We start from the raw sequence: 224,242 nt of genomic DNA, 5'->3' as shown, positions 1-224,242 counted from the left end.
ATTCCAGCCTTGAGTTGAGAGCCATGACAACGATTCCTGAGCGGGACGTCGAGCGCGTCGACGAGCATGGCCGGGTCGATCTGACCGACCGTTCCGCCGTTTCCGACAGCCGGTTCGCCAACGCCGAGCTGCTGCCGACCAGGCTGGCGGAACGGAAATGGACGACGTACAACTACGCGGCGCTGTGGATGGGAATGGCGCACAACATTCCCAGCTACCTGCTCGCGTCCGGGCTGGTCGCGCTCGGGATGGACTGGCTGCAGGCCTTCCTGACGATCACGCTCGCCAACTTGATAGTGCTGGTCCCGCTGCTGCTCAACAGCCATGCCGGCACCAAGTACGGAATTCCGTTCCCGGTGTTCGCCAGGGCGTACTACGGCCTGCGCGGCGCCAACCTGGCGGCGTTGCTGCGCGCGTTCATCGCCTGCGGCTGGTTCGGCATCCAGACCTGGGTAGGCGGGCAGGCGATCTACGTCATCGTCGGGACGCTGGCCGGCGACGGGTGGCTCAAGGCGGCCCCGATCGGCGGCCACGCGTGGACCATGTGGCTGTCCTTCGCGGTGTTCTGGCTGGCCCAAATGGTGCTGATCTGGCGGGGGATCGAGGGCCTGCGCCGGTTCGAGAACTGGGCGGCCCCGCTGGTCACCGTGGCGTTCCTGGGCCTGATGGTCTGGATCGTGGCCCAGATCGGCGGATTCGGGCCGATCTTCACCCAGCCGTCCAAGCTGGGCTGGGGCGCCGGGTTCTGGGCGGTGTTCGCGCCCTCGCTGATGGGCATGATCGCGTTCTGGGCGACGCTGTCGCTGAACATGCCGGACTTCACCCGGTTCGCCGGCAACCAGCGCCGGCAGCTGCTCGGCCAGGTCTACGGGCTGCCCACCACCATGGCGTTCATCTCGATGATCTCGATCGTCGTCACGTCGGGGACGATCGTGCTCTACGGCGCCGCGATCTGGGACCCGGTCGAGGTGGCCAGCCGGTTCACCAGCCCGGTCGCGGTGGTGATCGGGTTGGTGATGGCCGTGCTCGCCACCATGTCCTGCAACGTGGCGGCGAACGTGGTGAGCCCGTCCTACGACTTCTCCAATGCGCTGCCTCGCTGGCTGAACTTCCGGACCGCCGGGCTGACGACCGGGGTCATCGGCATCCTCATCCAGCCGTGGCGGTTGGTGTCCGACCCGCACACCTACATCTTCACCTGGCTGGGCTTCTACGGTGGCGTCCTCGCCTCGGTCGCCGGCGTGCTGATCGCCGGGTACTGGGTGATCGGGCACCGGCGGATCGATCTGGTCGACCTTTATCGACCGGAAGGCCGGTACTGGTTCACGGCGGGGTGGAACTGGCGTGCGGTCGCCGCGACGGTGGTGGGTGCGCTGGTGGCGGTGGGCGGTGCCTACTCAGCGCCCGGCACCGGCCCGTTCCCTGCCGACGGGCTGATCCCGGTGTTCAAGCCGCTCTACGACTACAGCTGGGTGGTCGGCCTGATCGTCGGGTTCGTGGTGTACCTGGTGCTGTCCCGGGCGCCGGCGAGGACGCACGGGTGAGCTGTTCCTTGGCGGCCGGGAAGAGCATGATTCCGGCGACGACCAGCACGGCGCCGGCCATGTGCCAGGCGGTGAGCGACTCGCCGAGGAAGACGACCGCCGTCAGCACGCCGATCACCGGGACCATGTTGAGGATCACGCCTGCCATTCCGGCCGGGACCGACCTGATCGCCTGGTTGTACAGCAGGAAGCTCAGCGCAAAGCACACCCCGCCGACGAACATCGCGGCCAGCCAGTAGCGGGGCTCGACGCTGGTGGGCAGTGGTTCGCGGCCGGTCAGCCACGGCCACACCGCGAGCGGCAGGGTGAACGCGGTGGCGAAGGTGAACTGGTACGTGGTCATGGTGAGCGCGTCGGCGGTGGAAGCCACCTTCGCCGCGAGCGTCACGTAGACGGCCGCCGCGACGGAACCCGCGACCACGATGAGGTCACCGAGGTTGAACCCGGTCCCGACGTCGCCGCCGCCCAGCGCGAGCACGCCGGCGACCGCCAGCGCGATGCCCAGTACGGACCGGGCACGGATGCGCTCGGACAGGAACGCGGCGGCCAGCATCAGCACGAAGATCGACTCCGTCACGCCGAGCAGCGACGCGTTCGTGGCCGTGGTGTAGGTGAGGCCGACCGTGAGCCCGCCGTAGGCCAGCGCGGGCTCGAACAACCCGAGCAGCGCGAACCGTCCTCTCCCCGGCGCCGGCCGGACGCCGCGCACCAGCGACACCGCCCACAGCACGGCGCTCGCGGCGGCCAGCTTGACCACGAGCATGGTCGCCGGGCCGAACCCGGCCAGGGCGTACTTCGTCGCCGTCGTCGCGCAGCCCCACCCCACGGCGGCCGCGACCAGCATCAGCCGGAACCGCCAGCCCCCGCTCATGAGACGGCCCTCTCGACCGGGCAGCGGTCCTGCGGGCAGGCCACGTAGTCGCACAGCCGGCAGATCCGGTCCGCGCGCTCCCGGTTCACCGCCATGCCCGCGAGCGCCGGCTCGGCCACCGCGGCCAGGGCGTCGCGCTGGGCGTCGGTCAGCGGTTCGAGCGCGCGCCGCAGGACCTCGCGCCGCCGCGCCACGATCTCCTCGGCGACGGCCGCCCCGCGCTCGGTGAGCCACAGCGACACGCTGCGCCTGTCCCGGCCGGGGCGTCGTTCCACCAGTCCGTCGGCGACGAGCCGGTCCACCAGCCGCACGGTCCCGGAGCCGGTGATCCCGAGCACCCGGCTCAGCTCGTCGATGCGTTCGCCGGGCACGAAGTGGATGGTGGCCAGCGCCGAGGCGCCGTTGGCCCCGTGCGCCCCGGCGCGGCCGGTGGTCTCGTCGAGCGCGTCGGCCAGGGCGACCACCAGCGCGGTGACGAGGTTCGCCGACCTGTCGTCCATGTCTCGACATTAACTGACTGAGTCAGTCATTTCAACCGCGACCATCCGGGGGTCGGGCGAGCGCGGTGGCGCGCGGGTGAGGTGTCAGCGCCGGGCCAGTAGGTCGTCGAGCACTGCCCCGAACGCCTGGCGCGCCCACCGATCGAACCGCGACCCGGCCCGCCGATCACGCTCACCCCCGAGGACACCTGGCTGTTCGCCGCGCTGGCCAAGGACGGCAGGATCGAGATCCCCGCGCTGGCCGCCGCCACCGGCTGGTCCGCGTCCACCACCCGACGGCGGTTGGCCGAACTGCGCCGCAACGGGTTCCTGCACTTCGATGTGGACATCGACGCGGCGCTGTTGGGCTACACCGCCGTGGCGATCCTCTGGCTGACCGTCGCTCCCGCCGCGCTCACCACGATCGGGCGGGCGCTGGCCGGCCACCGGGAGGTCGCGTTCGCCTCGGCGACCACCGGTCCGGCGAACCCTGGTGGCGCACCTGGTCTGCCGGGACACCGACGCGCTGTACGACCACCTCGCCGAACGGGTCGGCCCGCTGCCCGGGGTGATGGGCGCGGAGACCGCGCCCATCACCCGGCTCGTCAAACGCGCGGGAACCCTGTTACCGACGTGACCCTTCGCGGGTCAGAACCGGCCGTCGCGCTTGTCGAAACGGCCTCCGGCGCAGTGGTACAGGTGCATGTCACGACGGTCGCGGACCCAGTGACCACCGCCGCGCCGGCAGTCCTCCTTGCGGATCTGCTTCGGTGGCGGGGGCGGCGCGACGCTGGCGGCGGCCGGAACGACCGTCGCGTCGACCGTGGACGCGGCCGCCGATGCCGGCGCGCCGGCCACGCCGACCGCGAATAGCACCGCGGCCAGTGGAAATGTCACCCTGCCCACGGCAGGAAGAATCCGAGCCATCATCAGGTCCTTTCGGGGAGCGCTTGGGGGTGCCCTTCCTAACACCGGCCCGACATTCTGAGCAAAGATTTAGAGAATCCGACGGCGGGTTTTCTCAGTGCTTCTTCAGAATGCGCGCTCGCGAAATCGCGCCGACGACGTCCGCTATACGATCTCGATCCGCTGGCGCAGCGGGGTCGGCGCCTGGTCGCGGTCCGCGCCGGTGGGCGTGCGGATCACGATCCGGGTCCGGTCCGCCCGGAACAGGTCGTGGGAGAACTCGAAGGCGGCGCCGTGCGAGTCGGTGGTGGTCCGGGTGATGGACAGCAGCGGCGCGTCCTCGTTGACGTCCAGGATGGCCGCCTCGTGCGCGGTGGCGTGGACCACCTCGATGCGCTCCAGGGACTGGTCGGGGGACAGGTGGTAGTGCTCGCGGATCAGGTCGTAGATCGACCCGCCGAGCGGGAGGTCCAGCATTCCGGGGAAACGGGCGGCCGGGAACCGCGCGTGCTCCAGTGAGATCGGGCTGCCGTCCGCGAGCCGAATGCGCACCACCTCGTACACCAGCTCGCCGGGCCGCACCTCCAGCGCGGCGGCGGTGGCCTCGTCGGCCCCGGTCATGGCCGTGCTGACGATCCGGGTGCCGGCGGTCATGCCCTGCTTGCGCAGCAGCGCGGGCACGCCCACCACGCTGGACAGGTCGCGCTCGATCTTCGGTTCGCTGACGAACGTGCCGCCGCCCCGGCCCGGCAGCCGGCGCACCACGCCGGCGCGCTCCAGCGCCTCCAGGGCCTGGCGCAGGGTGGCGCGGCTGACGCCGTAGGACTCCGCGAGCTCACGCTCGGCACCGAGCCGCTGGCCGGGCCGGAGCCGGCCGGACGTGATGTAGGTGAACAGCTGCTGGCGGATGTCCTCGGCGGTCGTCGGTACCTCGGGCCCGCCCGTGGCGGCCGTGGGTGACGTGGTCATGCGGTCGTCTCACCTCCTGGTGCGCGCCACGCTATCCCGGCCGGCCGGCTTTGGCCCAACCGATCCCAACCAATTCGTCGTATTGGGTCAGACCGCGTCGAGCGACTCCGGGAGCACCTGCCCGCCGTCGATGACGAGGGTCTGGCCGGTGATGTAGCCGGCCTCCTCGGTGGCCAGGAACAGCGCGGCGTTGCCGATGTCCTCGACGCTGCCGAGGCGTTTCTGCGGGATCGACGCGCTCATCTGCCGCAGGTAGTCCTCGCCCATGTCGCGCAGACCCTCGGTCAGGATGTTGCCGGGCAGCACGGCGTTGACGGTGATGCCCATCGGCGCCAGCTCGATCGCGGCCGTGCGCATGAACCCGAGCTGGCCGGCCTTGCTGGCGCCGTAGTGCGTCCAGCCCGGGAAGCCGGTGATCGGCCCGGTGATCGACGAGGTGATGACCACCCGGCCCCGGCCGGAGCGGCGCAGCGCCGGCAGGCACGCGGTGACCGGGAGCATGGTGCCCTTGAGGTTGATGCCGAGCACCTCGTCGATGTCCTTGGCCGTCATGTCCGCGAGCCGGCGCTCCGGGAACACCCCGGCGTTGGCGCAGAGCACGTCGATGCCGCCGTGGCGTTCCTGCGCGACCGCCGCGATCCGCGCGCAGCTGTCCGGGTCGGTGACGTCGCCACTGAGCGCGGAGACCTCCCCGTCGAGCCGGTTCAGCTCGTCGGCGGCGGCGCGGACGGCGGCCTCGTCGCGGGCCACCACCAGCACCCGCGCGCCGGCGCGGGCGAACACGCCGGCGATGCCCTTGCCGATGCCCTTGCTGGCGCCGGTCACCACGACCGAGCGGCCGGCGAGTGGGGTGAACATGCGGTTCCTCCTCTAGGCGAAACGGGACAGGTAGCGCTCGGCCAGCTCGCAGCCGCCCTGGGTGTAGCCGGCCCCCAGCTCGCGGGCCAGCTCGACACCGGTGTGCGAGCCGATCCAGGCGGTCAGCAGGAGCCGTCGGAACAGGATGAACGTCCGGGCCTCCGCCTCGTCGGCGGCCGGCAGGTCGAGGACCTTGCGGTAGCCGGCCAGCCAGCCGTCCACCAGCTCGGGCACCCGCGGCTCGTGCTCGAAGAAGCTCACGGCGGTGCCGAGGTCGTAGAGGTACCAGCCGCACCCGCAGTCGTCGAAGTCGATCACGCTGACCGCGCCGGTATCGTCCACCAGCAGGTTGGCCAGCCGCAGGTCGGCGTGGATGAGCCCCCACCGGTCCGGGCTCGCGCCGTACGCCGCGAGCCGGCGCCGCAGCACGGCCTCCAGCCGCCCCAGGGTGGCCAGCTCCTCGGTGCCCATCCCGACGCCGTCGCGCCAACGGCCCCACCGGGCCCGCTGGCCGAACGCGGCCTCGGTGTCCCAGCGGAAGCGGGTGAACCCGGCCGGTCGGGGCCACTGCCGGGCGTGGCGGTGCATGCGGGCGGTGATCTCGCCGAGGCTCTCGAAGTCCGTCCGGCGGGCGGGCGGCTCCGTGCCGGGCAGGAACTCGAACATCACGCCGTGCCGGACCGGGCCGTCGTCGCTCGGCTCGATGCGCGCCACTGGCTCGCCGTCGCGGGTGGGGACCACCGACGGGGTGCGCACCCCGGCCTGGTCGCGCAGCGCCGACAGCCAGGCCAGCTCGGAGCGGATGGCCTCGGGGGAGTGGTAGTCCAACCGGTGGATCCGCAGCACGGTCCGTGCGCCGGCGTCGTCCACCTGAAAGGTCGCGTTCTCGGACAGCTCGAGCAGGGTCACGTCGGCGTCCGGGGTGACGTCGTAGCCGGCGAGGGCCTGGCGGGCCACGGCGGTGAGGCGGGCGACCGCGTCTGCCGCCGAGAGGTCGTGGATGGGCATCGTTGCCCCTTCCGTCCGTGCTGGTGGTCGTTACGAGTGTCGGCCCTCGATCGAGGTCAGGGCCCGGGTGATGGCCTCGCGCGCGGCCAACACGTCCTTGGTGGCACCGCTGAGGTAGAGCCGGCCGGCGGCGCCGATCATGGACACGGTGACCAGGGTGGCCGCCGGCGCCGCCTTCTCCGCCTCGTTGGCCGCCACCGAGGCGAACAGCGCGGGCGTCAGCTCGTAGACGAGCAGGCTCTCGCCGGGCAGCACCATGGACGCCTCCCGGTTCCGGTTGATGATCACAGCGTGCTGGTCGGTGATCTCCTCGATGACGTCGGAGTACAGGATGCGCGGTGCGAGCTGGTCGTGCGCGGCGACGCCAAGGCCGTCCAGCACGGCGGTTCCGGCCGCGTCGAGGCGGGTCAGGTCGGAGCCGTGCAGTTCGAGCACGCCGAACTGGCGCTCCACGAACAGCAGCCCGACCTCCACCTCGGGTACGGCCTTGCATGCCAGGTCGGTGGCGCGCTCGATGGCCAGCCCGGGGGCCACCTCGATGATCAGTGAGTGCTGGCCCTCCGTCGGCGGGTAGCCGCGCGCCCTGGTCGGGGTGCCCAGGTAGGCCGCGAACTGCCGCTGGAGGTCCTCCACCCGCAGGTAGACCCGCAGCTCGGTGGGCACCGCACCGGGTGGTGCGGCCACTACTCCTCGCTCACGCCGAAGTGCCGGCCCAGCTCGGCGTGCGGGCGGGGGATGACGTGCACGGACACCAGTTCGCCCACGGTGGATGCGGTGTCCGCGCCTGCCTCGGTGGCCGCCTTGACCGCGCCCACGTCGCCGACCACGGTGACCGCGACCAGGCCGTCGCCGACCTGCTCACGGCTGACGATGAGCACGTTCGCGGCCTTGACCATGGCGTCGGCGGCGGCGAGGGCCGCCACGTAGCCCTTGGTCTCGATGAGACCGATGGCATTACTCGACATTGTTCACATCCCTTTCTGTCATTTCGCCTCACTCGCCGGCGGGGCTGGATGAGCGCTCTTCACCGAGTCGGTTTGATCTCGGTGCGGGTCGCGCTATCGGGCTGGTGGTCGATGGAGCCGATGACCAGGGCGTCCACCGGCGGGGGCGTGCCGGGGAACCAGGCGGCGGCCACCGAGCCCTGGGTGACCAGCACCCGCTCGCCGATGCCGCTGCCCAGCACGTCGAAGGCGATCAGCCGGGCGCCCCCGTCCTCCACCTGGACCTCCAGGAAGGCGCCGCTGGGCAGGCCGTCCACCTTCTTGGTGGCCCAGACGTTGCCGGTCACGATCGCTCGCAGCATCAGGACTCCCTTTCCACGGCCACGCCGAGCGCCTTCGCCTTGTCCCTGGCCAGCGGCGTGAGCACGGCTCGTCGTCCGAGCACGAGGGTTTCGCCGGCGCGGGCGGCCTCGGTGACCAGCCGTTCGGTCACCGCGCCCTTGTCCACCCGCCTGGTGGTTTTCCGCTCGGCGGGCTCCGGGGGTGCACTGGCGCCCAGGGTGAAGCGCAGCCGGCCGGCGCGGACGTCGTCGCGGCGCTCGGGGTTCTCGAGCAGCTCCAGCAGCCGGCGGACGAACCGATCCAGGTCGGCGTCCGTACGCAGCGTCACCACCTCGGCGGCGGCCGGCGCGGGGGCTCGGTCGGCGACGGAGGGGAGTGCCTCGCGCAGCAGCTCACGAACCATCAGGCGCAGCTCGTCGTCGTTCATCGTTGCCCCCCGAGGGCGGCTTCGGCGGCGTCGGCGGCCTGGCGGATGTCGCCCTCGCGGCCGGTCAGGTAGACGCGGCCGGTCGCGCCGATCATCCGGTAGTCGACCAGCTTCACGCTGGCCGCCTTCTCCGCCTCGTTGGCGGCCAGGATCGCGTAGGACGCCGGCTGCATCTCCAGCACGAACAGCGACTCGCCGGGCAGCGCCATCGAGCCGAGCTTGTTGCGGTTGATCAGGAACGCGTGCTGGTTGTCGATCATGCTGACGATGGTGGCGGCCAGGATCTTCGGCCGGGTGGCGTCGCGCTCGTCGGCGCCGAGCCGGTCGAGCACGGCGGTGCCGGCGGCGCGGACCTGCGCGGTCGGGCCGTGCAGCTCCAGGTAGCCGAACTGGCGCTCGACCACCAGGATCCCGGCCTGCACCTCGGCGTGCTTGAGCGCCACGTCGGTCAGCGGCTCGATGTCCAGGCCGGGGGCGACCTCGATGACCTGGGCGGCCATCCCGGTGCGCGGCAGCCGACCCCGGATCCAGCTGCCCAGGTAGCACATCGTCTGCGGTTGCAGCTGGTCGATGAAGATGAACGAGCGTAGCTCCGCCACGGCCCTCAGCCCTTGATCATCTCGGCCAGCTCTTCCCTGATCAGCCGGCGCAGCCGCTCCCGGAGCTCGCCGTTGTCGCCGGCCGGTTCTGGCGCTGGACGATCAACTGACAGGTTGGACGCGTGCGGGTACGCGGGCACCGGGCCGGTCGGGTCGCGCCACGGGTCGAGGCCGGCGAAGTCGCCGAACGGCTCGGCGGGGTCGGCGTTGTAGGCGATGCGCGACCAGTTGACCAGGTGCTCGGGCTCCAGGTTGGCCCCGACCGAGGACCGCCCGAAGTACCCGGTGCCGATGGTCATCGACGGCGCCAGGTTCGTTTCCAGGCCGGCGCTGCCCAGGCTGTTGCCCACGTTGACGCTCACCCGCAGCACCGGCACGTCGGTGCTGTAGGCCAGCACCGTGCGCGGGTCGGTGCTGTGGATGGCGGCGGAGTGCCCGGCGCCGCCGATCCGCAACAGCGCCCTGGCCACGTCGATGCCGCGCCGGGCCGAGGGCACCCTGATGACGCCGAGCACCGGGCAGAGCTTCTCGTGAGCGAGCGGTTCTTCGGGCACGGCGTGGTCGAACGGGGCGAGCAGCACCCGGGTGCCGTGGGGGACCCGTACGCCGGCCCGCTGGGCGATCCAGGTCGCGTCCTTGCCCACGAAGCCCGTGTCGAACCGGCCGTCCGGGAACAGCGCGGCCCGCACGCGGTCGCGGTCCGGTTCGGCGAGCGGGTGCGCGCCGGCGCGCGTGAGCAGGCTCCGCAGCCGGTCGGCGATGGGCTCCTCGGCGATCAGGACGGACTCGTTGGTGCACAGGATGGAGTTGTCGAACCCCTTGCTGTCCACGATCCGGGTGGCCGCCTTGGCCAGGTCCGCGGTGGCGTCCACCAGCACCGGCACGTTCGCCGGGCCGACGCCGAGCGCGGGGTTGCCCGACCGGTAGGCCGAGCGGACCATCGCGGTGCCGCCGGTGGCCAGGATGACGGCGGTGCGCGGGTCGGTCATCAGCGCGTCGATCAGCGGGATGGACGGCTCCTCGACGACCTGGACGACGCCGTCCGGGGCGCCGGCGGCCACGGCGGCCTCGGCGAGCGTGCGGGCGGCGGCGGCGCACACCTGCTTGGCGGCGGGATGCGGGCTGATCACCACGGCGTTGCGGGTCATCAGCGCGAGCAGGATCTTGAAGTAGACGGTGCAGACCGGGTTGGTCGACGGGGTGAGCGCCAGGACCACCCCGGCCGGGCGGGGCACCCGGACGATCTTCGCGTCCGCGTCGACGCGCGGGGTGACGTAGTCGTGGTCCCGGTAGGCGTCCACGATGCCCTGGGAGCAGGCGATGTTCTTGATCACCTTGTGCTCGGCGACGCCGAACCCGGTCTCCTGGACCGCGCGCTCGGCGTACTCCTCGGCGTGCGCGGCCGCAACCTTTCCAACCGCTTGAACGATTTGGTCGACCGATTCTTTGCCGTAGCGGGAGAACGCCCGCGCCGCCCAGGTGGCCCGTTCGAGCATGGCCAGCGCGCGGGGCACCTCGTCGTGTCCCATCAGCTCGCCCTCCGCGCCGGCCGGGCGGCCTCGCGCCACGCCTCGCCGATGGCGACCTCGGTGCGGTCGAGCAGCTCCTCGCACAGCTCGGGGGACATCAACAGCCCCGGCTTGTACTGCAGCACCCTCGGGTCGAGCGTGGAGAAGATCGCCCAGACGCCGTTCTCGTAGAGCCGCCTCATCACGATCTTGGCGCCCTCCGGGTGGGCGAACTCCAGGCCGATCACGACGCCGTTCTGCCGGATGCCGACCAGCCAGTCCGGGTAGTCGTCCTGGATCCGGCGCAGGCCCCGGCCGATGGTGTCGGCGATGTAGTGCACCATCGAGCGGGTCTCCGGCCGGCCGCACACCTCCAGCGTCTTCAGCCCCGCGACGCAGCCCAGCTCGGCGCCGCCGAACGTGGAGATGTGGCCGAAGCCGTCCTCGCTCAGCCACGCGCCGGCCCGCTCGTTGACCAGCACCGCCGAGATCGGGTACAGCCCGCCGGAGATCCCCTTGCCGATCACCATGATGTCCGGCTCGATGCCGTGCTTGGCGATGCCCCACATCTCGCCGGTGCGCATCAGCCCGGTCTGCACCTCGTCGGCGATGTAGAGCGCGTCGTAACGCTCGCACAACGTCTTGACCGCCTCCAGGTAGCCCGGCTCGGGCAGCGGGAACCCGTAGGTGGCCGGGATCGTCTCCATCACCACGGCCGCCACGTCGCGCGCCCGCAGCGCCGCCTCCATCGCGTCCAGGTCGTTGAACGGGACGTGGGTGAACTCCTCGGGCCGGTCGGCGAGGAACAGCGTGGAGAACCTGTCGTCGCCGGTCCCGACGGCCAGGCCGGTGTGCCCGTGGTACGCCTTGACGATCGAGACGATCCGGCGCTTGCGGGTGGCGTGCCGGGCGGACTTGAGCGCGATGTCGACGGCCTCCCCGCCGCCGCTGCCGTAGATCACGTTGGTCAGGCCGGGCGGCGCCGACCGGACCAGGGCCTCGGCCAGCGCGGTGCGGGTGAGCGCGGCGAAGTGGTGGTTGCCGATGTCGAAGCGGTCCATCGCGGCGGTGAGCGCGGCGGCCACCTCGGGGTTGCGGTGGCCGAGGTTGTAGGTGCCGCCGTTGAGGTGCACGTCGATCAGCCGCTTGCCCGACATGTCGTGGATGAAGTAGCCCTCCCGCCGGTCGATGACCAGCGGCACGCCGGCGTCCACCCAGAACCGGGTCTTGCCCGGGTTCCAGAACTCGACGGACTTGGCCAGCATCTCGTCCTTGGACTCGAAGCTGAAGAGGCCGTAGTCGTGCGCCACCGGGCCTCCTTACGGTCTCAAACGGTTGACCAAAGGATGGTTTAGCTCGATCCGGCCGTCAACAGTCGTGCTCCGTCTGGCCGATCCTGAGACCGAATCTCTTGTTTGGTCTCACGGCTGGTGTTACGGTCCGCCCTTGCTGTGACCCGGGTCATGTCTGGGTCATGTCTGGGTCATGTCTGGGTCATACCGGGGTCATAACGGGGTCACAGCACCCGCGACGTGGCGGACCACTCAGCGAGAGGGCCTTGTCGACATGGACAACCTCACCTCCACCGAGGCTTCCTCGACGACCACCGTGCAACGGCTCAAGCCGAACGCGGTCGGGCTGGTCGGCGTGCTGTTCATGGCCGTCGCCACCGCCGCGCCGATCACCGCCATGGTCGGCAACGTGCCGATCGCCATCGGCTTCGGCAACGGCGCGCACGCTCCGGCCGGCTACCTGGTCGCGACCGTGGTGCTCTCGCTGTTCGCGCTCGGCTACTCGGCGATGGCCAAGCACATCACCGCCACCGGCGCCTTCTACGGGTTCATCTCGCACGGCCTCGGCCGGGTGGTGGGCATGGCCGCCGGCGCACTGACCACGATGGCCTACGTCGTCTTCGAGGCCTCGCTGATCGGCATCTTCTCCTTCTTCGCCAGCTCGTTCTTCTCCCAGCACTTCGGCGTCGACGTCCCCTGGCTGGTGTTCGCGCTGCTCATGCTCGTGGTGAACTCCGTGCTCACCTACTTCGACATCAACCTCACCGCGAAGGTGCTCGGCGTCTTCCTGATCACCGAGATCGTGATGCTCGGCCTGATGGCGCTGTCCGTGCTGGTCACCGGCGGCGGGCCGGAGGGGTGGTCGCCGGGCTCGCTGAACCCGGTCGCGGCGTTCCAGAACCTGTCGGCCACGGTGCCCGACCTCGCGCACCCCGGCGCCACCGTCGCGGTCGCCGGCTCGGCGGGCATCGGGCTGTTCTTCGCGTTCTGGTCCTGGGTGGGGTTCGAGTCGACCGCCATGTACGGCGAGGAGTCCAAGAACCCCAAGAAGATCATCCCGAAGGCGACGATGGTCGCCGTGGTGGGCATCGGCCTGTTCTACATCCTGGTGTCCTGGATGGCGGTGGTCGGGACCGGACCGACGCAGGCGATCGCGCTGGCGCAGAACAGCAACACGGCCGGGCAGGTGTTCTTCGGCCCGGTGCAGGCGCACCTCGGCCAGCCCGCCGTGGTGGTGTTCGAGTTTCTGCTGATGACCGGCTCGTACGCGTGCGGCATGGCGTTCCACAACTGCGCCTCGCACTACATCTACGCGATCGGGCGGGAGAACCTGCTGCCCGGGCTCGGCAGGACGCTCGGCGCCACCCACCGCACCCACGGCTCGCCGTACGTCGCGGGCTTCGTCCAGACCGGCATCGCGGCCGTCATCGTGCTGCTGTTCGCGGTCACCGGGCGGGACCCGTACGGCCAGCTCTACGCCCTGATGGCGATCCTGGGCACGGCCGCGATCCTCATCGTGCAGGCGCTGGCGGCGTTCGCCGTGATCGGGTACTTCCACGTGGCGAAGCGGCACCCGGAGACCGCGCACTGGTTCCGCACGTTCACCGCGCCGCTGCTCGGCGGGGTGGGGATGCTGTACGTGATCTTCCTGCTCACCGAGAGCGCGAGCGTCGCGGCGGGGGCGGCGGCCAGCGACGTCATCTTCACGATCACGCCGTGGATTGTGATCGGGGTCGGGGTGGCGGGCGCGGCGTTCGCGCTCGGCGCGAAGTACCTGGCGCCGGAGCGCTACGAGACGATCGGGCGGGTGGTGCTGGAGGACTCGCACGAGCGGGAGTAGGCCGGCGGCTGACAAAATCCCCGACTCACCCTGACAGAATCCCCGACTCGCGGGCGGTTCAGTGCGTTTCGGTGACTTTGTGGAGGTTTCGGGGGTGGTCGGGGTTGGTGCCTCTGAGGCGTGCCAGGTGGAGCGCGAGCTGTTGGAACGGGACGATCTCCAGGATCGGGGAGAGCGCCTCGGGGATGTTGGCGGGGAGGGCTAGGCCCACCGTTGCTTGGGCGGCGGCGGCTCGGGAGCCTACGGTGAGGACATCGGCGCCGGTGCGGGCCAGTTGGGCGTGCACCGGGGCGAGGGCTTGGCCGGCGACGCCTTCGGGGGCCACGGTGAGGACGGGCACCTGGGGGTCGATCATGGCGAACGGGCCGTGTAGGAGGTCGGCGCCGGAGAATGCGTGCGCGGACAGGTAGCAGGTTTCCATGAGCTTGAGCGCGGCCTCGCGGGCGGTGGGGTAGGCGTAGCCGCGGCCGGTGACGACCATTCGCTGTGCGTAGCGGTAGCGGGTGGCGGCGCCGGCCACCGTGGGTTCGAGCGCCAGCACCTCGGCTCCCCAGTCGGGCAGCCGGTGCACCGGCTCGGCCTCTGTCCCACGTAACGCCTCGACCAGCAGGTACAGCGTGAGCAGCTCGGCGGTGTAGCTCTTGGTGGCGGCCACCGAGCGCTCCGGGCCGGCCAGCACCGGGATGCCCAGCTCGGCCACCTCGTCCAGCGGCGAGCCGGGGCTGTTGGTCACCGCCACCGTGAGCGCACCCTGCGCCCGGCCGACCTCCAGGCTGCGCACCAGGTCGGGTGAGCCGCCGGACTGGCTGACCCCGATCAGCAGCACGTCACGCAGGTCCGGGCGGGAACCGTACGCGGTCATGGTGGACGGCGAACCCAGCCCGGCGGGCAGCCCCAGCCGCACCTCGACCAGGTACTTCGCGTACAGCGCGGCATGGTCCGAGGTGCCGCGCGCGACCAGCAGCACGAACCTGGGCGAGCGGCGGCGGACCTGGCGCGCGGCGTCCTCGACGGCGGCCCGGCCGTCGGCGAGCAACCGCGCCCACGCCTCGGGCTGCTCGGCGATCTCGGCGGCCATCAGCGCACCGGGCGACGTCGTCTCGGGCTGTACCACTGGTCTGTCCTCCGAATAGCAGGTCTTGCGTTCAGCGTGCCACGGCTGTACCAATGGTTCACCTTTGAAGGGGAGTTGTATGAAGTATCTTCGTCTGCGCGACGAGCTGCTCGAGCGCGTGGCCGCGATGGTGCCGGGGGAGCCGCTGCCGCCGGAGCGTGAGCTGGCGCGGGAGGTCGGGGTCAGCCGGACCACGCTGCGCCGGGCGCTGGACGACCTGGTCTCGACGGGGCGGGTGCGCCGCCGGCAGGGGGCCGGGATCTTCGCGGTCGGCCCGAAGATCGCGCAGCCGCTCAGCGCGACCTCGTTCACCGAGGACATGCGCGCGCGGGGACTGCGTCCGGGCGCGAGGGTGGTGTCGTTCGACGTGGTCCCGGCCGGGGCGCGGTTGGGTCACCGGCTGCGGGTCTCGCCGGCGGCGGAGGTGGTCCGCGCGCTGCGGCTGCGGCTGGCCGACGACGAGCCGATGGCGCTGGAGATGCTGCACGTGCCGGCCGAGCTGGTGCCGGGGTTGGACGCCGCCACGCTGGCCGGCTCGTCGTTCTACGAGCTGCTGGCCGAGCGCTACGGCCACCCGGTCGCGGGCGGCCGGCAGAGCATCGAGCCGACCGTGACCGACCGCGAGGAGTCCGACCTGCTCGGGGTCCCGCTGCACTCGCCGGCGCTGCTCATCGAGCGCACCTCCCGCGACGCGGACGAGCGGGTGCTGGAGTTCGTGCGCTCCGTCTACCGGGGCGACAGGTACCGCATCGAGACGACCATCGAACCCGTCGCGACCCGGATGGCCGCGCTGTGACCCGGGTGCTCGCCCTCGACGTGGGCAAGACCGGCAGCCGCGCCGCGCTGTTCGTGGACGGCGTCCGTACCGAAGAGGCCACCGGCACAGGCGCGCTCGGGCTCGCCGAGGCGGACGGCGTGGCCCGCGCGATGGCCGCGATCACCGGGGTGACCGAGGGCTGGGGCGGCGTCGACGCCGTCACCGCCGGGCTGGCCGGGCTGGGCCGAGGCCGCGACAAGGCGCCCGCGCTCGCCGCCGCGCTCACCGAGCGGTTCGGCACCGAGAAGATCCTGCTCACCGGCGACATGGCGATCGCGCACGCCGGCGCGCTCGGCGGCGAACCGGGGGCCGTGCTCGCGGCCGGCACCGGCGCGATCGCGATGTCGATCACCCCGGACGGGCGCAGCCACACCGTGGACGGCTGGGGCTACCTGCTCGGCGACAACGGCAGCGCGTACGCGATCGGCAAGGCAGGGCTGGAGGCGGCGCTGCGGGCGCACGACGGCCGCCGGGGCGGTTCGACGCGGCTGCGGCGACTGGCAACGGCCAGGTACGGCCAGTTGGAGGGGATGCCGACGCTGGTCTTCGCCGCCGAGAGCCCGCCGCAGCTGATGGGCGGGTTCGCCCGCGACGTGGCCGAGGCCGCGCGGGCCGGGGACGAGGTCGCCGGCCGGATCTGGGCGGACGCGGCCCGCGCGCTGGCCGAGACGGCCGCCGCCGCGCTGGCCGCGCTGGCCGGATCGCCGGGCGGGAGCGCCACGCTGGCCTGCACCGGCGGGCTGTTCGACGTCGGCACGCTGCTCACCGACCCGTTCGACCGCGAGCTGGCGGCGCTGGCCCCGGGGGTGCCCCGCTCCGAGGTGCGCGGCGACGCGCTGGAGGGCGCCTACCTGCTGCACGCGCGCCCCGACCTGCCGCACCCACGGCTGTTCGACGCGGGTACGAGCTCGTGAGCGAGCTGACCGGCCGGCTCGCGGCGCTGGACACCGAGCGGTCCCGCCCCGAGCTGGCCGATTTGGACGAACGTTCTACCGCCGCGCTGGTCGAGCTGGTGACCGCCGAGGACGCCGAGGTCGTGCGGGTGGTGCGGGCGGCCGCTCCGGCGATCACCAGGGCGGCCGACGTGGTGGTGGACCGGCTGGGTCGGGGCGGGCGGCTGGTGTACGCGGGGGCCGGCACGGCCGGGCGGCTTGCGGTGCTGGACGCCACCGAGCTGGCGCCCACCTACGGCGTCGGCCCCGAGACGGTGCGCGCGCTGCTGGCCGGCGGCGGGGGCGCGATGTCGGCGTCGGTGGAGGGCGCCGAGGACGACGCCGACGCCGGCGCCCGCGACCTCGGCGCGCTGCGGCCGGGCGCCGAGGACGTGGTGGTCGGGATCAGCGCCTCCGGCCGCACGCCCTATGTGCTCGCCGTGATCGAGGCCGCCCGCGCGGCCGGCGCCGCCACCATCGCGATCGCGAACAACCGGGGCAGCGAGCTGGCCGCCGTGGCCGAGCTGGCCATCGAGCTGCCGACCGGCCCGGAGGTGGTGGCCGGCTCCACCCGGATGAAGGCGGGCACCAGCCAGAAGCTGGTGCTCAACGCGCTGTCCACGGTGGCCATGATCCGGCTCGGGAAGGTCTACCGGAACCTCATGGTCGACGTCCGCGCCGGCAACGAGAAGCTGCGGATCAGGGCGGCCCGGATCGTGGTCGAGGCGACCGGCGCGGACGAGCATGCGGCGCGCCAGGCGCTGGACGCCGCCGACGGGCACGCCAAGACCGCGATCGTCATGCTGCTGGCCGGGGTCGGGGCCGCCGAGGCGGGCGAGCGGCTGGCGCGCGCCAGCGGCCGGGTGCGCGAGGCCCTGCGGCAATGATCGTCATGGGGTTGAGCTCGGGGACCTCGGTGGACGGGATCGACGTGGCCGCCGCCGAGTTCGGGCTGGACGGCTCACGAGTGTGGCTGCGCCCGCTCGGGCACCTGGAGGTCGGCTACTCCGAGGGCCTGCGGGCCGCGATCCTCGGCGCGCTGCCGCCGGCGAGCACCACGCTGGAAGTGGTCACCCGCATCGACACCGGGATCGGCCAGGAGTTCGCCGCCGCCGCCCGGCGCGGGATCGCCGAGCTGGCCGGCGGGCGCGCCGACCTGATCGTCAGCCACGGCCAGACCGTGTTCCACTGGATCTCCGACGGTCACGCGCTGGGCACCCTGCAGCTCGGCCAGCCCGCCTGGATCGCCGAGCTGACCGGGGTGCCGGTGCTCTCCGACGTGCGGGCCGGCGACATCGCCGCCGGCGGCCACGGCGCGCCGCTGGCCAGCGTGTTCGACGTGCTCCTGCTGGGTGGCCGCCCCGGCCGCACCCGGGCGGCGCTGAACATCGGCGGCATCGCCAACGTCACCGTTCTGCCGGAGCAGGGCGATCCGGTCGCCTTCGACACCGGCCCCGGCAACGCGCTGATCGACGCGGCGGTCCGACGCACCAGCGAAGAGCACTACGACGCCGACGGCACCCGCGCCCGCCGGGGCACGGTGGACCACGCCCTGCTCGCCGAGCTCCTGGCCGAGCCCTACTACGCCGCCCCGCCCCCGAAAAGCACCGGCAAGGAGCTGTTCCACCCCGGCTACCTGCCCCCGCCCGACCGGCTCGACCCCGACGACCTCGTCGCCACCCTCACCGAGCTGACCGCCCGCACGATCGCCGGCGCCTGCGCCCGCCACGGCGTCACCGAGGTGATCGCCTCCGGCGGCGGCGTACGCAACCCCGCACTGATGGACGCGCTGCGCCGCAACCTCGGACCCGCCGAGCTGACCACCATCGACACCCTCGGCGTGGCACCGGAGGCGAAGGAGGCCTACCTCTTCGCGCTGCTGGGCTTCCTGACCTGGCACGGCGTGGCCGCGACGGTGCCGTCCTGCACCGGCGCCCGGCACCGCACGATCGTGGGCCGGCTGAGCCCCGGCGCCGGCCCGCTCCGGCTCCCGCCGCCCGCCGACACCGCACCGACCCGGCTGTCCCTGCTCGCCCACCCGGAGGAGAACGCCGCATGCTGCGCACACCCGACCTCGTAGTGATCATCGGCTACCTGGTGCTCTCCCTCGGCATCGGGCTGTGGCTGTCCGGGCGCAACCGGACGGTCTCCGACTACTTCCTGGGCGCCCGGCAGCTGCCCTGGTGGGCGGTCTCGCTGTCGGTGGTCGCCACCGAGACCAGCGCGCTGACCGTGATCAGTGTGCCGACCGTGGCCTACCTCGGCTCGCTCACGTTCCTCCAGCTCGCCATCGGCTACCTGGCCGGCCGGGTGGTGGTGGCGTTCGTGCTGCTGCCCCGGTACTACACCGGGAAGCTGAGCACCGCGTACAGCTACCTGGGCACGCGGTTCGGGGCGGGCATGCAGGCGACGGCCTCGGTGGCGTTCCTGCTCACCAGGCTGCTCGCCGACGGGGTGCGGATGTTCGCGGCCGCCATCCCGGTCAAGGTCATCCTGGCCGGGCTCGGCGTCGACGTGTCGTTCTTCTGGATCATCGTGGTGCTGTCCCTGGTCACCGTGGCCTACACCTACGTCGGTGGGATCAAGGCGGTGGTGTGGACCGACGTCATGCAGATGGCGCTCTACATAGCGGGCGGCGCGGTGGCGCTCGCGGTGATCGGTTCCCAGCTGCCGGCCGGGTTCTGGGGTCGGGCGGTCGAGGCCGGCAAGACGCAGCTGTTCGACTTCACCTCGAACCCGATCTCGGCGCCCTACGCGTTCCTGACCGCCATCGTGGGTGGGGCGTTGCTGTCCACGGCCAGCCACGGGGTGGACCAGATCATCGTGCAGCGGCTGTTGTCCTGCCGGAGCAGGGCGGACGCGCAGAAGGCCGTCATCTCCAGCGCCGTGCTGGTCGGAATCCAGTTCGCGCTGTTCACGCTCGTCGGGCTGTTCCTGTGGGGCTACTACCGGGGAGCCAAGCCCGCCGAGCTCGGCCTGCAGACCGGCGACCAGCTATTCCCCAAGTTCATCGTGGAGGGGCTGCCGCCGGGGGTGTCGGGGCTGTTGCTCGCCGGGATCCTGGCCGCCGCCATGTCCACCCTGTCCTCGTCGCTGTCCGCGTTGTCCAACTCCACGATCGTCGACCTCTACCAGCGGCTCTCGCGCCGGACGCTGGCCGACGAGCACGGCATCCGGCTGTCGCGGGCCACCACGCTGGCCTGGGGCGTGGTGTTCATCGTGTTCGCCAACCTGTTCACCAGCACGAACAACCCGGTGGTGGAGCTGGGCCTCTCGGTCGCCGGGATCGTGTACGGCGGCCTGCTCGGCGCGTTCTTCCTGGGCATCTTCGTGCGCAAGGCCCGGCAGCTGGACGCGATCATCGGCTTCTCGGTGGCGGTGGTCGTGATGGCGTACCTGTTCCTGTTCCAGCCGAAGCTGGTCGGGTTCACCTGGTACACCGCGATCGGCCTGGCGATCACCATGGTGCTGGGCTGGGCGCTGTCGCGCCGGCACGCCACCGTGGCGCCGGAACGTGCCGATACCACCGTCGAGACGACCGCCCAGTGATCGGCCTGCTGCTCACCGGAGGCGACGTCGTCACGCCCGGCGGCGTGCTCGACGGAGGCTGGCTGCACGTCGTGGGCGAGCGGATCGACGCGCTCGGCCCGGCCACCGTGCCGGCCCCGGACGCGACCGAGGTGCTCGACTGCACCGGGCGGATCCTGGTGCCCGGCTTCGTCGACGTTCACGAGCACGGCGGTGGCGGGGCCTCCTACGACGGCGGGCCGGAGGACATCGCCACGGCGCTGGCCACCCACCGTTCCCACGGCACCACGTCGTCGGTCGCGTCGCTGGTGAGCCTGCCGCCGGCGACGCTGCGCGGGGTGCTCCCCGGGCTGGCCGAGCTGGTCGAGGCGGGCGAGCTGGCCGGGGTGCACCTTGAGGGGCCGTGGCTGTCGGGTGCGCGGCCGGGGGCGCACGAGCCGTCCCGGCTGCACCCGCCGACCGCCGCCGAGCTGGCCGACGTGCTGCGCTGGGGGAACGGCGCGATCCGGATGATCACCCTGGCGCCGGAGCTGGACGGCGGGCTGGAGACGATCCGGGCGCTGGCCGGCGAGGGCGTCGTGGCGGCGGTCGGTCACACCGACGCGGGCTTCGAGCAGGTCAGGGCGGCGGTCGCGGCCGGGGCCACGGTCGCCACCCACCTGTTCAACGCCATGCCGGCGCCGAGCTCCCGCAACCCCGGCCCGGTGCTCGCGCTGCTCGACGACCCGCGCGTCACCGTCGAGCTCATCGCCGACGGCGTGCACGTGCACGCGGCGTGGGTCCGGCACGTGCTGGCCTACGCCGGCACCCAGCGGGTGGCGCTGGTGACCGACGCGATGGCGGCGGCCGGGATGGCGGACGGCACCTACCGGCTCGGTGGGCGCGAGGTCACCGTCACCGGCGGGGAGGCCCGGCTCGCCGGCGGTGGCGCGATCGCGGGCGGCACCGCCACCGGCGACGTGCTGTTCCGCCGCGCGGTGGTCGAGTACGGGCTGTCGCCGACCGACGCGGCGCGCGTCACCGCGACCACGCCGGCCCGCGCGCTCGGGCTGGGCGACGTCGGCGCGCTGGCCCCCGGCCTGCGCGCCGACGTCGTGCTCCTGGACGGCGGGTACGGCGTGGCGCGGGTGCTGCGCGCCGGCCGCTGGGTGTCGTAGTCGTTCTCGTCAGGCGGCTGCCTTCCCGACCAGCAGGCCGTGCGGGTCGAGCACGTACTTGCGCGCCTGGCCGCTGTCGAACTCCTGGTAGCCGCGCGGCGCGTCGTCCAGCGAGATGACCGTCGCGTTCACCGCCTTCGCGATGTGGCAGCGCTCGGCCAGGATCGCCTTCATCAGGCCGCGGTGGTAGCGCATCACCGGGCACTGGCCGGTGGTGAAGGTGTGCGACTTGGCCCAGCCCAGCCCGATGCGGATGGACAGGCTGCCTTCCTTCGCGGCGTCGTCCACCCCGCCAGGGTCGCCGGTGACGTACAGGCCCGGGATGCCCAGCTTCCCCGCCGCCCTGGTCACCTGCATGATCGAGTTGAGCACGGTGGCCGGCACCTCCTCGCCGGCCTGCTTACCGTGGCCCCTGGCCTCGAACCCGACGGCGTCCACCGCGCAGTCCACCTCCGGCACGCCCAGGACCTGCTCGATCTGGTCCTGCAGGCTCGCGTCGTGGGTGAGGTCGACGGTCTCGCAGCCGAAGCTGCGCGCCTGGGCGAGCCGCTCGGCGTTCATGTCGCCGACGATCACCACCGACGCCCCCAGCAGCTGCGCGGAGTGCGCCGCGGCGAGCCCGACCGGGCCGGCGCCGGCCACGTAGACGGTGGACCCCGTGCCGACCCCGGCCGAGACACAGCCGTGGTAGCCGGTGGGGAAGATGTCCGAGAGCATGGTCAGGTCCAGGATCTTCTCCATCGCCTGGTCCCGGTCGGGGAACTTGAGCAGGTTCCAGTCCGCGTAGGGCACCATCACGTACTCGGCCTGCCCGCCGACCCAGCCGCCCATGTCGACGTACCCGTACGCCGACCCCGGCCGGTCCGGGTTGACGTTCAGGCAGACGTCCGTGCGCCCCTCCTTGCAGTTGCGGCACCGGCCGCAGGCGATGTTGAACGGCACCGAGCACAGGTCGCCCTGCTTGATGAACTCGACGTCGCGCCCGACCTCGACCACCTCGCCGGTGATCTCATGGCCGAGCACCAGGCCTTTCGGAGCGGTGGTGCGCCCCCGCACCATGTGCTGGTCGGAACCGCAGATGTTGGTGGCGACGCAGCGCAGGATGGCCCCGTGGTCGCACTTGCGGCCGACGTTGGCCGGGTTGACCCCGGGGCCGTCGCGCAGCTCGAGCGCCGGATACTCCAGGTCCTGCACCTCGACATGCTTCGGCTCGATGTAGGCGACGCCCTTGTTGCCTGCCATGGTTCTCAGCCTCCTGGTGTCCGTGTCGGAGATCACGTTCACGCCCCCGATCCTGCGTAGCACGCGGGAGCGAGCACCGGGAAGTCCCCATGCGAGTGCGCTGATATGTCGCGGTCACGCACCCGGCCCGCGCTACTCGCCGAAGTCGAAGCTGAGCCAGCGTTCCGGGCGGGCGGTGAAGAGCACGAACGTGCCGCTCGGGCGTGCGGTCTCGGACTCGGCGAAGCCTCGCGCGGCGTCCTCGGGCAGGTAGCGGCCGACGATCGCCTGGACCTGTTCCTGGCGTGGCGCCCGGTCGGCCTTGACCACCGCGCACTCCGCCGTCACGTACTTGTACGGATAGGTGGGCTGCTGCACGCAGAAGCTGAACCTCCCGGCGCGTTCCAGCAGCCGGGTCTTGCGGGCGTTCCGTCCCTGGGTGCCGGTGAAGAACGTGATGTCCCCGCCCGGCTCGTAGGCGTACCAGACCGGGACGGTGAGCGGCGCGCGGTCCCCGTCGACATCGGGATCGCTGGCGACGCTGAGCACGCCGATGTGCGGCTCGGCGAGGAACCGCTCGCGCTCGGTCGCGGTGAGTGTCCTGGGCATGGTCGGCTCCTTCGCTCGGGCGGTTTCAGTCTCTTGAGGGAACTGATGGGATGAACCGTAGCATTGTTAGTTCCCTGAGGGAACTCTTTTGTCTACGCTGGGCTCATGCAACGAACGCGGTTCGGCGACATGGCCTGTTCGATCGCCCGCACCCTGGACGTCATCGGCGAGCCGTGGTCACCGCTGGTCCTGCGCGACGTCTTCGTCGGCATCACCCGTTTCGACCAGATCCAGCGTGACCTCGGCATCTCCCGCAAGGTGCTCACCGAGCGGTTGAAGTGGCTGGTCGAGAACGGGGTGTTGGAGCGGCGCGCCTACTCGGACCGGCCGCCGCGCCACGAGTACGCCCTGACGGCCAGGGGACTCGAGCTGTGCGACCTGCTCATGGCCATGGTGCGCTGGGGCGACCGCCACACGGCGGGCGAGGCCGGCCCGCCGGTGCTCTATCGACACCACGCCTGCGGCCGGATCGGCCACGTCGAGCCGCACTGCTCCGAGTGCGGCCGGCCGATGCACGCGAGCGATGTCGACGTGCTCGCCGGCCCCGGCGCTCGAGGCACCAACGGCGTCGGCTAGCCGATCCGGACCGCGTCGCTGGTGCCGAACCGGTCGGCGACCAGGCGTTTCAACCCGCGCGGCCCGCCCTGGCTGGCGGCCAGGTGCGCGGCGGTGAGCTTGCGTTGCGCGCCGGCGTCGCCCGCGAAGGCGGCCGCGCAGAGCTCGGGCTCGACGTTGGCCAGCGCGAGGATCCCGCCCGCGCAGCCCAGCGCGCCGGCCTGCACCAGGACGGCCGCCGAGCCCACATACAGCGCGCCCGACCAGCTGTCCAGGGTGGCCAGCAGTCGGGTCATGTCGGCGGAGGAGTCCTTGCAGCCGACCACCGGCAGGCTCGGCAACAGGTCCAGCGGGATGCCGGGCGGCGAGACGGCGGGGAAGTGGTACGCGAGCACCGGCAGGTCACCGGCGGCATCGGCGATGCCCCGGTAGTAGCCGGTTGGGTCGGCCACGCCGCGCGGCGATCGGGCCAGCACCGCATCCGCCCCGATACCGGCCCGGACGGCGGCGGTGAGCGCGCTGGCCTGCCGGGTCGACGGCGCTCCGGTGCCGGCCACGATGGCCGCGCCGCCGCCGGCGGGCACCGCCGCGCGCACCGCCTCGAACAGCCGCAGCCGTTCGTCGTCGGTCAGCGCGTCCACCTCGGCGGTGGTACCGCAGACGATCACGGCCCGCACGCCGAGCTCGACCAGCTTGGCGGCGTGGTCGGCGGTGGCCCGGTAGTCGACCTCGCCGTCGGCGTCGAACAGCGTGACGAGCGCGACGCCGACGCCGGTGAACACGTCGGTTCTGGTCATCAGTGCGACTCCCGGGGTACCTCGTGGCCGCTGGCGCCGACCAGGAAGTCCAGGTCGAGGCCGCGATCGGCCTGCAGCACGTGCTCGGTGTAGAGCCGGACCCAGCCGCGGTCGGAGTGCGGCGGCGGGGACTGCCACTCGGCCCGCCGCCGCTCCAGCTCCTCGTCGCTGACGTCCATGGTCAGGGTGCGGGCCGGCACGTCCAGCTCGATCCAGTCGCCGCTGCGCACCAGCGCGAGCGGGCCGCCGGCCGCCGCCTCCGGCGTCACGTGCAGCACCACCGTGCCGTAGGCGGTGCCGGACATCCGGCCGTCGCTGATCCGCACCATGTCCGTGACGCCCCGGCGCAGCAGCTTCGCCGGCAGCACCACGTTGGCCACCTCGGGCATGCCGGGGTAGCCGCGCGGGCCGGAGTTGCGGATGACCAGCACGGTGCTCTCGTCCACCGGCAGGTCGTCGTCGGCGGCCACCGCGTGGTAGTCCTCGACGGAGTCGAACACCAGCGCCCGGCCTCGGTGGCGCAGCAGCCCGGGGGAGGCAGCGGACTGCTTGATCACGGCGCCGTCCGGGGCGAGGTTGCCGCGCAGCACGGCCGTCCCGGTGCCGGCCGGCTGGAACGGTTCGTCCAGTGGCCGGATCACCTCGCGGTTCCAGCACTGCGCGTCCGCCACGTTCTCCGCCACCGTGCGCCCGGTGACCGTGATCGCCTTGGTGTGCAGCAGGCCGCCGAGCTCGCGCATCACCGCCGGAAGCCCGCCCGCGTAGCAGAAGTCCTCCATCAGGAACCGCCCGGAGGGCTGCAGGTCGACCAGGGTGGGCACCTCGCGGGCCAGCGCATCGAAGTCGTCCAGCACCAGCGGCACGCCCAGCCGACCGGCGATGGCCAGCAGGTGGATCACCGCGTTGGTGGAGCCGCCGATCGCGGCGTTGACCCGGATCGCGTTCTCGAACGCCTCCCTGGTCATGACCTTCGACGGCCGCAGGCCCTCCTCGACCATGGTGACGATCCGCTGCCCGGCCCGCTGGGCCGTCTCGTAGCGGCGGGCGTCCGAGGCCGGCCAGGTCGCCGAGTAGGGCAGCTGCATGCCCAGCGCCTCGGCCATCGAGGCCATGGTGGAGGCGGTGCCCATGGTCATGCAGTGGCCGTCGGAGCGGGCCATGCAGCCCTCGGCGAAGAAGCACTCCTCCTGGGTCATCCGCCCGGCGGCCAGCTCCGCCTCGAACCGCCAGATCTGGGTGCCCGAGCCGACGTCCTCGCCCTGGTACTTGCCGTTCAGCATCGGTCCGCCGGTGACCATCAGCGCCGGCAGGTCCACGCTGGAGGCGGCCATCAGCAGCCCGGGGGTGGTCTTGTCGCAGCCGGAGAGCAGCACCACGCCGTCCAGCGGGTTGCCCCGCATCAGCTCCTCGGCCTCCATGGCCAGCAGGTTGCGGTACAGCATCGCGGTCGGGCGCAGCAGCGTCTCGCCCAGCGCCATCGCCGGGAACTCCAGCGGGTACCCGCCGGCCTGCCAGACCCCGCGCTTGACCGACTCGGCCACCCGGTGCAGGTGGCCGTTGCACGGCGCCAGCTCCGACCAGGTCGTGGCGATGCCGATCACCGGGCGGCCGTCGAACACCTCGTTGGTCACGCCCCGGCGCATCCAGGACCGGTAGACCATCCCGGACCTGCCGGTGGCGCCGAACCACTCCGCGCTGCGCCTTTGTTCGGTCATGACCGGGCCTCGGCGTCCGCCATGACGGCGCGTTCGGCCTCGGCGAGCGGGTGCCTGGCGGCCCGGGAGCGCAGCTCGTCCAGCCGCCGCTCCGGGTCGGCGGACACCTCGGACCACTCCTTGGCGAAGGCGCCGGAGAGGATGTCGTCGCGCAGCACCGTGGTGAACCGCCTCGCCAGGTCGCTGGTGTCCACCGAGGCCAGGCCGCGCAGCTGGCCGTACTGGCTGGTGTGCGAGTGCAGCCCGAGCTGGCCGAGCAGGCCCTGCCTGGCGACGTGCGCGAACACCTCGGCGGGCTCGCCGGACAGGTACATCTCGTTGAGCACCGCCTCGTCGGAGAAGCCCGCCGCGTGCAGCACCTCGTACGAGGTCCGCAGCACCGCCATCACGGCCGGCCAGATCGCCTGCTCGGAGAACAGGTCGAGCGCGGCCTCCTCCCGCGCCGAGGAGGCCACCGCGCCGGCCCGGGTGCCGCCGATCGCCGAGGCGACGGCGAGCGCGGTGGCCAGCGCGTTCCCGCCGGCGTCGCGCTCCACCGACACGAAGCACGGGTAGCCGCTGCCGTCCTCGTAGCGGGTGCGCACCGCCGCGCCGATCATCCTGGGCGCCACCATCACGACGTCCACCCCGTCGGGCACGTCGAGCAGCCCGAACGCCACGTTGTAGCCCGACGCGACGACGAGGGTGTTCCCGGCGGTGAGGCCGGGCGCGATCTGCTCGGCGAACACCGCCGGCTGCACCTCGTCCGGGATCAGCAGCAGCGCCACGTCGGCGGCCCGCGCGGCGTCGGCGATCGGGTGGGTGGTGAAGCCCGCGTCGCGGGCGGGCGGCAGGTACTCGTCGTCGCGGTTGCCGACGATCAGCCCGCCGACCCCGCTGTCGCGCATGTTCTTCGCCTGCGCCGCGCCCTGGTTGCCGTAGCCGAGCACGGCGACGGTACGGCCTTCGAGCACGCCCCGGTCGGCGTCGGAGTCGGTGTAGACGGTGGCCGCGCGACCCGCACCGGCCGGAAAGCGACCACCGGCAGAGCGCGCATCCAGCCCCGCCGGCGAGTGAGGCGAAAATTCGGTCATGCTGAACGAACCTCCTGGTAGAGAGCCGTGAGTGGCTAGGGTCGCTATGGCGGCCCTAGCCACTCACGGGTGGGTGACGGGGACGCGGCCGCGTACGGCGAGGACCTGGCCGGCCAGCTCGGCGGCCACCCGGATCGCGGCGACCTGGCCGCCGGCGTCCGCGATGCCCCGGCCGGCGATGTCGAACGCGGTGCCGTGGTCCACCGACGCGCGGATCACCGGCAGGCCGAGCGTGCAGCTCACCGTGCCGAAGAAGTCCACGGTCTTGGCGGCGATGTGGCCCTGGTCGTGGTAGAGCGAGAGCACGCCGTCGTAGCGGCCCTGGCGGGCCTGGTGGAACACGGCGTCGGCGGGTACGGGGCCGGCCACGTCGACGCCGTCGGCGCGGGCGGCGTCCGCGGCGGGACCGAGGATGTCCAGTTCTTCGCGGCCGATCAGGCCGTTCTCCCCGGCGTGCGGGTTCAGCGCGGCCAGCGCGATGTGGCGGCGTTCGAAGCCGAGCTCGCCGAGCAGCTCGTGCACCCGGACCAGGCCGGCGCGGACCTGTTCGGTGTTCAGCCCGGCGATCGCGTCGGCCAGCGGGTGGTGCCGGGTGAGGAAGAAGATCCGCAGCTTGTCCAGGACGAACATGGTGACGACCTGGTTGGCCGGGACGCCGAACAGGTGGGCCAGCATCTCGGTGTGGCCGGGGAAGCCGGAGCCGCCGGCGCGGATGGCCTCCTTGTTGATCGGCGCGGTGACCAGGCCGTCGATCCTGCCCTCGCGCGCGAGCGCGCAGGTCGTCTCGATCGACTCCACGGCGGCCGCGCCGTACTCGCCGGACACCCGGCCGAACTCGACCTCGCCGACGTTGTCCAGGTCGAGCACGTCGACGACCGCCGGGTCGGAGCCGATCTCCTCGGGGCCGCTCACGCGGTTGACGCCTATGTTCAGGCCGGCCGCGTTGATAGATCGTTCTACTACGCGGGCGTCGGCCACCAGCAACGGCCGAACCATCGCCCGCACCGCCGGGTCGGCCAGCGCCGCCACGGTGATCTCCGGTCCGATGCCCGCCGGGTCGCCCATGGTCAACCCGATCACGGGTGTGTTCATGTCATCTCCTTCGTCACGGCCTCGACCAGCCGCGTCAACGTCTCCGGGCCGCCGACCAGGCCGCCCTTGGTGATCACCGGCAGCCCGGTCCAGCGGCCGGCGGCCACCGTGGCGTGCGGGCACAGCGGCGCGACCTCGCCGTCCGCGACCAGCTCGCCGACCTCCAGCGCGTCCATCAGCGCGGACCCGGTGGCGCCGCCGCCGACCACGATCCCGCCGCACACCATGTCGTGGCGCGCACCGTCCTCCACCACCCGCGCCGCCGCCCGCGCCGCCTCGGTGAACAGCCCGGATGCCTCGGCGGCCGGCCGGCTGATCGTCTCGACAACCACCGCCGCCGCGTCCCGCCGCACCGAGTCCCAGTCCACGACCGCCTCGCCGGAGAGCACCGCCCGCGCGTCGAACACCTGGGCGGCACGTGAACCGCGCAGCGCGGCGAGCTGCTCGGCGTTGGTCGCCGTGGCGCTGGACAACACCACCAGCGGGTACGACTCCGGCAGCGGCGGGCGGTGGTAGCGCAGCCAGGCACCGGGGGAGACGGTCAGCAGCCCCCGCTCGCGGTCACCGGGCTGTGCCAGCCGGTCCGCCGCCTCGGCCAGCGTGCGCAGGTGTGCCTCGCCGGTGCCGTCCGCGACGAACCGGGTGGTGCCCGCCCCGGCCATCGCCGCCAGCACCGCGTCCGCGCCGCGCTCGATCGTCTCGATGTCGAGCACCTCGGCGTCGCGGTCGCCGAACAGCAGCGGGCCGATGGGCAGCCCGTTGATCGGGGGAGTGACCCCCGGTGCGCGCAGCTCGCCGCGGACCACCGTGCGCCCCGCCGACGGGAACGCCGGCACCGCCAGTACCCACGGGTCTTTCAGCCCGGCGCCGGCCAGCGCCCCGGCCAGCTCGGCGGCCGGCGCGCCGCGCAGCGTGGAGTCGATGCGCAGCTCGATGCGCCGGCAGCCCAGCCCACGCAGGTGGGCCGCCCAGGCCTCGGCACGTGCCGCCGGGTCGGCTCCGTAGTCACGGGTACGCATGTCGGCGACCAGCGCCGATGCCCGCGCCGGCGGCTCGCCCCGCCGCCACTGCACCACGGCGCGCATGCCGGCCTCGCGCAGCAGCGCCGCGCTGGCCAGCGCCCCGGTGAGGTCGTCGGCGAGCACGCCCACCAGCGGCGTCACGGCGCCGCCACCCTGACCCGGAGGTGCGGGTCGCGCTCCGCGGCGGCGAGCTGCGCGGGCGTCGCCCCGGCGTCGGTGACCAGCGTGGTCGGGCCGGTCAGCGGGGCGAAGAACGGGAACGGCGCGACGCCGAGCTTGGAGTGGTCGGCCAGCACGTACACCTCGCGGGCGCGGGAGGCCATCAGCGCCTTGAGCGACGCCTGCTCCAGCGTGGGGCAGGACAGCCCACGCTCGGGCAGGAACCCGTCCGCGCCGAGGAACACCTTGTCCGCGACGACGTGCCGCAGGGTCTCCTCGGCGAGCGGCCCCACCAGCGCCTGGCTGGGGTGGCGCAGCTGCCCGCCCAGCGTGATCAGGGTGATGTGCTCGGAGTGGCTCAGCGTGACCAGCGTGTTGATGCCGTTGGTCAGCACCGTCAGCCCGGCCCGGTCCCGCAGGTGGTGGGCCAGCCGCCCGGTGGTGGTGCCGGCGTCCAGCACCAGGACGTCACCGTCCGCGACCAGCGACGCCGCGAACCCGGCGATCGCGTCCTTCTGCCGGATCGAGCTGTGCTCCTTCTGCCCCAGCGTCCGCTCGATCGGCCGAGGGCCGCTCACCGCGCCGCCGTAGGTGCGGGTGACCCGGCCCTGGTCGGCGAGCAGCCGGAGGTCGCGGCGCACGGTCGCGGCCGACACCCCGAGGGCCGAGGACAGCTCGGCGACCGTGCCGCGGCCCTCGGCCAGCTCGGTGAGGATCGCCTCGCGCCGTTCGCTCGTTCTGATCAACCGTGACCCCCGATGGTGCGCGATCCGCTCACCTATTGGGCGGGGGCGACCCGCTGACTGTCAAGAGTGCGCACCCGCTCGGCTCAGCCGGCTAGATGAGCCGCGCGCGCAGCTCCTCCGCGCTGGTGCGCAGCAGGTCCGCGATCTCGGTGCGCATCAGCTCGGGGCCGATCCGCTCGGTGCCGCAGCCCACGTTCATCGCGGCCACCAGGGTTCCGTCCCAGCGCCGCAACGGCACCGCCACGGAGTGGAAGCCCACCTCGACGTCGTTGGCCACATAGCAGTAGCCGTCTCTACGAATACCGTCGAACGTGTCCTCGTCCGGCGCGCCGGGGGCGTCTGGGATGTCGACGGCCGCGAGCCGGGCCGCACGCTCCTCCGGGCCGAGGTGCGCGAGCAGCACCTTGCCCAGCGCGGAGGGCACCATCGGCACCCGGTAGCCGATCCCGGCGCCGACCGCGATCAGCCGTTGCGGCACCGCGCGCGCGACCATGACCACCTCGGCGCCGTCCAGCACCGCGACCGTGCAGGACTCCCGCAGCCGCGCGCAGATCCGGTCGCACACCGGCTGGACGACCGCACTCACGGCATTCGAGGTCAGATAGCTCGCCGCCAGCTCCAACACCCGAGGACTGAGCCGGTACAACCGACCGTCCGCGACCAGGTACCCGAGGTGCTCCAGCGTCAGCACCGCACGCCGGACCGTCGCCCTGGACAACCCCAGCTCGCGCGCCAGGTCGGCCTGGGTCAGGCGCTGGTGCTCGGAGTCGAAGGCGGACAGCACCGCGAGCCCCCGGGCCAGCGCCTCGGAGAAGTCGGCGGCGGCCGCCCCGGAGAGCTGCCGACGTTGCCGCACGGCGCTGTCCCCGTCCGCTAGCCGAGCCATTGCAGAACCTCGTTCGTCGGCGGTAGCGTCCCAACCTACCGCAAAACGCGAACTTCTGTGCGGTAATCGAACTCTGAGGGCTTCGGGAGCGACGATGCGAGCCGAGGACAACGTGAAGATGACCCGCACCGGGCCGGACACGCCCGGCGGGAACTGGATGCGCCGGTACTGGCAGCCGGTGGCGCTCACCGAGGAGCTGGACGGCCCCCGCCCGGTGGTCACCACCACCGTCCTGGGCGAGGACCTGGTGCTGTTCCGCAACCCGGACGGCTCGCTGGGCCTGATCGAGCGGCGCTGCCCGCACCGGGGCGCGGACCTCGCCCTGGGCCGCCTCGAGGACGGCGGGCTGCGCTGCTACTTCCACGGCTGGCTGTTCGACCGCGGCGGGGGCTGCCTGGAGACGCCCGCCGAGCCGGACGGGAGCACGCTGCCGTCCAAGGTGCGGCTGCGCGCGTACCCGGCCCGGGAGTGCAACGGGATCGTGTGGGGCTACCTCGGCCCCGGCGAACCGCCGACCCTGCCCTCGCTGGACTGCTTCCTGGCCCCCGAGGAGTACACGTTCGCGTTCAAGGGCTACCTGGACTGCAACTGGCTGCAGGCGCTTGAGGTCGGCATCGACCCGGTGCACGCGTCCTACCTGCACCGCTTCGAGGAGGACGACGACCCGGAGGAGTCCTACGGCAAGCAGTTCCGGGGCGTCTCGCTGGGCACCGAGCTGCCCATGACCAAGATCCTGCGCGAGTACGGGCGGCCGGAGATCCTCAACGCGCGCACCGACTACGGCCAGCGCATCGTCGCGCTGCGCCGCATCGACGGCGAGGGGTACGACGGCAGCCTGACCCACGTGCGGATCACCCACCAGGTGTTCCCGCACGGGATCACGATCCCGCTCAGCTCGACCATGGCGATCACCCAGTGGCACGTGCCGGTGAACGACTACTCCTGCTACTGGTACGCCATGTTCACCAGCCTCGACCAGCCGGTGGACCGGGCCAAGATGCGCGAGCAGCGGCTGGACGGGATCACGCTGCCGGACTACAAGCCGGTGCGGAACCGGGCGAACAACTACCTGTTCGACCCGGAGGAGCAGCGGACCTCCACCTACACCGGCCTCGGGGCGGACATCAACGTGCACGACCAGATGGCCGTCGAGGGTCAGGGTTACATCCACGACCGCACCCGCGAACGGCTCTGCCGCTCGGACCGGGCGATCATCACCTACCGGCGGATGCTGCTGGCCGCGATCGACGCCGTGGCCGACGGACGCAGCCCGGAGCTGCTCCTTTCGGACACCGCCGACGTGGAGAGCCGGGGTCCGATCCCGCTGGACGGCATCGGCCCGACCGGGGAGTGGGAGGCCTACTGGGCCGAGTCGATCGACGCGCTGCGCGTGGCCAGCCCGTGGGCGCAGGATTCCGAGGCGGCCAGGGCGACCGGCCCGGCGGGGGTGCCCGGATCGGTGCCGGAGCCGGACGATGAGCTCTTCGGCGGCGGATCGGGGTGACGGTCATGGGGTTCACCGAGCGGCACGGGCTCTACACCGACGAACAGCTGGTGGCGGCCAAGGACGTGCTGGAGCGGATCGAGCGCGACCGGATCGAGGCGGTCCGGGTGGTGTTCGCCGACCAGCACGGCCTGACCAGGGGCAAGACGGTGTCGGCCGGCGAGCTGGCCTCGGTGTTCCGCGACGGGCTCACCGTGGTGTCCACGCTGCTGTCCAAGGACACCTCGGGGAAGACCGTCTACGCCGCGTTCGCCCCGGACGGCGGGGTGGGCATCGCCGAGATGGCCGGCGCCGGGGACATGGTGATGGTCCCGGACCCGAGCACGTTCCGGGTGCTGGACTGGGCGGGCGGCACCGGCTGGCTGCTCTGCGACCTGCGGTTCGCCAACGGCGCGCCGGTCCCGCTGTGCAGCCGCGGCCTGCTGCGCCGGGCGCTGGAGCGGGCCGCCGCCCGGGGCTACGCCGTACAGACCGGTGTCGAGCTGGAGTTCCACCTGTTCCGTCACGACGGCGAGCTGGTCAACGACGGCTACCAGTTGCTCTCCGAGGACCGGATGGACGAGGTCGAGCCGGTCGTCACGCTGTTCGGCGAGCGGCTGCGCGGGCTGGGCGTGCCGCTGCGCACCATCGAGATCGAGTACGGGCCGAGCCAGCTGGAGGTGACGCTCGGCCCCGAGCTGGGGCTGCGCGCGGCGGACACGGTGCTGGTGCTGCGCGGGGCGCTCAAGCAGGTCGCCCGCCGCCACGGCTACCGGGTGAGCTTCATGTGCCGGCCCAAGATCCCCCAGGTGTTCTCCAGCGGATGGCACCTGCACCAGTCGCTGTTGCGGGCCGACGGGCTGGCCAACGCGTTCGTGCCGGAGCGGGACGGGACGGTGCTCTCCGAGGTGGGCTCGCGGTTCCTGGCCGGTCAGCTTCGGCATGCCCGCGCCGCGTCGGCGTTCGCGGTGCCGACGATCAACGGCTACAAGCGGTTCCAGTCCTACTCGATGGCGCCCGACCGGGTGCTCTGGTCGGCCGGGAACCGGGCCGCGCTGCTGCGGGTCACCGGCTCGGCCGCCGCCGGCTCCACGCACGTGGAGAACCGGGTGGGCGAGCCGAGCGCGAACCCGTACCTCTACATGGGCGCGCAGCTCACGGCCGGGCTGAACGGCATCGAGCACGCCTGGGACCCCGGCCCGGCGGCGGACGAGCCCTACGAGACCGAGGCGCCCCGGCTGCCCGGCACGCTCGACGAGGCGCTCGACGCGCTGGCCGCCGACACCGTGTTCGCCGACGCCTTCGGCGCCCGGTTCGTGGCGCACTACATCGGGATCAAGCGCCACGAGCTCGCCCGGTTCCACGCCGCCGTGACCGACTGGGAGCACCAGGAGTACTTCGGCCTGTTCTGAGAAGATCATTTGCGGTGCCGCAAGAGGTGCCAGCAGTATCTGAGTTCGAGGGCACCCACGAAACCCATCACACCCGCGCCCGTCGGGCCTACCCGATGTGCGGCGAACAGTGCGACGGCCCCGGCGAGCAGGCCGACGCCGGCCACCAGCAGAAGGTAGGCGGGGACGCGATCGCCGGGTGCGGTCGAGATCGAGACGGACCACGCCACGGGGCTCCCGTCCGACATGGTCTCGCCGGGCTCTCCCCGTTTGACCTCGACGTTCTCGCCCCCGGCCATCAAGGAGCTCCACAGCGCGACGGCTATGAAGCTCGCGGCCAGGACGACACCGGCCACCATCCCTCCGAGGGTGTCACTCGGTCCGGTCGCGGTGCGCAGCTCAACGAAGAGGGCATAGCTGAAACCGATGACAAAGACACTCAGAAAACCGAAGAAGGAGATGATCCCGACGACCTTCTTCATGACGGCCCCCCTGGACAGCTAGACGTTCTCACCGTGACATGCGGGTCGACCCGCCGCGGCCCGATCCGGTTGGGTCCGGGTTGGCGCTCTGGCCACCGCCCGAACCGCAAGGTTATAGCCGCCATCGCGAATCTCGTGGTTCCGGCGTGGGCGTCCCGCTGTTAGACATCGTTGCGAGGAACTCCAGAAGGAGCTGACGAATGGCACTCCCTCGCATCGAGGTGAACGGGCGACGCTATGGCGCCACCGAGGACACGGTCGTCGTGGTCTGTGTGGACGGCAGCGAGCCCGCATATCACGAACGCGCGATCCAGGCCGGCCACATGCCGTTCTTCGAGAAGCTGTTGGCCAACGGCACCTCGCTCCCGGCGACCTGCGCGATGCCGTCGTTCACGAACCCGAACAACCTCTCGATCGCGACGGGCGTACCGCCTTCGGTGCACGGCATCTGCGGGAACTACTTCTTCGACCGGGACACCGGCGAGGAGGTCATGATGAACGACCCGAAATGGCTGCGCGTCCCGACGCTGTTCGCCGAGTACGCCAGCCGGGGCGCCACCGTCGCCGTGGTCACCGCGAAGGACAAGCTGCGCCGCCTGCTCGGCTCCGGGCTGGCGGGGGGCATGTGCTTCTCCGCCGAGCACGCCGACAAGGTGAACCGGGCCGAGTACGGGATCGACGACGTGCTCGGGCTGGTCGGCATGCCGCGGCCCTCGGTGTACAGCGCGGAGCTGAGCGAGCTGGTGATGGCGGCGGGCGTGGCCGTGCTGCGCCGCGACCGCCCCGACCTGATGTACCTCTCGCTCACCGACTACGTACAGCACAAGCACGCCCCCGGGTCGGCCGAGGCGAACGCGTTCTACGCCATGCTGGACGGCTACTGCCAGCGGCTGGACGAGCTGGGCTGCGTCCTGGTGGTGACCGCGGACCACGGCATGAACGCGAAGTCGGGCGCGGACGGCGCCCCGGAGGTCGTCTACCTGCAGGAGCTGCTGGACGGCTGGCTGGGCGCCGGCGCGGCCCGGGTCATCCTGCCGATCACCGACCCGTACACGGTGCACCACGGCGCGCTCGGCTCGTTCGCCACCGTGTATCTCTCCGGTGACGCAAAGGATGTCGACGGCGTGGCCCACAGGCTGGCCGAGGTGCCCGGCGTCGAGCTGGCGCTGGGCCGCGACGACGCGGCCGCCCGGTTCGAGCTGCCGGCGGACCGGATGGGCGAGCTGGTGGTCATCGGCGACCGGGGCACCGCGCTGGGCACCACCCCGGACCGGCACGACCTGAGCCAGCTCGGCGAGCCGCTGCGCTCGCACGGCGGGCTGGCCGAGCAGCGGGTGCCGTTCCTGGTCAACAGGGCGGTGCGCGAGCTTCCGCAAGGGCACGAGCTCCACAATTACGACGCCTATTGGGTAGCCACGAACTTCGTCGCATAGAAAATTACATTGCTGTTGGAGGCAATGATGCCTGCATCCATACCGGATATCGACGTGCCCAATCGACGACTACGTCGAATGCAATGGTCGGTCCTGCTGGCGACGATGTTCTGCTATCTGTTCTTCTACACCGGCCGGCAGACATTCGGCTTTGCCATTCCCGGAATTCAGGCCGAGCTGGGGCTGAACAAGGCGACGCTGGGCTGGGCGAGCACGGCGTTGCTCTGGAGCTACGCGGTCGGTCAGGCGATCAACGGCAACCTCGCGGACAAGGTCGGCGGCCGGCGGATCATGACCATCGGCGCGCTGGCGTCCACGGTGGTGAACTGGGTGGTGAGCCTGGGCACGAGCTTTGCCAGCATCGCGGTGCCGTGGGGCGTGAACGGCTACTTCCAGGCGATGGGCTGGGCGGCCGGCGGCCGCGTGCTGTCCAACTGGTGGCCGAAGGGCGAGCGCGGCAAGACCTACGGGTTCTACGTGTTCGCGGCGGGCACCGGGTCGGTGGTGGCGTACGCGACCTCGGTGCTGGTGCTCGACGTCTGGGAGCTGGACTGGCGGTGGATCTTCCGGATCCCGGTGCTGTTGATGCTGGTCGGGGGCATCACGTTCTTCCTGGTGGCGCGCAACCGGCCGGCCGAGCGCGGCCTGCCCTCGCCGGTCGAACCGGAGGCGGCGACCCTGGATACCGAGAAGCCCGAGGGCTCCCGGGCCCGGTACGCGGCGGTGCTGCGGCATCCGAAGATCTGGGTCACCGGCGTCTCGATCGGCTTCCAGAACGCCGCCAGGTACGGGCTGCTGGTCTGGGTGCCGGTGCACTTCCTCGGCGCGAACTGGGAGAAGGGCCAGGCCGCCGGCGGCGTGAGCCCGCTGTGGGTGTCGGTGGCGCTGCCCATCGGGATGGCGATCGGCGCGCTGGTCAACGGCCAGATCTCCGACCGGGTGTTCGGCTCCAGGCGCAGCCAGCCGATCATGGTGTTCATGCTGCTCGGCGCGGTGTGCGCGGGCGGAATGTACCTCATCCCGGTCGACTCGGCCTCGGTGGCGATCGCCGTGCTGTTCCTGACCGGGTTCTTCGTCTACGGCCCGCAGGCCTCGTTCTGGGCGCTGTGCCCGGACCTGGTCGGGACCGCCCGCTCCGGCACCGCCACCGGGGTGGTCAACTTCTTCGCCTACCTGTTCGCCGGCTTCGGCGAGCCGCTGATCGGGCACCTCATCGACGCCTCGGGCCGCACCAGCGACGTGTTCCTCATCGTGGCGGTCTGCTGCCTGGCCAGCGCGGCGTTCGCCGCCGTCATCCGCCGTTAGGAGCGAGTGCATGACAACCACCGCCGTCGCCGCCGCCTGGCACGGCCCCGACCTGGGGTTCCGGCTGACCGAGGTGCCGCTGCCCTCGCTGGCCGCCGGCGAGGTGCTGGTCAGCACCCGCACCGCCACGCTGTGCGGCAGCGACCTGCACACCATCGCGGGCGACCGGGACGTCGAGCTGCCGACCGTGCTCGGCCACGAGATGGTGGGCGACGTGGTCGGGACCGGCGGCGCGGTGACCGCCGAGGGCGGCGAGCGGCTCGAACCGGGCATGCGCGTGACCTGGACGGTCGGGGCGTCGTGCGGCTCGTGCCCGCGCTGCGCCCGGGGCTTCCCGCAGAAGTGCGCGTCGCTGCGCAAGTACGGGCACGCCCGGATGGACCCGCCGTGGCGGCTCAGCGGCGGCCTGGCCAGCCACTGCCACCTGCTGGCCGGCACCGGGGTGGTCGTCGTCCCGGACGGCCTGGCCGACGAGGTGGCCGCGCCGGCGAACTGCGCGACCGCCACCGTGGTGTGCGCGGTGCGGCGACTCGACGTGCGGGCCGGCGAGACGGTCGTGGTGACCGGCTGCGGCATGCTCGGGCTGACCGCCGTGGCCTACCTCCGCTCGCTGGGCGTCACCGACGTGGTGGCCAGCGACGTCGACCCGGCCCGGCGCGCGCTCGCGGCCCGGCTGGGCGCCGACGCGGTGACCCCGGACGCGCTGTCCGAGCGGGTGCTCGACGGCACCGGCGGCGAGGGTGCGGCGGCGGCCGTCGACCTGTCCGGCCACAACTCCGCGATCGCCGCCGCGCTGGAGCTGCTGGCCATCGGCGGGCGGCTGGGCCTGGTCGGGTCGGTCTTCCCGACGCCCGCGCTCGACCTGGTGCCGGAGACAGTGGTCCGCCGGCTGCTGACCATCCTGGGCGTGCACAACTATGCGGCGACCGACCTGGTGGAGGCCGTCCGGTTCCTGGACACCTCCGCCGACCAGGGGATGTTCCGCGAGTTCGTGTCCGGCCCGTTCGGCCTGGACCGGCTGGACGAGGCGGTGCGCCACGCCACCGGGCACCGACCACCGAGGGTGTCCGTCACACCGAACCGAGCAGGAGAGCCAGATGCCATCCGTTGACCGAGCACACCTGGGCAACTACGTCGCCGGCGAGTGGCGCGCCGCCGAGAGCGGCCAGACCAGGACGAACACCAACCCGGCCGACCTGCGCGACCGGATCGGCGAGTTCGCCGAGTCCGGCGGGGTGGACGCCGAGCTCGCCGTGGACGCCGCGACCACCGCCCTGGCCGACTGGCGCGACCGGGGCCCGATCGCCCGCGCCGACACCCTGCGCCGCGCCGGCACGCTGCTGGCCCAGCGCCGCGACCAGGTCGCCGCCGTGATCACCCGCGAGCAGGGCAAGCGGCTGTCCGAGGCGCGCGGCGAGGTGGACCGCGCGCTGGCCATCCTGGACTTCACCGTGGGCGAGGCGCGCCGGCTCAACGGCGTCACCACCCCCGCCGAGGAGCCGCGCACGCTGGCCATGACGTTCCGCCGGGCCATCGGCGTGGTCGGGCTGATCACGCCGTGGAACTTCCCGCTGGCCATCCCGATGTGGAAGGTGGCCCCCGCGCTGGTCGCCGGCTGCACCGCCGTGCTCAAGCCGTCCCCGCTCACCCCGCTGACCAGCGCGCTGCTGGTGCAGGCGTTCGCCGACGCCGGGGTGCCGGCCGGCGCGCTGAACCTCATCCAGGGTGACCGCGCCGCCGGCGAGGCGCTGGTGGCCCACCCCGGCGTGGCCGGCGTGTCGTTCACCGGCTCGCTGCCGGTCGGGCTGGCCATCCAGCAGGCCGGCGCGCCCCGTCTGCTGCGGACCCAACTGGAGCTGGGCGGCAAGAACGCCGTGCTGGTGCTCGCCGACGCGGACCTGGCCAGGGCCACCGACGCGATCGTGCACGGCGCCTTCGGGCAGGCCGGCCAGCGCTGCAGCGCGACCAGCCGGGTGATCGTCGACGCCTCGGTCCGCGACGAGCTGGTCGAGCGACTGGTCGAGCGGGTGGACGCGATGCGGGTCGGGCCTGGTACGGACGCGAGCAGCGACATCGGCCCGGTGGTGAACGAGGAGCGCATGACCGCCTGCCTGGAGGCAGTGGAGCGGGCCACGGCCGACGGGGCGAAGATCGCCTGCGGCGGCGGCCGGGTGGCCGACGGCCTGCCCGAGGGCTACTACGTGCGGCCCACCGTGTTGCGCGACGTCAGGTGGGACAGCGAGCTGGCCACCGAGGAGATCTTCGGCCCGGTGCTGTCCGTGATCGACTGCGACGGGTTCGACGACGCGGTCCGGATCGCCAACTCGGTGCGCTACGGCATGTCGGGCACGGTGTTCACCCAGGACCCGGCCCGGATCTTCGAGGCGCTGGAGCGGCTGGAGGCCGGAATGCTGCACGTCAACAGGCCGGGCGTCGGCGCGTACGCGCACCTGCCGCACATGGGCACCAAGAGCTCCCAGTACGGCCCGCCGGAGTGCTCGCCGCAGGTCTGGGACTTCTACACCGAGTGGCGCTCGGCCTGCATCTCATACTGAGGCGTGGAGCAACTCAACTTCCACCGGCTGTGGATCTTCCTCCAGGTCGTGGAGTGCGGCGGGTTCTCGGCGGCGGCGACCAAGCTGTTCATGAGCCAGCCGTCGGTGTCGACGCAGGTGCGCCGGCTGGAGTCGGCGCTCGGGGCGACGCTGGTGGACAGGTCGGCGGCGCGCGCCCGCCCGACCGCGGAGGGAGAGGTGCTCGCCGAGTACGCCCGGCGGATGTTCCTGCTCGCCGACGAGGCCGTCGCCGCCGTCCGCCAGGTGCAGGGCCTCGGGCGGGGCCGGCTGCACATCGGCGGCACCACCACCGTGGGCACCTACCTGCTGCCCGGGCTGCTGGCCCACTTCCGGGGCGAGCACCCGGACATCGACTGCGACCTGTTCGTGGGCAACGCCGAGCAGGTCGGGCGCAAGCTGCTCGACGGCGAGATCGGGCTCGCGGTGTTCGCCGGCCGGCCGGCGGCCACGCAGCTGCGGCACGAGCAGATCCTCACCGACCGGCCGGTGGTCATCGCGTGCCCTGGCCACCGGCTCGCGGGCCGCCAGGTGCGGCCGGAGGAACTGGCGGGGGAGAGCTTCATCCTGCGCGAGATGGGCTCCTCGACGCGGACCATGCAGACCACCGCGCTGGCCCTGTGGGAGCTGCCGGACGTCGCGTCGATCGAGGTGTGGGGCACCGAGACCGTCAAGCAGTCGGTGCACGCCGGCCTGGGCGTCTCGCTGGTCTCCGAGCACGCGGTCGCGCACGAGGTGGCCGACGGCCGGCTGGCCACGTTGGATGTCGACCCGCCGCCGGCCGGGCGGCCGATCGTCGCGGGCCAGCGCCGCGACCGGCTGCTCTCGCCCTCGGAGCAGGCGTTCCTCCGGCTGCTTCGCCAGCTTCGGGAGTGGCCCCCGTAGCATCGAGGTGATCAGCGGCGAGGGGAGCGTGGAGTGGACCGGTCCGGAGACGTGCGGGCGGTGGCCGACGAGTACTGGGAGGCCCGGCTGGAGGAGAGCCCGCTGCTCGCGTCCTTCCTCGGCGACCATCGCTACGACGACCGGGCCGACGAGGCCTCCGCCGACGCCGACCACCGCCGCCGCCGGAAGTGGGCCGACCTGCGGCAACGGATGGCCGAGATCCCGGCCGACGGGGTCGACGAGACCCGGGAGCTGCTGCTCGGCGACCTGGACGACACGATCCGCCAGATCGACCTGCGGCTGGCCGAGCTGCAGAGCGACCAGATGCAGGGCGCGCACGCGGGCCTGCTGATGATGGCCGGCCAACTGCGCGCCCCCGAGCCCGAGCACGCCGAGATGGCCGTCACCCGGATCGGCGGGCTGGCCCGGCTGCTCGACCAGGCCGCGCAGCGCTACCGCGAGGGCCTGGCCGCCGGCCGCACCCCGGCGAAGATCAACGTGACCCGCTCGCTGAGCCAGGTCGACGGCTACCTCGCCTCGCCGGCCGAGCGGGACCCGTTCGTGCGGCTCGCCGGCCCGCCGGACTGGGACGGCACCGACGCGTGGCGGGCCCGGCTCGCCGACGCGGTCCGCGACGAGCTGCGGCCCGCGTTCGCGCGCTACCGCGAGGTGCTGGCCGGCGAGCTGGCGCCGGCGGCGCGCCCGGACGACCGCCCCGGCCTGTGCCACCTCGCGGACGGCGAGGAGATCTACCGGGCGCTCATCGAGGCGCACACCGGCCTTCCGCTCACCGCCGAGGAGCTGCACGAGTTCGGGCTGGACGAGGTCACCAAGAAGCTGCCCGTCGAGTTCGCCGAGGTCGGCGAGCGCGCCTTCGGCACCACCGCGCTGACCGAGATCTTCGCCCGGCTGCTGGACGACACGGACCTGCGCTACCGGGACGGCGAGGAGATCGTCGCGCACGCCCGGCGCTGCTTCGAGGCGGCGCGCGCCGCGATGGGCGAGTGGTTCGGCGAGCTGCCGCGCGCGGCCTGCGAGCTGACCCCGGTGCCCGACTACCTCGCCCCGGACGTGCCGCCCGCCTACTACATGCCGCCGGCCCCGGACGGCAGCCGGCCCGGCCAGTACATGGTCAACCTGCACGACCCGACGGGCCGGGGCCGCTCCGGCACGGCCACCATGACCTTCCACGAGGCGATCCCCGGCCACCACCTCCAGCTGGCCATCGCGAGCGAGCGCACCGGGCTGCCGGCGTTCCGGCGGCTGGCGCACCGGCACACCGCGTTCGTGGAGGGCTGGGGGCTCTACGCCGAGCGGCTGTCCGACGAGATGGGCCTCTACGAGACGGACCTGGACAGGCTGGGCATGCTGGGCGCCGACGCGTGGCGGGCGTGCCGGCTGGTCGTCGACACCGGCCTGCACGCCATGGGCTGGACCCGCCAGCAGGCGATCGACTTCATGGTCGAGCACGCCCCGATCGACCGGGACACGATCACCGTCGAGGTGGACAGGTACATCGGGATGCCCGGGCAGGCGCTGGCGTACAAGGTCGGGCAGCGGGAGATCCTGCGGCTGCGCGAGGAGGCCCGCGCCGCGCTCGGCGCCGGCTTCGACATCAAGGGCTTCCACGACACCGCGCTCGGCGCCGCCACCGTCAGCCTGCCGGTGCTGCGCAACCGGGTGCGGGCCTGGGCCGGCGCCTGACGCGGCTCAGGCCGGGGAGTTCGTGTTCGCGTTCGCGTTCGCCGTCGCCAGGAAGTCGCGCACCGACGTCCTTGGGTCGCCCGAGCGCACCAGCGCCTCGCCGACCAGCACGACGTCCGCGCCCCAGGCGTGGTACTCCGCGACGTCCCGCGGCCCGGCGACCCCGGACTCGGCGACCTTGACCGCCCCCGCCGGGATGCGCGGAGCCAGCTCGGCGAACACCGAGCGGTCCACCTCCAGGGTGGTCAGGTCGCGGGCGTTGACCCCGATCAGCTCGGCCCCGACCCGGGCGGCGCGCTCCAGCTCCTCGCCGGTGTGCACCTCGACCAGCGCGGTCAGCCCCAGCTCGGTGGCCAGCCCGAGCAGCTCGGCCAGCAACCCGTCGTCCAGCGAGACCACCATCAGCAGCGCCAGGTCGGCACCGTACGCGCGGGCCTCCCAGAGCTGGTACGGGGTGACGATGAAGTCCTTGCGCAGGATCGGCACGTCCACGGCGGCGCGCACGGCGGCCAGGTCCTCCAGCGAACCACCGAACCTGCGGCCCTCGGTGAGCACGCTGATCGCGGACGCACCACCCGCCGCGTACTCGCCAGCCAGCCGTGCCGGCTCCGGGATGTCGGCCAGCGCGCCCTTGCTCGGGCTCCTGCGCTTGACCTCCGCAATGATCGACACCCCCGGTGCCCGGAACGCCGGCATCGGGTCGCGCGGGGGCGCCGCATCCGCCACCCGGGCCCGCAGCTCGGCCAGCGGCACCCGCTCCTGCCGCGCCGCCAGGTCCTCGCGGACGCCTTCCAGGATGCCGTCGAGCACGCTCATCCCGCCGTTCCCCCTCACCATGAGCCCTACCGCCCCAATGTATCGGCTCGTACACCCGCCCGGCCGCGCACCGTGCGGAGACTCGTGAGCGTGGTAGCGCCGGTCGGGTCGGTGCGACAAGGATGCCGACCGTGATCCTGTCGAAGGTGCGCGACCCACGCCTCGTGACGATCCGCCGCGGTGGGACCTTGACGGATTCCGATCACCGCCTGCTCGCGCTCTGGGCGGCCTCGTGCGCCGAGCACGTGCTGCACCTGTTCGAGTCCGCTCACCCTCGGGATCCGCGACCGCGCCAGGCCATCGAGCACATCCGTGCCTGGGTTCGCGGCGAGGCCGGGATGATGGAGTCCCGCGCGGCCGGCGGGCATGCCATGGCGGCGGCGCGCGACAAGCGAGGGGCGGCACGCCACGCCGCGTACGCGGCCGGACAAGCCGGCGCGGTGGCCCACGTCGCCGCCCACGACCTCGGCGCGGCCGCCTATGCGATCAAGGCCGCGCGTGCCGCCGTTCCGGCCGGCGAGTCCGAGGCCGAGGGTCGACGCGAGTGCCGGTGGCAGCGTGACCAACTCCCGGACGCGATCCGCGAGCTCGTGCTCGACGACCAGCGACTGCGCAACGACATCTGCTGGTCGGTCTTCGACTGCTGAGCGGGCACCCGGGCTACTCGGGGCGCTGGCCCCAGCAGCCGAACAGCGGGGGAGTGGTCACGTCCACCCGGCCCCAGGCGACCGAGGCGAGGTGTGCGTCGAGCTCGTCGGCGCGGATCCGGCCCGAGGCGAGCAGGCCCTCGTGCGCGCGGCGCATCTCGGCGATCTCCAGCGCCGCGCCGGCGCGCACCGCGACCGGGAAGAACCCGTCGGCCCCGACCTCGACCAGGCCGGCGTCCCGGAACAGCCGGGGCAGCTTGCGCCCGTACTCCAGATCCGCCCCGCGCCGGGCGAGCAGGTCGAGGAACTCCGCGCGCACCCGGTTGGCCAGCAGCTCCTCCGGCCGTCCGGCCCCCAGGCAGGCCAGCGGCTGCAGGTCGCAGTCGAAGTCCTCGACGAGCAGCCACCCGCCAGGGCGCAGCGCGGCCACCAGCCGGCGCAGCACCTCGTCCCGTTCCGGGAGGTGCATCAGCACCAGCCGGGCGTGCACCAGGTCGAACCCGCCGGCCGGTGGGTCGTCGCGCACCACGTCGTGGCGGCGCGCCTGCACCGAGGCGGGCAGCCCGGCGTCGAGCCAGGTCAGGTCGCGGTCGGTGGTGGCCACGACCCGGCCGAGCGGGCCGACCCGCTCGGCGATCAGGCCCGGCAACCTCGGCCCGCCCGCATCGACCTCCCAGCACCGCCAGCCGGACGCCAGCCCCACGCCGGTCAGCCGGCGGGCGGTGACCTGGTCGAACAGCGCGGACAGCGCGGCGAACCGCGCCTGGGCGTCCAGCTCCCGGACGTCCACCGGGAGGTGGTCCAGGAACATGGTGTCGGCCGGCCTGGCGAAACTCGCCCGGCGGTCGACGTCGGTGATCGGTCGCGGCCTGTGCGTCATGCCCCGGTCGTTCTTCCCCTCGAAGAGGGCACGGCGGCTCCCGCGCCCGTTGACATACACGGACGGAACCAGCCCGGGGTTCGGCGACGGAATACGCAGTTGTGCGTACCCCCAGGCTAACGAGCCAGCGGCTTGGTCAGCTCCTGTACGAACAGGTCGTAGAACTTCGGCACGTCGATGCGCTGCACGATGCGCACCTGCTGGGTGCCGGCCGGGGCGTGGGCCGGGTCGTAGCCGAGGGTGCGGCCGTAGTCCACGCCGTACTGGGTGTCCACCTGGACCCGGCGCATCTCGGCGGCGGTGATCAGTCCGGGCTGCAGGAACACGGCGGCGGTGAGCACGTCCCACAGGTGGTCGCGCGAGTTCGGGTCCTTGGCGAACTTCGGCCCCTGCAGGTCCTTGAACTCCTGCGTGATCGGGGTGTTCTCGCCCGCGGTGACCCTGTCGTACTCGGCCTTGCCGTAGAAGACGGTGTCGGTCACGTCCAGGGGGATCGCGAGCTGGTCGGGGAACGGCGTGGTGAACGCGATCCGCGCGGCCTCCGGGTCGAACCAGACGTTGAACTCGGCGGCCGGCCCCTGGTTGCCCGGCACGTCGAACGCGCCGCCCATGTAGATCACCTGCTTGACCAGCGGCACGATCTCCGGGTTCTTCTTGACCGCGAGCGCGACGTTGGTCGCCGGGCCCAGCACGAACAGGGTGATCTCGTGCGGGTGCTTCTTGATCTGGTCGACGATGAAGTCGACGGCGGAGCCCTCGGCCTTGGGCGCCTTCGCGTACCCGCCGTAGGGCGGCTTCGGGAGCCGCTGGTAGCTGGGCGGCCGTGGGTGGCTCCACGCGCCAAGGTAGGACAGGTCGGTCCCGTAGAGCGCGGACTCCGCGGGGAGCTGGTCCATCCGGCTGCCGAAGAGGGGATCGGAGGCGCCCTCGAAGACCGGGATGTTCGGCCTGCCCTGCAGCTCCAGCTGCCGCAGCGCGTACGCCGCCCCCTCGGACGCCCAGGTGTTGCCGGACACCGTCGTCACGCCCAGGACGTCGACCCCCGCCTGCATCAGCAGGAACAGCGCCTGCGAGTCGTCGTTGAGCTCGTTGAAGTCGGTGTCGAAGATGACCTTGGGAGCGCCGGGCGGCGCCGCGCCGGGCTGGCCGGGGGCCGGGGCGCCCTGGGCCGCCGCCGGGGGTGACGCGGGGGCCTGGGTGCTCGGCTGGGCGGTGGAGCAGGCCGCCAGGACGGCGGTCAGGACGGACGCGAACACAACCTGGGGGATCGATTTCCGAGCGAGACGCATGGGCACCTCTGGGATAGGTGGAGCCGAGGGGACCCGGTGATCCTAAGGCGATTTCCGGTCCGCCGCAGCGAGGTGATCTCCGATGGCGGTGGCCAGGGCGTCGGCGGTGCGCTCGTAGAACTGCCAGGTGCTCCGCTCGGACGGCCACGGGTCGCCGAAGTAGCCGTCGGGGGTGACCCGGCGGGCATGCTCACCGCCCTTGCGCCATTCGGCGAGGTCGGCGGGCGTGCCGGCGGCCGGTTCGAGGTGCTCCAACTGGTCGTGGTCGACCAGGCCGGAGAAGTACCGGGCGATCAGCGCCGTCTCCGAGCCGGTGGCGTGGATGTTCAGCAGCTCTCCGGTGCCGGCGCCGGCCGTGTAGCCCTCGGACTCGGCGGGCGTGACCCAGATCGGCTCGGCCGGGTCCGCGCCGAGGCGGGCGACCGTGCTCGCGTGCTCGGCCCAGTGCACCGAGGTGTGCCCGGCGGCCCGCACCTCGGTCAGCGCCTCGTGGATCATCCGCAGGTGCGCCTGGTCGCCGTGGTGGTTGACCACGTACTGCCGGCCCAGGCCGTCCTCGGCCAGCGACGTGCACAGGTCGACCAGCAGGTTGCGGGCGGTCTCCGGGCGGGTGCGGATGCTGCCGGCGAACGCCGAGCTGACCACGTTGACACCCCAGTAGAACGGCGGCGCGATGAGGATCTCGGTGCCGGTGGCGGCCAGCCGGCGGCGGACCAGCCGGGCCACGGTGTAGGCGCCGTAGGCGTCGGTGCCCAGCGGCAGGTGCGGCCCGTGCTGCTCGATCACGCCCACCGGGACGATGATCGGGGTGCCGCGCTCGGCGGCCCGCTCCACCTCGCGGTAGGTCATGTCGGCGATGGTCTGGTCGAAGATCGAGTAGGACATCAGTCGCCTCTCGTGTCGGGACGGCGGACTCCCATGATCAGCGCGGCGGCCAGGGCGGCCGCGATGCCGATGCCCCAGAACACCATGAACCCGCCGGTGGCCGGCACACCGGACGCCGACTCGTGGGCCGAGAGCACCGCGCCGAGGATCGCGCCGGAGAACGCCCCGCCGACCAGGGAGATGATGAAGTTGAAGCCGAGCGCCGGGCCGGTCTGGGCGGGCGGCACCTCCTCGGTGAACAGGATGCCGATCGAGGCGAAGGTCAGCGCGGTGCCCAGCCCGACGCAGGCCATCAGGACCGTGATCGAGAGCAGCGTGGTGTGCACGCCCTCCAGCACGCCGAACGCGGCGGCCATCACCACCGGCCCGATGACCAGCATGCGCCGGGGCGAGGTGTACCGCGCGAGGTAGCCGACCAGCGGCGCGCCGATCAGCATCATCAGGTCCAGCGGGAGCACCACCAGGGCCGAGCCGAGGACGCCCAGCTCCAGCCCGCTGGCCGGGTGGGGGAGCTGGACGAAGGTGGACACCCCGGCCGCCGCGCCGAACAGGGCGATGCCCGCGACGAACCCGCCGGTGTTGCCCCGCCAGACGATCGGGATCCGCAGCATGGCCAGGTCGACCACCGGGTTCGCCGCCCGCCGCTCCACCGCCACCCACCAGAGCACCAGCGCCGCCGTCGCCGCGACCAGGCCCAGCGTGCCCGCCGACGTCCAGCCCCAGTCGTGGCCGTAGGTGAGGAAGAACTGGGCGCAGACCAGCGCCCCGCCCAGGGTGAGCGTGCCGAGCACGTCCGGGACGTAGCGCGCCCGGGCGCGGGCCGCCGGCACCGCGAGCCGCACCACCACCAGCGCGGCCAGCGCCGCGGCGAGGGAGAACCAGAACACCACCCGGAACCCGGCAGCCTGCAGCAGCAACAGCCCGGCGATCACCCCGCCGAGCCCCTGACCGAGGAAGTTGCACCCGCTGATCGTTCCCACCCCGACCCGGCGGTGCACGTCGTCGCACTCGTGGCGCAGCGCGCTGAGCACGTTCGGGAACGCGCCGGCGCCGATGCCCCGGATCGCCTGCCCGACCAGCAGCACCGGCACGTTCGGCGCGAGCGCCGCGACCAGCGACCCGGCGCCCAGCGCGGCGAACGCGACCAGCAGCACCCGTCGCCGGTCACCCGCCTCGCCCCACGCGGCCATCACCGGCACCGCGACGACGGCGGACAGCAGCGGCATGGTCACGATCAGGGTGGCGGTGGCCACCGAGACCCCGAGCTGCCGCTCCAGCGTCGGGATCAGCGGCACGAGCATGGTCAGGCTCACCGAGAACGCCGCCATCGCGAAGCCAAGGGCGACGATCAGCCCGGACTGCCGCCCCGGCGACAACCGGATCTGGGCGGTCCCGCTCGTGGCCGCGTCCATCGCTCCTCCTCGAGCTTGCCGGACCGCTCACACCTAATCAATATAATGATTATGGAGAACACGCCAAGCCCGGTCAAGAGGCGGAGGAGTGTCAGGCGGGCGGGGTCTGGGTGAGGCGGGCGTGTGCCTCCAGCGCGGACTTGACGGCGTCCTGGTCCCGCCGGGCGATCGCCTCCACCAGGTCGTGGTGGATCGCCGTCCCGCTCGGGTCCAGCAGCCGGTCGGGGCTGATGCGCCGGATCCGTTCCTCGGCGTAGTCCAGCAGGCCGCAGTAGATGTGGGCGAGCATCCGGTTCGGGCTGATCTCCGCGATCCGGCGGTGCAGCGCCCAGTTCGCGCGCAGGTAGTCGATCGCGGTCTCGCCGGCCCGCATCCGCTCGACCAGCTCGCGCAGCGCGGTGATGTCGTCATCGGAGCGGTGCCGGAGCGCGTCGGCGGCGATCAGCGGCTCCAGCGCCTCGCGGACGATGAGGCTGTCCGCGACGGTGGCCGCCTCGCCGTCCAGGGTCAACAGCTTGCGGCCGAACCTGACCAGCGCGGGCGGCTGGCCGACGAAAACCCCGCCGCCGGGCCCGGGGCGCAGCTCGACGACGCCGCGCGTCTCCAGCATGCGCAACGCCTCGTTCAGGGTGGCGACCGCTACCTTGAACCGGGCCCGCAGCTCGTCCTTGGTGCCGAGCCGGGCGCCCGGTTCCAGGTCGCGTTCCCCGATCCACGACTCCAGGGCGTCACCGACCGACTCGGAACGGCTCTGCCGAGGCAGCGGCGCAGGCGAGTTCATAACAATCAATATAGGTTGTCGATCGCGCGGTCCAGCGAGACCACCTCGGCGAACACGGTTCCCTGCGCGCGCAGGCTGTTCTCGTGCAGGTCGGGGAAGTAGCCGGCCACCGCGTCGCGGACCAGCACCACCTCGAAGTCGCGCATGAACGCGTCGCGGACGGTGGACTCCACGCAGAAGTCCGTGCGTACGCCGCCGACCACGAGCCGTGTGATCTCCCGGTCGGCCAGGCGCCGCTGCAGGTCGGTGCCGAGGAACGCGCTGAACCTGTCCTTCTCCACCCACAGGTCGTCCTCGCGGGCGTCCAGGCCGTCGAGCAGCCGCGCGCCCCAGGTGCCCCGGTGCACGGCGGCGCCGGCGATGCCAGGACCGCGGGTCGCGATCAGCCCGGCGTCCTCGGCGCAGTCGTAGAGCATCCGCACCCAGGCCACCGGGACCGAGCCGGACCGCGCCGCGCCCACCAGCCGGTTCACCCGGTCCACCAGGCCGTCCGGGTCGTCGAGCACCAGGCCGCCGCGCGCGAACACGCCGTCCGGGTGGCAGAAGTCGTTCTGCAGGTCGATCAGCAGCAGGCAGGTGCTCGGGCTCATGTCGTCGGCTCCAGGAGGCGGCCGCCGAGCAGCCGCGCGGCGTTGCCGCCGGCGATGCGGCGCTCGTCCTCGTCGTTCAGGCCGAGCGCGGCCACGGTGGCCCTCGGCCGCTGGTCGGCCAGGTCGAACGGCGAGTCGGTGCCCAGCAGCACCCGGTCGGCGCCCATCCGGTCGACCAGCAGGCGCAGGGTGGGGATGTCGAACACGGCGGTGTCGTAGCAGAACCGCGACAGGTACGCGCTCGGCGGCTGGCGGCTGGTCCCGGCCACCGCCTTGCGCCGCCAGCCCAGGTCCCAGCGCGGGGCCAGCGCGGGCGCGCAGCCGCCGCCGTGGCACAGGCAGATCAGCGGGTCGTACCTGTCCAGCACCGTCCCGAAGATCAACCGAGCGACCGCCGTGGCGGTGTCCACCGGGAAGCCGAGCAGCTGGGTCAGGTGGTAGTCGCCGAGCCGCGCGTCGGCGGCCGACGCGCCGGGATGCAGCAGCACGAAGACCTCGTGGGCGGCCAGGTAGTCCCACAGCTCGTCGTTGTCCGGGTGGTCGAGCTCCTTGCCGGCGCCGTGGGTGCCCAGCGCGATCCCGGCGCAGCCCAGCTCCTCCATGCAATGACGGGCCTCGGCCGCAGCGCCCCGGTGCCCGACCGCGACAGTCCCCAGCGGCACCAGCCGGCCCGGCGCGGCGGCGGCGAACTCGACTATCGCCTCGTTCAACGCCCTGAGCAGCCCGAACACCCGCCGCTGGTCGTCCTGCCGGGCGGCGAACAGGAACGGCGGCGCCGAGACCACGTGCACGTCGACGCCGGCGGAGTCGAGCGTGGACAGCCGGGCGTCCAGGTCGTACTGCGCGGGCGGGCAGGGGATGGGCGCGGTCATCGGCAGCCCGGAGACCTCCGGCGCGATGCGCACCACGTGCTCGCCCAGCCCGTCCAGGTCGGCGAGGCCGTCGGCGGCCAGGGCGCGCAGGAACGGCAGCGGCATGACGTGGGTGTGCACATCGATGAACGGCTGGGCCGTCACGTGGGATCGTCCTCGGCCGAGTCATCGTTAGTGCCCAGCAGCGACTCGGTGAGCGCCAGCGCGGCGGCGGAGGTGCCGGCCCGCTCGGCGGTGCCGTAGATCAGCCGGGCCAGCTGGGACAGCAGGTAGGGGTGCAGCCCGAGGTGGTAGAGCCGCTTGAAGTCCCGGTCCGCGATGGCCCGGCGCTCCGGTTCGGGCAGCCGGTACTGGTCGAGCACGCCCGCCTCGTCCTCGGTGAACCGGCGCAGCAGCTCCGGATCCCACTTGACGTCCTGGACCAGGTCGTTGCTGCGCAGCTCCGGCCTGAAGTAGCGAAGCGACATCTCAGCCTCCGACCGGTGTCGAGTCGAGCTCCCAGCGCACCGCGCCGACCCCGCACCGCCACTGCGGCACGCACACGTAGCACAGCGGGGTGCACGGGCGTTCCCCGATCGCGCCCATCACGACCTGCCAGGACAGCAGCTCCGCGGTGCCGCCCGCGCCGGCGGCCTCCATGCGCTCGAAGGTGGCCTCGCTGAGCACGCGCTCATGGTCACCGTCCGCGAGCAGGTCCAGCCACCACCTGTCGAACTTCTCGTCGATCTCCAGGTACCGGGGCCCGCCGGGTTCGTGGCTCAGCCCGCCCGAGCCCAGCAGCCCCACCCGCAGCCCCGCCGGCAGGCGATCCCTGACCAGCTCCCCGAGCCGGCGGCCGAAGCCGTAGCAGGCGCGCTCCTTGGGCAGCGGCGGGACCGTGCAGTTCTGCAGGATCGGCACCAGCCGGACCCCGGTCTCGGCCAGCCGCAGCATGCTGACCGGCACCGAGACGTTGTCGTCGAAGCGCAGGTTGGACGCGGCCGCCCGCACGGTCAGGCCGGTGTCGGCCAGCCCGTCGGCGAGCGCGCCGGCCACCTCCGGGTCGCCCGGCATGCGGTACTCGTCCAGCCGCAGCCAGGGCTGGAACCACTGGTCGGGCCCGACGTGCTCGGCGGCCAGCCCGACCGTGAAGTCCGGGTAGTCGTACACCCGCGCGTTCGCGACATGGTCGTTGCCGATGATCACGAGCACCTCGGTCCGCGACTCCACCAGCTCGTCGTGCAGCCGCTGGTATGCCGCGCTCACCTGGCGGCGGTCGTCCTCCGGGGCCTTGTCGAACCACCCCGCGAGCCCCGGAGCGTGGCTGGCGCAGGCGGCGAAGCTGATCTCGGCCATCAAGCCTCCAGTAGATTCATTATTATGAATTATGGAGGCCGGGCCGAGACCGGCGCAAGCTATCGCCCGGGCGCCTCCGCCCGGAGCAGGTCGATGGCCCGCTGGTGGATCCCGGTCTTGATGGCCCCCACCGAGGCCGACGGCTTGCCGGCCGCGGCGGCCGCGCGCTTCACCGCGACGTTGACCACGTCGTCGGCGGGCGCGACCTCGCCGACGATCCCCGCCGCGACGGCCGCCGGCCCCGGGTAGCGGCGGCCGGTGACCATGGCCTCGTGGGCGGTGGACGGCGAGAGCTTCGCGGTGATCAGCGCCGTCATGCCGGTGCTGAAGAACAGGCCGAGGTCCACCTCGGGCAGGCAGAAGAAGCCCCTGTCCTCGCGCATCACCCGCTGGTCGCAGGCGAGCGCGAGCATGGCCCCGGCGGCGAACGTGTGCCCGTTGAGCGCGGCGACGACGTAGCCGGGGAAGGCCAGCAACCGCGCCGCCAGCTCGCAGAACCGGGGCACCACCGTGGCCGCCTGGCCGTCCGGCGCGGTGGACATCCACTCCAGGTCGAAGCCGTTGGAGAAGAACTTGCCCTCGCCGGCGAGCACGAGCGGCCCGTTCTCGGCGGCGTCCAGGGCGGCCTCCAGGGCGCCGAGCAGGTCCGGGTTGATCCGGTTCTCGCCGGCGTTCATCCGCAGCACCGTGACGCCGTCCACCAGCTCCGAGGTGACCAACTCGCTCATCGGGCCACCGCCTCGGGGGTCAGGCGCGCGGCGAGCGTGTCGGCCACGTCGTGCAGCGGCTGGACGTTGCGGGTCGCGCGGGCCATCAGCAGCGCCCCCTCGAACGCGGACAGCACCAGGGTGGCCGCCTTGGCCGCCTCGCCGGCCGCGAAGCCGCGCCGGGACAGCTCGGCGGCGATGGTGTCGCGCCAGTCGGTGAAGCCGGCCGCGCAGGACTCGCCGATGAGCGCGGAGTCCGAGGCCGCGTCGAGCGTGATCGTGGCGACCGGGCAGCCGTCCCGGAAGCCCGACCGGGCCAAGTTCGCGGCGAGCGCATCGGCGAACGTGCGCAGCACGCCGGCCAGGTCGGGATTGGCGGCGAAGGTGGCGGTGATCAGCGCGGTCACCACCTTGGCGCCGCCCGCCACGACCTCGCTGGCCAGTTGCTCCTTGCCGCCGGGGAAGTAGTGGTAGAGCGAGCCCCTGGGGGCACCGCTGCGCGCCACCACCTCGGCCAGCCCGGTCGCGTGGTAGCCCTGGCGACGCATCAGCTCGGCCGCCGTGCCGGTGATCCGCGACCTGGTGTCCAGGCCGGCTCGCACCCTCGGTGGCCGTCCCCTGGTGGGGCGCTCGGCATTCATCGGTTCCTCGTTCGCACTGGGAGTATGTTGACCGGTCCAAAAATACTCGACCGGTCAGCCCTACGCCGCGTGGAAGTCGATCACCATCTCGGCGAACGTCGCCGGCACGCCGTCCATGGCGGTGTGGGCCTGGCCGGCGATCTCCACCAGGTCGCTGTGCGGGATCGCCGCGTGCGCGGCGGCGGTGGCGGCGCGGAGGTACGGCGGGCTCTCGGCGCCCAGCAGGAACCGCACCGGCACCGACAGCTCCGCCAGGCGCGGGCTCAGCGAGTAGCCGGACGCCACCCGCCCCTCACGGACGTAGGTGTGTGCGGACGCCAGCCGCGCCTGCCACACCGGCAGGGCACGCAGCTGCGCGATCGCGTCCTCGTCCAGGCCGAGGGCCTCGCGGAAGAACGTGGTCAGCGCGGCCTCCCGGTCGTCGCGCGCGACCTCGGCCTCGATCCGGTCGAGCACGCCGGGCGGGAACACGGACAGCCCCGGCGTCGGGAAAGGCGGCTCGTAGAGCAGCACCCGGTTGAACACCGGGGCCGTCGCGGCCGCCTCGAGCGTGACCAGCGCGCCGTACGAGTGGCCGAGCACCGCGACCGGCCCGTCGGCGGCCTGGGCCACCGCGATGAGATCCTCGGCCTCGCGCTCGATGGCGTACTCGCCCCGCGGCCCGTCGCCGCTGAGGCCCCGCCCGCGCCGGTCCACCAGGTACAGGGTGAACCGCTCGGCGAGCAGGCCCGCCACCGACGCCCACCGGGTGTGGTCGGCGGACAGCCCGTGCACCACGACCAGCGCCGGCCCCCGGCCACGCCGCTCGAACCCGATGGCCGTGCCGTCCTTGGACACCACGCTGTCCACTGTCATGTCGTACCGCCCGCCTAGGAGTCGCCCCGGGCATCGTGGCCATGGCCGCCCCCGCCTGTCGAGGGGGTTGGCCCCACCTTCGGCGCTGCGTCGCCGAGGCCGCGGTCTCCGAGGCCGCGGTCGCCAAGGCCGCGGTCTCCGAGGCTGCGCTGCATCAGCAGGGTGTCCAGCCAACGATCGTGCTTGAAGCCCACCCGCCGCAGCCGCCCGGCCACGACGAACCCGTGCCGGTCGTGCAGCTTGACCGAGGCCGGGTCGTCGGTGTCGACGATCACCGCGATCACCTCCCGGACGCCGCGCGCCGCGCACTCCGCGAGCAGTGCGGACAGCAGCCTCGCCCCGATGCCACGCCCGGTCGCCGAGGGGGCGACGTAGATCGAGTCCTCGACCGTCCGGTGGTACGCCTCGCGCGGCTTCCACGGCGCGCAGTACGCGTACCCGACGAGCTGGCCGTCCATCTCGGCCGCCAGGAACGGCAACCCGATCCGGCCGACGGCGTGCAACCGCTGCGCCCATTCGCGCGCGTCCGGCGCCCGCACCTCGAAGGTCACGGTGGAGTACGCGACGTAGTGCGAGTAGATCGAGGCGATGGCCGCCAGGTCGGAGGTCCGGGCCGGCCGAACCGAGGGCTGGTCCACTGATCACCTCAGCTTCCGCGATAGTTCACAATCCTGGCTATCATCGCCGCCGGCATCGGCGTCCGGATCACCGGGCTGCTCCTCTCGGCGGACCGTCGGCCGGCCGTGCGCGGCGTAGCATGCGGCCGTGCCCGTGAACCGTCCGGCGGCTCGCGTGGTGTGCCTGGACCGGCGCGACCGCGTACTGCTGCTCAACTGGCTCGACCCGGTGGACGCGCGCCGGATCTGGGAACCGCCCGGTGGCGGGCTGGAGCCAGGGGAGTCCCCGGCGCGGGCGGCCGCCCGCGAGCTCTGGGAGGAGACGGGGGCGCGGCCAGCGACGAACCTCACACTGTCGACCCCGGTGCCTCGCCGGTTCCGCTGGGCCGGCCAGGACTACGCCGTGGTCGAGAACTTCTTCCTGGCCCGGACCCCCGCGTTCGAGGTCGCGGCGGGCGCCCCGACGGACGGGGAGCGCGCGACCTACCTGGGGTACCGCTGGTTCGCCCTCGACGAGCTCGACTCGCTGGACGGCCTGGAACCGCCGAACCTGCGGGAGGTCGTCGAGACCCTGCTCACCCCGATGGACCCGGACACGTTGCTGACGACCACCAGGTCGGTGCGCCGCAAGCTGGACCTCGACCGCCCGGTCGAGCCGGAGGTGCTGCGCGAGTGCCTGCGCATCGCGCAGCAGGCCCCGATCGCCGGTGCGCTGATCGACGGGTTCCGGTGGCTGGTGATCAGCGATGACGGCCTGAAGGCCCGGATGGCGGCGCCGATCCGGGCCGCCGGGCACGAGTCGCAGGAACGGTACGGGCACCTGGTGGCACCGGGCACGCTGGCGTCCGGACGCCACCTGCTCGACGTGCTGGAACGAGTTCCGGTGTTCGTCGCGGCCTGCATGGCGGGGCGCCCCGAGGGCGGCAACGGGCAGCTCTCGGCGTTCTACGGCTCGGTGTATCCGGCGGTGTGGAGCCTGCAACTGGCGCTGCGCGCCCGCGGCCTGGGCAGCTCGATCGTGAACTACCACCTGGGCGAGCACGAACGCGAGGTCGGCGAGCTGCTGGGGATCCCGCCGGAGGTCACCCAGGTCTGCCTGCTGGCCGTCGGCTACACGACGGGCGACGGCTTCCGGCCCGCGCCGAGGCCGCCGGTCGAGGAGATCACCTACTACGACGGATGGGGCTCCGGGTGATCATGGCCTGACGGCCGGGCGGCCAGCCGGCCGGCGCGGGCGGTGACCTCGTCGGACGCGACGGCGCCGTCCGAGGAGAGGACGTCCTCCAGGGCGGCGAGCCAGTGCTCGTAGTAGCTCCAGGTCTGGCCCGCATGCCAGGTCCCGATGCGGGCGATCAGCGCGGCCTGGAACGTCGGCCAGGCGAACCTGCCCGCCTCGTGCAGCGCGACGGCCATCGCGAAGGCCCGGCTCTCCCACGGCTCGGCGAAGACCAGCTCGCCGTTCGACCGGGGCGGCGCGGTCGGCCCGTCCAGGTCCAGCGGCGCGGTCACGGCGCGCTCACCTTGGCCACGCCGACCATCGAGTCGCGGGTGACCAGCGGCACCAGCTCGGGCTCGGAGAGGTGCTCGGTGCCGGCCGGGCGCTCGGGCAGCACCAGCCAGCGGACCTCGCTGCTGGAGTCGCGCACCACGATCCGCACGTCCTCGTCCAGCCGCAGGCCCATCTCGGCGAGCACCGCCCGGGGCTCCCTGACCACCCGCGCGCGGTAGGCCGGGTCCTTGTACCAGGACGGCGGCAGGCCGAGCACCGACCACGGGTAGCACGAGCACAGCGTGCAGACCACGACGTTGTGCACGCTCGCGGTGTTCTCCGCCACCACGATGTGCTCGGCCCTCGGCCCCTCGAACTCCATCTCCGCGATCGCGGCGGCGCCGTCGGCGAGCAGCCGGCGCTTGTAGTCCGGGTCGGTCCAGGCCCTGGCCACCACCTTGGCGCCGTTGAGCGGGCCGATGTCCGACTCGTAGGCGGCGATCAGCCGGTCCAGGCCGGCCGGGTCGACCAGCCCGCGCTCCACCAGCAGCTGTTCGAGCGCCTCGGCGCGCAGCGCGGGGGACAAGGGCTCCGGGGCACTCATGAGGCGTCCTCCAGGTACGGCTCGTACAGCTCGATGGTGACCGCGAACGGCTCGGCGTCGGCGCCCCACAGCTCGCGGGACTCGAACCGCACCGTGTACACGTGCTGCGGGTCCTCGCCCCGGAAGTGGGCGTTCGTGTCCGGGAACACCGCGGCGGGCTGGATCGCCTCGACCACGCCGGTGTGGCCGCGCACGTAGCGGGCCAGCCGGGTGTGCCCGTCCGGGGAGATGTCCTTGGCCCGTACCCGCTGGTCCACCGCGAACGCCGGCGGGCGGTCCAGCTCGCGGCGCCAGCCCGGCGCGGTCGGGGTGTAGTCCGGCTTGTTCGGCTCGGGGATCGGCGGTTCCGTGACGTCCTCGCCGCGTGCCTTGCGGGCGCGGGCATCGACGGCGCCGGGGGCCAGGATCGCGCTGTCGGTGAGCATCAGCTCCGCGCCGGCCAGCCACCGCCCGTAGTAGCCGTGCTCCAGGTAGGTGTCCCGGTCCAGCCGCTCCAGCGAGTGCCGGAAGGCGTCCAGGTTCCGCCCGGAGATCTGGCTCATGACCAGCCGGGTCATCCCGAACACCCTGGCCTGCCACCGCTGGGGGAACAGCGGCTCGTCCGGGCGCGGCACCGGCACCGGACCCCAGCCGTCGGTGCCGCCCATGTCGGCGATCGTGTCCATCGCACCTCCTTGTGCCCTCGCACACGACACTAGTGTCATCCGCCGTCGCCGCTTACCCTGAATGTCGTGCTGATCGACGCCTGCCTTGCGCTGTTTGCCGCGAGCCTGACCAGCGTCGACGACGGGCTGTGTCGCGCCCGCTGAAGAGAACGTTCAGCGTCCGCGCCTCACCCCGGAGAACCCATGACCACGACCACCTCGGTGGCCAGCAAGCCCGCGCGCTTCCGCCCCACGTTCACCGTCTCCGCGCCGCCGCCCACGCCGTCGCCGGCCCCGACCGTCCGCCGGCTGCCACTGCTCGCCGCCGCCCTCGGGCTGGCCGCGCTGACCTGGTTCGTCGCCGCGCAACATGGGGCGAAGCCGGCGGTGCTGCTGGCGCTCGGCGGCGGGCTGGGGTTCGTGCTGTTCCACTCCCGGTTCGGGTTCACCTCGGCGTGGCGCCAGCTGGTGGCCGTCGGCAACGGCACCGGGCTGCGCGCGCACGCGCTGCTGCTGGGCACCACCGCGACGCTGTTCGCGCTGGTCATCGGCACCGGGTCGGGGCTGTTCGGATCCCGGCCCGAGCCGAGCGCCGGCCCGCTCGGGGTGGGGCTGCTCCTCGGCGCGTTCCTGTTCGGGCTGGGCATGCAGCTCGGCGGGGCGTGCGCGTCCGGCACGCTGTTCGCGGTGGGCGCCGGCCAGTCCGCGATCGTGCTCACGCTCGGCGGCTTCATCGTCGGCTCGGTGCTCTACACCTGGGGGTATCCGCTGGTGGCCGGGTTGCCGGCGCTGCGGCCGTTCGTGCTCGCCGACCACGTCGGGTGGTTCTGGTCCTGGGCCATCACCATCGGCGTGCTGGTGGCCGTCGTCTGGGTGACCAAGCTGGTCCAGGCCCGGCGCCGGCCGCCGCCGGTGGACGCGGTGCCCAGCGCGCGGGGCGTGGCCCGGGTGGTGCGCGGCTCGTGGCCGCTGTGGGTGGGGGCGCTCGCGCTGGCCGGGCTCGGCGGGGCGGTGCTGCTGGTCTCCGGCGGGGCGTGGGGGATCACCAGCGCGTTCGGGCTGTGGGGCGCGAAGTTCCTGCAGCTGCTCGGCGCGCACCCGGAGAGCTGGACGTTCTGGCGCCAGCCCGCGCAGGCCAAGATGCTGGCCGGGCCGGTGCTCGCCGACAAGACCAGCCTCACCGACATCGGGATCATGTTCGGCGCCGCCGTGGCCGCCTCCGCCGGCGGGGTGTGGACGCTGCACCGGCGGATCCCGTGGCGCACCGCGCTGGCGGCGGTGCTGGGCGGGATCGTGATGGGGATCGGCGCCCGGTTGGCCAACGGCTGCAACATCGGCGCGTACCTCGCGGGCATCGCGTCCGGCAGCGCCTCCGGCTGGCTGTGGGGGCTGGCCGCGCTCGGCGGCACCTGGGCGGGGTTGGCGCTGCGACCGCTGTTCGGGCTGGCCAACCCGAAGCCCGGCGACGGCGTCTGCTGACCTTGGCCCACCGTGCGCGCGGCAGCCAGCCCAAGCAGGCCGCGCTCGGTCACTGGAACCGCGCTCCACGCCCAACCCCGTGAGTGGTTAGCGTTGTCATAGCAACGCTAACCACTCACGGGTCCTGACCTGCGGTAACGGGCGGCGGGGTCGGTCGGTTCGACGTAGTGGGTCAGCCGAGGCGCGCGGGCTGCTCCGAGAGGTCGATGGGTAGCTCGCGCAGCGCGTGGAAGGTGGTCGAGGCGCGCCGGGTCGGTGGCAGGTCGGGCCGTAGCCGCAGGTCGGGGAACCGGGCGAACAGCCGGGTCAACGCCTCCTCGGCCTCGATGCGCGACAACGCGGCGCCGAGGCAGAAGTGCGCGCCCGCGCCGAACGCCAGGTGTCCTTCGGTGCGGCCCGGGTCGAACCGGTCGGGCGCGGCGAACCGGGCCGGGTCACGGTTGGCGTCCGCGATCGAGACGATCACCTGCTGGCCGGCGCGGATCCGCTGGCCCGCCAGCTCGTGGTCCCGGGTGGCGGTACGGCCGGCCAGTTTGACGGGGCCGTCCAGCCGGAGGATCTCCTCCACGACGGCGGCGGGCCGGCGGCTCAACGTGTCCAGCTCGCGCGGGTGGTCCAGCAGGGCGAGCACGCCGTTCGCGATCAGGTTCGCGGTGGTCTCGTGGCCGGCGACGAGCAGCAGCAGGCAGGTGGCGAGCACGTCCTCCAGCTCGGGCCGCTCGCCGTCGACCTCGGCGGTGAGCAGGGCGGACAGGAAGTCCGGGCCCGGGTCGACCCGCCGTTCGGCGAGCAGCGGCAGCAGGAACACGGTGAAGTTGACGGCGGCCTCGGCGGCGTCGAACAGGCTGGCCGGGTCCGGGTCCAGCTCGAGCACGGCGGTCAGCTTGGGCGTCTCGGAGCGCACCAGCTCGGCGCCCTCGGCCCCGACGTCGAGCAGCTCGGCGATCACCGCGATCGGGATCGGGTAGGCCAGGTCGGCCAGCAGCTCGACGTCGCTCACCCCGGACAGGCCGGTGAGCGCGGCGTCGACGATGGCGGCGACCCTCGGGCGCAGCGCCTCGACCGCGCGGGCGGTGAAGCTGGGCGCCACCATCCGGCGCAGCCGGGTGTGCTCGGGGGGATCGGTGAACAGCATCATCCGGGTGAACACCGGCATGGCCTCGTCCGGGCCACCGAGCCGCGCGAGGCGGGCGGTGTTGGCCCGCAGGTCGCTGCTCCAGCCGTCGCCGCGCAGCACGGCGAGCGCCTCGGCGTAGCCAGTCACCACGAAGGCGTCCAGCTCCGGGCGGAACGACACAGTCATGGCCGTGCCCCCGCCGTCCAGAACTCGGCGTCCAGGACCCCGAGCGGGGTGGCCGGCGCACCGCCCTCGTCCCACTCCTTGCGGATCGCCTCCCAGTGCCCGGTGGCCCGCAGCTCGCCGAGCACGGCGATGATGCCCAGGTCGATCCGGGTCAGGAACACGTACTCGGGCGGCAGCTGAAGGCGCCTGGCCACCCGGCTCCACTCGCCGACGGGGGAGTAGCGCTGCGCGAGCGTGTCGGCGGCGAACTCCGGGGTGTGGGTGAACGGCTGCTCGGCGGTCAGGTTGGCCAGCCCGTGGCCGTACCAGCCGAGCATCTCCGCCGGCGTGGGCGCGTCCGCCGCGTCCAGCACGCCCATCTCGGCGAACGCCTGCCACAGCTCGTCGGCGTCACCGGCCACCGTCGCGGTGACCACCCGCTGGATGACGGCGATCTGCGCGGCGGTGAACCGGGACACGCTGCCGAAGTCGACGAAGCTCACCGCGCCGTCGGGATGGAACAGGTAGTTGCCCGGGTGCGGGTCGGCGTTGAACAGCCGCAGCCGCCGCAGGCTCCCGAAGGCGAACCGGAAGATCGCCTCCCCCCACCTGTCACGCAGCTCCCGGTCCGCCTCGATCGCCTCCGCCCACCGGAGCCCGTCGACGAACTCGCTGGTCAGCACGCGGTCCGCGGACAGCTCCGGGATGACGTCCGGAACACGGATAAACGGGTGGCCCCGATAGGCGCGCGCGAACTCGGCCTGGTGGGCGGCCTCGCGCCGGTAGTCCAGCTCCTCGGTGATCCGTTCGGCGACCTCGGCCGCGATGGTGCGGATGTCCAGCCTGGTCATGCTCGGCAGCGTGGTGCGAGCCAGCCGCAGGAACGTGGTCAGCAGCTCGACGTTGGCCAGGTCGGCCCGGATCGCCCGCTCCACCCCCGGGTACTGCACCTTGACCGCGACCTCCCGGCCGTCGTGCAGCCGCGCCCGGTGCACCTGCCCGATCGAGGCGGCCGCGATCGGCTCCGGCGCGAACTCGGCGAACGACGCCTCCACCGGGGCACCCAGCTCGGCCTCGACGACCGAGGCGGCCAGCTCCGGCTCCATCGGCGGCGCGTCCGCCTGCAGCCGCTGGAACGCCGACTGGTAGATCGAGCGCTGGGCAGCCGACTCGACCGAGGACGGCGCCCCGGGAGCCACGAACGACATGATCTGGCCGGCCTTCATCAGCACGCCCCGGGACCGGCCGAGCAGCTCGACGTACCGGTCGGCGGCGCGCGCCTGGCGGGCCGCCGCGTCCGGCTCGGCGCCGCGCAGCCGACGCTGCAACGCCGCCGCCACCGCCTCACCCGCCGTCCGACCGGTCGCGCCGACCAACGGGATCATCCGCCGCACCCGACCGGTGGTGATCGGACGGGCGTCCCGCTCTCGGTCCGATGAGCCCAGATCAGCCATAACTGACACTCTCTCACTTGATGCTGGTGACACCTCAGTGTTTACTTAGGCCGTGGCGAACGTGTCAACCCCCACCCGCGAGCGCATCGTGGACGCGGCCGTGCGGCTGTTCGGCGAGCGCGGCTATCGCGGCACCAGCGTGGCCGCGATCGAGGAGGCGTCCGGGCTCACCCCCGGCGCCGGCGGGCTCTACCACCACTTCCCGTCCAAGCAGGCCGTGCTGGAGGCCGGGATCGAGCGCCACCTGGCCCGCCTGGACGCGCTGCGCGACATCCGGCGGCTGTTCGGCGGCCTCGGCGACCTGCGCGCCGAGCTGACCATGGCCGCCCGCTATGTGCTGGCCGAGCTGGACGGGGAGGCGGTGCTGTTGCGGATCCTGGTCGCGGAGGCCCGCCAGCGCCCCGAGCTGCTCACCACCGCCGTGGACAAGATGATCAGCAGCAGCTACGCGGAGTTCGCCGAGTGGCTGCGCGAACGCGGCGCGCCGAACCTGTCCGAGCACCAGGCGAACGCGATCGCCACCCTGGGCCTCGGCGCGCTGCTGTCCTCCCGGCTGACCGGCACGGTGCTGGGCGTCACCACGTTCGCCGTCGACGACGACGCCCTGGTCGCCACCTGGGTGCACGCCATCGCCGGCCTGCTCGCCGACCCCCCGCCGCTGCCGTCCGCCTGACCCTCACCGGTTGGTCTCGGCGGTGATGTGTTCGAACAGCCCCGGACGGATACGGGTGCGGACGCCCTTGGCCCACGGTTCGTCCAGCTCGCCGACGTCGAGCGCGGCCACGTTGTTGAGCAGCATGCCGAACGCGAGGAACGACTTCACCGTCACCGGGTCCAGCCCCGCGGTGTCGGCGACCGTGTCCCACATGCGGCCGACCCGCGTCCGCACCAGGTCACGAACCTCGCTGTCACCGCACGCGGCGAACCCCTGCAACTGCAACAACAGCGTGGTGCGGTCGGCCAGCATCTCGTAGTACTGCGCGCCCATGAGCGTCAGCGCGCTCAGGCCTTTCTCACCTCGGGCCGCCCGCGACATGCCGTCGCTGAAACGGTCGAAGGCCGCGCCGACCAGCTCCAGGAACAGCGCCTTCTTGGTCCCGAACATCCGGAACACGTAGGCCTGCGTGATGCCCGCCTCGCGCGCGATCGCCTCGGTCGACGCGCCGTGGAGTCCATGGTTCGCGAACTCTCCGGCGGCGATCCCCAGCACCTGGGATCGCCGTTCATGTCCGCTCATGCGCGCAGTCATGACGGCTAAGTTACTTGTTACTAACTACTTACTGTTAACGTGGCACGGTGAGCGAGGACGCCTGGGCCGCGCTGGCCGACCAGTTCGCCGACGAGGCCTACGCCTCGGTGAAGGGACACGTGCGGACCTACGTGATGCACCGGCACCTGCTGGAGCACCTGCCGGTGCAGCCCGCGTCCGTGCTCGACGTCGGCGGCGGCGCGGGTCATCAGTCGTTTCCGCTGGCCAGGGCCGGCTACGACGTGACATTGCTGGACTCCTCGCCGGCGATGTTGGACAAGGCGAGCCAGCGCCTGGCGCGGCTGCCCGAGCAGGCCCGGCGGCGGGTGACGCTGGTGGAGGCCGACGGCGAGAGGGCCGACGAGGCGGTGGACGGCCGGCGCTTCGCCGCCGTGTTGTGCCACGGCGTGCTCGGGTACCTCGAGCGGCCGGAGCCGATGGTGGACCAGCTGTGCCGGTGCGCCGCCGCCGGCGGCATCGTCTCGATCATGACGGGCAACGCCGACGCGTCGGCGGTGCGCCCGGCGCTGGAGCGGCGCTGGGACGACGCGCTGGCCTCGTTCGACGCCAGGACCGAGATCGGGGTGCTCGGCGTGCCGGGCCGGGCCGACACCGTCGACGAGGTCAGCGAACTGATACGCGACCGGGGCGTGGAGCCGGTGCGCTGGTACGGGGTGTGGCTGTTCGTCGACTGGCTGGAGTTCAGCGGCGCCGAGCTGGACGCGAGCGACTCACGGCAGGTGGCGGCGACGGCCGAGGTCGAGCTGGAGGCCAGCCGACGAGACCCCTACCGCCAGCTCAGCCGCGTCTTCCACCTGGTGGGGCGCAAGGGTCAGGTGTGAGCGCGGACGCAGTAGGCGAGCGAGGGCAACGGCAGTGACCCGTCGGGGTCCAGGTGCGCGGCGGCGGCGCGTTCGAACAGCTCCCGCAGCGCGTCTTCGGAGCCGAGCCGCTGGACCGCCAGCCTGTGCAGCCCGCGCGGCATGACCACCTGGGTCAACCCCGCGTAACGCGCGGCGTCGGCGAACCGGAAGGGCACCACCAGCTCCTCGACGTCCACCTCGGCGAAACCGGCCGCCCGCAGCTCCTCGACGATCAGCTCGGACGACGACAGGGCGAACGCCCCGGGCCGGTCGGGCGGCGGGCTCGGCAGCCCCAGCTCGCGGGTGAGGGCGACCAGCCCGGTCACGAACAGGTTCGCCGTCGGCGGACCCCACACCGCCGCGGCGAGCACCCCACCGGGGACGAGCATCCGGGCGCAGCCCTCGAACAGCCGGGTCCGGTCGGTGGCCAGCATCAGGGCGAACCGGGAGAGCACCGCGTCGACCGAACCGTCCGCGCGCGCCACCGCCCCGAAGTCCGCCGCCTCGAACTCGACGTTGCCCAGCCCGGCCGCCCGGCGACGGGCAACCTCGATCATGACCGGCGAGAGGTCCACCCCGATGACCCGCCCGCTCGGCCCCACCGCCCGCGCCGCGCCCAGTGCCGGCTCGCCGTAGCCGGTCCCCAGGTCGAGCACCGTCTGCCCGGGCCGAAGCCCCGCGAGCTCGATCAACCGCCGGCTGACGAGGCCGAGGCCGCTCTCCAGATCGTCGACGTACTCCACGATCTCGGCACCCGCCGCGTCCCAGTCCGCCCGCATCTCCGCCCGGTAGCCCGCCTCGTCGAAAGTCGCGGTTCCGCTCATCGTCGCTCCTGACCAACCGAGGTTGCATGAAAGGACCACCATTCTGGCGAACCGTGGTCCTGTGATGCAACCAGTAAGCTGACGGCATGCTCGGACGGACGTACGAGGGGCAGAACTGCTCGGCCGCCCGCGCGCTGGAGGTCGTCGGCGAGCGCTGGACCCTGCTCCTGCTCCGGGACTCGCTGCTGCGCGGCCTGACCCGCTTCGGCGAGTTCCAGGCCAGCCTCGGCGTGGCCAAGAACGTCCTGTCCGCCCGGCTCGACCTGCTGGTCCGCGAGGGCCTGCTGACCAGACGCCGATACTCCGAGCACCCCGACCACCACGAGTACCTGCCCACCGAGAAGGGCTACGACCTGCTCCCGGCGATCGTGGCGCTGACCAGATGGGGCGACAGATGGGCGGCGCCTAATGGCCCGCCGGCGGTGTTCACCCACGCCGCCTGCGACAACGAGATCACCCAGGCGCTGTACTGCCCGAGCTGCGGCAGGCCGCTCGCCGCACACGAGGTACGCCCCAAGCCCGGCCCCGGTTTCGCCCGAGCAGACCCGTGAGTGGCTAGGGCCGCTAAGGCGGCCCTAGCCACTCACGGGTTGGTAGATGCTGGTCAGCCAGACGTGGAGCAGGGTGTCGACCACGTGGGGTTCGGGTACGGACGGTTCTTCGGCGGCGAACGTCGCGTACATGACCCGCTCGTTCATCAGGTTCAGCGAGATGGCCAGCTCGCGCGCGGGGATGCCGGCGGGCGCGGCGCCCCGGTCGCGTTCGGCCTGGATGGCCTCCTCGGTGCGCTGCACCCAGTGCTCCATGACCTTGGTCCACAGCTGGCGGACCTCCACGTTCGTGGCCCGCGCCTGAGCGCTGGCCACCGCCACGGCGCGATGCGCCCGGAACGTCGTGAAGAAGACGTTGATCGCGTCACGCCAGGCGGCCGCCCGGTCGTCGGCGCGCTGCGGGGGGACGTCGAACGCGGCCCGGTCCGCCTCGGCGACCACCCGTTCCAGCAGCGTGAGCAGCACCGCGTCCTTGGACTCGAAGTAGAAGTAGAACGTCGGACGGGAGATCCCGGCGCCGCGCGCCAGCTCGTCGATGGAGATCTCGCCGAGCGGACGGTCGGCGAGCAGGCGCTCGGCGGTGGCCAGGATCGCCTGCTCGCGTTCGTCCCCGGACGGGCGGGACGCGCGCCTGGCCCGCGAATGCCGCGTCCTGTCGGCGACGGATGGCTGGGCGGATGGCTGCGTCACGGTCCGTACCCTATCCGCCCGGCGGCCGTCACTCAACACGGCGTTGACTCAGTCGACACCGTGTTGATAGCTTGGCGGAGAGCCAGTCACCCGCCGAGATGGGACACCAGATGGCCGAGGAACACGTGGACGTGTTGATCGTCGGGGCCGGGCTGTCCGGCATCGGCGCCGCCTGCCACCTGCGGCGCGCATGCCCCGGCAAGACCTTCACGATCCTGGAGGCGCGGGACGCGATCGGCGGCACCTGGGACCTGTTCCGGTACCCGGGCGTCCGCTCGGACTCGGACATGTTCACCCTCGGCTACTCGTTCAAGCCGTGGACCCAGGCCAAGGCGATCGCGGACGGCGACTCGATCCGCGACTACGTGCGCGAGACCGCCGGCCAGTACGGGATCGACCGCGAGGTCCGGTTCGGCCACCGGGTGGTGCGCGCGGAGTGGTCGTCGAAGCACGCCCGCTGGACGGTGGAGGCGCTGCGCGCGGACACCGGCGAGACGGTGCGGTTCACCTGCTCGCTGCTGTTCGCCTGCTCCGGCTACTACCGCTACGACCAGGGCTACACCCCGGACTTCGAGGGCATCGAGGACTTCGCCGGCCAGGTGGTGCACCCGCAGCACTGGCCGGAGGACCTGGACTACAGCGGCAAGCGCGTGCTGGTGATCGGCAGCGGCGCGACGGCGGTCACCCTGGTGCCCTCGATGGCCGACACCGCCGGCCACGTGACCATGCTGCAGCGCTCGCCCAGCTACGTGCTGTCGCTGCCGTCGGTCGACCCGGCCGCCGAACGGCTGCGCCGGCTGCTGCCGACCAAGACCGCGTACGCGGCCGTGCGGTGGATGAACATGTTCCGCATGATGCTGCTGTTCCAGCTCAGCCGCCGCAAGCCCGACCTGGTCAAACGGCTGCTGCGCAAGGGCCTGCGGGCGCAGCTGCCGGCCGGCTACGACGTCGACACCCACTTCACGCCCACGTACAACCCGTGGGACCAGCGGATGTGCTTCGTGCCCGACGGCGACCTGCTCAAGGCGATCAAGCGCGGCCGGGCCTCGGTGGTGACCGACCGGATCGAGCGGTTCACCGAGCGCGGCGTGCGGCTGACCTCGGGCACCGAGCTGGAGGCGGACGTCATCGTCACCGCGACCGGGCTGAACCTGGTCGCGATGGGCGGCGTGACGCTGACCGTGGACGGCGCCGACGTGGAGCTGCCGAAGACAGTGGCATACAAGGGCATGATGCTCTCCGGTGTGCCGAACTTCGTGTACACGCTGGGCTACACCAACGCGTCCTGGACGCTCAAGGCCGACCTGGTCGCCGAGTACGTGTGCCGGCTGCTCAAGCACATGGACGCGCACGGCTACCGGTCCGTCACCCCGCTGGAGCCGACCTCGCCGGCCCGCGAGCCGCTGATCGACCTGAAGTCCGGCTACGTGCGGCGTGGCCTGGACAAGATGCCCAAGCAGGGCGCCTCGGCGCCCTGGCGGCTGCACCAGAACTACCCGCGCGACGTGCTGTTGCTGCGGCACGGGTCGGTGGAGGACGAGGGCGTCGAGTTCGCCCGCGCGCCGGTGGGGCAGGGCGCCTCGGTCGCGTAAACAGCGGCGCGCCGGCCCCCGCACCACGTACAAACGGAGCATGCAGATCGAACGGCGGGTGCCGCTGCGGTTCCACCCTGACGCGGTGGCCGCCCAGACGCACGTGAACCTCTCGGCGGTCCGATCGGACGGCCGCTGCCTGTGGCTCGCCGGCGACGAGACGGCCACCGTGGAGCGGCTGAGCCCGGTCGGGTCCGGCTACGGAGACCAGCGCGAGTTCCGGCTGGCCGACCTGGTCGAGCTGCCCGGCCCGCCCGACGAGGAGGCGGACATCGAGGGGCTGGCCCGCGTCGGCGGGTACCTCTGGGCGACCGGCTCGCACAGCCTGGTGCGCAAGCGGGTCAAGGACGCCCACGACGACGCCAAGGCGATCCGCCGGCTGGGCAAGGTGCGCTTCGAACGCAACCGGTTCGTGATCGCCCGCCTGGCCGTCCAGGACGGGGCCGGCGGGCTGCCGGAGCTGGTCCGGCGGACCGAGGACGGCCGCACCTCGGCGTTGCTCGGCGGGCCGGGGGAGCGGCACCTGGCCGAGGAGCTGGCCGACGACGAGCACCTGGCACCGTTCCTGGCCATCCCGGCGAAGGACAACGGGCTCGACGTCGAGGGCCTGGCGGTGCACGGCGAGTCGCTCTACATCGGGCTGCGCGGGCCGGTGCTGCGCGGGTTCGCGGTGGTGCTGGAGCTGGACCCGGTCGAGGACGGGCCGGGCCGGCTGCGGCTGGGCCGCGTCGACGGCGCAAACCGCTACCGCAAGCACTTCCTGGACCTCGGTGGCCTCGGCGTGCGCGACCTGTGCCCGCACGGCTCCGACTTGCTGGTGCTGGCCGGCCCCTCGATGGACCTGGACGGCCCGGTCCGGGTCTACCGCTGGCACGACGCCGCAGTGGCCGACGCCCCCGAGGTGGCCAGGGGCGACGAGCTGACCGTCGAGCTGGAGCTGCCGTACGGGGACGGCGACGACCACGCCGAGGGCATCGCGCTGCTGCCCGGAGACGGCGATCCCCGGCTGCTGGTGGTGTACGACAGCCCGGCCGGGGACCGGCTCCCGGAGCCCGAGGTCGTGCTCGCCGACGTGGTGCGGCTCGGGTAGTCACCCACCGCCCATTGGAGGGTTAACCGGATACCAAGACTGGTCAGAATGTGATCACAGCCGCTACTGTGCGCTTACGTGATAAAAGATCACATAACCGACGAGAGTGGGTGTCACCATGGCCTCCGCCACGTTCGAGGTGTACAAGGATCGCTCCGGTGAGTTCCGGTGGCGCCTGCGGCACAGCAACGGCAACGTCATCGCCACCGGCGGCGAGGGTTACAAGTCCAAGAGATCCGCCATCAACGGCATCGAGTCGGTGAAGAAGAACGCGCCCGAGGCGGCCACCGACGACCAGACCGCCGGGTAGCCCGGCCTCGACGCCACCTTCGGGTGGTGTCGCATTTTCGCCAGCCACGGCGGCGGTCAGCGGTGATGCTGGGAACATGCACGAGGACCGAGAGCGCTGTGTGCGGGCCGTCCAGTCCAAGGACGCCCGGTTCGACGGGTGGTTCTACACGGCCGTCCTGACGACCCGCATCTACTGTCGGCCGAGCTGCCCGGTGGTGCCGCCCAAGCCGGAGAACATGCGCTTCTACCCGAGCGCGGCCGCCGCGCAACAGGCCGGGTTCCGGGCCTGCAAGCGGTGCCGCCCGGACGCAAGCCCCGGTTCGCCGCTGTGGAACGAGCGGGCCGACGTGGTGGCCAGGGCGATGCGGCTGATCGCCGACGGCGTGGTGGACCGCGACGGCGTCGCCGGGCTGGCCGCGCGGCTGGGCTACAGCGTCCGGCAGATCCAGCGCCAACTGCTCGCCGAGCTCGGCGCCGGGCCGCTCGCGCTGGCTCGGGCGCAGCGCGGCCAGACCGCGCGGCTGCTGATCGAGACCACCACCGTGCCGATGGGCGACATCGCGTTCGCCTCCGGCTTCGCGAGCGTGCGGACGTTCAACGACACCGTCCGCGAGATCTTCCACCTCACGCCGAGCGAGCTGCGGGCGCGCGCGGCCCGGGGCACCCCGGCGGCCACGTCCGGCTCGCTGTCCCTGCGCCTGCCGTTCCGCCAGCCGATGTGCCCGGACAACCTGTTCGGCCACCTGATCGCGACGTCCGTGCCCGGCGTGGAGGAGTGGCGCGACAAGGCCTACCGGCGCACCCTGCGCCTGCCGCACGGGCACGGCATCGCCACCCTGCGCCCGCTGCCGGAGTACATCGACTGCCGGCTGACCCTGACCGACCTGCGCGACCTGTCCACCGCGATCAACCGCTGCCGCTGGATGCTGGACCTGGACGCCGACCCGGTCGCCGTCGACGACCTGCTCCGCGAGGACGCCGTGCTCGCGCCGGTGGTGAACAAGAACCCCGGCCGGCGGGTGCCCCGCACGGTGGACCCCGCCGAGTTCGCGGTGCGCGCCGTGCTCGGCCAGCAGGTGTCCACGGCGGCCGCCCGTACGCTGGCCGGACGTCTGGTCGTCGAGCACGGCGAACCGGTGGCCGACCCTGGCGGCGGGCTGACCCATCTGTTCCCGGACATGGCGACGCTGGCGGCGCTGGACCCGGAGCGGCTGGCCATGCCGAAGACCCGCCGCAGGACGCTCACCACGCTGATCGGCGCGCTGGCCGGCGGCGAGATCGACCTGAGCGTGGGCAGCGACTGGGAGCGTGCCCGCGCCCAGCTCGGCGAGCTGCCCGGGTTCGGGCCGTGGACGATCGAGACGATCGGGATGCGCGCGCTGGGCGACCCGGACGCGTTCACGCCGACCGACCTCGGCATCCGGCGCGCCGCCGAGGGCCTGGGGCTGCCCGCGTCGGCCGCCGAGCTCACCGCATACTCCCGTGCGTGGCGCCCGTGGCGGGCCTACGCCGTCCAGTACCTGTGGTCGACCGGCGACCACGCCATCAACCGGCTCCCCGCTTGAGAAGGGACAGACTCGTGACGCACCGGGTACACACCGTGGTGGACAGCCCGATCGGGCCGCTCACCCTGGTCGCCACCGACGGCGGCCTCGCCGGCCTCTATATGGACAAGCAGCGGCACCTGCCGGCGGAGGAGACCTTCGGCGAGCCGGACCCGACGCCGTTCACCAAGGTCATCGATCAGTTGGAGGAGTACTTCGCGGGGCGGTTGACCGAGTTCGACCTGCCGTTGGCGATGGAGGGCACGCCGTTCCAGCGGATGGTCTGGGCCGGGCTGTTGGAGATCGGGTACGGCGAGACGGTGTCCTACGCCGAGCTGGCCGAGCGGATCGGGCGGCCGACGGCGGCGCGGGCGGTCGGCCTGGCCAACGGCAAGAACCCGATCAGCATCATCGTGCCCTGTCACCGGGTGGTCGGGGCGAACGGCGACCTCACCGGGTACGGGGGCGGGCTGGACCGCAAGCGGCACCTGCTCGACTTCGAGCGCGGCGGGGTCGGGCTGTTTCAGGAGCCGGCGTGCGCGCGGGCGATGGCGAGGCTGTCCTCGTAGACGTGGTACCTCGTGACCTGGCCGTCGCGGACGGTCAGGCGCAGCGCGAACATCGAGGTGAACGAGCGTCCGGTGGCCCTGGAGGTCTGCTCGAACTCGGCCAGGACGACGGCGTCCGGGCCGTCCACCAGGATCGTTGGCGTGGACACTCGGTAGCGCTCGGGGACGTGGTACTCGCGCAGCTCGCGGAACAGGTCGGCCATCTCGGTTGGGGTGCGGTGGGGCCGGATCCACGGCACCGTCGGGTGGTCCCCGGGCGGCCAGGACACCGCCCAGTCGACGCTGTCGGCGAACATCGCGGCGGTGTGGTCGGGGTCGCCGCCGGCCATCCGGTTCAGGAGTTCGTGCACCACGGCGCGGGTGTCGTTCGTAGGCATGCGCGGACGTTAAGCGGGATCCGCTGACACCTCCTGTCAGCGGACTCGACGACGCCGCTCCGCCACCAGTGCGCGCTGGATGATCCGCTCGTACCGCCAGGTCAGCCAGGTAGAAGTCCGGGCAGATGACGTCGGGTGAGTACACCTTGTACCGTCACCCGGTCGGGCTACGCGTTCAAGCCGACTCTCTCGCAGAGGTCGCGCACGTCGTCGCGAAGCCCTGAGGGCGGCCGGTCTCGCAGGTCGAGCAGCATCTCGCGTGCGTAGCCGTTGTACTTGATGGTTTCCGGCGCGGTGCGTTCCGAGCGGTTCAGCATGGCCCACGTCGCCGCTCGTTCGTCGCGCTGGTGATGGGCGCGTGCCACCTCGATGAGGTGTCGGCTTCGGCGCGCGAGCGAAGGGATCGTGTCCGGGTCGAGCGAGTCGGCCGCCCGTAGCGCTTCCCCGGGGCGCCGCAGCTCGACGCCCAGGGTGACGGCGTGCGCGGCCATCACCGGTTGGGAGAACGATGACTGCACATGCCGATACCCCGGTCCGAGGCGACGCGCGAAGCCATCGGCCCACTCCCACCATGCCCAGGCGTCACCGTGCCGACCCCGGCGGGCGTACACGTACGCGATCTCGGAGTCCAGGGCGCCGACCATGCCACGCCAGTCGTCGGGGGCGCCGTTGCTCAGGTACGGGGTGAGCTGCCCGGCGGCGTCGGTGGCCAGCGCGATCGCTTCTTCCCAGCGGCCGGCATCACGGAGTGCCTGGACCATCGCCCAGGCACCGCCGGCCGCGACATAAGGATCGTCGGCCTCCTGGCCCTCGGTGAGCGCCCGGTCCGCGACCATCCACACCAACTCCGGCGCGGGTTGGTACGCCACATAGAAGTCAGCGAGTTGGTATACGCCTGACAAGGTTCGGCGGGCCTCTCGTCGTTCGTCCCCACGCAGGCCGCGCGCCGCCCGCTGAGCGTCGCGGATCAGGTCGGGGAGAAGCAGGCCAAGCTGGGTGCGATGGTCTGGGCTGGAGTGGCGGACCCGCCAGGCATCGCGCAGCCGGATGGCGAGATGCGTCAGGCTGGGGAGACGAGTGTCGCTGGTGATCCGATAGTCGGTAAGAGCGGCCTGGACCTCCGAGAGCGCCGCGTGGCGGGGACCGGCAAACGCCTCGGACGGGACACCACCCGAATCCTCGACGAGCTGGGCGACATCGCGGACGCCGAGCACGGCCGCGATCTGGACCAGCATCGGCAGTCGCGGCGCAAGGATGCGGCCACCCTCGACGGCCCTGACCCACTCAGCCGAGCGGCCCACCCGGTCTCCCAGGACCCGCTGTGACATGCCGGCCTGGTTGCGGAAGTAGCGGATGCGTTGCCCCAAGGGCTTCCCGGCGAGGTCATCCACACGGGCGGAATCAGCCATGTCCGAGGTCCGATCAAGGGCCGCCAACAGCGCAGACTGTACGCCACACAGCGGACCACGTGTGACGCACGCCGCGCTCGGCGTTCATAAGGTTGTCAAAATCCATCAACTTGGCCAAGAATCGGGCGGAACCCAGGCCGGTCGGAGGGAGGCGAACGTGGTGGCATCGCCCGAGCGTCGCCGTGCCCGGCTGGTCCGGCGGCATCATGTGGACTTCTGCCTGACCTGCACCGCGGTCTGTCGGGGCTGACGCAAACCCAGCCCCCGTCCCATCCACCGGCCACGGCCGGTCAGGAGACCGCATGCCTTCCCTGTCCCGCCGTTCGCTGCTCCACGCCGGCCTCGGCGCCGGCGCCTTCGCCGCGCTGGCCGCGTGCGCCGGCTCCGGATCGGGCACCGCGCTCGCCGCCGGCCCGCCCGCCGACCTGCGCGGCGCCACCATCCGCGCGATGGTCAACCAGCCGCACGTGCAGGCGTTCACCCAGTTGCTCGCGCCCGCGTTCGCCCGCGAGTTCGGCGGGCAGCTCACCGTCACCGCCGTGCCGTACGACCAGCTGACCAGCCAGCAGATCCTGGACGTGCAGGGCGGGGCCGGGCAGTTCGACGTGTTCGACTACTTCTACTTCGGGCTCGGGCTGCTGGTGGATGCGGGCGCGCTGGTCGACCTCACCGACTACCTCGCCGCGGTCGACACCACAGACTTCCTGCCCTCGGTGTACGACGCGTGCACGCTGCTGGGCGGGCGGCGCTACGGCGTCCCGTTCGACGGGGACGTGCACGTGCTGTACTACAACCGCGCGGTGTTCGAGCGGTACGGGGTGGCGCCGCCGAACACCTGGGACGAGTACGACGCGGCCACCCGGACGATCACCGAGCGCAGCGGCCGGAGCGTGTACGGCGCCGTGGTCGAGGGCCAGCAGGTGCCGATGATCCTGGGCTGCTCATTCATCAACCGGCTGGCCGGGTACGGCGGCAGCCTGGTCGGGCCGGACGGCGCGCCGAGGCTGAACTCCGAGGAGGCCCGAGCGGCGCTGCGGCACCTGGTGGACGTGGCCCCGTACGCGCTGCCGACGCCGCTGCAGATCGGGTTCGACCAGGCCAACTCGGCGTTCCTGTCCGGGCAGGCCGCGATGCTGGACACCTGGACCGACCTCGGGCTCAAGGCCCAGGACCCGTCGTCCTCGAAGATCGTCGACCAGTGGGGGGTGCTGCCGCTGCCCGTCGGCGGCGCCAACACCGAGCACCGCACGGCGCTCAACGCCGGGTTCGGGCTCGGCGTCTCGACGGCCGCGCGGGACAAGGCCAAGGCCGCCGCGTTCGTCGCCTGGGCCACCGACCCGGCGCGCAACCTCCTGCTGGCCAGCACCGCGGGCTCCGGGATCGACCCGGCCAGGCGCAGCACCCTGGGCTCCGCCGAGTACGAGCGCGCCGCCGGACGCGCCACCGGGGTGATCAGGGACGCGCTGGCCGGCCACCCACTGGCCTGGCCGAAGGACAAGCGCGCCCCGAAGCTCCTGCAGGACCTGGTCGACCAGCTCGCGCTCGCCATCCAGGGCACCCAGAGCGTCGAGCGGTCGCTGGCCACCGCGCAGCAGAACTGGGAACGGGCGCTGGGATGAGCCGGTCCCGGGTGCCGCTCTGGATGGCCGCGCCGGCGGTGACATCACTGCTGGTCACGGCCGGCTATCCGGCGGTGGTGGGGGTCGCGCTGGCGTTCACCGAGTCGTCGCTGGCCCGGCCGCTGCGCGGGTTCGCGGCGTTCGACAACTTCGTGGCGGCGGCCGAGTCGGTCGCGTTCGCCGGCTCGCTGCCCCGGTCGGTGGTGTTCGCGGTGCTGGCCACCGTGCTGAGCGTGGGCTGCGGGGCGGCGTGCGCGTTGGCGCTGGACGCGCGCGGCGGGCGGTTCGGTTTGGTGGGCGCCGTGCTGTTGTTGCCGATGGTGACGCCGCCGGTCTCCGTCGGGGTGGCGTGGAAGCTGATGCTGGCGCCGGTCGGCGGGGCGTTCGCGCCGCTGTGGGCCGCGCTCGGGTTCGCGGGCTTCAACCCGTTGGGCAGCGGCGCCGGGGCGTTCGCCACACTGGTGCTGATCCACGTCTGGCAGTGGACGCCGCTGGTGACGCTGCTGGTGTACGCGGCGCTACTGGGCGTTCCCGTTGAGCTGAGGGAGGCGGCGGCGCTGGACGGGGCCGGTCGGTGGCGCTCGCTGGTCTCGGTGGTCGGCCCGGTGGTAGCGCCGTCCGTGCTGGCCGCCGCGATCCTGGAGCTGGTCATCGCGTTCAAGGTGTTCGACCTGGTGGCGGTGGTGACGGCGGGCGGGCCCGGAATGTCGACCACGGTGGCCGGGTTCGAGGTGTTCCGCACCGCGTTCCGGGGCAGCTTCGAGGTGGGCACGGCGGCCGCCGAGACGCTGCTGCTCGGCGTCGTGGTGGGGGTTGCGCTGGCGGTGGCCGGGATGGTCACCAGGCGGGTCCGGGGAGCGGACGGGTGAGCCGCGCGCTGCTCGGCGTGGCGGCGGTGCTCGCGGTGACGCCGGTGCTGTTCCTGGCGTCGCTGTCGCTGCGCGGCACCGAGGACGTGCAGAACGGCGGCTGGCTGCCGTCGCGGGTGCGGTGGGACAACTGGCCGGCCGCGTTCGACACCGTCCCGCTGGCCGGCATGCTGGCCAACTCCTGGCTGGTCGCGCTCGGCGCCACGCTGCTCACCGCGCTGGTCGCGGCGCCCACGGCGTACGTCACGGCGCGGGGTGGCGGAGAAGGGCGGCGGCTCTACTCGCTGCTGCTCGCCGCCTACTGCGCGCCGCCGGTGGTCGCGGTGCTGCCGCTGTACTTCCTGCTCAAGGGCGTCGGGCTGACCAACTCGGCGCTCGGGCTGGCGCTGGTCAACGGGCTGGCGAACGTGCCGGTGGCGGTGTGGCTGCTGGACGGGTTCGTGCGGCGGGTGCCGGTGGAGATCGAGGAGGCGGCCTGGGTGGACGGGCTGTCCGTCGCGGCCGGCGCCCGCCGGGTGGTGCTCCCGCTCATCGCGCCCGGGCTGGTCGCGGCCTGCCTGGTGTGCTTCTTCCTGGCCTACAACGAGTTCCTGTTCGCCGTCTCGTTCGCCCAGTCGCCGTCGTCGCAGACGCTGACCGTGGGCCTGTCGCTGTTCCAGGGCGACCGGACCGTCCAGTTCGGACAGCAGGCCGCCGCGTCCCTGGTGGCCATCGTGCCCGTGTACCTGCTCGCCGTCGCCGCCCAGCGCCACCTGGTCGGCGGCCTGTCCCAAGGAGCCGTGCGGTGAGTCCCCGACGCATCCACCTCAACGCGTTCGACATGACCTGCGCCGGGCACCAGGCACCGGGCCTGTGGCGCCACCCGGAGGACCGGTCGCACCGGTACCGGGACCTGCGGTACTGGACGGACCTGGCCCGACTGCTCGAACGCGGCGGGTTCACCAGCCTGTTCATCGCCGACGTGCTCGGGCTCTACGACGTCTACCGGGGCGGGCCGGAGCCGGCGCTGCGGGACGGCATCCAGGTCCCGGTGGGGGAGCCGACGCTGGCCGTGCCCGCGATGGCCGCCGTGACCGAGCACCTGGGCTTCGGCGTGACGGTCTCGCTGACCTACGAGAAGCCGTACGCGTTCGCCCGCCGGTTCGCCACCCTGGACCACTACACCGGCGGGCGGATCGCCTGGAACGTGGTGACCTCGTACCTGGAGTCGGCCGCGCGCAACCTCGGCCTGGAGCACCAGGTGCCGCACGACCGGCGCTACGACGTGGCCGACGAGTTCATGGAGGTGGTGTACAAGCTCTGGGAGGGCTCCTGGGAGGACGACGCGGTCCGGCTCGACCGCGCCGCCGGCGTCTACACCGACCCGGCGAAGGTGCATTCGATCGGGCATCGCGGCCGGTACTTCGACGTGCCGGGCATCGCGCTCACCGAGCCCTCGCCGCAGCGCACCCCGGTGATCTTCCAGGCCGGCGCGTCGCCCCGGGGCCGGCGGTTCGCCGCCGCGCACGCCGAGGGCATCTTCGTCACCGCGACCCGCCCGGAGATCCTGGCCCGCTCGATCGCGGCCACCCGCGCCACCGCCGAGGAGCTGGGCCGCGACCCGCGCTCGATCAAGTTCTTCACGCTGATGACGGTGATCACCGCGCCCACCGACGCCGAGGCCCAGGCCAAGTACCGCGACTACGCCCGGTACGTGAGCCTGGAGGGGGCGCTCACCCTGTACGGCGGCTGGAGCGGGCTGGACCTGTCCCGGATGGACCCGGACCGGCCGCTGCGCTACGCCGAGACGGACGCGGTGCGCAGCGCGGTGGAGGCGTTCACCACCGTGGACCCGGAGCGGGACTGGACGCCGAGGGACATCGCGGAGTGGATCGGCATCGGCGGCATGGGCGTCGTGGTGGTGGGCAGCCCGGCCACGGTGGCCGACGAGATGCAGCGCTGGGTGGACGTGGCCGACGTGGACGGGTTCAACCTGGCCTACGCGATCACCCCGGGCACGTTCGAGGACCTGGTCGAGCTGGTGGTGCCCGAGCTGCGCCGGCGCGGCCTGCTGCCCGCCGGGTACGCCGGCGACACGCTGCGCGAGGAGCTATACGGGCCTGGGCAGGTCCGGCTGCGTCTCGACCATCCGGGCGCCCGGTTCGCGCACCGCGAGGCGGTGGCTCCGTGATCACCGACGCGGCGCAGGCACTGAAGGTGGCGGGGGAGTTCGCCGCGCGGCTGGCCGCCGGGGACTCCGAGCGGGACGCGAACCGGACGCTGCCCCGGGAGCAGGTCGCCGAGCTGGCCGCGTCCGGGCTGCTCGGGGTCACCGTGCCGGCCCGGTTCGGCGGCGCCGACCTGGACGCGCGCACCATGGGCGAGCTGATGGCCGTGCTGTCCGCCGGGGACGCCAGCGTCGGTCAGATCCCGCAGAACCACTACTTCTTCGTGCAGGTGCTCACCGAGGCGGGCAGCGAGGAGCAGCAGAAGTTCTTCGCCGCCGAGGTGCTCGCCGGGCGGCACTTCGGCAACGCGCTGTCCGAGCGGGGCACCCGCACCGCCCGCGACTTCGCCATCGGGTTCTCGCCCCGACCCAATGGCGACGTGGAGATCGACGGCACCAAGCACTACGCGACGGGGGCGCTGTTCGCCCCGTGGATCCCGATCTACGCCAACGACCCGGACGGGCGGCTGGTGGCCGCGTGGGTGCCGGCCGACGCGCGTGGCGTGACGGTGGTGGACGACTGGGCCGGGATGGGGCAGCGCACCACGGCCAGCGGGACCGTCCGGTTCGACCGGGTGGTGATCCCGTCGCGGTGGGTGGTGCCGATCGGGGAGGTGTTCGAGCGGCCGGAGGTGTTCGGCGCATTCGGCAACTACCTGCACGCCGGGATCGACCTGGGCATCGCGGACCGGGCGCTGCGCGACGGCCGGGAGCTGATCCGCACGCTGGCCCGGCCCAGGGCGGAGTTCGACCCGCCGTCGGCGCACGAGGACCCGCTGGTCGTCCACGGTTTCGGGGAGCTGGCGCTGCGGGTGCGGGCGGCCAGGGCGCTGCTGCACGACGCCGGCGACGCGATCGACGCGGCCCGCCGTTCGCTGACGGCGACCAGCGCGGCCGAGGCGTCGGTGGCGGTCGCGGCGGCGCGCGCGGCGGCGGACACCGCGGCGGTGAGCGTGGCCAGCGACGTGTTCGCGCTGGTCGGAACCAGGGGCGCGGCGGACGCGCTGAACCTGCACCGGCACTGGCGCAACGCCCGCACCCACACGCTGCACGACCCGCGCCGGCTCAAGATCCAGTACATCGGCGACCACGCGCTCAACGACCGGCCGCCGCCCAGCACCGGCCTGGTCTGACCGATCAGCCTGAGGGGGAGAGATGACCGAAGTCCGTACGTCACAGCACGCCGCCGACGCCGCCCGCGAGGTGGCCACCGTGCTCGCCAAGGACGCCCTGGAGCGGGACCGGGCGAACGCCGAACCGACCGCCGAGGCCCAGCTGCTGCGCGACGCGGGGCTGCCGGCGCTGCTGCTGCCGCGCGAGGTGGGCGGCGCGGGGCTGGACTGGTCGGTCGGGCTGCGGGTGGTCAGGACGATCGCGGAGGCGGACGGGTCGATCGCCCAGCTGCTCGGCTACAGCTACGTCAACGCGGCGAACCTGGTGTGGGTCGCGGGTCCGGACGGGCTGCGGCGCTGGGGTCCGCCGTCGGCGGCCGGGCAGTGGCTGTGGGGTGACGCGGTGAACCCCGTCGACCCGGATCTCGAACTGGTCCCGGACGGCGAGGGCTACCTGCTGCGCGGGCGGAAGAACTTCTCCACCGGGGTATCGGTGGGGGATGCCTCGGTGGCCGCCGGGGCGGTCCGGCATGCAGACGGCTCGGCGGGGGAGCACCTGCTGGTGGCGTTCCGGGGAGACGACCCGGGGTTGGTTCGGGGCGGCGACTGGGACAACCTCGGCCAGCGGCTCTCCGCCAGCGGCAGCGTCACCTTCCACGACCTGGTGATCGGGCCGGACCAGGTGCTCGGGCCGATCTCCTCGGCGCGCGCCACCCCGCGCTCGTCGCTGGTCACGCCGGCGATCCAGGCCGTGTTCGGGAACCTCTACCTCGGCATCGCGCGGGGGGCGCTGGCCACCGCCAGGGAGTACACGCTGTCCACGTCGCGGCCGTGGCTGTTCTCCGGGGTGGAGCGGGCGGGCGCCGACCCGTACGTGCTGGCCAGCTACGGGCGGCTGGTGTCCTCGGTGCGCGCGGTCGGCGCGCTGGCCGACCAGGTCGGCGAGCACCTGGCCCGCGCGGATGCGGCCGGGGCGGCGCTGACCTGGGAGGAGCGCGGTGAGCTGGCCGAGCACGTGGCCGCGCTCAAGGTGGAGTCCACGGAGGTGGCGCTGCGGGTCACCTCGACGGTCTTCGAGGTGACCGGCGCCAGGGCGACCGGCAACGCCGTCGGGTTGGACAGGTTCTGGCGCAACGTCCGCACCCACACGCTGCACGACCCGGTGGCCTACAAGCAGCGGGAGGTCGGCGACCACTTCCTGAACGGGACCCATCCGCCGTTTACGCTGTACACATAGGTCGGGACGTACGGCGGCCGGCCTCGGGGCAGGATTCACCGCATGCTGGTCGACGACTTTGCCGCCATCGAGGACGACTTCGTACGGATGACGACGCAGACGGTGTTCTGCACGGCCACCACGGTGGACCCGCTGGGCCGGCCGAGGAACCGGATGTTGCACCCGATCTTCGTGGTCCGCGACGGGCGGCCGGTGGGGTGGGCGGTGACCGGCCGGACCCCGGTCAAGACCCGCCACCTGGCGGCGAACCCGCACCTGGCCTGCGCGTTCTGGAACCCGACCCAGGACACCGTGTTCGTCGACTGCGTGGCCGCCTGGGTCACCGACGACGACGAGAAGCGGCGGGTGTTCGACCTGTTTCTGGAGACGCCCACGCCGTTGGGCTGGGGCGCGGACGGGATGGCCGGGTTCGGGCCGGAGAGGTGGCGGCACTCGCTGTTCACCCCGCTGCGCCTGGACCCGTGGCGGGTGCAGGTGATGGCCGGCGCCGAGTATCCCTCGGGCGAGCTGGCCGGTCGGGTCTGGCGCCGGCCACCCTCGCGGTGATCCGGGGAGTTCCCCGATTCGCCTGCCTTCCGGCCGGCGGCGCGCGGCGTCAGCGGCCTGACCAGAGGCGACGGATGCCGCTGATGGGCCACCACCGGTCTCGGCGCGCACGCTGCTCGTGTCCGACGTCCGCGCCCGGTGTCCCGGGCGGGGTCAGGGTCGCGACGGCGTGCGCCACCCAGGCATCGGCGAAGCGGTCCGCGTCGACATCGCCGGGGGCGTGGCCGATCAGCGTGTTCAGGATCGGGTAGTAGGTCAGCGAGGCGAGCAGCACCGCCCCGGTCGCTTCGGGGTCGGCGACCCGGACGGTGCCCCGGTCCCGCTGCGCGTCCAGCCACCGGGTGAACCCGTCGTAGACGTTGGCGCGCACCTCGGCCCAGATCTCGGCGAGCAGGTCGGGGGCGTCGTCGAGGTCGCGCAGCATCACCCGGAGCACCTGGCGGTCGCGCTCCATGCCGGCCCAGACCACGCGCACCACGTACCGCAGCGCCTCGACCAGGTCGTCGGGCAGCTCGCCGCCCGAGGACCGGCTGCCCTCGCGCATGGTGACCACGTGCGTGTTGATCACCTCCGCGAGCAGGGCGCGCTTGGACGGGAAGTGCTTGTACAAGGCCCCGGATCCGCCGGTGAGGCCGCAGGCGAGCTGGATGTCCGCGACCGAGGTGGCGGCGTAGCCCTTGCTGGCGAACAGCCGGGTGGCCTCGGCGATGAAACGTTCCCTCGGTGTGGTTCGGGCTGGTTCTGACACGAGGTGAGAGAGTACTCTCTCACCATGATTAGAGTTCAGGTGAGGGAGACGATCGGGTGCACTCCCGACGAGATCCTCGAGTTCGTGATGGACATCGAGCGCTACGCCGCCGAGGTCGACGACAAGATCCGCCCGGTGACCTGGGCGCGACGGGACGGCAACCTCGTGGAGTTCGAGTGCCGGCCGAAGCTCGCCGGCGTTCGGCAGCCGAAGGTGGTGCAGCAGGTTCGGCTGATCCCGGGCAGGCGGATCGACATCTCGATGTCCCCGCCGCCGAGGAACCGGCTGCAGCACGCGATCGCGCGGTTCGACGCCAGCTTCGAGTGCGCCGAGGCCGACGGCGGCGCCACCCTGGTCACCCGGACCCTGACGTTCCGGGTCACGCCGGCGATGCGCTGGCTGGTCGAGCCGCTGCTGCGCCGGCGCCTCCCGGCCGAGGTGCGCGAGGAGGTCCGGCTCGCCAAGCAACACCTGGAACGGCGCAGCGCTGATCCCGCCTGACCCGCATCGGGCATCCGGCTGGGCGGCGCGCGGAGCCGTTGCGTATCGGCACGCAGGGCACAGCACCCGCACCGGCGAGCAGCGCGCGCCGACCTGACCATGCGGGGAAATCCCCGTTTCGGCGTGAGATACGGTAACGGGGGAATCCCCGTTTTGATTGGTCAGGCTCCCCGAATGCCCCAGCACGTCGCCGCCTCGGTGCCGGCCGTATCCCTGGTCACCGGCGTCGGCCCGCCCAGGCGGACCGACGCGCGGCGCAACTACAAACGGCTGCTGGCCGCCGCCAGCGACCTGTTCGTCGAGCGCGGCCCCGACGCCCCGCTGGACGAGATAGCCAAGCGCGCCGGGGTCGGCAACGCCACCCTCTACCGCCACTTCCCGACCCGGCGCGACCTGCTGGTCGCGGTGTGCGTCGGCGACGTGGAGGCGCTCTGCCGCCACGGCAACGACCTGCGCGCCACCCACCCGCCGGCCGAGGCGCTCGCCGAGTGGCTGTGGGCGTTCATCGAGCACGTGACGGCGAAGCAGGGCCTGGCCGCCGCGCTGCTGACCGGCCGCGACGAGGACTCGGCCGTGATCACCGCGTGCCAGCGCGCCATCGACGCCACCGGCGCCGCGCTGCTGGAACGCGCCCAGACGGCCGGCGCGGTGCGCCCGGACCTGGGCCTCGGCGAACTGCTCCGCCTGGTCAACGCGATCGCGATCGCGGCGGAGCCGGACGGCGCGCACGGCGCGGAGAGGCTGCTCTCGCTGGTGCTCGACGGCGTCCGCCGCCGAACCGCCGTCGACCCTGCGCCTCCACCCGGTGCTCGTCCCGGGCGCGCCGCCCCGAACCCGTGACGACCAGCGGCGGCCAGCCCGGCCGACATCCGCCCTACCGTCACCATCCGTGACCCCCACCACGAGCGCCAACCGGGCCGCGCCGCCGACCACATGCAGGCGCTTCGCACGTTCCCGGACCCGACAGGGCGGGCAAACCCGCGCGCCGCGTGCGAGGGTGTCGATCTCGCGATGGGAGGGACGGTGGGAGCGATGAGTGATCCAGGCGTCGCGGTGGTGACCGGCGCCGGCTCGGGCCTGGGCAGGGAGATCTCCAGGGCGCTGCTGGGCGCCGGCTGGCGGGTCGCGCTGGCCGGGCGGCGGGCCGAGCGACTGGAGGAGACCGCGAACCCGGATGTGCCCGAACGCGCGACTCAGGGTGCTGAGACATTGGCTCGCTCGCGAGCTCGCTCGCCCGAGGTCGGTCGCTGCGCTCCCTCTCTGACGCCCGACTCGCGGTGGGGTGGGCGGGTGGTCACCTTGAGTACGGACGTGGGGGATCCGGAGTCGGTGGCCGGCCTGTTCGACGCGGTGCTCGGGGAGTGGGGGCGGGTGGATCTGTTGGTGAACAACGCGGGGACGTTCGGGCGGGCGGGGGCGGTGGACGAGCTGTCGTACGCGGACTGGCAGGCGGCGGTGCAGGTCAACCTCACGGGCGCGTTCCTGTGTGCGCACCATGCGTTCCGGATCATGCGCGACCAGCGGCCCCAGGGCGGCCGGATCATCAACAACGGCTCGATCTCCGCGCACAGCCCGCGCCCGCGCAGCGTCGCCTACACCGCGACCAAGCACGCCATCACCGGCCTGACCAAGTCGATCTCGCTGGACGGGCGGGCGCACCGGGTCGCCTGCGGGCAGATCGACATCGGCAACGCGAGCACCGAGATGACCAAGGGGATCGCCACCGGAGCGCCCCAGGCCGACGGCAGCGTCCGCGCCGAGCCCACCTTCGAGGCCCGCCACGTCGCCGACGCCGTGCTCTACATGGCGGCGCTGCCGCTGGACGCGAACGTGCAGTTCCTGACGATCACCGCCACCAGCATGCCGTTCATCGGCAGGGGCTAGCTTGATGCCATGTCCGTACCCGACGACGTTCACGCCTTCAACCGCGCGATCATCGACGAGTTCCGGGCCAACAACGGCCGGGTCTCGCACGAGATGCTCAGGAACGCGCGCCTGGTCCTGCTCACCACCACCGGTGCCAGGACCGGCCAACCGCGCACCACGCCGGTGGCCTACTTCGACGACGGCCCCGGCCGCATCGTGCTCTGGGCCTCGGCGCGCGCGGCTCCCACCCACCCGGCCTGGTACCGCAACCTCGTCGCCAACCCGCGGGTGACCCTCGAGTTCGGCACCGAGACCGCCGCGGGCACCGCCAGCACCGCGCACGGCGCCGAACGTGACAGGCTGCTCGACGCCCTGCGCAGCGCCAACCCGGCCATGGCCGCCCACCAGGACCAGACCGAGCGCGAGATCCCGCTGGTCGTGATCACCCAGGAAGGTCCGGCCTGACCCGGGATATCATTCCCGTCGGAATGTATGTCCCGCCAGCCGTGGGAGGACGGTCGTGCCTCGCAAGCCGCCGGAGCGCAGCTACGACCCGGACCAGACGCGGCGCGCGCTGCTGGACGCGGCGCTGGACCTGTTCGCCGAGCGCGGCTTCCGCACCACCTCGACGCAGGACGTGGCCGACCGCGCCGGCGTGACCAAGGGCGCGTTCTACCACCACTTCGAGACCAAGGACCGCGCGCTGCACATCCTGCACGACCAGTTCCTCGACAAGATCGTGGAGCAGCAGCGGCACGCCCTGCGGCGCTACACCTCGCCGATCGACCAGCTCGCCCGGATGGCGTTCGACGTGGTCATGGTCTGCATCGACTACCAGAAGCACGTCCGGGTCTTCTTCCGCGAACAGCACCTGCTGACCGGCGAGACGCGGGACGCGATCCTGGCCAGGCGGCGCGACTTCACCCGGCTGTTCCAGGACACCGTGCGGCGCGGGATCGCCGTGGGGGAGTTCTCCGCCGGGCAGGACGCGGACGTCGCCGCGCTCGGGGTGCTCGGCCTGTGCATCTGGTCCTACCAGTGGTACCACGAGGACGGCGCGCTGCGGCCGGGCCAGGTCGCGGCGCAGTTCGCGGCGATGGCGCTGCGCGGGCTCGGCGCGACCAGGCCGGCGGAGATCGACACCTCGCCGGACGCGGCCGTCCCGGTCCCGTCCTGATCGTTCCTGACCGCCTTGCACCCCCGTATCGCCGTAGGTACATTCCGACTAGCTGGAATGAATTGTCGACGGGGGAGCGACAGCCCGGGATGACGCCGACTCCGGACCGACCGCTCGACCATGACCGGCTGCGCGCCGCCGTCGCGGCGGCGAACCTGCCCACCCTGGTCATGGTGCTCTTCCACCTCACCGGCGACCGGCGCTGGCTGCGCGACCCGTACCGCCCGAGCCGCACCCGTGGGCTGGGCCCGAACGACGCCGGCGGCTTCGACGAGCCCACCGCCGCCCACATCCGCGCCGAGGCCGTCACCGCCATCGCCGCCTGGTCGCGCGGCGCCCCGGTGGCGGTGCCCGACCCGGGCGTCGAGCTGCTGCGCGAGATGCTCAGCACCTGTGTCGCCGAGGCGGTGCCGGACGAGTACGAGCGGCTGATGCGCGAGGAGATGGGCTTCGAGCCGGCGCCCGAACCCGAACCGGTGCCGCCGGAGCGGATCGCCGCGCGCGACTTCCGCGTGGTGGTGATCGGCGCGGGCGCCTCCGGGCTGATCGCCGGCGTACGCCTGCGAGCCGCCGGGATCCCGTTCGTCATCCTGGAGCGCAACGCCGACGTCGGCGGCGTCTGGCTGACCAACGCCTATCCCGGCGCCGGGGTGGACACGCCGAGCTACCTGTACTCGTTCTCGTTCTACCGCCGCAACTGGTCCACGCACTTCGGCAAGCGCGACGAGGTGGCCGGCTACCTCTCGGACATGGCCGACCACTTCGGGCTGCGCGAGCACATCAGGTTCGGCGTGACCGTGGACGAGCTGCGCTACGACGAGCCGGCGCGGCGGTGGACGGTGAGCGCGCACGGCCCGGACGGCGGCGGCCACGAGTACGAGGCCACGGCGGTGGTCAGCGCGGTCGGCCTGTTCCACACCCCGAAGGTGCCGGAGCTGCCCGGGCTGGGCTCGTTCCGCGGCCCGATCTTCCACAGCGCGCGCTGGCCGTCCGACCTCGACCTGACCGGCAAGCGGGTGGCGGTGGTCGGCACCGGCGCGAGCGCGATGCAGGTGGTGCCCGCGATCGCCGACCGGGTCGAGCGGCTGACGGTGCTGCAGCGCTCCGCGCAGTGGATCGCACCCGACGAGGAGTACTACCGCCCGATCGGCCCGGACGTGCACTGGCTCATGGACCGGGTGCCGTACTACCACGCCTGGTACCGGTTCCGGCTGGCGTGGGTGTTCAACGACAGGGTGCACCCGTCGCTGCGCATCGACCCGGACTGGCCGCACCCGCAGCGCTCGCTCAACGCCGTCAACGACGGCCACCGCCGCTACTTCGCCCGCCACCTGCGCGACCAGCTCGCCGACCGGCCGGACCTGGTCGAGAAGTGCCTGCCGGACTACCCGCCGTTCGGCAAGCGCATGCTGCTCGACACCGGCTGGTACGCCGCGCTGAAGCGGGACAACGTCGAGCTGGTCGCCGAGGGCGTCCGAGAGGTCACCGAGACCGGCGTGGTCAGCACCGGCGGACAAGCCGTCGACGCGGACGTGGTGGTGCTCGCCACCGGCTTCGACGCCCAGCGCTACCCCGGCACGCTCCGGGTGACCGGACGGGGCGGCCGGACGCTGCGCGAGCAGTGGGGCGAGGACGACGCGTCGGCCTACCTCGGCATCTGCGCGCCGGGCTTCCCGAACCTGTTCTTCATGTACGGGCCGAACACCAACGCGGGTGCCGGCGGCAGCTTCATCTTCATCGCCGAGGCCCAGGGCCACTACATCGTCGACCTGGTCACCCGGATGGCCCGCGACGGCGTCGGCGCGCTGGAGTGCCGCCCCGAGGCGCACCGCCGCTGGGTCGCCGACGTCGACGCCGAGCACGCCCGGATGGTGTGGAGCCACCCCGGCATGACCACGTACTACCGCAACTCCCGTGGCCGGGTCGTGACGAACTCGCCCTACCGGGTCGTGGACTACTGGGCGATGACCCGCGACCCGGACCCTGCCGACTTCGTCGAGACACCGGCCGATCACCAAGTGTGATCTCGCTTCACTCGGGTAGCGCTCAGCTCCACCGATAGTGTTTGGTTAGCCTACCCTCAGACTCACGGACCAAGGCACACGCTCGCCTCGCCGCCTGCCCGTCGAAAGGATGTCGATGTCACCATCCGCCTCCGCCCCGCTCGAACCAAGCGTCGAGGTCCTGGACGTGATCGGGGTCGGATTCGGGCCGTCCAACCTCGCGCTTGCGATCGCGCTCGCGGAGCACAACCTCGGCGGCCGGAAGCTGACGGCGCGTTTCATCGAGCGCCAGGAGCGCTTCGGCTGGCATCGCGGCATGCTGATCGAGGACGCAACGATGCAGGTCTCGTTCCTGAAGGACCTGGTCACCCCGCGCAACCCGGAGAGCCCGTTCACCTTCCTGAGCTACCTGCACAGCCGAGACCGGCTGTCGGACTTCATCAACTACGGCAGCGTGTACCCGAGCCGGCTGGAGTTCCACGACTACCTGGAGTGGGCCGCGGCGAAGTTCGCCGACCAGGTCGACTACGGCAGCGAGGTGGTCGCCATCCGGCCGGTGCGGCGCGCGGACGGTCTGGTCGAGCACGTCGAGATCCAGGCTCGCGACGCGCTCGGCGACGTCACCACTCACCGCGCCCGCAACGTCGTGCTCGCCACCGGCCTGACCCCGCACCTGCCGGCCGGGGTCACCCCCGGCGAGCGGATCTGGCACAGCCACGACCTGCTGCGGCTCGCGCCGAAGCTGATCGGCACCGGCCCCGAGCGGGCGGTCGTGGTGGGCGCCGGGCAGAGCGCCGCGGAGGTGCTCGGCTACCTGCACACCGCGCTGCCCGACACCGAGGTGTGCGCGGTCTTCGCCCGGTACGGCTACAGCCCCGCCGACGACAGCTCGTTCGCCAACCGGATCTTCGACCCGGTCGCGGTGGACGAGTTCTACACCGCGCCGGACGCGGTGAAGGCCCGGCTGCTGGACTACCACGCCAACACCAACTACTCGGTGGTCGACCCGGAGCTGATCGACGCGCTCTACCGCCGGCACTACCACGAGCGGGTCGCCGGCCGGGAGCGGCTGCGGTTCCTCAACATGACCCGGGTGACCGAGGTCGCGCAGGTCGGCGACCGGGTGGAGCTGGCCGTCGAGTCGCTGGTGGACGGCAGCGTCGAGGTGATCAACACCGACCTGGTCGTCTACGCCACCGGCTACCGCTCCAGCGACCCGGACGCGCTGCTCGGCGACTTCGGGGTGTCCTGGGATCGGGACGCGGCCGGCCGGCTGCGGATCCGCCGCGACTACCGGGTGGCCACCGCGCCCGAGGTGCTCGCCGGGGTCTACCTGCAGGGCCCCACCGAGCACACCCACGGGATCTCCTCGTCCCTGCTGTCCAACGTCGCCGTGCGAACCGGCGAGATCGTGGCCTCGATCTCGGCGGCGGCCGTCGACCAGGACCGCCAACCGGTGGGCCGCCCGACCGCGCCCGCCGCCCGCTGACCACCCCGTCCCGCGAAGGAGTCGCCCATGTCCAGCAACCCGTTCGACGACGAGAACGGCACCTTCTACGCGCTGCGCAACGACGAGGGCCAGTACTCGCTGTGGCCCACGTTCGTCGACGTCCCGGACGGCTGGGAGGTGGCGCACGGCCCGGACACCCGGCAGGCCTGCCTCGACCACGTCGAACGGCACTGGACGGACATGCGCCCGCGCAGCCTGGTCGAGCACATGGCGGCGGCCAAGGACAACCCGTGAGTGGCTAGGGTCGCCATGGCGACCCTAGCCACTCACGGGTGGCGGCTACTGTTGCGCTCGTGCGGGTGAGGGACCGGATCGCCACCGACGCGAGCTTCACCGTCGCGGACCTGCGTATCGTCGAGCCCCGGACGGCCTGGTCGGCGCCCGAGGCCGGGGCCGGGTACCGGATGGTGTTCATCCGGCGCGGCGCGTTCCGGCTGCGGATCCCCGGCTGGGAGGGCCTTGCCGACCCGGCCACCGCCTACCTGGGCCGCCCCGGCGACGAGCAGAGCATCGCGCACCGTCCGGGCCGCGAGGACGTGTGTACGGAGGTCGGGCTCGACGCGGCGTTCGCCCGCGAGCTGCGGCTGGACCAGACGCCGACCCACCCGGTGCTGACCAGCGGCCGGCTGGACCTCGCGCACCGCGCGCTGGTGGCGCGGGCCCGCCGGGGCGCCGACGGGTTCGAGCTGGCCGAACGCATCGTCTGGCTGGCCGCCGAGCTGCCGCGCCGGGCCGACCGCCGCGCCGGGCCGGCGGAAATGGCGCCGTTTCGCCGGCGGGTGGTGGAGTCCGCCCGTGAGCTGCTCACCGCCGACCCCGCGTGGACCGGACTGGACACGCTCGCGCGGCGAGTGGGCGTCTCCCGCTCGTACCTCAGCCGGACCTTCCGCTCGCACACCGGCGAGACCCTCACCCGCTTCCGCAACGGGCTGCGGCTGCGCGCGGCGCTGGACCGGATCGAGGCGGGGGAGACCGACCTGGCCGGGCTGGCCGCCGACCTCGGCTTCGCCGACCACGCCCACCTGAGCCGGGCCATGCGCGCCGAGGTGGGCCACCCGCCGAGCCGGGTGCGGGCGCTGCTCAGCCGCTGACGCCTCGTCCGGCCGGCTGCGCCCGAGCGGGGGTGCAGCAGGCGGTGGCGCCCTCGGGGGTGAGCGCGGCGAGGCTGGCCAGGAGCTGCACGGGCGCGGCCAGGGCCTGGCAGCACAGGTCGTAGATGTTGCTGCGCCCCCTCGGGGTGACGCTGACCAGCCCTTGCTGGCGCAGCGGGGCGAGGTGGTGGCTGACCAGAGTCTGGCTCATCCCGGTCGCCTCGGTCAGCTCGCGCACCGAGCGCGGGCGTTCGGCCAGTAGGACCAGCAGGAGCAGCCGGTTCTCGTCGCCGAGCGCCTTCAGGCAGGCCGCGAGCTGGCGCGCCTGGTCGAGCACCGAGGCATCGCTGGTCACGTCGAGCAGGGCGACGTCGAGTTCCCGCGTCACGTATATCAGTAAAGCACAGTGGCATTAACAGTAGATGCTGTTTATAGTCGCGATGGTTGTTGATGCTGGCGAGTGAGGAGGTCGTGGTGAGCGAGCGAGAGATCAGCGCGGGGGACGGGCCGGTGGTCGTGATCGGGGCCGGGCCCGTCGGGTTGGCGGCGGCCGCGCACCTGGTGGAGCGCGAGCTGCCGTTCCTGGTGGTGGACGCCGGCGCGGGGCCGGGGGCGTCGGTGCGGCGGTGGGGCCACGTGCGGCTGTTCAGCCCGTGGCGCTACAACATCGACCCGGCGGCGCGCCGGCTGCTGACCGAGGCCGGGATCACGCTGCCCGCCGACGAGGACCTGCCGACCGGGGCCGATCTGGTGGCCCGCTACCTCGAGCCGCTGGCCGCTCTGCCGCGGATCGCGCCCCGACTGCGTTACGGCGCCGAGGTGGTGGCGATCGGCCGGGTCGGCGCGGATCGGGTGCGCACCGCCGGACGGGAGGACACGCCGTTCGTGGTGCGCCTGGCCGACGGGTCGGAGATCACCGCCCGCGCGGTGCTGGACGCCTCGGGCACCTGGCGGACCCCGAACGTGCTCGGCGGCAACGGGCTGGCCGCGCACGGCGAGCGCGAGGCGGCCGGGTGGATCGACCACGCCCTGCCCGACGTGCTCGGCGCCGACCGGGACCGCCACGCCGGCCGGCACACGGTGGTGGTGGGGGCCGGCCACTCCGCGGCGACCACCCTGCTCGCGCTCGCCGACCTCGCGGCGTCCGCCCCGGGCACCCGCATCACCTGGGCGATCCGCGCGGACGCACCCGACCGGACCTACGGCGGCGGCGAGGACGACCAGCTGCCGGCCCGAGGCGCGCTGGGCGCGGGCCTGCACCACCTGGTCGCCGCCGGCCGGGTCGAGCTGGCCACCGGGTTCCGGGTGCACACCGTGCGGGCCGGCGCGGACGGCGGGGCCGGCGGGGTGCGGCTGCTCGACGCGGCCGGCCGGTCGATCGACGCCGACCGGGTGGTCGCCGCCACCGGCTACCGGCCGGACTGGCGGCTGGCCGGCGAGCTGCGCCTGGAGCTGGACCCGATCCTGGAGGCCGCCCGCGAGCTGGCCCCGTTGATCGACCCGAACGTGCACTCCTGCGGCACCGTCTACCCGCACGGCGTCGCCGAGCTGTCCCACCCCGAGCCCGGCTACTTCGCGCTCGGCTCGAAGAGCTACGGCCGGGCGCCCACGTTCCTGATGGCCACCGGCTACGAGCAGGCCCGCTCGGTGGTGGCCGCCCTGGCCGGCGACTGGGCGGCGGCACGGGACGTCCGGCTCGCGCTACCCGAGACCGGCGTGTGCTCGGTGAGCACCGGGCTGCAGGGCATCGCCGCCGACCTGGGCCTGCCCGCCGACGTCCCGGACCAGCTCATGACCGCCACCGCCCGGCACCTGGGCTCCGCCGCCACCCCGGTGGACGCCGTGCTCACCGCGGCGGCCGAGCTCGGCCTCGACCCGACCGCCACCCGCCGGTTCGCCGCCTTCGCCGCCGCGCAGGCCGGCGACCACACCGGTTGAGCCCGGCGGCGCTGCGCCGCGTGCTGGTGGTGCTGTGCGGCACGCAGATCACCAGCTGGGGCGTGCTCTACTACGCGTTCCCGGTGCTCGCGCCGTCGATCGCCGCCGACACCGGCTGGCCGGTGGCCACCGTGACCGCCGCGTTCTCCGTCGGCCTGGTGGTCGCCGCGCTGGCCGGTGTCCCGGTGGGGCGGTGGCTGGACCGCCACGGCCCCCGCCCGCTCATGACCGCCGGGTCGGTGCTGGCGGTGCCGGCCGTGGTGGGCATCGCGCTGGCCGGGCCGCTGCCGGTGTTCTTCGCCGCGTGGGTGCTGGCCGGCGTGGCGATGTCCGCGACGCTGTACCCGCCGGCGTTCGCCGCGCTGACCCGCTGGTGGGGTCCGCGCAGGGTGACCGCGCTGACCGCGCTGACCCTGTTGGCCGGGCTGGCCAGCACGATCTTCGCCCCGCTCACCGCCGCCCTGCTCGACCACCTCGGGTGGCGGCACGCCTACCTCGCGCTCGCGGCGGTCCTGGCGGTGGTGACGATCCCGGCGCACTGGCTCGGGCTGCGCGGGCCCTGGCCAGCACAGCCCGAGCCCGACCCCGCCGACCACCCCGACCGGGCGCCCGGAACGATCGCACGCAGCCGTCCGTTCCTGCTGCTGGTCGCGGCCGTCGCGCTGGCCACGTTCACCGCGTTCGCGGTGGTGGTCAACCAGATCCCGCTGCTGCTCGAACGCGGGCTGTCCACCGGCCTGGCCGCCTGGGCGCTCGGGCTGGGCGGGCTCGGGCAGGTGCTGGGCCGCCTCGGCTACCGCCGGCTGGCCGCCGCGACCACCGTCCGTACCCGGGGCGTGCTCATCCTGGGGTTGTCCGCCGCCGCGACGGCCCTGCTCGCGGCGGTTCCCGGGCCGGCGCCGCTGCTCATCGCCGCCGCCATGCTCGCCGGCGCCGCCCGGGGCGTGTTCACCCTGCTCCAGGCCACCGCCGTCAGCGACCGCTGGGGCGCCGCCCACTACGGCCGGCTGAACGGGCTACTCTCCGCCCCCGCCATGTTCGCCACCGCGCTGGCCCCCTGGGCCGGCGCCGCGCTGGCCGCGACGCTCGGCGGCTACCCAACCCTGTTCGCCACGCTTGCCGCCACCGCCGTGCTGGCCGCCGCCCTGATCGCCGGCGCCACCCCACGACCCCGGGGCGGCTGACCGGCGGCGGGCCCACAGCGACACGTACACCAGCCCGACCAGGACCGGGACCTCGATGAGCGGGCCGACCACGCCCGCCAGCGCCTGGCCGGAGGCCACCCCGAAGGTGGCGACGGCCACCGCGATGGCCAGCTCGAAGTTGTTGCCGGCGGCGGTGAACGCCAGCGTGGTGGTGCGCTCGTAGCTCAGGCCGATGCCCCTGCCGAGGGCGTAGGAGCCGGCCCACATCAGCGCGAAGTAGGCCAGCAACGGCAGCGCGATCCGCGCCACGTCCACGGGTTGGCTCAGGATCGCCTCGCCCTGCAGCGCGAACAGGATCACGATGGTGAACAGCAGCCCGTAGAGGGCGAACGGGCCGACCCGGGGCAGGAACCGGGTCTCGTACCAGGCCCGGCCGAGGGCGCGTTCGCCGAGGCGGCGGGACAGGTAGCCGGCCAGCAGCGGGATGCCCAGAAAGATCAGCACGGCGCGGGCGATCTGCCAGGCCGACACGGTCAGCTCGGCCCGGGGCAGGCCCAGCCAGCCGGGCAGCACGGCAAGGTAGAACCAGCCCAGCCCGGCGAACGCGACCACCTGGAACACCGAGTTCAGCGCGACCAGCACGGCGGCGGCCTCCCGGTCCCCGCACGCCAGGTCGTTCCAGATGATGACCATGGCGATGCAGCGGGCCAACCCGACAATGATCAGCCCGGTGCGGTACTCGGGCAGATCGGGCAGCAGCAGCCAGGCCAGCGCGAACATCAACGCCGGCCCGAACACCCAGTTCAGCAGCAGCGAGCTGACGAGCAGGCGGCGGTCGCGGGTGACGGTGTCGAGCCGGTCGTAGCGGACCTTGGCCAACACCGGATACATCATCACCAGCAGCCCGAGCGCGATCGGCAGCGAGACCCCGCCGACCGAGACCGCGTCGAGCGCCTCACCCAGACCGGGAACCAGCCGCCCGCCCGCCAGGCCCACGGCCATCGCCGCGAGGATCCACACCGGCAGGAACCGGTCCAACGTCGACAGCTTCGCGACCACGCCCGCCGTGGGGTTCGCCCCACTCACGCCCCGACCACCAGGACCGTCGAGAGCCGAGCAAGGGTCTCGGGATGCACCCGGTAGTAGACCCAGGTGCCGCGCCGCTCGCCGGAGATCAACCCGGCCTCGCGCAGCACCTTCAGGTGGTGGCTGATCGTCGGCCCGGTCAGGTCGAACACGCCGCTCAGGTCGCACACGCACGCCTCCCCACCCTCGTGGGAGGCGATCAGCGACAGCAGCCGCAACCGCACCGGATCGCCCATCGCCTTGAACAGCCGGGACAGCTCGACCGCCTGCTCGGCGCTCAGCGGCTCGCACACCAGCGGCGAGCAGCAGCCCACCGCCTCGTCCAACACCGCCAACATTCGATCCTGATTTGACACTTGTCTACCTTGACAGCCTTCGAATCAAGGCGCAAGGTTCTGTCTCGACGCCTGTCGAAACAGAAGGAGTGGATCACCGATGTCTCGTGTCCAGCTCGCGCTGCGCGTCTCCGACCTGGAAGGGTCGATCGAGTTCTACCGGTCGCTGTTCGGGGTCGAGCCGGCCAAGCGCCGCCCCGGCTACGCCAACTTCGCCCTCGCCGAGCCCCCGCTGAAGCTGGTCCTCATCGAGGGCAGGCCCGACCAGCCCACCGTGATGGACCATCTCGGGGTCGAGGTCGAGACCACCGACGAGGTGCGCGCCGCCACCGACCGGCTCGCCGGGCTCGGCCTGACCACCGCCGTGGAGAGCGACACCACCTGCTGTTACGCCCTGCAGGACAAGGTCTGGGTGCGCGGACCCGGCGCCGAGCCGTGGGAGGTCTACACCGTCAAGGCCGACGCCCCGGAGGCCCTCAGCATCCACGGCCTCGGCCAACCCGACACCGGCGAGTGCGTCTGCGGTGCACCCGAGTCATGACCGGCACCTCGCACCGCGAGACCGCCAGGCCGGTGGTGCTGTTCCTGTGCACGCACAACGCCGGCCGCTCCCAGATGGCCCTCGGGTTCTTCACCCACCTCGCCGACGGCCGGGCGGTGGCCTGGTCCGGCGGCTCGACCCCGGCCGGTGACATCAACCCCGCCGCGGTCGCCGCCATGGCCGAGCGCGGCATCGACATCTCCGGCGAGCACCCGAAACGCTGGACCGACGAGACCGTCCGGGCGGCCGACGTCGTGATCACCATGGGATGCGGGGACGCCTGCCCCGTCTTCCCAGGCCGCCGCTACGAGGACTGGTCGCTCGACGACCCCGCCGGGCTGGAGCTCGACCGGGTACGGCCGATCCGCGACCAGATCGAACACCGGGTGCGTGACCTGCTCGCCCGGCTCGGCGTCACCGTGGCGTGACGCTACTTGGCTCCGGACGGCGTGACGGACGTGGGCCCGGTGGGCACCCGTTGGCCGCCGCCACCGCCGCCTCCGTCGCCGTCCGAGCCGGTCTTGACCCAGATCCGCACCTGGCTGCCGGGGGTGAGGTAGGTCCCAGGGGTCGGGAGCTGAGCGGCCACCACACCCGCCACCGCCGGCGTGTGGCAGGGATCCTGATCCACGGCCAGGAGGTGTGCGTCCAACGCGACGTCATGGGCGGTGATCGCCGCCAGCCCCACGAGCCGGGGGACCACGGTGAGTGACTCTCGTCGTCCCATACCCCAGGGTAAACCCATCTGTCCAGCGCCCGCGACGGTTTGTCACCCCGTGGCGGAGCCGCAACCCCTGACGTCCGTTCGGCCGACCGTGCCCAGTCCGAACGGATCAAGGTCACGTGGGTCCGGGGTGGGCGCCCAACGCCCGTTGACCGGACCGTAGGTCCAGCTCGCACCGGTCGTGACCAGCGCGCGCAGCGCGTCCACCAGCCGGTCGACGTCCTCGGCCGTGCTGCCGAGGCCGAGGCTGGCCCGCAGCGCCTCGCCGTCCGGGCACAGCCGCTCCAGCAGCGGGTGCGCGCAGAACTTGCCGTCCCGCAGCCCGATGCCGTGCTCGGCGGACAGGTACGCGGCCACGTAGCCGGCGGGGCGGTCCGCCACCACGAAGCTGACCACCGCGATCCGATCCGGCGAGTCCGGCCAGATCCGCAACGTGTGGACGCCCGGGACGTCGGCCAGCCCGGAGTCCAGCCGCTCCAGCAGCGCGCGCTCGTGCTCCGGCCCGGCCGCGTCGAGGACGGGCGCGAGCACCCGGCAGGCCCGCGCGAGCGCCACCGTGCCGAGCAGGTTCGGGGTGCCGCCCTCGTGCCGGTGCGGCGCCGCCGACCAGTCAGCCCCGGTGGTCGTCACGGCGCTGACCGCGCCGCCGCCGGCCAGGTACGGGGTGGCCCGGTCCAGCCAGTCGCGCCGGCCCACCAGCACGCCGGCGCCGTAGGGCGCGTAGAGCTTGTGGCCGGACAACGCCAGGTAGTCGACGCCGGTGACGGCCAGGTCGACGCGGCGGTGCGGCGCGAGCTGCGCCGCGTCCAGCACCACCCGGGTGCCCCGGGCGTGCGCGATCTCCACCACCGTGCGCAGCGGCAGCAGCTCGCCCGTCACGTTGGACGCGCCGGTGATCGCGAGCAGCGAGGTGGGGGTCGCGTCGAGCGCGGCGGCGAGGTCGTCAAGGGTCTGCTCGACGGTGGTTGCGGCGCGCAGCGTGCGGTGCGGGCCGTTCCGCCAGGGGAGCAGGTTGGCGTGGTGCTCGATGTCGAGGGTGAGCACCGCGCCGGGCACGGCTCGGGCGAGCAGGTTGAGCGCGTCGGTGGTGTTGCGGGTGAACACCGTGACGTCTCCGGGGCGGGCGCCGACGAACTCGGCCACGGTGGCGCGGGCGTGCTCCAGCAGGTCGGTGCACACCCGGGAGGCGTAGCCGGCGCCCCGGTGCACGCTGGAGTAGTAGGGCAGCACCCGGGCGACGTGGTCGGCGACGTCGGCCAGTGCCGGCGCGCTCGCCGCGTAGTCGAGGTTGACCGCGCGGGTGGTGCCGCCGGTGACCAGCGGCACCCGCAGGTCGGCGCCGGTCACGGCGGGCAGCTGGGTGGGCAGGTGGACAGGGTCGAGCGCGACCGTCATGGTGGCCTCCGTGGTCTCTTCGGACCCGGGGCGTCGTCGGCGGGTCCGCGCTTGCCGACGTGCTCGTCACGCCGGCCTGGTCGTCACCCGGAGCACCCCACCGCGGTTGGAGGGTTGCCGGCCAGCAAGCCGGGGCTTGACGCTGGCGCTCTTGACCTCGCGGCGAGGTTACGTAAGCCCGCCGCCGGGCGTCAACCCGGAACGCCTATCGAGTGGCGGCGACGGACGGGTCGGTAGACCGGTGCCGGCGCCCGACCGGCACGACCATCGGGGTGCCCGCGACCGGATCGGTCACCACCCGGGCGTCCAGGTCGAACACCGAGCGCAGCAGCCCTTCGGTCAACACCTCGTCCGGGCGGCCGTCGGCCACGATCCGGCCCGACCTCATCGCGATCAGGCGCCCGGCGTAGCGGGCCGCCAGGTTCAGGTCGTGCAGCACCACGACGACGGTGCGGCCGCGTTCGGTGTGCAGCCGCTCGATCAGGTCCAGCACGTCCACCTGGTGGGCCAGGTCCAGGAACGTGGTGGGCTCGTCCAGCAGCAGCACCTCGGTGCCCTGCGCGAGCGCCATGGAGATCCAGGCGCGCTGCCGCTGGCCGCCGGAGAGCGTGTCCAGCCGCCGCTCGGCGATCTCGGCCACCCCGGTCCACTCCAGCGCCTCGGCGACGGCGGCCTCGTCGTCGCGCGACCACTGCCGGTACCACGACTGGTGCGGGTGGCGGCCGCGCGCGACCAGGTCGGCGACGGTCAGCCCGTCCGGCGCGACCGGCGCCTGCGGCAACATGCCGAGCACGGTGGCGACCTCCCGGGTGGGGTAGGAGTCGATGCGCCTGCCGTCCAGCAGCACCTGCCCCTTCCTGGGTGAGAGCAGCCGGGCCAGGGTCCGCAGCAGCGTCGACTTGCCGCAGCCGTTCGGGCCGATCAGCGCGGTCACCGTGCCGTCGAGCACGTCCAGGTCCAGGCCATCGATCACCACCGTGTCGCCGTAGCCCACCGACACGCCGCGCGCCTGCAGCCGGGCCTTCTCGCTCATATGTTCACTCCCCGGTTGCGACGGACCAGCAGGTACAGCAGGTAGGGGGCGCCGAGGACGGCGGTCACGATGCCGACCGGGAGCGACGCCGACAGCACGGTGCGGGCGATCAGGTCGGCGCCGACGGTGAGCAGCGCACCGTAGACGGCCGCGCACAGCAGCGGTGGCCCTGACGAGCCGACCAGCCGCTGGCAGACCTGCGGCACGACCAGGGCGACGAACGCGATCGGCCCCGCGCACGCGGTGGCCACCGCCGCCAGGACCAGCGCGACCAGCACCAGCCCGGCGCGGAACCGGTCCACCCGCATGCCCAGCGCCCGCGCGGTGTCGTCGCCCAGCTCCATGGCGCCGAGCCCGAACGTCAGCAGCAGCGCGACCGGGACCATCACGACCAGCGTCAGCCCGATCGGGGCCACATGCTCCCAGCCCCGGGCGTTCAGCGAGCCGGTCAGCCAGACGGTGGCCTGGGCCGCCTCGGTGACGTTCACGATCACCAGCAGCCAGGACGTGATCGCGGTGGCCACCGCGTTGACCCCGACCCCGACCAGCACCAGCCGGCTGCCCTCGACACCGCCCGCGCCGCCGCGATAGGCCAGGCCGTACACCACGCTGGCCGCGACCACCCCGCCGAGCAGCGCCGCGCCGGGCAGTCCCAGCGAGGCCAGCACCCCGACCACCGCGCCGGTCCCGCCGCCGAGCGCGATCAGGGTGACCGCCGCCGCGCTCGCTCCCGCCGTCACGCCCAGCAGGTCCGGGCTGGCCAGCGGGTTGCGCGCGACGCGTTGGGTGATCGCGCCGGCCAGCCCGAGCGCCGCGCCCACCCCGACCCCGGTCAGGGTCCGGGGCAGCCGCAGCTCGAGCACGATGAACCGCTGCGCGGTGTCGCCGCCGCCGAACAGCGCCGCGAGCACGTCCCCGACGGAGATCGGGAACTCGCCCCGGCCGATGTTCGCCGCCGAGACCAGCACCACCAGCCCGACGCCGACCAGGGTCACGGCGACCAGCCGCGCCCGCCACACCCCGGAGAACCGCCCCAGCCGGATCGGCGGCCGGCCGGGGACGGTGCCCGGCGGCCGGGTCAGCAGGCCGGTCACAACCGCACCAGGTTGCGCCGGCGGACCAGCGCCACGAAGAACGGCGCCCCGACGAACGCGAGCACGATGCCCACCTGCAGCTCACCGGGGCGGACCACGACCCGGCCGATCACGTCGGCGGTCAGCAGCAGCACCGCGCCGGCCAGCCCGGCGGTCGGCAGCAGCCAGCGGTAGTCCGGGCCGGCGAAGAACCTCGCCGCGTGCGCCACCACCAGCCCGACGAACGCGATCGGGCCGCAGGCGGCCACCGCCGCGCCGGTCAACAGGGTGATCGCGGCCAGGCCCGTCCAGCGGGCCACCCGCAGGTTCTGCCCCAGCCCGGCCGCCACGTCCGCGCCCAGCGCCAGCAGGTTCAGCGCGGGCGCGTTGGCGAGCGCGAGCGCGAGCCCGACCGCGACGAACGGGACGATCTGCAGCGCGAGCGCGCCGTCCCGCCCGGCGAGCGCGCCCACGTCCCAAAACCGGAACGCGTCCAGCGCGGCGTTGTCGGAGAGCACGATCGCCGAGGTCAGCGCCTTGAGCAGGTAGGTGACGGCGACACCGGCCACGGCCAGCGCGACGGGGGTGGGGCCGCCTCGGCCGAGCGAGCCGAGCAGGAACACCAGGACGGTGGCGGCCAGCGCCCCGGCGAACCCGAACCAGACATAGCCGTAGAGGCTGGTGACCCCGAACGCGAAGATCCCCAGCACCACGAAGAACCCGGCGCCGGCGCTGACCCCGAAGACGCCAGGCTCGGCGAGCGGGTTGCGGGTGTGCCCCTGCATGAGCCCGCCGACCACGCCCAGCGCGATCCCGACCTCGACCCCGAGCAGGGTGCGCGGCAGCCGCAGGCTCCAGATCACCAGGTCGTCCTGCGAGCCGGACGGCGACCAGAGCGCCGTCCACACCGAGCCGATCGGGATCGGTTTCGCGCCCACCGCGAGGCTGGCCAGCACCGCCAGCACCAGCAGTCCGGCCAGCACGCCGAGCAGGACCAATCGCCGTGCGCGCCGGCCACCGACCCCGGGCCGAGGGACCTGGCCGCCGTGCGGCCCGGCGATCGCCGTGGTCACCGTCCGTTGCCCCCTTCGTTGAATGTTGAGGCTAGGCTAACAACACTCCCGAGGCGGGGATGCACGATCATCAGCGACGACCGGGGCCAGGCCTGGCTGGGTCGCCGGTAACCGGCCGACTACTCTCAGTGCCGTGAAGACCTGGCGGTCATGGTCGACGCTGCTCCTGGGGCTCGCCGCCGTGGTGGCCCTGAGCCTGGCCACCACCGTGATCCTGACCGTCCGGGACAAGCCGAGTTCGCCCAGGTCGCGCCCGGACACCGCGCCGAGCCCGCCGGTGGCGATGGCGCCCGCGCCGGCGCCGGCGCCGAGCGGCGGTCCCGGCCAGGCCCAGCCCGAGGCGCTGACCGGCTGCACCGCGCAGGTCACCGACGGCGCCGCCATGACCCAGGCGCTCAGCTCCGCCGCGCCCGGAGCCCGGATCTGCCTGGCCGGCGTCCTGAGCCCGGCCCGGCTGACCGTGCAACACTCCGGCACGGCGGACCGTCCGATCACGATCCTCGGCGGCGGCAAGGCCGTGACCAGCGGGATCACCGTCGAGGCCGACCATGTCGTGATCGACGGCGTGATCGCCCAGCAGCCCAAGGCACCCGGCATCTCGCTCAAGGGCTCCAACATCACCGTCAAGAACAGCGCCTCGCTGTCGCCCCAGGGCGGGGACGGGGACGGCATCCGGTTCTGGGGCAGCGACATCAAGATCCTGCACAACACCGTCCGCGACACCCGGGGCACCGAGAGGCGCCACGCGGACTGCATGCAGACCTTCGCCACCGACGAGAGCCACCCGGCCAGCCAGAACGTCCTCATCGACAGCAACCGGTGCGAGAAGATCGACAACATCTGCCTCATCGCCGAAGGCCCGAACAGCGAGGCCGGCGACGGGAGCGGCGAGGGCCGGTCGACCAACTTCGTGTTCAGCAACAACTACTGCGACAACGGCGCCGGCCAGGCCCTGTTCATCGACGATGTCAGCAACGTCCAAGTGATCAACAACGACGTCGTCGGCAAGGTCAACAAGGCGTTCGCCTTCCAGAACGACTCCACCGACGCCACCGTCGCCCGCAACCGGATCGCCCCCGGCATCCGCTACGAGGTGGGCATCGACGACTCGTCCGAACGCGGCTACAAGGGCCCGGAGCCCGGCGGCGGACCATGAGAGTCCATAGCCACGGGGGCCTGTGCGGTGGCAGTATCACAGGTGACGGTTCGTGGCCGGGAACTGGCCTACAAACCAGCCGGCCACGCTCGCCCTGAGATACCAAAGGGGGCCGAGGAAATGGGCGCTGTGCTGGCCATCATCGGCGTAATCGCGTTTCTGACACTCGTACTGACCAGCTCCGGCATCCGCCAGGTGCAGCAGTACCAACGCGGCGTGGTGCTGCGCTTCGGGCGCCTGCTGCCGAAGGTCCGGGAACCGGGGATGCGCGTCATGATCCCGTTCGTGGACCGGATGACCAAGGTGTCGCTGCAGACGGTGGTGCTGGACATCCCGTCGCAGAGCGCGATCACCAGGGACAACGTCAGCATCGGGGTGGACGCGGTGGTCTACTTCCGCGTCGAGGACCCGGTCAAGGCGGTCATCAACGTGCAGAACTACCTGCAGGCCACCTCCCAGGTCGCGCGCACCTCGCTGCGCTCGGTCATCGGCCGCGCCGACCTGGACACGCTGCTCTCCGACCGCGAGCAGATCAACGGCGAGCTGAAGGCCGTGCTCGACGCCCCCACCGACGACTGGGGCATCACCATCGACCGGGTCGAGGTGAAGGACATCTCGCTGCCGGAGGGGATGCGGCGCTCGATGTCCCGGCAGGCCGAGGCGGAGCGGGAACGCCGTGCCAGGGTCATCGTCGCCGACGCCGAGCTGCAGGCCTCCGCGAAGCTGGCCCAGGCCGCCGGCGCGATGGCGGCCACCCCCGGCGCCCTGCAGCTGCGGTTGCTGCAGACCGTGGTCGACGTGGCCGCCGAGAAGACCAGCACCCTGGTCATGCCGTTCCCGGTCGAGCTGTTGCGGTTCTTCGAGCGCGCCGCCGGGCACACCGAGGACGCCGGGAAGGCCGAGGCGGACCAGAAGGAACAGAAGGAGCCGGCCGCGATCCCGCCGCCCCGCGACGGTGCCGGCGATGGTGCCGGCGATGGTGCGACCGCCTCGCCGGACGACCCCGCCGCCGACCCGTCCCTGACGCCGCCGATCAACACCAAGCTGGTCGGCACGGGCACCGACAACGGGGCAGAGGCCGCCACCGACAGGTGACCTACCAGAGGCTGCCGGGAAGATCACGGGTGAGCTCGCTGAGCTCGCCCCTGGTCTTCGCCTCGTAGGCGGCGGCGGTCCGAGTGTCGAACTCGTGCACCGTCAACCGCCCCTGGCTCAACGCCCGCCGAAGCCGCTCCACCACGGCGTCCCGCTCGGCATCTGACGCACGCACATCCTGATGCATCCCCCGTCTTCACCTCCGCACCGCCCAGGGTAGGACACCAGAACCCCCTCGCGGCACCGTCACCACGCGTTGGCGTCAGCGCCCGTCGAGCAGGCCGAGGGAGAGCAGCAGCCGGTCCCGGTGGTCGGTCAGCCGGCGACCGGTGACCTTCTCGATGCGGGCCATCCGGTACATCACCGTGTTGCGGTGGCAGAACAGCGCCTGCGCGGCCCTGGTCGGGGAGCCGTCGGCCTCCAGCACGGCGCGCAGCGTGTCGAGCAGGGTGCGCCGCTCCGCGTCCGGCAGGTCGAGCAGGTCGCCGAACGCCGCGCGCAGCAGCCGGGGGGTCAGCTCGGGGCTGTCCGCGAGCAGGGCCTCGGGCAGCCGGTCCTCCAGCTCGGCGACCCCGCCGCTCCCGGCCGGCATGGTCCGCGCCGCGAGCTTCGCCAGCCGGTAGCCGATGGTGGCCTCGGCCAGGCCGCCGACCACCGGCGACACCCCGACCCGGCCGTGGGCACAGCGCCGCAGCGCCTCCACCACCGGGCCCGCGGAACCCGACGGCACGGCCGGCAGTGCCACCAACCCGACCAGGTCGGAGCGGTGCAGGTGCCACAGCGAGGTGGCGCCGACCGCGCGCAACGCCTCCTGCGGGGAGTGCAGCGGCTCGTCGGAGGGGGAGTCCACGGGGGCGACGACGCACAGCAGCGCGGCGTCCTCCGGCAGCCCCAGCACCCGCGCGGCGTCCCTGACGAACGCGGGGTCCTCGGCCCGCCCGGCCAGCAGCGCGTCCAGCACCGCGTAGCGCCGCCCGAGGTCGTGGCTGAGCAGCCTGGCCTCCTCGGAGCGGTAGGCGTCCACCAGGTGCGAGGAGCTGTTGTCGATCAGCCGCCAGACGTGCCCCGCCGCGTCCAGCAGCGCGGCGTCGTAGGCGCCCTGGAACCGCTCCCTGGACACGGTGAGCAGCCTGTCCCACAGCACCCGACCGCCGAGGCGGTAGGCGCGCAGCACAGTCTCCAGCGGCACGCCCTGCCGGGCTCGCTTGCGCCCGGTCTCCTTGGTGCGCTCCGCGCCGTCCACCCCGTCCGGCAGGTCGCCGGCCAGCTGGGTCAGCGCGCGCTCCAGGTTTCCCCTGCAGGTCGCGCGCAGGTCGTCGTGGATCGGGACGCCCAGCTCGGTGTAGATGCCGTCGCGGCGCAGGATCAGCAGGGTCAGCCGGTCGGTGATCGGGTCGAGCTCGTCGAGCAGCTCGCGGCACAGGACGGTCAGCGCGGCGCTGGCGTGCGCCGGGAGCGGCGCCGAGGCGGCGGTGGCGTCGGGCGTCGCCGGTGGAGTTGCCACCAGCGGAGCATGCCCCCGCGAGGGGCGGTGGTCCACCTCACCGGGCGCGCAGCTCAGTGCGCGAGGTCACATTTTGTGCTCGCCGCCCATTTCACGAATGGGTGATGGCACCAATGCTTATGGGCGCCCAGCCTTGACCGAGCCAGCCCGGGGACGACGCCGTCTCCGGGGGCGACACCGACGTTGCCGGAGGCCGCCCGTGACCGCACCCTCGCTCGCACCGGCCGGGTTCGCCGCGTCCGAGGTGAGCGTGCGGTTCGGCGGGTTGGTCGCGCTGGACCGGGTGTCGCTGGAAGTCCGGCCGGGCGAGGTGCACGGCGTGATCGGCCCGAACGGCGCCGGCAAGACCACCCTGCTCAACGTCTGCTGCGGCTTCCAGCGCCCGGACGCCGGCGAGCTGAGCTGGCGCGGGGCCCCGCTGCGCCGGCTGCGGCCGCACCATCTGGCCGGGGTGGGCATCGCCAGGACCCTGCAGGGCGTCGGTCTGTTCGCCGGGCTGACCGTGGCGGAGAACGTCATGGTCGGCGCCGATCGGCACCGCCGCACCGGGTTCGTGTCGGCGCTGTTCGGGCTGCCGCGCGCGGACGCCGACCAGCGGGCGCTGGCCGAGCGGGCGCGGGCGGCGCTGGCCGAGCTGGGCGTCGACGAGGTGGCCGACCGGCCGCCCGCGAGCCTGCCCTACCCGGTGCGCAAGCGGGTGGCGCTGGCCAGGGCGCTGGCGGCCGAGCCGGAGCTGCTGCTGCTCGACGAGCCGGCCAGCGGGCTGGGCGCCGACGAGATGACCGAGCTGGGCGAGCTGATCCGCCGGCTCACCGGGCGGATGTCGATCGTGCTGGTCGAGCACCACATGGACCTGGTCATGGACGTCTGCGACCGGATCACCGTGCTGGACTTCGGGCGGGTGGTGGCCAGCGGCGAGCCGGCCGACATCCGCGACAACCCGGCGGTCGCGGACGCCTACCTCGGCGAGGAGGCCGAGCATGGCTAGCGCCGGGCACCTCGCGATCGACGGGCTGACCGCCGGCTACGGCCCGGTGACCGCGCTGCACGAGGTGTCGGTGCCCGCCCGCGCCGGCCGGATCACCGCCGTGCTCGGCGCCAACGGGGCCGGCAAGACCACGCTGCTGCGCGCGGTGTCCGGGCTGGTCCGCCCGCGCGCCGGGACGGTCAGCCTGGACGGGACCGACCTCACCGGGGCGGGCGCGGAGCGGATCGCGCGGGCCGGCATCTCGCACGTGCCCGAGGGCCGGGGAGTGATCACCGAGCTGACCGTGGCGGAGAACCTGCGCCTCGGCGCCATGCTGGGCGCGCGCCGGGGCGCCGGCCAGTCTCTCGAACGGATCTACACGCTGTTCCCGCCGTTGGCGCAGCGGCGCGGCAAGGAGGCGCACACCCTGTCCGGCGGGGAACGCCAGATGCTGGTGATCGGCCGCGCCCTGCTCACCCGGCCGGCGGTGCTGCTGCTCGACGAGCCCTCGCTGGGGCTGGCGCCCCGGGTGGTCGCCCAGATCTTCGGCCTGCTGCGCGACCTGGTCGAGTCCGAGGCGCTCACCGTGCTGCTGGTCGAGCAGAACGCGCGCGGCGCGCTGTCCGTGGCCGACCTGGGGGTGGTGCTGAACCTGGGCCGGGTGGTCGCGGTGGACGACGCGCGCGCCCTGGCCGGCGATGCCGCGCTGCGCCACGCGTACCTGGGTTTCTGATGCCGCGACCGGAGGTGCAGACGTGCAGCAGTTCCTCAACCTGACCCTGAGCGGCATCAGCCAGGGCGCGGTGTACGCGGCGTTCGCGCTGGCCCTGGTGCTGATCTTCCGCTCGACGCGGGTGGTCAACTTCGCGCAGGGCTCGATGGCCATGTTCACCACGTACCTGGCGTTGACGGTGGTGGACGCCGGCCATTCGTACTGGCTGGGCCTGGCGGTGGCGCTGGGCGCCGGCATGGTCCTCGGCGCGGTGCTGGAGCGGGTGTTGGTCCGGCCGGTGGAGGGCGGGCCGGAGCTGACAGCGGTGATCGTCACGCTGGGCATCTTCATCTCGCTGCAGGCGCTGGCCGCGATCCTGTTCGGCGCGGAGTTCCGCTCGTTCCCGGCGCCGTTCGGGCTGGCCGGCTTCACCGCGGGCGGACTGAACCTGGCGATCACGCCGAACAGCCTGTTCGTGATCGGCGCGGTGCTGCTGGTGCTGGCCGGTCTGGTGGCGCTGTTCCGGTTCACCGACGTCGGGCTGCGGATGCGGGCGTCGGCGTTCAACGCGGAGGTCTCCCGGCTGCTGGGGATCCCGGTGGGCCGGATGCTCACCCTCGGCTGGGCGCTGGCGGCGCTGGTCGGCTCGCTGTCCGGGCTGCTCATCGCGGGCGGCAACCTGGTCTATCCGGCGTTTCTGGACAGCCTGATCGTCTACGGCTTCGTCGCGGCGGTGCTCGGCGGGCTGGACAGCCCGGCCGGCGCGGTGGTGGGCGGGATGGCCATCGGGCTGGCGCTGTCCTACGTCAGCGGCTACCTCGGCGCCGAGCTGGTGGCGCTGGCCGCGCTGGGCATCCTGGTCGCGGTGCTGCTGGTCAGGCCGCGCGGGCTGTTCGGGACGGCCGAGGCGAGGAGGGTCTGATGACGGCCACCGGCACCGCGCGGGCCGCCCCTGAGGAGGCGGGTGTGTCGTCGTCCGGCCGTCGCCGCCGGCGGCCCCGGCTGCCGGCGGGCACCCTGGCCAGGCACCTGATGCTCGCGCTGGCCGGCCTCATCGCGACGGTGCTGGTGCTGGAGCTGACCGGCCCGTACCAGAACTCGCAGTTCGCCACCCTGGCCTACTACGCGATCGCCGCCGCCGGGCTCACCGTGCTGACCGGCCTGAACGGCCAGATCTCGCTGGGCCACGGCGCGCTGATGGCCGTCGGCGGCTACACGACCGGCCTGCTGCTGGCCGTCGGGGCGCCGTTTCCGCTGGCCATGCTGGCCTCGGCGGCGTCGGCCGGGGTGGTCGGGCTGGTGGTGGGCGCGGCGGCGGCCCGGTTGCACGGGCCGTACCTGGCGGGCGCGACCCTGGCGCTGGCCGTCGCGCTGCCCGGGCTGGCGATCTACTTCGACGGTGTGCTCGGCGGCGAGCAGGGCATGCGGATCGACGCGCCTCGGGCTCCGGAGTGGTTCTCCGACGCGATCTACTTCCTGTCCGCGAACGACACGTCCTCGGCGAAGTGGCTGGCCTACGTCGGCGCGCTCACCCTGATCGTGGTGCTGGTGCTGCTGGCCAACCTGGCCGCCGGGCGGTTCGGCCGGGTGTGGCGCGCGGCCCGCGACCACGAGGCGGCGGCCGAGCTGGCCGGCATCCGGCTCGGGCCGGTGCGGGTGCTCGCGTTCGTGATCAGCGCGGTGTGCGCGGGCCTGGCCGGTGCGGTGCTGGCCATGGTGGTGCGGCTGGCAGCGCCCAGCGGTTTCACCATCGTGCTGTCGCTGTCCCTGCTCACCGCCGTGGTGGTCGGCGGGCTGGGCAGCCTGACCGGGGCGGTGCTCGGCAGCGCGCTGCTGGTGTTCCTGCCGCCGCTGGTCACCAACCTGGGCACCGGCGCCGGCCTGTCCGACGTGCAGGCCGCGCAGCTCGCCCCGTTCGCGTACGGCGCTGTGTTGATCACCGTGATGCTGCTGGCCCCGCGGGGAGCCATGGGATACGTCCGCCGCTTCACAGGCAGGAGGAAGACGCGATGACCAGACGTCTCGTGGTCGCCGTGGTGGCGGCCCTGCTGCTGGCCGGCTGCGGCGCGGGCGGCCGGCCCTCCGGCGGCGGCGGTGCATCCTCGGACGTCGGCGTGACCCCCACCGCCGTCAAGATCGGCGCGCACTACCCGCTGACCGGGGTGGCCGCGCCCGGCTACAGCGAGATCCCGGTCGGGGCCAAGGCCTACTTCGACTTCGTCAACGCCGCCGGCGGGGTGAACGGACGCAAGATCGACTACATCTACAAGGACGACGGCTACATCCCGACGAACACCACCCAGGTGGTCAACGAGCTGGTGCTCAAGGACCAGGTGTTCGCGATGCTCGGAGGCCTCGGGACGCCGACCCACGGCGCGGTGCTCGACTTCCTCAACGGCGAGGGCGTCCCCGACGTGTTCGTCTCGTCCGGTTCGCTGCTGTGGAACCAGCCCAAGCGCAACCCGATGACCTTCGGCTGGCAGCCCGACTACGAGGTCGAGGCGAAGATCCTCTCCCAGTACGTGGCGCAGACCTTCCCGACCGCGAAGGTCGGCCTGTTCCTGCAGAACGACGACCTCGGCCGCGACGCCGAGGCCGGCGCCCGCCGCTACCTGGACCGCCAGATCGTCTCCGCCGTGCGCTACACCCCCGGCAACACCGACATCGCCCCGCAGGTCGCCGAGCTGCAGGCCGCCGGCGCGGACTTCGTGATCGGTTTCAACGTGCCGTCCTACACCGCGCTGAGCCAGCTCGCGGCGCTGCGGCTGAACTACAAGCCGAAGTGGGCGTACAGCAGCATCGGCTCGGACCCGCCGCTGGTCGGAGGGCTGCTGGCGCGGTTGTCGCAGGGCCAGGTGAGCGGTTCGACCATGCTCGACGGCGTGCTGACGACGCAGTACCTGCACGCCCCGTACGACGCGAACAGCCCGTGGGTCCAGCTCTGGCGCAAGGTCTGGGCGGCGCACGGCAGCGGCGGCGAGCTGAGCTCGTTCAAGATCTACGGCATGGCGCAGGCCTACTCGTTCGTGCAGGTGCTGCTCGCGGCCGGGCCGAACCCGACCCGGAAAGGCCTGGTCGCCGCGCTGGAGAAGATCGGAACCGGGCTGCGCGGCCCGGCGTTGGCGCCGTACCGGTTCACCCCGGACTCCCACGCCGGCATGAGCGGGACGATGGTGACCAGGATCCGAGGCACCGCCGCCGACCCGATCACCCCGGTCAGGGTGACCGACAACGGCGCCGCACCCATCACCGACCTCGCCCAACAACCCACCGCCCCACCCCCCAACGGCGTCCCGGACCAGAAACCGGCTGAGTAGCGAGTCTGGGCGTGGTTAGGGGAGCCCCCGCCTAGTCTTCGCGTATGGCTGACTTCCTGCTGGTGTCCACAGTCGCGCCTGATCGTGAGACCGCGTCCCGGCTGGCCGGCTCGGCGGTCAAGCTTCGCCTGGCCGCGTCGGCCCAGGTCTTCGGTCCGGTGACGTCATTCTTCTGGCACCTCGGCGAGCAGGGCGAGGGCGAGGAATGGCAGGTACTGCTCAAGACGTCAACTGCTCGGTACGAGGAGTTGGAGAGGCACCTGATAGCCGAACACGTGTGGGACAACCCCGAAGTGAGCGCGACAGCTCTGGTCGCCGGAGCGGCACCCTACCTGCGGTGGCTCGATGCAAGCACTCAACCTGCTACGAGCTAGGATTGGGATGAGATCCTTTCCCGGAGATCAGCCACCTCCGGGACGCTGGCCGCGTCCGCACCCATCCGCGTGTTCGCCGGCATCTGGTAGGAAAGAGACGAGAGCGCGTTCCCGGCCAGGACCGGGTCGTGCGCTTCTTCGGCTGCCGTCAGGCTTTCCAGGTAGTGAGGATCTCCGTCGTCCGTGACATCTCTTCGCGGTAGAGCTGATACCTGTCGGAGCCGCCATATAGTTGTCCAGCCTGCGAAGGCGGCCGTCCTTCGCGATAGCTGAGCCACGTCATCATGGCCAATCTTGAGGCCGCGATCGTTCGCAAACTCGACCAGGCTCGTAAACGGCCAAGCCGTAATGCTGGCAATCGTAAGGAAGTCACGCCTCCGCACTGATTCGTCCTCCACCTCCTCCTTGACACGTATCCGACGGCGCTGCGCCCGCGCCGATGACACCGCGTTCCGCAACCGGGCGATAGCGACACCGAAAGCGGCAGCCGTGTGCCGCTGCCAATAGGGAGTCAGCAGCCAAGCCTCGTACGCGACCGCACCTCAGCCTGCTGGGCCTGAGAGCGACCGGTTGGCGCCCTGAGCATCCGCGGGACTGGTCCGATAGTGGGTTCGCCCGTCATTCTGGCCACCCCTAGACTGCCCGCCACGGCGTTCCGTCACCGTGCGTAGTGGTGTCTGCCGCCTAGGATGCGGCCGACTCGTGATCATCAGGCCGTCACGGTTGATTTTCTACTGCTATAACAACCCTGGTGACCTGATGATCTTGTTTAGATACCACCCGAACCCCCCGACCGCCCAAGGACGGCTACCCAACGTCACGAAACCGCACGGTCGCCACGAAACGAGCGCCGCGCTCCCAACTTTCGCCGCGACCAGACCGGTGCCATCCTTGCCGAACGATCGTTTAGGGGAGGCACCGTGGACTTCGAGCTGCCCGAAGAGCTTCGCCGCCGTCTCGCCGGCCTCGACGAGTTCATCGAGCGCGAGATCGTCCCGCTCCAGCGCCAGGATGACAACGAACGGTTCTTCGACCACCGGCGGGAATGGGCGCGCACCGACTTCGAGGCCGGCGGCACGCCACGGCGGGAGTGGGAGGAGCTGCTCGGCGAGATGTTCCGCCGCGCCGACCGGGCCGGCTGGCTGCGCTACGGACTGCCCAAGGAGGTCGGCGGCGCGGGCGGCTCGAACGTCGACATGGCGGTGATCCGCGAGCACCTGGCGCATCGCGGGCTCGGACTCCACAACGACCTGCAGAACGAGTCCTCGGTGGTGGGCAACTTCCCGTTCGTGCACATGCTCCTGGAGTTCGGCAGCCCGGCACAACGCGCCGAGCTGATGGAACCGATGATCACCCGCAGGGCGCGCATCGGGTTCGGCCTCACCGAGCCCGACCACGGCAGCGACGCCACCTGGATGGAGACCACCGCGACCCCCGACGGCGGCGACTGGCTCCTCACCGGCATGAAACGTTTCAACTCGGGGATGCACTCCGCCACCCACGACGTGATCTTCGCCCGCACCTCCGGCGACCCAGGCGACGCGCGCGGCATCACCGCGTTCATCGTCCCCACCAACACCCCGGGGTTCTCCGTCGACTTCCACTGGTGGACGCTCAACATGCCGACCGACCACGCCGAGGTCACCCTGCGCGAGGTGCGGGTGCCGGGGGAGTCGGTGTTCGGCGAGGTGGGCGGGGGGCTGGCGGTGGCCCAGACGTTCGTCCACGAGAACCGGATCAGGCAGGCCGCTTCCGGGGTGGGGGCGGCACAGTACTGTATCGACCGCAGCGTCGCCTATGCCCGCGAGCGCGTCACGTTCGGGCAGCCGCTGGCCACCCGCCAGGCCATCCAGTGGCCGCTGGTCGAGCTGCACACGGAGGCGGAGCTGGTGCGCGGGTTGGTGCGCAAGACGGCATGGGAGCTGGACCGGGTGCCACACATGCGGATCAGCGACAAGGTCTCGATGTGCAACTACCGGGCGAACCGGCTGGTGTGCGACGCGGCCGACCGGGCGATGCAGGTGCACGGCGGCCTGGGCTACACCCGGCACACGCCGTTCGAGCACATCTACCGCCACCACCGCCGATACCGGATCACCGAAGGTTCCGAGGAGGTCCAGATGCGCAGGGTGGCCGGATACCTGTTCGGGTTCGCCGGACCCGCGAAGACGAAGACCGGGAGCCCATCGTGATCAACGTGACCGACCCCGAGCGGGCTCGCCCGCGCGGCCGCGCGGCGGACGGCCCGCCCGGCGACGCCGTCATCATCGAAGCGACCATCGCGGTGATGGCCGAGCACGGCTACCACGGCACCTCGGTGCGCGACATCGCGGTCAGGGCCGGCCTCAGCCCCGCCGCCCTGTACCACCACTTCGCCTCCAAGCAGGAGGTGCTCGCAACGATCATGGAACGGGGCATCGAGGCCCTGCTCGCGCGCACCCAGGCCGCGCTGGCCGCCGCCGGCGACGACCCGTGTGACCGGCTGCGCGCGCTCGTCGAGGTGCACATCCTGTTCCACCTGGAGGACCAGCGCGGGACCCTGCTGGGCACCAGCGAGCTGCGCGCCCTCGAGGAGCCGGTGCGCACCCGGCACGTCGCCAAGCGGGTGGCCCAGCAGCGGCTGTTCGACCACGTGGTGGTGGACGGGGTGGAGCGCGGGGCGTTCCACACCGCGCTCCCGCTGGAGGCGGCGCGGGCGATCGTGGTGATGTGCACGGGCGTGGCCAGCTGGTTCTCCCCGTCCGGGCCGGCGAGCCCGGAGGAGATGGTGCGCCGCTACCAACACCTGGCCCTGGACATGGTGGCCGCATCCACCGACTGAGAGTCGACGAAAGGCCGAACTCATGATCAACGCCGATCTGACCCCGTCGACCACCGCGCCGCTGCGCGAGATCGCGCGCGGGCTGAACTTCCCGGAGGGGCCGATCGCGATGCGCGACGGCACCGTGCTGCTGGTGGAGATCGGCCGGGGCACGCTGTCGCGGGTGTGGCCGGACGGGCGGGTGGACGTGGTCGCGGACCTGGGCGGCGGTCCGAACGGGGCGGCGATCGGGCCGGACGGCGCGGCCTACGTGTGCAACAGCGGCGGCTTCGAGTTCACCGACGTGAACGGCATCAACACCCCGCACTACCAGCCGGCCGACTACCGGGGCGGCTCCATCCAGCGGGTCGTGCTGGACGGCCCGGACGCCGGCGCCGCCACCGAGCTGTACACGCACTGCGACGGGCGCCGGCTGCGCGGCCCGAACGACATCGTGTTCGACGCCGACGGCGGATTCTGGTTCACCGACCTCGGCAAGACCCGCCGCCGCGACGTCGACACCGGCGCGCTCTACTACGCCACCCCGGACGGCGGCTCGATCACCGAGGTGGTGCACCCGCTCACCCAGCCCAACGGCGTCGGGCTCTCCCCGGACGGAACCAGGCTCTATGTCGCGGAGACCGGGCCGGGGCGGGTCTGGTACTGGGACGTGACAGGCCCGGGGCGGCTGGAACCGCCGGAGCGGCCGATCGGCCCGGGCGGCGCCGGGCTGCTGCACGGGTTCGCCGGCTACCAGCCGCTCGACTCGCTCGCGGTGGACGGCGCCGGCAACGTCTGCGTGGCGACGCTGGTCACCGGGGCGGTGAGCGTGCTCGCCCCGGACGGCACCCTGGAGCGGCAGGTCCCGGTGCCCGAGCCGGACCCGTTCGTGACGAACATCTGCTTCGCCGGCGCCGACTCGAACACCGCGTACATCACCTCGTCCGGGCTCGGGCGGCTCTACGTCACCGAGTGGGACGGCCCGGGCATCGACCTGGCGTTCCGGGCGTGAGCGCGGCCGGGTCAAGGGCCGAGCTGACCGCCCGGCTCACCGCGCCCGGCCAGGAGTTCGAGGTGGCCGAGCGCGAGGTCGGCGGCGTGCCCATGCGCGTCTACACCCGGGGGCCGCAGACGCTGCGCGAGCTGGTGCTGAACACGACCGCGTTCGGCGACCACGACTTCCTGATCTACCAGGACGAACGCCGGAGCTTCGCCGAGCACCTGCGGCTGGCGTCCGAGCTGGCCCGCTGCCTGCTCGACGAGTACGGACTGAGCCACGGCGACCGGGTGGCGGTGAGCATGCGCAACTACCCGGAGTGGGCGCCGGTGTTCTGGGCCGCCCAGCTCGCCGGGCTGGTGGTGGTGCCGCTGAACGCCTGGTGGAGCGCCCCGGAGCTGTGCTATGCCCTCACCGACTCCGGGGCGCGGCTGCTGGTCGCGGACGCCGAGCGCACCGCCCTGCTCGCCCCGCGCCGCGACGAGCTGGGACGGATCCCGCTGGTCGAGGTCAGGGGCGCCGGGCGGCCGGCGCCCGGGGTGCGCGGCTGGGACGAGCTGGTCGACTCGCTCGCCACGCATGCGGACGCGGGTGAACCGGACGTCACGGTGGCGCCCGACGACGACGCGACGATCCTCTACACCTCGGGCACCACCGGCCGCCCCAAGGGCGCGATCGGCACCCACCGCAACCACTGCACCAACACACGCAACATGGTGCTCGGCGCGACGGTCAGCGCGATCTTCGCAAACGGCGGCACGCCGCCACCGCCGCCCGACCCGGACGCGCCGAGGCCCGGCACCCTGTGCACGTTCCCGTTCTTCCACATCGCCGGGATCAACGCCCTGTGCGTGACCACCGCGCTCGGCGCCAGGCTGGCCACGCTCTACAAATGGGACCTCGAACAGGCCCGCGAGCTGATCCGCCGCGAACGGCTGACCACCGCCTCCGGCGTGCCCACGCTCATGCGCCAGCTCGTGGCGGACGGCGGCGGGCTGGACAGCCTGGCCACCATCGGCATGGGCGGCACCTCGATCCCGCCGGACCTGATCGGACGCATCGACGCCGAGTTCGGCTCGCTGGTCGCGCCGGGCAACGGGTACGGGCTCACCGAGACCACCTCGGCCGTCGCGACCAACACCGGCGCGGACTACGTCGCGAGGCCGGACAGCGTCGGGCGCTGCGTGCCGGGCGCGGACGTGCGGGTGGTCGACCCGGCGACCGGCGCGGACCTGCCCGACGGCGAGGTCGGCGAGCTGTGGTTCCGGGGGCCGAACGTGGTGCGCGGCTACTGGAACAACCCGGCGGCCACCGAGGAGGCGTTCACCGACGGCTGGTTCCACAGCGGCGACCTGGGCCGGGTCCAGGACGGCTGGCTCTACGTGGTGGACCGGCTCAAGGACGTGGTGATCCGGGGCGGCGAGAACATCTACTGCACCGAGGTGGAGGCCGCGCTGTTCGAACACCCGGCGGTCGCCGACGTGGCGGTGCTCGGCGTGCCCGACGCGGACTACGGCGAGCGCGCGGTCGCGGTGGTGGTAGCCGAGAACCACGCCACCGCCGACGAACTGCGCCGCCACGTCGCCGAACGACTGGCCGCCTTCAAGGTGCCCGACCACGTAATCTTTCGAACCGAGCCGCTTCCCCGCACCCAGTCCGGCAAGGTACTCAAAAAGGACCTGCGCACCGAGCTCACCGAGGGGAGACCCGATGGCGCGTGACGTCACCTACCAGCCCCGGGGCCATGTCGGGATCGTGACGCTGAACCGGCCGGAGGTGCACAACGCGCTGCGCGCCCAGACCTACCGCGAGCTGACCGACCTGGTCAGGGCCACCGCCGCCCGGGTCCTGGTGATCACCGGGGCCGGCCGCTCGTTCTGCTCCGGCGACGACGTGCGCGAGATGGCATCCCCGGAAGAGCCCCGGCTCACCCCGGCCGCCGCCGCACTGCTGGAGACCGACGTCCCGGTGATCGCCGCGGTGAACGGGCCCGCGGTGGGCTGGGGGATGGAGCTCGCGCTCATGGCCGACCTCCGCGTGGCCGCCCGCTCGGCGCGCTTCGGCGAGCTGTTCGTCAAGCGCGGGTTGTGCAGCGACGTGGCCGGCCTCGCGCGCCTGGCCCAGCTCGTCGGGCGGGAGCGGGCCGCCGAGCTGCTGTTCACCGGGGAGGTGATCGGCGCCGAGCGGGCCGAGCGGATCGGCCTGGTCGGGCGGGTGGTGGACGACGACCGGCTGCTCCCGACCGCGCTGGAGCTGGCGGAGCGGATCGCGTCCAACCCGCCGCTCGCGGTGGCCGCGCTCAAGGCCGGCCTGCGCCGCGCCCTGGACCCCGACTGGTCCGACCTGGGGACCTGGGTGAGCGCCCGGCTCGGCGAGCTGTTCGCGACCGAGGACCACCGCGAGGGCGTCCGGTCCTTCCTGGAGAAACGGGCACCGCACTATGTCGGGCGCTGAAGCCGGCATCGAGCGCGCGCCGGTCACCGACTGGCTGGCCGCCAACGTCCCCGGGCTGGTCGCGCCCGTCACGTTCACGCTGGTCGCCGGCGGCCGCTCCAACCTGACCTACCGGGTCGAGGACGCCGCCGGCGCCGCCTTCGCGCTGCGCCGCCCGCCCACCGGCGGGGTGCTGTCCACCGCCCACGACATGGGCCGCGAGTGGCGGTTCCTGTCCGCGCTGGCCCCGACCGCGGTGCCGGTGCCCCAACCGCTGGCGTACTGCGCCGACCCGGCGGTGACCGGCGCGGAGTTCTACGTCATGGAGTTCGTCGACGGGCTCGTGCTCGCGGACCTGGACGCCGGCCTGCGCCTGGCCCCGAGCGCGCGCCCGTGCGCCGGCCGCGACGTGGTGGACGTGCTGATCAGGCTGCACGAGGTGGACCCGGTCGAGGTCGGGCTGGGCGACCTGGTGCGCTCGCGCGGCTATGTGGAACGCCAGCTCTACCGCTGGCATCGGCAGGTGCACCGCTCCGGGGCCGCCAACCTCGACCTGCTCGACGAGGTGCACGACCTGCTCGCCGCCAGGGTGCCCGCGCAGGGCGACGGCATCGTGCACGGCGACTTCCGCCCGGGGAACATGGCCTTCGGCCCGGACGGGCGGGTGCGCGCGGTGTTCGACTGGGAGCTGGCCACCACCGGCGACCCGCTGGCCGACCTGGGCTGGCTGGTCGCCACCTGGCAGCTCCCCGACGCCGGCCCCGGCCCGACCACACCGGGTCCGAGCGCCGCGCCCGGCTTCCCGAGCCAGGACGAGCTGGTCGCCCGCTACGCCAAGACGTCCGGCCGGGACGTGTCCAACCTGCCGTACTTCGTCGCGTTCGCCCGCTGGCGCTCGGCCTGCATCATGGCCGGCGTGCACGCCCGCTACCTGGCCGGCGTGATGGGCGACGACGGCTATCTCGACCAGGCGCGCCAGCGCGGCGAGCAGGCCGAAGCGCTGGTGCACGCGGCCCGGGACGCACTGCGTGACCTCGGTATCGGCGGTATCGGCTGACCACAAAGGGAGACAGGCATGAGGCTGGGCTCGATGGTGCACTACGCGGGCAACGTGCTGGAGAGCGTCGAGCGGATCAGGTCCTGGGAACGGGCCGGGCTGGACGTGGTGTGGGTCGCCGAGGCCTACGGCTACGACGCCCCGACCCTGATGGGCTACCTGGCCGCGCGCACCGAGCGGGTGCTCATCGGCTCGGCGATCCTGCCGCTGTACTCGCGCACCCCCGCGCTGATCGCCCAGACCGCCGCCGGGCTGGACCACCTCTCCGGCGGCCGGGCGATCCTCGGCCTCGGCGCCTCCGGGCCGCAGGTCATCGAGGGCTGGCACGCGGTGCCCTACGACCGGCCGGTGGCGCGCACCCGCGAGATCATCGACATCTGTCGCCGGGTGTGGCGCCGCGAGCGGCTGGTCAACGACGGGCTGTACCCGATCCCGCTGCCCGAGGACAAAGGCACCGGCCTCGGCAAGCCGCTCAAGCTGATCAACCACCCGCCCCGCCCGGACATCCCGATCTTCGTCGCGGCGCTGGGGGACGCCAACGTGGCGCTCACCGCCGAGGTGGCGAACGGCTGGATCCCGACCATCTTCGTCCCGGACAAGGCGGCCGAGGTCTGGGGCGAGTCGCTGGCCAGGGGAAAGGCGAAGCGCTCCGAGGACCTCGGCCCGCTGGAGGTGACCGCCGGCGCCTCGCTGGCCATCGGCGAGGACGTCACAGCGCTGCGCGAGCTGGCCCGCCCGAGCCTGGCCCTCTACATCGGCGGCATGGGCGCGCGGAACCGCAACTTCTACAACAACCTGGTCTGCCGCTACGGCTACGCCGACCAGGCCCGCCACATCCAGGACCTCTACCTGTCCGGCCGCAAGGAGGAGGCCGCCGCGGCGGTGCCGGCCGAGCTGGTCGAGCGCACCTCCCTGATCGGGCCGGCGGGCTACGTCAAGGAGCGGATCGCCGCCTACAAGGAGGCCGGCGTCACCATCCTGAACGTCAGGCCGATCGGGGAGAACCCGCTGGCCGACCTGGAGCAGGTGCGCGACTGGGCGTAGCGGGGCACTCCACGATCCGCATCGCAATGCCCGTGTAGCGCCGCACCAGCTCCGGCAGGTCCACCTCACCCGCAGGGTCGTACCACTGCGCGATCGCGTTGCACGCCGCCTGGATCGCGCGGCGGGCGTCGGCGGGGTGCGGGCAGCCGAACGCGCCGCGCGCCACCCCGTCGTCGATCACCTCGGCCCACAGCCGGGTCGCCGAGCGGCGCAGCCCGTCCAGCCGCTCCTGGTGGGCCGGCTCCAGGTTGCGCCACTCCCTGGCGGCGATGTTGCTCTCCACCCGCCGCCGCACCCGGTACTCCACGGCCGCCCTGACCATGGCGCCCAACCGCTCGGCCGGGTCGTCCCCGGCCTCGCCGAGCTCGCGCTCGCAGGCCCGGAAGTAGTCGTTGGTGCTCTCCTGGATCAGCTCCGCCAGCAGGTCCTGCTTGCTGGAGTGCCAGTGGTAGAGCGCGGACAGGCTCAGCCCGGCGACCTTGGCGATGTCCCGGATCGACGCGCCGTGGTAGCCGCGCTCGGCGAAGACCTCCCTGGCCGCCGCCGTGATCGCCGCCCGGCCGGCGCCACGCGGAACGTGCGCCGAGCCGTTCGCGCGGTCCGCTCGCGCCGTGCTCACCGGGCCAGCATATGACCGGGCGCCGACGGCCCGACCCCGCATTGTGAACTTAACGATTGATCGGTAAGTTCGCCCCATGACCGGACAGGAGTACCGCGACGCCGCTCGGACCTGGCTGCGGGCGAACGCGCCGGCACCGGCCGCCGGGCTGGAACCCGCCGAGCAGCTGCGGGTGGCCCACGAGTTCCAGGCCGCGCTCTACGAGGCCGGCTACGCGGGCATCACCTGGCCGAAGGAGGTCGGCGGCCAGGGCCTCGGCACGGCCGAGCAGCAGATCTTCGGCGAGGAGGCCGCCGAGTTCGAGCTGCCCAGCTACCCGTTCATGATCGGCCTGGGCATGTGCGGCCCCACCCTGATCGACCTGGGCACACCCGCGCAGAAGCAGCGCTACCTGCGCCCGATGCTCAGCGGCGAGGAGATCTGGTGCCAGCTGTTCTCCGAGCCCGGCGCCGGCTCGGACGTGGCCAGCCTGCAGACCCGCGCGGTGCGCGACGGCGACGCCTGGGTGGTCAACGGGCAGAAGGTGTGGACCACGAACGCCCAGTGGGCCGACTTCGGCGCGCTGCTCGCCCGCACCGACCCGGACCGCCCGAAGCACGCCGGGATCACCATGCTCATCGTGGACATGCACGCGCCGGGCGTGACGGTCCGGCCGCTGCGCGACATGTCCGGGCGGGCGCCGTTCAACGAGGTGTACTTCGACGACGTGCGCATCCCGGCCGACGGGGTGATCGGCGAGGTGAACCGGGGCTGGCAGGCGGCGGTCACCATGCTCAGCCACGAGCGGGTGTCCATCGGCGGCTCCCGGGGACCGCGCAGCGGCCCGCTGGAGTTCGCCGCGCTGGTCAAGCTGGCCCGCCGCACCGGCGCCGACCGCGACCCGCTGGCCCGCGACCGGCTCGCCGACCTGTACGCGCACGAGCGCGCGCTGGAGCTGCTCAACGCGCGGATGCGCCAGGAGGCCGCCGCCGGCCACCCGCCGGGCGCGCGCGGCTCGGTGGCCAAGCTGGCCGGCGCGCTGCTGCTGCGCCGGGCCACCGAGACGGCCGGGCTGCTGGCCGGCGCCGGCGCGGTGGCCTGGGACCCCGACGACAAGCAGGCCGCCGAGCTGGCGTACGGGATCAAGTCCGCGCCCGCCTCCGGCATCGCCGGCGGCACCAACGAGATCCAGCGCGGCATCATCGGCGAGCGGATCCTGGGCCTGCCGAAGGAGCCGCAGGTCGACAGGGACGTCCCGTTCCGCGAGCTCAAGGTCGGCACCCAGCGGGTCTGACAGTACCGAGGAGAATCCCCATGCGGCTCGTCCTGAGCTCGGAGCAGCAGGAGCTGCGCTCCGCCACCCGTAAGTTCCTCGCCGACCAGTCACCGCCGGAGAAGGTCCGCGCCGCGATGGCCTCGGGGGAGGGGTACGACCGCGCGCTGTGGTCACGGCTGGCGGGGGAGCTGGGCGTGCTCGGGCTGGTGGTGCCCGAGGAGCTCGGCGGCTCCGGCGCCGGCCACGTGGAGCGGGCCGTGGTGGCCGAGGAGCTGGGCCGGGCGCTGGTGCCCTCGCCGTTCCTCGGCTCCGCCGTGCTCGCGGTCGACGCCCTGCTCGCGCTGGACGACGACGCCGCGCGGGCCGAGCTGCTGCCGGGCCTGGCGTCCGGGGAGACGATCGGCGCGCTCGCCGTGGCCGAGGCGCCCGGCCCGTGGGACGCCACCGGCGGAGCCACCACCGCGACCCGCCGCGACGCGCACTGGGAGCTGACCGGCACCAAGACGTTCGTGTTGGCCGGCGACGTGGCCGACCTGCTGCTCGTCTACGCGCGCACCGAGGACGGACCGGGCTGGTTCGCCGTGCGCGAGCCCACCGGCCTGACCCGCACCACGCTGGACGGCCTGGACCCCACCCGCCGGCTGGCCAAGCTCACGTTCGCCGCGACCCCCGCCCGGCCGCTGGCCAGCGCCGACCCGGCCGCCGCGCTGGAGCTGGTGCGCGACCTGGCCGCCGTGGCGCTGGCCGCCGAGCAGGTGGGCGGCCTGGAGCGGGCCATGGAGCTGACCGCCGACTACGCCAAGGTCCGCGTGCAGTTCGGCCGCCCGATCGGCTCGTACCAGGCGGTGAAGCACGGCATCGCGGACATGTACAGCGCGTGGGAGCACGCCGTCTCGGTGCTGCGCTACGCCGCGTGGGCCGCCGACCACGACCGGGCCGAGCTGCCGCTGGCCGCCGCGCTGGCCCAGAGCTACATCGGCCCGGCGTACTTCGAGGTGGCCACCGGGATGGTGCAGTACCACGGCGGCATCGGCTATACCTGGGAGCACGACGCGCACCTGTACTACAAGCGCGCCAAGGGCTCGGAGCTGCTGCTGGGCGCCCCGGCGCAACACCGCGCCCGGCTCGCCGACCTGCTGGGCCTATAGGAGGGTCATGACCGACTCCGTGCTGCTCTCGGACCACGACAAGGCCGCCGGGGTGCTGACCCTGACGATCAACCGGCCGCACCGCAAGAACGCCATCGACCCCGAGACCTGGGACGCGCTGCGCACCGCGCTCGCCGAGGCGGGCAGGGACCCGGAGGTCCGGGCGCTGGTGGTCACGGGCGCGGGCGGTGACTTCAGCGCCGGCGCCGACCTGTCCAGCGGCCGCGACGGCCACCCGCTGCCGAGGATGCACGGCATCAACGAGGTGGCGCTGCTGCTGCACGAGCTGCCCAAGCCGTCGGTGGCCAAGGTGTCCGGCGTCGCGGTCGGGGCCGGCTGGAACCTCGCGCTCGGCTGCGACCTGGTGGTGGCCACCCCGGATGCGCGGTTCTCCCAGATCTTCGCCAAGCGCGGGCTGTCGCTGGACTTCGGCGGGTCCTGGCTGCTGCCCAGGCTGGTCGGGATGCAGCAGGCCAAGCGGCTGGCGCTGCTCGCGGAGATGATCGGCGCCGAGGAGGCGCGCTCGCTGGGCCTGGTGACCTGGGTGGTCGAGCCGGGCGAGATCGACCCGTTCGTCACCGACCTGGCCACCCGGCTGGCCGCCGCGCCGCCGATCGCGGTGGCGCAGAGCAAGGCCCTGCTGCAGGAGAACGTGGACCGGACGATGCGCGACGCGCTGGCCTCCGAGGCCCGCGCCCAGTCGATCAACTTCGCCACCGAGGACGCGCCCGCCGCGTTCCGGGCCTTCCTGGACAAGACCGAGCCGAACTTCACCGGCCGCTGGGCGGTCGGCCGCTAAACCTCAGCCGAGGTGCTCGGCGCGGCGTTGCCCGTAGGCCTCCACGAGCTGACGCTCGGCGTGGTCGAGGTACGCGTACAACAGCTTCTCCGCCTGCGCCCCGTCACCTTTCTCGAGGACGGCGGCGATCTCCCGGTTGCGGTTCAGATAGGGCTCGTGGAACCAGCGCGGGTTCTCCATCACGTGGAAGACCAGCCGCAGCTCAGCCTGTACGGCACGCATCAGCTCGTCGATCCGGGCACTGCCGGCCAGCGCCACGACCGCCTCGTGGAACAGAATGTTCGCGGTGCCCAGTCCGCGCCAGTCCTTCTGGTCGAGCGCAAGCTGACCCTGCTCCACCGCGTCGACGATCCTGGCCAGCCCGGGCGGGCGGGCGGTGATGCCGCGCACCACCGAGCACTCGACGAGCTTGCGCACCCGGTACACGTCGATCACGTCATCCATGTCGAGCACCCGGACGAACATGCCCCGGTTCAGCTCGTGCACCAGCAACCGCTCGTGCGTGAGCAGCCGGAACGCCTCGCGCAGCGTATTGCGGGAGACACCTAGCGCCTCGGTGATCTCCTCCTCGGCGAGCCGTACGCCCGGACGGAAGTAGCCGGCGCTGATCCGGGCGCGCAGGATGCCGGCCACCCGCTCGGCGGTGCTCGTGCGGCCGAGAAGCGCACGGTCGGCCATCAGCCCGTCCGACGTCATGACCGCTTCCTCCGGCGCTTGCCCCCGATGTGAGGGGATGAGTCTAGCAATCCCTCAAAGAATGAGCCGTCAGGAGTCTTGGAGGATCGTTCAACAATAGGCTACGCTGGCCCGCACGCAGTGACGCCGACCACAACCGAGGTTCGAGAGATGGACGTTCTCCGGTGCGGTATCGAGGCCGCCCTGGTCGAGGTGGACGACCGCGACCAGGTCCTCGCGCTGCACGCGTCGCTGCGGGCCGCCCCGCCGGAGGGGACGCTCGAACTGGTGCCCGCCGCCCGCACCCTGCTGGTCCGCTTCGACCGGCGGCGCACCAGCTTCGCCCGGGTCCGCGACACCCTCGCCGCGCTGCCGATGGCCGCCGTCGACGACCGGGCGCCGACCGAGGTCGTGATACCCGTCCGGTACGACGGCGCCGACCTCACCGAGGTCGCCTCGGCCACTGGGCTGACCCGCGCCGAGGTCATCCGCCGGCACACGGCGGCCCGCTACACGGTCGCGTTCTGCGGTTTCGCCCCCGGCTTCGCCTACATCACCGGGTTGGACCCGGCCCTGCACCTGCCCAGGCGGGCCACCCCGCGCACGGCGGTGCCGCCCGGCTCGGTGGCGCTGGCCGATGAGTACACGGGCATCTATCCCCGGTCGTCCCCTGGCGGCTGGCGATTGATCGGCACCAGCGAGCTGACCGTATGGGACCTGGAGCGCTACCCACCCACCACGCTGGTGCCGGGCAGCGCCGTGCGGTTCGAGGTGGCCGACCCGTGAGCGCGCCGTGCATCGAGGTGCTGGCCACCGGGCCGGCCGCCACCATCCAGGACCTCGGCCGCCCCGGGCTCGCCGAGCTCGGGGTGGGGGAGTCCGGGGCCGCCGACCGCCCGGCCCTGCGGCTGGCGAACCGCCTGGTGGGCAACCCCGAGCGGCACGCCGCCGTCGAGATCACCTTCGGCGGGCTGGCGGTGCGGTTCGGCCGAGCGGCGTTGGTCGCCGTCGCCGGGGCGCCCTGCCCGCTGCGGGTGCGGCGCGCCGGCACCGAGCGGGCGGCCGGAATGTACGCCCCGATCTACGTCCACGCCGGCGACGAGGTGCACGTCGGGCCGGCCGGCCTCGGCATGCGCAGCTACCTCGCGGTGCGCGGCGGGATCGACGTGCCGCCGGTGCTGGGCTCCCGGGCCACCGACACGCTCGCCGGCCTCGGCCCCGCACCGCTGGAGGTGGGGTCGCTGCTGCCCATCGGCGATCGGGCGCTGGACTATCCGCGCGTCGACGTGGCCCCGCAGCCGGCCTACCCGGATCGCCCCGTGCTCCGCGTGGTCCCGGGCCCCCGAGAACACTGGTTCGCCCGCGGCGCGCTGGCCGCCCTCTACGACTCCGGGGGCTACGAGGTCACCGCCGAGAGCAACCGCATCGGCATGCGCCTTTCCGGGCCGCGACTGTGCCGCCGCGACTCCCGCGAGCTGCCACCGGAGGCTACGGTCACAGGGGCGCTGCAGGTGCCGCCGGCCGGCCAGCCGATCCTGTTCCTCGCCGACCACCCGGTCACCGGTGGCTACCCCGTGATCGCCGTGGTCCATCCGGACGACCTACCCATGGCCGCGCAGGCCCGCCCCGGCCGGCGCGTCCGGTTCATCCCGCACCGTGCCCAGATCATGAACCGCCAGCCCTTCAACGCCGAAGAACCAGAGAGGCAGCCATGACGGACAACCAGCAGGTACCCCCCGAGCGGTCCGGGAGCCCGACCAAGGTCATCGTCGCCAGCCTGATCGGGACGTCGCTGGAGTGGTACGACTTCTTCCTCTACGCGACCGCGGCCGCGCTGGTGTTCAACAAGCTGTTCTTCCCCCAGTTCGACCCCGCGATCGGCATCCTGCTGGGGTTCGTCACGGCGGCCGTCGGGTTCGTCGCGCGGCCGCTGGGCGGGATCATCTTCGGTCACTTCGGCGACCGGGTGGGCCGCAAGCAGGTGCTGGTCGTGACGCTGATCCTGATGGGCGGGGCGACGTTCCTGATCGGCCTGCTGCCCGGCTACGCCAGCATCGGGATCTGGGCGCCGATCCTGCTGACGGCGCTGCGGTTCCTGCAGGGCATCGGCCTGGGTGGGGAGTGGGGCGGCGCGGTGCTGATGACCATGGAGCACGGCGACCCCAACCGTCGCGGTCTCAATGCCAGTTGGCCGCAGATCGGGGTGCCGATGGGCAACCTGCTCTCCGCCGGCGTGCTCGGGCTGCTCAACGCGGTGTTGTCGGAGCAGGCGTTCCTGTCCTGGGGGTGGCGCATCGGGTTCCTGATCTCCGGCGCGCTGGTGCTGGTCGGGCTGTGGATCCGGATGACGATCGCGGAGAGCCCGCTGTTCGCCGAGATCGAGCACAAGGGTGAGAAGGCCCAGATGCCGCTGCTCGAGGTCATCAAGAAGCACCCCAGGGGCCTGCTCGTGGCGATGGCGGCCCGCGTCGGCACCGACGTGGCGTTCTACACCTTCACCGCGTACATCATCGTCTACGTCACCTCCAACCTGGGCCTGCCGCGAGGCGTCGGGCTCAACGCGGTGTTGATCGGCTCGGCCTGCCAGCTCGCGCTCATCCCGCTTTTCGGCGCCATGTCCGACCGCTACGGCCGCCGCCCGGTGTACGCGGCCGGGGCGATCTCCGCGGGCATCTGGGCGTTCGCGTTCTTCCCGCTGCTGGCCACCAAGTCCACAGCCATCATCGTGCTCGCCACGATCGTCGCGCTGGTCACGCACGCGGCCATGTACGGGCCGCAGGCCGCGTTCATCTCCGAGCTGTTCTCCACCAAGCTGCGCTACAGCGGTGCGTCCATGGGCTACCAGGTCGCCGGCATCGTGGGCGGCGGCATCGCCCCGATCATCTCCATCGCGCTGGTCCAGAAGTTCCACACCGCGTTCGCCGTGTCCGGATACGTGCTGGCCATGGTCGTACTCACGCTGATCGCCCTCAAGTTCGCCCCCGAGACCAGCGGGCGCGACCTGACCGGCGACAACCCGATCCCGGCACGGTCCTAGGAGCCCTCGGCGCCGGACCCCGACCGGTGAGGCACCACCGGATGTGGGGGGACGGGGTACGGCGCCGAGCCCGGCCGTCCCGATGCGCCGCCCGTCCCGTTCACGGACACTGAGATAACAAGGCTCAGTGCCCGGGGACGGAACGGAAGGCGGACGCGGATGACGGAGGACGAGGCACCGGCGGGCAGCCAACGGCCGCTGGAGGGCCTGCTGGTGGCCGACTTCTCCCGGGTGCTGGCCGGGCCGTACGCGACCATGCTGCTGGCCGACCTGGGCGCCGACGTGGTGAAGGTGGAGGGGCCGCACGGCGACGAGACCCGGACCTGGACGCCCCCGGACCGCGACGGCGTGGCGACCTACTACCTGAGCATCAACCGGGGGAAGCGCTCGATCGCGCTCGACCTGCGCGACGAGGGCGACGCCGAGCTGGCCAGGGAGCTGGCCCGCCGCGCCGACATCATGATCCAGAACTTCAAGCCGGGCGGCCTGGCCAAGTACCGGCTGGACTACCTGAGCGTGCGTGCCGCCAACCCCACTGTGGTGTACGCGTCCATCAGCGGGTTCGGCGCCGGGCCCGGCGCGCGGGTGCCCGGCTACGACCTGATGGTCCAGGCGCTGTCCGGCCTGATGAGCCTGACCGGGGAGCCGGACGGCCCGCCGTACCGGGCCGGCGTCTCGGTGATCGACGTGATCACGGGCAACCACGCCGCGATCGGCATCCTGGCCGCCCTGCGGCACCGCGACCTGACCGGCGAGGGCCAGCACGTCGAGGTCAACCTGCTGTCCTCGGCGCTGAGCGGGCTGGTGAACCAGAGTTCGGCCTACGTCGCCGGCGGGGTGGTGCCCTACCGGATGGGCAACGAGCACCCCAGCGTGTACCCCTACGAGCCGCTGCCCACCGCCGACCGCGACATCATCATCGCGGCCGCCAACGACGGCCAGTTCCGCGCGCTGTGCGGGGTCCTCGGGGCGCCCGAGCTGGCCGACGACCCCCGGTTCCTGCACAACGCCGACCGCACCGCGAACCGCGCCGAGCTTCGCCCGTTGCTGGCCGAGCGGCTGGCCACCAGGGGCGCCGCCGAGTGGTTCGACGCGCTGGTCGGCGTCGGGGTGCCGTGCGGGCCGATCAACACGGTGGACGGCGGCTTCGCGCTCGCCGAGCGGTTCGGCCTGGAACCGGTGGTCTCCGTGGGTGAGGCCGGGCGCGCGGTCCCCACCACCCGGCATCCGATCCGGTTCTCCGAGACGCCGGCGCGCTACCGGCTGCCACCGCCCGAGCTCGACGAGCACGGCGCCGAGCTGCGCAAGTGGCTGTCCACGCCGAACGGCTAGCCGACGCGTTTCGGTGCCGGCGCCGGCCGGTCGCACAGAGTGTTATAACGATCTGGTGCTGATCGGGCTTCGTTTAGCGCGGGCGCGGCAGGATACCCACGGCGGGCCGGGATGACCGCCATCCCGGTGTCGGGAACCGGAAGGAGCGCACGCCATGGCACAGCCGATCACGAGTCCCGTGGAGGAGGCGGCGACCAACACGGCGGGAACACTCCTGCAGGACACCCTGGTCGACCTGGTGGACCTGTCGCTGGTGGCCAAGCAGGCGCACTGGAACCTGGTGGGCAGGCAGTTCCACGACGTCCACCTGCACCTGGACGAGCTGGTGCAGACGGCCAGGTCGTACATGGACGCGGTGGCCGAGCGGTCGGCGGCGATCGGGGTCTCGCCGGACGGCAGGGCGCCGACGGTCGCCAAGTCGTCGGGCCTGGCGGAGTTCCCCAGCGGATGGGTGAGCGACCGGGACGCCGTCAAGAAGATCTTCGAGGCGACGGACACGGTGGTACGCCGGCTGCGCCCGCGCATCGAGCAGGCCGGCGCGGTCGACTCCCTCACCGAGGACCTGCTGATCGGGCTGGGCCGCGACATGGAGAAGGCCCGGTGGATGTGGCAGGCGCAGAACGTCGGCTTCGAGTAGCCGAGCGTCAACCCGGCGGATAGTCCTCGTCGTCACCGGCGGTGCCGGCGGGGCGGCGCTGCTCCGCGGCATCGGCCGGATCCGCCTCGGTGTCGGTTTCAGGGTTGGCTTCGGTGTCGGACGTGGCGATTGTCTCGTCCGCCTCGTCGATCGGCAGCTGTTGCTCGAGAAGATCGGCCTCCGGCCGTTCCGCACTGGTCATGGCGCCTCCAACCGCTCGGTGATCCTGTCTCGCCGAGCAGGCGTACCCGGATGACACTCGGTCTAACGCCCCTCGGACGAGTGTCACTCGACTACCGATGGTTGCGGCGCCCCTGACGTGGTACTCGTGGAGTAGGAGGGGTCACGCGCTCGGAGGAGGCCGTGGTGTTGAGCGAGCGGGAACAGCAGGCTCTTGATGAGATCGAACGTGGAATCTCGTCGGACGACCCGAGGCTCGCGGCCGCGCTGAGACGCTCCCGGGTAAGCCGACAGGCATGGTGGACACGGCTGGTTCACGACATGGTCATCGTGTTCTCGGCGATGCTGGCCATCCTGTGCGTGGTGCTCGGCCAGGTCGGCGCGGGGTTCGTCGCCGGCCTGTTCGCGGCCGTCGTGGTGGTGGTGCGGCGCAGGCGCTTCCCGGCGCGCGCCGGCTCCCCCCGCCGCCGTCCGTCGTGGCTGCGGCGCCTGAGCTGACGGCCGTCAGGGCGCGATGGTCGGCCGCGCCGGGTTCGCCGCCAGGTGCGCCCGCCCGGACCGCACCGCCAGCGCGAACACCCCCGCGCCGAGCACGGCCACGATCAGCGAGTCGTACGGCGCGGGCAGGTAACCGGCGCCCTTGAAGGTGCCCAGCCAGGACAGCAGGATCAACGCCAGCAGGTACCCGACCACCCAGGCACCGCGGCGCAGCTCGGTCAGCAGCGGCTCGCTGCTCTCCAGCCGCCGCATCGCCAGGAACAGCGGCACCCCGATCAGCGCCAGCGGCAGCGCCAGCCGCAGGTCGTGCCACCCCGACCAGTACACGAACTCGGTGGCCACCACGAAGCTCAGCGGCGCGATCCAGCGCAGCCCGGGCACCCAGCCGGACAGCCGCTCCGGCTCGGCCGAGGCGAACACGGCGGCCGCCACCGCCGAGGACGAGTACAGCAGCAGGTACATGGTGCCCATCACGCTGACGATGTCCTGCCACCCGCCGAACGGCAGCAGGAACAGCACGATCACCACCAGGTTCAGCGCCAGCGACCGGCGGGGGATGCCGGAGCCCTCGTGCACGCGCATGAAGTACTCGGGCAGCAGCCGGTTCTTGGCCAGCGCGTAGGTGTGCCGGGCGTTGATTGCGACGCCCACGAACGCCGAGCCGCCGGGGGAGACCACCGCGTCGGCGTAGAGCGTGACGGACAGCCACCAGAGGTTCAGGATCAGCGCGAGCTGGCCGAACGGCGAGTCGAAGTTGACCCCCTGCCAGCCGTTCACGAGCATGCTGTCCGGCACCGTGAACAGGAACGCGGCCTGCAGCCCCAGGTACATCAGCACGGCCAGGCCGATGCTGGCCAGCACCGCCAGCGGCACCGTGCGCTTCGGGTTGCGCGCCTCGCCGGAGAAGTCCACCGCCGCCTGGAACCCGCTGACCGAGTAGATGATCCCGCCGGCGGCCAGCGCGGTGAGCACCGCCGGGTAGCCGTACGGGGCGAAGCCGCCGTGGTCGCCGAGCCGGCCCGGTTGGAAGCCGGACGCCAGCAACGCCACCACGGTGATCACCGGAACCGCGATCTTGAACACGGTGATCAGGTTGTTCACCCTGCCGAACAGCCGCACCCCGTACCAGTTCAACACCGTCAGCAGCAGGCCCAGCGCCACCCCGACCAGCAGGCCGTACGCGGTCAACGTCTTGCCCTGGTAGAGCCATGGCAGGTAGTGCCCCGCGTACTGGATGATCGCGGTGACCTCGGCCGCGTTCGCGCCCACCGACAGCAGCGTGGCGAACCCGATCACCGAGCCGACCAGCCGCCCGTTGGCGTACAGCGGCCAGCGCACCGTCCCGCCGCCCTCCGGCCGGGTCGCGCCCAGCTCCACCAGGACCAGCGCGATCAACGCGCACAGCACGCCCGCACCGATCCAGGCCAGCAGCGACGCCGGGCCGGCGATCTGCGAGGCGTAGAGCGCCGCGAACAGCCACCCGGACCCGACGATGTTGGAGAACCCGATGGCCGTCAGGCTGCCGACGCCCAGATTCCGGCGCAGCCGTCGTTCTTCGGCAAGAATGCGATCATGGGTCGAGCCGGTGACGACCATGTCACACGTCCAGACTTTAGGGCCGGGGGATAGAGCGCAGGTTGCTGCGCGCCAACTGGATCATAGAACCGACACCGCCGCTGAGCACAGTGCGAGTGGCCGCGAGCGCAAATCCCCGCACCTGGGAGGCGGTGATGTGCGGCGGGATGGACAGCGCGTTCGGGTCGGTGCGCACGTCCAGCAGGTAGGGGCCGGGAACGGACAGCGCGGTGCGCATCGCGCTGTGCAGCTCGGCGGGGTCCTCCACGGTGAGCGACGGGATGTCGCACGCCGACGCGACGCCGGCCAGGTTCGCCGGCCCGTGGTCGGTCTGGAAGGACGGGTAGCCGGCGACCATCATCTCCAGCCGGATCATGCCCAGCGAGCCGTTGTTGAACACGATCGTCTTGACCGGCAAGTTGTGCTCGCGCACGGTGAGCAGCTCGCCGAGCAGCATCGCCAGGCCGCCGTCGCCGGACATCGACACGACCTGGCGGTCGGGGTAGGCGAACGAGGCGCCGATCGCGTGCGGCAGCGCGTTGGCCATGGTGCCGTGCCGGAACGAGCCGATCACCCGCCGGCGCCCGTTCGGGCTCAGGTACCGGGCCGCCCAGACGTTGCACATGCCGGTGTCCACGGTGACGATCGCGTCGTCGGACATCAGCTCGTCGAGCACGGTGGCCACGTACTCGGGGTGGATCGGGCGCAGCTTCTCCACGCCCTTGCTGTACGCCGAGACGACCTTCTCCAGCGCGTCCGCGTGCTTGCGCAGCATGCGGTCCAGGAACGACCTGTCGTCCCTGGACTTGAGCAGCGGCAGCACCGCGCGCAGCGTTGCCCCGACGTCCCCCTCGACGCCCAGGTCGAGCCTGGTCCGCCGGCCCAGGTGCGAGGCGTCCCGGTCCACCTGGACGGTGTGCGCCTGGGGCAGGAACGTGTCGTACGGGAAGTCGGTGCCGAGCAGCACCAGCAGGTCCGACTCGTGCATCGCCTCGTAGCAGGCGCCGTAGCCGAGCAGCCCGGACATGCCCACGTCGTACGGGTTGTCGAACTGGATCCACTCCTTGCCGCCCAGCGAGTGCCCGATCGGCGCGTGCACCCGCCCGGCCAGCTCCAGCACCTCGTCCCTGGCGTCGCGGATCCCGGCGCCCACGAACAGCGTCACGGTCTCCGCCGCGTTGATCCGGTCCGCGAGGGCCTGCACCTGGTCGGGGGCCGGAACGCCGACCGCCCTGGTGGTGACCAGGTGGCTCTCCCCGGTGCCGTTGGCCGCCGGCTGGGAGCTGACGTCACCGGGCAGCACCAGCACGCCCACGCCGGGGTGGGTCACCGCGGACTGCATGGCGATGCGCAGCAGCCGGGGCATCTGCTCTGGGCGGCTGACCAGCTCGCAGTAGGCGCTGCACTCGGCCAGCAGCTGCTGCGGGTGGGTCTCCTGGAAGTAGTTGGTGCCGATCTGGGTGGACGGGATGTGCGAGGCGATCGCCAGCACCGGCGCGCCGCTGCGGTGCGCGTCGTAGAGCCCCTGCACCAGGTGGGTGTTGCCCGGGCCGCAGCTACCGGCGCACACCGCCAGCCGGCCGGTGACCTGCGCCTCGGCGGCGGCCGCGAGCGCGGCGGCCTCCTCGTTGTGCACGTGCACCCAGTCCAGGTCGGGCACCCGCCTGATCGCGTCGACCAGCGGGTTCAGGCTGTCCCCGACCAGGCCGTAGATCCTGCGTACCCCTGCCTGGCGGAGCACCTCGACGATCTGCTCCGCGACGGTCTGCGCCATCCGTCCCTCCACACCCGTTCGTCTGTCCGCCTTCGATACTTCCAGACGACGTCCTCACTTGAGGACGCTCACCGCCCTGGCGACGATCAGCGCAACCGTGACGAGTGAGACCAGCGCCTGGGCCATCGCGGTGAGCTTGGCCCACCGCGACAGCGGCACGTCGGAGGGTCCGAACGCGGTGGCGTTGGAGAACGACAGGTACAGGTAGTCGACGAGCCGGGGCTCCCAGTCCGCGGCCGCCATGGTCGGCGCCTGCATCTGCACGAACAGGAAGTCGGGGGTGCGGCGGCGGGCGTGCGCGCGAGCGGCCGGGCCGCCCCTGTCGAACTGCCAGTACCACAGCGCGAACGCGATGATGTTGGTCAGCCAGATGGCCGCGCCGGCGGCGAGCAGCGGCCCGGCGTCGGAACCGCCCTGGCCGGTGATCAGGATGGTGGCCAACGTCACCGCCGAGAACACGTTCGCCGCGCTGAGCAGGGTGAGCAGCGCGAGGCTCCAGAACCGCAGCGTCGCGGACTCGCGGTCCAGCCGGCGCGGGCTGGCCATCGTGAGCGCGGCGAGCAGCACCAGCTCGATGCCGGGCATGACCCACCTGTGCACGAACGTGAGCCGGTCGGGCAGGGCGAGCTGCAGCCCGGCGGCCACCACGATCAGGACCACCACCGGCCAGCGGCTCTCGCCCTCGGTCACCCGCAGCCAGGCCGGGATGCGCCGCGCGGCGTCCTCGATCTCCTCGGTCAGCGTGTGGCGCTGGATGTCGCTCATCGGGGCATCGGCGGCCGGCGGGTGTTGAACATCTCGTCGAGTGTCACTGGCGTGAGGTCACGTTGTCTGATCAGGTCCAGGATCTGGTCGAACAGGGCGAGCACGGTCGGATGGTTGGCGTGCCCGAGCATAATCGTGCCGGGTTGGAAGTACCTCGCGGCCTGCCCGAGCAGGAACGCCGGCGTGATCAGCGACGAGTCGGAGTACGAGCCGTTCCACATCGCCACCCGGTCGAAGCCGACGCCGGCCGCGACCCGGTCGACCGCGGGGTTGTGCCGGCCGTAGGGCGGCCGGTAGTACGGCAGGGCGCTGGTGCCGAACGTGCGGTTGATCCACGCCTCGTTGCGTTCCAGTTCGTCCCGGACCTTCCCGGCCGTCAGCCTGGTCAGGTCGGGGTGGCCGAACGTGTGGTTGATGACCTGCACCTGACCGGCCTCGACCAGCGGGCGCAGCACCCTGGCCTGTGGGCGCCAGGAGCGGTCGTACCTGCCGTTCGGGCTGAACGTCAGGTGCACGCCGGTGCGCTGGGCGAACGCCGCGTACCCGGCGACGCAGTCCGCGCACGACCCGTCGTCCACGGTGATCGCCACCTGCCGGGAGGACACGCTGGCGTCCGGGCCTCGGCGCAGCACGGTCGGCTTCCCCGGCGGGTCTGGCGCGTGAGGTTCCGAGGCCTCCGCGCGGCCCGTCGACGCGAACGCCAGCCCGACACCGAGCAGACCGAGGAAGGTCCGGCGGCTACGGCGCTGGTGCGGGCATCGCATGCGAGTCACGCTAACCGTGCGGCCCGAACCGCCTCAGCGCATTGTCAGCGACGCCTGGCTAGCCTCCGCGTTGGGTGGGAAGGAGTGTCGCGATGCGGCTGGTCCTCCTCGACGTGTGCTGGGGGGCGTTCGCGCTGGTCTGGCTGGTGGGCGCGGTGGTGAACGCGCGCCTGGCGCCCCCGGTGGTCCGGCGGCGGTGGGTTTTCTGCCCGACGCTCGTGGTCGCCGGGCTGTTGCTGCTGTTGCGGTTCACGGTGCCGCTCGCGGTGTGGCGGCCGTTGCAGTACCGGGCGCCCTGGCTGGACGTCGTCGGGGCGGTCCTGCTGGTGGCCGCCACCGGCTTCACGCTGTGGGCGCGCTGGCGGCTGGGCACGATGTGGACCTCGACCGCCGTGGTCAAGGCCGACCACCGCCTCCGCACCGACGGCCCGTACGCGATCACCCGCCACCCGATCTACACCGGCCTGCTCGGCATGCTCACCGGCACCGTGCTGCTCAGCGGCCTCGGCCTGTGGCTGGTGGTGCTCGTCGTCGGCTACGTGTTCGTCGAGTTCAAGATCAGGGCCGAGGAACAGCTCCTGACCAGCGAGTTCCCCGACGACTACGCCGCCTTCCGCCGCCGCGTCCCCCGCCTCCTGCCCCGCCCGCGATCCAGGCGCACACACCCGTGAGTGGCTAGGGCCGCTATGACGGCCCTAGCCACTCACGGGTTCTGACCTGGTCAGTTGCGTAGGCGGGTCATCTTCGGGTCGAACAGGGGCTCGTCGGCGACGGTGGCGGGCAGGCGGCGGTCGAAGTAGCCGATGTGCAGACCGGTGCCGGTCACGGTTAGGTCGGACGGGAGCCAGGCGTAGGCGATGCCGGCGCCGATGGTGTAGCCGTAGGCGGCGCTGGTCACGTAGCCGACGCAGTCATTGCCCGCGTAGACCGGCTCGCTGCCCATGACGGTGGCGCCGGGGTCGTCGAGGGTCAGGCAGGCCAGGCGGCGGCGTGGCTGGTCACGGCGGCGCAGGGCGGCGTCGCGGCCGAGGAAGTCGGGCTTGTCGGCCTTGACCGCGAACCCGACGCCGGCCTCCCACGGGTCGTGCTCGAACGTCATGTCCGCGCCGAACGAGCGGTAGCCCTTCTCCAGCCGCAGGCTGTTGAACGCGCCCCGGCCGGCCGCGATGACGCCGTGCTCGGCACCGGCCGCCCACAGCGTGTCCCACAGCTTGGCGCCCATGTCGGCGGTGGTGTACAGCTCCCAGCCCAGCTCGCCGACGTAGGACAGCCGCAGCGCGGTGACCGGCACGGTGCCCAGGTAGGTCCGCCGCCCCCGGAAGTAGCGCAGGCCGTCGTTGGAGAAGTCGTCGCCGGTCAGCGGCTGGAGCACGGCCCTGGCCCGTGGCCCCCACAGCCCGATGCAGCAGGTGCCGGCGGTGACGTCACGCACCGAGACATCACCGGAGGCAGGCAGGTGGCGGCGCAGCCAGTCCAGGTCGAGGTTGCCGTTCACCCCGATCTGGAACAGCTCACGCCCCAGCCTGGCCACCGTGATGTCGCTACGGATGCCGCCGTCGGTGTCCAGCAGCAGCGTGTACGTCACCGAGCCGACCGACTTGTCGATCTTGCTGGTGCACATCCGCTCCAGGAACGCCGCCGCGCCCGGCCCCGCCACCTCCAGCCGCTTGAGCGCCGTCATGTCGTACATCGCCACGGCCTCGCGGGTGTAGCGGGCCTCGGCGCCCACGATCGGCGACCAGTAGCGGGCCGCCCAGTCGTCCAGGTCGTTGTTCGGCGCCGGGATGTCGTACCCGGAGACCAGTCCGGCGTTGGACTCGTACCACTGCGGACGCTCCCAGCCGTTGGCCTCCAGGAAGAACCCGCCGAGCTCGCGCTGGCGCTGGTGGAACGGGCTGGTGCGCAGCGGCCGGGGCGACTCCATCGGCTGCAGCGGGTGCTTGATGTCGTACACCTCGACGAAGTTCTGGCAGCCCCGTTCGAGCACGTACGCCGGCGCGAGCTGGTGCCGCTCGAACCTGTTCAGGTCGCAGCCGTGCAGGTCGAACGACGAGCAGTGCCCGTCGACCAGCCATTCGGCCATGGCCCTGCCCACCCCGGCGGAGTGCGTGACCCAGACCGCCTCGGCCACCCAGAAGCCGGCCACCTCCGGCGACTCACCGAGCAGCGGCATGTCGTCGGTGGTGAACGAGAACAGGCCGTTGAAGCCCTCCTCGATCTTCGCCTGCGCGGTGGAGGGCAGCAGCGAGTTCGTGACCCGCCAGGCCTCCTCGAAGTCCGGCTCGGTGAACGGCAGCACGGACGGCATGCCGGTCGCTTCCCTGGCGTCGGCCACGCTCAGGATCTCCGTCGCGGCCACCGGCATCGGGCGGTGCCCGTAGTAGCCGACCGCGAGCGTGTCGTAGCGCTCCCGGTAGTACAGGTCGGCGCCCTGGTGGCGCAGGATCGGGTGCACGGCCTCCTCGGCCTGACCGGCCAACCCGGGCACCTGGCCGGTCCAGGCCAGCTGGTGCGCCAGCGGGACCAGCGGCAGCGACAACCCCACCATGCCGGCCACCTTCGGACCCCAGATGCCGGCGCAGCACACCACCACGTCCGCCGGCAGCTCACCGGCATCGGTGCGCACCCCGGTCACCCGCCCACCGGAGACGTCGACGCCGGTCACCTCGGTGCCGTCCAGCACCCGCACGCCCCTGGCGGCCGCGCGCCGCACCTGCGCCTGCACCGCCCGCACCGACTTGGCCAGCCCGTCGGTCGGCACGTGCAGGCCGCCGAGCACCTGGTCGCGGTCCAGCAGCGGGGCCAGCCGCAGGCACTCGTCGGGGGAGACCACCTCGGCGGACACACCCCAGGCGCGGGTCCATCCGGCCCGGCGGTGCAGCTCGGCCAGCCGCTCCTCGCTCAGCGCCACCTCCAGGCCGCCGACCTGCAGGAAGCACGGCTCGCCATCCAGGTCCAGCCCGCACAGCTTCTCGACGGTGTAGCGGGCCAGCTCGGTCATCGTCTTCGAGCCGTTCGCCTGGAACACCAGGCCCGGCGCGTGCGAGGACGAACCGCCCGGCTCGGGCAGCGGCCCCTGGTCGACGATCGTGATCCGGTCCCAGCCTCGGGCGGAGAGCTCGTCGGCCAAGGCCGCGCCCACCACACCCGCGCCGATGATGACCACCCGGGGTCCAACCATGACCGCCTCCGGTGCGCAGTTCGCAACAGCACTCACGTGACGCAACGAGAGTTCCGCGTCCGGAACGGTCGTGTCAAGAGGTAGCTACAGGGTGGCCCGTACCGACCGTTCGAAGTCCTCCACGTGGCGCACCGCCAGCTCGCGGGCGCGCTCCCCGTCGCCGGCCAGGATCGCCTCCAGCATCGGCACCAGGTCGGCGGCGTGGTCGACCTCGGGCAGCCGGTCCAGGAACAGGTACCAGATCCGCAGCGACAGGTTGTAGTAGTGGTCGAGCGTCGACTCCAGGTACCTGTTGTGCGCGCAGCCGTAGATCGCCCGGTGGATCTCGGTGTCCAACCGCATGCTGCCGGCGCGGTCGACACCTCCCTGCCGGGCCGCCGCCGCGACCAGCTCGCGCAGCCGGTCGCGGTCGGCCGCCGTGGCCCGCTCCGCCGCCCGCTGCGCGGCGTGGCCCTCCAGCTGGCGGCGCACGTCGGCGATCAGGCCGTGGTCGGTGATGTTCACCTCGGTGACGAAGGTGCCCCGCCGGGGGTAGATCGCCACCAGGCTCTCCGCCTCCAGCCGCTTGAGCGCATCCCGCAGCGGGGTCCGACCGACGCCCAGCTCGGCGGACAGCCGCTCCTCGTTGATCGGCGAGCCCGGCGGCAGCCGCAACGTGACGATCATGTCGCGGACCGCCGTGTAGGCCCGGTCGGCGAGCAGCGGCACCCGGCCCGGAAATGAATGGTTGACGCCACCGGTCATGCTTCCTAGCCTAGCGTACAACTGATATTTCAGAACGCCTGCCACAGGTACTTCAACTGAGGAGCGGCATGAACCAGGATCTGGGCAGCTTCGACCCCGAGGTCGCGGCCGCGCTGGACGCCGAGCTGGGCCGGCAGCGCGACACCCTGGAAATGATCGCCTCGGAGAACTTCGCGCCGCTGGCGGTGCTCCAGGCGCAGGGCTCGGTGCTGACCAACAAGTACGCCGAGGGGTATCCGGGCCGCCGCTACTACGGCGGGTGCGAGCACGTGGACGTGGTGGAGCGGCTGGCCATCGAGCGGCTCACGGCCCTGTTCGGCGCCGAGCACGCCAACGTGCAGCCGCACTCCGGCGCGCAGGCCAACGCGGCGGCGATGCACGCGCTGCTGCGGCCCGGCGACACCATCCTGGGGCTGGACCTGGCGCACGGTGGTCACCTCACGCACGGCATGCGGCTGAACTTCTCCGGCCGGCTCTACGACGTGGCGGCCTACCACGTGCGGGAGTCCGACGGGCTGATCGACGCCGAGGAGGTGGAGCGGCTGGCCCGCGAGCACCGGCCGAAGCTGATACTGGCCGGCTGGTCGGCGTATCCGCGCCAGTTGGACTTCGCGCACTTCAGGCGGGTGGCGGACGAGGTGGGCGCCTACCTGATGGTGGACATGGCGCACTTCGCGGGCCTGGTCGCGGCGGGGTTGCACGACAACCCGGTGCGTTGGGCGGACGTGGTCACCACGACCACGCACAAGACGCTGGGCGGGCCGCGCGGCGGCGCCATCCTGTGCCGGGCGGAGCTGGCGAAGAAGATCAACTCGGCGGTGTTCCCCGGCCAGCAGGGCGGGCCGTTGGAGCACGTGATCGCGGCCAAGGCGGTGGCGTTCAAGGCGGCCGGCACGCCGGAGTTCGCCGAGCGGCAGCGGCGCACGGTGGCCGGTGCCCGGATCCTTGCCGACCGGTTGCTGGAGCCGGACGTGGGCGGGTACGGGGTCACGGTGGCCACCGGGGGTACGGACGTGCACCTGGTGCTGGTCGACCTGCGCGCCGCCGACCTGGACGGCCGCCAGGGCGAGGACCGGCTGCACCGGGTCGGCATCACGGTCAACCGCAACGCGGTGCCGTTCGACCCGCGCCCGCCGATGGTCAGCTCGGGGCTGCGGATCGGCACCCCGGCGCTGGCCACCAGGGGCTTCGACACCGAGGACTTCGTCGAGGTCGCCGATGTGCTCGCCGAGGCGCTCAAGCCGGACTTCGCGGAGGACAAGCTGCGCGCCCGGGTGGCGGCGCTGGCCGAGCGGCATCCGCTGTACCCGACCCTGCGGCCGTTCCGGGTCCAGTCGTGAGCCAGGCCCTGCCCGAGCAGCCGGAGTGGCTGTGGCGCAACCCCGACCCGAAGCCGAGCTACGACGTGGTGATCGTCGGGGCGGGCGGGCACGGCCTGGCCACCGCCTACTACCTGGCCGGCCGGCACGGCGTGCGCAACGTGGCGGTGTTGGAGAAGGGCTGGCTGGCCGGCGGGAACATGGCCCGCAACACCACGATCATCCGGTCCAACTACCTGTGGGACGAGAGCGCGGCGATCTACGAGCACGCGCTGAAGCTGTGGGAGGGGCTGCCGGCGGAGCTGGACTACGACTTCCTGTTCAGCCAGCGCGGCGTGCTGAACCTCGCGCACACCCTCCAGGACGTGCGGGACAGCATGCGGCGGGTGTACGCGAACCGGCTGAACGGGATCGACAGCGAGTGGCTGGACCCTGGCGAGGCGCAGAAGGTGTGCCCGATCCTGAACGTCTCGCCGGACGCCCGCTACCCGGTGCTCGGCGGCACCTGGCAGCCCAGGGCGGGCATCGCCAAGCACGACCACGTGGCCTGGGCGTTCGCCCGGAAGGCGGACGAGCTGGGGGTGGACCTGATCCAGGGCTGCGAGGTCACCGGGTTCCTCCGGGACGGCGCCGGCCGGGTCACCGGTGTGGACACCAGCCGGGGGACGATCCGGGCCGGCCGGGTCGGGCTGGCGGCGGCCGGGCACTCCAGCGTGCTCGCCGGCGCGGCGGGGCTGCGGCTGCCGGTGCAGAGCCATCCGCTGCAGGCGCTGGTCTCGGAGCTGCTGGAGCCCGTGCACCCCACCGTGGTGATGTCCAACCACGTGCACGTCTACGTCAGCCAGGCGCACAAGGGCGAGCTGGTGATGGGCGCGGGCATCGACTCGTACAACTCCTACGGCCAGCGCGGCTCCGGGCACGTCATCGAGGAGCAGATGGCCGCCGCCGTGGAGCTGTTTCCGATCTTCAGTCGGGCGCACATGATCCGTTCCTGGGCCGGGGTAGTGGACGTCACCCCGGACGCCTCACCGATCATCGGCCCGACCCCGGTGGAGAACCTGTTCATCAACTGCGGCTGGGGGACCGGCGGCTTCAAGGCCACCCCGGCGGCCGGCTGGGTGTTCGCGCACCTTCTCGCGCACGGCGAGCCGGACCCGCTGGCCGCGCCGTTCGGCCTGGACCGGTTCACCACCGGCGCCCTCATCGACGAGCACGGCGCCGCCGCCGTCGCCCACTAGGAGACCGCGATGTTGCAGATCGGCTGCCCGTGGTGCGGGCCGCGCGAGGAGACCGAGTTCCACTACGGCGGGCAGGCGCACGTGGCCTACCCGGAGCGGCCGCTGGAGCTGGACGACGCCGCGTGGGGGGAGTACCTGTTCGTCAGGGACAACCCGAAGGGCACGTTCGCCGAGCGGTGGGTGCACTCCGCCGGCTGCCGGCGCTGGTTCAACGTCGTCCGGGACACCGTCAGCAACCGGATCGACGCCGTCTACCGGATGGGGGAGCGGGCGTGACCGGCCGGCTGCCCTCCGGCGGGCGGATCGACCGGGACGCGCCGTTGCGGTTCAGCGTGGACGGCAGGGAGCTGACCGGCTACCGGGGTGACACGGTGGCGTCCGCGATGCTCGCGAATGGGATCATCGAGGTCGGCCCTTCGATCTACCGGCGGCGCCCGCGCGGGATCTTCACCGCCGATGTGACCGAGCCGAACGCGCTGCTGCAGGCGGACGAGCCGATGCTGCCGGCCACCACCGTCGAGCTGTTCGACGGGCTGGCGGCGCGGACCCTGTCCGGGGTGGGGCGGCTGGATCCGACGCCGGATCAGGCCGTGTACGACAAGAAGTACGTGCACACCGACGTGCTGGTGGTCGGGGCCGGCCCGGCGGGGCTGGCCGCCGCGCTGGCCGCGTCCGCCGGCGGCGCCCGGGTCATGCTGGTGGACGACCAGCCCGAGCCGGGCGGCCGGCTGCTCTCCGACGGTGCCGCGCTGGACTGGGTGGCGTCGGCGTTCGCGGAGCTGGCCGGGCGTCCGGAGGTGCGGGTGCTGCCGCGCGCCACCGCGCTGCGCCGTGACGGCACGTACCTGGTGGTCGCCGAGCGGCGGGCCGACCACCTCGGGCCGGCAGCGCCGGAGCACGTGTCCCGGCAGCGGCTGTGGCACGTGCGGGCGCGGCGGGTGGTGCTGGCCACCGGGGCGCACGAGCGGCCGCTGGTGTTCGCGGACAACGACCGGCCCGGGGTGATGCTGGCCGGCGCGGTGCGGACCTACCTGAACCGGTACGCGGTGCTGCCCGGCCGCCGGGCCGTGGTGCTCACCACGAACGACAGCGCATACGACACGGCGCTGGACCTGGCGGCGGCGGGCGCCGAGGTGGCCGCGCTGGTCGACACCCGCGCCGATCCTCCGCGCGCGCTCGTGTCCGCCGCCGAGAACGCCGGCATCCCGGTGTTGGCCGGTTCGATGGTCACGGGTACAGCAGGGGAGCGGCGGATCACCGGCGTACGGGTCGGCGAGTCACAGTGGCTGGACGCCGACCTTCTCGCGGTCTCCGGCGGCTGGAACCCGGCGGTGCATTTGTACGCCCAGTCCCCGGGCGACCTGCGCTGGGACGACGGGCTGGCCGGGTTCGTGCCGGTGCCCGGTGACGAGGCCATCGGCGTGGCCGGGGCGGTGGCCGGCACGCTCGACCTGGCCGGCTGCCTCGCGGACGGGGCCCGGGTCGGTGCGTCCGCTGCCGCCGCGGTGGGCTACCCGGGGCCGGCCCCTGAGCTGCCCGAAGCGTCGACCCGCCCGGTGGCCCCGGCCGGCCCGGTGTGGCTGGCGCCTGGCGACTCGACGGACTGGCGCGACCACTTCGTCGACCTGCAGCGCGACGCCACGGTGGCCGACGTCCACCGGGCCACCGGGGCGGGGATGCGCTCCGCCGAGCACGTCAAGCGCTACACCACCATCGGCACCGGCCACGACCAGGGCCGCACCTCCGGCGTGCTGGCCAGCGGCGTGATCGCCGAAGCGCTCGGCCTCGGCTCGCCGGGCGAGCTGGGCACCACCACGTTCCGCCCGCCGTACACGCCGGTGTCGTTCGCCCTGATGGCCGGCCGCGACCGGGGCGAGCTGCTGGACCCGGTGCGGGTCACCTCGATCCAGCCCTGGCACGTCGCGGCCGGCGCGGAGTTCGAGAACGTCGGCCAGTGGAAGCGGCCGTGGTACTTCCCCCGGCCCGGCGAGGACATGCACGCCGCCGTGCTGCGCGAGTGCCGGGCCGCGCGCACCGGGGTGGGCATGCAGGACGCCTCCACCCTCGGCAAGATCGACGTGATCGGTCGGGACGCGGGGCAGTTCCTGAACCGGATCTACACCAACGCGTTCGCCAAGCTGAAGGTCGGCTCGGCCCGCTACGGCGTCATGTGCACCGCCGACGGCATGGTGTTCGACGACGGCGTGGTGATCCGGCTCGCCGAGGACCACTACTACCTGACCACCACCACCGGCAACGCGGCCGCCGTGCTGGACTGGCTGGAGGAGTGGTCGCAGACCGAGTGGCCGGAGCTGGACGTCACGTTCACCTCGGTCACCGAGCAGTGGGCCACGGTCGCGGTGGTCGGCCCGAGGTCCCGGTCGGTGGTCGCGCGGCTGGCCCCGGCGCTGGACTGCGCGAACGAGGCGTTTCCCTTCATGACCGTGCGGGACACCACGCTCGCGAACGGCATCCCGGCGCGGATCGCCAGGGTGTCGTTCTCCGGCGAGCTTGCCTTCGAGGTCAACGTGGCGAGCTGGCACGGGCTCGCCGCCTGGGAGGCGATCCTGGCCGCCGGCGAGGAGTACGGCATCATTCCGTACGGCACCGAGACCATGCACGTACTGCGTGCGGAGAAGGGGTTCCCGATCGTCGGGCAGGACACCGACGGCACCGTCACCCCGGAGGACCTGGGCATGAGCTGGATCGTGTCCACCCGCAAGGACTTCGTGGGCCGCCGCTCGCTGTCCCGCCCGGACACCGCCCGCACCGACCGCAAGCACCTGGTCGGGCTGCTCCCGGTGGACCGCCGCGAGCTGCTCCCCGAGGGCGCGCAACTGGTCGCCCAGGGCACTCCGGAGCGCGCGCCCGTACCCATGCTTGGCCACGTCACGTCGAGCTACCACAGCGCCGCGCTGGAGCGCACGTTCGCGCTCGCCCTGGTCCGCGACGGCCGCAACCGCATCGGCCAGACCCTGCTGGCCCCGCTGGGCGACCGGACGATCGCCGCGACCGTCACCGAACCGATCTTCTACGACCGGGAAGGAGCCCGCCGTGACGGCTGACCAGCTCCGCCGAAGCCCACTGGACGGGCTCGTCCTCGAAGCCCCCGCCGTACGAATCGCCGAACTGCCGTTCTCCGCCGAGGTGAACCTCCGAGCCGACCCGTCCGACACCGCGGTCGCCGAGGTCCTGGGCGGCTTACTGCCCAGCGAACCGAACACCGTGGCCGCCCTGCGCGGACGCCACGCGCTGTGGCTCGGCCCGGACGAATGGCTGGTGGTCGGCCCGGACGGCGACGCCCCCGAGCTGGTCGGCCGGCTCCATGCCGCGCTCGCTGGATCCCGAGGTTCGGCCGTCGACGTCTCGGCCAACCGCACCACCATCGAGGTGTCCGGCGAGCGCGCCACCGACCTGCTGGAGAAGGGCTGCCAGCTCGACCTGCACCCGCGCGCCTTCGCCGCCGGCCACTGCGCACAGACGATGGTGGCCAAGGCGCAGGTGATCCTCTGGCAGACCGACCAGACACCGACCTACCGCCTGCTGGTGCGCGGCTCGTTCGCCGGCTACCTGGCCGCCTGGCTCACCGACGCCGCTCGGGAGTACCTCCCTTGATCAGCGTATTCGAGCTGTTCAGCATCGGCATCGGACCGTCCTCGTCGCACACCGTCGGCCCGATGCGGGCCGCCCTGCGGTTCGTCACCGCCCTGGCCGAGGACGGCACCCTGCCCGAGGTTGCCCAGGTCCGCTGCGAGCTGTTCGGCTCGCTCGGCGCCACCGGCCACGGGCACGGCTCACCGGCCGCGGTCCTCCTCGGCCTCACCGGCGAGCGCCCCGAAACAGTCGACACCGACGCTGCCCCGGCACGGATCCGCGAGATCCGGGAGTCCGGCCGCCTGTGGCTGCTTGGCAAGCACGAGGTCGGCTTCCGCGAGCCCGACCATCTCGTGCTCCACCGCCGCCGCACCCTGCCGCTGCACCCCAACGGCATGCTGTTCACCGCCCGCGCCGCCGACGGCGCCGTGCTGGCCGAACGCACCTACTACTCCGTGGGCGGCGGGTTCGTACTGGACGGCTCGCACTCGCGCCTCATCCCCGACGACACTCCCGTCGCCCACCCGTTCCACAGCGCCGCCGAGCTGCTCGCGCACTGCGCCGACACCGGCCTGCCGATCAGCGGCGTGATGCTGGCCAACGAACTGTCCCGCCGCACTCATAACGACGTGCGAGACGGCCTGCTGCGCATCTGGCGGGTGATGCGCGAGTGCGTCGAGCGCGGCTGCGCCACCGACGGTGTGATGCCCGGCGGGCTGCGGGTACGGCGACGGGCCGCCGAGCTGCACCGCCGGCTGCGCGCGGAGGCCGGCAACCCGGACCCACTGCAGGTGATGGACTGGGTCTCGCTGTTCGCGCTGGCCGTGAACGAGGAGAATGCCTCCGGCGGGCGGGTGGTCACCGCGCCCACGAACGGCGCGGCCGGGATCGTGCCCGCCGTGCTGCACTACTACACCCGGTTCGTGCCCGGCGCCGACGACGACGGCGTGGTCCGCTTCCTGCTCACCGCCGGCGCGATCGGCGCGATCTACAAGGAGAACGCGTCCATATCCGGCGCCGAGGTCGGCTGCCAGGGCGAGGTCGGCTCGGCCTGCTCGATGGCCGCCGGCGCGCTGTGCGAGGTGCTCGGCGGCACCCCGCGCCAGGTGGAGAACGCCGCCGAGATCGGCATGGAGCACAACCTCGGGCTGACCTGCGACCCGGTCGGCGGCCTGGTCCAGATACCCTGCATCGAACGCAATGCCATGGCGTCGGTGAAGGCCATCAACGCCGCCCGTATCGCCCTGCGCGGCGACGGCACCCACGTGGTCAGCCTGGACAAGGTGATCAAGACGATGCGCGAGACCGGCGCCGACATGAAGGTCAAGTACAAGGAGACCGCACGAGGCGGCCTCGCCGTCAACGTCATCGAGTGCTGACCGGCCGGCCGCCGTGGTATCTCGAAGCACCGCTGCTTGTCGGCGGCTACCTCGCCTTCGGCCTGGCCCGGGCCGAAATCGACCGCGGCGAACCCACGGCGACAAGCAATGCCGTGCTCGTCCAAAGCCTGGAGCAGACCCTTCGGATCGCCGTTGAACACCCGCTGAACCATGCGATGCTCGCGCATCCGGCCGCGATCCACCTCACCGGATACTTCTACCGGCTCTGCGTCATCGCGGTACCCGCCACCCTGATCTGGCTCTATTTCCGTTGGCCGGCGCGCTACGGCCACCTGCGCACCGTTCTCGTGATGACGATGCTCCTCGACCTCCCGCTCGTGTGGCTCTTTCCGGAGTCTCCGCCCCGCTTTGCCCAGGACGGCATCGTCGACTACATGGCAACGCACGACATCCTCTACGGAGCCGCGTCTCGCGCTCCCCGCCCCGGGGTGAACCTGCTGGCCGCCATGCCGAGCATGCACATCGCCTGGACGACCTGGTGCGCGTACGCCGCGTGGTCGGTGCTGCGTCGGTCCGCTCCGCGAGCCGCGTGGCTGGCCTGGTTGTTCCCTTTTCTCGCCGCTTTTGTCGTCCTAGCGACCGGTCACCACTACGTCCTGGACATCCTGGCCGGGATGGCACTCGTCGCGCTCACGATCCGGTTATCCCCAAGGCACAACTTGGAATCGTGACAGAACATCCGAGGATTGACCCGAGAGGCCACCGAATTCGACGATGGGCGCATGACCGAGGTCTATCTGTCACCGGGCGAATACGTGGACAGCGACCATCCCACGGTCCGCGCGACGGCCGCCGCCATGACAGCGCCAACGCCCCGGCAGAAAGCCCGCGCGATCTACTACCACGTCCGTGACGACATCACGTACGGCTTCCCCGACGATCACCCCGTGGCCACCGGGCGGGGTTCGCTGCTCGACTACTTCCGCGACCCGCACACCTATCGCGCCAGCAGCGTGATCACCGCCGGATACGGATACTGCGTGAGCAAGGCCTCGGTGTTCACGGCCCTGTGCCGGGCGTCCGGGATCCCGGCGCGCGCCGCCTTCGCCGACGTCACGAACCATTTCGGCACCGGCCGGCTGCGCGCCGCCATGGGCACCGACGTGTTCGCCTGGCACGGCTACGCCGAGATACGCCTCGACGACCGCTGGGTCAAGGTCACTCCCACCTTCAACGCCGCCCTGTGCGCCCGGCTCGGCGTCCGACCCGTCGAGTTCGACGGCGTCCACGACGCGCTGCTCCAACCCTTCGACACCGAGGGCCGCACCTTCCTGACCTACCAGACCGAGCACGGCACCTTCCACGACATCCCCGCGAAGTTCCTCGCCGGCGAGCTGCCACGCCGCTATCCCGGCCTCGAACGACCACAGCCGTGGGCCGGATAGCTCCAGCGCGTGCGACAGTGGATGTCGTGCCCGGAGCGCTGGTCCGCTGAACTCCCTGTCGATGGAGGTGCTGTCCGCCGGCCTGCTCCTGCTGGTGCTGGGGTGGGCGGTGGCCCGCCCGTACCGATGGCCGGAGGCGGCGGTCGCGGTGCCGGCCGCCGCCGTGCTGGTGGCCGCCGGGGCGATCTCGCCGGAGCGTGCCGTCGCCGAGGTGCAACGGCTGGGGCCGGTGGTCGGGTTCCTGGCGGCGGTGCTGGTGATGGCCCGGCTGTGCGCCGACGAGGGGGTGTTCCGGGCCTGCGGGGCGTGGCTGGCCCGGGCGGCGGCGGGGCGGCCGGGGCGGCTGCTGGCGGCGGTGTTCGCGCTGGCCTCGGTGACCACGGCGGTGCTCAGCCTGGACGCGACCGTCGTGCTGCTGACCCCGGTGGTGTTCGCCACCGCCGCACGACTGCGCGCCCGGCCGAAGCCCCATGTGTACGCCTGCGCCCACCTGTCCAACAGCGCCTCGCTGCTGCTGCCGGTGTCCAACCTGACCAACCTGCTGGCGTTCGCCGCCAGCGGGGTGAGCTTCGTCCGGTTCGCCGGGCTGATGGTCGGCCCCTGGCTGGTCGCGATCGGGTGCGAGTACCTGGTGTTGCGTCGCTTCTTCCGTGCCGACCTGAACGACGACCTGAACGCGCCGGCCGCCGTGTCGGGCGAGAGCACCGAGGTCCCGGTCTTCGCGCTGGTCACCGTCGGTGCCACGCTGGCCGGCTTCGTGCTCGCGTCGGCGGCCGGGCTCGACCCGGCGTGGGCCGCGGCCGCCGGCGCGCTGGTGTTGGCCGTACGCGCGATCGCCCGCCGCCGCACCCGCCCGCTCGACATCCCGAAGGCGGCCGCGCCCGGGTTCCTCGCGTTCGTGCTCGCCCTCGCCGTCGTGGTCCGGGCCGTGGTCGACAACGGGCTCGCCGAAGGACTGGGCCACCTCGTACCGGCCGGCTCCACGCTGCCCGCCCTGCTCGGCGTCGCCGCGCTCGCCGCCGCGCTGGCCAACCTGATCAACAACCTGCCCGCCGTGCTGGTGCTGCTGCCGCTGGTCGCGCCGTCCGGGCCGGGGCCGGTGCTCGCCGTGCTGCTCGGGGTGAACATCGGCCCCAACCTGACCTACGCCGGCTCGCTGGCCACCCTGCTCTGGCGCCGCGTCGCCCACCAGCACCGACACCGCGTGAACCTGGCCGAGTTCACCCGCCTGGGCCTGCTCACGGTGCCCTCGGCGCTGGTGCTGTCGGTGCTGGCGCTCTGGGCCGCCCTGCACGTCCTCGGTAGCTGAGAGCCCGGTCACACCCATGCATTGACGACGACGCGGCCGCGCGCCACACTTGTTGCGATCTGCACTTGGTGTTGCTCAATACGCAACTTCAACATCATGTTTCCGAGCCAAAGAAGGCCGTTCCATGACCGAAGTGCTGCACCCGGACAACCCGCTGAGCACGAACAACGCGCCGGGAATCGTCGAACCGCCGAAGATCCTGCTGTACAGCAGGCTGCGGACCTCGCCGTACTTCTGGAAGTCCCGGGAGCACGGCCCGGTGATGTACAGCGTGTACAACCACACCTACCACCCGCGCCACTACGGCGACCCGGTCTCCGAGTACTGGTCGCTGCTCAACGGGGTGACGCTGTGGGACGTCGGCGTGGAGCGCCAGATCGAGATCTCCGGGCCGGACGCGTTCGACTTCACCAACCTGCTGGTACCCCGTGACCTCACCAAATGCGCCGTCGACCAGTGCAAGTACGTGTTCATCACCGCGCCGGACGGCGGCATCATCAACGACCCGGTGCTGCTGCGCGTGGAGGAGAACAGGTTCTGGCTGTCGCTGGCGGACAGCGACGTCGGGCTCTGGGCGATGGGGGTGGCGCACGCCGGCGGCTGGAACGTGACGGTCCGCGAGATCGACGTCGCGCCGGTGCAGGTGCAGGGGCCGAAGGCCAAGGAGGTGATGGCCGACCTGTTCGGGCCGTCGATCCTGCAGATGCCCTACTACCACCTGCGGCACGAGACCCTCGACGGGCTGGACGTGGTGGTCAGCCGCACCGGCTACACGGGGGAGATCGGCTACGAGATCTACCTGTACTCCGCGACCCAGAACGCCGGGCGGCTGTGGGACCGGGTGTGGCAGGCCGGTGAGCCGCACGGCATGCGCACGATCGGCCCGTCGCACATCCGGCGCATCGAGGGCGGCATCCTCGCCTACGGCTGCGACATCACGCTGGACACCAACCCGCTGGAGGTCGGCTACGACTACCGCTGGATGGTGGACCTGGAGCAGGAGGCGGACTTCATCGGCAAGCAGGCCCTGATCCGGGCCAAGCAGCAGGGTGTCTCGCGCCAGCTGGTCGGCGTGGAGATCGACGGCATGCCGCTCGGCTCGTACAACGACGGCTCGATGCTGGAGCCGTTCCCGGTGCGGTCGGCGGGCGGCGAGCTGGTCGGCAAGGTCACCAGCGCCTGCCACTCGCCCCGGTTGGAGCGCAACATCGGGCTGGCCATGGTGCCGATCGGCCTCAGCGCGCTGGGCACCCGGCTGACCGTGGAGACCCCGACCGGCGCCAGGGACGCCACGGTGGTCGAGAAGCCGTTCGTCGACCCGCGCAAGCTGACCCCCAAGGGCTGAGGCCATGCTGACGCACCCGCCGGCGGCCACCGGTGGCGTGGCCGGTGGCGGCCGGGAACTCCCGATCGTGGCGCGGCTGCTCGCCGGGGCGCGGTTCGAGCTCACCCCGCTGTCCGGGGCGTTGGAGCAGGCCGAGGCGCTGCCGGCGGGTGCGACGGTGACCGTGACGACCTCGCCGAGCCGGGGCGTCGGGCCGACCGTCGCGCTGGCCGAGCGGCTGGCCGAGCGCGGGTTCCACGCCGTCCCGCACCTCCCGGCCCGCCAGATCCTGGACACCGCCGAGCTGTCCGAGCTGCTCGGGCGGCTCGACCGGGCCGGTGTCCGGGAGGTGTTCGTGGTGGGCGGCGACGCCGATCCGCCCCGGGGTGAGTTCGCGGACGGGCTGTCCCTGTTGCGGGCGATGCGCCGGATCGGGCACCGGCCGGCCCGGATCGGCGTGCCCTGCTACCCGGAGGGCCACCCGCTCATCGACGACGGGACGCTGTGGTCCGCGCTGCTCGCCAAGCAGGAGCTGGCCGACTACGCCACGACACAGATGTGCTTCGACCCGGCCGCGGTGTGCCGGTTCGCCCGGGCCGCCCGCGAGCGCGGTGTCACGCTGCCCATCCTGGTCGGCGTCCCTGGCGTGGTGAACCTGCGCAGGCTGCTCCGGATCAGCATGCGGATCGGGGTCGGCGACTCGGTCCGGTTCGTCCGGGGCCAGCGGACCGCCGCCAGGGAGCTGCTGCGTCCGGGCAGCTACCGCCCCGACGCCCTGGTCCACGCGCTCGCCGCCGAGGAGGCGTGCGCGTTCGCCGGCCTGCACTTCTACATGTTCAACGACGTCGAGGCGACGATGCGGTGGCTGCGGGAGGTCAGCCCGCGAGCTTCTCGGTGACCCAGTGGTGGAACGCGGCGATGTGGTGCTCGCTGGGGACCAGGACGCCGCCGGCGTCGTAGACCCGTGAGGTCATGTTCGGCTGGCAGCGCTCGCAGGCCTCGAAGTCCTGCTGGTTGACGCGGTGGAACAGCTCCACCGACCGGGACAGGTCGGCGCCGCCGGCCACCACCTCGGGCGCGAACAGCCAGTCGCATTCGACCACCGTGCGGTCCACGGCCAGCGGGTACATCCGGTGGAAGATCACGTGGTCGGGCACCAGGTTGATGAACACCTGGGGGTTCACCGTGATCGCGTAGTAGCGGCGGTCGTGGGCGTCGTCCACGGCGGAGAGCGTCGGGAAGCTGGCCCCGCCGTCGATGGTGAAGCCGTGCGCGTCCTCGGCGAACGCGGCGCCGTGGCCGACGTAGTACTGCGCGGCGAAGCCGTCGGCGAACTCGGGCAGCACCTCGGTCAGCTCGGGGTGGATGGTCGCGCAGTGGTAGCACTCCATGAAGTTCTCGACGATGAGCTTCCAGTTCGCGGCCACGTCGTAGACGATCCGCCGGCCCAGCTCCAGCCGGTCGATGCCCCAGGCCTCGACGGTGTCGGCGTCGCCGAGCCGCGCGGTGACCGCCCCCATGACGGTGTCCTCGAACGACGGCGGCCGCTGGGCCAGGCACACCCACACCGCGCCCAGCCACTCGCGCAGGTGCACCGGCCGCAGCCCGTACTCGGCGCGGTCCACGTCGGCCATCTCGGCCAGGTTGGGCGCGGCGATGAGCGAGCCGTCCAGGCCGTAGGTCCAGGCGTGGTACGGGCAGCGCACCGCGTTGCGGACCTCGCCGGCGGGCTCGGTGCACAGCCGCGCGCCCCGGTGGCGGCACACGTTCAGGTGCGCGCGCAGGACGCCCCGGCGGTCGCGCACCAGCAGCACGCTCTCCCGTCCGACCTGGACGGTGCGGAACTTGCCGGGCGTGGGCATGTCGGCGGCCCTGGCCACGGCGAACCAGCTCGACTCGAAGATCCGCTCCTGTTCGAGCGCGAAGACCTCGGGGTCGGCGTACGAGCTGCCGGGCAGGGTGTTGATCAGGCTGGGCGGAGCAATGGTCATGTGAGTGCCCTTCGGCCGAACACGGTCACACGGTGGCGGTGGTGGTGGCGCGCGCGGCGAGCCGGCGGCGCCACCGGGTGAACTGGCGCGGTTGGTTCATCCCGAGCACGGCGACCGGCTGGTCACCGCGCCGGTAGACGGCCAGGAACTCGCGCGCGTCGACGTCGCCCTCGACGACCTCGACCAGGTCGCCGTCGCGGCGGTGGCCGGCGAACTGCAGCCGGTGGCCGTACTGGTCGGACCAGAAGTACGGCGCCTCGTGGTCGGGCGGCAGCGGGTCGTCCCGGCCGAGCAGCGTGGCGGCGGCGGTGTTCGGCTGGGTGAGCGCGTTGGTCCAGTGCTCCAGCCGCAGCGGTCCGCCGGCCCAGTCCCGGTGCGCGGCGGCGCAGTCGCCCACCGCCAGCACGCCGGGCACCGCGGTGGCGCACCGGGCGTCGGTGGCCACGCCGCCGTCCGGGGCGAGCGCGAGCCCGGAGCCGGCCAGCCAGTCCACGCACGGCCGCGCCCCGATGCCGACCACCACCACGTCCGCCGGCAGCTCCCGCCCGTCGGCCAGCCGCACCGCGCTGACCCGCCGCTCACCGACCAGCTCGGCCACCCCGACGCCGGCCACCAGCCGCACCCCGTGATCGCCGTGCAGCCCCGCGCACACCCGCCCCAACTCGACGCCCAGCGGCCCGGCCAGCGGCGTGGCCAGCGCCTCGGTCACCGTGACCTCGACCCCGAGCCCGGCGGCGGTGGACGCGATCTCCGCGCCGATGAACCCCGCGCCGACCAGCACCAGCCGCGCCCCGGGCACCAGCTCCGCGCGCAGCGCGGTGGCATCGTCCACGGTGCGTAGGGTGTGCACCCCGGCCAGCGGCGGGCCGGGCAACCGGCGGGCGCGGGAACCCGTCGCGATCACCACGGCGTCCGACGCGATCGGCTCGCCGTCGTCCAGCCACACCGAGCGCCCGCCCGGATCCAGCCGCACCGCCGTGCGCGCCAGCCGCCAGTCCACGCCCAGCGGCTCGTCCTCGGGCGAAAGCAGGTCCAGCTCGTCGCGGGCCATGGTGCCCGCCAGGAACTCCTTGGACAGCGGCGGGCGGTCGTAGGGCCGGTGGACTTCAGAACCGACCACGGTGACCCGCCCGTCGAAGCCCTGGTCACGCAGGGCCCGCGCGGTGCCCAGCCCGGCGAGCGAGGCGCCCACCACGGTGACCGAGGCGATCACGCGACCTCGGTCTCCTCCGCGCGGACCTGGCCCGCGCCGGTCGAGACCCGCAGGTAGACCATGCCGTCGACCACGACGACCTGATGGGTGCGGACGGGGGTCCTGGCCGGCGGGCCGTCCGGCACCCCGGTGCGCAGGTCGAAGCAGCTCGCGTGCAGCGGGCACTCCACCGCGCAGCCCTCGACCCATCCGTCGGACAGCGACGCCTTCTGGTGCGTACAGGTGTCGTCGATCGCGTACACGGTGTCGTCGGAGACCCTGAACACCGCGATCGGCACATCGGCCAACACTCGGACCGCCTCGCCAACGGGAATCTCGGCGAGCGCACCCACAGGGATCATCGCAACCTCGCTGTTCCTTAATATGCAACAAGGAGTCGTATGTGAAACAAGGATGCCCGCATGGGGTGACGCCCGTCAACGGGCAGACGGGTATCGATGCGTCTGATGTTTAGAGTTGCGTCATGAATAACGGGCGGGCGGGCAGAAACCGCGATTCGGAAGGCCCCACGACCCACGTGCAATCGGTGGACCGGGCACTGACCATCCTGGAGTACCTCGCGCAGAACGGCAGCTCCGGTGTCACCGAGATCGCCAAGAACCTACAGGTGCACAAGTCGACGGCCTTCCGGCTCGTGGTCGCGCTGGAGAACCGCCAGCTGGTCGAGCAGGAGGAGGAGCGCGGGAAGTACCGGCTCGGCTTCGGGCTCATCCGGCTGGCCGGGGCCACCAGCGCGCAGCTCGACCTGACCAAGGAGGGCCGGCCGGTGTGCGTGCGGCTGGCCGGCGAGTTCGAGGAGACGGTCAACATCGCGCTGCTGGACTCCAACGCCGCCGTCAACATCACCCAGGAGCACGGCAACAACGTGGTCGCCTCCCGCAACTGGGTGGGCAAGCGGACCCCGCTGCACGCCACCTCCAGCGGCAAGGTGCTGCTGGCCTGGGCCGACGAGGGCACCATAGCCTCGGTGCTCGACGAGCCACTGGAGGCGTTCACCGAGCAGACGATCACCACCCCCGCCGCCATCCGCGCCGAGCTGGAGCGGGTACGAGCCCGTGGGTGGGCGAGCTGCAGCGAGGAGCTGGAGGTCGGGCTGAACTCGGTGGCCGCGCCGATCTTCGAGGCGGACGGCGCGGTGGTCGCGGCGGTCAGCGTGTCCGGGCCGTCCTACCGCGTCATCACCGACGACTTCGAGCGCATCGCGGACCGGATACTCGCCGGCGCCGGCGAGATCAGCTCCCGGATCGGCTACTTCCCCGGCGGCTGAGCACGCCCAATACTTGACGGATCGGGCACGATCGGAGAACAGTGCCCGATGTGTTGCGCATTTCACATCGAGTTGTGCGACATGCAACGAGATCCGTCGTCGTGGAGGGATCCGCCGTGCCGAGCCTGTTCATCGACGGGGTGTGGACCGAGGCGCACGGCACCGCGCGCGACGAGGTCATCAACCCTTACGACCAGAGCGTGGTGCGGACCGTCGAGCGCGCCGGCGCCGAGGACGTCACCGCGGCCGTGGCCGCCGCGAAGGCCGCGTTCGCCGGCGGCGACTGGCCGTCGACCCCCGCCTCGGCCCGGGCCGAGCTGCTGCACGCCGTGGCCGGGCTGCTGGTCAGGGACAAAGACGAGATCGCGCACATCGAGACCACCGACACCGGCAAGACGCTGGCCGAGAGCCAGATCGACGTGGACGACGTGGCCGCCGTGTTCCGCTACTACGCCGCACTCGCCGACAAGGACCCCGGACGGCTGGTGGATACCGGCAACCCCGCCGTGCTCAGCCGGGTGGTCTACGAGCCGGTCGGCGTCTGCGCGCTCATCACGCCGTGGAACTACCCGCTGCTGCAGCTGTCCTGGAAGGTCGCGCCCGCGCTGGCCGCCGGCAACACCGTGGTGATCAAGCCCAGCGAGGTCACCCCGCTCAGCTCGATCAAGCTCGTCGAGCTGCTCGCCGAGGCCGGCGTCCCGCGCGGGGTGGTCAACCTGGTGCTCGGCGACGGCCCGTCGGTGGGCGCGCCGCTGGTGTCGCACCCCGATGTGGACCTCGTGTCGTTCACCGGCGGGCTGGCCACCGGCCGGTCGATCATCCGGGCCAGTGCGGAGACGGTGAAGAAGGTCGCCGTCGAGCTGGGCGGGAAGAACCCCAACATCGTGTTCGCGGACACCGACTTCGACACCGCCGCGGACTACGCGCTGACCGCCGCCTTCCTGCACTCCGGGCAGGTCTGCTCGGCCGGCGCCCGGCTGATCGTGCAGGACTCGCTGCACGACGAGTTCGTCGCCGAGCTGGGCCGCCGCGCCGAGCTGATCCGGCTGGGCAACGGGCTGGATCCGGCCTCCGAGGTCGGCCCGCTGGTCTCCGCCGCGCAGCTGGCCAAGGTCGAGGACTACGTGGCCTCCGCGCTCGCGCAGGGCGCCAGGCTGGTCGCCGGCGGGCGCCGCCCGGACGAACCCGAGCTGGCCAAGGGGTTCTTCTACCGCCCGACGGTGTTCGCCGGCTGCCACCGGGACATGCGGGTGATCCGGGAGGAGACGTTCGGGCCGATCCTCACCGTGGAGCCGTTCGCCGACGAGGCGCAGGCGATCGCGCTGGGCAACGACACCGAGTACGGGCTGGCCGGTGCGGTGTGGACCAACGACATCGGGCGGGCGCACCGGGTCGCGGGCGCGCTGCGGCACGGCACGGTCTGGATCAACGACTTCCACCCGTACGTGCCCGGCGCCGAGTGGGGAGGGTTCAAGCGATCCGGGAACGGCCGCGAGCTGGGCCCGACCGGGCTGGCCGAGTACCGCGAGGCCAAGCACATCTGGCACAACACCGCTCCGGCGCCGCTGAGGTGGTTCAAGGGCTAAGCGCGACCCGCACCGGGCGAGAAGCAACCAACTGCAGAGCGCTCATCGAGCCTCGCCGGCGTGTGAGGCGAGAACACGGCAAGAACAGGGGTGACGCAATGACGCGTGCACAGGACGAGTCCGAGCACGGGCTCGCGGAGTTCGGGTACAGCCAGTCGCTGGAGCGCAGCATCGGCAAGTTCGCCAGCTTCGCCGCCGGCGTCAGCTACATCTCCATCCTCACCGGCACCTTCCAGCTGTTCTACTTCGGCTTCAGCTTCGGCGGCCCGGCCTACTGGTGGTCGTGGCCTATGGTGTTCGTCGGGCAGGTCATGGTGGCGCTGTGCTTCGCCGAGCTGGCCGGGCGCTACCCGGTGGCCGGCTCGGTCTACAACTGGTCCAAGCGGCTGGCCGGGCCGACCACCTCCTGGCTGGCCGGCTGGGTGATGTTCACCGCCTCGGTGGTCACCATCGCCGCGGTGGTGCTGGCCTACCAGGTCACGCTGCCGCAGATCTGGTCGGGCTTCCAGCTGGTCGGGGACGGCACCGGACCCACCGACTTCGCGGTCAGCGCGGTGATCTGGGGCGCGGTGCTGATCCTGTTCACCACGGTGGTGAACGCGTTCGGCGTCAAGCTGATGTCGCGGATCAACAGCACCGGCGTGTTCGTCGAGCTGATCGCCGCCGTGCTGCTGGTCGTGCTGCTGGGCATCAACATCGTCAACCCGCCGTCGGTGGTGTTCGACACGCAGAACCTCGGCGCCTCGCACTCGGGCGGCTACGCCGGGGCGTTTCTGGTCGCCGCGCTGGCCTCGGCGTACGTCATGTACGGCTTCGACACCGCCAGCTCGCTGGGGGAGGAGACGCTCGACCCGAGGCGGACCGCGCCGTCGGCGATCCTGCGCGCGGTGATCGCCTCGTTCGTGATCGGCGGGCTGATCCTGCTGTTCGGCATCCTGGCCGCGCCGAACCTGGCGGACCCCCGGCTGGGCAGCGGCGACGGCGGCCTGCAGCTGATCGTGTTGACCGCGCTCGGCGGCGGCCTCGGCAAGGTCTTCCTGATCGCCATCATCGTGGCCATCACCGTGTGCGCGCTGGCCGTGCACACCGCCGCGATCCGGCTGATGTTCGCGATGGCCAGGGACAACGCGCTGCCCGGCGGCGCGCGGCTGGCCAAGATCGATCCCAAGCGCAAGACGCCGGTCGTCCCGGCAGTCCTCATCGGCGTCGCGGCCGTGCTGATCCTGGTGGTGAACATCGGCAGCCGGTCCATCTTCACGGCGGTCACCAGCGTCGCGATCATCATGATCTACATCGCCTACCTGCTGGTCACCGGGCCGATGCTGGTCAAGAGGCTGCGCGGGCAGTGGCAGGGGTCGGGCGGAGAGTACTTCTCGCTCGGCCGGTTCGGGCTGCCCGTCAACATCATCGCCGTGGTGTGGGGCGCGGGCATGGCCGTCAACCTGGCCTGGCCGCGCCCGGAGGTGTACGGGGAGGGCGCGCTGAGCTGGATCGCGTTCATCTTCATCGGCGCCGTGGTGCTGGTCGGCCTCGCCTGGTACCGGGTCAAGGGCCGTCATCAGCTCGGCTGCCTGCCCGAGCACCGGGCGAAGGACCTGGAGAAGGCGCCGTGACCGACTTCGACTACGTGGTCGTCGGCGGCGGGTCGTCCGGGTGCGCGCTGGCCGCCCGGCTGTCCGAGGACCCGTCGGCCACCGTGTGCCTGCTCGAGGCCGGCCCCTCCGACGTCGACGACCCGGCGATCCTGCGGCTCGAGGACTGGATGGCGCTGCTGGACTCCGGCTACGACTGGGACTACCCGGTGGAGCCGCAGCGGCGCGGCAACTCGTTCCTACGCCACGCCAGGGGCAAGGTGCTCGGCGGCTGCTCGTCGCACAACTCGTGCATCGCGTTCTGGACCCCGCGCGAGGACCTCGACGAGTGGGCGGCGATGGGCTGCACGGGCTGGAGCGCGGAGGAGTGCTGGCCGCTGATCCGCAGGCTGGAGACCAACGACGGGCCGTGGGAGGGGCACGGCCGCTCCGGCCCGGTGAACCTGCGCCAGGTCCCGCCGGACGACCCGTGCGGGGTCGCGCTGCTGGAGGCCGCCGCCGCGGTCGGGCTGCCCACCGTGCGGTTCAACGAGGGCTCGACCGTGTGTGAGGGCGCCGGGTTCTTCCAGATCAACGCCGCGGCGGACAACACCCGGATGTCCTCCTCGCACGCCTACCTGCACCCCGTCCTGGGCCACCGGCCGAACCTGGAGGTCCGCACCGAGGCGTGGGCGGCGCGGCTGCTGTTCTCCGACCGTCAGGCCACCGGCGTGGAGTACCGGGCCGGCATCGGGCCGGGGGTGGTCACGGTGGGCGCGCGCCGCGAGGTGATCGTCTGCGCCGGCGCGATCGACACCCCGAAGCTGCTCATGCTCTCCGGCATCGGCCCGGCCGGGCACCTGCGGGAGTTCGGCATCGACGTGCTGGTCGACGCGCCCGGCGTCGGGGCGAACCTGGACGACCACGTCGAGGGCCTGGTCATGTGGGAGGCGGCGCGGCCGATGGTCACGCGCTCCACGCAGTGGTGGGAGATCGGCCTGTTCACCAGGACCGAGCCCGGGCTGGACCGGCCGGACCTGATGATGCACTACGGCAGCATGCCGTGTGACTGGAACACCGTCCGGCACGGCTACCCGACCACCGACAACGGCTTCTCCCTGACGCCCAACGTGTGCCGGGGCCGCTCCCGGGGCACGGTACGGCTGCGCAGCCGCGACTTCCGGGACCGGCCCAGGGTGGACCCGCGCTACTTCACCGACCCCGACGACCACGACATGACTGTCATGCTCACCGGGGTCCGCCTGGCGAGGAGGATCGCCGAGCAGCGCCCGCTCAAGGAGTGGGTGGGCCGCGAGCTGGCGCCCGGTCCCGACGCCGTCACCGAGGACGAGCTGGTCGACTACGTCATCAAGACCCACAACACCGTCTACCACCCGGCCTGCACGGCCAAGATGGGGCCGGCGGACGATCCGCTCGCGGTGGTCGATCCGGAGCTGCGGGTGCGCGGGGTGTCCGGGCTGCGGGTGGCCGACGCGTCGATCATGCCGTTCCTGCCGGCGGTCAACCCGAACATCACGTGCATGATGATCGGCGAGAAGTGTGCCGACCTGGTTCGGGGCGCGGCCTGAGTGTGCCGGAATCCGCGACTCAGTGTGCTGAGAGCCCCGACTCGCGGGCGGGTTTCAACGCGCGCTGCGGTCCTTGAGCATGGACGGGATGGTGCGGACCAGGATGGAGAGGTCGCCTACCAGGCTGCGGGAGCGGACGTAGGCCACGTCCAGGTGCAGCATCTCCAGGGTGCCCATGGTGGAGCGGCCGGAGACCTGCCAGAGGCCGGTCAGGCCGGGGCGGACCGAGAACCGGGCCTGGAACTCGGCCGGGAACATCAGCGCCTCCCACTCCAGGCACGGGCGCGGGCCGACCAGGGACATGTCGCCGAGCAGCACGTTGATCAGCTGTGGCAGCTCGTCCAGGCTGGTCTTGCGCAGGAACGTGCCGATCTTCGTCACCCGGGGGTCGCTGTCGAGCTTGTAGCTGCCGTTCGACGAGGTGTCCTCGCCGCGCAGCTCGGCGGCGATCATCTCGCGCAGCAGCTCGTCGCTCGCGCCCTCGCGCATGGTGCGGAACTTGTACATGGTGAACGCGCGGCCGCCCAGGCCCACCCGCCGCTGCCGGAACAGCGCCGGGCCACCGCTGGAGAACCGCACCAGCAGCCCCACCACGACCAAGGGCACCGCCAGTACGAGCAGCGCCAGTGTGGCAACCGTCATATCGAGAACACGCCGTGCAACCGCCGCCCACGACACGGCTGGCAGCACACCCCGGAGCCCGGCATCGCGGGCATCGCCGCCAAGGGTGACCATCGCACTCTCCCGCTGTTTGGGAACGCGCTGTTCGACCGGCCGGCCAGCCAGCTCACCCATTCGGTGGGCCGCTCGCCGTGAGTCTGCTGTCGTCACCACGTTAGGGTGACATAGAGAACTGCAAGTACTCAAGTGAGATACGAGACATTCCCCGATTTGGTCACTGTGCGTAAGAGCAGCGAAAACCGCGCGACGTCTCTCACCCTCAGACGTCACGACCGCTCTCGTTATACGAAACGAGGCACGGGCGCGAGGTGTTCCTGATCCGGGTACGTTCGTGCGCGATGGAGCGGCGGCTGGACGGGCGGGTGGCGGTGGTCACCGGGGCGGCGCGGGGCATCGGCGCGGCCACCGCCCGGCGACTGGCCGCGGACGGCGCCGCCGTGGCGCTGTTGGACGTGACCGATGCCACAGAGGTGGCCGGTGCGATCACGGCGGCCGGCGGGCGCGCGGCGGCGATCCACTGCGATGTGAGCTCCGAGTCGGGCTGGGCGGCGGCGGTGGGCAGGTGCCGGTCCGAGCTCGGTCCGGTCGACATCCTGGTGGGCAACGCCTACGCGGTGGACGTGCGGCCCGCGCACGAGACGTCGCTGGCGTCCTGGGAGCGCCAGCTCGCGGTCAACCTGACCGGCGCCTTCCTCGGGGTGCGGACCTGCCTGGACGACCTGCGCCGGCGCCGGTCCGGGGCGGTGGTGCTGACCTCCTCGGTGCACGCGATGTTCGGGCTGCCCGGCCGCGCCGCCTACGCCTCGACCAAGGCCGGCCTGACCGGGCTGGCCCGCCAGCTCGCCACCGAGTACGGCCCCGACCTGCGGGTCAACTCGGTGCTGCCCGGTCCGGTGCTCACGCCGGCGTGGGACGGGATCGGCCCGGAGGACCGCGACCGCACCGCCGAGCAGACGGTGCTCGGCCGGCTCGGGCGGCCCGACGAGGTGGCGGCCGCGATCGCGTTCCTGGTCGGCGACGACGCCTCCTTCGTGACCGGCGCGTCGCTGGTCGTGGACGGCGGCTGGAGCATCTACAAGACGTCGTCCTGAGGGAGGGGCCGCGATGAAGATCACCGAGGTCGAGACGTTCCTGGTGCCGCCTCGGTGGCTGTTCTGCCGGGTCGGCACCGACGCCGGGCTCGTCGGGTGGGGCGAGCCGGTGGTGGAGGGCCGCGCCGGGTCGGTCCGGGCCGCCGTGGACGAGCTCACCGACCTGCTGATCGGCAGCGACCCCCGGCGCATCGAGGACCTCTGGCAGGCCATGACCAAGGCCGCCTTCTACCGGGGCGGCCCGGTGCTGTCCAGCGCGGTCGCCGGCATCGACCAGGCGCTGTGGGACATCCTCGGCCAGTCCCTGGGCGTGCCGGTGCACCAACTGCTCGGCGGGGCGGTGCGCGAGCGGGTGCGGGTGTACGGCTGGATCGGCGGCGACGAGCCGTCACAGGTGGCCGACGCGGCCGCCGAGCGGGTCGCGGCCGGGCTGACCGCGGTGAAGATGAACGCCAGCGGGCGCATCGGGCGGATGCCGACCGCCGCCGAGACCGCCGGCGTGGTGAACCGGCTGGCCGCCGTGCGCGAGGTGATGGGGGAGGACCGGGACGTGGCCGTCGACTTCCACGGCCGCTTCACCGTGGCCGCCGCCCGGCGGGTGATCCCCGAGCTCGCGCCGCTGCACCCGCTGTTCGTGGAGGAGCCGGTGCTGCCCGAGTACACCCACCGGCTCGCGGATGTGGTCGCCGCGTCGCCGGTGCCGGTGGCCACCGGGGAGCGGCTGTTCTCCCGCACGGACTTCCTGCCGGCGCTGCGCGCGGGCGTGGCAGTGGTTCAGCCCGATCTCTCGCACGCGGGCGGCGTCTCCGAGGTGCGCCGGATCGCGGCGCTGGCCGAGGCCCACGACGCGCTGCTCGCGCCGCACTGCCCGCTCGGGCCGATCGCGCTGGCCGCCAGCCTGCAGGTCGCGTTCGCCGCGCCGAACTTCCTGATCCAGGAGCAGAGCATCGGCATCCACTACAACGCCGACGCCGAGCTGCTCGACTACGTGCTGGACCGGGAGTCGTTCGCGTTCCCGGACGGCTTCATCGCCCGGACCGACGCGCCCGGGCTGGGGGTTCGGATCGACGAGGCGGCGGTGCGGCGCGCGGACCGGGCCGGGCACCGCTGGCGCCCGCCGGTGTGGCGGCACCCCGACGGCTCGCTCGCGGAGTGGTGAGGTGGATATGTCCTGGACTGCGCTCCCGGGGGAGCGGTTCGCGCTCGGCGAGGGCCTGCGGCTGGTCGGGGGCCGGGTGGTGATGGTGGACATCCTGTCCGGCCGGCTGCTGGAGCTGCCCTCCGGCCTGGACGGTGAGCCGCGCACCCTGGTCAGGCTGGACGAGCCGTTGGGGGCGGTCGCGCCCAGGGCCGGCGGAGGGTGGATCGCGGCGGCCGGGACCGGGATCGCGGTGCTCGCGCCGGGGGCGGGCCTGGAGTGGCTGGCGCGGCCGGAGGACGGGGCCGCCCAGCGGATGCGGATGAACGACGCGGTGGCCGACCCGCACGGGCGGTTCTGGGCCGGGTCGATGGCCTACGACGAGGTGCGCGGCGCCGGCTCGCTGTACCGGGTGGACCGCGACGGCGCGGTCACCAGGGTGCTGGGCGGGATCACCGTGCCGAACGGGCCGGCGTTCTCCGCCGACGGGCGGCTGATGTACCTGGCCGACAGCGCCGAGGGCGTCATCTACCGGTTCCCGCTCGACCCGGACACCGGTGAGCTCGGCGAGCGGGGTGAGTTCGCCCGGCTGGCCAACGGCAGCCCGGACGGAATGCTGGTGGACGCGGACGGGTTTGTCTGGTCGGCGGTCTGGGGCGCCGGCGAGGTGCGGCGGTTCGCCCCGGACGGCATCGTGGACCGTGTGCTGCCGGTGCCGGCGACCCAGCCGACCAGCGTCTGCCTGGCCGGCGGCACGCTGCTGGTGACCTCGGCGACGGTCGGCCTGGCCGCGCCGGGGGAGTACGACGGGGCCGTGCTGCACACGCCGGTCCCGTTCGCTGACGTCGTGAGCGGCGTGTACGGCTAGCGCCTGCTCACGGACCTACGGAAGGGGAGACGTGCGGATCCTGGTGGTGGGGGCCGGCGCGACCGGCGGCTTCTTCGGCGGACGGCTGGCGCAGGCGGGCCGGGACGTCACGTTCCTGGTGCGGCCGGGGCGGGCGGCCGTGCTGCGTGAGCGCGGGCTGCGCATCGTGGGCCTCGGCGAGAACACGGTGCTCGAGCCGCGCCTGCTGCTGGCCGACCAGATCGACGGTCCGTACGACGTGATCCTGCTCGGGGTCAAGGCGGCCGGGCTGGAGAACGCGATCGCCGACCTGGCGCCGGCGGTCGGCCCGGACAGCCGGATCGTGCCGATGCTCAACGGGATGCGGCACGTCGACGTGCTCTCCGAGCGGTTCGGGGCGAGCGCACTGGGCGCGGTGGCCAAGGTGATGTCCACCGTGGACTCCAACGGCGACATCGCCAGGCTCGGCGAGCTGCGCAGCCTGTCCTACGGCAGCCTGGACGGGCGCCCCGACCCCCGGCTGGACGAAGTCCACGACGCCCTGACCGGCGCCGGGTTCGACACCGCGGTCTCGTCGGACATCGTCGGCGACATGTGGTCGAAGTGGGCGTTCATCGCCAGCGTCGGGGCGGTGACCTGCCTGATGCGCGGCACCGTCGGCGAGGTCAACGCCGCCCCGGGCGGCACCGAGTTCGCCGAGGCGGTGGTCGCCGAGTGCGCGGCGGTGACCGCCGCGGCCGGCCACCCCGTCCCGGACGCCGACCTCAAGGCGATCTCCGCGACAGTCACCGCCGAGGGTTCGCCGCACACCTCGTCGGCCTATCGCGACCTGGCCGGCGGCCACCCCGTCGAGGTCGAGCAGATCTTCGGTGACCTGGTCGCCCGGGCCCGCCGGCTCGGCGTGCCCACGCCGCTGCTGGACCTGACCACCCTGCACCTGCGCGTCCACCAGGGCCGGGTGGAGGGCCGGTGACCACCCCCAAGATCGCCGTGGTGTTCTACAGCGCCACCGGGAACGTGGCGGCGCTGGCCGAGGCCGTCGCGGACGGGGCGCGCAAGGAGGGCGCCGAGGTCAGGGTCCGCCCGGTGCGCGAGCTCGCGCCGCCCGCCGCGGTGGCCAGCAACCCGCGCTGGCAGGCCTGGGTGGACGACAACCACTACGACGAGCACGCCACCCTGGACGACCTGGAGTGGGCGGACGGCATCGCGCTGGGCAGCCCCACCCGGTTCGGCGGCCCGGCCGGCCAGCTCAAGGAGTTCCTGGACTCCACAGGCGGCCTGTGGGCGAAGGGCAAGCTCCTGGACAAGGTCGGCACCGCGTTCACCAGCTCGTCGACCAAGCACGGCGGCCTGGAGTCCACGATCCTGGCGATGAACAACGTGCTCTACCACTGGGGCGCGATCGTGCTGCCGCTCGGCTACTCCGACCCGCACATCATGGAGTCCGGCAACCCGTACGGCGGCTCGTTCGTGTCCCGCAGGTCGGCGGCCCCGGACGAGGAGGCGCTCGCCGCGTGCCGGGTGCAGGGCGCCAGGCTGGCCCGCATCACCCGCTACGTGGCCGCCGGCCTGGCCGGCTGACAGCCGCTCGGGTGTCATGGGGCACCTTATGGCCGGGGGCCATAAGGTGAGCGCATGCGGTTCGGCATCTCCATCCCCCAGTTCATCGCGGACGGCGAGTTCGACCCGGCCGCTCAGCGCGAGTACATGCAGCGGGCCGAGGAGCTCGGCTTCGACAGCGCGTGGACCCAGGAACAGATCCTGGGTGCGACGCCGCAGCTGAGCCCCATCGAGTCGATGACCTACGCGGCTGCCTGCACCGAGCGGATCCGGCTGGGCTGCGTGGTGTTCGTGACGCCGCTGCACAGCCCGGTCCACCTGGCCAAGAGCCTCAGCTCGCTGGACCAGATCAGCCGGGGCCGGCTCGACGTGGGGATCGGCACCGGCGGCCAGGGGCGGATGTTCTCCGCGTTCGAGGTCGACCCGACCTCGCTGGTCTCCCGGTTCACCGAGGGACTGCGGCTGATGAAGGAGCTGTGGACCGAGCCAACGGTGAATTTCGACGGCCGGTTCTGGCAGCTCGAGAACGCGGCCATGGAGCCCAAGCCGTTCCAGAAGCCGCACCCGCCGGTCTGGTTCGGCGCGAACCACCCGAACGCGGTGCGGCGCGCGGTCCGGCTCGGCGACGGGTTCTTCGGCGCGGGCTCGTCGACCACGGCGGAGTTCGTCGACCGGGTCAAGCTCGTGCGCGAGACGCTCGCGGAGTCCGGCCGGGAGCCGGGCGAGTACCCGATCGCCAAGCGTGTCTACATCGCACTGGACGACGACGCCGAACGCGGCCGCCGCCGGATGGCCGAGGGCCTGGTCCGGATCTACGGCGACTTCGGGCGCAAGCTGGAGCCCGTCGGCGTCACCGGGCCTCCGGAGGCGTGCATCCAGGGCCTCCGCGAGGTCGCCGACGCCGGCGCCGAGCTGATCCTGCTCACCACCATCGACGACCCGCGCGACCAGATGGAACGCCTGGCCGCCGAGGTCATCCCGCACGTCAACTGACCCCGTGAGTGGCTAGGGCCGCCATGGCGGCCTTAGCCACTCACGGGTGCGCGCGTCAGTCGGCGTGGCAGGCGGCCCCGTTCGCGGCGGTGGGGGGTACGTCGAGGGCCGGGTTGCCGTCGAAGAAGCCGGTCGGGCGGAGCATGAAGCCGATGCTGGTCACCGGCATGACCGGCCAGTCCTCCGGGCGGACCACGTGGTGCGCGCCCATCGTGTACCAGACCACCAGGTCGGTGCCGTCCAGCGGCCGGTCGCCCTCGACGAACTTCGGCAGGCCGTCACCGCCGGGGTTCTGGTTGGGGTAGTCGCCGGCCGGGAACCGCTGGTCCTCGTCGTAGGCGGTGACCCAGAGCTGGTGCGCGGCGAACCCGGCGCGCGGGGCGAACACCGCGTCCGGGGAGTACATCCGGGGCGCGCTGGCCCCGGGCATCAGCGAGTACGCGGTGGCCTCGCCGAGCGCCGAACGCGCCGACGGGTTCTCGATGCGCCAGTACCGGGCCCGGTTCGCGTCGGCGTCCCGCTGCGCCACCGCCTCGCTGGCCAGCACCGTCCGGACCGTCTCCCAGGCGTTGCCGTGCGGGTTGTCCGGCCCGGGCGGGCTGGGCTGGGAGTCGACCTCGACGACCCGGTTCACCGGCCCGTCCACCGCCATGTCCAGCCGCACGCAGAAGAAGTGCTGGTGGTTCGGCCCGTACAGGCCGGGGGCGACCAGCTCGCCGTGCTTGGGCCGCTCGCCCGGCGGCAGCGCGCCGGTGGAGATGACGCCGGTCAGCTTGACCTCGTACTCGATGGTGGCGTCGTTGTACAGGTACCAGAAGTAGCCGTACTCGTAGTTGCCGACCGTGACGACCGTGGAGATCACCAGCCGGCGCCGCCGCCGCACCTCGACCGCGCCGGAGCGGAAGTCGGTGTGCTTCCAGCCGATCCCGACGTCCTCCTCGTGGATGCAGATGGCGTTCGGGATGGTCACCGGCTCGCAGTCCTGGTTGTTGACCACGCCGTCCAGGTACTGGATGTGGCCGACGCAGTCGCAGCCGAGGGTCAGCGAGTTGGCCAGCCAGCCGATGCCGTACTCGCCTTGGTCGAACACGTTCTTGAACCGGTGGGTGGGCGCCGGGTCGCCGTAGGGCACGTACATCTCGGCCAGCGACGCGCGGTAGACCACCGGGCGCAGGGTGCCCCTGTCGTCGTAGCCGACCTGGTGCAGCACCAGGCCCTCGCGCGGGGTGTAGCCGATCCGCAGGCGCCACTTCTGCCAGCTCAGCGCGTGCCCGTCGACGGTGAAGCTGGGGCCTTCGGGCTGGGTGATCTCGATCGGCTTGACGTCGTCGCGGTCGCGCTCGAAGGCCGGCACGTTGTCCGGGTCGTGCTTCCACTTCGCCTCGTAGTTGCCCGGCTTGGGCGGGAACGGCACCACCCCGTGGTCCTGCACGTCGACGACCTCGCCGGCGTCCAGGTCGACGATCACGATCAGGCCCTCCACCGGGCGGGCGTAGCCGTGCTCGCCCGGCGCGGCGCGCAGCCAGGTCAGCGGGCGCAGGATCCGCCTGGCGGACGGGTGGTCCTCCGGGCCGGTGTAGCTGGACGCCCACGGGTCGATCATGGTCAGCGAGAAGTCCTCCACGCCGCGCCGGCGCATCGCCTCCTGCCAGCGCGGGTCGGACCGGACGATGTCCTCGCAGGCCTCGAACTCCTCGGCCATGATCGACGGCTGCACGCCCTCCACCGCCCGCCAGGACACCAGCTCGCCGGCGCTGAGCGAGACCACCGCCTCGTAGGTCCGCTTCTCGCCGCGCTCGTACAGCGTGACCGCCGCCTCCCGGGGCAGCGGGTCGTCGCCGGGCGACCAGGCCAGCACGTCGGCCTTCGGCGGCTCGTGCAGGGTGACGAACACGAACCTGGCGGTCTTGCCGAGGCCCTTGAGCTCACGCAGCAGCGCGCCCGCGGCGGCGATCTCCTCGGCGCGCAGCGGCTCGAGCGGGTGTGCGGCGGCGGTGGTGGTCGGACGTTCGGAGACAGCGGTCATCGTTAGCGCTCCTCAGTAAGTGGCCACACTCAGTGCAACCTGGAGTCGGGCGTGGCGTCAAGCTCCGGATCGGCGAGGCTGAAGTGGCCGAGATCGGCGTAGCGGTCCGGGCGCCGGGTCCGCATCACCGCGGCGATCACGACGCCGACCACGAAGATCGTCACAATCACCCAGGGCAGGAACGTGATGAACGGGACGCCCTCGGCGCCGGCGAGGGTGTCCCGGTTGGCCACCAAGAGCCAGCAGGCCCCGACCATGGCCGCACCGCCCAGGATCGGCGCGACCAGGGTGCCGAACCAGCGGAAGCCGTCCCTGGCGGTGGTCAGGAAGTAGCGGACGATCGCCACACAGACCAGCGCCTGCACCGCGAGGATGCCCAGCACGCCCAGCAGCGGCGACCAGGTGCCGAGCTTGAGCAGCGCGCCCTCGGTGCTCGGGTCGTAGAGCACGAAGCCGAGCCCGTACAGCGCGGCGATGCCGGTGACCGTCATGGACGCCACGGCCGGGCTGTGCCGGCGCGAGGTGCGGGCCAGCACCGGCGGCAGCACGTGCTCGCGGCCGAGCGCGAACAGGTAGCGGGACGCGGTGTTGTAGAACGCCATCGCGCAGGCGAACGAGCTGGTCACGGCGAGCAGCTGGATCACGGCGGTGAGCGGGGAGCCCACGTACCTGTCCGAGAGCGGGTAGAACGCCGACGCGTACACCCCGTGGAACTGGTCGTACACCGCCTTGACCGAGCTCTCCAGGCCCCAGCCGGTGACGTAGGCGTAGGAGACGAACATGTAGAACACGCCCAGCCCGATCACCGAGGCGTAGGTGGCGATCCTGGCGATGCGGTGCGGGTCGCGGGACTCCTCGGCGTAGTTCGGGGCCATCTCGAACCCCACCCAGGACCAGAACGCCGCGAACAGCGCGATGCCCGAGCCGGCCACCCCGAACACCTTGATCGCGCCGGCGTTGCCGAACACCTCGGCGGGGTTCAGCGGCGCGGGGGAGAGCCCCTCGGCGCCGCCGTGGGCGAACACCGCCACGCTCAGCACCACCATCGCGAGCACCTCGGCCACCAGCGCAACGCCGAGCACCTTCGCGGTGAGCTCGATGTGCAGCCAGGCCAGCAGGCTCATGGCGGCGAGCGCGACCACCATGTAGAGCCAGGCCGGCAGCGCGATGCCGGTCCACGCCTCCACGGTGGTCGCGGCGAAGTAGCCGGTCACGCCGGTGGTGGCGCAGACGAAGAAGACGTAGCAGAGCCCGATGAGCAGCCCCGAGCCCACGCCGGCGATGCGGCCGAGGCCGCGGCTGATGAACGTGTAGAAGCCGCCGGCGGAGGTCACCCGGCGGGCCATCGCGATGTAGCCCACCGAGAAGATCGTCAGTGCCACCGTGGCGATGAAGAACGCCGAGGGCACCGAGTACCCGCCGCCCTGCACGGCGACCGGCACGTTGAACAGCATCGCCGCCATCGGCGCGGCGCCGGTCACGATGCAGAACAGCACCGAGGGCAGGCCCAGCGCCCGTTGGGCCAGCCGGCCGTGGCGGGGCGCGGCGGGTTCCACGACGGCCGTGCCACCAGCGGGGAAGGGTGTATCGGTCATGTCGACTCCACGGTGCTCGGTGAGCGACCGCGGTCGCTCCGCGCCGGCCCGCTCTTCGTTGAGCGGTGAACCAGTGAAGCACGAATGAGTGACCTTCTAAACCTTTCGTGTTTCCCGAAGGTTGCTGAATGTTACGAAGTGAGGCGCGTGGGGCTAGATGCGCCGCACCCGGGCCAGCCAGGCGACCAGGTCGGCGGGCCCGGCCGGCAGGCCGAGCTCGGCGGCCTCCCGCGCGTCGAGCATGACCCGGTACCGGCTGGGGTGCAGGCTCTCCAGGTCCCAGCCGTCGGTGGCGAAGGCGTCCCGGATCACCGAGTCGCCGATGCGCGGGCCGAAGCCGGGCTCGACGTCGGAGAGCGCGAGCACGTGCACCAGCGCGCCCGGCCGGCAGACCGACCACAGGCTACGGACGTAGGCGGCGCGGTCGGCGTCGTCGAACACGTGGAACAGTGCGCTGTCCACCACCGTGTCGAACCTGCGCGCGCCCGCCCACTCGTCCAGGCGCAGCGCGTCGGCGACCTCGAACCGGGCGGCGACACCGCGAGCGGCCGCGTTGGACTTGGCGCGGCGCACAGCGGTCGGCGAGAAGTCGATCCCGACCACGTCGTAGCCGTGCTCTGTCAGGTAGATGGTGTGTTCGCCGGTGCCGCAGCCCGGGTCGAGCACGGCGCCCTTGACCAGGCCGGTGCCGCGCAGCGCGACGACGGCGGGCTGCGGCGCGCCGATCACCCACGGCGGTCCGGCGTCGGTCTGGTACGCCTGGTCGAACAGGTTCAGGGGCGGGGTTGTCTCCACCAACGCAGGCTCCTCGCCGTAGTCACCGATCGGGTCGACGTCGACCGTAGGACCTCAACAGATGTTGAGGTCAAGTCGCGAAGAACCGGCGGGAGGTGGACCGCACCCCGCCGCCGGTTCGTCCGCTGTCGTCCTACAGCGTGACCGTGATCTTGTCCTTGTCGTCCAGCGGGACCACCCCGAGCGGGGCGTCCGGGTCGATCTTGTAGGACAGCACGCGCTTGTAGCCCTGCTTCTTCTGCATGCCGCTCTTGCGCCACGCGGCGGTCAGGCCGGCCTTGGCCCAGAACGCGGGGCCGTCCAGCGACCTGGACCGGGGCGTCCAGTGCGCCACGTTCCGCAGGATGCCGTTGCCGTAGTGCATGGCGTAGGAGCGCCGGATCTCGCTGCTCCAGTGCTCGGTGGTCAGCGAGATGCTGAAGTCGTCCAGGTTCTGCACCCGGTGCGGGCCGTTCAGCCCCCAGTGCAGCATCTGGCCCGGCTCCAGGTCGTAGACCTCGGCGTACTCGTCGTACCACGGCTCGTAGGGCAGGTCCTCCATGGCGAGGCTGCGCACCACGTTCTCCACCTGGGTGGGCGGCAGGAACGGCTCGGTGTTCGGGTAGATCCAGATGCGCTTGCGGCCCCGGATCTGCCACAGCGACTGCCCGGGCACGTCGAAATGGTAGAACACCCGCGCGGTCGGCGAGGAGATCAGCATGCACATCTTGCGCTTGAAGGTCTTGAAGCCCGGCATCGTGGCCTCGAGCTCGGCGTACATCTGCTCGAGCAGCGCGGCGAACCGGGGGTCGGCCTTCTCCACGGCGATCAGGTTGATCCAGACCCGCCCGCCGCGCACCGCGTCGAGCACCTTGGAACCCGGCTGGCCGGCCCGGTCGACGTGGCCCCAGGTCGACACGTCGTCGCCCATGGTGGTGATGTCGAGGTCCCTCGGGTCGATCGACTCAATGATCTTGGCGAGCGACTCGTCGGAGAACAGGTCCTCGCGCTTGGGCAGCTCGTGGCCCAGCTTCACCGTGTGGTTGCCCCAGAGCTTGATATCACGAGGCGTGATGTTGTCGAAGACGCGTGGCACGACGAATTTCTCCTTGTGAGACTGTTACTAGTTTGCGAAGGCCAGGCTCTCCATGTCCAACGCAAATTGCTCGAAAGTGGTACCTCCTGGCGGGTGCGGCCGGGGGCGTCGAGGCGGCCCAGCGACCCGAATTCCGACAGTACTCCCGGCGCGCCGGACACCGCCGGGGGAAGACGCGTTCGCTCGCTCACGCCGGCGCGCACGAACCCCGGCCCGCCTCGGGGCCTTGCGGCGGCATCCGGCCCTGCCGTTTCGGCTGATCAAATACGGTGCGACGACGTCGCTCGGGATGCCCGGCGCGCCCCCACGGTGAGGCTCGGCGGCGCGGCGGGCGGCGGCTGTGACCCGCCGAACGGTGCCGTCGGGCGGACCGATGGTGATGGACTTGTTATTGAGGCCGATCTCAGAATTGCGTCAGCCTTGTGGTGAGCGCGACACCGTTCCGCCGCCCGTGCCCGAAACGTGGTGGACCGGTCAGATCAGGTCGTCGAACTCGCCGTCCCGACAACCCTTGATCCACGCGGCCAGCTCGGCGCGCGCGAACAGCACGGCCCCGGCGTCGGGGTCATTGCTGTTGCGCACCGCGATCGTGCCGCCGGGCAGCGCCGCCAGCTCGACGCAGTCGCCGTCGCGGCCGCTGAAGCTGCTCTTGCGCCACCGCACGTCGGTGGCCTCCAGCATCACGGCAGACCTCCTGAGTAGGTACGAAGACCACTCCGATCCTAGCCGTGGACACTGTCCACTATTTCAGCTTTCGCATATATAGAGGGCCGTCTGCGGGCGGGGGGAGTCGAGCACGCGCACGTCCCGGAAGCCGGCGTCGGCGAGCATCCGGTGCGCCAGCTCGCGGCCCCACAGCAGGCCCAGCCCGCCCTCGCCGTCCGCGCGCGAGGTGGGCAGGCAGAACAGCAGGCTGATCCCGTAGCCCATCGGCGCGTACGGGTTGTCGACGTTGTTCTCCAGGTGGCTGGAGTAGTTCCCGTCGACCATGACGAACACGCCGCCCGGGGCCAGCGCGGCGTGGACGGCCCGCAGCACGACCTCGGGCGCCCGCTGGTCGTGCACCGCGTCGAAGGCGGTGATCAGGTCGAACGGGGGATCGGCCGGCAGGTCGGCGGCGTCGGCGACCACGAACTCGGCGTTGTCCAGGCCGAGCGCGGCCCGCTCCGCCTCGGCCTGTGCGATGGCGGCCGGGGACAGGTCCAGCCCGACGAACCGGGAGGCCGGGAACTCGCGGGCCATCACGGTGACCGCGCGCCCGGTGCCGCAGCCCAGGTCGAGCACCCGGGCGCCGGCGCGCAGCCGCTCCAGCAGGCCGGGCACCGCGCCGAGGAACCCGTCGACCAGGTGCTCGTCGTAGATGTTGCGCCAGTTCTCGCCCAGCGAGTCGCCGGCCGCCACCGCGAACTCCGCGAACGGCACCCCGCCGCCCTCGGTGAAGCAGCGCCGCACGCTGGGCAGCACGGCACCCAGGTTGGTCAGCATGCCGGCCACCGGGCCGACGTTGGCCGACCGGGCGCCGGTGAGCAGCGCGGCGTGCTCGGCCGGCAGCGTGTAGCGCGCGGTGCCCGGTTCGTACTCGAAGATCCGCCCGGTGACCATCGCGCCCAGCCACTCGCGCACGTACCGCTCGTCCAGCCCGGCCCGCCCCGCCAGCTCGGCGCAGGTGGCCGGTCCGCCGGCCGCCGCCTCGAACAGCCCGGTCTGATGCCCGATGCCGATCAGCATGGTCAGGACGTTGCCGGTGAGCAGGTCGAGCAGGCGCTCGCCGAAGGCGCGGGTTCGTTGGGGGTCCACGGGTGGTCAGTCTCCCTCGGCCCCGGCGGCCATACTGGGTCGGGTGACCCGCGACGTGCTGGGCGTGCGCGCCCTCAACCGTGCGCTGCTGGCCCGGCAGCTGCTGCTGGAGCGGGTGCGCCGGCCCGTCCTCGACGTGCTGACCCATCTGGTCGGCCTGCAGGCCCAGGCGCCGGACGCCCCCTACTACGGGCTGTGGTCACGGATCGACGGGTTCGCGCCCGACCGGCTGGCCGGCCTGCTCACCGACCGGAGCGCGGTGCGGGCCACCATGATGCGGGGCACCCTGCACGCGGTGACCGCCGAGGACTGCCTGGCGTTTCGCATGCTGGCGCAGCCCACGCTGGAGCGCGAGGTGCGGACCAACACCGACTTCGACGGGCACCTGGTGGACGGGATGGCGGTGGCCGACGTGCTCGCCGCCGGGGCCGACCTGCTCGCCGAGAAGCCCAGGACCGTCGGCGAGCTCCGTACCGAGTTCGCGGCCCGCTGGCCCGACCGCGACCCGAAGGCGCTGAGCATCGCCGCCCGCGCGCTGGTCCCGCTGGTCCAGGTGCCGCCGAGGGGGATCTGGGGCGTGGGCGGGCTGCCCCGGCTGGCCCCGGTGGCGTCCTGGCTCGGGCGGCCGGTGCGCGCCGACCCCGACCCCGGCGAGCTGGTGCTGCGCTACCTCGCGGCGTTCGGGCCGGCCACCGTGCCGGACATCGCGACCTGGTCGGGGCTGACCGGGGTGCGCGAGGTCGTGGCCGGGCTGCGCGAGCGGCTGTGGGTGGCGCGCGACGAGCGCGGGCGCGAGCTGTTCGACCTGCCGGACGCGCCCCGGCCGGACCCGGGCACCCCGGCGCCGGTGCGGCTGGTCGCGCCGTTCGACAACGTCGTGCTCGCCCACGCCGACCGGAGCCGGATCGTCCCCGAGCGGCACCGCCACGAGCTGGCCAGCAAGAACGGCATCGTGCCGGGGACGGTGCTGGTGGGCGGGTTCGTGGCGGGCGTGTGGGACATGACCCGGCGGCGCGGCGAGGCGCCCCGGGTGGGCCTGCGGCTGTTCGAGCCGCTCGACGACCGGGCCGCCGAGCGTCAGCTGCGGGACGAGACCGACCGGCTGGCGGCGTTCGCGGGGGCTTCCGAGGGGGCTACTGCCACCACTCGGTGAGCAGCTCCAGGTGCCGGCGCATCCGGTGCCGCGCCAGGCCGCCGTCGCCGGCCAGCAGCGCCTCCACGATGCCCTGGTGGGCCGCCACGATGTTGCCGTCGGCGGCCGGGGCCGGGCGGGGCGCCGTCTCCTCGCCGACGATCTCGTGCTGCCTGGCCCACAGCCTGATCAGGATCCGGACGAACAGCGCCAGCACCGGGTTGCCGGACAGCTCGGCGAGCTCGATGTGCAGCTGGTGGGAGGCCTCCATGCGCGCCCCGATCCCGCCGCCCGCGCCGAACGCGGCGCCGTTCGGGCCGCCGTGCAGCATGGCGCGCAGCCGGCGGGCGACCTCGGGCTGGGAGGCACGGGTGGCCACCCGGTCCACGCAGGCCAGCTCCACGGCCTCGCGGATGACCCGCAGGTGCTCGATCTCGATGCCCTGGAAGCCGAGGTAGAGCGCCATCGCCTCGATGCTCGCGCTCGGGTCCGGCTCCGCCACGACAAGGCCGCCGCCCGGCCCGCGCCGCATCCGGGCCACCGAGTGGTACTCCAGCAGCCGCACCGCCTCGCGCAGCACCGCCCGGCTCACCTCGAACTTGTCCAGCAGCGCCGCCTCGGAGCCGATCACCGAGCCGACCTCCCAGCCGCCGCCGGTGATCTCGCCCAGGATCCGTTGCGCCACCACCTCGGCGAGCTTCTGGTCCTGGGTGTGCGAGGGCGTCGGGGTGGCCCAGATCGAGCTGGCGGTCTCGGCGGTGCTGGGCCGCCAGTACCGCAGGAACTCCGCCACCGCCTCCAGGTGCTGCAGCGCGCGGAACTCGGCCCTGGCGCCCTCGCCGGCCACCACCGCGTTCACGATCGCCTGGTGCGCCTCGTGCGCCTCGGCCAGCGCCGGGTGGGACGGATCGGGCAGGTAGGCCATGGACCCACGGGAGTAGCGCCAGGTCAGCCGCAGCAGGACGTCCACGAACAGCTGCAGCGCCGGGTTGCCGGACAGCTCGGCCAGCACCAGGTGCAGTTGCTCACGGGCGTGCGCGTCGCGGCGCGGGCTGGCGGCTGCCTCGGCGTCCAGCACCGCGCGCAGCCGCCCGATGCCGGCCTCGGTGATCTGCTCGGCGGCCAGCGCCACCGCCAGCGGCTCGATCATCAGCCGGGCCGCGAGCAGGTGTTCCAGGGTGGTGCCGACGAACTCCAGGTAGACCACCACCGCGCTGGTGGCCGCGCCCGCGTCGGGCTCGCGCACCACCAGCCCGCCGGCCGGACCCCGGCGCATCGCGGCGACCTGGTGGTGCTCGACCAGCCGGATCGCCTCGCGCAGCACCGCCCGGCTGACCTGGTACCGCTCCCTCAATTCGGTCTCGGAGCCGAGCATGGTGCCGACCTGCCAGCCGGAGCGCACGATGTCCCGCTCGATCTGCCTGGCCACCCGCGCGGCGAGCTTCCCGGTGCCGACGAGGTCGGCGGTCTCGGTCTCGACGGACCCGGGCACGGCCGGGACTCGGTGCGCGGTCGGCTGAGCTGTCAGACGAGCGTCGAAGTCGGCGATCAACTGTGGCTCCTCGGGCTCACGGGCGGGCCATTCTATGCGGCGCGCGCCGGTGGATCGTCGCCGTTCACGCCGATATATCGCCCAATCGGATGCTGCCCCGCTGGGCACGAAACGTACTCTGACGGACCTGTCTATCTCCCCGGAAGATCAGGGCACTGATTGAGGTCAAAAAGGCATACTGATTGAGAGCAAAACGAAACGAAGAAAGTGCATCTGCACGCGGCGGCCGCAAGCTCACCCGGGACGTCTGGTCGGTGAGCGCGGTCACGCCGATGCCGCTACGGTCATCGCGAGCCCGGCCGCGCGCAAGGAGGCCACCGAATGCCGATGCACCCCGAAGCCGAGCGTCTGCTCGCCCTGCTCGCCGAGGCGGGAGCGCCGCCGTTCGAGGAGCTGACCGTGCCGGTCGCCCGGACCGCGACGCAGGGCTTCCTGGAGCTGCAGGGCGAACCGCCCGGGGTGGCCTCCGTCGTGGCCCGGACGATACCCGGGCCGGTGGGGGAGGTCCCGGTCCGGGTGTACACGCCGCTGCCCGGATCGGCTCCGGGACCGGTGCCGGTGGTGGTGTACTTCCACGGCGGCGGCTGGGTGATCGGCAACCTGGACGTGGTGGACAACCCCTGCCGCCGGCTTGCCGCCGCGACCGGGGCGGTCGTCGTCTCGGTGGACTACCGGCTGGCCCCCGAGCACCGCTACCCGGCCGCGTTCGACGACTGTTACGCCGCCACCGTGTGGGCCGCCCAGCACGCCGCCGAGCTGGGCGGTGACCCGACCCGCGTGGCGGTGGCCGGGGACAGCGCGGGCGGCAACCTGGCCGCGGCGGTGGCCCTGGCGGCCCGCGACCGCGGCGGGCCGGTGCTGGTGGCGCAGCTGTTGATCTACCCGGTCACCGACTTCGACTTCGGCACCGAGTCGTACCGGGACAACGGCGACGGGTACCTGCTGAACAAGGCGACCATGCAGTGGTTCTGGGCGCACTACCTGGGTGCGCTGGACCTCGGCGACGACCCGTACGCCTGCCCGGCGCGGTCGAACGACCTGGCGGGGCTGCCGGCGGCGTACGTCGCCACCAGCGAGTTCGACCCGCTGCGCGACGAGGGCGAGGCGTACGCGCGGCGGCTGGCGGAGGCGGGCGTCAAGGTCACCGCGAAGCGGTTCGACGGGATGCTGCACGGGTTCGTGTGGACGGCGGGCGCGGTTCCCAGCGGGCTGGCGATCTTCGACGACATGGCGGCGGTGCTGCGCCAGGCCACGGCGGGCTGAGCGCCGGTGAGCGTCTCCCCGGCACGGCCGGAGCTCACCGCGTCGGCCGTCGCGAAGGCGACCCGGCGCCTGGTGTGGGTCCTGGTGCTGCTCTACGTGGTCAACTACCTGGACCGGGTCAACGTCGGTTTCGCGGCGTTGACGATGAACGCGGACATCGGGCTGAGCACGGCGGCCTACGGGCTGGGCGCCGGGCTGTTCTTCATCGGCTACTTCCTGTTCGAGGTGCCCAGCAACCTGATCCTGCACCGGGTGGGCGCGCAGGTCTGGATGGCCCGCATCATGATCTCCTGGGGCGTGCTGGCCAGCGCCAGCGCGTTCATCCAGGGGCCCGTCTCGTTCTACCTGGTGCGGTTCCTGCTGGGCATCGCGGAGGCCGGGTTCTTCCCGGGGATCGTGCTGTACCTGACCTACTGGTTCCCCCGGGCGCGGCGGGCCAACATCATGTCGTTGTTCATGCTCGGCGTGCCGCTGGCCTCGGTGTTCGGGGCGCCGATCTCGACGCTGCTGATCGCGCACGGGACCGGGTTCCTCGGCTTCGGCGCGGGCTGGCGGACCATGTACTTCGTCGAGGGCCTGCCCGCCATCGCGCTGGGGCTCGCGGCGGTGTTCCTGCTGCCCAGCCGGCCGGCCAAGGCGCGCTGGCTGCGCCCGGAGGAGGCGGAGGCGCTCACCGAGGCGCTGGACGCCGAGGACGCGGCCCAGGTGCCACACCAGCCGGGGGTGCTGCGCAGCCTGCTGCACCCCAGGGTGGCCGCGCTGGCGGCCGTCTACTTCGGGGTGGTGTTCGGGCTCTACGGGCTGGGGTTCTTCCTGCCGCAGATCATCTCCGGGCTGCAGTCGCAGTTCGGCGTGAAGTTCTCGCTGGTCGAGATCGGGCTGGTGACGGCGATCCCGTACGCGGTGGGCGCGGTGGTGATGGTGCTCAACGCCCGGCACTCCGACCGGACCGGCGAACGGGTGTGGCACGCCGCTGTCCCGTCGTTCGCGGGGGCCGCCGGGGTGGCGGTCGCGCTGTACCTGAACTCGGCGACGCTGGCGGTGGCCGCGCTGACGGTGTGCACGGCGGGGGTGCTGGCCGCGATCCCGGTCGTCTGGCAGTTCCCGACCGCGTTCCTGGGCGGCTACGGCGCGGCGGCGGGCATCGCGCTGATCAACTCCTTCGGCAACCTGGCCGGGTTCGTCGGGCCGTTCCTGACCGGCGCGCTGAACACCGCCACGGGGAGCTTCCGGCCCGGGATGTGGGTGATCGCCGGGTTCATGGCGGCGGCCGGGGTGCTCGTGCTGTTGCTCGGGCGGCGGGCTCGGGCTCCCGAATAGTGTCGGTGGGCCGTGGTGGCATGGCGGCATGTTCGAGACCGAGGCCGAGCTGGCCGAGACCCAGGCACTGCTCGACGCGTCCCTCGCCGGCGCCAGCGGGCATCTCCAGTCGATCATTCGCGCGGGTGAGCGGACGCTGACCGCGCGCCAGCTGGTCAACGAGTGCCAGGGGATGTGCACGCTCGCGCTGGCCACCGTCACGGCGCGCGGCGAGCCGAGGATCAGCGGCGGGGATGGTCACCTTCTGCACGGGCGGTGGGTGATCGGCACCAGCCGGTCGGCGGCCAAGGCCAGGCACCTGGCGGCGCGGCCGGCCATCAGCGCGGCTTACATGATCGGGGAGGAGCTGGGGGTGTTCACCCACGGCCGGGCGGTGACGCTGAACCCCCCGGACGGACCCGAGGACCCGGCCTGGCCCGAGGTGTCCGGCTACCTGCGGACCTTCTACGGCGACGACGCCGGCTTCGACTGGGGAGAGGTGGTGTTCTACCGGATCGATCCGCACTGGATGGTCGCGTGGTCATCGGACCCGAGCAAGGTGGCCGGATGACGGTCACCGACCGGTGGCGTCCAGCCGCTCGTCCGTCCCGCCCGGCTCCATCGCGGCCACCAGGTCGGCCCGGCCGCGGGCCACCCGGGACCGGATGGTGCCGACCGGGCACCCGCACACGGCGGCCGCCTCCGCGTAGCTCAGGTCCAGCATCTGGGTGAGCACGAACGCCTCCCTGCGGTCCGGCTCGAGGCCGAGCACGAGCTCGCGCAGCAGCACCCGCTCGTCCACCCCGGGCAGCGTGGCCGCCCGGTCGGCGACCAGCTCCCAGTCGGGCTCGACGCCGGCCTTGGGCCTGCGGACGGCCGCGCGCACGTGGTCGGCGGCGACCCGGCGGGCTATGGAGAGCAGCCAGGTCCGGGCCGACGAGCGGCCGGCGAACCGGGGCAGCGAGTGCAGCGCGCGCAGGTAGGTCTCCTGGGCGAGGTCGTCGGCCTCCCTGGGGCTGGTCAGGTTGGCCAGGAACCGGTGCACGTCCCGCTGGGTGGCCCTGACGAACGCCACCGTGGCGGCGGTGTCGCCGCGCGAGCCGGCCAGCGCGTACTCGGTGATCTCGTCGTGCTGTGCGCCGCCGGTCACGGACGCGAGCCTACCGACGGCTCCGCGGGAACCCGTCGAGTGTGATGTACGACTATCACGGACATGACCTGCGTGGAGTGTCGTGAGGTGCTGTCGGCCCGCCTCGACGGCGAGGAGCGCCCGGAGGAACGGGACGGGGTGGACGCCCACCTGGTCGGGTGCGCGGCCTGCCGGTCCTTCGTCGAACGCGCCGCGCACGTCACCCGGCTGGCCAGGACCGAGCTGGTCGAGCCCATCCCGGACCTGGTGGACACGGTGCTCGCGGCCGCGCCCCGGCCCGGCCGGCTGCGGCTGGGCGCCGCGCTGCGGCTGGTGCTCGCGGGCATCGGCGTCGGCCAGCTCGGGCTGGCCACCGGCGACGTGCTGGCGGTCGCCGACCACGAGCACGGCTCCGGGAACGTCGACGGCGCCACGCTGACCCACTTCGTGCACGAGAGCTCGGCGTGGAACCTGGCGCTCGCGGTGGGCTTCCTCGGCGTCGCCGCCCGGCCCAGCCGGATGCGCGGGGTGTTGCCGCTGGTCGGGGCGTTCGTCGGCGTCCTGGTCGCGCTCAGCGCGCTGGATCTGGCAGGTGGCCGGGTGAGCGGGTCGCGGCTGCTGGCCCACGGCCTGGTGGTGGCCGGGCTGGTGGTGCTCGCCTGCCTGGCGCGCACCGGGGTGCGCCCGCCCGGACTCACGCCCGACGCGCCGGGCGCCGGCCCGCGACCCGACGAGCCCGGGTGTCATCGACACGCGGCGTGACACCATCGTCGGCATGACGGTGACGGTGGTCGGCATCGGCGCGGACGGCTGGACCGGGCTCTCCCCGGCCGCCCGCGACGCCGTGGCGGCCGCCGAGGTGGTGCTGGGCAGCCGCCGGCAGCTGGAGCTGGTCGGTGACCAGCCGGGCGAGCTGCTGCAGTGGCCCTCGCCGATGCTGCCCGCGCTGCCGGCGCTGTTCGAGGGCATGGCCGGGTTGCGGGTATGCGCGCTGGCCAGCGGCGACCCGATGTTCTTCGGGCTGGGCGCCACGCTGTGCCGGGTGCTCGGGCCGGACCGGATCGAGGTGCTGCCGCACGCGTCCTCGGTCTCGCTGGCCTGCGCGCGGCTGCGCTGGCCGGTGCAGGACGTCACGGTGGTCAGCGCGGTGGGCCGCTCGCTGGACAGGGTGCGCGCCCACACCGCGCCCGGGCGGCGGCTGCTGGTGCTCGCGCCCGACGCCCAGGGGCCCGCCGAGGTCGCCCGGGTGCTCACCGAGCAGGGCTACCGGGGCAGCGAGCTGACAGTGCTCGAACAGCTCGGCGGACCGGCCGAGCGGGTCCGGACCGGCCGGGCCGGCAACTGGGACGAGCCGCCGGGGGATCCGCTCGCGGTGGTGGCCGCGCGCTGCGTGGCCGACCCGGGCACGGTCGGCCTGCCGCTGGTGCCCGGGCTGCCCGACGATGCCTTCGAGCACGACGGTCAGCTGACCAAGCGGGAGGTCCGGGCCGTCACGCTGGCCAGGCTCGGCCCGCTACCCGGACAGCTGCTGTGGGACGTCGGAGCAGGCGCCGGCAGCATCGCCATCGAGTGGCTGCGCGCCGAGGAGTCCGGCCAGGCCATCGCCGTGGAGCAGGACGCCACCCGGGCCGCCCGGATCGGCCGCAACGCCGCCGCGCTCGGGGTGCCGTCGCTGCGGGTGGTGGTCGGGCGGGCGCCGGCCGCGCTGGAGGACCTGGAGCCACCGTCGGCCGTCTTCGTGGGCGGCGGGGTCACGGCGGACGGCGTGCTGCCGGCCTGCTGGGAAGCCCTGGGCGGCGGCGGGCGGCTGGTGGCCAACGCGGTGACCGTACAGGCGGAGGCGCTGCTGGCGTCCTGGTACGAGCGCCACGGCGGGTCGCTGACCAGGCTCGAGGTCCAGCGCGCCGCGCCGGTGGGCCGGTTCACCGGCTGGCGGCCCTCGCTGCCGGTGACGCAGTGGGTGGTGGACAAGCCCTGACCTACCAGGGCACCGGCCCGTTGCGGTCGAAGTAGCCGCCGGTGGGGCCGTCCGGGCCGATGCCGGCCAGCTCGACCACCGCGTCGCTGCCCTCCTCCAGGGTCTGCACGCCGTGGTGGTCGTTGAGGTCGGTCGCGGTGTAGCCGGGGTCGACGGCGTTGATCCGAAACTCCGGCAGCGCCTTCGCGTACTGGCTGGTGATCATGTTGAGGGCCGCCTTCGAGGACGGGTAGGCCAGCGAGGCCAGCGTGGACTCCAGCCGGTTCGGGTCGGTGGTGACGGCCAGCGACCCCATGCCGCTGGACACCATGACCACCCTCGGGTTCGCCGACCTGCGCAGCAGCGGCAGGAACGCCCTGGTCACCCGGACCGGGCCGTACACGTTCGTCTCGTAGCACAGCCGCAGCTCCTCGGGCCCGGTCTCCAGCGCGCCGACCCTGGCGCCGACGATCCCGGCGTTGTTGACCAGCACGTCGAGCCGCCCGTGCGCCCGCTCGACCTGTTTCACCGCGGCGGCCACCGACTCGTCCGAGGTGACGTCCAGCTCCACCACCTCGGCACTGTGGCCGTCGGCCGCCAGGCCCTCCGCCGCCTCGGCACCGCGCGTCGAATCACGTGACCCCAGCAGCACCGTCCAGCCTGGCCGGGCGGCCAGCCGGCGCGCGGCGGCCAGGCCGATGCCCTTGTTCGCGCCGGTGACCAGCGCGATCGTCGTCTCCGTCATGTCATCGATGCTGCGCGGACCCCGCCACCCTGACCAGGCCCGGCCCAGCCAGGGACCGGCTGTACCAGGCTGAAGCCGAACCACCGAGGCATCCTGGGATACGTGGACCGGGGTGAGCTGGGGGCCGCGCTGCGCGGCTGGCGGGAGCGCATCGCGCCCGCCGACGTGGGCCTGCCGGCCGGGACGCGGCGCCGCACGCCCGGGTTGCGCCGCGAGGAGGTGGCGCGGCTGGCCGGCGTCTCGGTCGACTACCTGACCCGGATGGAGCAGGCCAGGGGCGCGCACCCGTCGGGCGCGGTGCTGTCCGCGCTGGCCAGGGCGCTGCGGCTGGACCCGGCCGAGCGGGACCACCTGTTCCACCTGGCCGGCGCCAGCCCGCCGATGCCCGGCCGGATCAGCGAGGCAGTGCGCCCCAGCGTGCTGCGGCTGATGGACCGGTTCACCGACCTGCCGGCCATGCTGGTCAGCGCCAAGCTGGACCTGCTCGCCTGGAACCCGCTGGCCGTGGCGCTGCTCGGCGACGTCTCCGAGGTACCGCCCGAGCAGCGCAACGTGGCCTGGCTGCGGTTCATGGTCGGCGGCGGGCGGCTGGTCACCACCGACGAGGAACGAGCACGGCTCGACCTCGCGCTGGTGTCCGACCTGCGCGGCGCCGCCGCCCGCTACCCGGACGACCCCGGCCTGCACAGGCTCATCGAACGGCTGCGCGCCGGCTCACCGGAGTTCGCGGCGCTGTGGGCCCGCCGGCCGGTGGAGCGGCGCCACGGCGACCGCAAGCGGTTCCTGCACCCGGAGCTGGGCGTGCTGGAGCTGGACTGCGACGTGCTGCGGGTGCCCGGCGAGGACCAGACGCTGGTGGTCTACTCCGCGGCCGAGGGCAGCCGGGAGGCCGAGGCGCTGGCGCTGCTGCGGGTGCTCGGCACCCAACGCCTCGGCGCTCCGGACTAAATCAGCCCGAGCTGGCGAACGGCGTCGCGTTCCTCGGCGAGCTCGGCGACCGAGGCGTCGATGCGCGCCCGGGAGAACTCGTCGATCTCCAGGCCCTGGACGATCTCGTACCGGCCGTCCCGGCAGACCACCGGGTAGGACGAGATCAAACCCTCCGGCACGCCGTACGAACCGTCGGACGGGATGCCCATCGAGGTCCAGTCGCCGTCCGCGGTGCCGTTGACCCAGTCGTGGATGTGGTCGATGGCGGCGTTGGCGGCGGACGCGGCGGAGGACGCGCCACGGGCCTCGATGATCGCGGCGCCGCGCTTGGCCACGGTGGGGATGAAGGTGTCGCGCAGCCAGTCCTGGTCGTTGACCGCGTCCACGGCGCGCCGGCCGCCCACCTCGGCGTGGAACAGGTCCGGGTACTGGGTGGCCGAGTGGTTGCCCCAGATGGTCATCTTGCGGATCTCGGTGATCGACACGCCCAGCTTGGCGGCCAGCTGGGACAGCGCCCGGTTGTGGTCCAGCCTGGTCATCGCGGTGAACCGCTCGGCCGGCACGTCCGGGGCGTGCGACTGGGCGATCAGCGCGTTGGTGTTCGCCGGGTTGCCCACCACCAGCACGCGCACGTCGTCGGCGGCGCCGGCGTTGATCGCCTCGCCCTGCGGCTTGAAGATGCCGCCGTTGGCCTCCAGCAGGTCGCCGCGCTCCATGCCCTTGGTGCGCGGGCGGGCGCCGACCAGCAGCGCGATGTTCACCCCGTCGAACGCGGTCTTGGCGTCGTCGGTGATGTCGATCTTGTCCAGCAGCGGGAACGCGCAGTCGTTGAGCTCCATCGCGGTACCCTCGGCCGCCTTGACCGCCTGCGGGATCTCCAGCAGGCGCAGGCTGACCCGGGTGTCCGGCCCCAGCAACTGGCCGGAGGCGACCCGGAACAGCAGCGCGTAGCCGATCTGACCCGCCGCGCCGGTGACGGTGACTTGGACGGAGCGTGGCACAGGAGATTCCTTCCCAATCCGCGAGAGCTGGTGCCCACGGCGGCCAGGCGTGCCGCCCCGCAACGCCGAGGTGACCGCGAGACTACTCAGCCTTCGTTGATCGTCGAAGTGGTGGTGACAGGTATCTCCGCGGGCGGCTGTCACGATGGGTGGGTGCGCGCGCTAGCCGGCCCTGCCGACGATCCGTCCGGCGCGGTCGATGACCACCACGTCGGTGCGCACCGGCGCGGGCTCGAGCACCCGCCGCGCGGTCGCCAGCGCGCGGGCGGCGACCAGCCCACCGAGGTCGAACCCGCGCGCTTCGCCGAGGCGCAGCGCGTCGAGCGCGGTGTTCGCGCCGCGCAGGTCGGCCACCAGCTCGGGCCCGGCGCCGGCGTCGCGGGCGGCGGTGGCCAGCGCGTTCAGGTCCACCTGGGAGCGGCCGGAGTGCAGGTCCAGGTGGCCGTCGCCGAGCTTGCTGAGCTTGCCGACGCCGCCGGCGATGGTCAGCCGGGGGATCGGGTGGCGGCGCAGGTACTTGAGCACGGCGCCGGCGAAGTCGCCCATGTCCAGCAGCGCGTCGTCGGGCAGGCCGTAGAGCGCGCGGGCGGTGGCCTCCGAGGTGCTGCCGGTGCAGGCCGCGACGTGCCGGTGGCCGACCGCGCGGGCCACGTCCACGCCCCGGCGGATGCTGTCGATCCAGGCCGAGCAGGAGTACGGCACCACCACGCCGGTGGTGCCCAGGATGGACAGCCCGCCGAGGATGCCCAGCCGGGGGTTCCAGGTGTGCCGGGCCAGCTCCTCGCCGTCCGCCACGGACAGCTCCACGAGCACGTCTCCGTCACCGCCGTGCGCGCCCGCCACCTCGGCCACCGCCGCGCGCATCAGCCGCCGGGGCACCGGGTTGATCGCCGGCTCGCCGACGTCCAGGGGCAGCCCGGGCTTGGTGACGGTGCCGACGCCCGGACCGGCCAGGAACGTCACGCCGGCGCCGGGCGGCCCGGGGCGGACGGTGGCCAGGATGAGCGCGCCGTGCGTGACGTCCGGGTCGTCGCCGGCGTCCTTGACCACGCCAGCGGTGGCCTCGGCCCCGGGGGTCAGCTCGGTGCGGTCCAGGGCGAACGCCGGCCGGTGTCCCTTCGGCAGCTCGATCTCGACCGGGTCGGGGAAGGTGCCGGTCAGCAGCGCGGTGTACGCGGCGGTGGTGGCGGCGGTGGCGCAGGCCCCTGTCGTCCAGCCGTAGCGCAGGCCGCCCTCGGGGCGCCGTCCGCTCATCCGTCCGGGATCCCGACGTGAAGGTGCTGATCCTGGGCGGCACCGGGGAGGCGCGGCGGCTGGCGGCGGTACTGGCCGGCCGGCCCGGGCTGGAGGTGGTGTCCTCGCTGGCCGGGCGGGTGCGGGCGCCTGCGCTGCCGGAAGGGCAGGTGCGCATCGGCGGGTTCGGCGGGGTGGACGGGCTGGAGGACTACCTGCGGCGCTCCGGCATCGCGGCGGTGGTGGATGCCACCCACCCGTTCGCGGCGGTGATCACCGAGTCGGCCGTGGCCGCCGCCGAGCGGGTCGGGGTGCCGCTGCTGCTGCTCCGGCGCCCGGGCTGGGTGGAAGGGGCGGACGATGACTGGCACTGGGTCCGCTCGCTGGACGAGGCGGCGTCGGCGCTGCACGAGATCGGCGGCGAGCGGGTGTTCCTGACCACCGGTCGGCTGGGGCTGGCCGCGTTCGCCGGGCTGGACGAGCACTGGTTCCTGGTGCGCTCGGTGGACCCGCCGGAGCCGCCCACGCCGAAACGCATGGGGCTGCTGCTCGCCCGGGGGCCGTTCACCCTGCCAGGGGAGCGCGCCCTGCTCACCGAGCACGGCATCGACGTCCTGGTCACCAAGGACAGCGGCGGCGAGGCGACCGCCGCGAAGCTCCAGGCCGCCCGCGAGCTGCGCATCCCCGTGCTCATCCAGGCCCGCCCAGCGGCACCGCCCGTACCCACGGTGACCACCGTCGACGCCGCTGTAGCCGCGCTTACCACTCACGGGGTGTAGCCAGTGCGTTCAGGGCGGCGGCGGCGAGCGCGCTGCCTCCTCGGCGGCCGTGCACGACCAGGTGCTCCAGGCCGGCCGGGTGGTCGGCGAGCGCGCGCTTGGACTCGGCGGCGCCGATGAACCCGACAGGCACGCCGATCACGGCGGCCGGCGCCGGCGCGCCCGCGTCGACCAGCTCCAGCAGCCGGAACAGGGCGGTCGGCGCGTTGCCGACGGCCACCACCGCGCCGGCCAGCCGGTCCGCCCACAGGTCGACGGCGGCGGCGCTGCGGGTGGTGCCCAGCCGCGCGGCGAGCGCCGGCACGGACGGGTCGTTGAGCAGGCAGAGCACCTCGTTGTCCGCCGGCAGCCGGCGGCGGGTGACACCGGCCGCGACCATGGTGGCGTCGCACAGCACCGGGGCGCCGGCGGCCAGCGCGGCGCGGCCCTTGGCCACCACGTCCGGCGAGAACCCCACGTGGGCGGGCAGGTCGGTCATGCCGCAGGTGTGGATCATGCGCACCACCACGGTGGCCACGTCGGCCGGCAGGCCGGACAGGTCCGCCTCGGCCCGGATGGTGGCGAACGAGCGCCGGTAGATCTCGCCGGGGTCCCGCTCGTATGAGTATTCGGCCATCTGTCCACCGTATGGCACCTACACTTCGCCCTGGGCGCCGCGACGTGGCGCGGGCGGGGGAGGAACACGATGCCGACGACCTTCCCGGCGCTGCTGCGGGCCGCGGCCGCCGAGAACCCCGACCGGGTGTTCCTGCACTGCGCGTCCGAGCGCGCCGCCGAGGAGGCGGTGACCTTCGCCGAGCTGGAGCGGCGCGCCCGGCGGGTGGCGGCCGGGTTGCTGGCTCGCGGACTACGGCCGGGGGACCGGATCGCGGTGGCGGCGCCGAACAGCGCGGAGTGGCTGGAGCTGTTCTTCGGCGCGGTGAGCATCGGGGTCGTGGTGGTCACGCTGAACGTGCGCTACCGCGAGTCCGAGCTGGAGTACATGCTCAACCAGGCCGGGGCGCGGCTGCTGGTGACGGCGGCGGCCGCCGGGGACGTCGACCTGGAGGCGTTCTACCGGGCGTTCCGGCCGCGCATCCCGACGGTCGAGCACGTGCTGTTCACCGGCGGCACCGGCGCGGGGGAGCGCTACCGCGACCTGCCGGTGGATCCGCCCGACCCCGCCGACCTGGACCGGCGGGCCGAGGCGGTGCGGGCCAGCGACCCGGCGGTGATCCTCTACACCTCGGGCACCACCGGCACGCCCAAGGGCGCCGTGCTCACCCACGCCAGCATGATCGGCTCGGGCACGGCCCAGGCGCGCCGGATCGGCACCGGCCCGGACGACGTGTACTTCTCGGCGATGCCGCTGAACCACGTCGGCGGCCTGACCTGCGGTGTCACCAGCGCGCTGGTCGGGCGCTCCACGCTGGTGCTGGCGCCGGCGTTCTCCCCGGCCGGGGCGCTGGACGCCATGGAACGCCACCGGGTGACGATGTTCGGCGGGGTGCCGACGATGCTCACGCTGGTCCTCGGGCACGAGTCGTTCCCGGACCGGGACACGCGGTCGGTGCGGCTGGCCATGGTCGGCGGCGCGAACGCCGACCCGACGCTGTGCGCCGCGATCGCGAAGGGCTTCCCGAACGCCCGGCTGTTCAACCTCTACGGCCTCTCCGAGGTGTCCGGCGCGTGCGTGATGTCCGCGCCCGACGACGACCTGACCACCGTGTCCCGGACCCTGGGCACCCCGCTGGACGGCGTGCGCGCCCGCGTCGTCGACCCCGACGGCCACGACGTCACCGAGGGAGAGCTGCTGGTCCAGGGGCCGGGCACCGCCGCCGGCTACTGGGAACTGCCCGACGCCAGCGCCGAGGTGTTCCTCCCGGACGGCTGGGTCGCCACCGGCGACATCGTCAGCGCCGACCCCGACGGCCACCTCAGCATCCGAGGCCGCCGCAAGGAGATGTTCATCCAGGGCGGCTACAACGTCTATCCCGTCGAGGTGGAGAACGTCCTCACCGCCCACCCCGCGGTGGCCATGGCCGCCGGCATCGGCGTCCCGGACCCCGTGCTCGGCGAGATCGGCCGCTACTACCTGCAGCTCCGGCCCGGCCAGAGCGTCGGCCCCGACGAGCTGATCGCGTTCTGTGCCGCCCGGCTGGCCGACTACAAGGTGCCCCGGCAGATCGAGCTGGTCGACGAGCTACCGACCACGCCGTCCGGCAAGGTCGCCAAGGCGGCGCTGCGCGACCGGCTGGCGACCGGCTGACCGCCGCGACGACCCGACGCCGACCAGGCACACCACCCCGCCCACCACCGCCAGCACCGGCGGCAGCTCGCCGAGCAGCAGCGCGGACATTCCGATGGTCAGCGGCGGCGCCAGGTACGTGCTCACCCCCAGCCGGCCGGCGTTCATCCGGGCCAGCGCGTAGGCCCAGGTGCTGAACGCCAGCGCGGTCGGCACCAGCCCCAGGTACACCAGCCCCCAGGTGGCCGGTCCCGGCGCGGCGACCAGCTGCCCGGCCAGCGCCGGCCCGAACGGCAGGCACGCCACCGCGCCGATCGCGCACGCCAGCCAGGTCACCTGCAACGCGGGCAGCCGGCGCAGCACCGGCTTCTGGGCCAGCACCCCCGTCGCATAGGTCACCGCCGCGACCAGGCACAACAGCACGCCGACCAGGTCCGCGCCGGCCACCGGCCCGCTGGCGGTGGAGAACCCGATCAGCACCGCGCCCGCGAAGGCGACCGCCGCGCCGATCAGCAGCCAGCGCGGGAACCCCTCGCCGAGCAGCACCCCGGCCATCAGCGCGATCAGGATCGGGCCGACGTTGACCAGCATCGCCGTTGTCCCGGCGTCCACCCGCTGCTCGGCGGCGTTGAGCGCCACGTTGTACACCGCGAACCAGGCCAGCCCGCACAGCGCCACCAGCAGCCACTCCCGCCGGGTCGGACGCACCCACGCCCGGCGGGCCAGCATCAGCGCGCCCAGCCCGACGGTCCCGACCAGCAGCCGGCCCAGCGCCAGCGGCCCCGGGTCGTAGCTGTGCCCCACCCACCGAATGGCCACGAACGCCGAGGCCCACGCCAGCACGGTGAACCCGACCGCGAGCAGGGGAGCGAGGGCAACGCGCGGGGCGTCAGTCATGTGCCGCACGCTAAGCGGGCAATCGTTCGGCCGGTACCGAATTGCCGTGAAGCACCGGCGGGGAGAAGCACGTCAGGCGCCTGGCCTACCATGGAATGAACGTCCGCGCCCGGCGTCGGCGCACCATGACAGCTTTTTGGGAGATCGCGCACATGCCGCAAATCAGCACGGCCGACTTCAAGGGTGGCATCAGCCTGGACCTGCCCGACGGCCTGTTCAACGTCGTGCAGTTCCAGCACGTGAAGCCGGGCAAGGGCGGGGCGTTCGTGCGCACCAAGCTCAAGAACGTGCGCAGCGGCGCCGTGCTCGACCGCACCTTCCGGGCCGGCGAGCGCGTCGAGCAGGCCATCATCGAGACCCGCGAGCTGCAGTTCCTCTACAACGACGGCGACTCGTTCGTGTTCATGGACCAGGAGACGTTCGAGCAGCTGGAGGTCCCCCGCGAGGTGCTCGGGGACGTCCCGGACTACCTGCTCCCGGAGATGACCCCGGCGCTGCGGTTCTACGGCACGGAGATCGTCGGCGTGGAGCTGCCGGCGTCCGTCGAGCTCACCGTGTCCGAGGTCGAGCCGGCGGTCCAGGGCAACCGGGTGTCCAACGCGACCAAGCCGGCCACCATGGAGACCGGCAAGGTCGTGAAGGTGCCGCTGTTCGTCAACGCCGGCGACAAGATCAAGGTCGACACCCGCAGCGGGGACTACATCACCCGGGTCTGAGCGTCAGGGCGCGCCGCCGACCTGCGGGCCTTCGTATCCGGTCTTCGACGAGGTGTCCATGCCCACCTCGAACCCGATCCCCTGGGCGATCCGGTTGCCGTTCACCTTCGCGCCGGTCGACTTGTTGTCGAAGGCGAACGCCTTCTTGTTGCCCCCGGTGATCTCGTTCAACGTGACGGTCACGTTCTTCACGTCGTCGATCATGACCGCCTGGGAGGCGTGCGAGTCGCAGAAGTTGTTGGTGAAGATGATGTCCGAGCTCTCGCCCTTGCCGCTGCCGTCCCCGGCGCTGCTGTTCGGACCCTCGGCGATCAGGCACTGATTGTCGATCTTCTCGCAGCGGTTGCTGTGGATCAGTACCCCCTTGCTGGCCGGCGTGCTGGTGGCGAAGGTCTGCATGCAGTCGGCGTGCGCGCCGCCCAGGTTGCGGACGTCGCTGACGGTGTTGTGCAGGATCTTCAGGTTGGTGCCGAAGAACCGGATGCCGTCCCCGTCGGCGCCCCTCGGCGCGGTGACCGTGTTGTTCAACAGCGTGATCCCGTTGCCGGTCATCTCGATGCCGGGCGCGCTGGGGTCGGTGACGTTGAAGCCGCGCACGATCACGTGGTCGGCCTTGATGTTGATGCCCTTGATGGTGCCCTGGCCGTCACCGACGACCTGGATCGGGGCGGCCTCGGTGCCCGACTTGGTCACCTTGAGCCGCTCGCCGGATGAACCCTGCAGGCAGATCCGGTCTCCCGGGACGGCCGCGTCGACGGCGGCCTGCAGGCCCGCGCCGTCCACCACCTTGCCGCACTCGACCTGCGCGGGCGCCGGCCGTACCGCCCCCGCCCCGCACAGCTCCACGCCCGCCGCCGCCTCCGGCAGGCCCAGCGCGCCCAGCACCCCGCCGACGGCCCCGCCCAGGCCCCAGGACTCCGCGCAGTAGGCCGAGGTCGCCGGCGTGGCGGGCGCTGTCGGCGCGGTGGGCACGGTGGGCGCGGCGGGTGGCGGGACGGACGGCACACCCGGCACGGCGGCCGGCGGGTTCGGGACCACCGAGGGCACCGGGGCAGGGACCGCCGCCGGCGGCACGGCCGGAACGGCGGAGGGGGCCACCGGCGGAGCCGGGATCGCGGACGGCGCCTCCGGGGCGACGGACGGGGCCGCCGGAACCGGCGAAGGAACGGCCGGGACCGCGGACGGAGCCGCCGGCACCACCGACGGCGCCGCCGGAACAGCCGGAACCGCCGAGGGCGCGGCCGGGGCCGGCGAGGGGACGGCCGGGACAACGGGGGCGCTGGGCACCGTCGAGTAGGGCGGCACGGCCGGCACCTGGCTCGGGGGCGTGTCGATCACGCCCAGCCCGGGCACCGCGGATGGACGGGGTGGCGGCGTGGGTCGGGTCGGCGGCGCGGGGTCGGACGGCTGGCCGGGCGCCGGTTCCGCCGGCACCGTGGCCGCCGAGGCCAGTCGAACACCGGCGGCGGTTGGCGAGACGGCGGCGGCGACCGTGACCCCGACCGCCAGGAGGACGCCCAACAGGGACGGGCGCAGCCTCCGGACGGGGTGGCCCTCACCGGGTGAGGACGTCCGCGCGCCCCGCCGTAACGCCATGCCGCTCTCCTTCCGCTCCGTAACCGCCGGCGGGCACCCCGACACCCGACAACGGTCACGCGCTCATCTCCAGTCACGGCGCCGGCCTACGCGGAGAGTCACCCTCCATTCCCCCTGACGTCACACTGGCTACCCAGTGTGGTTGTTGATCACGCAGGTCGACGACGCGCGGTGAGCGTATGTCCCTCCTGTCACAAGACTCGGGACATTCACCACACAGAGTGGTGTCGGCTGGCGAGATCATCCCCGCCATGTCACGCTCCGGGGTTCCAGCTCGCGACTCCAGAGCGTGACGAGCCTTACGGTGGGTAGCGACGTCCGAGCGTGATCAGCTCGGGGACGGCCGGCCGGCGGACTCCTTCTGCTCGGCGTAGTACTTGTCCGACCACGCCTGGATGGCCGCGCCGTTCTTGGCGTCCAGCTCCCCGTGCCGCCCGCGCGCCCACCGCTCCGCCCCGAGCAGCCGCCGCTGCGACGGCTGGAACGCCGGCATCACGTGCCGGGCGAACAGCTCGTAGTGCCGCTGGGTGGCCTCCCAGTTGGCCCAGTCGTGCTGCATCATCATGTAGCAGCCGAACCCGCCGTTGGACTGCTCGACCAGCCGCTGGATCTGGGCGATCGCCTCGTCCGGGGTGCCGATGACCCCCAGCCCGGTCTCGTTGATCCAGGCCACCCGTTCCTCGAAGGTCTCGCCCTCGGCGCGGAACGTCGGCAGCGCCAGGGTGCGCTGGGTGTAGTCGCAGAACTGGTCGAAGCCGTAGCGCACGTCCTCGACGGCCTGCTTCTTGGTCTCCGCGATGTGCATCGGGCCGACCAGCCGCCAGCTCGACCGGTCGGGGGTCCGTCCGTGCTTGGCGGCCTCGGCCTCCACCACGTTCCAGTGGTGGGCCAGCACGTCGAAGCCCTCCCGGGTGGTGGCGCCCAGCGACAGCAGGCCCAGCCCGTGGGTGCCGGCCAGGATCGGGCCGGCGGGGGAGATGGTGGCGGCCACCGCGACCTCGAAGCACGGGTCGGTGTGCGGCGCGAGCTGGGTCCGCGCGTCCACCAGGCGGTACCTGTCGCTCTGGTGGCTGACCCGCTCGTCGGACCCGAGCAGCCGCAGCAGCACCTCCAGGTCCTCGGCGAGGGCCGGGCGCAGCTGGGCCGGCTCCAGGCCGATCATCTCCGCGTCGGTCGGCAGCGATCCCGGGCCGACCCCGAGCATGAACCGCCCGCGCAACAGGTGGTCCACCAGGATCGCCTGGTCCGCGACCCACAGCGGGTTGTGGTACGGCAGCGAGACCACACCGGTGCCCAGCTTGATGTGCCGGGTGAGGGCGCCGGCGTGCGCGATGAACGTCATCGGATCCGCGATGATCTCGGTGCCGGCCGAGTGATGCTCGCCGATCCAGGCCTCGTCGTAGCCCAGCCTGTCCATCAGCTGCAGCGTCTCGAGATCGCGCTGCAACGACGTGGTGGCGTTCTGGGTGGGCGGGCTGTTGAACGGTGGCATGAAAATCCCGAACCGGAGCTTGTTCACGTGCTCTCCTCAGTCATCCTCGACGTGGGTCGCGGGCCCAAGGTACGGCCGGCCGGGGGCACCTGCTTGACAGGAATTTGCGGTGCGTTCACTCTCTGTCCCGGTAGTGATCGCGCGGGTGGGCGCGCGGTCGGGGCTACCAGGACAAACGACGGAGGTCGTCATGTCGGCAGATGCCACTGACCCAGGTTCCGCGATCCGAAGCCTCATCCCCGCTCGAATAGACAGGTTGCCCTGGTCCTCGTTCCACACCCGGCTGGTCGCGGCGCTCGGGGTCGCCTGGGTGTTGGACGGCTTGGAGATCACGGTGGCCAGCGCGGTGGCGGGCCTGCTGACAAAGCCGGAGACCCTCAACCTCTCTCCGGTCGCGGTCGGGGCGACAGCCTCGGTATACCTTCTCGGCGAGGTCGTCGGCGCACTGTTCTTCGGTCATATGTCAGACCGGCTGGGCCGACGGAACCTGTTCATCATCACGCTTGCGGTCTACCTGGTCGGCAGCGGCCTGACGGCACTCACCCTCAGCAACGGCCCGATCTCGATCACCTGGCTGTTCCTCACCAGATTTATCGCGGGCATGGGCATCGGCGGAGAGTATGCCGCCATCAACTCGGCGGTCGACGAGCTCATCCCGGCTCGATACCGCGGCCGGGTTGACCTGCTCGTCAACGGGACCTACTGGCTGGGCGCCCTGTTCGGGACCCTGGGCTCCTTCGTACTGCTGAACGAGATCGAGCCGAGCCTGGCGTGGCGCCTGGCCTTCCTCCTCGGCCCCGTGATCGGAATCGTGATCATCTTCGTTCGCCGGAACCTTCCGGAGAGCCCGAGATGGCAGATCATGAACGGCAAGGAACACGAAGCCGAAGCGTCCATCGCCCTCATCGAGCGAGAGGTGGAACGCACCGGGAAAACATTGCCACAGGTTGACGAAAGCAAGACACTCGAACTCAAGCCGGCAGAGAAGATCGGCTATCTGGAGTTGACCAAGGTCCTCTTCAAAGAGTATCCGACGCGCTCCGTCCTCGGCGCTTCACTTATGATCACCCAGTCGTTTCTGTACAATGCGATCTTCTTCACATACACGATCGTACTGGGCAAGTTCTACGGCGTGGACGAACGCGACGCCGGGATCTACCTCATCGCCTTCTGTATTGGAAACTTCCTCGGCCCGCTCGTGCTCGGCCCGCTGTTCGACACGGTCGGCAGAAAGAAGATGATCTCGGGTACCTACATTCTCTCCGGCGTACTCCTGGCGATCAGCGCCGTCCTGTTCAACGCGGGCGCGCTCACCGCCATGACTCAGACATTGGCCTGGTGCGTCATCTTCTTCTTCGCCTCGGCCGGCGCCAGCGCTGGATACCTCACCGTGAGCGAGCTGTTCCCGCTGGAGGTCCGGGCGAAGGCAATCGCGGTGTTCTTCTGCATCGCACAATGCTTCGGCGCGCTGGGTCCGGTGATCTATGGTGCGATGATCGGTGACGGCTCGAACCCGTTCAACATGTTCATCGGTTTCCTTCTCGCCTCGGTCGTCATGATTATTGGTGGCGTTGTGGCGATCCTGTTCGGAGTGAACGCCGAGGGCAAGTCGCTCGAAGACCTCGCTCCACCATTTGCCGTCATCGGGCGTCCAGGTTCCGCACGAGCTGAGGGAACCGCCAGTCCGACGACCTGATTCCTAGACGAGGGTCCGGCCTTCGGCGTGCATCAAACCTTCCGACATGCGCGCCGGAGGCTCGTCTAGGTCTAGAATGCCCCGCCGCACGGCCTCCGCGATTGCTTCGCTTCGGTTTCTCGCGCCGAGCTTCAGGTAGGTCTTCGTGAGCTGGCGGTGAAGGCTACGCTCAGAGAACCCCATTCTCCGGGCGATCATCGAAATGGTGCGCCCTTGAGCCAGGCTTCGAACCAGCCGAACTTCCTCGTCGCTCAAACCGTACGCGGTGGACCCGCCTCCGGAAAGAACGGACATCACTTCTCGAGGAACCGTCGAATCACCATGCAGCACGGCGGCGATCGCCGTGATCAGACGATCGCCCGACACGTCCGCCGGAAGCACCGCCGTTGCCCCGAGACGGAGCATGGCCACGCACTTCGAACATGAGGGCGACTCAACCAAGGTCAAAATTCTCGCTTCGGCGCTGGACTCTCTTATGCGAGCGACCGTCTCGGTGTCTTGCTGCGAATGCATCGATATCACGGTCAGGCACGGCTTGCGTTCGACGACCCACCCCGATACGTCACCGGCTGGCGTGGCGGCGCGGTACCCGGCCGCTGTGATCAGTTGGATCAACCCGGCACGGAAGATATGAACCGAGTCCACGACGCCGACCAGCGGGTTGACAGGGGGCTGCGGGCCGTTCGTCGGCTGGTCCCGCAGTATCGGAGCCACCCTGCTGAGCCTAGCCACCCGCCGCCCGCCAGGTGGCGGATTCGCGAAACCACCTTGGCGAAGATCTGCCAGCGAACGGCGGTGCTCCGCCGGCCGCCACGGCACACACTACCCGGCCGATGGCATGAACCCACGCCGCCGAGTCCCAGAGTATGGGTACCAAACACGGCAGGCATGACGACGAGACGGAGCGATCAGCATGAACAGTTGGCTGCGTGGGGTCACGGGGGCGGTACTGACATTTACGCTACTCTTCTTCGGAGCCGTCTACGCCGGCCCCGCATTTGCATCAAGACTTCCAGACGAAACCCTTCCAGCGGGATCTCACTGTGACCGAGAAGCCTTCAAAGGCCCGAACATGTTCGTCACATACTCCTACGTCCGTGAATACCAGAACGGCGGTCGGTCCTATCAGGAATACCAGGGGAAGTCCGTCTTCCCCAATCCGCAGTTCGGTGGCGAGCCGAACGTGGACACGTGGCGGGCTACCGTCAGGTGTGACTGACCGACCGGGCCGCGGCCTCAGCGATCCCGGCATCCGAGCGGTCAGCCCAGGCGCAGGGTGGGGCGGTAGATATCGAGCCAGGTGTGCAGGTCGAGCGCGCGCTCCAGGCCGTTGCGGACCTCGGTCGGCATCCGGGCCGGGTCGCGTTCGGCCGCCTCGTCCAGCCAGCGGCGGTTGACCAGCTCGAACATCGGCGAGTCGGTGGGGAGCAGCTCCTTGGCGAGCTGTTGCAGCGCGGCGGCGTAGTGCGGGTCCTGGGTGGAGGGGTACGGGCTCTTCACCCGCTCGACCACCGACCGGGGCAGCACGTCGCCGGCGGCCGCGCGCAGCAGGCTCTTCTCCCTGCCGTCGAAGGTCTTGAGCGCCCACGGGGTGTTGTAGACGTACTCCACCAGGCGGTGGTCGCAGAACGGCACCCGGACCTCCAGGCCGACGGCCATGCTCATCCGGTCCTTGCGGTCCAGCAGCATGCGCACGAACCGGGTCAGGTGCAGGTGGCAGACCACCCGCATGCGGCGCTCGTGCTCGCTCTCCGCGCCGGTCGGCTCCACCTCGGCGACGGCCTCGGCGTACCGGGCGCGCAGGTAGCCGGGCAGGTCGAGGGCGGCGGTCAGCTCGGGGGTGAGCAGGTCGGCGGCCTGGCTGTGCGGGCCGGTCATCCGGGAGGCGATCCAGGGGAACATGTCGGCGCGCTGCACCTCGGGCTGGTGGAACCACCGGTAGCCGCCGAACACCTCGTCGGCGGACTCGCCGGACAGTGCCACCGTGGAGTGGCCACGGATCGCGGCGAACAGCAGGTACAGCGACGCGTCCATGTCGCCGAGGCCGGCGGGCAGGTCGCGCGCGGTGATCACCTTGCGGCGGACGTCCGGGTCGGCGAGCGCGGCGTGGTCGAGCACGATGTCCCGGTGGACCGAGCCGACGTGCTCGGCCACGTCGTGCACGTACGGCGCGTCCGGGGTGGGGCGCATGTCGTCGGGGCGGAAGTTCTCGGTCTGGCCCACGAAGTCCACCGCGAAGCTGCGCACCCGCTCGTCCACCTCGCCGAGCTGGCGGGCGGCCAGCGCGGTGATCGCGCTGGAGTCCAGGCCGCCGGAGAGCAGCACGCAGCGTGGCACGTCCGCGACCAGCTGGCGGCGCACGATGTCGTCGAGCAGCTCGCGCACCCGCGCGACGGTGGTGCGCTCGTCGTCGGTGTGCTCGGCGGCGCGCAGTGACCAGTAGGTCCGCTCCCGCCAGCCGCCGCGGTCCAGACTGACCACCGTGCCCGGGACTACCTCGCGCATCCCCGCCCAGACCGCCGCGCCCGGGGTCTTGACGAACCCGAACAGCTCGCGCAGCCCGTCCAGGTCCACCGCGGCGGTGGCCAGCGGGTTGGCCAGGATCGCCTTGGGCTCGGAGCCGAACAGCACGCCGTCGGCGGTGGGGTAGTAGTAGAAGGGCTTGATGCCCATCCGGTCGCGGATCATCACCAGCCGCTCGGTGCGGGCGTCCCAGACCGCGAACGCGTACATGCCGTTGAGCCGCTCGGCGACCGCGTCGCCCCACTCCAGGTAGCCGTGCAGGACCACCTCGGTGTCGCTGTCGGTGTCGAACCGATGGCCCCGGCGGCGCAGCTCGTCGCGCAGCTCCAGGTAGTTGTAGGCCTCGCCGCTGTACACGATGGCCACCGGGCCGTCGTCGGTGCGCACCGACATCGGCTGCGCACCGCCCTCGATGTCGATCACCGCGAGCCGGCGGTGGCCCAATGCCACGTGCCGGTCCAGCCAGCGGCCGCCGGCGTCCGGGCCTCGGCAGGCCATGGTCTCGACCATCGCGTCGACCACCGGCACCTGCTCACGCGGGTCGCCGTCGAACGAAACCCAACCGGTAATGCCGCACATGCTCGAACCTCCCCGACGTGGCGTGATCGACCTACTTACATTCTTAGCCTATGCAACTAACACATGCGTCTCAAACTTCTCAGCTCGGGCTCAGCGAGGGTTTGTCGTTCATCTGGCATCGGGACGGATTTCTCCCGCTTGCGCAGCGCGGGGGATAGTCTCTGCGCCCATGGCGACCCGCATCCGGTCGCCGCGCACCCGCGGCGCCGACCTCGGTTGGGGTGCCGGCTTCCTGTTGCCCGCGCTCGCGGGCGTGGCGTTGTTCGTGATCTTCCCGCTGTTCCAGGCGATGTTCCTGGCCACCAGGGGGACGGACGTGCGGGGCAACCCGACCCGGGACGTCGGGCTGGAGAACTTCCGCCAGCTGCTCACCCCGGAGTTCGGGCAGGTGCTGCTGAACACGCTGGTCTTCACGCTGATCGTGGTGGTCGGCGGGCTGGTGGTGCCGATGGCGCTGGCCGTCCCGCTGGCCCAGCGGCTGCCGGGGATGAAGGCGTTCCGGACGCTGTTCTCGCTGCCGTTCGCCTACTCCGCGTCCACCGCCAGCGTGATCTGGCTGCTCATGGTCAGCCCCGCGCTGTCGCCGATCAACTGGCTGCTCGGGCTGGTGGGCGTGGTCGCGCCGGACTGGACCACCAGCTCGGGCTGGGCGATGCTCACCGTCGCCTGGATCACGCTGTGGATGGTGTCCGGGTTCAACCTGCTGGTGCTCGCCGCCGCGCTGGCCGGGGTGGACGAGGAGGTGCTGGAGGCGTCCAAGCTGGACGGCGCCACCGGCTGGCGAGGACTGCTGAACGTGGTGCTGCCGATGATCTCGCCCAGCGTCTTCTTCGTGGTCGTGACCACCACGCTGTCCGCGCTGCAGGCGCTGGGCCAGGTGCAGGTCACCACCAACGGCGGCCCGAACGGCGCGACCAGCACGCTGGTGTTCTCCATCTACGAGCGCGCGTTCGCGAACGCCAACAGCCTCTACGGGCCGGCCTGCGCGCGAGGGCTGGTGCTGCTGCTGGTCGGGGTGCTGCTCGCGGTGCTGCAGTTCGGCGTGCTGGAGCGAAGGGTGCACTACCGGTGAGCCGGGTGACGCGGCCGAGCGCGGCGCGGGCGAGCCTGACCTACCTGTGGCTGGTGCTGGCGGCGGTGGTGTTGCTGTTCCCGGTGCTGCTCACGGTGGTCGGGGGGTTCGTGGAGCCGGCCGCGCTGATCCGCCAGCCGCCCGGCCTGTTCGGCGGGGACTACACGCTGGCCTCGCACCTGCACGCCTGGCAACAGCGGGTGGTGCCGCTGCTGCCGGCGTTCTTCAACTCGCTGTTCGTCGCGGTCGTGATCATGCTCGCGCACCTGGTCACGTCGTGCCTGGCGGCGTACGCGCTGGTGTTCCTGCGCACCCCGCTGCGCACGCCGGTCTTCTGGCTGTTCCTGGCCACGATCATGATCCCGTACGAGGCGATCGTGGTGCCCAACGCGCTGTTCGTGCGCGCGCTCGGGCTCGGGGACAGCCGGGTCGCGCTGGTGCTTCCGTTCCTGGCCAACGGCTTCGGGGTGTTCCTGATGCGCCAGGCGTTCCGGCAGTTCCCCGTCGAGCTGCACCAGGCCGCCCAGCTGGACGGCTGCGGGCACGGGCGGTTCCTGGCCCGGATCGTGCTGCCCACGGTGCGCCCCTCGGTGACCGCGCTGGCGGTCTGGTCGTTCCTGCAGGGCTGGAACATGTACTTCTGGCCGCTGATCATCTCGTCCACGGACAACTCGCTGAACACGCTGCAGACGGCGGTGTTCGCGCTGAAGAACAGTGAGCAGTCCGCCCCTGACCTGCAGCTGGCCGGCATCACGATCACGTTGCTGCCGACGCTGCTGCTCGTCGTGTTCGGCCAGCGCTGGCTGGTCAGAGGGTTCACGGCCGGTGCCGTGAAATAGCGCGGTGAGATAGGAGAGGGGAACGGCATGCGGAGGACTCGGGTCGGCCGCTGGTGCGCGGCGGTGCTGATGACGGTCACCCTGGCCGGGTGCGCGGCGGCCACCGGCGGTGGGTCCGGCGGCTCGGCCGCGGCACCGGTGGAGGCGCCGGGCGCGGACGCGCTGGCGAACGCGGGCCCGGTGGAGCTGACGCTGTGGCACGCCATGTCCGGGGCCAACGGCGACGTGCTGCTCAAGCTGGTCAACGAGTTCAACGCCCAGCACCAGGGCAAGATCAAGGCGAACCTGGCCTTCAAGGGGCAGTACGACGACGCGATGTCGGCGTACAAGACGGCGCTCAAGGGCGGCGGGCTGCCGGACGTGGTGCAGATCTACGACATCGGCACCCGATTCATGATCGACTCCGGGTCGGTCGTGCCGATCCAGTCGTTCGTGGACAAGGACCGGCACGACGTGTCCGACCTGCAGCCGAACATCACCGGCTACTACACGGTGGACAAGAAGCTCTACTCCATGCCGTTCAACACCTCGATGCCGCTGCTCTACATCAACAAGGACGCGTTCGCCCGCGCCGGGCTGGACCCGAACGCCCCGCCGAAGACCCTCGCCGAGATCCGCGCGGCGGCGGAGAAGATCAAGAACACCCCGGGCTCCGGCGTCCAGTACGGCTTCGGGGCCAGCGTGTACGGCTGGTTCTTCGAGCAGTGGATGGCGAGCTCCGGGCAGCACCTGTGCGACGCCGACAACGGCCGCTCCGGCCGGGCCAACGCGGTCAACCTGGCCACCGAGGAGAACGTCGAGCTGCTCACCTGGTGGCAGAAGATGGTCAACGACGGGCTCGCGCTCAAGCTGGACAGCAACACCGACAACGGCGACAACGCGTTCAGCTCGGCCACCGTGGCCATCTCGCTGGAGTCCACCGGCCAGCTCGGCAGCTTCGTCAGGTCCGCCAAGTTCCCCATCGGCACCGGGTTCTTCCCGAAGGTGCGCGCCGGCGACACCGGCGGGCCGATCATCGGCGGCGCCTCGCTGTGGGTGGTCGGCCAGGGCAAGGACGCCGCGCACCTGCGGGCCTCCTGGGAGCTGGTGAAGTTCCTGGCCAGCAAGCCCACGCAGGTCACCTGGCACACCGGCACCGGCTACTTCCCGATCAGCAGGGGCGCGCTGGACGACCCGGCCGACCAGCAGTGGGTCACCCAGCGCCCGCAGTTCACCACCGCGATCAACCAGCTGCGCGCCACCGCGCTGACCCCGGCCACCCAGGGCTGCTCGGTGGGCGTCATGCCGCAGGTCCGCAAGGACGTGGAGAACGCGCTGCAGGCGGCCGTGCTGCAGAACCAGGACCCGAAGGCCGCGCTCACCGACGCGCAGAACGCGGCGAACGGGCAGATCGCCGAGTACAACAAGTCGCTCGGCGGGTGACGTGCCCGGGGGCCACGAGCGGCGGGGCCGTGCTCGCGGCAATATAGAGGGATGGGTCTCGGGATTCAGTTCGCCATCTACTACGTGTTGTTCTTCTTCTGGCTGGCGTTGGTGACGCGGCTGGTTGTGGAGGTGCTCAAGAGCTTCGCCCGCTCCTGGCGCGGGCCGAACTCGGCCATCGGCGCCGGCACGCTGGAGATCGCGTTCGTGGTCACCGACCCGCCGATCAAGCTGCTGCGCCGGCTGATCCCGCCGGTGCGGATGGGCGCGGTGAGCCTGGACCTGTCCATCACCGTGCTGTTCTTCGTGGTGTTCATCGCGATGGTGAGCGTCAAGCCCTGACCGGGCCGGCTCACTCGGCGCGGTGGCGCCCCACGTAGTCGTCCATCCCCGAGTACCCACCGGCGGCGTAGCTGTCGAAGGCCTGCCGCGCCATCGGGCCGCCGAACTGACCGGCGAACCGCCGGGCCATGTCGGTGCCGAACTTGTTGCCGATGCTCTTCGCGACCCGGGTCCGAGCCCGGGAGTTGTCGAGGACGTCGTCGGCGTCCCTCACCACCCGCTTGACCGGCTTCTTCGTGGTCACGCGCTTGACCACCCGCTGCACCGGCTCGGCCACCGGGACCTTCACGGTGCCCTTCTTCAGCGGCGAGGTCGCCAGGCCGACCAGGTCGCGGGCGCTCAGCACCGCGCCCGGACCGGGGCGGGCGGCCGGGGACGGCGCCACGGGGTTGGCTGGGACCACGTCGACGGAGGGCGGGGCGGCGGGTGCGGCGGCCTCGGGGAGCCGAGGCGCGGGCGTGCTCGGGTGCGGGGACAGCGCCTGGGGCGCGCCGGACGTCCGCGGCATTGGGGCCTGCGCGACCTGCAGGCTCACGGCACTGACGGTGCCCACTGAGCCCAGGACCAGAACAGAACTGGCGAGCGCGATCCTGGTGGGAATCGGGTGCATCACGGTTCCTCCGTCAGGGCGTGGTCAGATCCTGCTGTCTGGATCATCGCGCTCCGTGGCCGATCCGTTATCGGAATAACCCGATCGTGGTAACGAGACCGTCACGCCCGGCTACCGACCGGCCCGGGCCGCGCCGGCCGGGGCTCCTTGGACTCCTCGGGTTGCGCGGCCGGGGACTGCGCCCGGCCGGCCAGCGCCTTGGCCAGCTCCGAGCGCAGGAACAGCGCCCCGATCACGCCGAGCGCGCTGATCGCGGCCGTGATCAGGAACAGGTCGTCCATCGCGGCCACGAACACCCGCAGCCGGGTCTGCTGGAACATCGCGTACAGCCCGGCCGTGGGCGGGGCACCGGGGGCGCCGACGGTCGGTGGGGTCACGGTGGTGGGGACCAGCGCGGACCGGTCGGCCAGCTGCTGGGCCTGCTGCCGGGTGAGGACCGCGGTCAGGACGGCCAGCCCGAGCGCCGCGACGCAGCGCTGCACCACGTTGTTGAACGCGCTCGCCCGGCTGACCAGCCGCTGCGGGACGGCGGCCATGCCGCCCGTCATGATCGGCATCATGGCCAGCCCCATCCCCACCGCGCGGAACGCCAGCAGCCACATGATGTGCTCGCGCGACGCGTCCAGGGTCAGGTCGTGCAGCAGGTAGGTGCCCACCGCCACGATGCCCAGCCCGATCATGGCCGGCCAGCGCGGCCCGATCAGGTCGTAGAGCCGGCCGGCGATCGGCATCATCACGCCCATCACCAGCGCCTGGGGGAGCAGCAGCAGCCCGGTCTCGAACGCGCCCAGGTTTTGACCCTGCTGCAGCAGCAGCGGGATGTAGAACAGCACGGCGAACAGCGCGACCGACATCAGGCCGATCAGCACCAGCGAGTTGGTGAACTGCCAGTAGCGGAACATCCGGACGTCGAGCAGCGGCTGGTCGACCTCCAGCTCGATCACCACGAACAGCGCGAGGCTGAGCGCGCTGTAGGTGAGCAGCATCAGCACCCGGTAGGAGTTCCACCCCCAGTCCTGGCCCTCGGACAGCGCCAGCAGCAGCGCGAACAGCCCGCTGGAGATGGTGACGAAGCCCCAGACGTCCAGGCGCCCGCCTCGGCCGTCCCCGATCTTGGGGAGTACCAGGGCGGCGGCGATCGCCCCGAGGACCCCGATCGGGACGTTGATGAAGAAGATCAGCCGCCAGTCCACGTACTCGACCAGGTAGCCGCCCAGGGTCGGGCCGACCGCCGGGGCGAACACCACGCCCAGCCCATACATCCCCATCGCGGTGCCGATCTTCTCCCTCGGCACGATCAGGTACACCATCGACATGGTGACCACCGGCACGATGCCGCCGGGGATGGCCTGGACGATCCGGAACGCGACCAGGCTGTCCAGGCTCCACGCCACACCGCACAGCGCGGAGCCGGCGGCGAAGCCGAGCACGGACAGCGTGTAGACCCTGCGCATCCCGAACCGGTCGCCGAGCCAGCCGCTGAGCGGGACCACCACGCCCAGCGCCAGGGTGTACGCGGTGGCCACCCACTGCACGTCGTCGGTGGTGGTGCCGAAGTCCTTCTGGATGGTCGGGATCGCCACGTTGACGATGCTCACGTCCAGGATGGACATGAACATGCCCGCGATGAGCACCGCCAGGGGCAGCCCCCAGCGGACCGGCTGCGCCTCGGTGCCGCCGGCGTCGGGGCCCGGCCGGACGCCCGCCATGGCGGGAGTGTAATTCAGCTCACAGGCGCGAACCGAGGCTCGCGACGGTATTGGTGTCGTCGTTGCGCCGTTCGGCCCAGCGGCGTTAGTCCTCTTTGCGCAGCCGCAGCGCGAGCGTCGGGCAGGCCGCCGCCGCCCGGCGGGCGTGGGCCATCAGGTCGCGGGGGATCGCCTTCTCCGCGAGCAGCGGATAGCCCCACTCGTCCAGGCTGACCAGCTCGGGGAGCAGCTCCTGGCACAGGCCGTGGGCTCGGCAGCCGATCGGGTCCACCCGCAGGTGGGTCGGCTTGCGGGTCGCCTTCATCGCCAGCCTCCCGCCGGGCTGGCCAGCGCGCGCAGCACCGGGAACGCCGTCAGGTCGGGGCGGCCGCAGGGCCGGCGGTGCAGGTGCTCGGCGATGTCGTCGGTGAAGACCCGCAGCGTGCTGGCGGCGAGGCGGACCGCGCCGTCCGGATGCGCGCACGCGCCTCGCCCCGGGATGATCCCGAGCCGGCGGCGCAGCCGGTCCGGGATGTCCGCGTCGGCGGTGCCGGCGGCGAGCGCCTCCAGGTCCTCGGCCAGCGCCGGGAGGCCGAACATGCAGGGGCCGCACTGGCCGGCCGACTCCTCCGCGAGGTAGCGCAGGATCGTCGCGGTGACCGTGAGCCCGCAGGCGTCCAGCGGCAGGGCCAGCAGGGAGGCCACGCCGAGCCCGGCCCCGGCGGCGGCGTAGTCGAAGTGCGCCAGCGACATGTTCCCGGCCGCCGGCAGCCAGTTGCCGCCAAGGCCGCCGAGCAGCAACGCCTGGATCGGGCCGGTGGTGCCGCCGGCCAGCCGCAGCAGGTGGCCGGCGCTGACGCCCATGTCGACCTCGTAAACCCCGGGGCGGACGACCGCGCCGTCCAGCGTCACCAGCGTGGTGCCGGGGGAGTCCTCGGTGCCTCGGGCGCGGAACCAGTCGGCGCCGTTGCGGGCGAGCAGCGCCAGGTGCGCCAGCGTCTCCACGTTGTCCACCAGCGTCGGGCGGCCCTGCACGCCGCGCTCGGCGGGCAGCGGCGGCACGCTGGTCGGGCGGGCGTCGCCGGTGGTCAGGAAGTTGACCACCGCGGAGGCCTCGCTGGCGACGTAGCGGCGCGGCACGGTCACCAGGTGCACGTCGGCCGGGTCGTCGGGCCGCGCCGCGATGGCCGCCTCCAGGGACTCGACCAGCGGGCTGTCCCGGTGCACGCACAGGATGGCCTGGTCGGCGCCCACGGCGTGCGCTGCCAGCGCGAGCCCGTCGAGCACCAGGTGCGGGGCGCAGTGCAGCAGCAGCCGGTCCTTGCCGCTGGTCGGATCGCCCTCGCAGCCGTTGGCGACCACCACGGGGCGCCGGCGGGGCGTGGTGGCGGACACGACGGTGGCCATCTTGCGCGCGGTGGGGAACCCGGCGCCGCCCCGGCCGCGCAGCCCGGCCTCACCGACCAGCTCGACCAGCCGCCGCGCGCCGCGCCGACCGGCGAACTCCGCGCGCGGTGGCTCGCCGTACCGGCGCCGGTGCTCGTCCAGGTCGGCGGGGCGGCCGGTCTCCAACCAGCCGGCCAGCAGCCTCGGCTGGTCGGGCTCCGCCGCCCACGGCACCGCCTCGACGGGCTGCTCGGGCGGGCGCACCACCGGCAGCGGCCCCGAGGAGGCCAGCGGCTGGCGCGGGATCGGAATCGGCCCGGTCACGCCCTGGTCGGGCACGCTCTCGGGCGCCTCGGGAAAAGTGGCGGTGGGAACCGCCGAGTGACGGCCCATCGGTCATCGCCCTCCTACGGTAGCCGCTCGCCGGGCCTCGCTGTCCGGATGGCTGGCCGACCGCAGCCGCCACACCACCGCGACGAGCACCACCAGCGCGCAGGTCACGTTCAGGCTGATCACCCAGCTCAGCTTGCTGTCCTTGCCGCCGATGACCAGCCCGTGCACGACCGCGAGCGGCCAGACGAGGTAGCCGGCCCAGTGCACGGTGCGCCAGAGCCGGTGGCTGAGCCGGGTGCGCAGCAGGCTGGTGCCGATCAGCGCGAGCATCAGGTCCAGCGCGACGGCGCCGAGGCCCAGCCAGAACGGGTGGTACGACGAGACGAACGGCACCACGGCGTCCACCCAGCGGATCCCGGCGTACGGATCGATGATCGCGCTGGACGCGTGCACGGCCAGGAACAGCACGGTCATCAGGGAGATGTTGCGGTGCAGCCCGGACAGCGCGAACCGGGGCCACCGCACGCTGGCCACCCGGTTCGAGCCCACGATCCCGAGCACCAGGCTCATGGTCAGCAGCACCAGCGCGACCAGGCCCGTCGCCCGGCTGGCGAACCACAGGGTCTGCCCCATCGGTCAGTCCCCCCACTCGCTGGCCGGCCAGCCCGGCGTGCACACCACCCGCCCGTCCGGGCCGACCAACCGGGCGGGCAGGCCGCGCTCAGTCAGCCATCCGGGCGCGTCGGCGCCGAGCACTATCGCGGCGGTGCTCGCGACGTTGGCGTCCACGCAGCTGGCGGCGGCCACCGTGACGGTGCGCCAGGTCGGGGGCGGGTTCTGCCCGGTGCGCGGGTCCACGATGTGGTGGCGCAGCCGGCCGGCCCGGCGCCAGGCGCGGGCCACCGTGCTCGAGGTGGCCATCCCGCCGCCGTGCACGGCGACCACCTGCTCGGGGCTGTCCATCGCGTCGCGGTGGTCGTCGGCCACCGCGATCCGCCAGCCGTCCTCCGGGGACACACCGGCGGTGCCGAGGTCGCCGCCGAGATCCACGAGCACCCCGCAACCGGTCACCTCGGCGGCCCGTGCGGCCGCCCGGTCGGCGGCCAGCGCCTTGGCGGTGGCGCCCAGGTCCAGCGCGACACCGCGGGGCAGCAGCACCTCGCGGCGCGCCGGGTCCCAGTGCAGCCGCCACCATCCGGGCGCCGGTCTCGCCGGTCCGTCCGGCGACGGGGAGTCGAGCGTGCCGGGCCCGCGGAAGTCGGCGTCGTACCCGAGCTCGCGCACCGCCGCGCCGACCGTCGGGTCCACCAGGCCGTCGGTGAGCTCGGCGGCGCGCAGCGCGACGTCCAGCGCCTGCCCCAACAGCGGGCCGACGGTCGCCGCCGCGCCGGCGCCCCGGTGCAGCTCACTGATCTCCGAGTCGGCCCGGAACCTGCTGCACGCCCGGTCGATCTCGGCGATCTCCGCGCGCAGCACCTCGGCCGCGGTGGACAGCCGGTCGGGGTCGGTCACCAGCAACAGCGCCGAGGTGCCCAGCGCCGCCATCTCGTGCCGCCCGACGGGTGCGAGCCCGACGCTCATGAGGCTCCCGTTGGTGCCTGCCCGGTGCTCTTCCCGGCGTTGCGCGGGGCGCGCTCCGCCGGCTTGAGCTGTTGTGACTGCTGGGGCTGTTGCTTCTGTTGGGTCGCGGCGGGGGCCTTGGCGGCGGGCGGGGGCGCGGCGGGCGCCTCGGCACGGGGGCGGGGCACGACGGGGGTCGGAGTCGGTTGGGGCGCGGGCGGCTGCTTCGGGAGCGCGGCCTGGTCCACCACGCGGTCGACGGGGGTCACGGTGGCGTTGACCGGCTCGCTGGGCGCCGCATCGGCGGCGGGTACCTGCCCCGCGGCCAGGATCGCGCCGAACGTGGCGGCCAGCGCGGTCGCCCCGGCGGCACTGCCGGCCGTCACGAGGGCGACGCGCTGCCGCCCCCGCTCGCGCCGGCGTCGCAGGCTGCGAAGGGGTTGTCTCATCTCGAGTTCGGCTCCTCGGTTCGGGGGATCGCCGGTTCGTTTCGGGTGTGCCGGTCCGGCGCGTCGTTGCCCGGCCGGTTGGGCTCGCGCTGTCCGCTGGGGATCGGACAGGGGGGAGCACGAGCCGTGCGGGTGGAGCGGAACCGAATGTAGGCAGCGGCGCGGGCCCGTGCGGCGAACATGAGAGGCCAGGTTGCGGACGATCGGCGACAGGTGCTCAAGTCGCGTCGACGAACGCGGCGTTGCTCCTGACGCCACGCGGACTACGCCATTCGGCGCCCTTGCGGACTCAGGTTCGGTTGCTGGAGCATGGGTGGCACGCTCAGCGGACGGTTTGCCGCGCCGATCAGGCAGGCGCAGGCGCACATGAGTACCGTCCCGTACGGGTGACTTATTAGTCTGGGCGGGTCGGCACGAGGTTCGTGAGTGTCGAGCATGGATCGTGGGAGTTGGATATGGGGGAGATGGCTGTGCGTCAGTGCGCCTTGCCGGGGTGCGAGGTGATGATCGAGCAGGTGCCGGGGAAGCCGGCCCGCAAGTACTGCAGCGCGGCGCACCGCGCGGCGGGACGGCGACTGCGCAGCAGCCAGGACGAGGGTCAGGACGACGGCCTCGGGTACAACTCCGAGCCCCGCCGGGGTGAGGGGCAGGCGTCCCGGGTGAGCGTCGGCGCCTCGGCGCGCCAGGTGGCCGACGGTGGCACGGCGCAACGACACGCGGAGCCCGAGTCCCGGCCACAGTCCCGCCCGCAGCCTCGTCCGCAGCCACAGCCCCGTCCGCAGCCACAGCCCCGTCCGCAGCCGCAGCCCAGGCCACAGCCGAGGCCCGGTCCGCCGCCGGAACGGCCGGCCCCGCCGCCGCCCGCCCGTCCGCAACCGCCGCGTGCGCAGCCCCAGCCGCCGCGCGAGCAGCCTCGCCAGCCCGAGTACGACGGCCCCGAGTACGGCGGCCCCGAGTACGGCGGCCCCGAGTACGGCGGCTACGCCCAACCGCCCGAGCCGGCGCCGACCGCCTGGGCCGCCCCGGCGATGCCCATGCGGGCGGCCAGCGCCGCCGACCTCACCGAGGACTCGATCGTCCGGCCGCGCGCCGAACGGCCCACGATGGGCTGGCGGCACGCCGTGTACACGGTCTCCGGCGGCAAGGTCAACCCCGGCGTGAGCGAGTCGGAGGCGGCGCGCAACGTGCTGCTGCGCCGCATCCGCCGGCACCTGCCGGGTGCGCACCAGATCGCGGTCAGCTCGCTCAAGGGCGGCGTCGGCAAGACCACCGTCTCGGCGGTGCTCGGGCTGACCCTGGCCGAGCACCGGGGCGACCGTGTCGTCGCCGTGGACGCGAACCCGGACGCCGGCACGCTGGCCGACCGGTTGACCGGTGAGATCGGTGTGACCGTCCGGCAGATGCTGGACAACATCGACACGATCGACTCGCTGACGTCGGTGTCGCACTACACCAGCCTGGCCGGGCGGCTGCAGGTGCTCGCGTCGGAGCAGGACCCGGCGATGAGCGAGGCGTTCAACCGCGACGAGTACGAGCAGATCTGCGCGGTGCTGGCCCGGTTCTACAACATCATCATCACCGACTCGGGCACCGGCCTGGTCCACTCGGCCATGGAGGGCACCCTGGCGCTGGCCGACTCGCTGGTCGTGGTGGGCGCGCCGACGGTGGACGGCGCGTCACGGGCGTCGAAGACGCTGGACTGGCTGGTCGCGCACGGCTACGCCGAGCAGGTCGCCGACGCCGTGGTCGTCCTGTGCTGTGACCGGGTCAGCCCGGAGATCGACCGCGAGCGGGTACGCGCCCACTTCCTGGGCCGTTCCCGCGCGGTGGTGGAGATCCCCTACGACCCGCACCTGGCCACCGGCGGCCGCCTCGACCTCGGCGCCATGCGCGAGCCCACCAGGTACGCCTTCCTGGAGCTGGGCGCGCTGATCGCCGACGAGTTCTCGGCCTGACCCTCAGCGGCCGGCCCGCGCCGGCTCGGCCTGGTTGGCCACCGCGTGCAACCGGCCGTCCTTGCCGGCCAGGCAGCGCGCCTTGGTCGCGGTGCCCCTGACGAACTCGGCCAGGCAGCCGGCCACCTGGCCGTGCCCGGCCGCATTCAGGTGGAACGACTCCTGGGCGAGGTGGGACAGGCCGCCCGCCCCACCCTGCACCAGCGCCTCCGGGTTGACGGCCAGCCGGCGCTGCCACTCCGGGCCGGCGCTGGTGCACGCCTCGCGCCCCTCGGCGGCCCGGGACAGGTCTAGGAACCGGGCGCCGGACTGCTCGGCGGCGCCGGCTAGCGCCGCCGAGAGCTGGGGGACCGCGACGGTACGCCCCCAGCGGGCGTCCTCGACGCGGATCGGGCAGCTCAGCCCGTGCGCCGGCACCATCGACTCGGTGACCGGCGACGGGTAGGACGCCAGCACCAGCGTGTAGTCCTGGTCGCGGTACCCGGCCTGGCGCATCGCGGCGCGCACGTCGCCGAGCGCCTTCTCCACCTTGGGCGCCATCGCCGCCAGCCGACCGCGCCACTGGTCGCCCAGCTCGCCGGAGCACCCGGGCAGCGCCCGGTTCAGGTACGCCGCCACGCACCGCACCACCGCCGGGCCGAACCCGGGGTCGTCGTTCACCCCGAGCTGGGCGACCACCGCGGTGACCCGGTGCGCGCGCGCCACCTCGACCAGGCGCTGCGCCTGGGAGCGCTCGGTGTAGCGGCGCGCGGAGCCGAACCCGACGTGCGCCGACGCCGCGCCGGAACAGGCCAGGTTGACCGAGGTGCTGGCCAGGCCGGTGCGCCGGACGTAGGCCTGCGAGGAGCGGTGACACCAGTCGCCCCGCTCGCCCCGGGTGCCCGGCTCGTAGTCGCCGGCGCCCTCACCGGACGCTGAGCTGTCGCCGAGCGCCACGATCGCCGTCTGCTTCCCGGCCGGCACGATGGCGCCCGCCGTGCCCGGCACCGCCACCCCGAGCAGAACCGCCGACACGATGACCAGGAACCTGCCGACGCCTCGGGCCACGAGATCACCGTAACCAGTGATCGGCAGGGGGAGAACTGGCTGATCGTGTGGGCACGCGCCACGCACGGCCGTACCCGCCCGCACCGATCGTGATCTCGTTGCGCCGAAGGGGTGGGGTCGGGGTGACCCCGAGCCGGAAAATCGGGGACGTCACGGAGTTCAACCATGCCCGAGGGTGGGCATCCTGGAGGCACGACGGCGCCCGAGACGCCGTGCGCGAAGGAGGATCCGGTGAGCTCGACGCTGACCCGCCCCCGGGAGGGGGCCATCATCGCTGGTGTGTGCGCCGGCCTGGCCGAACGGTTCGGCATGAGCCCGTTCGTGGTCCGGGTGCTGTTCCTGCTGTCCTGCCTGCTGCCGGGGCCGCAGTTCGTGATCTACCTGGTGCTCTGGGTGATCATGCCCAAGCGCGCCTACTGAGCCGTCCAGCCTGGCCCGGGCCGGTGAACCGGGTGAGCCGACACTAAGCTGACCCGGTGACGTCGACCCCGGCCACGGCGCAGGCTCCGGCGCGCTCGGAGCCGCCCGGTCGCCGGCCGAGATGGCCGCGCCCGGCCTCGGTGGCCCGGCTGCTCGCCGCCCCGGCCGGCGGCGTACTGCTCTACCTCGCCTGTGCCCCCCGGACCCTGTGGTGGCTGGCGCCGATCGGGTTCGCCCTGCTCGCGGCCGCGCTGCGGGGCCGGCGGGGGCGCGCCGGCTTCGGGCTCGGGCTGTTGTTCGGGCTCGGCTACTTCGTACCGCTGCTGCCCTGGATCGGCATCTACGTGGGCCCGGTCCCGTGGCTGGCGCTGGCCGCCCTGGAGGCGCTGTTCCTCGCGGTGGGGGCCACGGCGATCGCCATCGCCTCCCGGCTGGCCTGGGCTCCGGTGTGGTCGGCCGCGCTCTGGGTGGCCACCGAGGCGGCCAGCTCGCGGTTCCCGTTCGGCGGCTTCCCGTGGGGGAAGGTGGCGTACTCCCAGGCCGACGGCCCGTTCGCCCGGCTGGCCGCCGTCGGCGGCACCCCGCTGGTGTCCTTCGCGGTGGTGCTCACCGGCTTCGGGCTGGCCGCGCTGGCGCGGGCGGTGCTCACCTCGCGGTGGCGGGTGCCGGCGGCCGCGTGCGCGGTGCTGCCGGTGGTGGTCGCGATGGCCGTCCCGGCCGCGCTGACCGGGGCCTTTGCGTCGGGCGCGCCGTCGCCGGAGCGGACGGTCACGGCGGCCGCGATCCAGGGCAGCGTGCCCCGGCTCGGGCTCGACTTCAACGCCCAGCGCCGCGCCGTGCTGGACAACCACGTGCGCCGCACCATGCAGCTCGCCGACGACGTCGCGGCCGGCCGCGCACCCCGCCCCGAGGTGGTGATCTGGCCGGAGAACTCCTCGGACATCGACCCGCTGCGCAACGCCGACGCGTTCGCTCGGATCAGCGCCGCCTCGGCCAGGATGGGCGTGCCGATCCTGGTGGGAGCCGTGCTGGTGCTCCCGGACGGTCGGCACACCGCGAACTCGGCGCTGGTCTGGGAGCCCGGGGTGGGGCCTACCCAGCGCAACGACAAGCGCCGGGTCCAGCCGTTCGGCGAGTACCTGCCGTGGCGTGGCTTCTTCCGGCTGTTCTCCTCCTACGCCGACCGGGCCGGCTTCTTCGTGCCGGGCGAGGGACCGGGCGTGGTCCAGCTCGCCGGCATCCCGGTCGGGGTGGCCATCTGCTGGGAGGTCGCCTTCGACGACCTGGTGAACGACAGCGTCCGCAACGGGGCGCAGCTGCTCACCGTGCCCACGAACAACGCCACGTTCGGCCGCTCGGAGATGACCTACCAGCAGCTCGCGATGTCCCGGCTGCGGGCCGTCGAGCACGACAGGGCGGTACTGGTCGCGGCCACCAGCGGGGTGAGTGCGATCATTGCTCCGGACGGCGCAGTGCTCTCCCGCTCCGAGCTGTTCAGCCCGGCGGCGCTGGTCGAGCGCGTCCCGCTGCGTACGACGGTCACCGTGGCCACCCGCCTCGGCGCCGTCCCGGAGTGGGTGCTCGCGGCGGCGGGAGTTGTCGCGTTCGGTGTCGCGCTGCGTCGCCGGCGCGCCGGTTCGACCCAGACGGCACGAGACGAGACCCGAGAGGACCAGGATGGCTGACCGGCAGGCTGAGAGCGACGGCGGTTCGTTGCTGGTGGTCATCCCCACCTACAACGAGCGGGACAACCTGCCGCCGATCGTCCGCCGGGTGCACGCCGCGACGCCGGACGCGCACGTGCTGGTGGTCGACGACGCCAGCCCGGACGGCACCGGCGAGCTGGCCGACGAGATGGCCGGCGCCGACCCCCGGGTCCAGGTGCTCCACCGGGAGGGCAAGGGCGGCCTCGGCGCGGCCTACCTGGCGGGCTTCGGGTGGGCGCTGCGCAACGGCTACCGCACGATCGTCCAGATGGACGCGGACGGCTCGCACCCGCCGGAGAGCCTGCCGGCCATGGTGGACGAGCTCACCGACGCCGACCTGGTGATCGGGTCGCGCTACGTCCCCGGCGGCACCGTGGTGAACTGGCCCAAGCGCCGGGAGCTGCTGTCCCGGGGCGGCAACCTCTACTCCCGGCTGGCGCTGCGGGTCCCGATCCGGGACATCACCGCCGGATACCGGGTGTTCCGCTACGACGTGCTCTCCGAGCTGGACCTCGACGACGTCGACTCGCAGGGCTACTGCTTCCAGATCGACATGGCCTGGCGCACGGTGCAGGCCGGCTTCCGGGTCAGCGAGGTGCCGATCACCTTCACCGAGCGCGAGCACGGCTACTCCAAGATGAGCGGCTTCATCGTCCGCGAGGCGCTGTGGCGGGTCACCCGCTGGGGCCTGCGCAGCCGCCTCGGCTCCGGCGACGAAGGCCGCCCCCGGGACGCCGTCTCCGCCTGAAACCCCGCCGAAAACGCAGTGTCGGCCTGACCCCATCGGGGATCAGGCCGACACCACGGCCGCTGTGCGGCCCAGCTAACGCAGCTTACGCAGTCTTCGAGCGACGCCCACGCAGCTCCTCGAGCCGCTCGGAGAGCAGCTCGTCCAGCTCGGCCACCGACCGCCGCTCCAGCAGCATGTCCCAGTGCGTACGCGGTGGCTTGACCTTCTTGGCCTCCGGCTCGATGCCGTCGATCATCTTGGAGACGCTGCCGTGCAGCCGACACTCCCAGGTCATCGGTGGCTCGGCGTCATCGGAGAAGGGAACGTCGAAGTCGTGGCCCTTGGGGCAGGCGTACTGGACCGACCGGCGCGGCGCGAGGTCGTGATTGCGGTCGGTCTCGTAGCTGACAGCCCCGAGCCGGCTGCCTCGCAGCACACGGTCCGCCATGATGTCTTCCTTTCACTTCGTGGGCCCGGAGGAGGGGATCCCAGGCTCCTAACTCCTCGTGTAACGTCACCCCTAGCGCGTACGTTCCCCTCTGCGGCACGTCGGTCGACGTGTCGTGAGTGACACTTGTCGAAACATGCCGCCTCCGTGCCGCCCCACAGTGTCCCCTAAAACCTCGTCACGTAATCATCTTTGTGACCGGGTAGCCACGTGTGACTTGCGTCACAATTTCAGACCAGGTCTGGCTCCGGGTTCCCGGCGGCCCGGATGCCCCGGCGCACCGGAACCGCCGCCACCAGCGCAAACCCCACGGCCAGGAAGGTGATCAGGGACAGGATCGCGGGCCGGAACGATCCGGTCGCGTTCGCCACCAAGGAGAACACCAGCGGCCCCAGCCAGGACGTCCCCCGCTCGCCGAGGGTGTAGAGCGCGAAGTACTGCGCCTCCTGGCCGACCGGCACCAGCTGGCTGTACAGCGAGCGGGACATCGCGGCGGTCCCGCCCAGCACCAGTCCGATGCCGAGCGCCAGCCCGTAAAACTGCAGCCGCTCGCCGGCCTGCACGAAGTAGGCGGCCGAGATGACCGCCACCCACACCGTCAGGCTGACCAGGATCGTCCGCTTCGCGCCGATCCGGGCGGCCAGCCGGCCGTGCGCCAGCCCGCCGCCGAAGGCGACGAACTGCACGATCAGGATCGTGATGGTGAGTACCTCGATGGGAAGTTTCAGCTCCTGGGAGCCGTAGAGGCCGGCGGTCTCGGCGACCGTGTTGATGCCGTCGATGAAGACCAGGAAGGCGGCCAGGAAGGCGAGCGTGATCGGGAACCGCCGCGCCGCCGCCAGGGTCCGGCCGAGCTGGCGGAACCCGGCGGTCAGCAGCGCCCCGCCGCGCTCGGGCCCGAGCGGGGCCCGGTGCTCGGTGAGCCGGCGCAGCGGGATCACGGTGAACACCGCCCACCACACGCCGCACACCACGAAGGCCACCCGGATCGCGTCGGCCTCGGACAGCCCGAGCGGCTCGCGGGCCTGGATGATCACGATGTTGAGCGCGAGGCAGAGCCCGCCGCCCAGGTAGCCGAAGGCCCAGCCCTTCGCCGAGACGTTGTCCCGCTGGTCCGGCTCCGCGATCTCGGGCAGGAACGCGTAGTAGACGACTATCGAGGCGTAATAACACAGGTTGGCCAGGGCGAACAGGGCGGCGCCGAGCTCCCACGAGGTGCCGTGGATCTGGGCCAGGCCGCAGGTGGCGGCGGCGCCGGTGAAGGCGAACCCGCCCAGCAGCGCGCGCTTGTTGCGTGCCCGGTCGGCGATCGCGCCGGTGATCGGCAGCACCAGCAGCTGCAGGATCGTCGACGCGGCCAGCAGGAACCCGAGCACCGAACCGGCCTGGACCCGCGCGCCGAGAAAGGACACCTCGCACTCCCGCAGCGCGGTGACGCACGCCTGGCCGGAGGCGCGGGCGTCGGCGGTGACCACCTCGGTCAGGTGCAGGGACAGGAAAATGGTGAGCACGGACGTCTGGAACACCGAGTTGGCCCAGTCGTACACGCACCAACCGCGCTGCTCACGGGTGAGCCGGCGGTTCGTCACCCGCGCCACTGGCCGCGCTCGGCCAGCACCTCGCGCAGCCGGTCCGGACGGTCGGTGACTAGCCCGTCCACCCCCATGTCCAGCAGCTCGCGCATCTCGGCGGGGTCGTTCACCGTCCAGACGTGGACCTCCATGCCCCGGCGGTGGGCGGCCTCGATGAGCGCGGGCTCCACCACCGTCAGCGGCCCCTGCCGGCGGGGGAGCTGCGCCAGCTGGGCCGGCACCGGGAGCAGCCCGCCGACCCGGCCCACCCGCGCCTGCCGCAGCCAGCCGTCGATCCGCAGCGCCAGCGCGTCGGCGGGCGAGCACGACGTGAGCACCCGCGCCCGGGCGCCTCGGCGCAGCCTGGCCAGCCGCACGGCGGAGAAGGACGCCAGGCAGACCCGCCGCCAGGCATCGGTCTCGGCCAGCAGCTCCAGGGTCGGGCGGACGGCGGGGCCGGCCTTGACGTCGATGTTGAGCAACGCGTTCGGCAGCTCCTCGATCACCGCGCGCAGGCTGGTCACCGGTTCCCGGCCGCCGACCCGGGCGCGCCGGACCCGTTCCCAGGGCTGCTCGGCGATCGGGCCGACGGCGTCGGTGGTGCGGTCCAGGGTGGCGTCGTGCGCGACCACCACCACGCCGTCCGAGGTCGCGTGGACGTCGATCTCCAGGTACCGGAAGCCCTCGGCCAGCGCCCGCCGGAACGAGGCCATCGAGTTCTCCATGCCGGCCAGCTCGCCGAGCTGCCAGCCTCGATGCACCAGCGCGCGGGGATAGGGGCCTGCCCGGTACGGGTGTGGGATGTCGGCGTCAACCTCGGCGGGCTCGTCGGGCCTCACAATGCACGCAGTCTGCCAGGGTCAGTAGGCGACGAGCGTGCGGGTCTCGGCGACGATGCGCTCGACGCCGGGCAGCCAGGCCTCCTCCAGCTCGCGGGCGTACGGAACCGGGGTGTCGTCGGCGGCCACCAGCAGCGGCGGCGCGTCGAACAGCTCGAAGTGCCGGCAGGTCATGCGGGCGATCAGGGACGCGCCCCAGCTCCCGGCCGCCGGCGCCTCCTGCACCACCACCAGCCGGGACGTCTCGCGCAGGCTGGCCACCACCGTGTCGTCGTCGAACGGGACGAGGGTGCGCGGGTCGATCACCGTGGCCTCGACGCCGTCGGCCGCGAGCCGGTCGGCGGCGCGCTCGGCGCGGTGGCGCATCTGCTGGGTGGCGACGATCGTGACGTCCCGGCCGTTGCGGACCACGTCGGCGAGCCCGAGCGGGATGGGACGCGGGTCGTCGGCCAGCTCGCCCTTCACCGCGAACAGGTTCTTGTGCTCGAAGAACAGCACCGGGTCGTCGTCGGCGATGGCGGTGCGCAGCAGGCCGTAGAGGTCGGGCACGGTGGCCGGGACCACGATCTTGAGGCCGGGGATGTTCAGGAACCAGTTCTCCGCCGGCTGGGAGTGCTGGGCGGCGAACCCGGCGCCGGCGCCGTTGGCCATCCGGATGGTGACCGGCAGGCTGACCTGCCCGTCGGTCATGTAGCGGTGCTTGGCGAGCTGGTTGGCGATCTGGTCGAAGCACACCCCGGCGAAGTCCGCGAACATGATCTCCGCGACCGGTCGCAGCCCGTTCATCGCGGCGCCGATCGCGGCACCCACGATGGCCTGCTCGGAGATCGGGGTGTCCCGGACCCGGTCCGGCCCGAACCGCTGGTGGAGCCCGACGGTGGACTTGAACGCCCCGCCGGCGGCGCCGACGTCCTCGCCGATGAAGATCACCCGGGGGTCCGAGGCGAGGCCGTCTGCCAGCGCGCGGGAGATCACCTGCCGGTAGTTGATCGTCTCCGCCATGCGTCAGCGCCCTTCCTGGCCGGTGTAGACGTTGTCGAACCGCGCCGAGGGGTCTGGCGGGGGCCAGGACATCGCCCTGGCCAGGGCTTCCCCGACAGCGTCGGTGACCTCGGCGCGGATGGTCTCGATGGTTGCGGCGTCGCACCGGCCGCCGGTGAGCATGGCGTCGGTCAATCGGTCGATCGGGTCGCGGGCCAGCCAGTGCTCCAGCTCGCCCTCCGGGCGGTACGCGCCGGGGTCGGACCGGGAGTGGCCCTGCTGGCGGTAGGTGTCCGCCTCGACCAGGGTCGGCCCGTCGCCGGCTCGGGCGTGGCGCACCGCGTCCCGGGCCACCGCCCGCACGGCCAGCACGTCGTTGCCGTCGACGTACTCGCCGGGCATGCCGTAGCCGGCGGCGCGGTCGGCCAGCCTGGTGATCGGCGTGGTGGCCTCCAGCGGGCTGTACTCGCCGTAGTGGTTGTTCTCGATGACGAAGACGGCGGGCAGCTTCCAGACGGCGGCCAGGTTGAGGCTCTCGTGGAACGCGCCGATGTTCGTCGCGCCGTCGCCGAGGAAGGCCACCGAGACCGCGCCGGTGCCCAGGTGTCGGGCGGCCAGCGCGGCGCCGACGGTGATGGGCAGGTGGCCGCCGACTATCGCGTTCGAGCCCAGCGCGCCGACCGAGACGTCCGCGAAGTGCATGGACCCGCCCTTGCCCCCGCACAGCCCGCCCGCCCTGCCGAGCAGCTCTCCGAAGCACCTGTCGACCGGCGCGCCCATCGCCAGCACCGCGCCGTGGCCGCGATAGGTGCAGGTCATGGTGTCGCCGGGGCGCAGCGCGGCGCAGACCCCGACCGGGACTGCCTCCTGGCCCTGGCACAGGTGCGTGCTGCCCCTGACAAGGTTGCGGGTGAACAGGTCCAGGACCTCGTCCTCGAACCGCCGGATGGTCAGCATCGCGCGCAGCAGCCCGGTCAGGTCGTCGCTCATGGGGCCACCCGGTGCCGCTCGACGTAGTCCCAGTCCAGCTCCCAGCCCAGGCCGGGGCGGTCGGACAGGGTGACCCGGCCGTCCACGGCGGGCGGGCGGTTCGCGATCAGGTGCCACCAGAACGGGTCGCGGTCGGGATGGAAGCACTCCGCGTAGGTGCCGTGCGGCTGGCTGGCGAGCAGGTGCACGGACACCTGCGGCTCCTCGTGGTGGCCCATCTGGACGTCGTAGGCGGACGCGATCGCGGCCGTGCGCCGCCAGGCCGTCGGCCCGCCCGACCAGGACGCGTCGAAGTTGCACACGTCGATCGCGCCGGCCTCCATCAGGTCGCGGCAGCCGGACGGGGACAGCTCGCTCTGGCCGGCGCAGACCGGGAGGGTGGTCCGGGTGCGCACGTCGCGCAGCGAGCGCCGGTCGTTGTGCCAGCGCACCGGCTCCTCGAACCACCGCACGCCCAGGTCGGCGACGCGGCGGCCGAACTCGACGGCGTCGGCCACCGAGTAGCCCTGGTTCGCGTCGACCAGGAGCACGAAGTCGTCGCCGCCGGCCTCCCTGGCGGCGTGCACGCGCTGCGCGTCGACCGCCGGCGGGGCGCCGCCGACCTTGAGCTTCATCCCGGCCAGGCCCAGCTCCCGGTATCCCGCCACCTCCTCGGCGATCGGGCCGAGCGGCTCGCCGTAGTAGCCGCCGATGGCCACCAGCGGCAGGTCGCGGCGGTAGCCGCCCCACAGCCGCCACAGCGGCACCCCGAGCGCCTTGCCGACCGCGTCCCACACAGCGGTGTCGACACAGGCCAGCGCGACCAGGCCGAGGCGGCGGTCGCGCAGGATGTCGAAGGTCGCCGGGTAGCCGGCCTGCCAGACCCGCTCGGTGGCCATCGCGTCGAGGCCGATCACGTTCGGCGCGATCTCGGTCCGGACGATGCCCTCGATGTCGGACAGCGTCTTGTCCTCGTCGCCCGCGTACGCCTCGCCCACGATCCCGTCGGCGGTGCGCACCCGGACGATCAGGGTGGCCCGGTGCGTCATCCGGTAGTAGCTGCCCCGGAACGTGCGGGCCAGCGGGGCGATGACCGGGATGGTCTCGATCGCGGTGATGGTCAGGCCACCGGCGTCAGGGTCGGGCATGCAGTCTCCTGGTAACGTTTCCAGCGAACGGCGACCACGATATCCACGAGTGGGCGGATCGCTCAAGGGAGACGGGGTGTGAGCGCGATGGCCTGGGATCTCGGGGCCGGGCTGGAGGACCGGGTCGTGCTGTGCACCGGTGCGGCCGGCGGCATCGGGCGGGCGGCGGTGCGCGCGTTCGCGGCGGCGGGGGCCCGGGTGGCGGTCAGCGACCTGCGGCCGGGGCCGTTGGACGAGCTGGTCGCCGAGCTGCCCGGCGCGGGCCACCACCCGTTCCCGGTCGACCTGGCCGATCGGGACGCCCCGGAACGGCTGGTGGCGCGGGTGCGGGAGCGGTGCGGCCGGCTCGACGTGCTGGCGCACTACGCGGCGGTGCTGCGCCGGCGCCCCGAGCTGGAGGACGTCACCGACGAGGACTGGGACGCCCAGCAGGAGGTGAACCTGCGCGCCACCTTCTTCCTGTGCCGGGCGGCGGCGCGCGCCATGAAGGAGCTCGGCGGTGGCCGGATCATCACGGTGGCCTCCCAGGGCTGGTGGTCCGGCGGGTTCGGCGGCTCGGTGGTGTACGCCGCGACCAAGGGCGGCGTGGTCTCGATGACCAGGGGGCTGGCGCGGACGCTGGCCCCGCACGGCATCACCGTCAACTGCATAGCGCCGGGCAACGTGGACACCCCGATGCTGACCACCGACCTGGACCCGGCCGTGCTCGACGGGTTGCTCGCGGACACCCCGCTCGGGCGGCTGGCCCGGCCGGAGGACCTGGCCGGCGCCGCGGTCTTCCTGGCCTCCCGGCACGCCGCCTACATCACGGGGGCCACCCTGAACATCAGCGGCGGACTGTTGATGTACTGACCACCGCCGTCACATATCGTTTCCAGCCGTTCAGTACGGAGAGGAACCGTGAGCCCGAACCCTGACGCCGGTGCCCGCCGCGCCGGCATGCGCGAGGTCGCCGAGCGAGCCGGCGTCGCGCTGTCCTCGGTGTCGCGGGTGCTGTCCGGGCACCCGGACGTCAGCGAGGTCATGCGCAACCGGGTCCGGGACGCGGTGGCCGCGCTGGGCTACGAGCCGGACATGCTCGCGCAGAGCATGCGCACCGGCGCGACCATGACCGTGGGCTTCGTGGTCAGCGACATCTCCAACCCGCTGTTCGCGCAGATCGGCCTGGGCGCGGAGGTGCGGCTGCGGGAGTCGGGGTACGCGCTGCAGCTGGCCAACTCGATGAGCCGGCCGGGGCTCGACGCGCGGCACGTGCGGCTGTTCCGGTCGCGGCGGGTGGACGGCCTGCTGCTCTCGCTGGCCGACGAGGACGACGGCGAGTCGGTGCGGGCGGTCGCCGCGTCGGACATCCCGTGCGTGCTCGTCGACCGGGAGGCCCCCGAGCTGGCCGGGATGAGCGCGGTGCTCAGCGACCACGCCGCCGGCATGACCGACGCGGTGGAGCACCTGCTCGGGCTCGAGCACCAGCGGATCGCGTTGGTCAACGGCAACCCGAGGGTGCGGCCGGCCAAGGAGCGCGCCAAGGTGCTGCGCCGGTTGACCAGGGGCCGTCCGGACGTCACCGCGCAGCTGCGGCAGGGCTCGTTCACCGCCGAGCACGGCGCGGCGGCCTGCGCCGAGCTGCTCGCCCAACCGCACCGCCCGACCGCCGTCATCGTGGGCGGCAACCAGATCCTGACCGGCGTGCTGCGCGCCATCCGGGCCGCCGGCCTGCGCGTCCCCACCGACCTGTCGCTGATCACCTGCGACGACGTGCCGCTGGCCGAGTTCCTGGAGCCGCCGATCGCCACGGTGTCCCGGCAGCCCGGCGAGATCGGCAGGGTGGCCGCCGAGCTGCTGCTGGACCGCATCGCGGGCGCCGAGCCGAGGCGGGTCACCCTGCCGACCGGCTTCCGCCCCACCGACAGCTGCGCGCGGCCTCTTTAGTCGCGCAACAAGGGTTGCCGCGAGTACCGCACCGGGACGGACGTGATCGGTTCGTCGAGCACGACGTCCTCGCGGCGCCGGCCCACCACTCGGACATGGCCCAGGTAGTCGCCCTGGTCGGCGGTGAGCGCGTCGATCTCCACCCGGTTGTCCGGCGCCACCGCGCGCTGCCAGTCCAGCCAGTACCGCCAGCCGTCGGCCAGGGTGTCCGCCCGCTCGACCCGCACCACGCCGCCGCGCTCCCAGTGCCGGCGCCACCACTGCGCGGAGTGCAGGCACGACAGGCTCGGCTCCCACCAGTCGCGCAGGTGCTCGGGAACCTGGCCGTCGATATCCCTGGTCAGCGCGCTGCCGGCGATCCCGATCGCGCCGCCGGGCCGGACGAACCGCGCGAGGTAGCCCAGGTACAGGTCGTCGGTGCCGTAGTAGGGGAACGAGTCGATGCTGACCACCGCGTCGAAGAACTCGTCGGCGAACGGGAGCGAGCGGGCGTCGGCGTGGATCGGGAACACGCCGTCCCCGGCGCCGGCGTCCCGGATGCGCCGCAGCCGCTCGGTCGGGCTGAACCACAGGTCGGTCGCCCACACCCGCGCGCCGAACTCGCGGTGCAAGAAGATCGACGAGGCGCCGCGCCCGCAGCCGAGGTCCAGCACCCGCATGCCGGGACGCAGGTCCATGGCCTCGGCCAGCCATTCGGTCAGCCACAGCGAGTTCGCCGCGCCGCTCACCCCGGCCGTGACCCACTCCGGGTGGTAGGCGGACGAGCGGGGGAAGCGCTCGGAGACCAACCGGTCGTCGGACGTCATGGGGCCTCCTCGGGTCCGGACGAGCATAGTGATCGCCCTAGCCGTCGAGGCGGTAGTGGTCCAGGGCGTGCTCGTCGACCTCGACGCCGAGGCCGGGGCCGGGCGGGGGAGCGATCCGGCCGCCTTCCGGGCGAGGGGAACTGGCGAGGTCGGTGTGCAGGGGGTTCGGCAGGGGCTGGACCTCGAACTGGTGGCAGGCGGGCGAGGCGGCGGACACCGCGAGCGCGGCGGCGAACGCGATCGGGCCGGCCCAGGCGTGCGCGTTGGCCTGCCGGCCGGCGGCCTCGGCCAGGGCGCACGCGCGGGCGAACCCGGTGACGCCCTCGGTGCGGCCGGGGTCCACGCCGAGGACGTCGACTGTGCCGGTGCGCAGGATGCGGTCCACCCCGCGCACCGTCCACTCCCGCTCGCCGTAGGCGATCAGCGTGCTCGTCTTCGCCCGCAGCGTGGCGTAGCCCTCAGGGTCGTCGGCGCCGAGCGGTTCTTCGATCCAGTGCAGGTCGTGTTCCTCGAAGGCGCGGACCCGGCGCACCGCGGTGGCCACGTCCCAGCGGATCCGGGCGCCGATATCGATCATGATTCGGGGATCGGGGCCGAGCGCCGCCCGCAGCTCGCGGACGAACGCGACGTCCCGGGCGTGGTCGACGCCGAGCGCCGCCTCGCCGCGCTTGCCGAAGCCGACCTTCACCCCCGACGCGCCGGTGCCGGCCACCCAGTCGGCGATCTCGGCCGCGCCCTCGGCGAGGTCCGCCCGCCCGGCGTGGCAGGACACCACGCACGGCTGGCCGTCGCGCACCGGGCCGCCGAGCAGGTCCGCGACCCGCTGCCCGGTCGCGCGCCCGCGCAGGTCCCACAGCGCCATGTCCACGGCGGCGTGCGCGAACGTGGCGATGCCGCCGATCCCGTACCACCAGGTGTGCTCGCGGACCGCGGTCCACAGCCGGGTGGTGGCCAGCGCGTCGCGGCCGGCCAGCAGCTCCGCGAGGCCATCCACGACGGCCACCACCGCCCTGGTCGCCTCCGGCCAGATGGTGACCGCCTCGCCCCAGCCGACCTGGCCGTCCTCGGCGCGCACCCGCACCAGGCACACGTGCCGGCGCCCGCCCGCGTCGTTCGGCTCGTCGTAGGCCAGCGGGAACGCCTGCACCGCCGCGATCCTCACGCGCGTTCCTCCATCCGGCCGCTGGCCGCGCCGCGGTAGAGCAGCTCCAGCGCCTCGACGGTACGGGCGCCGACCTCGCCGGGCGCCCGGTTGGCCTTGGTGCGGCCGAGCGCGGCGTCCACCAGCGCGTTGGCCGGCCCCTCCGGGCGGTAGGCCCCGTCGCCGGGGCGCACCGGGACCCGCTCGTCCACCCCGTCCGGGCGGTACAGCCAGGCGAAGCCGGCCGATGCCGTGGCGTTCCACCATCCGTTTGGCGGCGACGATCATCGGTTGGTAGTTCCAGCCGAAGCTGACCAGCAGCTGCCGGTCGGCCCGGGCGGCCAGCTCCACCAGGTGCCAGGCGTGCGCCGCGGCTAGCGTCATCGGCTTCTCGCACAGCACGTGGGCGCCGGCCTCGAGCGCGGCGGCGGCGTGCTCGTGGTGCACGGCCGGCGGGCTGGCCACCACGCAGATGTCCACGCCGGCGGCGAGCACCTCGCGGTAGTCGGTGGCGGCCACGGCGAAGTCGTAGCGTTGGGCGACCCGGTGCAGCGCCGGTTCGTCGGGGCGGCACACGGCGACGAACTCGACCTCCTCGCGCCGGCGGGCCAGCGCCGGCAGGTGCGCGGCCATCGCCCAGGAGCCCGCGCCGATCACCCCGAGCCGCAGCCGGCTCATCTCGCCCCCGGCCGGAAGTTCGCCGACCAGCGGAACCTGATGCGCTCCAGCGCGCGGCCCTGCGTGGACGGGCCGAACAGGCCGCCGAACACCGCGCCGAACAGGTACATCGCGGCGAGGATGACGGCGACCTCGGTGAAGCCGGCGTTGTCCAGCACCAGCGGCAGGGCCAGGCTCCAGGCCCCGATCACGAACCGGGACACCGCGACCGTCCAGCCCTGGGCGCTGGCCCGCACCTCGGTGGGGAACAGCTCGGTCGACCACACGCTCCACACGTGGAACGTCGCGGAGAACCCGCCGACGCCCATCAGCAGGAGGTTGGCCAGCACGCCGGCGATGTTGCTGACCGGGACGACCAGGAAAACCAGGAAGCCCACGGCGGCCACCAGGGAGAACACCGAGTACATCAGCCTGCGATTGACCCGGTCGCCGATGAGGACGAAGACGGTCAGGGTGAGGATGCCGATCACGAACAGCAGCATGTTGAGGAAGTCCGAGGCCAGCGAGCTGTGCGCGCCGGCGGTGCCCAGCAGGTAAGGGAAGAAGAAGCCGTAGGTCCCGGCCGGGATGTTCCACACGCTGACCAGCGGCACCAGGAACAGCAGCGCCGGCAGCGCGGTGCGCCATGCGCTCGACTCGCCGCGGCCGGCCGTCGCCGTTCTCAGCGCGGTCCATCTCGGCGACTCCACCATGCTCCGGCGCAGCACCCAGACCACCAGGGCCACCGCGGCTAGGTGGGCGAAGATGATCCGCGCGCCGAGTAGGCCGAGGGAGTGCATCGCCACGCTGAGCACCGTCACCACCAGCGGACCGAGGTACCACAGCACGGGGGCCAGGCCGACGATCTTGCTCCGGGCCCGGCGCGGGGCGATCTCGGCCAGCAGGGACATCGAGTTCGGGATGTCCGCGCCGGCCGCGAGACCGGTCAGCACGTAGCCGAGCACGACGATCCCGACGCTCGGCGCGAACGCGATGACCAGCACGCCCAGCGCGTAGAGCAGCAGGTCCCAGGTGTAGATGACGCGACGGCCGTAGCGGTCGCCCAGCCAGCCGCCGACCACCGCGCCGACCCCGGTGGAGAAACCGTTGGCGCCGAACGCGCCGATCAGCCCGACGGCGGTGGCGGTCAGGCCGAACTCGTTCGCCCACAGCGGCAGCGCGACGGCGCCGGCCACGATCGCGCCGGCGTCGAAGTAGCTCGCGGTGGCGGCCAGCACGGCGGCCTTCCAGTGCCCGCCGGACAGCGGGGCGTCGTCGTTCGAGTCGTCCATCCCGGTCGGGGCCGGGGACTCGGCGGGGTGAGGCATCAGCGGACTCCTCAATCCTGGAAACCTTTCCAGCAATCGCGCACAGGGTGTCTAGTACGGCGCCGGACCCGGTGTCAAGCGACCGCCGGCCGGCGCCAGCGAGGACGTCATTACGGCAGGTGCCAGACCTCGGCACAGGCGGCCGGGCCGCCCGTCCCGTCCGCCAGCTCGACCAGCACGTCGCCGAACCACTCGGCCCACCGGCGGTTGACCTCCGTGTCTCCCACCGCGCCGAACGCCGTCGGACCGTCGGGCTCGCACTCCGCATAGCCGATGACCAGCCGGTCCCGCCGGAAGATGGAGTAGTTCGAGACCCCGTTGGCGCGCAGCGCGGCGACGAGCTCCGGCCAGACCTCGCGGTGCCGGCGGTCGTACTCGGCCTCCCGGCCCGGAATGATCGTGAAGGTGAAGCAGTACCGGCGCACCAGGTGCCTCCTTGTCGACGCGGTCATGACCGACGGCTAAGCTTGACTGGAAAGGTTTCCAGCCCGCAAGCACACGCCGAGGGAGTCACGGTGACGATGACGCTGTCCTGCGCGGACTACACGTGGCCGGCGGTCCCGCACCGGCTGGCGCTGGACATCGTCGCCGGGCTGGGGTTCGACGCGGTGGACATCGGCTACATGTGGGGCCGCTCGCGGCTGCGCCCGGAGGAGGTGGGCGCCGACGTCGACCTGTGGGCGGGGCGCGTCTCGGAGCGCTGCGAGGCGCGCGGGCTGGCGGTGGCCGACGTCTTCTACCAGGCGCCCGACTTCGTCACCATGTCGGTCAACCACCCCGACCCCGCCGAGGTGGACCGCGGCCGCCCGTACTTCACCCGGGCGCTCCAGCTCGCCGCCCGACTCGGCAGCCCCGGCGTGACGATCCTGCCCGGCACCGTGCACGACGGCGACTCGCCGGAACGAGCCCTGGAGCGCTCCGCCGCCGAGCTGCGCCGCCGGGTCCGCCTCGCCGAGGACGCCGGGCTGCAACTGTCCGTCGAGCCGCACCACGGCTCGGTGACCGACACCCCCGCGCGCACCCTGGACCTGCTGGAACGGGTGCCCGGCCTGCGCCTGACCCTGGACTACGGGCACTTCACGGTGGCCGGCTTCCCCGACGAGGAGATCGAACCGCTGGTCCGGCACGCCCGCCACGTCCAGTGCCGGGGCGCGGCGCCCGGCGTCCTGCAGGCCGGCATGCGGGACAACACCATCGACTTCGCCCGCCAGGTCGCCGCGCTGCGGTCGTCCGCGTACACGGGGTACCTGGCCTGCGAGTACGTCTGGGCGGAGTGGATGGGCTGCGACCGGGTGGACAACCTGTCCGAGACGGTCGCCCTGCGCGACGTGCTCCGCGCGGCGACAGCCTGATCGATTGTGATCGAACCTGATCGAACCCGTCAGGACCGGCGCGACGGCAGCCGGTGGCCCTCGGCGAGCAGCGGTTCGAGCAGGTCGCCGTGTTCGGCCAGCCGGTCCGGCAGCTCGCCGGCGGTGAACGCCAGGTCCTCGGGCCGCCGGCAGGCACGGACCTCGTCCCAGGTCAGCGGGGTGGCCACGGTCGGACGGTGGCGCCCGCGCAGCGAGTAGCTGGCGACGGTGGTCTTGGCCGGGTTGTTCTGGCTCCAGTCGATGAACACCTTGCCCCGGCGGCGCTGGCGGGCCATCACGGCGATCACCCGGCCGGGGTCCTCGGCGGCCAGCCGCTCGGCGACGGCCCGCGCGTACTCCCCGGTCCGCTCGGGGCTGGTGACCCGGACCGGGCTGTAGAGCTGCATGCCCTTCCCACCGCTGGTGCGCGGGTAGGCAGGCAGGCCGTCCTCGCCGAGCACGGCCGCCACCCGCTCGGCCACCCGCGCGCAGTCCACGATGGTCGCGCCCTCGCCCGGGTCGAGGT

The 224,242-nt window shown here is 72.6% G+C and carries 225 protein-coding genes, 2 pseudogenes and 1 riboswitch (2 of these 228 only partly in view); of the genes and pseudogenes, 119 read left to right on the top strand and 108 right to left on the bottom strand.

The features are described from left to right. Together N912_RS0103110 and N912_RS0103105 are read left to right on the top strand one after the other, a co-directional pair. Positions 1-18, top strand: partial view of a TIGR03842 family LLM class F420-dependent oxidoreductase gene (locus tag N912_RS0103110; protein ID WP_028921274.1) — the final stretch only. It extends 981 nt beyond the left edge of the window; 18 of the gene's 999 nt are visible here — the last part of the coding sequence; its start codon lies off the left edge, out of view; it ends in the stop codon at positions 16-18. Between the two features lie 5 nt (positions 19-23). Next, positions 24-1,544, top strand: coding sequence for an NCS1 family nucleobase:cation symporter-1 (locus N912_RS0103105; RefSeq protein WP_028921273.1), 1,521 nt, complete (start codon positions 24-26; stop codon positions 1,542-1,544). Here the strand turns inward: N912_RS0103105 and N912_RS0103100 are convergent. Next, the gene (locus N912_RS0103100; protein ID WP_028921272.1) at positions 1,447-2,415 is read right to left on the bottom strand and encodes a DMT family transporter; all 969 of its coding nucleotides are present in this window, start codon (positions 2,413-2,415) and stop codon (positions 1,447-1,449) included. The genes N912_RS0103105 and N912_RS0103100 overlap by 98 nt on opposite strands. Then, positions 2,412-2,915, bottom strand: coding sequence for a MarR family winged helix-turn-helix transcriptional regulator (locus tag N912_RS49155; RefSeq protein ID WP_037062714.1), 504 nt, complete (start codon positions 2,913-2,915; stop codon positions 2,412-2,414). The genes N912_RS0103100 and N912_RS49155 overlap by 4 nt, the downstream gene beginning before the upstream one ends. A 126-nt stretch (positions 2,916-3,041) precedes the next feature. Here N912_RS49155 and N912_RS66735 point away from each other — a divergent pair. Both N912_RS66735 and N912_RS65510 read left to right on the top strand, forming a co-directional pair. Then, positions 3,042-3,179: pseudogene (locus tag N912_RS66735) on the top strand (AsnC family protein); the annotation flags it as partial. A 208-nt stretch (positions 3,180-3,387) separates the two neighbouring features. Continuing rightward, positions 3,388-3,531 carry a hypothetical protein gene (locus N912_RS65510; protein ID WP_245645165.1) on the top strand — a complete coding sequence of 48 codons (144 nt, stop codon included), beginning with the start codon at positions 3,388-3,390 and terminating at the stop codon, positions 3,529-3,531. A gap of 11 nt (positions 3,532-3,542) precedes the next feature. On the opposite strand, the gene N912_RS0103085 is transcribed toward N912_RS65510, so the two are convergent. The 11 genes from N912_RS0103085 to N912_RS0103035 form a co-directional block, all read right to left on the bottom strand. Then, on the bottom strand, positions 3,543-3,770 hold the full coding sequence (locus N912_RS0103085) for a hypothetical protein (RefSeq protein WP_028921271.1): 228 nt from the start codon (positions 3,768-3,770) through the stop codon (positions 3,543-3,545). Between the two features lie 195 nt (positions 3,771-3,965). Further along, positions 3,966-4,769 (bottom strand): GntR family transcriptional regulator, encoded by an 804-nt coding sequence (locus N912_RS49145; protein WP_051579511.1) that lies wholly within the window; start codon positions 4,767-4,769, stop codon positions 3,966-3,968. A gap of 87 nt (positions 4,770-4,856) precedes the next feature. Then, the gene (gene fabG / locus N912_RS0103075) at positions 4,857-5,627 is read right to left on the bottom strand and encodes a 3-oxoacyl-ACP reductase FabG (RefSeq protein WP_028921270.1); all 771 of its coding nucleotides are present in this window, start codon (positions 5,625-5,627) and stop codon (positions 4,857-4,859) included. A gap of 12 nt (positions 5,628-5,639) precedes the next feature. Beyond that, positions 5,640-6,635 (bottom strand): phosphotransferase enzyme family protein, encoded by a 996-nt coding sequence (locus N912_RS0103070; RefSeq protein WP_051579509.1) that lies wholly within the window; start codon positions 6,633-6,635, stop codon positions 5,640-5,642. 30 nt (positions 6,636-6,665) lie between these two features. Then, a complete protein-coding gene (locus N912_RS0103065) occupies positions 6,666-7,319 on the bottom strand; it encodes a microcompartment protein (protein ID WP_028921268.1) in 654 nt (217 codons plus the stop codon). Beyond that, a complete protein-coding gene (locus tag N912_RS0103060; RefSeq protein ID WP_028921267.1) occupies positions 7,319-7,600 on the bottom strand; it encodes a BMC domain-containing protein in 282 nt (93 codons plus the stop codon). Before N912_RS0103060 ends, N912_RS0103065 begins: the two co-directional genes overlap by 1 nt. A 59-nt stretch (positions 7,601-7,659) precedes the next feature. Then, a complete protein-coding gene (locus N912_RS0103055) occupies positions 7,660-7,941 on the bottom strand; it encodes a EutN/CcmL family microcompartment protein (RefSeq protein ID WP_028921266.1) in 282 nt (93 codons plus the stop codon). Continuing rightward, complete coding sequence (locus N912_RS0103050) at positions 7,941-8,348, bottom strand: hypothetical protein (protein ID WP_028921265.1); 408 nt, start codon at positions 8,346-8,348, stop codon at positions 7,941-7,943. The genes N912_RS0103055 and N912_RS0103050 overlap by 1 nt, the downstream gene beginning before the upstream one ends. Next, the gene (locus N912_RS0103045; protein ID WP_028921264.1) at positions 8,345-8,947 is read right to left on the bottom strand and encodes a BMC domain-containing protein; all 603 of its coding nucleotides are present in this window, start codon (positions 8,945-8,947) and stop codon (positions 8,345-8,347) included. Before N912_RS0103045 ends, N912_RS0103050 begins: the two co-directional genes overlap by 4 nt. 5 nt (positions 8,948-8,952) lie before the next feature. Next, on the bottom strand, positions 8,953-10,515 hold the full coding sequence (locus N912_RS0103040) for an aldehyde dehydrogenase family protein (protein ID WP_245645164.1): 1,563 nt from the start codon (positions 10,513-10,515) through the stop codon (positions 8,953-8,955). Beyond that, positions 10,476-11,765 (bottom strand): class-III pyridoxal-phosphate-dependent aminotransferase, encoded by a 1,290-nt coding sequence (locus N912_RS0103035; protein ID WP_028921262.1) that lies wholly within the window; start codon positions 11,763-11,765, stop codon positions 10,476-10,478. Before N912_RS0103035 ends, N912_RS0103040 begins: the two co-directional genes overlap by 40 nt. Positions 11,766-12,021: 256 nt before the next feature. Between N912_RS0103035 and N912_RS0103030 the strand changes: the two genes are divergently transcribed. Then, on the top strand, positions 12,022-13,587 hold the full coding sequence (locus N912_RS0103030) for an APC family permease (RefSeq protein ID WP_028921261.1): 1,566 nt from the start codon (positions 12,022-12,024) through the stop codon (positions 13,585-13,587). A gap of 58 nt (positions 13,588-13,645) precedes the next feature. On the opposite strand, the gene N912_RS0103025 is transcribed toward N912_RS0103030, so the two are convergent. Continuing rightward, positions 13,646-14,665, bottom strand: coding sequence for an SIS domain-containing protein (locus N912_RS0103025; protein WP_051579507.1), 1,020 nt, complete (start codon positions 14,663-14,665; stop codon positions 13,646-13,648). Positions 14,666-14,780: 115 nt separating this feature from the next. Between N912_RS0103025 and N912_RS0103020 the strand changes: the two genes are divergently transcribed. Genes N912_RS0103020 through nagA form a run of 6 tightly spaced genes read left to right on the top strand, consistent with a single transcriptional unit; the run spans position 14,781 to position 21,135 of the window. Further along, positions 14,781-15,497 carry a GntR family transcriptional regulator gene (locus tag N912_RS0103020; protein ID WP_028921259.1) on the top strand — a complete coding sequence of 239 codons (717 nt, stop codon included), beginning with the start codon at positions 14,781-14,783 and terminating at the stop codon, positions 15,495-15,497. Beyond that, positions 15,494-16,432 (top strand): N-acetylglucosamine kinase, encoded by a 939-nt coding sequence (locus N912_RS49140; protein ID WP_051579504.1) that lies wholly within the window; start codon positions 15,494-15,496, stop codon positions 16,430-16,432. The genes N912_RS0103020 and N912_RS49140 overlap by 4 nt, the downstream gene beginning before the upstream one ends. After that, complete coding sequence (gene murQ, locus N912_RS0103010; RefSeq protein ID WP_037062708.1) at positions 16,429-17,337, top strand: N-acetylmuramic acid 6-phosphate etherase; 909 nt, start codon at positions 16,429-16,431, stop codon at positions 17,335-17,337. The genes N912_RS49140 and murQ overlap by 4 nt, the downstream gene beginning before the upstream one ends. 5 nt (positions 17,338-17,342) lie before the next feature. Then, positions 17,343-18,530 (top strand): anhydro-N-acetylmuramic acid kinase, encoded by a 1,188-nt coding sequence (locus N912_RS49135; RefSeq protein ID WP_245645163.1) that lies wholly within the window; start codon positions 17,343-17,345, stop codon positions 18,528-18,530. Then, positions 18,506-19,999: a sodium:solute symporter gene (locus tag N912_RS0103000; protein WP_028921257.1), complete on the top strand. Its 1,494-nt coding sequence runs from the start codon at positions 18,506-18,508 to the stop codon at positions 19,997-19,999. The genes N912_RS49135 and N912_RS0103000 overlap by 25 nt, the downstream gene beginning before the upstream one ends. Further along, the gene (gene nagA / locus N912_RS0102995; protein ID WP_156993122.1) at positions 19,996-21,135 is read left to right on the top strand and encodes an N-acetylglucosamine-6-phosphate deacetylase; all 1,140 of its coding nucleotides are present in this window, start codon (positions 19,996-19,998) and stop codon (positions 21,133-21,135) included. The genes N912_RS0103000 and nagA overlap by 4 nt, the downstream gene beginning before the upstream one ends. A gap of 9 nt (positions 21,136-21,144) precedes the next feature. Here the strand turns inward: nagA and fdhA are convergent, their stop codons facing one another. Both fdhA and N912_RS0102985 read right to left on the bottom strand, forming a co-directional pair. Next, entirely contained in the window at positions 21,145-22,377 is a 1,233-nt protein-coding gene (fdhA, locus tag N912_RS0102990; protein ID WP_028921255.1) for a formaldehyde dehydrogenase, glutathione-independent, read from the bottom strand. Positions 22,378-22,509: 132 nt separating this feature from the next. Next, positions 22,510-22,965, bottom strand: coding sequence for a pyridoxamine 5'-phosphate oxidase family protein (locus N912_RS0102985; RefSeq protein WP_028921254.1), 456 nt, complete (start codon positions 22,963-22,965; stop codon positions 22,510-22,512). A 105-nt stretch (positions 22,966-23,070) separates the two neighbouring features. On the opposite strand from N912_RS0102985, the gene N912_RS0102980 reads away from it, so the two are divergent. Continuing rightward, positions 23,071-23,541, top strand: coding sequence for a winged helix-turn-helix transcriptional regulator (locus N912_RS0102980; RefSeq protein WP_028921253.1), 471 nt, complete (start codon positions 23,071-23,073; stop codon positions 23,539-23,541). Here N912_RS0102980 and N912_RS49130 read toward each other — a convergent pair. From N912_RS49130 to N912_RS0102945, 7 genes are all read right to left on the bottom strand, one after another. Continuing rightward, a complete protein-coding gene (locus N912_RS49130) occupies positions 23,538-24,317 on the bottom strand; it encodes a dihydrodipicolinate synthase family protein (RefSeq protein WP_051579500.1) in 780 nt (259 codons plus the stop codon). The two genes, N912_RS0102980 and N912_RS49130, sit on opposite strands and share 4 nt — an antisense overlap. Then, positions 24,317-26,032, bottom strand: a complete 1,716-nt coding sequence (locus N912_RS0102970; protein WP_028921252.1) for an IlvD/Edd family dehydratase — start codon at positions 26,030-26,032, stop codon at positions 24,317-24,319. The genes N912_RS49130 and N912_RS0102970 overlap by 1 nt, the downstream gene beginning before the upstream one ends. Continuing rightward, positions 26,029-27,105 (bottom strand): NAD(P)-binding domain-containing protein, encoded by a 1,077-nt coding sequence (locus N912_RS49125; protein ID WP_084210543.1) that lies wholly within the window; start codon positions 27,103-27,105, stop codon positions 26,029-26,031. Before N912_RS49125 ends, N912_RS0102970 begins: the two co-directional genes overlap by 4 nt. 63 nt (positions 27,106-27,168) lie before the next feature. Continuing rightward, positions 27,169-28,197 (bottom strand): 4-hydroxythreonine-4-phosphate dehydrogenase PdxA, encoded by a 1,029-nt coding sequence (pdxA, locus tag N912_RS49120; protein WP_051579498.1) that lies wholly within the window; start codon positions 28,195-28,197, stop codon positions 27,169-27,171. After that, positions 28,194-29,360, bottom strand: coding sequence for a four-carbon acid sugar kinase family protein (locus N912_RS0102955; RefSeq protein ID WP_028921251.1), 1,167 nt, complete (start codon positions 29,358-29,360; stop codon positions 28,194-28,196). The genes pdxA and N912_RS0102955 overlap by 4 nt, the downstream gene beginning before the upstream one ends. After that, positions 29,357-30,124: a DeoR/GlpR family DNA-binding transcription regulator gene (locus tag N912_RS49115; protein WP_037062696.1), complete on the bottom strand. Its 768-nt coding sequence runs from the start codon at positions 30,122-30,124 to the stop codon at positions 29,357-29,359. The genes N912_RS0102955 and N912_RS49115 overlap by 4 nt, the downstream gene beginning before the upstream one ends. A 91-nt stretch (positions 30,125-30,215) precedes the next feature. Continuing rightward, complete coding sequence (locus N912_RS0102945; protein ID WP_028921250.1) at positions 30,216-31,010, bottom strand: IclR family transcriptional regulator domain-containing protein; 795 nt, start codon at positions 31,008-31,010, stop codon at positions 30,216-30,218. 94 nt (positions 31,011-31,104) lie between these two features. On the opposite strand from N912_RS0102945, the gene N912_RS49110 reads away from it, so the two are divergent. Continuing rightward, a complete protein-coding gene (locus N912_RS49110; RefSeq protein ID WP_064745139.1) occupies positions 31,105-32,514 on the top strand; it encodes an aromatic ring-hydroxylating dioxygenase subunit alpha in 1,410 nt (469 codons plus the stop codon). Positions 32,515-32,519: 5 nt separating this feature from the next. Continuing rightward, the gene (locus N912_RS0102935) at positions 32,520-33,905 is read left to right on the top strand and encodes a glutamine synthetase family protein (protein ID WP_028921249.1); all 1,386 of its coding nucleotides are present in this window, start codon (positions 32,520-32,522) and stop codon (positions 33,903-33,905) included. A gap of 5 nt (positions 33,906-33,910) precedes the next feature. On the opposite strand, the gene N912_RS0102930 is transcribed toward N912_RS0102935, so the two are convergent. After that, the gene (locus N912_RS0102930; protein ID WP_028921248.1) at positions 33,911-34,366 is read right to left on the bottom strand and encodes a hypothetical protein; all 456 of its coding nucleotides are present in this window, start codon (positions 34,364-34,366) and stop codon (positions 33,911-33,913) included. 200 nt (positions 34,367-34,566) lie between these two features. On the opposite strand from N912_RS0102930, the gene phnA reads away from it, so the two are divergent. The 6 genes from phnA (at position 34,567) to N912_RS0102900 (ending at position 42,266) form a co-directional block, all read left to right on the top strand. Then, positions 34,567-35,799, top strand: coding sequence for a phosphonoacetate hydrolase (phnA, locus tag N912_RS0102925; RefSeq protein ID WP_028921247.1), 1,233 nt, complete (start codon positions 34,567-34,569; stop codon positions 35,797-35,799). Positions 35,800-35,877: 78 nt separating this feature from the next. Then, positions 35,878-37,104, top strand: a complete 1,227-nt coding sequence (locus tag N912_RS0102920; protein WP_211261113.1) for an MFS transporter — start codon at positions 35,878-35,880, stop codon at positions 37,102-37,104. A gap of 10 nt (positions 37,105-37,114) precedes the next feature. After that, the gene (locus N912_RS0102915; RefSeq protein WP_037062691.1) at positions 37,115-38,215 is read left to right on the top strand and encodes a zinc-binding dehydrogenase; all 1,101 of its coding nucleotides are present in this window, start codon (positions 37,115-37,117) and stop codon (positions 38,213-38,215) included. Next, entirely contained in the window at positions 38,202-39,659 is a 1,458-nt protein-coding gene (locus N912_RS0102910; protein WP_028921244.1) for an aldehyde dehydrogenase family protein, read from the top strand. The genes N912_RS0102915 and N912_RS0102910 overlap by 14 nt, the downstream gene beginning before the upstream one ends. A gap of 3 nt (positions 39,660-39,662) precedes the next feature. Further along, positions 39,663-40,562, top strand: coding sequence for a LysR family transcriptional regulator (locus N912_RS0102905; protein WP_028921243.1), 900 nt, complete (start codon positions 39,663-39,665; stop codon positions 40,560-40,562). A 33-nt stretch (positions 40,563-40,595) separates the two neighbouring features. Then, a complete protein-coding gene (locus N912_RS0102900) occupies positions 40,596-42,266 on the top strand; it encodes a DUF885 domain-containing protein (RefSeq protein ID WP_028921242.1) in 1,671 nt (556 codons plus the stop codon). Between the two features lie 6 nt (positions 42,267-42,272). Here the strand turns inward: N912_RS0102900 and trpC are convergent, their stop codons facing one another. Continuing rightward, complete coding sequence (gene trpC / locus N912_RS49105) at positions 42,273-43,082, bottom strand: indole-3-glycerol phosphate synthase TrpC (protein ID WP_037062689.1); 810 nt, start codon at positions 43,080-43,082, stop codon at positions 42,273-42,275. A gap of 188 nt (positions 43,083-43,270) precedes the next feature. Here trpC and N912_RS0102890 point away from each other — a divergent pair, with 188 nt between their 5' ends. Next, positions 43,271-43,729 carry a putative immunity protein gene (locus N912_RS0102890; protein ID WP_245645162.1) on the top strand — a complete coding sequence of 153 codons (459 nt, stop codon included), beginning with the start codon at positions 43,271-43,273 and terminating at the stop codon, positions 43,727-43,729. Between the two features lie 13 nt (positions 43,730-43,742). On the opposite strand, the gene N912_RS0102885 is transcribed toward N912_RS0102890, so the two are convergent. From N912_RS0102885 to N912_RS49080, 13 genes are all read right to left on the bottom strand, one after another. After that, positions 43,743-44,609, bottom strand: a complete 867-nt coding sequence (locus N912_RS0102885; protein ID WP_084210542.1) for a methyltransferase domain-containing protein — start codon at positions 44,607-44,609, stop codon at positions 43,743-43,745. 116 nt (positions 44,610-44,725) lie between these two features. Beyond that, positions 44,726-45,865 (bottom strand): nucleoside hydrolase, encoded by a 1,140-nt coding sequence (locus tag N912_RS0102880; RefSeq protein WP_051579495.1) that lies wholly within the window; start codon positions 45,863-45,865, stop codon positions 44,726-44,728. A gap of 75 nt (positions 45,866-45,940) precedes the next feature. Beyond that, the gene (locus N912_RS49100) at positions 45,941-46,783 is read right to left on the bottom strand and encodes a creatininase family protein (protein ID WP_051579493.1); all 843 of its coding nucleotides are present in this window, start codon (positions 46,781-46,783) and stop codon (positions 45,941-45,943) included. Then, the gene (locus tag N912_RS0102870) at positions 46,783-48,195 is read right to left on the bottom strand and encodes an MFS transporter (protein WP_028921238.1); all 1,413 of its coding nucleotides are present in this window, start codon (positions 48,193-48,195) and stop codon (positions 46,783-46,785) included. Before N912_RS0102870 ends, N912_RS49100 begins: the two co-directional genes overlap by 1 nt. A 91-nt stretch (positions 48,196-48,286) precedes the next feature. Then, positions 48,287-48,976, bottom strand: coding sequence for a FadR/GntR family transcriptional regulator (locus N912_RS0102865; protein WP_028921237.1), 690 nt, complete (start codon positions 48,974-48,976; stop codon positions 48,287-48,289). A 5-nt stretch (positions 48,977-48,981) separates the two neighbouring features. Continuing rightward, complete coding sequence (locus N912_RS49095; protein ID WP_037062687.1) at positions 48,982-49,566, bottom strand: cysteine hydrolase family protein; 585 nt, start codon at positions 49,564-49,566, stop codon at positions 48,982-48,984. Next, positions 49,563-50,582, bottom strand: coding sequence for an amidohydrolase family protein (locus N912_RS49090; protein ID WP_156993120.1), 1,020 nt, complete (start codon positions 50,580-50,582; stop codon positions 49,563-49,565). Before N912_RS49090 ends, N912_RS49095 begins: the two co-directional genes overlap by 4 nt. After that, positions 50,579-50,905, bottom strand: a complete 327-nt coding sequence (locus N912_RS0102850; RefSeq protein ID WP_028921236.1) for an extradiol ring-cleavage dioxygenase — start codon at positions 50,903-50,905, stop codon at positions 50,579-50,581. Before N912_RS0102850 ends, N912_RS49090 begins: the two co-directional genes overlap by 4 nt. 1 nt (position 50,906) lies before the next feature. Then, positions 50,907-51,773 carry a DODA-type extradiol aromatic ring-opening family dioxygenase gene (locus N912_RS0102845; protein ID WP_028921235.1) on the bottom strand — a complete coding sequence of 289 codons (867 nt, stop codon included), beginning with the start codon at positions 51,771-51,773 and terminating at the stop codon, positions 50,907-50,909. A gap of 59 nt (positions 51,774-51,832) precedes the next feature. Next, the gene (locus N912_RS0102840; RefSeq protein WP_028921234.1) at positions 51,833-52,501 is read right to left on the bottom strand and encodes an enoyl-CoA hydratase/isomerase family protein; all 669 of its coding nucleotides are present in this window, start codon (positions 52,499-52,501) and stop codon (positions 51,833-51,835) included. After that, a complete protein-coding gene (locus N912_RS0102835) occupies positions 52,498-53,121 on the bottom strand; it encodes a TetR/AcrR family transcriptional regulator (RefSeq protein WP_064745138.1) in 624 nt (207 codons plus the stop codon). Before N912_RS0102835 ends, N912_RS0102840 begins: the two co-directional genes overlap by 4 nt. A 60-nt stretch (positions 53,122-53,181) precedes the next feature. Beyond that, positions 53,182-53,976 (bottom strand): alpha/beta fold hydrolase, encoded by a 795-nt coding sequence (locus tag N912_RS49085; protein ID WP_064745137.1) that lies wholly within the window; start codon positions 53,974-53,976, stop codon positions 53,182-53,184. A gap of 14 nt (positions 53,977-53,990) precedes the next feature. Then, positions 53,991-54,614 (bottom strand): GNAT family N-acetyltransferase, encoded by a 624-nt coding sequence (locus tag N912_RS49080; RefSeq protein WP_064745136.1) that lies wholly within the window; start codon positions 54,612-54,614, stop codon positions 53,991-53,993. A 127-nt stretch (positions 54,615-54,741) separates the two neighbouring features. On the opposite strand from N912_RS49080, the gene N912_RS66730 reads away from it, so the two are divergent. Beyond that, entirely contained in the window at positions 54,742-55,788 is a 1,047-nt protein-coding gene (locus N912_RS66730; protein ID WP_084210540.1) for a nitroreductase family protein, read from the top strand. On the opposite strand, the gene N912_RS0102815 is transcribed toward N912_RS66730, so the two are convergent. From N912_RS0102815 to nthB, 3 genes are read right to left on the bottom strand one after another with little or no spacing between them, the layout of a single operon-like run. Continuing rightward, the gene (locus N912_RS0102815) at positions 55,764-56,102 is read right to left on the bottom strand and encodes a nitrile hydratase accessory protein (protein WP_028921231.1); all 339 of its coding nucleotides are present in this window, start codon (positions 56,100-56,102) and stop codon (positions 55,764-55,766) included. The two genes, N912_RS66730 and N912_RS0102815, sit on opposite strands and share 25 nt — an antisense overlap. Beyond that, positions 56,099-56,686, bottom strand: a complete 588-nt coding sequence (gene nthA / locus N912_RS0102810) for a nitrile hydratase subunit alpha (RefSeq protein ID WP_028921230.1) — start codon at positions 56,684-56,686, stop codon at positions 56,099-56,101. Before nthA ends, N912_RS0102815 begins: the two co-directional genes overlap by 4 nt. Continuing rightward, entirely contained in the window at positions 56,683-57,351 is a 669-nt protein-coding gene (nthB, locus tag N912_RS0102805; RefSeq protein WP_028921229.1) for a nitrile hydratase subunit beta, read from the bottom strand. Before nthB ends, nthA begins: the two co-directional genes overlap by 4 nt. A gap of 183 nt (positions 57,352-57,534) precedes the next feature. Here nthB and N912_RS0102800 point away from each other — a divergent pair, with 183 nt between their 5' ends. Continuing rightward, positions 57,535-58,809 carry a YeeE/YedE family protein gene (locus tag N912_RS0102800; RefSeq protein WP_028921228.1) on the top strand — a complete coding sequence of 425 codons (1,275 nt, stop codon included), beginning with the start codon at positions 57,535-57,537 and terminating at the stop codon, positions 58,807-58,809. A 172-nt stretch (positions 58,810-58,981) separates the two neighbouring features. Here N912_RS0102800 and N912_RS49075 read toward each other — a convergent pair whose 3' ends face one another. Continuing rightward, on the bottom strand, positions 58,982-60,112 hold the full coding sequence (locus N912_RS49075) for a cytochrome P450 (protein ID WP_156993118.1): 1,131 nt from the start codon (positions 60,110-60,112) through the stop codon (positions 58,982-58,984). Continuing rightward, entirely contained in the window at positions 60,109-61,476 is a 1,368-nt protein-coding gene (locus N912_RS49070; RefSeq protein ID WP_051579489.1) for an ABC1 kinase family protein, read from the bottom strand. The genes N912_RS49075 and N912_RS49070 overlap by 4 nt, the downstream gene beginning before the upstream one ends. A 121-nt stretch (positions 61,477-61,597) precedes the next feature. Here N912_RS49070 and N912_RS0102785 point away from each other — a divergent pair, with 121 nt between their 5' ends. Next, on the top strand, positions 61,598-62,218 hold the full coding sequence (locus N912_RS0102785) for a TetR/AcrR family transcriptional regulator (protein ID WP_211261111.1): 621 nt from the start codon (positions 61,598-61,600) through the stop codon (positions 62,216-62,218). A 3-nt stretch (positions 62,219-62,221) separates the two neighbouring features. On the opposite strand, the gene N912_RS0102780 is transcribed toward N912_RS0102785, so the two are convergent. Further along, on the bottom strand, positions 62,222-62,794 hold the full coding sequence (locus N912_RS0102780; RefSeq protein WP_245645161.1) for a TetR/AcrR family transcriptional regulator: 573 nt from the start codon (positions 62,792-62,794) through the stop codon (positions 62,222-62,224). 47 nt (positions 62,795-62,841) lie between these two features. On the opposite strand from N912_RS0102780, the gene N912_RS0102775 reads away from it, so the two are divergent. Further along, on the top strand, positions 62,842-63,636 hold the full coding sequence (locus tag N912_RS0102775; protein WP_028921225.1) for a methyltransferase: 795 nt from the start codon (positions 62,842-62,844) through the stop codon (positions 63,634-63,636). Here N912_RS0102775 and N912_RS0102770 read toward each other — a convergent pair. Then, complete coding sequence (locus N912_RS0102770; protein ID WP_028921224.1) at positions 63,627-64,481, bottom strand: class I SAM-dependent methyltransferase; 855 nt, start codon at positions 64,479-64,481, stop codon at positions 63,627-63,629. The genes N912_RS0102775 and N912_RS0102770 overlap by 10 nt on opposite strands. Before the next feature lie 86 nt (positions 64,482-64,567). Between N912_RS0102770 and N912_RS0102765 the strand changes: the two genes are divergently transcribed. Then, positions 64,568-65,032, top strand: coding sequence for a winged helix-turn-helix transcriptional regulator (locus tag N912_RS0102765; RefSeq protein WP_028921223.1), 465 nt, complete (start codon positions 64,568-64,570; stop codon positions 65,030-65,032). Between the two features lie 24 nt (positions 65,033-65,056). Here N912_RS0102765 and N912_RS0102760 read toward each other — a convergent pair whose 3' ends face one another. Continuing rightward, positions 65,057-65,722: a TetR/AcrR family transcriptional regulator gene (locus N912_RS0102760; protein WP_028921222.1), complete on the bottom strand. Its 666-nt coding sequence runs from the start codon at positions 65,720-65,722 to the stop codon at positions 65,057-65,059. A gap of 110 nt (positions 65,723-65,832) precedes the next feature. Between N912_RS0102760 and N912_RS0102755 the strand changes: the two genes are divergently transcribed. The 5 genes from N912_RS0102755 to N912_RS0102735 all read left to right on the top strand — a co-directional run bounded on the left by N912_RS0102755 (position 65,833) and on the right by N912_RS0102735 (position 70,808). Then, positions 65,833-67,314 carry a flavin-containing monooxygenase gene (locus tag N912_RS0102755; RefSeq protein ID WP_028921221.1) on the top strand — a complete coding sequence of 494 codons (1,482 nt, stop codon included), beginning with the start codon at positions 65,833-65,835 and terminating at the stop codon, positions 67,312-67,314. 40 nt (positions 67,315-67,354) lie between these two features. Beyond that, positions 67,355-68,404 (top strand): DUF3616 domain-containing protein, encoded by a 1,050-nt coding sequence (locus N912_RS0102750; RefSeq protein WP_028921220.1) that lies wholly within the window; start codon positions 67,355-67,357, stop codon positions 68,402-68,404. Positions 68,405-68,522: 118 nt separating this feature from the next. Further along, positions 68,523-68,714: an HVO_2922 family protein gene (locus tag N912_RS0102745; protein WP_028921219.1), complete on the top strand. Its 192-nt coding sequence runs from the start codon at positions 68,523-68,525 to the stop codon at positions 68,712-68,714. 76 nt (positions 68,715-68,790) lie between these two features. Further along, the gene (locus N912_RS0102740; protein WP_028921218.1) at positions 68,791-70,260 is read left to right on the top strand and encodes an AlkA N-terminal domain-containing protein; all 1,470 of its coding nucleotides are present in this window, start codon (positions 68,791-68,793) and stop codon (positions 70,258-70,260) included. Between the two features lie 14 nt (positions 70,261-70,274). Beyond that, positions 70,275-70,808 (top strand): methylated-DNA--[protein]-cysteine S-methyltransferase, encoded by a 534-nt coding sequence (locus tag N912_RS0102735; protein ID WP_028921217.1) that lies wholly within the window; start codon positions 70,275-70,277, stop codon positions 70,806-70,808. Here N912_RS0102735 and N912_RS0102730 read toward each other — a convergent pair. Both N912_RS0102730 and N912_RS0102725 read right to left on the bottom strand, forming a co-directional pair. Continuing rightward, a complete protein-coding gene (locus tag N912_RS0102730; protein ID WP_028921216.1) occupies positions 70,763-71,185 on the bottom strand; it encodes a nuclear transport factor 2 family protein in 423 nt (140 codons plus the stop codon). The two genes, N912_RS0102735 and N912_RS0102730, sit on opposite strands and share 46 nt — an antisense overlap. A gap of 167 nt (positions 71,186-71,352) precedes the next feature. After that, positions 71,353-72,594 carry a helix-turn-helix domain-containing protein gene (locus N912_RS0102725; protein WP_051579488.1) on the bottom strand — a complete coding sequence of 414 codons (1,242 nt, stop codon included), beginning with the start codon at positions 72,592-72,594 and terminating at the stop codon, positions 71,353-71,355. A gap of 302 nt (positions 72,595-72,896) precedes the next feature. Between N912_RS0102725 and N912_RS0102720 the strand changes: the two genes are divergently transcribed. The 7 genes from N912_RS0102720 to N912_RS0102690 are packed head-to-tail and all read left to right on the top strand — an operon-like array spanning position 72,897 to position 80,183. Beyond that, entirely contained in the window at positions 72,897-74,213 is a 1,317-nt protein-coding gene (locus N912_RS0102720) for an ABC transporter substrate-binding protein (protein ID WP_028921214.1), read from the top strand. Further along, positions 74,210-75,082 (top strand): carbohydrate ABC transporter permease, encoded by an 873-nt coding sequence (locus tag N912_RS0102715; RefSeq protein WP_028921213.1) that lies wholly within the window; start codon positions 74,210-74,212, stop codon positions 75,080-75,082. Before N912_RS0102720 ends, N912_RS0102715 begins: the two co-directional genes overlap by 4 nt. After that, complete coding sequence (locus N912_RS0102710) at positions 75,079-75,870, top strand: carbohydrate ABC transporter permease (protein ID WP_028921212.1); 792 nt, start codon at positions 75,079-75,081, stop codon at positions 75,868-75,870. Before N912_RS0102715 ends, N912_RS0102710 begins: the two co-directional genes overlap by 4 nt. Next, positions 75,867-77,252, top strand: coding sequence for an LLM class flavin-dependent oxidoreductase (locus tag N912_RS0102705; RefSeq protein ID WP_028921211.1), 1,386 nt, complete (start codon positions 75,867-75,869; stop codon positions 77,250-77,252). The genes N912_RS0102710 and N912_RS0102705 overlap by 4 nt, the downstream gene beginning before the upstream one ends. Then, positions 77,249-78,421, top strand: a complete 1,173-nt coding sequence (locus N912_RS0102700; RefSeq protein ID WP_028921210.1) for an SfnB family sulfur acquisition oxidoreductase — start codon at positions 77,249-77,251, stop codon at positions 78,419-78,421. The genes N912_RS0102705 and N912_RS0102700 overlap by 4 nt, the downstream gene beginning before the upstream one ends. Before the next feature lie 22 nt (positions 78,422-78,443). After that, the gene (locus N912_RS0102695; protein WP_028921209.1) at positions 78,444-79,637 is read left to right on the top strand and encodes an acyl-CoA dehydrogenase family protein; all 1,194 of its coding nucleotides are present in this window, start codon (positions 78,444-78,446) and stop codon (positions 79,635-79,637) included. A gap of 42 nt (positions 79,638-79,679) precedes the next feature. Next, a complete protein-coding gene (locus tag N912_RS0102690) occupies positions 79,680-80,183 on the top strand; it encodes a pyridoxamine 5'-phosphate oxidase family protein (RefSeq protein WP_037062679.1) in 504 nt (167 codons plus the stop codon). A gap of 49 nt (positions 80,184-80,232) precedes the next feature. Here the strand turns inward: N912_RS0102690 and N912_RS49065 are convergent, their stop codons facing one another. Continuing rightward, a complete protein-coding gene (locus N912_RS49065; RefSeq protein WP_064745135.1) occupies positions 80,233-80,931 on the bottom strand; it encodes a TetR/AcrR family transcriptional regulator in 699 nt (232 codons plus the stop codon). A 24-nt stretch (positions 80,932-80,955) separates the two neighbouring features. On the opposite strand from N912_RS49065, the gene N912_RS0102680 reads away from it, so the two are divergent. From N912_RS0102680 to N912_RS49055, 9 genes are all read left to right on the top strand, one after another. Further along, the gene (locus N912_RS0102680) at positions 80,956-81,432 is read left to right on the top strand and encodes an SRPBCC family protein (RefSeq protein ID WP_028921207.1); all 477 of its coding nucleotides are present in this window, start codon (positions 80,956-80,958) and stop codon (positions 81,430-81,432) included. 174 nt (positions 81,433-81,606) lie between these two features. Beyond that, positions 81,607-82,272, top strand: coding sequence for a TetR/AcrR family transcriptional regulator (locus tag N912_RS49060; RefSeq protein WP_051579483.1), 666 nt, complete (start codon positions 81,607-81,609; stop codon positions 82,270-82,272). Between the two features lie 192 nt (positions 82,273-82,464). Beyond that, on the top strand, positions 82,465-83,316 hold the full coding sequence (locus N912_RS0102670) for an SDR family oxidoreductase (protein WP_028921206.1): 852 nt from the start codon (positions 82,465-82,467) through the stop codon (positions 83,314-83,316). A gap of 9 nt (positions 83,317-83,325) precedes the next feature. Then, complete coding sequence (locus N912_RS0102665; protein WP_028921205.1) at positions 83,326-83,763, top strand: nitroreductase/quinone reductase family protein; 438 nt, start codon at positions 83,326-83,328, stop codon at positions 83,761-83,763. 55 nt (positions 83,764-83,818) lie between these two features. Beyond that, positions 83,819-84,475, top strand: coding sequence for a TetR/AcrR family transcriptional regulator (locus N912_RS0102660; protein WP_028921204.1), 657 nt, complete (start codon positions 83,819-83,821; stop codon positions 84,473-84,475). Positions 84,476-84,564: 89 nt separating this feature from the next. Then, positions 84,565-86,499 carry a flavin-containing monooxygenase gene (locus tag N912_RS0102655; protein ID WP_028921203.1) on the top strand — a complete coding sequence of 645 codons (1,935 nt, stop codon included), beginning with the start codon at positions 84,565-84,567 and terminating at the stop codon, positions 86,497-86,499. A 115-nt stretch (positions 86,500-86,614) separates the two neighbouring features. Further along, positions 86,615-87,967, top strand: a complete 1,353-nt coding sequence (locus tag N912_RS0102650; RefSeq protein ID WP_156993116.1) for a lysine N(6)-hydroxylase/L-ornithine N(5)-oxygenase family protein — start codon at positions 86,615-86,617, stop codon at positions 87,965-87,967. Positions 87,968-87,994: 27 nt separating this feature from the next. Beyond that, a complete protein-coding gene (locus tag N912_RS0102645; RefSeq protein ID WP_028921201.1) occupies positions 87,995-88,222 on the top strand; it encodes an MbtH family protein in 228 nt (75 codons plus the stop codon). A 59-nt stretch (positions 88,223-88,281) separates the two neighbouring features. Then, positions 88,282-89,079 (top strand): helix-turn-helix domain-containing protein, encoded by a 798-nt coding sequence (locus N912_RS49055; RefSeq protein WP_051579481.1) that lies wholly within the window; start codon positions 88,282-88,284, stop codon positions 89,077-89,079. On the opposite strand, the gene N912_RS0102635 is transcribed toward N912_RS49055, so the two are convergent. After that, a complete protein-coding gene (locus N912_RS0102635; RefSeq protein ID WP_051579478.1) occupies positions 89,069-89,467 on the bottom strand; it encodes an ArsR/SmtB family transcription factor in 399 nt (132 codons plus the stop codon). The genes N912_RS49055 and N912_RS0102635 overlap by 11 nt on opposite strands. An 86-nt stretch (positions 89,468-89,553) precedes the next feature. Between N912_RS0102635 and N912_RS0102630 the strand changes: the two genes are divergently transcribed. Further along, a complete protein-coding gene (locus N912_RS0102630; RefSeq protein ID WP_037063323.1) occupies positions 89,554-91,017 on the top strand; it encodes an FAD-dependent oxidoreductase in 1,464 nt (487 codons plus the stop codon). Positions 91,018-91,037: 20 nt separating this feature from the next. Continuing rightward, positions 91,038-91,808, top strand: a pseudogene (locus N912_RS61755) (MFS transporter); the annotation flags it as partial. 225 nt (positions 91,809-92,033) lie between these two features. Here N912_RS61755 and arsB read toward each other — a convergent pair. Both arsB and N912_RS0102610 read right to left on the bottom strand, forming a co-directional pair. Beyond that, complete coding sequence (gene arsB, locus N912_RS49050) at positions 92,034-93,248, bottom strand: ACR3 family arsenite efflux transporter (protein ID WP_084210537.1); 1,215 nt, start codon at positions 93,246-93,248, stop codon at positions 92,034-92,036. Beyond that, positions 93,245-93,586, bottom strand: coding sequence for an ArsR/SmtB family transcription factor (locus N912_RS0102610; protein ID WP_028921197.1), 342 nt, complete (start codon positions 93,584-93,586; stop codon positions 93,245-93,247). Before N912_RS0102610 ends, arsB begins: the two co-directional genes overlap by 4 nt. Positions 93,587-93,683: 97 nt before the next feature. Here N912_RS0102610 and N912_RS49045 point away from each other — a divergent pair, with 97 nt between their 5' ends. Continuing rightward, entirely contained in the window at positions 93,684-94,124 is a 441-nt protein-coding gene (locus N912_RS49045) for an ArsI/CadI family heavy metal resistance metalloenzyme (protein WP_051579475.1), read from the top strand. Further along, positions 94,121-94,552, top strand: a complete 432-nt coding sequence (locus tag N912_RS0102600; RefSeq protein WP_028921196.1) for an arsenate reductase ArsC — start codon at positions 94,121-94,123, stop codon at positions 94,550-94,552. Before N912_RS49045 ends, N912_RS0102600 begins: the two co-directional genes overlap by 4 nt. Before the next feature lie 2 nt (positions 94,553-94,554). Here the strand turns inward: N912_RS0102600 and N912_RS49040 are convergent, their stop codons facing one another. The 5 genes from N912_RS49040 to N912_RS0102575 form a co-directional block, all read right to left on the bottom strand. Then, positions 94,555-94,827, bottom strand: coding sequence for a PASTA domain-containing protein (locus N912_RS49040; protein WP_156993114.1), 273 nt, complete (start codon positions 94,825-94,827; stop codon positions 94,555-94,557). Positions 94,828-94,893: 66 nt separating this feature from the next. Continuing rightward, the gene (locus tag N912_RS0102590) at positions 94,894-96,243 is read right to left on the bottom strand and encodes an aminotransferase class V-fold PLP-dependent enzyme (protein WP_028921195.1); all 1,350 of its coding nucleotides are present in this window, start codon (positions 96,241-96,243) and stop codon (positions 94,894-94,896) included. 42 nt (positions 96,244-96,285) lie between these two features. After that, a riboswitch (SAM riboswitch) is annotated at positions 96,286-96,400 on the bottom strand. 48 nt (positions 96,401-96,448) lie between these two features. Next, complete coding sequence (locus N912_RS0102585) at positions 96,449-97,276, bottom strand: ABC transporter ATP-binding protein (protein WP_028921194.1); 828 nt, start codon at positions 97,274-97,276, stop codon at positions 96,449-96,451. Beyond that, the gene (locus N912_RS0102580; RefSeq protein ID WP_028921193.1) at positions 97,273-98,370 is read right to left on the bottom strand and encodes a FecCD family ABC transporter permease; all 1,098 of its coding nucleotides are present in this window, start codon (positions 98,368-98,370) and stop codon (positions 97,273-97,275) included. Before N912_RS0102580 ends, N912_RS0102585 begins: the two co-directional genes overlap by 4 nt. Beyond that, on the bottom strand, positions 98,367-99,422 hold the full coding sequence (locus N912_RS0102575; protein WP_037062677.1) for a FecCD family ABC transporter permease: 1,056 nt from the start codon (positions 99,420-99,422) through the stop codon (positions 98,367-98,369). The genes N912_RS0102580 and N912_RS0102575 overlap by 4 nt, the downstream gene beginning before the upstream one ends. 133 nt (positions 99,423-99,555) lie before the next feature. Here N912_RS0102575 and N912_RS0102570 point away from each other — a divergent pair, with 133 nt between their 5' ends. Next, the gene (locus N912_RS0102570; RefSeq protein WP_028921191.1) at positions 99,556-100,578 is read left to right on the top strand and encodes a right-handed parallel beta-helix repeat-containing protein; all 1,023 of its coding nucleotides are present in this window, start codon (positions 99,556-99,558) and stop codon (positions 100,576-100,578) included. Positions 100,579-100,698: 120 nt separating this feature from the next. Beyond that, a complete protein-coding gene (locus N912_RS49035) occupies positions 100,699-101,673 on the top strand; it encodes an SPFH domain-containing protein (RefSeq protein ID WP_084210536.1) in 975 nt (324 codons plus the stop codon). A gap of 1 nt (position 101,674) precedes the next feature. Here the strand turns inward: N912_RS49035 and N912_RS0102560 are convergent, their stop codons facing one another. Both N912_RS0102560 and N912_RS0102555 read right to left on the bottom strand, forming a co-directional pair. After that, the gene (locus N912_RS0102560) at positions 101,675-101,860 is read right to left on the bottom strand and encodes a DUF1707 SHOCT-like domain-containing protein (RefSeq protein WP_028921190.1); all 186 of its coding nucleotides are present in this window, start codon (positions 101,858-101,860) and stop codon (positions 101,675-101,677) included. Between the two features lie 75 nt (positions 101,861-101,935). Next, entirely contained in the window at positions 101,936-103,177 is a 1,242-nt protein-coding gene (locus N912_RS0102555) for a PucR family transcriptional regulator (protein ID WP_051579912.1), read from the bottom strand. Positions 103,178-103,376: 199 nt separating this feature from the next. Here N912_RS0102555 and N912_RS0102550 point away from each other — a divergent pair, with 199 nt between their 5' ends. The 13 genes from N912_RS0102550 to N912_RS0102490 all read left to right on the top strand — a co-directional run bounded on the left by N912_RS0102550 (position 103,377) and on the right by N912_RS0102490 (position 116,878). Further along, a complete protein-coding gene (locus N912_RS0102550; RefSeq protein ID WP_028921188.1) occupies positions 103,377-104,165 on the top strand; it encodes an ABC transporter ATP-binding protein in 789 nt (262 codons plus the stop codon). Beyond that, entirely contained in the window at positions 104,158-104,877 is a 720-nt protein-coding gene (locus tag N912_RS0102545) for an ABC transporter ATP-binding protein (protein WP_028921187.1), read from the top strand. The genes N912_RS0102550 and N912_RS0102545 overlap by 8 nt, the downstream gene beginning before the upstream one ends. A 22-nt stretch (positions 104,878-104,899) precedes the next feature. Beyond that, the gene (locus tag N912_RS0102540; RefSeq protein ID WP_028921186.1) at positions 104,900-105,778 is read left to right on the top strand and encodes a branched-chain amino acid ABC transporter permease; all 879 of its coding nucleotides are present in this window, start codon (positions 104,900-104,902) and stop codon (positions 105,776-105,778) included. Positions 105,779-105,888: 110 nt separating this feature from the next. Then, positions 105,889-106,869, top strand: coding sequence for a branched-chain amino acid ABC transporter permease (locus tag N912_RS0102535; protein WP_245645219.1), 981 nt, complete (start codon positions 105,889-105,891; stop codon positions 106,867-106,869). Beyond that, positions 106,866-108,173, top strand: coding sequence for an ABC transporter substrate-binding protein (locus N912_RS0102530; protein WP_028921184.1), 1,308 nt, complete (start codon positions 106,866-106,868; stop codon positions 108,171-108,173). Before N912_RS0102535 ends, N912_RS0102530 begins: the two co-directional genes overlap by 4 nt. Before the next feature lie 44 nt (positions 108,174-108,217). Further along, positions 108,218-108,547, top strand: coding sequence for a divalent-cation tolerance protein CutA (gene cutA / locus N912_RS0102525; protein WP_028921183.1), 330 nt, complete (start codon positions 108,218-108,220; stop codon positions 108,545-108,547). A gap of 920 nt (positions 108,548-109,467) precedes the next feature. Then, a complete protein-coding gene (locus N912_RS0102520) occupies positions 109,468-110,739 on the top strand; it encodes an acyl-CoA dehydrogenase family protein (RefSeq protein WP_028921182.1) in 1,272 nt (423 codons plus the stop codon). After that, positions 110,736-111,368, top strand: coding sequence for a TetR/AcrR family transcriptional regulator (locus N912_RS49030; RefSeq protein WP_211261110.1), 633 nt, complete (start codon positions 110,736-110,738; stop codon positions 111,366-111,368). Before N912_RS0102520 ends, N912_RS49030 begins: the two co-directional genes overlap by 4 nt. 22 nt (positions 111,369-111,390) lie before the next feature. Continuing rightward, complete coding sequence (locus N912_RS0102510) at positions 111,391-112,359, top strand: SMP-30/gluconolactonase/LRE family protein (RefSeq protein ID WP_245645159.1); 969 nt, start codon at positions 111,391-111,393, stop codon at positions 112,357-112,359. Continuing rightward, complete coding sequence (locus N912_RS0102505; RefSeq protein ID WP_028921180.1) at positions 112,356-114,065, top strand: class I adenylate-forming enzyme family protein; 1,710 nt, start codon at positions 112,356-112,358, stop codon at positions 114,063-114,065. The genes N912_RS0102510 and N912_RS0102505 overlap by 4 nt, the downstream gene beginning before the upstream one ends. Next, positions 114,055-114,798 (top strand): enoyl-CoA hydratase/isomerase family protein, encoded by a 744-nt coding sequence (locus tag N912_RS0102500; RefSeq protein WP_028921179.1) that lies wholly within the window; start codon positions 114,055-114,057, stop codon positions 114,796-114,798. The genes N912_RS0102505 and N912_RS0102500 overlap by 11 nt, the downstream gene beginning before the upstream one ends. Next, complete coding sequence (locus tag N912_RS0102495) at positions 114,785-115,834, top strand: phosphotransferase family protein (RefSeq protein WP_037062675.1); 1,050 nt, start codon at positions 114,785-114,787, stop codon at positions 115,832-115,834. Before N912_RS0102500 ends, N912_RS0102495 begins: the two co-directional genes overlap by 14 nt. 18 nt (positions 115,835-115,852) lie before the next feature. Continuing rightward, positions 115,853-116,878, top strand: a complete 1,026-nt coding sequence (locus N912_RS0102490) for an LLM class F420-dependent oxidoreductase (RefSeq protein WP_028921177.1) — start codon at positions 115,853-115,855, stop codon at positions 116,876-116,878. Here the strand turns inward: N912_RS0102490 and N912_RS49025 are convergent. After that, positions 116,820-117,497, bottom strand: coding sequence for a TetR/AcrR family transcriptional regulator (locus N912_RS49025; protein ID WP_245645158.1), 678 nt, complete (start codon positions 117,495-117,497; stop codon positions 116,820-116,822). The genes N912_RS0102490 and N912_RS49025 overlap by 59 nt on opposite strands. Positions 117,498-117,573: 76 nt before the next feature. Between N912_RS49025 and N912_RS0102480 the strand changes: the two genes are divergently transcribed. Genes N912_RS0102480 through N912_RS0102470 form a run of 3 tightly spaced genes read left to right on the top strand, consistent with a single transcriptional unit; the run spans position 117,574 to position 120,699 of the window. Next, a complete protein-coding gene (locus tag N912_RS0102480) occupies positions 117,574-118,770 on the top strand; it encodes an acyl-CoA dehydrogenase family protein (RefSeq protein WP_028921176.1) in 1,197 nt (398 codons plus the stop codon). Positions 118,771-118,790: 20 nt separating this feature from the next. Further along, a complete protein-coding gene (locus N912_RS0102475; RefSeq protein ID WP_028921175.1) occupies positions 118,791-119,900 on the top strand; it encodes an acyl-CoA dehydrogenase family protein in 1,110 nt (369 codons plus the stop codon). 7 nt (positions 119,901-119,907) lie between these two features. Further along, positions 119,908-120,699 (top strand): enoyl-CoA hydratase/isomerase family protein, encoded by a 792-nt coding sequence (locus N912_RS0102470; RefSeq protein ID WP_028921174.1) that lies wholly within the window; start codon positions 119,908-119,910, stop codon positions 120,697-120,699. A gap of 3 nt (positions 120,700-120,702) precedes the next feature. Here N912_RS0102470 and N912_RS0102465 read toward each other — a convergent pair whose 3' ends face one another. After that, a complete protein-coding gene (locus N912_RS0102465; RefSeq protein ID WP_028921173.1) occupies positions 120,703-121,395 on the bottom strand; it encodes a GntR family transcriptional regulator in 693 nt (230 codons plus the stop codon). Between the two features lie 150 nt (positions 121,396-121,545). On the opposite strand from N912_RS0102465, the gene N912_RS0102460 reads away from it, so the two are divergent. The 5 genes from N912_RS0102460 to N912_RS0102440 all read left to right on the top strand — a co-directional run bounded on the left by N912_RS0102460 (position 121,546) and on the right by N912_RS0102440 (position 126,380). Then, positions 121,546-122,160 (top strand): 5-oxoprolinase subunit B family protein, encoded by a 615-nt coding sequence (locus N912_RS0102460; RefSeq protein WP_028921172.1) that lies wholly within the window; start codon positions 121,546-121,548, stop codon positions 122,158-122,160. Next, positions 122,157-123,089 (top strand): 5-oxoprolinase subunit C family protein, encoded by a 933-nt coding sequence (locus tag N912_RS49020; protein ID WP_245645157.1) that lies wholly within the window; start codon positions 122,157-122,159, stop codon positions 123,087-123,089. The genes N912_RS0102460 and N912_RS49020 overlap by 4 nt, the downstream gene beginning before the upstream one ends. Continuing rightward, on the top strand, positions 123,086-124,411 hold the full coding sequence (locus N912_RS0102450; RefSeq protein WP_028921171.1) for an MFS transporter: 1,326 nt from the start codon (positions 123,086-123,088) through the stop codon (positions 124,409-124,411). Before N912_RS49020 ends, N912_RS0102450 begins: the two co-directional genes overlap by 4 nt. A 159-nt stretch (positions 124,412-124,570) precedes the next feature. Further along, complete coding sequence (locus N912_RS0102445) at positions 124,571-125,743, top strand: CaiB/BaiF CoA transferase family protein (RefSeq protein WP_051579472.1); 1,173 nt, start codon at positions 124,571-124,573, stop codon at positions 125,741-125,743. Positions 125,744-125,897: 154 nt separating this feature from the next. Beyond that, positions 125,898-126,380, top strand: coding sequence for a Dps family protein (locus tag N912_RS0102440; protein ID WP_028921169.1), 483 nt, complete (start codon positions 125,898-125,900; stop codon positions 126,378-126,380). Between the two features lie 7 nt (positions 126,381-126,387). Here the strand turns inward: N912_RS0102440 and N912_RS49015 are convergent, their stop codons facing one another. After that, complete coding sequence (locus tag N912_RS49015; RefSeq protein ID WP_037062672.1) at positions 126,388-126,582, bottom strand: hypothetical protein; 195 nt, start codon at positions 126,580-126,582, stop codon at positions 126,388-126,390. 161 nt (positions 126,583-126,743) lie between these two features. On the opposite strand from N912_RS49015, the gene N912_RS61750 reads away from it, so the two are divergent. Then, a complete protein-coding gene (locus tag N912_RS61750; RefSeq protein WP_084210531.1) occupies positions 126,744-127,058 on the top strand; it encodes a DUF3040 domain-containing protein in 315 nt (104 codons plus the stop codon). 6 nt (positions 127,059-127,064) lie between these two features. On the opposite strand, the gene N912_RS49010 is transcribed toward N912_RS61750, so the two are convergent. The 4 genes from N912_RS49010 to N912_RS0102410 are packed head-to-tail and all read right to left on the bottom strand — an operon-like array spanning position 127,065 to position 131,936. Beyond that, positions 127,065-128,654: an APC family permease gene (locus N912_RS49010; protein WP_051579470.1), complete on the bottom strand. Its 1,590-nt coding sequence runs from the start codon at positions 128,652-128,654 to the stop codon at positions 127,065-127,067. Between the two features lie 16 nt (positions 128,655-128,670). Next, a complete protein-coding gene (locus N912_RS0102420) occupies positions 128,671-130,407 on the bottom strand; it encodes a pyruvate dehydrogenase (RefSeq protein ID WP_028921168.1) in 1,737 nt (578 codons plus the stop codon). Positions 130,408-130,461: 54 nt separating this feature from the next. Continuing rightward, entirely contained in the window at positions 130,462-131,172 is a 711-nt protein-coding gene (locus N912_RS0102415) for a hypothetical protein (protein WP_037062670.1), read from the bottom strand. Then, a complete protein-coding gene (locus tag N912_RS0102410) occupies positions 131,169-131,936 on the bottom strand; it encodes a polysaccharide deacetylase family protein (protein ID WP_084210530.1) in 768 nt (255 codons plus the stop codon). The genes N912_RS0102415 and N912_RS0102410 overlap by 4 nt, the downstream gene beginning before the upstream one ends. Positions 131,937-132,028: 92 nt before the next feature. Between N912_RS0102410 and N912_RS0102405 the strand changes: the two genes are divergently transcribed. After that, on the top strand, positions 132,029-132,607 hold the full coding sequence (locus N912_RS0102405; protein ID WP_037062668.1) for a methyltransferase family protein: 579 nt from the start codon (positions 132,029-132,031) through the stop codon (positions 132,605-132,607). 50 nt (positions 132,608-132,657) lie between these two features. On the opposite strand, the gene N912_RS0102400 is transcribed toward N912_RS0102405, so the two are convergent. Continuing rightward, a complete protein-coding gene (locus N912_RS0102400) occupies positions 132,658-135,117 on the bottom strand; it encodes a GcvT family protein (protein ID WP_037062667.1) in 2,460 nt (819 codons plus the stop codon). 84 nt (positions 135,118-135,201) lie between these two features. After that, positions 135,202-135,861 carry a GntR family transcriptional regulator gene (locus N912_RS0102395; RefSeq protein WP_028921163.1) on the bottom strand — a complete coding sequence of 220 codons (660 nt, stop codon included), beginning with the start codon at positions 135,859-135,861 and terminating at the stop codon, positions 135,202-135,204. 68 nt (positions 135,862-135,929) lie between these two features. Between N912_RS0102395 and N912_RS0102390 the strand changes: the two genes are divergently transcribed. The 11 genes from N912_RS0102390 (at position 135,930) to N912_RS48990 (ending at position 148,328) form a co-directional block, all read left to right on the top strand. Then, entirely contained in the window at positions 135,930-137,201 is a 1,272-nt protein-coding gene (locus N912_RS0102390) for a serine hydroxymethyltransferase (protein ID WP_037062666.1), read from the top strand. After that, on the top strand, positions 137,198-138,418 hold the full coding sequence (locus N912_RS0102385; protein ID WP_028921161.1) for a sarcosine oxidase subunit beta family protein: 1,221 nt from the start codon (positions 137,198-137,200) through the stop codon (positions 138,416-138,418). Before N912_RS0102390 ends, N912_RS0102385 begins: the two co-directional genes overlap by 4 nt. Positions 138,419-138,427: 9 nt before the next feature. Then, a complete protein-coding gene (locus N912_RS0102380; RefSeq protein WP_028921160.1) occupies positions 138,428-138,694 on the top strand; it encodes a sarcosine oxidase subunit delta in 267 nt (88 codons plus the stop codon). Next, complete coding sequence (locus tag N912_RS0102375) at positions 138,691-141,483, top strand: 2Fe-2S iron-sulfur cluster-binding protein (protein WP_028921159.1); 2,793 nt, start codon at positions 138,691-138,693, stop codon at positions 141,481-141,483. Before N912_RS0102380 ends, N912_RS0102375 begins: the two co-directional genes overlap by 4 nt. After that, positions 141,473-142,033: a sarcosine oxidase subunit gamma gene (locus N912_RS65035; protein WP_037062665.1), complete on the top strand. Its 561-nt coding sequence runs from the start codon at positions 141,473-141,475 to the stop codon at positions 142,031-142,033. Before N912_RS0102375 ends, N912_RS65035 begins: the two co-directional genes overlap by 11 nt. After that, complete coding sequence (locus N912_RS0102365; protein WP_028921158.1) at positions 142,030-143,391, top strand: L-serine ammonia-lyase; 1,362 nt, start codon at positions 142,030-142,032, stop codon at positions 143,389-143,391. The genes N912_RS65035 and N912_RS0102365 overlap by 4 nt, the downstream gene beginning before the upstream one ends. Next, positions 143,385-144,083 carry a phosphatase PAP2 family protein gene (locus tag N912_RS0102360; RefSeq protein ID WP_028921157.1) on the top strand — a complete coding sequence of 233 codons (699 nt, stop codon included), beginning with the start codon at positions 143,385-143,387 and terminating at the stop codon, positions 144,081-144,083. Before N912_RS0102365 ends, N912_RS0102360 begins: the two co-directional genes overlap by 7 nt. 51 nt (positions 144,084-144,134) lie before the next feature. Continuing rightward, positions 144,135-144,797 carry a transglutaminase-like domain-containing protein gene (locus tag N912_RS49000; protein ID WP_037062664.1) on the top strand — a complete coding sequence of 221 codons (663 nt, stop codon included), beginning with the start codon at positions 144,135-144,137 and terminating at the stop codon, positions 144,795-144,797. A gap of 61 nt (positions 144,798-144,858) precedes the next feature. After that, complete coding sequence (locus N912_RS48995; protein ID WP_051579469.1) at positions 144,859-146,106, top strand: SLC13 family permease; 1,248 nt, start codon at positions 144,859-144,861, stop codon at positions 146,104-146,106. Positions 146,107-146,230: 124 nt separating this feature from the next. Beyond that, entirely contained in the window at positions 146,231-147,451 is a 1,221-nt protein-coding gene (locus N912_RS0102345; RefSeq protein WP_028921156.1) for a glycine cleavage T C-terminal barrel domain-containing protein, read from the top strand. 4 nt (positions 147,452-147,455) lie between these two features. Next, on the top strand, positions 147,456-148,328 hold the full coding sequence (locus tag N912_RS48990) for a methylenetetrahydrofolate reductase (RefSeq protein ID WP_084210529.1): 873 nt from the start codon (positions 147,456-147,458) through the stop codon (positions 148,326-148,328). Here N912_RS48990 and N912_RS0102335 read toward each other — a convergent pair. From N912_RS0102335 to N912_RS48985, 3 genes are read right to left on the bottom strand one after another with little or no spacing between them, the layout of a single operon-like run. Further along, a complete protein-coding gene (locus N912_RS0102335) occupies positions 148,306-149,421 on the bottom strand; it encodes an aromatic ring-hydroxylating oxygenase subunit alpha (protein ID WP_028921155.1) in 1,116 nt (371 codons plus the stop codon). The genes N912_RS48990 and N912_RS0102335 overlap by 23 nt on opposite strands. Positions 149,422-149,446: 25 nt before the next feature. Beyond that, the gene (locus N912_RS0102330; RefSeq protein WP_028921154.1) at positions 149,447-150,631 is read right to left on the bottom strand and encodes an NAD(P)/FAD-dependent oxidoreductase; all 1,185 of its coding nucleotides are present in this window, start codon (positions 150,629-150,631) and stop codon (positions 149,447-149,449) included. Then, positions 150,631-150,975, bottom strand: coding sequence for a bifunctional 3-phenylpropionate/cinnamic acid dioxygenase ferredoxin subunit (locus N912_RS48985; RefSeq protein ID WP_037062663.1), 345 nt, complete (start codon positions 150,973-150,975; stop codon positions 150,631-150,633). Before N912_RS48985 ends, N912_RS0102330 begins: the two co-directional genes overlap by 1 nt. Positions 150,976-151,160: 185 nt before the next feature. Here N912_RS48985 and N912_RS0102320 point away from each other — a divergent pair, with 185 nt between their 5' ends. The 4 genes from N912_RS0102320 to N912_RS0102305 all read left to right on the top strand — a co-directional run bounded on the left by N912_RS0102320 (position 151,161) and on the right by N912_RS0102305 (position 156,647). Next, entirely contained in the window at positions 151,161-151,901 is a 741-nt protein-coding gene (locus N912_RS0102320) for an IclR family transcriptional regulator (protein ID WP_028921153.1), read from the top strand. 116 nt (positions 151,902-152,017) lie between these two features. Next, positions 152,018-153,487, top strand: a complete 1,470-nt coding sequence (locus tag N912_RS0102315) for an aldehyde dehydrogenase family protein (protein ID WP_028921152.1) — start codon at positions 152,018-152,020, stop codon at positions 153,485-153,487. Between the two features lie 98 nt (positions 153,488-153,585). Beyond that, a complete protein-coding gene (locus N912_RS0102310) occupies positions 153,586-155,100 on the top strand; it encodes an APC family permease (RefSeq protein WP_028921151.1) in 1,515 nt (504 codons plus the stop codon). Beyond that, positions 155,097-156,647: a GMC family oxidoreductase gene (locus tag N912_RS0102305; protein ID WP_028921150.1), complete on the top strand. Its 1,551-nt coding sequence runs from the start codon at positions 155,097-155,099 to the stop codon at positions 156,645-156,647. The genes N912_RS0102310 and N912_RS0102305 overlap by 4 nt, the downstream gene beginning before the upstream one ends. 54 nt (positions 156,648-156,701) lie before the next feature. Here the strand turns inward: N912_RS0102305 and N912_RS0102300 are convergent, their stop codons facing one another. Continuing rightward, complete coding sequence (locus tag N912_RS0102300; RefSeq protein WP_281176251.1) at positions 156,702-157,325, bottom strand: sugar transferase; 624 nt, start codon at positions 157,323-157,325, stop codon at positions 156,702-156,704. A 341-nt stretch (positions 157,326-157,666) separates the two neighbouring features. Here N912_RS0102300 and N912_RS0102295 point away from each other — a divergent pair, with 341 nt between their 5' ends. From N912_RS0102295 to N912_RS0102270, 6 genes are read left to right on the top strand one after another with little or no spacing between them, the layout of a single operon-like run. Continuing rightward, positions 157,667-158,419 carry an SDR family NAD(P)-dependent oxidoreductase gene (locus N912_RS0102295; RefSeq protein WP_037063296.1) on the top strand — a complete coding sequence of 251 codons (753 nt, stop codon included), beginning with the start codon at positions 157,667-157,669 and terminating at the stop codon, positions 158,417-158,419. Positions 158,420-158,432: 13 nt separating this feature from the next. Continuing rightward, entirely contained in the window at positions 158,433-159,578 is a 1,146-nt protein-coding gene (gene dgoD / locus N912_RS0102290) for a galactonate dehydratase (RefSeq protein WP_028921147.1), read from the top strand. A 7-nt stretch (positions 159,579-159,585) separates the two neighbouring features. Further along, complete coding sequence (locus tag N912_RS0102285; protein WP_028921146.1) at positions 159,586-160,425, top strand: SMP-30/gluconolactonase/LRE family protein; 840 nt, start codon at positions 159,586-159,588, stop codon at positions 160,423-160,425. A 31-nt stretch (positions 160,426-160,456) separates the two neighbouring features. After that, the gene (locus N912_RS0102280; protein ID WP_028921145.1) at positions 160,457-161,377 is read left to right on the top strand and encodes a ketopantoate reductase family protein; all 921 of its coding nucleotides are present in this window, start codon (positions 160,457-160,459) and stop codon (positions 161,375-161,377) included. Then, a complete protein-coding gene (gene wrbA, locus N912_RS0102275; protein ID WP_028921144.1) occupies positions 161,374-161,985 on the top strand; it encodes an NAD(P)H:quinone oxidoreductase in 612 nt (203 codons plus the stop codon). The genes N912_RS0102280 and wrbA overlap by 4 nt, the downstream gene beginning before the upstream one ends. 54 nt (positions 161,986-162,039) lie before the next feature. Then, positions 162,040-162,957 carry an LLM class flavin-dependent oxidoreductase gene (locus N912_RS0102270; protein ID WP_028921143.1) on the top strand — a complete coding sequence of 306 codons (918 nt, stop codon included), beginning with the start codon at positions 162,040-162,042 and terminating at the stop codon, positions 162,955-162,957. A gap of 55 nt (positions 162,958-163,012) precedes the next feature. On the opposite strand, the gene N912_RS0102265 is transcribed toward N912_RS0102270, so the two are convergent. The 6 genes from N912_RS0102265 to N912_RS0102240 all read right to left on the bottom strand — a co-directional run bounded on the left by N912_RS0102265 (position 163,013) and on the right by N912_RS0102240 (position 170,245). Further along, entirely contained in the window at positions 163,013-164,983 is a 1,971-nt protein-coding gene (locus tag N912_RS0102265) for a primary-amine oxidase (protein ID WP_028921142.1), read from the bottom strand. A 29-nt stretch (positions 164,984-165,012) separates the two neighbouring features. Further along, positions 165,013-166,578 carry an APC family permease gene (locus N912_RS48980; RefSeq protein ID WP_084210527.1) on the bottom strand — a complete coding sequence of 522 codons (1,566 nt, stop codon included), beginning with the start codon at positions 166,576-166,578 and terminating at the stop codon, positions 165,013-165,015. 153 nt (positions 166,579-166,731) lie between these two features. Next, a complete protein-coding gene (locus tag N912_RS0102255; protein WP_028921141.1) occupies positions 166,732-167,373 on the bottom strand; it encodes a class I SAM-dependent methyltransferase in 642 nt (213 codons plus the stop codon). Positions 167,374-167,506: 133 nt separating this feature from the next. Further along, on the bottom strand, positions 167,507-168,448 hold the full coding sequence (locus N912_RS48975) for a cupin domain-containing protein (RefSeq protein ID WP_051579465.1): 942 nt from the start codon (positions 168,446-168,448) through the stop codon (positions 167,507-167,509). Positions 168,449-168,922: 474 nt separating this feature from the next. Continuing rightward, positions 168,923-169,129 carry a DUF397 domain-containing protein gene (locus N912_RS0102245; RefSeq protein WP_028921140.1) on the bottom strand — a complete coding sequence of 69 codons (207 nt, stop codon included), beginning with the start codon at positions 169,127-169,129 and terminating at the stop codon, positions 168,923-168,925. Positions 169,130-169,195: 66 nt separating this feature from the next. Next, positions 169,196-170,245 (bottom strand): methyltransferase domain-containing protein, encoded by a 1,050-nt coding sequence (locus tag N912_RS0102240; RefSeq protein ID WP_028921139.1) that lies wholly within the window; start codon positions 170,243-170,245, stop codon positions 169,196-169,198. Between the two features lie 43 nt (positions 170,246-170,288). Between N912_RS0102240 and N912_RS0102235 the strand changes: the two genes are divergently transcribed. Continuing rightward, complete coding sequence (locus tag N912_RS0102235) at positions 170,289-171,398, top strand: winged helix DNA-binding domain-containing protein (RefSeq protein WP_028921138.1); 1,110 nt, start codon at positions 170,289-170,291, stop codon at positions 171,396-171,398. Here the strand turns inward: N912_RS0102235 and N912_RS0102230 are convergent. Continuing rightward, positions 171,379-172,869 (bottom strand): FadR/GntR family transcriptional regulator, encoded by a 1,491-nt coding sequence (locus tag N912_RS0102230; RefSeq protein ID WP_028921137.1) that lies wholly within the window; start codon positions 172,867-172,869, stop codon positions 171,379-171,381. The two genes, N912_RS0102235 and N912_RS0102230, sit on opposite strands and share 20 nt — an antisense overlap. Before the next feature lie 381 nt (positions 172,870-173,250). Here N912_RS0102230 and N912_RS0102225 point away from each other — a divergent pair, with 381 nt between their 5' ends. Genes N912_RS0102225 through N912_RS0102215 form a run of 3 tightly spaced genes read left to right on the top strand, consistent with a single transcriptional unit; the run spans position 173,251 to position 176,062 of the window. Beyond that, positions 173,251-174,192: an alpha/beta hydrolase gene (locus tag N912_RS0102225; protein ID WP_028921136.1), complete on the top strand. Its 942-nt coding sequence runs from the start codon at positions 173,251-173,253 to the stop codon at positions 174,190-174,192. Between the two features lie 6 nt (positions 174,193-174,198). Beyond that, positions 174,199-175,512, top strand: coding sequence for an MFS transporter (locus N912_RS0102220; protein ID WP_028921135.1), 1,314 nt, complete (start codon positions 174,199-174,201; stop codon positions 175,510-175,512). Between the two features lie 28 nt (positions 175,513-175,540). Further along, positions 175,541-176,062, top strand: coding sequence for a pyridoxamine 5'-phosphate oxidase family protein (locus tag N912_RS0102215; protein WP_028921134.1), 522 nt, complete (start codon positions 175,541-175,543; stop codon positions 176,060-176,062). Positions 176,063-176,065: 3 nt separating this feature from the next. Here N912_RS0102215 and N912_RS0102210 read toward each other — a convergent pair whose 3' ends face one another. Further along, positions 176,066-176,641 carry a sigma-70 family RNA polymerase sigma factor gene (locus tag N912_RS0102210; RefSeq protein WP_028921133.1) on the bottom strand — a complete coding sequence of 192 codons (576 nt, stop codon included), beginning with the start codon at positions 176,639-176,641 and terminating at the stop codon, positions 176,066-176,068. Positions 176,642-176,704: 63 nt separating this feature from the next. On the opposite strand from N912_RS0102210, the gene N912_RS48970 reads away from it, so the two are divergent. Both N912_RS48970 and N912_RS0102200 read left to right on the top strand, forming a co-directional pair. Continuing rightward, the gene (locus N912_RS48970; protein ID WP_051579464.1) at positions 176,705-177,382 is read left to right on the top strand and encodes a zf-HC2 domain-containing protein; all 678 of its coding nucleotides are present in this window, start codon (positions 176,705-176,707) and stop codon (positions 177,380-177,382) included. 13 nt (positions 177,383-177,395) lie between these two features. After that, complete coding sequence (locus N912_RS0102200; protein ID WP_028921132.1) at positions 177,396-178,598, top strand: bifunctional cobalt-precorrin-7 (C(5))-methyltransferase/cobalt-precorrin-6B (C(15))-methyltransferase; 1,203 nt, start codon at positions 177,396-177,398, stop codon at positions 178,596-178,598. Between the two features lies 1 nt (position 178,599). On the opposite strand, the gene N912_RS0102195 is transcribed toward N912_RS0102200, so the two are convergent. Then, on the bottom strand, positions 178,600-179,322 hold the full coding sequence (locus tag N912_RS0102195) for an SDR family oxidoreductase (RefSeq protein WP_037062662.1): 723 nt from the start codon (positions 179,320-179,322) through the stop codon (positions 178,600-178,602). 102 nt (positions 179,323-179,424) lie between these two features. Between N912_RS0102195 and N912_RS0102190 the strand changes: the two genes are divergently transcribed. Continuing rightward, positions 179,425-180,270: a helix-turn-helix transcriptional regulator gene (locus N912_RS0102190; RefSeq protein ID WP_028921130.1), complete on the top strand. Its 846-nt coding sequence runs from the start codon at positions 179,425-179,427 to the stop codon at positions 180,268-180,270. Here N912_RS0102190 and N912_RS0102185 read toward each other — a convergent pair. Beyond that, on the bottom strand, positions 180,267-181,253 hold the full coding sequence (locus tag N912_RS0102185; protein ID WP_028921129.1) for a malate dehydrogenase: 987 nt from the start codon (positions 181,251-181,253) through the stop codon (positions 180,267-180,269). The genes N912_RS0102190 and N912_RS0102185 overlap by 4 nt on opposite strands. Positions 181,254-181,415: 162 nt before the next feature. Further along, positions 181,416-182,507 (bottom strand): cobalt-precorrin-5B (C(1))-methyltransferase, encoded by a 1,092-nt coding sequence (locus N912_RS0102180; protein ID WP_028921128.1) that lies wholly within the window; start codon positions 182,505-182,507, stop codon positions 181,416-181,418. Between the two features lie 23 nt (positions 182,508-182,530). Between N912_RS0102180 and N912_RS0102175 the strand changes: the two genes are divergently transcribed. Next, entirely contained in the window at positions 182,531-183,265 is a 735-nt protein-coding gene (locus N912_RS0102175) for a cobalt-precorrin-6A reductase (protein ID WP_211261164.1), read from the top strand. Here N912_RS0102175 and N912_RS0102170 read toward each other — a convergent pair. Continuing rightward, complete coding sequence (locus tag N912_RS0102170) at positions 183,246-183,881, bottom strand: precorrin-8X methylmutase (protein WP_028921126.1); 636 nt, start codon at positions 183,879-183,881, stop codon at positions 183,246-183,248. The genes N912_RS0102175 and N912_RS0102170 overlap by 20 nt on opposite strands. Before the next feature lie 69 nt (positions 183,882-183,950). On the opposite strand from N912_RS0102170, the gene N912_RS48965 reads away from it, so the two are divergent. Beyond that, complete coding sequence (locus N912_RS48965) at positions 183,951-185,513, top strand: class I adenylate-forming enzyme family protein (protein ID WP_037062659.1); 1,563 nt, start codon at positions 183,951-183,953, stop codon at positions 185,511-185,513. Here N912_RS48965 and N912_RS0102160 read toward each other — a convergent pair. Beyond that, positions 185,448-186,389: a DMT family transporter gene (locus N912_RS0102160; RefSeq protein WP_028921125.1), complete on the bottom strand. Its 942-nt coding sequence runs from the start codon at positions 186,387-186,389 to the stop codon at positions 185,448-185,450. The two genes, N912_RS48965 and N912_RS0102160, sit on opposite strands and share 66 nt — an antisense overlap. 152 nt (positions 186,390-186,541) lie before the next feature. Between N912_RS0102160 and efp the strand changes: the two genes are divergently transcribed. Next, on the top strand, positions 186,542-187,105 hold the full coding sequence (gene efp, locus N912_RS0102155; RefSeq protein ID WP_028921124.1) for an elongation factor P: 564 nt from the start codon (positions 186,542-186,544) through the stop codon (positions 187,103-187,105). A gap of 3 nt (positions 187,106-187,108) precedes the next feature. Here efp and N912_RS66385 read toward each other — a convergent pair whose 3' ends face one another. Both N912_RS66385 and N912_RS0102140 read right to left on the bottom strand, forming a co-directional pair. Next, entirely contained in the window at positions 187,109-188,701 is a 1,593-nt protein-coding gene (locus N912_RS66385; protein ID WP_156993112.1) for a right-handed parallel beta-helix repeat-containing protein, read from the bottom strand. A 328-nt stretch (positions 188,702-189,029) separates the two neighbouring features. Further along, positions 189,030-190,220 (bottom strand): LLM class flavin-dependent oxidoreductase, encoded by a 1,191-nt coding sequence (locus tag N912_RS0102140; protein WP_028921122.1) that lies wholly within the window; start codon positions 190,218-190,220, stop codon positions 189,030-189,032. 163 nt (positions 190,221-190,383) lie between these two features. On the opposite strand from N912_RS0102140, the gene N912_RS0102135 reads away from it, so the two are divergent. Further along, on the top strand, positions 190,384-191,889 hold the full coding sequence (locus N912_RS0102135; protein ID WP_028921121.1) for an MFS transporter: 1,506 nt from the start codon (positions 190,384-190,386) through the stop codon (positions 191,887-191,889). A gap of 3 nt (positions 191,890-191,892) precedes the next feature. On the opposite strand, the gene N912_RS0102130 is transcribed toward N912_RS0102135, so the two are convergent. Together N912_RS0102130 and asnB are read right to left on the bottom strand one after the other, a co-directional pair. Then, positions 191,893-192,603 carry a response regulator transcription factor gene (locus N912_RS0102130; protein WP_156993110.1) on the bottom strand — a complete coding sequence of 237 codons (711 nt, stop codon included), beginning with the start codon at positions 192,601-192,603 and terminating at the stop codon, positions 191,893-191,895. Between the two features lie 546 nt (positions 192,604-193,149). After that, the gene (asnB, locus tag N912_RS0102120; protein ID WP_028921119.1) at positions 193,150-194,991 is read right to left on the bottom strand and encodes an asparagine synthase (glutamine-hydrolyzing); all 1,842 of its coding nucleotides are present in this window, start codon (positions 194,989-194,991) and stop codon (positions 193,150-193,152) included. Positions 194,992-195,160: 169 nt separating this feature from the next. Here asnB and N912_RS0102115 point away from each other — a divergent pair, with 169 nt between their 5' ends. From N912_RS0102115 to N912_RS0102100, 4 genes are read left to right on the top strand one after another with little or no spacing between them, the layout of a single operon-like run. Continuing rightward, positions 195,161-196,063: a carbohydrate ABC transporter permease gene (locus N912_RS0102115; RefSeq protein WP_051579462.1), complete on the top strand. Its 903-nt coding sequence runs from the start codon at positions 195,161-195,163 to the stop codon at positions 196,061-196,063. After that, on the top strand, positions 196,060-196,902 hold the full coding sequence (locus N912_RS0102110; protein WP_028921117.1) for a carbohydrate ABC transporter permease: 843 nt from the start codon (positions 196,060-196,062) through the stop codon (positions 196,900-196,902). The genes N912_RS0102115 and N912_RS0102110 overlap by 4 nt, the downstream gene beginning before the upstream one ends. A 27-nt stretch (positions 196,903-196,929) precedes the next feature. Beyond that, positions 196,930-198,324: an ABC transporter substrate-binding protein gene (locus tag N912_RS0102105; RefSeq protein ID WP_028921116.1), complete on the top strand. Its 1,395-nt coding sequence runs from the start codon at positions 196,930-196,932 to the stop codon at positions 198,322-198,324. 51 nt (positions 198,325-198,375) lie between these two features. Next, on the top strand, positions 198,376-198,666 hold the full coding sequence (locus tag N912_RS0102100; RefSeq protein WP_028921115.1) for a YggT family protein: 291 nt from the start codon (positions 198,376-198,378) through the stop codon (positions 198,664-198,666). A 10-nt stretch (positions 198,667-198,676) separates the two neighbouring features. Here the strand turns inward: N912_RS0102100 and N912_RS0102095 are convergent, their stop codons facing one another. From N912_RS0102095 to N912_RS0102065, 7 genes are all read right to left on the bottom strand, one after another. Then, positions 198,677-199,201, bottom strand: a complete 525-nt coding sequence (locus N912_RS0102095; RefSeq protein ID WP_156993108.1) for a hypothetical protein — start codon at positions 199,199-199,201, stop codon at positions 198,677-198,679. A gap of 176 nt (positions 199,202-199,377) precedes the next feature. After that, a complete protein-coding gene (locus tag N912_RS48955; protein WP_064745134.1) occupies positions 199,378-200,985 on the bottom strand; it encodes a DHA2 family efflux MFS transporter permease subunit in 1,608 nt (535 codons plus the stop codon). 85 nt (positions 200,986-201,070) lie between these two features. Continuing rightward, positions 201,071-201,289 carry a ferredoxin gene (locus N912_RS0102085; protein ID WP_028921113.1) on the bottom strand — a complete coding sequence of 73 codons (219 nt, stop codon included), beginning with the start codon at positions 201,287-201,289 and terminating at the stop codon, positions 201,071-201,073. Continuing rightward, entirely contained in the window at positions 201,286-202,743 is a 1,458-nt protein-coding gene (locus N912_RS48950; protein WP_084210524.1) for an NADH-ubiquinone oxidoreductase-F iron-sulfur binding region domain-containing protein, read from the bottom strand. The genes N912_RS0102085 and N912_RS48950 overlap by 4 nt, the downstream gene beginning before the upstream one ends. Before the next feature lie 3 nt (positions 202,744-202,746). Then, complete coding sequence (locus tag N912_RS0102075) at positions 202,747-203,316, bottom strand: ferric reductase-like transmembrane domain-containing protein (RefSeq protein ID WP_028921112.1); 570 nt, start codon at positions 203,314-203,316, stop codon at positions 202,747-202,749. Positions 203,317-203,319: 3 nt separating this feature from the next. Next, positions 203,320-204,264, bottom strand: a complete 945-nt coding sequence (locus tag N912_RS0102070) for an FAD:protein FMN transferase (RefSeq protein ID WP_084210523.1) — start codon at positions 204,262-204,264, stop codon at positions 203,320-203,322. Beyond that, positions 204,261-204,692 (bottom strand): hypothetical protein, encoded by a 432-nt coding sequence (locus tag N912_RS0102065; protein WP_156993106.1) that lies wholly within the window; start codon positions 204,690-204,692, stop codon positions 204,261-204,263. Before N912_RS0102065 ends, N912_RS0102070 begins: the two co-directional genes overlap by 4 nt. A 503-nt stretch (positions 204,693-205,195) precedes the next feature. On the opposite strand from N912_RS0102065, the gene N912_RS65490 reads away from it, so the two are divergent. Then, a complete protein-coding gene (locus N912_RS65490) occupies positions 205,196-206,647 on the top strand; it encodes a MinD/ParA family ATP-binding protein (protein ID WP_245645155.1) in 1,452 nt (483 codons plus the stop codon). A 3-nt stretch (positions 206,648-206,650) separates the two neighbouring features. On the opposite strand, the gene N912_RS48940 is transcribed toward N912_RS65490, so the two are convergent. Continuing rightward, on the bottom strand, positions 206,651-207,694 hold the full coding sequence (locus tag N912_RS48940; RefSeq protein WP_037062657.1) for a GDSL-type esterase/lipase family protein: 1,044 nt from the start codon (positions 207,692-207,694) through the stop codon (positions 206,651-206,653). A gap of 231 nt (positions 207,695-207,925) precedes the next feature. On the opposite strand from N912_RS48940, the gene N912_RS0102050 reads away from it, so the two are divergent. Genes N912_RS0102050 through N912_RS0102040 form a run of 3 tightly spaced genes read left to right on the top strand, consistent with a single transcriptional unit; the run spans position 207,926 to position 210,568 of the window. Further along, positions 207,926-208,114, top strand: a complete 189-nt coding sequence (locus N912_RS0102050) for a PspC domain-containing protein (RefSeq protein WP_037062656.1) — start codon at positions 207,926-207,928, stop codon at positions 208,112-208,114. Positions 208,115-208,170: 56 nt separating this feature from the next. Next, positions 208,171-209,799: an apolipoprotein N-acyltransferase gene (gene lnt / locus N912_RS0102045; RefSeq protein WP_084210521.1), complete on the top strand. Its 1,629-nt coding sequence runs from the start codon at positions 208,171-208,173 to the stop codon at positions 209,797-209,799. After that, positions 209,792-210,568, top strand: a complete 777-nt coding sequence (locus tag N912_RS0102040; RefSeq protein ID WP_028921107.1) for a polyprenol monophosphomannose synthase — start codon at positions 209,792-209,794, stop codon at positions 210,566-210,568. Before lnt ends, N912_RS0102040 begins: the two co-directional genes overlap by 8 nt. 85 nt (positions 210,569-210,653) lie before the next feature. On the opposite strand, the gene N912_RS0102035 is transcribed toward N912_RS0102040, so the two are convergent. The 6 genes from N912_RS0102035 to N912_RS0102010 all read right to left on the bottom strand — a co-directional run bounded on the left by N912_RS0102035 (position 210,654) and on the right by N912_RS0102010 (position 216,506). Further along, complete coding sequence (locus N912_RS0102035; RefSeq protein WP_028921106.1) at positions 210,654-210,998, bottom strand: RNA polymerase-binding protein RbpA; 345 nt, start codon at positions 210,996-210,998, stop codon at positions 210,654-210,656. A 230-nt stretch (positions 210,999-211,228) separates the two neighbouring features. Further along, complete coding sequence (locus tag N912_RS0102030; RefSeq protein WP_245645154.1) at positions 211,229-212,587, bottom strand: MFS transporter; 1,359 nt, start codon at positions 212,585-212,587, stop codon at positions 211,229-211,231. Continuing rightward, complete coding sequence (locus N912_RS0102025; RefSeq protein WP_245645153.1) at positions 212,584-213,408, bottom strand: glycerophosphodiester phosphodiesterase family protein; 825 nt, start codon at positions 213,406-213,408, stop codon at positions 212,584-212,586. The genes N912_RS0102030 and N912_RS0102025 overlap by 4 nt, the downstream gene beginning before the upstream one ends. A gap of 21 nt (positions 213,409-213,429) precedes the next feature. Beyond that, a complete protein-coding gene (locus tag N912_RS0102020; protein WP_028921103.1) occupies positions 213,430-214,410 on the bottom strand; it encodes an alpha-ketoacid dehydrogenase subunit beta in 981 nt (326 codons plus the stop codon). A gap of 3 nt (positions 214,411-214,413) precedes the next feature. Further along, the gene (locus N912_RS0102015; protein ID WP_037062655.1) at positions 214,414-215,379 is read right to left on the bottom strand and encodes a thiamine pyrophosphate-dependent dehydrogenase E1 component subunit alpha; all 966 of its coding nucleotides are present in this window, start codon (positions 215,377-215,379) and stop codon (positions 214,414-214,416) included. Beyond that, the gene (locus N912_RS0102010) at positions 215,376-216,506 is read right to left on the bottom strand and encodes a mandelate racemase/muconate lactonizing enzyme family protein (RefSeq protein ID WP_028921101.1); all 1,131 of its coding nucleotides are present in this window, start codon (positions 216,504-216,506) and stop codon (positions 215,376-215,378) included. The genes N912_RS0102015 and N912_RS0102010 overlap by 4 nt, the downstream gene beginning before the upstream one ends. Positions 216,507-216,593: 87 nt before the next feature. On the opposite strand from N912_RS0102010, the gene N912_RS0102005 reads away from it, so the two are divergent. Both N912_RS0102005 and N912_RS48935 read left to right on the top strand, forming a co-directional pair. After that, a complete protein-coding gene (locus N912_RS0102005) occupies positions 216,594-217,358 on the top strand; it encodes an SDR family NAD(P)-dependent oxidoreductase (RefSeq protein ID WP_064745191.1) in 765 nt (254 codons plus the stop codon). A gap of 48 nt (positions 217,359-217,406) precedes the next feature. Then, complete coding sequence (locus N912_RS48935) at positions 217,407-218,432, top strand: LacI family DNA-binding transcriptional regulator (RefSeq protein ID WP_051579460.1); 1,026 nt, start codon at positions 217,407-217,409, stop codon at positions 218,430-218,432. Here N912_RS48935 and N912_RS48930 read toward each other — a convergent pair. From N912_RS48930 to N912_RS48920, 4 genes are all read right to left on the bottom strand, one after another. Further along, complete coding sequence (locus tag N912_RS48930; RefSeq protein ID WP_037062653.1) at positions 218,429-219,238, bottom strand: SAM-dependent methyltransferase; 810 nt, start codon at positions 219,236-219,238, stop codon at positions 218,429-218,431. The two genes, N912_RS48935 and N912_RS48930, sit on opposite strands and share 4 nt — an antisense overlap. A gap of 37 nt (positions 219,239-219,275) precedes the next feature. Beyond that, positions 219,276-221,057, bottom strand: coding sequence for an enolase C-terminal domain-like protein (locus N912_RS61740; RefSeq protein ID WP_051579458.1), 1,782 nt, complete (start codon positions 221,055-221,057; stop codon positions 219,276-219,278). Then, complete coding sequence (locus N912_RS48925; RefSeq protein ID WP_084210520.1) at positions 221,054-222,364, bottom strand: MFS transporter; 1,311 nt, start codon at positions 222,362-222,364, stop codon at positions 221,054-221,056. Before N912_RS48925 ends, N912_RS61740 begins: the two co-directional genes overlap by 4 nt. A 110-nt stretch (positions 222,365-222,474) precedes the next feature. Beyond that, positions 222,475-222,816 (bottom strand): L-rhamnose mutarotase, encoded by a 342-nt coding sequence (locus N912_RS48920; RefSeq protein ID WP_064745132.1) that lies wholly within the window; start codon positions 222,814-222,816, stop codon positions 222,475-222,477. A 69-nt stretch (positions 222,817-222,885) separates the two neighbouring features. On the opposite strand from N912_RS48920, the gene N912_RS48915 reads away from it, so the two are divergent. Next, positions 222,886-223,716: a sugar phosphate isomerase/epimerase family protein gene (locus tag N912_RS48915; protein ID WP_051579456.1), complete on the top strand. Its 831-nt coding sequence runs from the start codon at positions 222,886-222,888 to the stop codon at positions 223,714-223,716. Positions 223,717-223,745: 29 nt separating this feature from the next. Here the strand turns inward: N912_RS48915 and ligD are convergent, their stop codons facing one another. Then, on the bottom strand, positions 223,746-224,242 hold the final stretch of the coding sequence (gene ligD / locus N912_RS66725; protein WP_156993102.1) for a non-homologous end-joining DNA ligase. It continues 1,498 nt past the right edge of the window; the window shows 497 of its 1,995 coding nt (coding positions 1,499-1,995); the start codon falls outside the window, past its right edge; it ends in the stop codon at positions 223,746-223,748.

It is taken from the genome of Actinospineispora acaciae DSM 45401 (assembly GCF_000620785.1).
Classification (GTDB): domain Bacteria; phylum Actinomycetota; class Actinomycetes; order Mycobacteriales; family Pseudonocardiaceae; genus Pseudonocardia; species Pseudonocardia acaciae.
The sequence above is the reverse complement of the archived record's forward strand: the minus strand, read 5'-3'. Positions and strand labels throughout refer to the sequence as shown.

What these genes read in the sequence shown, in the direction of transcription:
- N912_RS0103105 (WP_028921273.1), top strand. Translation starts at nt 24, where the DNA reads ATGACAACGATTCCTGAGCGGGACGTCGAGCGCGTCGACGAGCATGGC.
- N912_RS0103100 (WP_028921272.1), bottom strand. Translation starts at nt 2,415, where the DNA reads ATGAGCGGGGGCTGGCGGTTCCGGCTGATGCTGGTCGCGGCCGCCGTG.
- N912_RS49155 (WP_037062714.1), bottom strand. Translation starts at nt 2,915, where the DNA reads ATGGACGACAGGTCGGCGAACCTCGTCACCGCGCTGGTGGTCGCCCTG.
- N912_RS49145 (WP_051579511.1), bottom strand. Translation starts at nt 4,769, where the DNA reads ATGACCACGTCACCCACGGCCGCCACGGGCGGGCCCGAGGTACCGACG.
- fabG (WP_028921270.1), bottom strand. Translation starts at nt 5,627, where the DNA reads ATGTTCACCCCACTCGCCGGCCGCTCGGTCGTGGTGACCGGCGCCAGC.
- N912_RS0103070 (WP_051579509.1), bottom strand. Translation starts at nt 6,635, where the DNA reads ATGCCCATCCACGACCTCTCGGCGGCAGACGCGGTCGCCCGCCTCACC.
- N912_RS0103060 (WP_028921267.1), bottom strand. Translation starts at nt 7,600, where the DNA reads ATGTCGAGTAATGCCATCGGTCTCATCGAGACCAAGGGCTACGTGGCG.
- N912_RS0103055 (WP_028921266.1), bottom strand. Translation starts at nt 7,941, where the DNA reads ATGCTGCGAGCGATCGTGACCGGCAACGTCTGGGCCACCAAGAAGGTG.
- N912_RS0103050 (WP_028921265.1), bottom strand. Translation starts at nt 8,348, where the DNA reads ATGAACGACGACGAGCTGCGCCTGATGGTTCGTGAGCTGCTGCGCGAG.
- N912_RS0103030 (WP_028921261.1), top strand. Translation starts at nt 12,022, where the DNA reads ATGGACAACCTCACCTCCACCGAGGCTTCCTCGACGACCACCGTGCAA.
- N912_RS0103025 (WP_051579507.1), bottom strand. Translation starts at nt 14,665, where the DNA reads ATGGCCGCCGAGATCGCCGAGCAGCCCGAGGCGTGGGCGCGGTTGCTC.
- N912_RS0103020 (WP_028921259.1), top strand. Translation starts at nt 14,781, where the DNA reads ATGAAGTATCTTCGTCTGCGCGACGAGCTGCTCGAGCGCGTGGCCGCG.
- N912_RS49135 (WP_245645163.1), top strand. Translation starts at nt 17,343, where the DNA reads ATGGGGTTGAGCTCGGGGACCTCGGTGGACGGGATCGACGTGGCCGCC.
- N912_RS0103000 (WP_028921257.1), top strand. Translation starts at nt 18,506, where the DNA reads ATGCTGCGCACACCCGACCTCGTAGTGATCATCGGCTACCTGGTGCTC.
- fdhA (WP_028921255.1), bottom strand. Translation starts at nt 22,377, where the DNA reads ATGGCAGGCAACAAGGGCGTCGCCTACATCGAGCCGAAGCATGTCGAG.
- N912_RS0102985 (WP_028921254.1), bottom strand. Translation starts at nt 22,965, where the DNA reads ATGCCCAGGACACTCACCGCGACCGAGCGCGAGCGGTTCCTCGCCGAG.
- N912_RS0102980 (WP_028921253.1), top strand. Translation starts at nt 23,071, where the DNA reads ATGCAACGAACGCGGTTCGGCGACATGGCCTGTTCGATCGCCCGCACC.
- N912_RS49130 (WP_051579500.1), bottom strand. Translation starts at nt 24,317, where the DNA reads ATGACCAGAACCGACGTGTTCACCGGCGTCGGCGTCGCGCTCGTCACG.
- N912_RS0102970 (WP_028921252.1), bottom strand. Translation starts at nt 26,032, where the DNA reads ATGACCGAACAAAGGCGCAGCGCGGAGTGGTTCGGCGCCACCGGCAGG.
- N912_RS49125 (WP_084210543.1), bottom strand. Translation starts at nt 27,105, where the DNA reads ATGACCGAATTTTCGCCTCACTCGCCGGCGGGGCTGGATGCGCGCTCT.
- pdxA (WP_051579498.1), bottom strand. Translation starts at nt 28,197, where the DNA reads ATGAACACACCCGTGATCGGGTTGACCATGGGCGACCCGGCGGGCATC.
- N912_RS0102945 (WP_028921250.1), bottom strand. Translation starts at nt 31,010, where the DNA reads ATGGCTCGGCTAGCGGACGGGGACAGCGCCGTGCGGCAACGTCGGCAG.
- N912_RS49110 (WP_064745139.1), top strand. Translation starts at nt 31,105, where the DNA reads ATGCGAGCCGAGGACAACGTGAAGATGACCCGCACCGGGCCGGACACG.
- N912_RS0102935 (WP_028921249.1), top strand. Translation starts at nt 32,520, where the DNA reads ATGGGGTTCACCGAGCGGCACGGGCTCTACACCGACGAACAGCTGGTG.
- N912_RS0102930 (WP_028921248.1), bottom strand. Translation starts at nt 34,366, where the DNA reads ATGAAGAAGGTCGTCGGGATCATCTCCTTCTTCGGTTTTCTGAGTGTC.
- phnA (WP_028921247.1), top strand. Translation starts at nt 34,567, where the DNA reads ATGGCACTCCCTCGCATCGAGGTGAACGGGCGACGCTATGGCGCCACC.
- N912_RS0102920 (WP_211261113.1), top strand. Translation starts at nt 35,878, where the DNA reads ATGCAATGGTCGGTCCTGCTGGCGACGATGTTCTGCTATCTGTTCTTC.
- N912_RS0102915 (WP_037062691.1), top strand. Translation starts at nt 37,115, where the DNA reads ATGACAACCACCGCCGTCGCCGCCGCCTGGCACGGCCCCGACCTGGGG.
- N912_RS0102910 (WP_028921244.1), top strand. Translation starts at nt 38,202, where the DNA reads ATGCCATCCGTTGACCGAGCACACCTGGGCAACTACGTCGCCGGCGAG.
- trpC (WP_037062689.1), bottom strand. Translation starts at nt 43,082, where the DNA reads ATGAGCGTGCTCGACGGCATCCTGGAAGGCGTCCGCGAGGACCTGGCG.
- N912_RS0102885 (WP_084210542.1), bottom strand. Translation starts at nt 44,609, where the DNA reads ATGACGCACAGGCCGCGACCGATCACCGACGTCGACCGCCGGGCGAGT.
- N912_RS49100 (WP_051579493.1), bottom strand. Translation starts at nt 46,783, where the DNA reads ATGTCCTACTCGATCTTCGACCAGACCATCGCCGACATGACCTACCGC.
- N912_RS0102870 (WP_028921238.1), bottom strand. Translation starts at nt 48,195, where the DNA reads ATGGACGCGGCCACGAGCGGGACCGCCCAGATCCGGTTGTCGCCGGGG.
- N912_RS0102865 (WP_028921237.1), bottom strand. Translation starts at nt 48,976, where the DNA reads ATGAACTCGCCTGCGCCGCTGCCTCGGCAGAGCCGTTCCGAGTCGGTC.
- N912_RS49095 (WP_037062687.1), bottom strand. Translation starts at nt 49,566, where the DNA reads ATGAGCCCGAGCACCTGCCTGCTGCTGATCGACCTGCAGAACGACTTC.
- N912_RS0102850 (WP_028921236.1), bottom strand. Translation starts at nt 50,905, where the DNA reads ATGTCGCTTCGCTACTTCAGGCCGGAGCTGCGCAGCAACGACCTGGTC.
- N912_RS0102845 (WP_028921235.1), bottom strand. Translation starts at nt 51,773, where the DNA reads ATGGCCGAGATCAGCTTCGCCGCCTGCGCCAGCCACGCTCCGGGGCTC.
- N912_RS0102840 (WP_028921234.1), bottom strand. Translation starts at nt 52,501, where the DNA reads ATGAGCGAGTTGGTCACCTCGGAGCTGGTGGACGGCGTCACGGTGCTG.
- N912_RS0102835 (WP_064745138.1), bottom strand. Translation starts at nt 53,121, where the DNA reads ATGAATGCCGAGCGCCCCACCAGGGGACGGCCACCGAGGGTGCGAGCC.
- N912_RS49085 (WP_064745137.1), bottom strand. Translation starts at nt 53,976, where the DNA reads ATGACAGTGGACAGCGTGGTGTCCAAGGACGGCACGGCCATCGGGTTC.
- nthA (WP_028921230.1), bottom strand. Translation starts at nt 56,686, where the DNA reads ATGAGTGCCCCGGAGCCCTTGTCCCCCGCGCTGCGCGCCGAGGCGCTC.
- nthB (WP_028921229.1), bottom strand. Translation starts at nt 57,351, where the DNA reads ATGGACACGATCGCCGACATGGGCGGCACCGACGGCTGGGGTCCGGTG.
- N912_RS0102800 (WP_028921228.1), top strand. Translation starts at nt 57,535, where the DNA reads ATGACCACGACCACCTCGGTGGCCAGCAAGCCCGCGCGCTTCCGCCCC.
- N912_RS49075 (WP_156993118.1), bottom strand. Translation starts at nt 60,112, where the DNA reads ATGACTGTGTCGTTCCGCCCGGAGCTGGACGCCTTCGTGGTGACTGGC.
- N912_RS49070 (WP_051579489.1), bottom strand. Translation starts at nt 61,476, where the DNA reads ATGATCCCGTTGGTCGGCGCGACCGGTCGGACGGCGGGTGAGGCGGTG.
- N912_RS0102780 (WP_245645161.1), bottom strand. Translation starts at nt 62,794, where the DNA reads ATGACTGCGCGCATGAGCGGACATGAACGGCGATCCCAGGTGCTGGGG.
- N912_RS0102770 (WP_028921224.1), bottom strand. Translation starts at nt 64,481, where the DNA reads ATGAGCGGAACCGCGACTTTCGACGAGGCGGGCTACCGGGCGGAGATG.
- N912_RS0102765 (WP_028921223.1), top strand. Translation starts at nt 64,568, where the DNA reads ATGCTCGGACGGACGTACGAGGGGCAGAACTGCTCGGCCGCCCGCGCG.
- N912_RS0102755 (WP_028921221.1), top strand. Translation starts at nt 65,833, where the DNA reads ATGGCCGAGGAACACGTGGACGTGTTGATCGTCGGGGCCGGGCTGTCC.
- N912_RS0102750 (WP_028921220.1), top strand. Translation starts at nt 67,355, where the DNA reads ATGCAGATCGAACGGCGGGTGCCGCTGCGGTTCCACCCTGACGCGGTG.
- N912_RS0102745 (WP_028921219.1), top strand. Translation starts at nt 68,523, where the DNA reads ATGGCCTCCGCCACGTTCGAGGTGTACAAGGATCGCTCCGGTGAGTTC.
- N912_RS0102740 (WP_028921218.1), top strand. Translation starts at nt 68,791, where the DNA reads ATGCACGAGGACCGAGAGCGCTGTGTGCGGGCCGTCCAGTCCAAGGAC.
- N912_RS0102730 (WP_028921216.1), bottom strand. Translation starts at nt 71,185, where the DNA reads ATGCCTACGAACGACACCCGCGCCGTGGTGCACGAACTCCTGAACCGG.
- N912_RS0102725 (WP_051579488.1), bottom strand. Translation starts at nt 72,594, where the DNA reads ATGGCTGATTCCGCCCGTGTGGATGACCTCGCCGGGAAGCCCTTGGGG.
- N912_RS0102720 (WP_028921214.1), top strand. Translation starts at nt 72,897, where the DNA reads ATGCCTTCCCTGTCCCGCCGTTCGCTGCTCCACGCCGGCCTCGGCGCC.
- N912_RS0102715 (WP_028921213.1), top strand. Translation starts at nt 74,210, where the DNA reads ATGAGCCGGTCCCGGGTGCCGCTCTGGATGGCCGCGCCGGCGGTGACA.
- N912_RS0102695 (WP_028921209.1), top strand. Translation starts at nt 78,444, where the DNA reads ATGACCGAAGTCCGTACGTCACAGCACGCCGCCGACGCCGCCCGCGAG.
- N912_RS0102690 (WP_037062679.1), top strand. Translation starts at nt 79,680, where the DNA reads ATGCTGGTCGACGACTTTGCCGCCATCGAGGACGACTTCGTACGGATG.
- N912_RS0102680 (WP_028921207.1), top strand. Translation starts at nt 80,956, where the DNA reads ATGATTAGAGTTCAGGTGAGGGAGACGATCGGGTGCACTCCCGACGAG.
- N912_RS49060 (WP_051579483.1), top strand. Translation starts at nt 81,607, where the DNA reads ATGCCCCAGCACGTCGCCGCCTCGGTGCCGGCCGTATCCCTGGTCACC.
- N912_RS0102670 (WP_028921206.1), top strand. Translation starts at nt 82,465, where the DNA reads ATGAGTGATCCAGGCGTCGCGGTGGTGACCGGCGCCGGCTCGGGCCTG.
- N912_RS0102665 (WP_028921205.1), top strand. Translation starts at nt 83,326, where the DNA reads ATGTCCGTACCCGACGACGTTCACGCCTTCAACCGCGCGATCATCGAC.
- N912_RS0102655 (WP_028921203.1), top strand. Translation starts at nt 84,565, where the DNA reads ATGACGCCGACTCCGGACCGACCGCTCGACCATGACCGGCTGCGCGCC.
- N912_RS0102650 (WP_156993116.1), top strand. Translation starts at nt 86,615, where the DNA reads ATGTCACCATCCGCCTCCGCCCCGCTCGAACCAAGCGTCGAGGTCCTG.
- N912_RS0102645 (WP_028921201.1), top strand. Translation starts at nt 87,995, where the DNA reads ATGTCCAGCAACCCGTTCGACGACGAGAACGGCACCTTCTACGCGCTG.
- N912_RS0102610 (WP_028921197.1), bottom strand. Translation starts at nt 93,586, where the DNA reads ATGTTGGCGGTGTTGGACGAGGCGGTGGGCTGCTGCTCGCCGCTGGTG.
- N912_RS49045 (WP_051579475.1), top strand. Translation starts at nt 93,684, where the DNA reads ATGTCTCGTGTCCAGCTCGCGCTGCGCGTCTCCGACCTGGAAGGGTCG.
- N912_RS0102600 (WP_028921196.1), top strand. Translation starts at nt 94,121, where the DNA reads ATGACCGGCACCTCGCACCGCGAGACCGCCAGGCCGGTGGTGCTGTTC.
- N912_RS0102590 (WP_028921195.1), bottom strand. Translation starts at nt 96,243, where the DNA reads ATGACGGTCGCGCTCGACCCTGTCCACCTGCCCACCCAGCTGCCCGCC.
- N912_RS0102585 (WP_028921194.1), bottom strand. Translation starts at nt 97,276, where the DNA reads ATGAGCGAGAAGGCCCGGCTGCAGGCGCGCGGCGTGTCGGTGGGCTAC.
- N912_RS49035 (WP_084210536.1), top strand. Translation starts at nt 100,699, where the DNA reads ATGGGCGCTGTGCTGGCCATCATCGGCGTAATCGCGTTTCTGACACTC.
- N912_RS0102560 (WP_028921190.1), bottom strand. Translation starts at nt 101,860, where the DNA reads ATGCATCAGGATGTGCGTGCGTCAGATGCCGAGCGGGACGCCGTGGTG.
- N912_RS0102545 (WP_028921187.1), top strand. Translation starts at nt 104,158, where the DNA reads ATGGCTAGCGCCGGGCACCTCGCGATCGACGGGCTGACCGCCGGCTAC.
- N912_RS0102535 (WP_245645219.1), top strand. Translation starts at nt 105,889, where the DNA reads ATGCTCGCGCTGGCCGGCCTCATCGCGACGGTGCTGGTGCTGGAGCTG.
- N912_RS0102530 (WP_028921184.1), top strand. Translation starts at nt 106,866, where the DNA reads ATGACCAGACGTCTCGTGGTCGCCGTGGTGGCGGCCCTGCTGCTGGCC.
- cutA (WP_028921183.1), top strand. Translation starts at nt 108,218, where the DNA reads ATGGCTGACTTCCTGCTGGTGTCCACAGTCGCGCCTGATCGTGAGACC.
- N912_RS0102510 (WP_245645159.1), top strand. Translation starts at nt 111,391, where the DNA reads ATGATCAACGCCGATCTGACCCCGTCGACCACCGCGCCGCTGCGCGAG.
- N912_RS0102500 (WP_028921179.1), top strand. Translation starts at nt 114,055, where the DNA reads ATGGCGCGTGACGTCACCTACCAGCCCCGGGGCCATGTCGGGATCGTG.
- N912_RS0102495 (WP_037062675.1), top strand. Translation starts at nt 114,785, where the DNA reads ATGTCGGGCGCTGAAGCCGGCATCGAGCGCGCGCCGGTCACCGACTGG.
- N912_RS0102490 (WP_028921177.1), top strand. Translation starts at nt 115,853, where the DNA reads ATGAGGCTGGGCTCGATGGTGCACTACGCGGGCAACGTGCTGGAGAGC.
- N912_RS0102480 (WP_028921176.1), top strand. Translation starts at nt 117,574, where the DNA reads ATGACCGGACAGGAGTACCGCGACGCCGCTCGGACCTGGCTGCGGGCG.
- N912_RS0102475 (WP_028921175.1), top strand. Translation starts at nt 118,791, where the DNA reads ATGCGGCTCGTCCTGAGCTCGGAGCAGCAGGAGCTGCGCTCCGCCACC.
- N912_RS0102470 (WP_028921174.1), top strand. Translation starts at nt 119,908, where the DNA reads ATGACCGACTCCGTGCTGCTCTCGGACCACGACAAGGCCGCCGGGGTG.
- N912_RS0102465 (WP_028921173.1), bottom strand. Translation starts at nt 121,395, where the DNA reads ATGACGTCGGACGGGCTGATGGCCGACCGTGCGCTTCTCGGCCGCACG.
- N912_RS0102460 (WP_028921172.1), top strand. Translation starts at nt 121,546, where the DNA reads ATGGACGTTCTCCGGTGCGGTATCGAGGCCGCCCTGGTCGAGGTGGAC.
- N912_RS0102450 (WP_028921171.1), top strand. Translation starts at nt 123,086, where the DNA reads ATGACGGACAACCAGCAGGTACCCCCCGAGCGGTCCGGGAGCCCGACC.
- N912_RS0102445 (WP_051579472.1), top strand. Translation starts at nt 124,571, where the DNA reads ATGACGGAGGACGAGGCACCGGCGGGCAGCCAACGGCCGCTGGAGGGC.
- N912_RS0102440 (WP_028921169.1), top strand. Translation starts at nt 125,898, where the DNA reads ATGGCACAGCCGATCACGAGTCCCGTGGAGGAGGCGGCGACCAACACG.
- N912_RS49015 (WP_037062672.1), bottom strand. Translation starts at nt 126,582, where the DNA reads ATGACCAGTGCGGAACGGCCGGAGGCCGATCTTCTCGAGCAACAGCTG.
- N912_RS49010 (WP_051579470.1), bottom strand. Translation starts at nt 128,654, where the DNA reads ATGGTCGTCACCGGCTCGACCCATGATCGCATTCTTGCCGAAGAACGA.
- N912_RS0102420 (WP_028921168.1), bottom strand. Translation starts at nt 130,407, where the DNA reads ATGGCGCAGACCGTCGCGGAGCAGATCGTCGAGGTGCTCCGCCAGGCA.
- N912_RS0102415 (WP_037062670.1), bottom strand. Translation starts at nt 131,172, where the DNA reads ATGAGCGACATCCAGCGCCACACGCTGACCGAGGAGATCGAGGACGCC.
- N912_RS0102410 (WP_084210530.1), bottom strand. Translation starts at nt 131,936, where the DNA reads ATGCGATGCCCGCACCAGCGCCGTAGCCGCCGGACCTTCCTCGGTCTG.
- N912_RS0102405 (WP_037062668.1), top strand. Translation starts at nt 132,029, where the DNA reads ATGCGGCTGGTCCTCCTCGACGTGTGCTGGGGGGCGTTCGCGCTGGTC.
- N912_RS0102400 (WP_037062667.1), bottom strand. Translation starts at nt 135,117, where the DNA reads ATGGTTGGACCCCGGGTGGTCATCATCGGCGCGGGTGTGGTGGGCGCG.
- N912_RS0102395 (WP_028921163.1), bottom strand. Translation starts at nt 135,861, where the DNA reads ATGACCGGTGGCGTCAACCATTCATTTCCGGGCCGGGTGCCGCTGCTC.
- N912_RS0102390 (WP_037062666.1), top strand. Translation starts at nt 135,930, where the DNA reads ATGAACCAGGATCTGGGCAGCTTCGACCCCGAGGTCGCGGCCGCGCTG.
- N912_RS0102380 (WP_028921160.1), top strand. Translation starts at nt 138,428, where the DNA reads ATGTTGCAGATCGGCTGCCCGTGGTGCGGGCCGCGCGAGGAGACCGAG.
- N912_RS49000 (WP_037062664.1), top strand. Translation starts at nt 144,135, where the DNA reads ATGACCGAGGTCTATCTGTCACCGGGCGAATACGTGGACAGCGACCAT.
- N912_RS48995 (WP_051579469.1), top strand. Translation starts at nt 144,859, where the DNA reads ATGGAGGTGCTGTCCGCCGGCCTGCTCCTGCTGGTGCTGGGGTGGGCG.
- N912_RS0102345 (WP_028921156.1), top strand. Translation starts at nt 146,231, where the DNA reads ATGACCGAAGTGCTGCACCCGGACAACCCGCTGAGCACGAACAACGCG.
- N912_RS48990 (WP_084210529.1), top strand. Translation starts at nt 147,456, where the DNA reads ATGCTGACGCACCCGCCGGCGGCCACCGGTGGCGTGGCCGGTGGCGGC.
- N912_RS0102335 (WP_028921155.1), bottom strand. Translation starts at nt 149,421, where the DNA reads ATGACCATTGCTCCGCCCAGCCTGATCAACACCCTGCCCGGCAGCTCG.
- N912_RS48985 (WP_037062663.1), bottom strand. Translation starts at nt 150,975, where the DNA reads ATGATCCCTGTGGGTGCGCTCGCCGAGATTCCCGTTGGCGAGGCGGTC.
- N912_RS0102310 (WP_028921151.1), top strand. Translation starts at nt 153,586, where the DNA reads ATGACGCGTGCACAGGACGAGTCCGAGCACGGGCTCGCGGAGTTCGGG.
- N912_RS0102295 (WP_037063296.1), top strand. Translation starts at nt 157,667, where the DNA reads ATGGAGCGGCGGCTGGACGGGCGGGTGGCGGTGGTCACCGGGGCGGCG.
- dgoD (WP_028921147.1), top strand. Translation starts at nt 158,433, where the DNA reads ATGAAGATCACCGAGGTCGAGACGTTCCTGGTGCCGCCTCGGTGGCTG.
- N912_RS0102285 (WP_028921146.1), top strand. Translation starts at nt 159,586, where the DNA reads ATGTCCTGGACTGCGCTCCCGGGGGAGCGGTTCGCGCTCGGCGAGGGC.
- N912_RS0102270 (WP_028921143.1), top strand. Translation starts at nt 162,040, where the DNA reads ATGCGGTTCGGCATCTCCATCCCCCAGTTCATCGCGGACGGCGAGTTC.
- N912_RS0102265 (WP_028921142.1), bottom strand. Translation starts at nt 164,983, where the DNA reads ATGACCGCTGTCTCCGAACGTCCGACCACCACCGCCGCCGCACACCCG.
- N912_RS48980 (WP_084210527.1), bottom strand. Translation starts at nt 166,578, where the DNA reads ATGACCGATACACCCTTCCCCGCTGGTGGCACGGCCGTCGTGGAACCC.
- N912_RS0102245 (WP_028921140.1), bottom strand. Translation starts at nt 169,129, where the DNA reads ATGCTGGAGGCCACCGACGTGCGGTGGCGCAAGAGCAGCTTCAGCGGC.
- N912_RS0102225 (WP_028921136.1), top strand. Translation starts at nt 173,251, where the DNA reads ATGCCGATGCACCCCGAAGCCGAGCGTCTGCTCGCCCTGCTCGCCGAG.
- N912_RS0102215 (WP_028921134.1), top strand. Translation starts at nt 175,541, where the DNA reads ATGTTCGAGACCGAGGCCGAGCTGGCCGAGACCCAGGCACTGCTCGAC.
- N912_RS48970 (WP_051579464.1), top strand. Translation starts at nt 176,705, where the DNA reads ATGACCTGCGTGGAGTGTCGTGAGGTGCTGTCGGCCCGCCTCGACGGC.
- N912_RS0102200 (WP_028921132.1), top strand. Translation starts at nt 177,396, where the DNA reads ATGACGGTGACGGTGGTCGGCATCGGCGCGGACGGCTGGACCGGGCTC.
- N912_RS0102195 (WP_037062662.1), bottom strand. Translation starts at nt 179,322, where the DNA reads ATGACGGAGACGACGATCGCGCTGGTCACCGGCGCGAACAAGGGCATC.
- N912_RS0102180 (WP_028921128.1), bottom strand. Translation starts at nt 182,507, where the DNA reads ATGAGCGGACGGCGCCCCGAGGGCGGCCTGCGCTACGGCTGGACGACA.
- N912_RS0102170 (WP_028921126.1), bottom strand. Translation starts at nt 183,881, where the DNA reads ATGGCCGAATACTCATACGAGCGGGACCCCGGCGAGATCTACCGGCGC.
- N912_RS48965 (WP_037062659.1), top strand. Translation starts at nt 183,951, where the DNA reads ATGCCGACGACCTTCCCGGCGCTGCTGCGGGCCGCGGCCGCCGAGAAC.
- N912_RS0102160 (WP_028921125.1), bottom strand. Translation starts at nt 186,389, where the DNA reads ATGACTGACGCCCCGCGCGTTGCCCTCGCTCCCCTGCTCGCGGTCGGG.
- efp (WP_028921124.1), top strand. Translation starts at nt 186,542, where the DNA reads ATGCCGCAAATCAGCACGGCCGACTTCAAGGGTGGCATCAGCCTGGAC.
- N912_RS66385 (WP_156993112.1), bottom strand. Translation starts at nt 188,701, where the DNA reads ATGGCGTTACGGCGGGGCGCGCGGACGTCCTCACCCGGTGAGGGCCAC.
- N912_RS0102135 (WP_028921121.1), top strand. Translation starts at nt 190,384, where the DNA reads ATGTCGGCAGATGCCACTGACCCAGGTTCCGCGATCCGAAGCCTCATC.
- asnB (WP_028921119.1), bottom strand. Translation starts at nt 194,991, where the DNA reads ATGTGCGGCATTACCGGTTGGGTTTCGTTCGACGGCGACCCGCGTGAG.
- N912_RS0102115 (WP_051579462.1), top strand. Translation starts at nt 195,161, where the DNA reads ATGGCGACCCGCATCCGGTCGCCGCGCACCCGCGGCGCCGACCTCGGT.
- N912_RS0102105 (WP_028921116.1), top strand. Translation starts at nt 196,930, where the DNA reads ATGCGGAGGACTCGGGTCGGCCGCTGGTGCGCGGCGGTGCTGATGACG.
- N912_RS0102100 (WP_028921115.1), top strand. Translation starts at nt 198,376, where the DNA reads ATGGGTCTCGGGATTCAGTTCGCCATCTACTACGTGTTGTTCTTCTTC.
- N912_RS48955 (WP_064745134.1), bottom strand. Translation starts at nt 200,985, where the DNA reads ATGGCGGGCGTCCGGCCGGGCCCCGACGCCGGCGGCACCGAGGCGCAG.
- N912_RS0102085 (WP_028921113.1), bottom strand. Translation starts at nt 201,289, where the DNA reads ATGAAGGCGACCCGCAAGCCGACCCACCTGCGGGTGGACCCGATCGGC.
- N912_RS48950 (WP_084210524.1), bottom strand. Translation starts at nt 202,743, where the DNA reads ATGGGCCGTCACTCGGCGGTTCCCACCGCCACTTTTCCCGAGGCGCCC.
- N912_RS0102075 (WP_028921112.1), bottom strand. Translation starts at nt 203,316, where the DNA reads ATGGGGCAGACCCTGTGGTTCGCCAGCCGGGCGACGGGCCTGGTCGCG.
- N912_RS0102070 (WP_084210523.1), bottom strand. Translation starts at nt 204,264, where the DNA reads ATGAGCGTCGGGCTCGCACCCGTCGGGCGGCACGAGATGGCGGCGCTG.
- N912_RS0102065 (WP_156993106.1), bottom strand. Translation starts at nt 204,692, where the DNA reads ATGAGACAACCCCTTCGCAGCCTGCGACGCCGGCGCGAGCGGGGGCGG.
- N912_RS65490 (WP_245645155.1), top strand. Translation starts at nt 205,196, where the DNA reads ATGATCGAGCAGGTGCCGGGGAAGCCGGCCCGCAAGTACTGCAGCGCG.
- N912_RS0102040 (WP_028921107.1), top strand. Translation starts at nt 209,792, where the DNA reads ATGGCTGACCGGCAGGCTGAGAGCGACGGCGGTTCGTTGCTGGTGGTC.
- N912_RS0102035 (WP_028921106.1), bottom strand. Translation starts at nt 210,998, where the DNA reads ATGGCGGACCGTGTGCTGCGAGGCAGCCGGCTCGGGGCTGTCAGCTAC.
- N912_RS0102020 (WP_028921103.1), bottom strand. Translation starts at nt 214,410, where the DNA reads ATGGCGGAGACGATCAACTACCGGCAGGTGATCTCCCGCGCGCTGGCA.
- N912_RS0102015 (WP_037062655.1), bottom strand. Translation starts at nt 215,379, where the DNA reads ATGAGCGACGACCTGACCGGGCTGCTGCGCGCGATGCTGACCATCCGG.
- N912_RS0102010 (WP_028921101.1), bottom strand. Translation starts at nt 216,506, where the DNA reads ATGCCCGACCCTGACGCCGGTGGCCTGACCATCACCGCGATCGAGACC.
- N912_RS0102005 (WP_064745191.1), top strand. Translation starts at nt 216,594, where the DNA reads ATGGCCTGGGATCTCGGGGCCGGGCTGGAGGACCGGGTCGTGCTGTGC.
- N912_RS48930 (WP_037062653.1), bottom strand. Translation starts at nt 219,238, where the DNA reads ATGACGTCCGACGACCGGTTGGTCTCCGAGCGCTTCCCCCGCTCGTCC.
- N912_RS61740 (WP_051579458.1), bottom strand. Translation starts at nt 221,057, where the DNA reads ATGAGCCGGCTGCGGCTCGGGGTGATCGGCGCGGGCTCCTGGGCGATG.
- N912_RS48925 (WP_084210520.1), bottom strand. Translation starts at nt 222,364, where the DNA reads ATGCCTCACCCCGCCGAGTCCCCGGCCCCGACCGGGATGGACGACTCG.
- N912_RS48920 (WP_064745132.1), bottom strand. Translation starts at nt 222,816, where the DNA reads ATGACCGCGTCGACAAGGAGGCACCTGGTGCGCCGGTACTGCTTCACC.
- N912_RS48915 (WP_051579456.1), top strand. Translation starts at nt 222,886, where the DNA reads ATGACGCTGTCCTGCGCGGACTACACGTGGCCGGCGGTCCCGCACCGG.